We start from the raw sequence: 230,686 nt of genomic DNA, 5'->3' as shown, positions 1-230,686 counted from the left end.
TTGCCGGACCAGAACGTCGCCGAGGCGGCGCAGCGCCTGCCGGGCATCAGCATCGAGCGCGACCAGGGCGAAGGGCGCTTTGTCAGCGTCCGCGGCCTGGGCCCGGACCTCAACAGCGTGACCATCAACGGCACCCTGGTGCCCTCGCCGGAAAGCGCCCGCCGGGCCGTGGCCCTGGATGTACTGCCCTCGGAACTGGTGCAGTCGCTGTCAGTGATCAAGACCCTGACCCCGGACATGGACGCCAACTCCCTGGGTGGCACCGTGGATGTGAAAAGCCTCTCGGCCTTCGACCACAAGGGCCTGTTCTACACCGGCAGCAGTGAGGCCAGCTACGACCAGAACACGCGCCAGACCAGCCCGAAATTCTCCGGCGCGGCGAGCAACCGCTTCAGCCTCGGCGACGGCGTCGACAACTTCGGCGTGGCCGCGGCCCTGAGCTGGCAGAAGCGCGATTTCGGCTCCGACAACGTCGAGACCGGTGGCGCCTGGGACTTCGAACAAGGCGCCAAGCTGCAGGAGTTCGAGCAGCGCGACTACGCCATCAGCCGCGAGCGCGCCGGTGGCGGCCTGAACTTCGACTACAAGCCCGACGACAGCAGCAGCTACTACCTGCGCACCCTGTACAGCCGCTACAAGGACAGCGAGACCCGCAACTCCACCAGCATCGAGTTCGCCGATCCCCTGGCGGCCGGCGAGCGCGGTGATGCCGAAGCCTCGCGCAAGCTCAAGCAGCGCGAGGAAACCCAGGAGATCCAGTCCTACGTGTTCGGCGGCGAGCGCCAGCTGGGCCTGTGGACCCTCAGCGGCCAGACCGGCTACAGCCGTTCCAGCGAAGACAGCCCGGCGCATATCGCCGGGGCCACCTTCAAGGGCAACAGCGATTTTTCCGACAGCGGCTTCTACGACAACGGCAAGCCGCGCCCGGTGATCGGCGCCGGTTTCTATGACCCGGCCAACTTCACCCTGGACAAGGTCGACTGGGAAAAGCAGAACACCACCGACACCGAGAAGAACCTGCGCCTGGACCTGGCCCGGGACTATGACCTGAGTGGCTACGCCGCGCAGTTCAAGTTCGGCGGCAAAGTCAGCCGGCGCAACAAGGACAACGACCTGGAAGCCTGGGTCTACAAGGACTTCGACACCCTGGGCTTTACCGACCAGCAGCTCAACCTCGGGCAGTTCCAGAAGGGCAATGTGGACTATTCCCTCGGCCGCTTCGGCCCGGGCATCAGTGGCGGCGCCATCAAGCAACTGATCGGCGGCCTGAATCAGGCGGCCTTCTACGACGAGGAAGAATCCCGGGTCAACGACTTCAAGATTCGCGAAGACATCAACGCCGGCTACTTCATGAACACCCTGGACATCGACGACTGGCGCTTCATCGCCGGCCTGCGCTACGAGGGTACCGAGTTCGAGGCCAAGGGCACCGGGGTCACCGACGGCGCCTTCACCGCCACCGACACCCAACGCCGCTACCAGCACTGGCTGCCGGGGCTGCACGCACGCTACCAGCTGGACAAGAACACCCAGGTCCGCGCGGCCTGGACCAAGAGCGTGGTGCGCCCGACCTTCGGCCAACTGGCCCCGGGCTTTGTCATCGACGGCGACGAGGCGACCTTCGGCAACCCCGACCTCAAGCCCCTGGAGTCGAGCAACCTGGACCTGGGCATCGAGCACTACATGGGCCGCGCCGGCAGCGTCTCGGCCTTCGTGTTCTACAAGGACATCCAGAACTTTGTCTACAACACCGACCTGGCCGGCACCGGCGCCTGGAGCGGGTTCTCCGAGGCGCACACTTTCGCCAACGGCGACAGCGCCAAGCTGTACGGCCTGGAACTGGCCTATTCGCAGAAATTCGACTGGCTGCCGGCGCCGTGGAACGGCCTGCTGCTGGGCGCCAACAGCACCTTCAGCCGCTCCAGTGCGAGCATCGAGGGCTTCGACCAGAAGGCCGGGGTCAACCGCAAGCGCGACATCGACCTGCCCAACCAGTCGGACACCGTGGGCAACCTGATGCTCGGTTGGGAAGACGACAAGCTCAGCCTGCGCCTGTCGGCCAACTACAAATCGGCCTACCTCTATGAGCTGGCCTCCATCAGCGACAAGGCCCACGACCTGCATGTGGATGCCCAGACCTTCGTCGATTTCAGTGCCAAGTACTCCCTGACCAAGAACCTGCAACTGAGCTTCGAGGCGCAGAACCTCACCGACCAGCCGTACTTCGTCTACACCGGCAACCGCTCCTACAACGCCCAGTACGAGGAATACGGCCCGACCTACAAGCTCGGCCTGACCTTCACCCATTTCTAAGTAGCGGGCCCTTGCCCGACCGCACACCCAAGGATTGTGATGAGCACTGTATCGACCGCAAGAAACCGCCTGCTGGCCCTGTGCATTGGCTTGACCTGTGGCGCCGCCCTGGCTGCCCCCAGCGTGCCCGGCCTGAACCTCAAGCCCTGGGCCGAGCAGACCCCGGGCGTTACCGGCCTGGGTTTCGTGCCCGCCGGCACAGGCGCCGACCGGCTGCTGGCCAGCGAGCGCGAAGGCCTGTTGTTGGTGGACGAACAGGGCCGCCAGCTGGCCCGCTTCAAGGGCTCGTTCAACGGCCTGGACAGCCGCGCCGCCGGTGGGCAACTGCTGGTGGCCAGCCTCGACAACCAGCGCCAGCAGGCACTGCTGGTGAGCCTCGACCCGGCCAGCCGCACCTGGGGCCAGCCGTTGTACCTGCCCACTCGGGACTACCCGGTCAACGGCCTGTGCCTGTACCGCGACGAGGCCAGCAACCTGTTCCTGTTCCTGGTGGGCGAGGAGGGCAAGGGCGAGCAGTGGCTGGTGGGCCACGGCGCGCAACTGAGCGCCGAGCCGCAGCGGGTACGTGGCCTGCCCCTGCCGCCGGAGGCCAAGTTCTGCCAGGTGGACGATGCCGCCCAGCAACTGCTGGTCAATGAACAGAATGTCGGCTGGTGGGCCTACCCGGCCCATGCCGAAGCCGACACCGCGCGCCAGCCGGTGGCCCTGCGCGCGCCCTTTGGCGACATCAGGAAAAGCGCCGGGGCCATGGCCCGGGTGCCGGGCGGGGTGCTGGGCCTGGACCCGAAGGCCGCGCAACTGCATCTCTATCAGCAGCAGGAAAAAGGCTGGGTGGCCCAGGCCACGTTGCCCCTGGCCGGCCTCAAGGAACCGGAAAACATCGCCCTGCGCGCCAGCGACAAAGGCCTGCAGGTCTTGCTGCGCGATGACGAGGACGGGCGCCTGTACCAGGGCCAGTTGAACTGGCAGGCCACCCCGGTGGCCCTGCCGCCGGTATTGCCCACCGTACAGGCGGCGGCACAGAGCGAGCCGGTGGGGCGCCAGGGCGATGCCGCCGATGACCCGGCGATCTGGGTCCACCCGCAGCAGCCCTCCCTGAGCCGGGTGCTGGGCACCAACAAGAAGCAGGGCCTGCTGGCCTACGACCTGCAGGGCAAGCTGTTGCAGGAGCTGGCAGTGGGGCGCCTGAACAACGTCGACGTGCGGCCCAACTTCCAGCTCGGCGAGCGCCGTGTGGACCTGGCCGTGGCCAGTAACCGCGACCGCAACAGCCTCAGCCTGTTCGCCATCGACCGCGCCAGCGGCGAACTGAGCGAGGCCGGGGAGGTGCCCACGCCGCTAAAGGAAATCTACGGCATCTGCCTGTTCCAGCCGGCCAGTGGCGAGATCTACGCCATTGCCAACGACAAGGACGGCACCTTCGTCCAGTACCGCCTGAGCGCCCCCGGCGGTACCGCCCAGGGCGAGCTGGTGCGCCGGTTCAAGGTGGCCAGCCAGCCCGAGGGCTGTGTCGCCGATGACCAGCGCCAGCGCCTGTTCCTCGGTGAAGAGGACGTTGGCGTGTGGGCGGTGGATGCCCGGCCCGAGCAGCCGGCGACCCTGCACAGCGTGATCAAGGTCGGCGGCCTGTTGCAGGCCGATGTCGAGGGCCTGGCCCTGTACCAGAGCAACGCCCGCGACTACCTGGTGATTTCCAGCCAGGGCAACGACAGCTACCTGGTGCTGGATGCCGAACCGCCGTTCGCTTCCCATGGCGCCTTCCGGGTCAGCCTCAACGCCCGCGCGGGGATCGACGGCGCCTCGGAAACCGATGGCCTGGAAGTCACCTCGGCCAACCTCGGCGGGCCCTGGAGCCAGGGCCTGCTGGTGGTCCAGGACGGGCGCAAGCGCATGCCCGAGCAGACCCAGAACTTCAAGTTCGTGCCCTGGGCCGAGGTCACCCAGGCCCTGAAGCTGCCCTGAGCCGGCGGTCATCACCTTGTCATTTGAATGTCATCGAATAGCCCCGCCAGCCCAGGCGGGCACCCGAGAAGGAGTTCCACCATGCAGGCCACACTCGAACACATGAGCATCTGGGGGCTGATCAGCGATGCCAGCCTGTTGGTCAAGGCGGTGATGCTGACCTTGCTCCTGGCGTCCTTGCTCAGCTGGTACCTGATCATCCAGCGTGGCGCCGTGCTGCGCGGTCGTGAGCTGCGCTTCCAGGCTTTCATCCAGCGTTTTCGCGCCGCCCCCGAGCTGCTGCCGTTGTACCGCGAAGTGGCCAAGGGCAGCGACGCCGAAGGCGGCGTGGAGCCGATCTTTGCCGCCGGCTACCAGGAGTTCAGCCACCTGCGCGGCCAGCCCGGCGGTGCCGGAGAAGGGGTGCTGGAGGGTGTGGAACGGGCCTTGTACGTGGCCATCAGCGAGCAGGAAACCCGCCTGGAAAAGGGCCTGCAGTTTCTCGCCACTGTGGGTTCGGTAAGCCCCTATATCGGCCTGTTCGGCACCGTGTGGGGGATCATGAATTCCTTCCTCGGCCTGTCCCAGGTGCAGCAGGCGACCCTTTCCACCGTGGCCCCGGGCATTGCCGAGGCGCTGATCGCCACCGCCATCGGCCTGTTCGCGGCCATTCCCGCGGTGATTGCCTACAACCGCTTTTCGGCCCGCAGCCAGACCCTGCTGACCCGCTACTACGCCTTTGGCAATGAACTGCAAGTACGCCTGCATCGCACCTTGCAGGGCGCCCCGAGCCACCTGGCCGTGGCCGCCTGAGAGAAGGAGCAAGCCGATGTTGACCCGGCCGCAACGCAAGCACGGACCCAAGGCGGAAATGAACGTGGTGCCCTACATCGACGTGATGCTGGTGCTGCTGGTGATCTTCATGGTCACCGCGCCGATGCTCACCCAGGGGGTGAAGATCGAATTGCCCAAGGTCGCCAGCGAAGCCCTGGCCATCGACAGCCGCCAGCAGATCCTCACCCTGTCGGTGCAGGCCGGTGGCGGCTACTACTGGAACCTGGGCGGTGAACTGGACACCCGGAACCAGACCGACAGCGCTGTGGACCTTGAGCAGATGCGCGCCAAGGTGGCCCAGGTGATTGCCCGGCGCGGCGACACCCAGGTGTATATCCGCGCCGACCAGGACGCCGCCTATGCCAGCGTGGTGGCGGCCATGGCCGCGTTGCAGCAGGGCGGGGTACACAACCTGGGGCTGGTGACCGAGGCCCCGCAATGACGGCGATGATCATGCACAACCCCACCGCGATGCCCCTGCGGCCCGAGGCGTCCGGCTTCTGGCGCAACAGCCTGGCGGCCAGCCTGGCCTTGGCCCTGCACGCCGGAGTGCTGGTGGCGCTGGTGCTGGGCTGGTCGGTGGACAAGCCGCAGGTCGAGACGCCGCCGGTACTGACCACCCAACTGGTGATGCTGGCGCCGCCTGCCGCCCCCGCGGAACCGCTGCCGGCGGTGGCCGAGGTGGCGCCACAGCCACCGTCAACGCCACCGCCCGCGGCTGCGCCGGAGCCGGCCAGGCCCCGGGTTGACCCCCAGGTACAGGCGCAGAAGCTGGAGCAGGCGGCCCTGGCGCGCAAGCGTGTGGAAGACAAGAAACGTGAGCAGGTGCAGGAGCAGCAGCGCGAGCGCCTGGAGGCCGAGCAGCGCCAGCGCGATACCGAGCAACGTGTGGCCCAGGAACAAGCGCAGGCCCAGCGTGCCGAACAGTCGCGGCTGGCTGCCGAGCGCACGCGCCAGCAGGCGGCCCAGGCTGCGGCCGACAGTCGCCAGTACCAGCCCCTGAGCAAGGAGGCCCCGGACTACCCGCAACGGGCCCTGGACAAGAACCTGGAAGGCGACTGCACCGTGGAATACAGCGTCAACCCCCAGGGGCGGGTGGAGAACCCCAAGGTCATCGACGGTTGCCACCCCCTGTTCATGCGCCCGTCCCTGGCAGCGGTGGCGACCTTCCGTTACCAGCCGCGGCTGATCGATGGCCAGGCGGTAACGGTGCCGGCGGTGCGCAACACCTTCCACTACCGGATCAAGTAAGGCGCGGGGCAGGCATGGGCCCGTTGCCATGCAGGCAGCCTCTGGCTGACCGTGCGCGCCCTGGCTGGCCGAGCCTGTCCCCTTGGCTGGCCGCCAATGCCCTCAACCCCGGGGCGCGGGTGTCTTAGTGTGGCCGGGTGTGGTCCGCCGCTGTCGCCGGGGCGGGCCCCTTGCCCTGGCCGCACTGAGGACCGCCGATGCCCACTGTCCCCCCCGCCTGTTCGCGCCCGTTGCGGCGCCACTCTTGGCTACCGATTCGTAGCGCCCTGGGCCTGGCCCTGGGGCTGCTGCTGAGCGCCTGCGGCGAGGCTGAACCGCCTGCTGCCGTGCGCCTCGACGCCGCCCGCCAGAGCCCGGCCGACCCGGCCCTGGCCCAGGTCTACACCAGCAGCTGCCAGCTGTGCCATGCCAACCCGGCCTCCGGCGCGCCCCTGGCCGGCGATGCCAAGGCCTGGGCGCCGCGCCTGGCCCAGGGCGCCGACACCCTGCTGGACCACAGCATCAACGGCTACCAGGGCATGCCGCCCATGGGCCAGTGCATGCAGTGCAGCGAAGAGCAGTTCCTGGCCCTGATCAGCTTCATGTCCGGCCATTCATTCCAATAAAAAGCACAGGTTCCCCCTTCATGGTCATGCACCTTTCCCGACGCCGGCTGCTGCAAGGGGCCGGCGCCCTCGGCGCGTTCAGCGCGCTGTGCAGCAACCCGCTGCTGGCCGAACTGGCCCGCGCCCCGCGGCTGATTCCATGGCGCAACTGGTCCGGCGCGCAAAGCTGCCTGCCCCAGGCGCGGCTGGCGCCCAAGGACCTGGATGAACTGCGCCAGGTGGTCCGCCAGGCCCCGGGCAAGATCCGCCCGGTGGGTGCCGGGCACTCCTTCAGCGCCCTGGTGCCCACCGACGGCACCTTGCTGTCCCTGGCCTATTTCAACGGCCTGCTGGACCACGACCCCAAGACCCTGCAAGCCGAATTCGCCGCCGGCACGCCCATGTCGCTGATGGGCCCGGCGCTCAAGGAGGTGGGGCAGGCGCTGTGGAACATGGCGGATATCGACTACCAGACCCTGGCCGGGGCGATTGCCACTTCCACCCACGGCACCGGGGTCGGCTTCGGTTCCTATTCGTCCCGGGTCTGCGGGCTGCAACTGGTGACCGCCAGCGGCGAAGTGCTGGACTGCGACCCCCGGCGCAACGCCGAGGTGTTCCACGTCGCCCGGGTGTCCCTCGGCGCGCTGGGGGTGGCGACCCGGGTGCGCCTGCAGAACCGCGAGGCCTATCGCCTGCGGGAAAAACAGTGGATCGGCAAGACCGAGGAACTGCTGGAGGACATGGACAACCTGACCCGCGACAACCAGCACTGGGAAATGCTCGTGGTCACCCACTCCGACTACGCCCTGGCGGTAGCCCTGAACGAAACCACGGAGCCGCCGACCCCACCCACCGATCCGGCCGAGGAGGGCGGCAACGAGTTCGTCAACCTGATCGAAAACCTCGACAAGTACGTCAGCGACTTCCCCGAGACCCGCCGCCACCTGCTCAACAGCCTGCGCTGGCTGGCGCGCTTCGATGAGCGGGTGGGGGATTCCTACCAGATCTACGCCAACGTGCGCAGCGTACGCTTCAACGAAATGGAGTACTCGGTGCCGGCGCACCTGGGGCCGGCGTGCCTGCGGGAAATCCTCGCGCTGATCCGCGACAAGGACCTGCGCACCTGGTTTCCCATCGAGTACCGCTACGTCAAGGCCGACGACATTCCCCTGAGCATGTTCGAAGGTCGCGACAGCTGTTCGATCTCGGTGCACCAGCACTACAGCATGGACCACCACAACTTCTTCGCCGCCGTGGAGCCGATCTTCTGGAAGTACCAGGGGCGCCCGCACTGGGGCAAGCACCACAGCCTCAACGCCCGCACCCTGCAGGGGCTGTACCCGCAATGGGCAGCCTTCGCCAGGGTGCGCCAGGCACTGGACCCGCAAGGCAAATTCATCAACGCCCACCTGGCCTCTGTGCTGGGTGTGGCGTGAACAGGAGATGCGCACAATGAACCGTCGTCATTTCATGGCCGGCACCCTGGGGGCCGGAGTCTTGCTGGCCGGTGTCGGCGCCTGGCTGCGGCCCGGCGACCGGGGCCTGCCCTACAGCCCGTACTTCGCCGAGCTCAATCGCGAGCTCAAGGCCCACGGGCCGATGCAACCGGTGATGCTGATCGACCTGGATCGCCTGGACCACAACATCGATGTGGTCATGCAGTCGGTGCAGCGCGGTGGCAAGCACCTGCGCCTGGTGGAAAAATCCCTGCCATCGCCCGGGCTCCTGGCCTACATCGCCCAGCGCGCCGGTACCCGGCGCCTGATGTCCTTCCACCAGCCGTTTCTCAACCACGACGCCGAGGTATTTGCCGACGCCGATATCCTCCTCGGTAAACCCCTGCCGATCCGCGCCGTCGAGCTGTTCTACCAGCAGCTCAAGGGGCCGTTCGACCCGCGCCGGCAACTGCAATGGCTGCTCGATACCCCCGAACGCCTGCAGCAGTACCTAGCGCTGGCCCAGGGCCTGGGCACGCGGATGCGCATCAACATCGAACTGGATGTGGGACTGCACCGTGGCGGCGTGGCGGACCATGCCGTGCTCGGGCAGATGCTGGCGCTGATCAGCGCCCACCCCCGGCACCTGGAGTTTGCCGGGTTCATGGGCTACGACCCCTTTGTCGACATGGGCGTGCCGGGGATTCTCGGGTCGCCGCAAAGCCTGTTCGATAAGGTCATGCAGCGCTACAACGGCTTTGCCGATTTCACCCGTCAGCAGTACCCGGCGCTATGGCAGGCCGAGCTGACCCTGAACACCGCCGGCAGCCCCAGCTATCGTCGGCACGAGCAGGAAAGCCTGAGCACCGAAGTATCGGTGGGCACCGCACTGCTCAAGCCCAGCCACTACGACCTGGCGTCCCTGGAGCAGCACGTGCCGGCCGCCTTTATCGCCACCCCGGTGCTCAAGAGTACCGGGCCGGTGCGGATCCCGGCCCTGGACGACAAGTCGCGGCTGTTCTCCTGGTGGGACCGCAACCAGCACCAGACCTTCTTCATCTATGGCGGCCACTGGCTGGCGGATTTCGAATCGCCGGCGGGTCTGCAGAGCAACGAGCTGTTCGGTCGCAGCTCCAACCAGGAGATGGTCAACGGCTCCCGCGCCGTGGGCTTGCAGGTGGACGACCAGGTCTTCCTGCGCCCGCAGCAGAGCGAAGCGGTACTGCTGCAGTTTGGCGACCTGCTGGCCCTGCGCGGCGGGCGCATCGTCGAACGCTGGCCGGTGTACTGATCCCACGTATAGCCCTTGCCTGGCGATCTCCCGCCGAGCCCGCAGCAGCTTCAGGCTGCCGCGGGTTTCACAGGGCAAAGGGAATGGTCAGCTTGGCCCAGAGCATGTCGCCCTCGGGGCGGTTTTCCACGTCGAACTCCTTGGCCCAGCGGATCTCGGCGCTGGCGTACCTGAGAAAGCGCAGGTGCAGCGCCGGGCCGATGGCGAACACTTGCCCGCGTACCCCGTCACTCACGTCCTCGCCCATGAAGGTCACGGTCTTGCCGTTCTGTTTGTCGTCGGTGGTCTGCTTCAGGTAGTAGCCGTTGAGCCCCAGGCTCAGGTCGTCGGTCAGGCGGTAGCTGGCCGAATAGTCGAAGTGCAAGATCTGCCCGGAACGGTAGTGGGTGGCGTGGTTTTCCTGGTTGAAGCTGTAGGTGCTCTTGAACGACAGCTCGGTGCGTTCGCTGGGCAGCCAGGTCATGGAGAACAGCGGCTTGTAGGTGGTGAAGTTGTTGCTGGTGTTGGCCAGCCGATCGGCATCGTACTGCCCGGTGGGCAGGGTCACTTCCAAGGCCGCGCCCAGGGTCAGGTCGGGGCCCATGTCCCACAGGATGATCGGCGCGAAGGTGGTATCGCCCATGCTTTCGCGGCGGTCGCTCTGGCCGTACAGCGACACCTGCTGGCGCAGGTAGGGCTGGGCCACGTAGCCCCCCAGGCGCCCGCCCAGGACCCGCAGCGGGCTCAGGTAGTCCAGGCGCGGGATGATCGCGTCGGAGGTGATCCTGACCTCCTGGACCTTGCCGCCAAAGGAGCTGATGTCGAGCTTCCTGGCCTGGTAATGGTTGTAGTAGAGGTTGAAGGCGAACATGTGCTCCGGGAGCTGGTCGGGGCTCAGGGGCAGCACGTAGAAGCCGTCCGTGCCGGGGCCGATATTGTCGACCCCGGATTCGGTGGCCTGGGCATTCAGGTTGGCGCAGGCGGCCAGGGCCACGCCCAGGTGCAGGGAGCGAGTGAGGCGGGTCGGGTGCATGGTTGGGCTCATTCTTATTGTTAGTGGGGGCGCGGCGGCAGGCACGCCGCCCGCCCCATAGAAATAAGCCCTGGGCCGGGCGCGGGGCAGGGTATTGGCGGACAGGGAGGGGGACTTTGTCGGACACTTTGCAATGCTTTGTTACATTCCCCCGTAAAACCCCAGGCAACGGGATATGCTTGAACCGCCGGTGAAGCCTTGGCACCGGTGCCTGACCGACAATAAAAACAGCCGCTCAAGCGGCCCGGAAGCCCACTCCCATGCAGATCAAAGCCGCCGATGCCCACGACCAGCTGGCCCTGGTTTCACCCTTCCTGCTGCAGACCCTGGCGGATGTCGCCGAAGCCAAGGGCGTCAGCGCCGAGCGCCTGTGTCGCGGCCTGGGCTTTACCCTGGACGACCTGCAGGACCCGACCCTGCGCATCTCCTATCGCCAGGCGGTGGCGATGATCGAACGTGCCCTGGCGGCATTGCCGCAGCAGGGCCTGGGGCTCTGGGTCGGCAGCCGCAATGTGCTGGGCACCCTGGGCCTGCTGGGGCATGCGTTGTCGTTGTGCCGGACCCTGGGCGACGCCTTCGAGCTGGGCATCCGCCATCAGCACACCTCCGGCACCATCGTCAGCGCCGATGTCGGGCGCCAGGGCGAAGAGTTCTTTGTCGAGCTGCAATGCCGCCTGCCCTACGGCGAGGTGCAGATCTTTGCCGCGGAAGAGTTCTTCGCCAGCCTGCTGATCTATGGCCGGGCCCTGGTCAGTGCGGATTTCCAGGCCCTGCGGGTGGAGTTCATGCACGCCGCGCCGGCCTATGCCGAGCTCTATACCCGGTTGCTGGGCCCCCACGTGCAGTTCGGCTGCCTGCAGGCGCGCATGGTGATCGAGGCCCGCTGGTTGCAGGCGCCGCTGCCCAACCATCATCCGGTGGCGCTGCGCCAGGCGCTCAAGCTGCTGGAACTGGAAAGCGCCCAGGTGCACCAGAAGATGGACCTGATCCAGGCGGTGGAGCGCGCCCTGAGCCGGGACCTGCGGGCCGGCAGCCATATCGAGCAGGTGGCGGGGGATTTGAACATGAGCGGGCGCACCCTGCGCCGGCGCCTGACCGAACACGGCCTGACCTTCGAGGCGCTGCTGGAACGGGTGCGCCAGGCGCGAACCCTGAACCTCTTGGGCAACCCGGAGCTGTCCATCGAACGCATCACCGAAGAGGTCGGCTACAGCGACGTGCGCAGCTTCCGCCGGGCCTTCAAGCGCTGGACCGGCCTGAGCCCCAGCGCCTTTCGCGAAGAGGCGGCGCTGCATTGAAGGCCGCCCTGTAGCCGCTGCCGAGCCCGCGAGGCTGCGCAAAGGCCCGCAGGGCCTTGCTTGGCGATCTCCCGTCGAACCTTGAGCGGCCTCAAGATCCCCGCGTCTGCTGCGTCGCAATGCCGCCCATGCCGTTCTCAGCCAACCCCGGCCCGGTCTTTTCACCACGGCCTTGCAACGTCGCCGCGCAAGCGGCGACAAGCCTTGCCTGTTTCGACGCTGACGCCGGCAGCCCATGGCGGTAAACTCCTGCGCCTTTATTCAGGAGTTCCCATGAGTTACTACCAGCCCGGCATCCTCGCTGCACCCGTTCCGTCCCAGGCCCGCCACCTGTTCTTTGCCCTTGAGTCCATCGAGGCGTTGCCCCAGGCCCTCGACCAGTTGCTGGCACGGGTGGATGGCGCAACGGCGGTGGCAGGTTTTGGCGCGTCGCTGGTCAAGGCCCTGGGCGCGCGAGTGCAGGGGCTCAAGGCGTTCCCGGCGCTGACCGGCGTGGGCGTGGACAACCCTTCGACCCAGCACGCGCTGTGGGTCTGGCTGCACGGTGATGATCGCGGCGAGCTGCTGCACCGCAGCAACGAGCTGGCGGCCGCCCTGGCCCCGGCCTTGCGCCTGGTCGGCATGAACGAGACCTTCCGCCACAAGACCGGCCACGACCTCACCGGTTATGAAGACGGCACCGAAAACCCTCAGGACGAAGCCGCCGTGGCCGCCGCACTGGCCGAGGGCGAAGACGGCCTGCGCGGTGGCAGCTTTGCCGCGATCCAGCAGTGGCAGCACGACTTCCAGGGGTTTGCCGCGATGCACCAGCAAGAGCGCGACCACATCATGGGCCGGCGCCTGAGCGACAACGAAGAACTGGACGACGCGCCGGTCTCGGCACACGTCAAGCGCACCGCCCAGGAAAGCTTCGCCCCGGAAGCCTTTCTCGTGCGCCGCTCGATGCCGTGGATCGAAGGTGACAAGGGTGGCCTGATGTTCCTTGCCTTCGGCCACACCCTGAACGCCTTCGAAGCCCAACTGCGGCGCATGAGCGGCCTGGAAGACGGCATCACCGATGGCCTGTACCGCATGAGCCGGCCGATCACCGGGGGCTACTACTGGTGCCCGCCGCTGCACAACGGCCAGCTCGACCTGCGCGCGCTGCAAGCGTCGAAATGAACACCGGGGCCGAGCCGCTGCAGACCGTGCGCTGGGGCATGATCGGTTGCGGCAGTGTCACCGAGCGCAAGAGTGGCCCGGCCTTCTACAAGGTTCCGGGGTCGGCGCTGGTGGCGGTGATGGGCCGCCGCCCCGAGGCGGTGCGCGACTATGCACAGCGCCACGGCATTGCCCGCTGGTATACCGATGCCCAGGCCCTGATCGACGACCCCGAGGTGGACGCGGTGTACATCGCCACGCCCCCCGACAGCCATTACGCCTACAGCCTGCAAGTGGCTGCCGCCGGCAAGCATTGCTGCGTGGAAAAACCCATGGCCCTGCATGCCGGGCAAAGCCTGGCCATGCAGCAGGCCTTCGAGCAGGCCGGGCTGCATCTGTTCGTCTCCTATTACCGGCGTTCCTTGCCGCGCTTTGCGCAGGTGCGGCAATGGCTGGCGGATGGGCGTATCGGGGAGGTCCGGCACCTGCACTGGAGCCTGAGCAAGGCTGCCTCCGAGGCCGACCGCAGCGGTGCGGCCAACTGGCGTACCGACCCGCAAGTGGCCGGCGGCGGTTATTTCGCCGATTTGGCCAGCCATGGCCTGGATCTGTTCCAGTACCTGCTGGGCGATATCGTCGAGGTGGCCGGCTTCAGCACCCGCCAGGCCGGGCTGTATGCCGCCGAGGATGCGGTCAGCGCCAGTTGGCGCTTCGCCTGTGGGGCGCTGGGCAGCGGCGCCTGGAACTTCGTCGCCGACCGCCGGGTAGACCGGGTGGAAATCATCGGCAGCCAGGGGCGCATCACTTTTTCCGTGTTCGACGAGCATCCGCTGCAACTTGAAGCCGAAGAGACCCTGAACCTGTTCATCGACAACCCCGCGCACATCCAGTGGCATCACGTGCAGGGCATGAACGCCCATATCCGCGGCCAGATCCGGCACCCGGCCCTGGCCAGCGAAGCCCTGAAGACCGACCGGGTGATGGACCGCATCCTGCAGCGCGGCTGATCCCAGGGCGCATGCCTGTCGGGCCTCTTCGCCGGCAAGCCGGCTCCTACGGGGTTTGTGGGGCGCATTGCCGGCCTGTTCCTGCGGGCTTTTGTAGGAGCTGGCTTGCCAGCGAAGGCGGCCTTGAGGCGGGTGCCAGTCTTTCGGGCCCCTTCGCCGGCAAGCCGGCTCCTACGGGGGCGGGCGGCTGGTCGCTCAGAAGGTCTTCTTGATGCTGGCCACCCAGGTCGCTCCGCACAGGTCGCTGAAGCCGTAGTTGCTGGTGCACTGGCTGCGGGACAGGTCGGTGTCGATGTAGCTCAGGCCCAGTTCCAGACCGGCCATTTCCCGGGTCAGTTTGGCTTCCCATTCGTGGTAGCTGTCCTCGCCCTGGCCCGAGGCGCGGATCAGCCGCGGGTCCTTGAAGTCCATCTGGCCGTAGCGCAGTTGCAGCCCCAGCTCCAGGGGCAGTCGGGTCTCGTAGCCAAGGTAGCGGTACAGGGTGCTCTGCTGGCTGTCGATGCCGGGGGCATCGTCGGAGTAATAGGCCCCCAGCTTGACCCCGTAGACGCTGAGGATGCCGTACACCTCGCTCTGGTTGAACTGGGCTTCCCGGGGGTAGCTGTACTTCAGGTAGCCCAGGTCCAGGCTGATGTCTGCGCTGGCCTGCCACAGCCAGCCTCCGTAGTAGTCGACTTCCTGGCGGGTCTTCAGGCCACCGCCGAAATCGACGTTGGAGCTCCAAGTGCCCAGGTACAGGCCGCTGCTGTGCAGCAGGGTCACGGCCGCCTGGGCCGCGGGGTCGTTCTGGGTCTGGGAGATGCCGCGGGTGCGGTAGTCGCTGGCCAGGGTCAGCTCCAGCTCCACGGCCAGGTCGTCGGTCAGGGGCAGGGCGTGGCCGGCCTGCGGCAGCAGGCACACGGTGCCCAGGGTGAGCAGGGTGAGGGTCTTCATGGGTATCCCGTTGTTGTGATTGTTATGGGGGAGCGGGCAAGGCGCCGCCGTACCCCGGCGTCACCAGGGCGCGGGGCAGGCGGTGCAACGGTGGCGCGGGGTCAGAGTGGGCGGCTGTAGATCTCGCGGCCGGCGAACCAGGTCTGCAGCACCTGGGTTTCATGCAGGGCCTTTTCGTCCACGGTAAACACGTCGCGGTCGAGGACGATGAAGTCGGCCTGCTTGCCGGCCGTCAGCGAGCCGATCTGCTGTTCCAGGCCCAGGGTGCGCGCGGCATTCTGGGTGTAGGCATAGAACAGGGTTTCGCGGTCCAGGCGTTCGTCGGCGTTGAGCACCCCCAGTGGCCCCTGGCGGGTGATGGCCTGGGCCATGGCGTTCCACGGGTTGGGCGACGACACCGGCCAGTCGCTGGCGCCGGCGAGGGTCGCGCCCTGCTTGAGCAGCGAGTGCGCCGGGTACTGGTAGCGGAACGCCAGGGCGCTGACGTAGGGCTTGATCATGTCCAGGGTGTAGTCGTCGGCCGAGGCCCAGAGCAGTTGCATCGAGGCAATCACGTTGAGCGGCTTGAAGCGGGCGAACTCCTTGGGGTTGACCATCTGCAGGTGGGTGATGGAGTGGCTGATGCCGCTCTGGCGATCCTTGCGCGCCTGCTCGATGCCGTTCAGCGACTCACGCACCGCACGGTCGCCGATGGCGTGGATGTGCACCAGCCAGCCGCGCTGGTCGATGGCGCTGACCAGTTCGCCAAAATGCGCCGGGTCGATCAGCAGTTCGCCGGGTTTGTGCGAGTTGCTGTAAGGCTCGAGCATCGCCGCGCTCTGCGCCGGGTATTCGATCACCCCGTCGGCGAAGATCTTGATGCCCGGCAGGGTCAGGTTGGGAATGCCCTGGAACTGTTGGCGCACTTTGTCCAGGGTGTCGAGGTCGGCCGGCCGGCTGCGGGGGTTGGCCACCAGCAGGGCGGCGACGTGGGCGGTCATCCCGCCGCTCTCGGCCAGGGCCTTGTAGGCCGGCAGCACGCCGACGGTGTGCTCGGTGGGCTTGAGGGCGAACACCGCTTCGCCGGGGGCGGCGTTGGCGGCCGGGTCCATCCAGGCGGTAATCCCCAGGCTGTTGTTGTAATGCAGGGCCGACTGCGCGGCGCGCAGCATCTGCTCGGGCCCCGGCACCGGCATTTTCGCGGCCACCCGGTCCCAGCCGGCGTCCACCAGGAAACCGTTGGGGCGGCCGTCGGGCAGTTGGCCGATGGTGCCGCGCTCGGCCTCGGGCAGGCTCTTGAGCAGGGCGGCGTCGATGCCGGCGCGCTGGAGCATGAAGTCATTGGCCCAGGCGGTATGGTGATCGCTGCCGGTGAACACCACCGGTACCCTGGCCCATTCACCCTGGTTGAAGCGCTGGCCCAGGGCCTGGGCCTGGGCCCAGTAGGCCGAGCTCATGCCGGCGATGCTGAGCACGTCGGCATGCCGGGCACTGCCGTCGTCACGCCAGGCGCGCAGGCGTTTTTCCAGTTCGTCGAGGCTGACCACCTCGTCCTGCAGGTTGGCGCTGGTCATTTCCAGGCCACCGAAGATCGCGTGGGAGTGGGTGTCGATCAGGCCCGGCATCAGGGTCTTGCCGCCCAGGTCGACGACCCGGGTGTGGCTGTCGATCAGTGCCTTGATCTGCGTATCGCTGCCGGCTTGCAGGACCTTGCCGTTCTCCACCGCCAGGGCCTGGACCTTGGGCTGGGCGCGGTCGGCGGTGAACACCTGGCCGTTGAGCAGCACCAGGTCGGCGGCGGCCATGGCTTCCAACGAGGCAAAACTCATGGCGGCCAGTAACAGCGTGGGGGTCAATCTTTTCATTGAACATTTCCTTGTTATTGCGTCTGATCGCCAGCTTAGGGACTGCCCGCAGCGGGCAGAACGGCTGCTTCACGAAAAACATTTTTGCCTGGGTGGAAAAACCATGGACAAGTTGAATGCCTTGAAGATGTTCGTGGTCACCGCCCAGCTGGGCAGTTTCAGCCGGGCGGCGGAGCAGTTGGGCAAGACCCCCTCGGCCCTGACCAAGGCGGTCAACCACCTGGAGGCCGAGCTGGGTTCGCGCTTGTTCGAGCGCAGTACCCGGCGCATCGTGCTCACCGAAATCGGCCGGCTCTACCTGGAGACCGCGCGCCAGGTGCTGCAGCGGCTGGAAGAGGTGGGCGAGGAGGTGGAGCAGCTGCAGCACGGTCTGCGCGGCAACCTCAAGGTCACCGCGCCGCTGGCCTACGGCCAGGCATTCCTGGATCAGGTGTGTGGTGGTTTTCTTGAGCAGTACCCGCAGATCAATCTGCAAGTGGACCTGTGCGATGAGTTCGTCAACCTGCTGGAAAGCGGCTACGACCTGGCCCTGCGCGAAGGCCATGACGACCTGCCGGGGCTGATTGCCCGGGTGGTCGGAAGCAACCGCCTGGCCCTGTGCGCCAGCCCGGCCTACCTGGCGCGCAAGGGCCGGCCGGTGACCCCGCAGACCCTCGAAGAACATGAATGGCTGTTGTATCGCCACCCCTTGCTCAGCCGGGAGTTCTGGTGGGTCGAGCGCGACGGCCAGCGCCTGAGCCTGCCTCAGCCCCAGGCACCACGCCTGCGCAGTGACAATTACGACCTGCTGCTGGCCAATGCCCTGGCCGGGCGCGGCCTGTTGCACACGCCGCTATGGAGCGCCGCACCGTACCTGACCGACGGGCGCCTGGTGCGGGTGATGGCCGACTACGCGATCGACCCGGACAGCTTCGGGCCGCACATCCTCGCGGTGTACCCCAGCCACCGGCGAGCGACCGCCAAGGTGCAGGCATTCATCGACTATGTCAGTGGCTTCCTGGCCAGCCGTGGCCTGGACTGATTGGCGGTTCTTGTCAGATAAATCCGAGAGGAGTACAAATGTACTCCATGACGACTTTATCTCCCCGCCGCACTGCCATCCTGACCTTTATCCGCGAGCGCATCGCCGATCACGGCCAGCCCCCGAGCCTTGCTGAAATCAGCCAGGCGTTCGGTTTCGCCTCGCGCAGCGTGGCGCGCAAGCATGTGCTGGCGCTGACCGAGGCCGGGTTCATCGAGGTCAACCCGCATCAGGCCCGGGGCATTCGCCTGCTCAACCAGCCACGGCGCCCCGAGCTGCTGGAAATCCCGGTGCTGGGGCGGGTGGCCGCCGGTGCGCCGATTGGCGTCGATGCCGACATACACGGCCAGTTGCTGCTGGACCCGGGGATGTTCTCCCGCACTCCGGATTACCTGCTGCGGGTCCAGGGCGATTCGATGATCGACGACGGCATCTTCGACGGTGATCTGGTGGCAGTGCGCCGCAGCAGTGAGGCGCGCAACGGCCAGACCGTGATCGCCCGCCTCGACGGTGAGGTGACCATCAAGCGTTTCGAGCGCAAGGGGCAGGGCATTCGCCTGTTGCCGCGCAACCCGGCCTACCAGCCGATCGAGGTCACGGCCGACCACGAACTGTTTATCGAAGGCGTGTTCTGCGGTCTGGTGAGGCAAGGCTGATGGGCGCCGTGGTCGCACTGGATTCGCTGTTCAATGCCGGGCGGGTGTGGAAAGGCCGCCCGGCCGCCGCGCCTGCCAGCCCGCAGCCCACCGGCCATGCCGCCCTGGATGCGGTGCTGCCCACGGGCGGCTGGCCGGAAGCGGCACTGACCGAAATCCTCATTGCCGCCCAGGGTCTGGGCGAGCTGCAACTGCTGTGGCCGAGCCTGGCGCGGCTGAGCGCGGCGGGGGAGCGCATCGTGCTGGTGGCGCCGCCGTTCGTGCCCTATCCCCAGGCCTGGCAGAACGCCGGGGTGGATGTGCGCCAGTTGTCGATCATCCAGGCCGGGGAGCGTGATGCCCTGTGGGCCGCCGAGCAGTGCCTGCGTTCCGGCAGTTGCGGCGCGGTGCTGTGCTGGCCGCAGCAAGCCGACGATCGGGCCCTGCGGCGCCTGCAGGTGGCGGCGGAAAGCGGCCAGACCCTGGCCTTTGCCTACCGCCCCCTGGAGACGGCGCGCAACCCCTCGCCGGCGGCCTTGCGAATTGCCGTGCAAGGCCGTCCCGGGCAGTTGCGGGTGCTCAAGTGCCGGGGCGGGCTGGCCCATCCGGCGCCTATCGCCTGGCCCGCCGGGCACTGAGGTTGGCATGCGTTGGGTGTGCATCCTGTTCCCGCAATTGGCGCTGGACGCAGTCTTGCGTCAGCGCGCCGAGCCCGAAGCGCCCCTGGCGCTGCTCAGCGGCACCCCGCAGCGGCGGGTGATCCAGGCGGTGAACGCCGCCGCTCGCGAACTGGGCCTGCGCCCCGGGCAATCGCTGACAGCCGCCCAGGCCCTGACCAAGGCCTTTGCCAGCGCCGAATACGACCCCCGGCAGATCGAGCACTGGCAGCAGTTTCTTGCGGCCTGGGCCTATGGCTTCAGCTCCCAGGTCAGCGTCGCCTACCCGCGCACCCTGGTGCTGGAGATCGAATCCAGCCTGGGCCTGTTCGGCCCCTGGCCGCAGTTGGAAGCGCGCCTGCGCCGTGAATTGCAGGCCCTGGGCTTTCGCCACCGGATCGTCGCCGCGCCCAATCCGGCGGCGGCCCGAGCCCTGGCCAATGCCTATGACGGCTTGGCGGTGGCCGACTGCGAGGCCCTGGCCCAGGCCCTGGGGGCCATGCCCATCGAGCGCCTGGGGCTGGCCCCGGAGCAGGCCACGGCCCTGTCGCGCATGGGGGTGCGCAGCTTCCAGCAACTGCGGGAGCTGCCCCGGCCCAGCCTGGCCCGGCGTTTTGACGGCAGCTTGCTCAAGCACCTGGATACCCTGCTCGGCGAGCGCCCGCTGGGGCTGGCCTTCTATCAGCCGCCGGACCGCTTCGACCTGCGCATCGAGCTGAATTTCGATGTGCAGTCCCATCAAGCGCTGCTGTTTCCCCTGCGCCGGCTCACCGCCGACCTGGCGGCCTTTCTCTGTGGTCGCGACAGTGGCGTGCAGCGCTTTGCCCTGCACCTGGAGCACGCCGAAGGCGCCGACACCCTGATTCCGGTGGGGCTGCTCAGCGCCGAGCGCGACCCGGCGATGCTGTTCGAACTGGCCCGTGGGCGCCTGGAACAGATCCAGGTGCCGGCGCCGGTGCGCAACCTGCGGCTGGTGGCCGAGGACCTGCCGCTGTTCGTGCCCCAGCACAGCGAGCTGTTCGACGAGCGCCCGCAGCAGAACCTGCCCTGGGAGCAGTTGCGCGAACGCCTGCGGGCGCGCCTGGGGGATGACGCGGTGCAGGGCCTGGGGCATCGCGCCGATCACCGCCCGGAGCGCAGTTGGCAGGCGCAGACCGATTCGCGCCCGTGCCCGGCCACCCCCGGGCTGCGCCGCCCCGGCTGGCTGTTCAGCGAGCCCCAGGTGCTGGGCGAGGGCTCGGTGCGCATCCTCATGGGCCCGGAGCGGATCGAGTCCGGCTGGTGGGACGGTGCCGATGTGCGCCGCGACTACTACCTGATCGAAACCGCCGCCGGCCAGCAAGGCTGGGCCTATCGTCAGGTGGGCGAGCCCGGGCCGCTACTGTTGCAGGGCTGGTTCGCATGAGCGCCTACGCCGAGCTGCACTGCCTGTCCAACTTCAGCTTCCAGCGCGGCGCCTCCAGTGCCGCCGAATTGTTCCAGCGTGCCAAGGCCCTGGGCTACCAGGCCCTGGCGATCACTGACGAATGCACCCTGGCGGGAATCGTCCGGGCCTGGCAGGCCTCACGCGATACGGGCCTCAAGCTGATCGTCGGCAGTGAAATGCAGGTCGAGGACGGCCCGCGGCTGGTGCTGCTGGTGGAAGACCTGGCGGGTTACCAGGGCCTGTGCCGGTTGATCACCCGGGCCCGGCGCCGAGCCGAGAAGGGCAGCTATCGCCTGCTGCGCGAGGACTTCGCCGCACCGCTGCCGGGGCTGCTGGCCCTGTGGCTGACGGGCGCCGGCGAGCCGCTGGTCCAGGGCCGCTGGTTGCAGCAGGTGTTCCCCCAGCGCCTGTGGCTGGCGCTGGAGCTGCATTGCGGCCAGGACGATGCCCGGCACCTGCAACAGCAACTGGCCCTGGCCCGGCAACTGGGGCTGCCGGCCGTGGCCTGTGGCGATGTGCACATGCACGTGCGCGGGCGCCGGGCGCTGCAGGACACCATGACCGCGATCCGTCATCACCTGCCGGTGGCCGAGGCCGGGCAACGCCTGTTCGCCAACGGCGAGCGCCACCTGCGGCCCGTCGAAGTGCTGCAAGGCCTGTACCCCCAGGCCCTGCTCGGCGAGTCGCTGGCCATCGCCGGGCGCTGCGCTTTCGACCTCGGCCAACTGCGCTACCAATACCCCCGGGAGCTGGTGCCCGAGGGCCACGACGCTGGCTCCTGGCTGCGGGTGCTGACCCAGCGCGGCATCGTGCGCCGCTGGCCCGCTGGTGCCCGGGCCGAGGTACTGAAGCAGATCGACAAGGAGCTCACGCTGATCTGCGACCTGGGCTACGAGAGTTATTTCCTCACGGTGCACGACATCGTCGACTTCGCCCGGCGCCAGCACATCCTCTGCCAGGGCCGGGGCTCGGCGGCCAACTCGGTGGTGTGTTTCGCCCTCGGCATCACCGAGATCGACCCGGACCGCTCGACCTTGCTGTTCGAGCGTTTCCTGTCGCGTGAACGCAACGAGCCGCCGGACATCGACGTCGACTTCGAGCACGAGCGCCGCGAAGAGGTGCTGCAGTATGTGTTCCAGCGCTATGGCCGGCACCGCGCGGCGCTGACCGCGGTGGTCAGCACCTACCACGGCGCCGGGGCGGTGCGGGATGTGGCCAAGGCCCTGGGCTTGCCGCCGGATCAGGTCAATGCCCTGGCCGACTGCTGCGGCCACTGGAGTGACACGCCGCCCAGCGTCGAGCGCCTGCAGGAGGCCGGGTTCGATCCCCAGAGCCCGGTGCTGCGCCGGGTCCTGAGCCTGACCGGGCAGTTGATCGGCTTTCCCCGGCACCTGTCCCAGCACCCCGGCGGTTTCGTGATTTCCGAGCAGCCCCTGGACCACCTGGTGCCGGTGGAGAACGCGACGATGGCCGAGCGTACGGTGATCCAGTGGGACAAGGACGACCTGGACATGGTCGGCCTGCTCAAGGTGGATATCCTCGCCCTGGGCATGCTCAGCGCCATCCGCCGTTGCTTCGACCTGATCCACGGCTACCGCGGCCAGCGCTACAGCCTCGCCAGCATTCCGCCTGAAGACCCCGCCACCTACGAAATGATCGGCCGCGCCGACACCATCGGCGTGTTCCAGATCGAATCCCGGGCGCAGATGTCGATGCTGCCCCGGCTCAAGCCGCAGAACTTCTACGACCTGGTGATCGAGGTGGCCATCGTCCGGCCCGGGCCGCTCCAGGGCGGCATGGTCCATCCCTACCTGCGCCGGCGTAATCGCCAGGAGCCGGAAACCTATCCGTCTCCGGAGCTGGAGGGCGTGCTCAAGCGCACCCTGGGAGTGCCGCTGTTTCAGGAACAGGTGATGCAGATCGCCATTGTCGCCGCCGACTACACGCCGGGGGAGGCCGACCAGTTGCGCCGCTCCATGGCCGCCTGGAAGCGCCACGGCGGCCTGGAACCGCACCGCGAACGGCTGCGCAAAGGCATGCGCAAGAACGGCTACAGCGACGAGTTCGCGGCGCAGATCTTCGAGCAGATCAAGGGCTTTGGCAGCTACGGCTTTCCCGAATCCCATGCCGCCAGCTTTGCTTTGCTGACCTACGCCAGTTGCTGGCTCAAGTGCCACGAACCTGCGGCCTTCGCCTGTGCCCTGATCAACAGCTGGCCCATGGGCTTCTACAGCCCCGACCAGATCCTCCAGGACGCCCGGCGCCATGGTTTGCAGGTTCTTGCGGTGGATGTGGGCGCCAGTGACTGGGACTGCAGCCTGGAGCCGATTCCTGTCCAGCCTGCACGCGCTGTAAATGGCCCCCCCGGGCAGCCGGCCCTGCGCCTGGGGCTGCGGATGATCAAGGGCTTTCGCGAGGACGATGCCCGGCGCATCGAACGTGCCCGCCGGCAACGGGCCTTTGTCGATATCGCCGACCTGGGCGAGCGGGCCCGCCTGGATGTCCGCGCCCAGGAATTGCTGGCCGATGCCGGCGCCTTGCAGGCGCTGGCCGGGGATCGCTACCGGGCCCGCTGGGAAGTGGCCGGGGTGGAAAGACAGCTGGGGCTGTTCGCCGGCCTGCCGAGCCAGGAGGAAGCGCCGGTAGCGTTGCCCCGGCCCAGTGTCGGCGAAGACCTGCAGGCGGATTACCACAGCCTGGGCACCACCCTCGGGCCGCACCCCCTGGCGCTGCTGCGCCCGCAGCTTGCGGCCCGGCGCTGCCGCAGCTCGCGCGACTTGCTGGCGGTGGAGCACGGGCGTTCGGTGAGCGTGGCCGGGCTGGTCACCGGGCGCCAGCGGCCGGGCACCGCCAGCGGGGTGACCTTCGTGACCCTGGAAGACGAGTTCGGCAACGTCAATGTGGTGGTCTGGCGCGACCTGGCCGAGCGCCAGCGCCGGGTGCTGGTGGGTGCGCAGTTGCTCAAGGTCGACGGCACCCTGGAAACCGAGGGCGAGGTGCGCCACCTGATTGCCGGGCGCCTGAGTGACCTGAGCCCGCTGCTGGATGGCATTCACGTACGCAGCCGCGACTTTCGCTGATGTAGCCGCTGCCGAGCCCGGGCGATGCTGCGAAAAGGCCCGCAGGGCCTTGCTTGGCGGTCTCCCGCCGGAACCCCGGCGTCCTCAAGACCGCCGCGTCTGCTGCGTCGCAATGCCGCCCAAGCCGTTCGTCCGACCGCGGCCCGAGCCTGCGGCAGCGGCTACACGAAACGCGGATCGGCAGTGGCCTGCCGCTTTGCTATCCCGAGTCTGTGGCAATGGTTACAGAATGACGCCAAGGTTTTTTATTCCTTTTCGCACTGATGGCGCTTTGGCATAATCGCCGCCGATGATGCCCCCTGCATCAAGTTTCAGAACGCTCGGCCGACGACTTTCGAGCCTGCACAGACTGGGGCCGCAGACGTGCGGCAGGGCGCAAGTGCATCTAGACAGTGCACCCAAATGGATACTCAAGAAGGAACATAGAGTGAGAGTGATCTCGAAGTTGATGTTGTCCGCTGTAGCACTGGCGGTGCTGGCGGGCATGAGCGGTTGCGCCACGGAAAGCTCCCGGGCCTTGCCGGTGGAGAAGGTCCAGAGCGCCAGCCAGGTATGGACCGGAGCCCGGGTGCCGATGGCCGTGGGCAAGTTCGACAACCGCTCCAGCTACATGCGCGGAATCTTCTCCGATGGCGTCGACCGCCTCGGCGGCCAGGCCAAGACCATCCTCATCACCCACCTGCAGCAGACCAACCGCTTCAGCGTGCTGGACCGCGACAACATGGGCGAGATCCAGCAGGAAGCGGCCATCAAGGGCCAGGCGCAGAAGCTCAAGGGCGCGGACTTCGTGGTCACCGGCGATGTCACCGAGTTCGGTCGCAAGGAAACCGGCGACCATCAGCTGTTCGGCATCCTCGGCCGCGGCAAGACCCAGGTGGCCTACGCCAAGGTGGCGTTGAACATCGTCAACATCAGCACCTCCGAAGTGGTCTATTCGACCCAGGGCGCTGGCGAGTACGCCTTGTCCAACCGTGAAGTGATCGGCTTCGGCGGCACCGCTGCCTACGATTCGACCCTCAACGGCAAGGTCCTCGACCTGGCCATGCGCGAGGCGGTCAACCGCATGGTCGAGGCCATCGACGCCGGCGCCTGGAAACCGGGCCGCTGATCACACAGCTGACAGGGAGAAGTGCAAGCATGTCGAAGACGATGATGGCGCGGCCAATGATGGCCGGCGCCTTGCTGGGCTGTGTGCTGCTGGCCGGTTGCAGCGGGCCGAAGACGCTGTACCAGTGGGAAACCTACCAGGCCCAGACCTACGAGTACTTCAAGGGCGAGGAGGCCCGGGAGGCCCAGGTCGAGGCCCTGGAGCGCGACCTGCAGAAGATCAAGTCCACCGGCAAGGCCGTGCCGCCGGGCTACCACGCCCACCTGGGCATGCTCTACGCGAGCCTGGGCAAGGATGACCAGATGGTGCAGCAGTTCAATACCGAGAAGGCGCTGTTCCCCGAATCCGCCTCGTACATGGACTTCCTGCTCAAGAACGCCAAGAAGGGAGCCGCCCAATGAGCCTGATGACCCTGCGCAACCTGCTGGGCCTGTTGGCCGTGAGCCTGCTGGTGGGCTGCGCCGCGCCCAGGAGCGTGGACTACTCGGCCTACAAGCAGGCCCGGCCGAAGTCGATCCTGGTGCTGCCGCCGCTCAATGAATCGCCGGACATCAAGGCCACCTACAGCATGCTGTCCCAGGTGACCTTTCCCCTGGCCGAAGCCGGTTACTACGTGATGCCGATCGCGGTGGTGGATGAAACCTTCCGCCACAACGGCCTGACCAACCCGGCGGACATCCACGGCCTGGCGCCGGCCAAGCTCAACGAGATCTTCGGCGCCGATGCCGGCCTGTACATCACGGTCAAGGAATACGGCACCAGCTACATGCTGATCAGCAGTGCCACCGTGGTCACCGCCAGCGCCACCCTGGTGGACCTGAAGACCGGCACCACGTTGTGGACCGGCAGCGCCCGCGCCTCCAGTGAGGAAGGCAACAACGGCAACAACGGTGGCCTGGTGGGCATGCTGATCACCGCTGCGGTGAAGCAGATCATCAACACCAGCACCGACGCCGGCCATCCGATTGCCGGCATCACCAGCCAGCGCCTGCTGTCGGCCGGGCAACGCACCGGCTTGCTGTACGGTCCGCGTTCGCCGAAATACGGCACCGACTGAGGGGCAGGGAGCGGGCAATCCGCTCTTTTTCAGGCGGCGCCTGTCGGCGTCCGCCTGGAACCCGGGCCATCGCCTATTCTGTTTTTTCAGTCGCGCGAAGGGCGTTGCCCGGCGGCATGGCCTACCAGTGGCGAAGCCGATCCCGGCCCTGGTGAAACCATCCGCGTGCACCGTGCTCAAAGGCTCTGGAGGCTGCGTTGCTGCCTCTTGAAAACCCACGCTGTGCCACGTTTTTCGTAGAGTCCGCTCATGCCGTTCTTATCTGATCATCACGGGTGCCAGGGGTGGAAGGGCGAGATGGCCGAGCGCATCCGTGCCTTTGACTGGTCCGCCACCAGCCTCGGGGCGTTGCAGCACTGGAGCCACAGCCTGTGCAGCACAGTGCAGCTGATGCTCGGCTCGCCGCTGCCGATGGTGATGCTCTGGGGCCCCCTGGGCTACATGATCTACAACGATGCCTATGCCGAGTTCGCCGGCGGCCGCCATCCCTACCTGCTGGGCTGCGCCGTGGAGATGGGCTGGCCGGAGGTTGCCGAGTTCAACCGCGGGGTGGTGAACACCTGCCTCAGCGGCGGCACCCTGTCCTATCACAACAAGGAACTGGTGCTGCTGCGCAACGGGGTGCCGGAAGACGTCTGGATGGACCTCTACTACAGCCCGGTGGCGGGGGACGACCAGGCTCCGGCCGGGGTCATCGCCATTGTCGTGGAAACCACCGCCCATGTGATTTCCGAGCGCCGCCGCCAGGCCGCGGAGGCCGCCTACCGGGCGGAGAACGAGCGCGTGCAGCTGGCGCTGAATGCCGGGGCGTTGCTGGGCTCCTTCGTCTGGGACGTCCAGGCCGACGTGCTGTCTTGCGACGAGCGTTTTGCCCGGACCTTTTCCTACCCGGCGGACCAGCCCCTGGACAACCTGCCGATCGATATCACCGAAAGCCGCATCCACCCCGATGACCTGCCGCGCATCAAGGAACTGGCCCGGTACAGCGTGACCCAGGGCGGGCCCTACAACGCCGAATACCGGGTGCGCCGCGAGGACGGCAGCTACACCTGGGTGCTGGCCTGTGGCCGTTGCGAGTTCGACGAGTCGGGCCAGGCCTTGCGTTTCCCCGGGGTGCTGATCGATATCCAGGAGCGCAAGATCGCCGAGGAAGCCCTGCGCCAACTGACCCGCAACCTGGAGCAGCGGGTGCTGGAGGAGGTCAACGCGCGGCTCAGCGCCGAGGAGCAACTGCGCCAGGTGCAGAAACTCGAAGCCATTGGCGGCCTGACCGGCGGCGTGGCCCATGATTTCAACAACCTGCTGCAGGTGATCGCCGGCAACCTGCATCTGCTGTCCCGCCACGAAGCGGGCAACGCCAATGTGCAGCGGCGCACAGCCGCCGCGCTGACGGCGGTGGAGCGCGGCGCCAAGCTGTCGAACCAACTGCTGGCCTTTGCCCGGCGCCAGCCGCTGTCACCGGCCAGCTACAACCCGCGGCATCTATACGAGGGCCTGGGAGAGTTGCTGCAGCGGGCCCTGGGCGAAACCATTTGCATCGATGTGCAATTGCCCGCCGAGCCCTGGTGCATCCATGTGGATCGCAACCAGTTGGAAAACGCCGTGCTCAACCTGGCGATCAATGCCCGGGATGCCCTGGGCGGCGAGGGGCGGATCCTCATCAGCGCCGAGAACCAGGTGCTGGATTCGCGTTTCTGCGCCGGCAAGGGCATCGCTGCCGGCGAGTACCTGTGCCTGAGTGTGGCTGACGATGGCCCGGGCATGCCCGCCGAGGTGCTCAAGCAGGCCTTCGAACCCTTCTTCACCACCAAGGCCGACGGTCATGGCACGGGCCTGGGCTTGAGCATGGTGTTCGGTTTCGTCAAGCAGAGCGGTGGCCATATCGAGATCTTCAGCAGCCCGGGGCAGGGCACCCGGGTGCAGATGTACTTTGCCCGCAGTGCCGAACCTACGCTGCAGCAGGCGCCGCGCCCGGGTCAGCGGGCGGGCGGCGGCGAGGAAAGCATCCTGGTGGTGGAGGACAACGCCGAGGTGCGCAGCGCCGCGGTGGAAATGCTCGAACACGAGGGCTACCGGGTGCGCACCGCGAGCAATGGTGACGCTGCCATGCAACTGCTGCTGGACGGGCTCAAGGTCGATCTGATCTTCACCGACGTGGTGATGCCCGGTCTGATCAAGAGCACGGACCTGGCCACCTGGGCCAAGACCCAGGCACCGCCGATCGCGGTGCTGTTCACCTCGGGGCACACCCGCGACATGATTTCGCGCAACCACCAGCTCAGCCCCGACACCCACCTGCTGAGCAAGCCCTACGGGCCTGCAGACCTGAGCGCCATGGTGCGTTCGGTGCTGGAGGCCTGAGCGGCGCCTGGCGCCAAGTGTGAAGCAGCGCATAAAAATCCCCAGGGGGCGACGACAAACTGGCGTCAAACTTCTACGCTGCATGAAGTTGAATGAACTTGTACGTTTTTTCTGCTGACCAAGGACAGGGGCATCGACCGCCTGATCCCATAACAACAAACGTCGTCTTGCGCGGTTTTTCTTCTCAACCTTTTTTGGATGCTCCGCCGTGATCTCCACCCTTGAACTGCGCAGAATCGTTGAAACCAGCTTCCTGCCCCTGCATTGCCAGTGCACCGTCGGCCACGACGGGGCCATGACTGTGCGCATCTGCGACCCCGCCAGCGGGCGCGTCGACCTGTTGGTCACCGGCATCGCCACCCGCGGCCTGACCAGCTCCCGGGCGCTGTCGGAGCTGATTGCCGAGTTGCGCTACGACCTCCAGCACACCCGTCTGAGCACCGAGCAGCAAGCCCGCCGCCAGCACGGTCGCTGAAGCGCCAGGGAACATTGCGCCGGGGGCGAGGCTCGAACCCCGGGTACGCGCGTCGATCTTCCACGGGGCTTACCTCGGGCCTCGGACCTTGTGTGATGATCGCGCTTCGACTGTTCGCGGTTCTCGACATAAGGCTGGTTCATGACTGCTTCCCGTAGCCCCTCCGATGCTTCCCAGGCGAGCCCTTCGTCCTTTCCAGCCAGCGGTTTTGTCCGGGTGCGCGGCGCCCGCGAGCACAACCTGAAGAATGTCGACGTGGACATTCCCCGGGATGCGCTGGTGGTGTTCAGTGGGGTGTCGGGCTCGGGCAAGTCGTCCCTGGCGTTCTCCACCCTGTATGCCGAGGCCCAGCGTCGCTACTTCGAATCGGTGGCGCCCTATGCCCGGCGCCTGATCGACCAGGTGGGGGTGCCGGATGTCGACCGCATCGACGGCCTGCCGCCGGCGGTGGCCCTGCAACAGCAGCGCGGCACTCCCAGCACGCGCTCTTCGGTGGGCAGCGTGACCACCTTGTCGAGCCTGGTGCGCATGCTCTATTCCCGGGCCGGTAGCTACCCGCCGGGGCAGCCGATGCTGTATGCCGAGGACTTTTCGCCGAACACGCCCCAGGGCGCCTGCCCGGAATGCCATGGCCTGGGGCGGGTCTATGAGGTCGACGAAGCGAGCATGGTTCCCGACCCTTCGCTGACCATCCGCCAGCGCGCCGTGGCCTCCTGGCCCCTGGCCTGGCAGGGACAGAACCTGCGGGACATCCTGGTGACCCTGGGCTACGACGTCGACATCCCCTGGCAGCAACTGCCGAAAAAGCAGCGTGACTGGATCCTCTTCACCGAAGAAACCCCCACAGTACCGGTGTACGCCGGGCTGACCCCGGAACAGACCCGCGAAGCCCTCAAGCGCAAGCAGGAACCCAGCTACATGGGCACTTTCAGCGGCGCCCGGCGCTATGTGCTGCACACCTTCACCCACACCCAGAGCGCGCTGATGAAAAAGCGTGTGTCGCAATTCATGCGCGGCAGCCCGTGCCCGCTGTGCGAGGGCAAGCGGCTCAAGCGCGAGGCCCTGGCGGTGACCTTTGCCGGGCTGGATATCGGCGAGCTGGCGCGCCTGCCGCTGCTGCAACTGGCCGAGGTGCTGCGGCCGGTGGCGGCGGCAGATTACCTGGAGCAGGCGCCCGCCGATGATCCGGTGCTGAGCCACGCCCAGACCCGTGCCGCGCGTCAGCAGCGCCATGCCCAGGGCGCCCCGGAGCATCGTGGCGCGCCGGATGTGCGGCATACGCCGAACCTGTCCCTGGAAAAGCGCCTGGCCGCCCAGCGCATCGCCCAGGACCTGCTGGAGCGGGTCAGCACCCTGACCGACCTCGGGCTGGGCTACCTGGCCCTGGAGCGCAGCACGCCGAGCCTGTCTTCCGGTGAGTTGCAGCGCCTGCGCCTGGCGACCCAGCTGGGCTCGCAGCTGTTCGGGGTGATCTATGTGCTGGACGAGCCCTCGGCAGGCCTGCACCCGGCGGATGCCGAGGCACTGTTCGAGGCCTTGCAGCGGCTCAAGGCCGCCGGCAACTCGCTGTTCGTGGTGGAGCACGATGTGCAGACCATGCGCCGTGCCGACTGGCTGGTGGACGTGGGCCCGGCGGCGGGAGAGCGTGGTGGCCAGGTGCTGTACAGCGGCCCGCCGGCCGGCTTGGCCGAGGTGGCGCAGTCCCAGACCCGGGCCTACCTGTTTCCCGAGCAGGCCCCGGCCCGGCGTACCCCGCGCCCGCCCCGGGGCTGGCTGCGGCTGGAAGGTATCAGCCGCAACAACCTCAAGGAGCTGGACGCCGAGTTTCCCCTGGGCTGCTTTACCGCGGTGACCGGGGTTTCCGGTTCCGGCAAGTCGAGCCTGGTGAGCCAGGCCCTGCTGGAACTGGTGGGCGCGCACCTGGGCAAGGCTTCGGCCAGCGATGAGGCGCCGGAGCTGGACCTGGCGGACGACGCACCGGTCAGCAGCGGCGGGCGGGTGGTGGCCGGCATGGAGCAGATCAAGCGCCTGGTGCAGGTGGACCAGAAACCCATCGGCCGCACCCCGCGTTCCAATCTCGCGACCTACACCGGGCTGTTCGATCAGGTGCGCAAGCTGTTCGCCGCCACCGACGAGGCCCGGGAGCGGGGCTTCGACGCCGGGCAGTTTTCCTTCAACGTGGCCAAGGGCCGTTGCCCGGCCTGCGAGGGCGAGGGCTTTGTCAGCGTCGAGCTGCTGTTCATGCCCAGCGTGTTCGCCCGGTGCCCGACCTGCCATGGCGCGCGCTACAACCCCCAGACCCTGGCCGTGACCTGGCAGGGCCTGAACATCGCCCAGGTGCTGCAATTGAGTGTCGAGCAGGCCTTGCCGGTGTTTTCCGAACAACCGGGCATCCGCCGCGCCCTGGAAGTGCTGCGCGACATCGGCCTGGATTACCTGCGCCTGGGCCAGCCGGCCACCGAGCTGTCCGGCGGTGAGGCGCAGCGCATCAAGCTGGCCACCGAGCTGCAGCGCACCGCCCGGGGCGCCACCCTGTACGTGCTGGACGAGCCCACCACCGGCCTGCACCCACGGGATGTGGACCGTCTGCTGGAGCAACTGGACAAACTGGTGGCCGCCGGGCACAGCCTGGTGGTGGTGGAGCACGAAATGCGCGTGGTGGCCCAGGCCGACTGGGTGATCGATATCGGCCCTGGAGCCGGCGACCAGGGCGGCACCCTGGTGGCCTGCGGCACCCCGCACCAGGTGGCAAAGCAGCGCACTAGCCGTACCGCGCCCTTTCTTGCCCAAGCGCTGGGCGGACGTTGATCCAGGGCAAAAGTGGCGACGAACGGTTACCGCTGGTCTGATTGGCGGTCGACAGACCCGGTCCGGCGAGGCCATTCTGATAACCGGCGGGGGCGTGATGACGCCCTTGCTGCCGATCAACCACGGAGGTGTTCCATGCCGGTGACCCACGACCTTTACCAGGACCTGAGCTGCAGTAAAGAAGACATTCAACAGCGTCGGGCCAGTGACCCCCACCTGAATGCGCTGTTCGACAAATACACCAGCATCGACGATCAGGTGCTCAAGGCCGAAGCTGCCGCTGCCGCAGACGACGAACTGAAGAAACTCAAGGAAAAACGCCTGCTGATCAAGGATGAGATCGCCGGGAAACTCACCGCCGGTTCCTGACCCCCCTGTAACAAAGACGCTCGCAGTAGCAAGGCGCTTGTTGTGGCGAGGGAGCTTGCTCCCGCTGGGCGGCATAGCCGCCCAGACGCCCGCTGGGCTGTCCCCACCCCAAGCTGCAACGCCCCCAGCCTCAAGGCGCCAGCGCCTCCTTCAACGACAACCGGGCCATGTGCCTGGCCGTCAGCGACCCCAGGTACAAGGCATCGCCATATTCGCGCACCGTGGTGATCGGCGAGTAGTTGCCGCTGCTGCCATCCTGCAGGTTGGCGATCACCTGGCCCTGGGTATCCAGGCCCAGCACGAAGCCGCGTTTCTCCACCGGCTTGGGCAATACCGTCATCGCCCGCACCAGCATCTTGCGCACGAAGGGGTAGGGCGCGGTGGCATCGAGCAACGGGTTGCGCGGTGCGTACAGGGCCACCCAGAAACGCCCGGCGCCATTGAAGCTCAGGTTGTCCGGCAGCCCCGGCAGGTTGTCGATGAACAGGTCGTGGCTGCCGGCCTTGTCACCCTTGAGCCAGTAGCGGCTGATGCGGTAGGCGCCGGTTTCATTGACCAGCACATAGGCCTCGTCCGGCCCCAGGGCAATGCCGTTGGCGAACTCCAGGCGGTCCAGCAGCACCTCGGTGGTGCCGCTCTGGAAGTCGTAGCGCAGCAGGCGGCCATCGGCGCCGTGCTCGATCACCGCTTCGCCGTCATGGCCATAGCCCCAGCGGCTGGTGGCGTCGCTGAAGTAGGCGTAGCGCCCCGCGGCATCGACCGCCACATCGTCGGTAAAGCCGAACTTCAGGCCCTTGGCCTCGGTGCTCAGGGTCTGCAACTGGCCCTGGCTGTCCAGGGCCAGCAGGCCCTTGATGGCATCGGCGATGATCAGGCGCCCGTCCGGGTGCCGGGCCAGGCCCAGGGGCCGGCCGCCGGTATTGACCAGCACTTTGAGCGCACTGCCGTCGAGGCTGCTCTGGATCACCCGGCCGTCATGCAGGCCGCTGAGCAGTTGTTCGTGTTCCAGCAGCAGGGCTTCGGGGCCGTCGATGTCCCGGGCGCCCACCGGCTGCACGGCCTTGAGCTTCTGGTTCTCGGCAAACGGCCCCTGGCTCAGGGACGGCGCCGGCGCCGGGTTCCAGGCCACCGGCTGGACCCTGGTCGGCATCAGCAGCAGGAAGGCCAGGACGGCCAGCAGCACCAGCAGGACAATCCGCAGGCCGCTGAAGCGGCGGGGGGCAATCTGATTCATGCAATGACTCCTGTCGGGGCGGCCTCAGGACGGGCGGCCGGGGGCCTCGGTGGCGGGCAGCGGGATAGCTTGCTGGGCCATCTCGCACAATGCCAGCAATGAGGCGGCGGATTCCCGTTCTATCCGTCGCTTGAATAACAGCTGATTGCCCAGGCGCATCAGCAGGTTGTCAAAGCCGTACTCCAGGGTCCGCACGAAGCGCGTGTGCTGCGCCCCCAGGGGCTGGCATTCGTAGGTCACCTGCAGGTGCAGGCCGTGATCGCCCCGGGCGCTGGCACGCCAGCGGTGCCCGGGCAGGTACTCCTCGACCGTCCAGCTCAGGTGGCCGCTGCGCCCGCCGGCATGGATGTCTTCCTCGAAGCCTTGCCCGGCGAACAGCGGGCCTTCGGCGCCCTCGACCTTAAGCGAGGAGGGGTGCCACTGTGGCCAGAGCCGCGAGCTGGCGGCATAGGCCAGGGTGCTGGCGGCGCTGCGGGGGATGTCGACCTGGTGCTGCATGCGGGTCATGGGCGTGGCCTCGTCAGGGGTGGAAGTGACGGCGGGCGGCTCTTGCGGTTGCCAGTGCAGGGTACCGAACAGCCAGTCCATCAGCGGCAGGACAATATTGAAGTTGCGCTCCTGCATCAGCTCGCGGCGGTGATGCAGTTCGTGCAGGCGGCGCATCTGCCGCACCCAGGGCAGGCGCGCCAGGGGGTGATTGGCGGGCAGGTGCTCGCAGGCATGGAACACCTCGTAGGCCAGGTAGCCGAGCAGGGTGCAACTGGCGAACAGCGCCGCCACGTTGCCATTCCACAGGCGCAGCAGCGCCCACAGGGGCAGGGCGAAGAGCAGGCTGTGCACCACGATCAGCCAGGCCGGAAACAGAATCACCCGCCAGTCCCGGTAGCCTTCATAAGCCATCAGCCCGGGGGCGAAGAAGCTGTGGTGGTCGCCGGTATGGCGGGCATAGAACATCCGCGCGAAGCGCTGCTTGTGATGCCCCAGCCAGCGGTGCACCACGTAGATGCACAGGTTGAAGAACAGCAGCGCCAGCGGCACCGCCAGCCATTCCAGGGGCTGCACCTGGCTCAGGGTGCTGCATAGCAGGCCGATGCACAGCAGGCCATAGGCCAGGACAAAGCCGCCATGCAGCCAGGGGTTGTAGCGCGGACTGACTGCCGCTCGGTATTGCTGACGAAAGTGCTGGGTGGTTTCTCGCACGGCCCGATTCCCGTTGTTGTTTTTATGGGCAGCAGCGTAGCCGGCGGGTAATTATCCAGCCAATGGATAGTGGGAATGAGGATTATTCATCAGGCTGAAAATGCCTGGATAAAGCCCAGGGAAACGACAGCGAGGCGAATGAAAGATTGACGCCAGAATAGTGGCTATTTAGTATTTTGATATTGAATTGATATCATTTCTGCTCGCACTCTGCTTCTTTCTGGTTCCGTTTTGCCTGTCAGGCATCGAGGGGCTGCCAGTTCGACCCTGCTTGCCGAAATCAATTTTTCCTCGCCATGGGCCTTCAGGATGAAGGCTCCAGGGGCTTGTGCTCCTGCATTGCTAAGAGACTGACATGGACGTTCGCCACTTCACCTTCCTGGCCCAGCAACCCTCTGCTGTCCTGCAATCCCGTGATTCGTTCTGCGGCTTGTCCAAGCGCAGCCTGGCGTTCGTCCTGGCCAACATGATGTTCTGGCAGCCGCTGGTGGCGATGGCCGACGGCATCGTGGTCAACGGCAGCGGTACAACACTGGGACAGGCCGGCAATGGCGTGCCCATCGTCAACATTGCCACGCCCAATGGCAGCGGCCTGTCGCACAACAAGTTCAGCGACTACAACGTCGGCCAGCAGGGGCTGATCCTCAACAACGCCACCGGCCGCACCCAGGAAACCCAGCTCGGTGGAATCATTCTCGGCAACTCCAACCTGGGTGGCCGCGCGGCCAATGTGATCCTCAACGAGGTCAACGGCGGCAGCCCCAGCCAGCTCAAGGGCTACACCGAAGTGGCCGGGCAAGCGGCCCATGTCATTGTCGCCAACCCCTACGGCGTGACCTGCAACGGCTGCGGCTTCATCAACACCCCGAAAGCCACCCTGACCACCGGCAAGCCGGTGATCGAGAACGGCCAGCTCCAGCGTTACCAAGTGGACCAGGGCAGCGTCGCCATCGAGGGTGCAGGCCTCAACGTGAGCAATATCGACCAGTTCGAAATCATCACCCGCAGCGCCAAGATCAACGCCGAGATCCAGGCCCGGCACCTGGCGGTGATCGCCGGGGCCAACGACGTCGACGCCAAGACCTTGAACGCCACGGCCCGCACCGCCAACCCGGTGGATGCACCGCAACTGGCCATCGACTCATCAGCCCTCGGCGGCATGTACGCCGGGGCGATCAAGCTGGTGGGCACTGAAGCCGGGGTCGGGGTGAAGCTCGACGGCAAGCTGATCGCCAGTGGCGGTGATATCCAACTGGATGCCAACGGCCAGTTGCGCATGGCCGACGCCACTGCCGAGAAGGGCGCGGTGGCGATCAAGGCCGGCAGCCTGGAGGCCCAGGGCGCGGTCTACGCCGGCAGCGAACTCAAGGTACAGACCCGGGGCGACCTGAGCAGCCAGAAAACCCTCGCCGCCCGCGACAGCATCCAGCTGGACAGCGGTGGCCAACTGAGCAACCAGGGCATCATCGAAGCCGGGGTCAATGCCGATAACTCTCGCAACGCCAACGGCGATATCAGCCTCAACGCCCGGGATCTCGACAACCGCGGCAAGAGCATTATCGCCAGCCGCGACCTGACCCTGAACACGGCCCAGACCCTGGACAACCGGGGCGGTACCCTTAGTGGCCAGCATCAGGTGAAGGTCAGCGCCGGCACTCTGGACAACCAGAACCAGGGCCGGGTCCTGAGCAGCGACAGCCTGGAACTGCAGGCCACCCAGGTGCTGAACCACAATGCCCTGATCACCAGCGACGGCCAACTCAAGGCCGAGATCGGCCACCTGGGCAATCGCCACGGCGAGCTCAGCAGCCTGAGCCAGGTTCGCCTGCAACTGGCGGCGCTGGACAACGTCGCCGGGCTGGTGATGGCCGGTGAAACCCTGGATATCAACGCCAGCGGGGCCATCGACAACCGTGGCGGTGCCCTGGGGGCGGAGCGCTTGCTGAAGGTGCAGGCCGCATCCCTGGACAACAGCAAGGCCGGTAACCTGCGCAGCGAGAAGCGCCTGGAGGTCCAGGTCGCCGGGCGTCTCGACAACCAGGACAGGGGCTTGATTCAGGCTAACCAGGCCATGGAAGTACAGGCCGGGCAACTGGACAACCGCAAGGGCAGGATTTCCGGCAGCGACACCCTGGTGGTGCGCGGCGAGAGTGCGGACAACCGCGGTGGGGTGATACATGCCGATCAGGCCCTGGGCCTGCACAGTCGTGACGTGGATAACCGCGACAAGGGCCGCCTGGAAAGCCGGACCGCCGTCACCGTCGAAGGCAACCGCCTGGACAACAGCGGTGGCCTGCTCAGCGCCACTTCAACCCTGACGCTGAACAGCGGCGAGGTGCTCAACCACGCTGGCCGCATCGCCAGCAAAGGCGAACTCCATGCCCAGGTGGACAGCCTTGCCCAGCATGGCGGCGAGCTGGTGGCCGAAGGCGTTCTGCATCTGCAGGGCCAGTCCCTGGATAACCGGGACCAGGGCCTGGTGGCCTCCCTCAAGGCCCTGACCCTGGACGTCGTCGAGGTGGATAACCGTGGTGGTGCACTGTCGGGCCAGGGGGAAGTGCAGGTCAACGGCCAGGGGCTGAACAACAGTGATGGCGGCAAGGTCCTGGCGGACCAGCGCCTGCTGCTCCAGGTGGCCCGGGTCATCAACCAGAACCAGGGGCTGTTGTTCAGCAAGCAAGGGCTGACCCTGAGTGGCGACAGCCTGGACAACAGCGGCGGCCAGCTGGTGAGCCAGAAGCCGTTGCTGCTGACCCTGAGCGCAGCCCTGGACAACCAGCGCGGCCTGATCAGCGGCGAAGACCTGCTGACCCTCAAGGTTGGCAGCCTGGACAACCGCGGCGGACGCCTGACCGGTGCCCGGGCCCTGAGCCTCGACAGCCGCGGGGCGCTGCTCAACCAGGGCGGCTCGATCGTCGCCGAGCAGGGGCTGACCCTGGACAGCACCAGCCTGAACAACAGCGACAAGGGCGTGATCAGCGCCAAGGCCGATGCCCGCCTGGGCACCGGCGCTTTCGACAACAGCCAGGGCGGCAGCCTGACCAGTGCCGGGCAGTTGACCCTGACCACTGCCCAACTGACCAACAACCAGGGCCGGATCGGCAGCGACCAGGCCCTCAATGCCAGCATCACTGGTCTGCAGCAGCAGGGCGGCGAGCTGTTCAGCAACGCCGACCTGACCTTGGACCTGAACCATGGCCTGCTGGACAACCAGGGCGGCAACCTGCACACCCCGGGGCAGTTGTTGTTGCGCAACCTCGACCGGGTGGACAACCGCAGCGGTGAAATCTCCGGGGCCAAGGCCTTCAGCCTCAACGCCCGGGAACTGGACAACGGTGCCGGCAAGCTCCTGAGCAATCAGGCCCTGACCCTGCGCATCGAGCAGGCCCTGGCCAACGTCAAGGGGCTGATCTCGGCTGCAGCCATCGACAGCCGCAGCGCCAGTCTGGACAACCGCGACGGTCAGTTGCACAGCCGTGGCGACAGCCAACTGCAGGTCAGCGGGCACGCCGACAACCAGGGCGCAATACTGCTGGCCGAAGGGCAGATGACCCTCAAGGCCGCCAGCCTGGACAACCGCCAGGAGGGGCTGGTGGGCGCCACCCGCGCCCTGGACCTGCAGGTCGGGCGACTGGATAACCGCGGCGGTGAAGTGTCGAGCCGGCAGATCGACCTGAGCGGCGAGCGCCTGGACAACAGTGACCAGGGCCGCCTGCTGGCCAGTGGTGACCTGACCCTGAAGGTGGCCCGGGTGCTCAACCAGAACCTGGGCCTGATTTCCGCGGACCAGGGCCTGAGCCTCAGCGGCATCGGCCTGGACAACCGGGGCGGGCAACTGGTGGGGGCCCAGCGCCTGGACCTGGAACTGGGTGAAGACCTCGACAACCGCAAAGGCCGGATCAGCAGCGAAGGCCGCCTGGCGACCCAGGCCCGCAACCTGAACAACGACCGGGGCAGCCTGTCCAGTGGTGGTGCCTTGCAGGTCAGCGCCGGGCAGGCCCTGAGCAACCAGGGCGGCAAGTTGTTGAGCGACGCGGGCCTGACCCTGGCCAGTGCCCGGCTGGACAACCAGCAGCAGGGCATCATCAGCGCCAAGGGCCGGCTGTCACTCACTACCGGAGCGCTGGACAACAGCCAGGGCGGCAACCTCAACAGCGGTGATGAACTGAGCCTGAACGCTGCCCAGGTCAACAACGAGCAGGGCAGCATCGGCAGCGCCAAGGCCCTGACGGCCTCGGTCACCGGGTTGCAGCAGCAGGGCGGCAAGCTGTTCAGCAAGAGCCGCCTGAGCCTGGACCTGAACCACGGCACCCTGAACAACCAGGGCGGCCTGATCAATGCCCCCGGTGTGCTACTGCTGAGCAACCTCGGCGCGGTGGACAACCGTCAGGGAGAAATCTCCAGCCAGCAGGCTTTCGAACTGGCCGCCCGCAGCCTGGACAACAGCGCCGGGCAGTTGCTCAGCAACCAGGCCCTGACCTTGCGCATCGAGGGCGCGCTGACCGCGCTCAAGGGCAAGATCGCCGCCGCCGCGTTGCAGATCGATGCCGCTAGCCTGGACCACAGCGGCTCGCTGCTCAGCGACAGCGAACTGGACCTGCGGGTCACTGGCCCGTTGCACAACCAGGGCCTGATCCAGGCCGCCGGGCCGCTGCAGATCAGCGCCAACGGCCTGGACAACCAGGGTGGGCGCCTGCTCGGCGGCACCCGTGTGGGCATCGACCTGGGGGCCCAAGGCTCGGACCTGGACAACCGCCAGGGCCTGATCAACACCCAGGGCGTGCTGAGCATTGCCGGGCTGCGGGACCTGCAGAACCAGGCCGGGGAAATCTCCAGCACCCAGGGCTTCAACCTGGCCGGGCGCAGCCTGGACAACAGTGGCGGCAAGCTGATCAGCCACCAGCAGCTTGGGGTCGAGGCCGTGAACCTGGGCAACCAGCAGGGCCTGATATCCGGCTGGCAGGGGCTCAAGGTTAGCGGCGGCAGCCTGGACAACCGCCAGCAAGGTACCTTGTCGAGCCTGCTGGGGGATCTGAATATCGACCTCAGCGGCGCCTTGCTCAACAGTGCGCAAGGCGGGCTGGCCAGCCAGGGTCAGCTGACCCTTAAGGCCGCGAGCCTGGACAACAGCGACAAGGGCATCGTCACCAGCAAGGGCGAGCAGCAACTGATCCTTGGCAGTGGAGGTTTGAACAACGCCCGGGGCGGGCTGATTGAAAGCAGCGCCAGCCTCGACATCGGCGCCGGCGACCTGGACAACCAGGGCGGCCGCCTCAGCGCCGTGGGCGGCCTGAACTTCACCGGCAATAGCCTGAACAACCAGGGTGGCAACCTGCGCGGTGAAGGCGCGGTGACCCTCGATCTTCTGGGTGCCCTGGTCAACACCCAGGGCAAGCTGGCCGCCAGCGGCCCGCTGCTGCTCAAGCGTTCCAGCCGCATCGACAACCAGGACGGGCAGTTGGTCAGCCAGAACCTGATGACTCTATTCAGCAACAGCCTGGACAACAGTAACCGCGGCACCCTGGCCGCCAATGGTGCGCTGCAGGTCAACGTCAGTGGCGAGGTGCGCAACCAGAATGACGGCCTGATCTACAGCCGCGACGCCGGCCTGAGCCTGAGCGCCGGCAGCCTGAACAATGCCAAGGGCGCGATCCAGAGCGCCAAGGCCCAGACCCTGGCAGCGACCGGGGGCATCGATAACCAGGGCGGCAAGCTGATTGCCGAGGATGGAGACCTGGACATTCAAGGCGCCAGCCTGGATAACCGCGCGGGTGTACTGTCCAGCCTCAAGGGGCTGTTCCAGGCCCGGATATCGGGGGTGCTGAACAACCATGGCGGCCAGGCCGAGGCCCAGCGCCTGGATCTGCAAGCCCTGGCCGGTTTCGACAACGGCGCCGGACGCATGGCGGCCAAGGGTGGCGACTTGCTGCTCAATGCCGGCAGCGCCGGGGTGGATAACAGCCACGGCGGCCTGTATGCCAGCGGGCGGGTCAAGGCCAGCGGCAATCAGCTCGACAACAGCACCGGGCAGATCAACGGCCAGCACATCGACCTGGATTTCAACGGTTCCCTGGTCAACCAGGGCGGCCTGATTGAAAGCCGCGAGAGCCTGGCGCTGCGCGGCGCCAGCCTGGACAACCAGGGCGGCAAACTGCGGGCCCTGGCCCCTGGCGGCAAGACCGACCTGCAGATCGGCGGGCTGTTCGACAACCGCAACGGCCTGCTGGAATCCGCCAACACCGACCTGACCCTGGCGGCGTCGGGTTTCCTCAATCAGGGTGGCAGCCTGCTGCACCTGGGCGAAGGCAACTTCGATATCGCCACCGGCAACGTGATCAACGCCGGCGGCAGCCTGGTCACCCGGGGCGGGCTGACGCTGACCGCCGACAGCTGGACCAACAGTAGCGTGATCCAGGCCGGGCGCCTGAACCTCGACGTCAACCACTTCAGCCAGACCGCCGCTGGCCAGTTGCTGGCCAGCCAGCACTTGCAGGCCCGGGGTGGCAACTGGAACAACGACGGGCTGCTGGCCAGTGATGGCAGCCTGGACCTGCAGATCGGCGGCACCTATTCCGGTAATGGCCGGGTATCCAGCCTGGGCACCCTTGGCTTTGGCGCGGCCCAGCTCAACCTTGGCGCCGCGGGCAGCATCGCCGGTGGCGGCGGTACCCAGGTCACGGTCGCCGGGCAACTGAACAACGCCGGGCGCCTGACCTCCAACGCCGGACTCTCGGTGAATGCCGGCGGCGTGCTCAACACCGGCACCCTGGGCGCCGCCCAGGACCTGAACCTGACCACCCCGACCCTGGTCAACGACCACGGTTTCGTATTCAGCGGCCAGAACGCCGGCTTCAACGTCAATACCCTGACCAACAGCTATGGCGAGTTCTACAGCCTGGGCGGCCTGACTGTGGCCGGCATGGCGGCAGGCACCTCGGCCCAAAACCTGAGAAACATCTCCGGCAACATCCAGAGCGGCGGCGATATCAATATCGCTGCACTGGATCTGGTCAACGACCGGGAAAAATACGAAGCCAGCCAGCAGATCACCGATGGCCGCATGACCATCCGCTGCGTCCAGCACTGCGGCGGTGGCGCCAGTTGGGTCCGGGGGCCGGTGTTTATCTACCGGACGGTGGAAGGCGTGGTGACCAGCGACTCGCCGCAGTCGACCCTGAACGCGGGGGGCAACCTGACGGTCAACAGCACCAGCTTCCTCAACCGCTACAGCACCGTGTCGGCAGGCAATGACCTGAGCATCACCAGCGGCACCATCACCAACCAGGCCTCCCTGGTGGCGTCCGGTTCTTCCGGCTATGAAGTCGGCGCCGGGGTCAAGATCAATCGCGGGCTGTTCTTCCAGCTGGCCCGTGACGTGCAGGCCTATGACCGGGCGCACCCGCAGGGCAGTGCCTTCAACCAGGAGGACTTCGCCGCCCTGGTGGCCAAGTTCAACCCGGGGATCTTCTATGGCATCGACCGGCCGGTAGAGACCTCGACCCAGAGCACTTCCGCCGCGCCGGCCATCATCCAGGCCGGTGGCAAGGCCCGGCTCACGGCAGCCAACGACATCAGCAATATCAGCGTGGTCAAGAATGCCATCGCCGTGGGCGGTAGCACCCGCGACACGGCGGTGGGCGCCTCCAGCAAGCCGCTGATGGTAGTGCTCCACTCCCAGCTACCGCCGGACCTGGCGCAGCAGCAGGTCAACCCCCTGAGCCTGCCCAACTTCAGCCTGCCATCCGGGCAGAACGGCCTGTTCCGCCTGAGCGGCCAGGGCGGCGCAGCGCAGCCCTCGGCCCCGGCGCAGAGCTGGAGCATGGGCGGCGCCAGCCTGGAACTGAGCACTCGCCAGGCCGGTCCGGAGCCGGTCCAGCCCCGGGAACTGAGCAACCGGCCGCTGCCGCAAGTGGCCCTGGGCGCTCGCGACCTGAACCTGGTTGATCACCAGGCCACGGGCATCGATGGCCGCGCAGCGACGGTGCAGGTGAACGCCGTGGCCGGGGATTCGCCGGGGGGCGTGCTGCTGCCCACGGGCAGTGCTGGCAACCAGAGCGTCAACCGCGTCCAGGGCCTGCCGGACAGCAGTGTGCGCAGCAATCCGCACAAGTACCTGATCGAGACCAACCCGCTGCTCACCGACCTCAAGCAGTTCATGGGTTCGGACTATCTGCTGTCGAAACTGGGCTACGACCCGGACCAGAGCGCCAAGCGCCTGGGTGATGGTTTTTACGAGCAGCGCCTGATCCAGCAAGCGGTCACGGCCCGTACCGGCCAGCGTTTTCTCGATGGCCAGAACAGCGATGAGGGCATGTTCAAGTACCTGATGAACAACGCCATCGCCAGCAAGGATTCGCTCAACCTGGCAGTGGGCGTGACCCTGACTTCCCAGCAGGTGGCGGCCCTGACCCACGACATCGTCTGGCTCGAAGAGCAGGAGGTGAACGGCGAGAAGGTGCTGGTGCCAGTGCTGTACTTGGCCAACGCCAACAACCGCCTGGCGCCCAATGGCGCGCTGGTCCAGGGCCGCGACGTGACCCTGATCGCCGGCAAGGACCTGGTCAACTCCGGGACCTTGCGCGCCAGTGAGAACCTCAGTGCCACGGCGGGGACTGACCTGATCAACGGTGGCCTGATCGAGGCGGGCAATCGCCTGAACCTGCTGGCCGGGGACAACGTGATCAACCAGTCCGGCGGTATTATCGCCGGGCGTGACGTGACGGTCCGCGCCCTGGCCGGGGATGTGATCAACGAGCGCAGCATCACCACCTTCCAGAGCAACCCGGGCTCCACCACCCAGCGCCTGGACTACGCCGACAACGCCGGGCGGATCGAGGCCCGCAACGACCTGAATGTCGGTGCCGGTCGCGATATCAATAACATCGGCGGGGTGCTGAGCAGTGGCGGCGACACGACCCTGATCGCTGCGCGCGACGTCAACCTGGTATCGGCCCAGGAGCACGACAAGCTCACCCGCGACCGCTACCTCAACGAAAGCATCACCCAGCACGGTTCAAGCGTCAGCGTCGGAAGGGATCTGGCGGTCAGCGCCGGACGCGACCTTACGGCAGTCGCCAGCCAGATCGAGGCCAAGCGCAACATCGCCATGGATGCGGCGGGTGACCTGACCCTGGCCTCGGCGGCGGATGAACAGCACAGCTACTCCAAGACCAAGAAAGTCACCCGCCAGGAAGACCATGTCAGCCAGATCGGCACCTCGCTGACCGCCGGGGCCGATGTGGTCCTCAGTGCCGGCAAGGACCTGAGCCTGATCTCCAGCCGTATCAGCGCCGGCAACGAAGCCTACCTGGTGGCCGGTGACAACCTGGAGTTGCTGGCGGCCCAGGACAGCGACTACTCGCTGTACGACATGAAGAAGAAGGGCAGTTGGGGCCGCAAGAAGACCCGCCGTGACGAGGTGACCCAGGTCACCAACATCGGCAGCGAGATCACGACTGGCGGCGACCTGACCCTCAAGAGCGGCGGCGACCAGAAATACCAGGTGGCCAAGCTGGAAAGCGCCAAGGACCTGACCCTGGACAGTGGCGGCGCGATCACCTTCGAGGGGGTCAAGGACCTGCACGACGAAAGCCACACCAAGAGCAATAACAATGCCTTCTGGAATTCCTCCAAAGGCCGCGGCAACACCGATGAAACCCTGCGCCAGAGCAGCCTGGTGGCCGGCGGCAGCCTGACCATCAAGGCCGTGGAAGGCTTGAAGATCGACATCAAGCACATCGACCAGAAAAGCGTCAGCCAGGCCATCGACGCCATGGTCCAGGCCGACCCGCAACTGGCCTGGCTGAAACAGGCCGAGGCCCGGGGCGACGTCGACTGGCGCCAGGTCAAGGAGATCCACGAGTCCTTCAAGTACAACAACTCGGGCCTGGGCCCGGCAGCGCAGTTGATCATCGCCATCGCCCTGGCGGCGGTGATGGGGCCGATGATGGCCGGGATGAACACCATGCTCCAGGCAGTGGCGGTGAACGTCGCCACCAAGGCCACGGTCAGCACCATCGACAACCGCGGCAACCTGGGCAAGGTCCTCAAGGACGTGACCTCCAAGGAGAGCATCAAGGGCTACACAGTGGCCGCAGCCACCGCCGGAGTGGCCCAGGGGTTGAACTACAACCCGAGCGCCATGGGCCTGGATGCCAAGAGCCTGCAGACCGTGGCGGTCAAGGTCACGGCCGATGCCCTGATCAAGACTGCGGTCTATGGCGGCAGCTTCAAGGACAACCTGGCCAGCGCCGCTGCCGGCACCGCGGCGAGCATTGGCGGGGCCTATGGTGCCGGCAAGATCGGCGACCTGGGCCTGACCGAAGGCGGCCTGGCGAAAATCGCCCTGCATGCCGGGCTTGGCGGCCTGCTGTCTGAAGCCATGGGCGGTGATTTTCGCACCGGCGCCATCGCCGGTGGTGCCAACGAGTTGCTGGTGGGGGTGCTGGGGGACAAGCTGCTGCCGGACAACCTGATCCCCGGCTCGCCGGAGTACATCCAGGCCCAGGCCAACCTGATGGCCCTGTCGCAGATTGTCGGTGTACTCGGCGCGTCGGCGTCCGGTGGTGACATGAGCATCGCCTCGGCGGTGGCGGCCAATGGCACTCAGTACAACTACCTGACGCACCAGGCCTTCGACGAGGTGGGCAACTGCCTGTCGGGACGTACCTGCTCTACCGATGAGCAGAAGAAGGCTGCGGTGGCCAAGGCCGAGAAACTCAGCGAGTGGCTGGACTCGGAAATGCGCAGCCTCTGCGACAAGGCGCCGACCAGCGACAGTTGCCGCGCGGCGGTCAATGCCTCGATCAAGTACGTGGCCATGAAGGATGCCTGGAACATCATGAACAAGGATGTGACCCGTTCCTCGAAGAACACCTTCGACTATCTCTACAACACCGAAGGGGCTGCCGGGCGCCTGGTGACCTACTTGAACACCATCGACAACCGGGCCAATTTCTTTGGTGCCAGCCATGTCTACGAGCAGAACATGGGGATTGGTGCCAAGTGGTTCGGTGGGGCGGAAGAGGTGTCCAGGGCCGGTTGGACCGGCCTGGGAGCCGACGATAACCTCTCGTACATAACCTTTGGTGTCGGCCGGCTGATGGCGCCGGTCTATGACTGGCGCAAGGCAGCCGGGGATGCGCTGATCACCGGTGGCTTCGAGAACTTCAAGAACCTCTACAACAAGGCCACCAGCGATCCGGTCGCCTGGGACATCAAGCAATTGAAAGGCGAACAGACTATCCTGCAGCCGATTCATGAGCAGTACATGGGCGACCGGAGTGCATTCACCTGGCTTTCCGGGCTGGTGACCGATACGTCGATCATGCCCGAGATAATGATCGGTGATCGAAAAGGAATGGATGGCGGCGTGGATATTCTGGATTACAAGTCCCGGGTGGAGTTTGGCTGCAAATTGCTGGGCTACTCCAAGAGCCAGGGCTGTGCGCCATGAGTGCGGCGGCTTACCCGCGACGCCGGGTGTTCATGGCGTTTTTCTTCTGCCCGCTGGTGTTGGGGCTGGTGTTCGGCGCCTTCAAGTTCGTCACGCTGCTGGCCCACCTGGCCAGCAACCCGCGATTGCTGGGGGAGGTGCGGGGGGGCGAGTTGCTGCTGATGCCGGTGCTTGCACCGCTGGTGGCCCAGGTGGCGTTTCTGCTGCCGTTCCTGGTCTTCGCCCTGGGGGTGACGCTGATGAAGGTCTACCACAGCCCGCGCGCCTGTGCGGTGCTGGCCCTGGTGGGCGCAAGCGTGGCCAGCCTATGGGCGCTGATCTTCATCGCCCTGGTGGTCCATGGCGTGAAGAAGGCACAGTTCGCCGACTACCAGGTGGAGATGCTGGTGCTATTCGTGGCTGCCTGCCTGACCTGCTGGCTGGCAGCGCGCCTTTTCCTGCCCGAGAGCAATGCTGGTCCAGGGGTTGCTGAGTGACCCCTTGCTCCGGCTGCCGTTATTGACAGCCGGGGCTGGCGCCGCGAATTATCCAGCCCCTGGATAATTTCGATGGGCATTATTCATGAAGCTCAATGTGCAGCGCCTGGACCTCAACCTGTTGCGGGTGTTCGACGCCTTGATGCAGGAGCAGAACCTGTCCCGGGCCGCGGTACGCCTGAACCTCAGCCAACCGGCGGTGAGCAATGCCCTGGCGCGCCTGCGCCGGCACCTGGACGAGCCGCTGTTCATTCGCACCGCCCGCGGCATGCAACCCACCTCCCGGGCCCTGAGCCTGCATGTGGCCGTGCGCCAGGCCCTGCACCTGTTGCAGCAGGGCCTCGATCCTGCTGCGGCGTTCGAGCCGGCGGCGGCCCAGCAACTGTTCACCTTGTCGATGAACGATTACGCCCAGGCGCGCCTGCTGCCGGCCCTGTCCCGACGCCTGCAGCAGGTAGCGCCCGGGGTCCGGCTGGCGGTGCGCAGCGACAGCGCCGACGCCATCGCCGCCTGGCTCGGTGCCGGGATGCTCGACCTGGCGGTGGACTACCTGTATTTCGACAGCCCGGACCTGTGCTACCAGCCGCTGCTTGAGGAGCAACTGGTGGTGATCGGCCGTCGCGACCATCCGGCCTTTGCCCCGGAACTGAGCCTGGAGGCCTACCAGGCTTGCCTGCACGTGGCGATTCCCGATCGGGGTGGGCGCGGCTCGCCCCTGGAAATCGTTCTCGGCTCGGCCAAGGTCCAGCGCCAGGTGCAGGTGTTCGTGCCCAACTACCTGAGCATTCCGCTGATCGTTGCCCAGTCCGACCTGCTGGGCACCGTGCCACGCTACCTGGCGGAGCATTTCTGCGCCTTGCTGCCGATCCGCATCGCCAGCCTGCCGCTGCTGGCGGCGCCGGTGCAGGTCAGCCTGATCTGGCATCGCCAGCAGCAACAGGCGCCGGGCCTGCAATGGTTGCGCAGGGAGATTGCGGCCATTGCCAGTGCTCCATAGTCGCCATGCACTCCGGGTAAACGGGGCGCTGCCCAGGAGGCGCCGACCTCGGCCGACCAGCTCTGGCTCCGGAATTTCTTGAGAAAGTGCCAAGTCTCAGAAATTTCCTACTTCCATTGGCGAAGTGTCTTGAACTCAGTTGAGTTCAATTTGGCTAGCATGGTTTTTTATCCGGAGCCGCGGTGATGTCGACGCTGAGCGTACTGTTGTTGTGTTCGAACGCTTTTCGGGTTCGACATTTTTCAAGAATTCTCGCGTCTTGCGGTTTTGCTCGGGTACAAGTGATCAGCGATGACTGCGACGGCGCTCAGTTCCCGCCCGCCCTGGATGAACTGGACCTGGTGATCTGCGACTCGCTGCACTCCCTGAACGCCATCCCCTACCTGCGCAGGCTCTGCGAGCACCACGGCTTTTTCTCGATGATGGAATGCGAAGCGCTGCAAGCGCCGATCCGTTGGGGGCTGGCGAACTTTCGCGTGCGTTCCGGCAAGTACTGCGTCGGCAGTTACAGCGAGCTGGACACGCTGCAGATCAGCGCCTTGCTGCTCAAGGCGCTGGCCATCAAGCGTACGGTGAAAGGCCATGCACGTGACGATGCTCCAGGGGCGGCGGGAGCTGGTTGCGCCAACAACGACTGGGTGGCCGAACTGGATGTTTCCCAGGCCCTGGAACAGCGGCAGATCGTGCCTTTTTTCCAGCCCCAGGTCTGCATGAAGACCCGGCGCATCACCGGCGCCGAAGTCCTGGCCCGTTGGCAGCATCCTCACAAGGGGGTTCTGGGGCCGCAGTTCTTTCTTGACCTGTTCGACAGCCCGCAGGGCCATCGCCAATTGTTCGATTGCCTGTTGCAGCAGGGCCTGGCGCTGCAGCGGCAGTTGCAGGGCCACGTCAGCGGCGATGCCCTGATGTTCTCCTACAACATTGAGGCCAGCCAGCTGAGCGATCCGCAATTCGCCTTGCGGGTGTTGCAACAGATCGACGAGGCGCAGGTGCCCACGCGCCAGGTGACCCTGGAGATCACCGAGCGCCAGGCTCTGGTCCTGAGCATGCAGTGCATCGAGAACATCAGTGTGCTGGTGCACAGTGGCGTGCGTCTGTCCCTGGATGATTTTGGCACCGGGCATTCCTCGATCATGCGCCTGGCGGACATTCCCTTTGGGCAGCTCAAGCTGGACTCCGGATTTGTCGCCAACGCTACGGGGGCCAAGGAAACCCGGATCATCGAGGCCATCGTGGGGATGGCCGGTGCGCTGAACCTGGAGCTGGTGGCCGAAGGCATCGAGACCGAAAAGCAACGTGCGCACCTGCAGCGCCTGGGTGTCGATGCGGCCCAGGGCTTTCTGTTTTACAAACCGATGAATGCGGCCGCCCTGATCCGGGTTCTGACGTTGAGCCGGCCGCCGCAGCGACAGCTCAGCCAGAGCTAGGATGCAGCGCGGTCACTGCGTCTTGAGCATCACATAGGCTTCACCGCCACGACGGTCGTGCATGAGGATGAAGGTCTGCCCGTTGAGGGTGATCTTGCTCGGTACGCTCTGGGCCACCGGGGTGCTGGAGAACTTGCCGGCCACGCTGAGAAATTGCTGGGTCAGCGAGCTGTCGTTCTGGGTCGGGGTGGTGATCGCGCATTCCTTGTTGGCCTGTATCTGCACGCCCAGGCTTTGGTCCTCGTTCATGCCCATCTTGGCGAAGCCGGCATCGGTCAGGTCACTGATGCCATGGTTGCGCGCGGCGGTCTCGGCGCCGGCGAAGGACGGCGCGGACTTCAGGCAGATATCGCGAAAGGCCAGGATGCCGGCGGAAGTGATGGTGGGCTCCGGGTTGATCTCCCGGGTCACGCTGGAGCAGGCGCCAAGCAGCGCCAGGGCGGTGAGGGTTGCGGCAAGTGGTGCGGTGCGGGGCAGAGTGCTCATGGAAATCCTTGGAAGCAGACGGCAAGGGGGCGGGGAGGGTTCTTGCCGAATGAGGCATCGGCGCCCTGGCAGGGTAGGCAGGGGCATCGTTCAGATCAATCTTTTGTGTGAAAACCGCGTGTTGAACGGTTCCGGGGCGCTGCGGCTGGCGCAGTAATTGCCTGCCTCATGGCTCAGTTCAACGATGGGGCCCGCGGCCATGCAATTACGAGCGTTGCGTTACTTCCACGAGGTGGCCCGGTGCGCCTCCCTGCGTCAGGCGGCGGAGCGCCTGTACGTGACCCCCACCGCAGTCAGCCGGCAGATCGAGCAACTGGAGCACTTCTTCGGCACCGCGCTGATCGAGCGCGGGCCCCGGGGCATTCGCCTGACCGTGGAGGGTGAATGCCTGGCCGAGCAGGTCACCTCCACCTTGCGCGGCTTCGACCAGGTGCGCGATGTGATCGCCAGCCGGCAGAGCCAGGTAGCGGGTAACGTCAGCATCCATGTGTCGGAAAGTATCGTTTCCAGCGTGCTGGCGCCGGTGCTGGCGGCGTTCAACCGGGCCCATCCGAAAGTCACCTTCAACATCGTCATCGCCAGTGCCGGCGCCACTCTGGATGCCCTGTGCAGCGGCGAGGCCGACCTGGGCCTGGCGTTCTACCTGCCGGAACGGGCCGAAGTGGAGGTGACCGCCCACTGCCAACTGTGGCACCGGGTACTGGTCAGCGCCGAGCACCCGTTTGCCCAGTGCCCGAGCATTCGCCTGCAGGATCTGGAGGGCCAGCCCCTGGCGATTCCCGACTCGGCCTACGGCGTGCGCCAGGCCCTGGAGGGCGCGGCGAAAAAGCGCGGAGTGAACATCCTTCCGGTATTCACCACCAGCTCCCTGGAGGTGCAGAAAAGCCTGGCCCGCCAACGTGCGGCAGTGCTGATCCTGCCCCAGGTGGATGCCGAGGCCCGGGACCTGGGGGATGGGCTGGTGGCCGTGCCGATCGACGACCAATACCTGGAGCGGATCCGGGTGGACCTGTGCGTGGTGCGCAACCGGCCCTTGTCGGTGGCGACCCTCAGGTGCCAGGAAATGCTTGTCCGGGCGATGCAACGCCATAGCCTGGCGTAGGAGCGGGCTTGCCCGCGAAAGCGTTTCCAAGAGCGCTGCACGGCTTACGGACCTCTTCGCCGGCAAGCCGGCTCCTACGGAGGAGGGGCGGTGGTCAGAACAGGTTGAACGGGAAATTCCCCACCAGGCGGAACTCGTCATAGCTGCCGTCGATCTGCCCGCCGCTGGCGCGGTGGTTGTAGACGATGGTGCGCAGCACCGCATCCTTGAGCCGTCCGGACTGCACCACATAGGCCAGCATCAGGCCATTCTCGTTGTGCTTGGCGCCGTCCAGGCCGCGTACGTTGTAGCCGCGGTTGCGGCCATTGCGGTCACCGTCGTACTGGGTGCCATCGATGCCCCAGCCCTTGGCGTGCCACAGGCTGGCGCTCAGCCCGGGCACGCCGTAGGCGGCAAGATCCAGGTCGTAGCGCAACTGCCAGGACTTTTCATTGGGGCCGTTGTAGTCCGAGTACAGGGAGTTGGCCATGTAGTTGCCGGTGGACTCCCACACATAGTCGAAGTACTCGTCGCCGAACACCTGCTGCCAGGCCAGGGTCAGGCTGTGGGCCTGATGGCTGCCGGTCAGCGCCAGACTGAAGGCGTCGTTATCGATGTAGCCCAGGCGCTGCTGGCCCTGGTCCCGGGTGTGGTAGTAGTTGAACGTGGTCTTCAGCGCCAGCCGGCTTTTGTCCCCGGCGCGGTGGGTCAGGCCCAGGTAGTACTGGTCCCACATGTTCTCGAAGCGTGAAGCATAAAGGCTGCCTTCCAGGCCCAGGCCGGACTTGACCGTCGCGCCCAGGTAGCTGATGCGCTCGCCGCTGTAGGCGCGGTTGCCGAAGGTGGTGGTCAGGCGTTCGCTCCCGGTACCGGTGCGCGGGATGGCCCGGTCGAAGCTGCCGGCCTGCAGCGACAGCCAGTCGGTTTCGTTGCTGTAAACGCCCACGCCCTGGAAGCTGGAGGGCAGGGCGCGGTTGTCCTTGTAGCGCAGCACCGGGTTGTCGGTCATCAGGCGCCCGGCCTTGAGTTCGGTGTTGGACAGGCGCAGGCGGACATCGCCGATGCCCAGGCGACTCCAGGTGGGCAGGGCGTCGCCGTCACTGTCCACCAGCACTCGGTCGCCGCCGTTGGCCACCCGGCCGTGGCCGCGCTCGAGGTTCACTGCGCTGAACAGGCCGGCGTCCACCCCAATGCCGATCAGCCCTTGGGTATAGCCGGAGCTGTACTTGAGCATGCCGGTCTGTACCCAGGTTTCCCGCACCCGGGTGCGCTGGTTGCCGTCGGGTTTCTTGATCGTCAGGTAGGTGTCGCGTTGGGTGTGCTGGTTGGAGTAGTAATGGCGCAGGTTGAGGTCCAGGCTGCTGCCTTCGATAAAGCCCGGGGCCTGGGCCTGCTGGCTTGGGCGCGGGTTGTCCTGGGCCAGCAGGGGGCTGCTGGCGCTCATGGCCAGGAGGCAAAGTACGAGCTGTTTCATGTCGCTTCCCCACAAATCAAAGGCGTCGAACCTCCGCCCGACCGCGGTCATGCGCGGCCGGCAGGGTAGAGGAAGGCGCGGTGCCGGAAAAGGGTTTTGGGCAGTGCGGCGAATGCTCAGCGGGCGCGGGCTTCTGCGAGCCGTTGGCCGGGGTTGCTGCGCCCGGGTGCTTGCGGGCGGGTTTCCTTGGCGAACCAGGCGGCGGTCAGGCACACCAGGTTGGCCACCAGCAGGTAGCCCACCGGTGACATTGGGTTGCCGGTGGTGCCGATCAGCCAGGTGATGATGATCTGCGCCGTACCGCCGAAAGCCGCCACGCCAAAGGCGTAGACGATGGAGAAACCGGTGGAGCGCACCGCCTTGGGAAAGCTCTCCACCAGCAGCACGATCAGCGCCGCGCCACTCATGCCGTGCAGCCCGGAGAGCACCGCCAGGGTCAGCAGGAAGGTCGTCGGGCTGGGGTGCTCGGTCATCAGTTGCAACGCCGGGAACAGCACCAGCAACAGCACCACCCGCGGCGCCATGAGGATGGTGCGGCGGCCGAAACGGTCGCAGAGCATGCCGCCGGCAATCGCGCACACCGCCATGGCCGCGCCGGCCACCAGGGTCGAGAGCATGGAGATGCTGGTGGGCAGTTTCAGTTCGGTGAGGGCGAAGGTGGTCATGTAGTTGATGAAGTACTGGGTGATGGTGCTGCCCGACAGAATCAGCAGCCCCAGCACCAGCGCCCGGCGATGCTCGCCGAACACCTGGCGCACCAGGCTGCCGGTGCTGGCTTCTTCGCCCTGGCCATGGAAGGTTTCCGCCAGGTTGCGGCGGATGTAGATGCCGATTGGCAGTACCAAGAGGCCGAACACGAAGGGCACGCGCCAGCCCCAGCTGTTGAGGTCCTCGGGGGACAGCACCTGGGTCAGGGTGTAGCCCACGGTGCCGGCGGCCATGGCGGCCACGCCCTGGGCCACCACCTGCCAGCAGGCGTAGGTGCCGCGCTTGTGGGCTGGCGCGGCTTCGAGGATGTAGGTGGTGGCGGGGCCGGCCTCGCCACCCCAGGCCAGGCCCTGGATCAGCCGAGTGAGCACCAGCAGGATCGGTGCGGCGATGCCGATGCTTTCATAGCTGGGCAGGATGGCGATGCTGCCGGTGCCCACGGCCATCATCACCAGGGTCAGGAGCATCGCCGGCTTGCGCCCGACGCGGTCGGCGTAGGCGCCGATCAGCACCGCCCCCAGGGGCCGCACGATAAAACCCACTCCGAAGGCGGTGACCGACAACATCAGGCTGACAAAGGCGCTGTCGGAGGGAAAGAAGGTGTGGCCGATCATCACCGCAAAGGTGGCGTAGACCCCGAAATCGAAGAACTCCACGGCATTGCCGAGGATCACCGCGAATACGCTGCGCTTGCCTCCCGCCGCGTTGGGCGTTTCGGGCTCGGGTGTGGCGGATGGATTGGACGCTTGGCTGTGCATACTGGCCCCTCGAATTTTTATTCATAGGTTGCCCAGGCCCCGGGCGGCAAGGCCCGGGGCTGGGGTGAAGGTGGCAGTTTCGGTGTGTCAGTGGGACGGCGGGTTCGGCCAGTTGTGGATCGCTCCACGCCAGCTCTCATAGGTCTTGGCCACTTGCAGCAGCCATTGATCGGCAAAGCGCGGGGCGATCATCTGCAGGCCGATGGGCATGCCATCGGCGGCGAAACCGCAGTTGATCGACAGCGCCGGTTGTTCGCCCATGTTCCAGGGCAGGGTGAAGACGATGTGCTCGAACGGCTGCTGCGGGTCGTTGCTCGGTGACGGCCACTGGGCGGGAAAATGGTTGACCTGGTTGGTGGGCGACAACACCAGGTCGAACTCGCTGAATACCTGGGCGGCACGCCGACGCATCTCGAAGGTCTGGTTGAAGCCCTGCACCGCCTCGACCCCGGACAGGTCGGCCCCCGGCGCCGCCCAGTCGCGAATGTAGGGCAGCACCTTGGCAAACTGCTCGGCGCCCAGGGCCGAGAGTTCCGCCCATTGTCGGGCACGCCAGAAGCGGTCGAGGCCGTCTAGCTGAGCGCGGTCCATGATCGGTGCCAGGGTGCGGACCTGGGCGCCGTGGCTCTCGAACAACCGCGCGGCCTGTTCCACCGCCGCGCAGACAAAACCTTCCGGCTGCAGCCCCGCGCCGGGTTCCAGCATCAGGCCGATCTTCAAACCGTTGACCGACACCGGCGCATCGCTCCAGTCGCCGGTCAAGGGCGGCAGGCTGGTGGCGTCCCGGGCATCGGGTCTGGCCAGGTGGCGCATCAGCAGCACGGTATCCTCGACGCTGCGGGTCATGGGCCCGGCGCAGCGTCCGGTGTAATACGGGTCGATGGGAATCCGCCCCAGGGTCGGCTTGAACCCCACCAGCCCGCACCAGGCGGCCGGCAGGCGCACCGAGCCGCCGATGTCGGTGCCGATATGCAGCGGCCCGTAACCGGCGGCTGCTGCGGCCGCGGCACCGGAACTGGAGCCGCCGGTATTGCAGGCGGTGTTCCAGGGGTTGCGGGTAATGCCGTGGAAGCTCGACAGCCCCGAGGACAACATGCCGAAATCCGGCACCGTGGTCTTGGCCAGGATGATCGCCCCGGCTTCACGCATCCGCGCGGCGGGTGGAGCATCCTGCAACGCCGGCTTCAGCGTGGTGGCCGCGCTGCCCAGGGGAATTGGCGTGCCCTGGGTGGCGATCAGTTCCTTGATCGTCACTGGAATCCCGTCCAGCGGGCCGTTGGGGGCGCCCTTGTTCCAGCGCTCGGTGGCGGCCCGGGCCTGCAGGCGCACCTGCTCCGGATCGAAGGCGTAGAGCGCACGGATATGCGGCTCCCAGCGCCCGATATGGGCCAGCAGATGCTCGTAGTAGTCCAGTGGCGAGAGGGTGCGGCTGGCGAATTGCGCCAGCAGCTGGGTGGTGGAGAGATCGTGCAAATCAGTCATCGAACGCATCCTTGTGTCGGGCGTCAGTCGGGTTGCTGATGGCCCGACTGTATCGCTTCCACCCTAGCCCAACCATCACAAAGGACGCAGCCTGGTGTTGCGTTTTTGTGAGCACTGCAGCGGCGTGTCCCTCGGCCTGATTGAATACAGCCCCACCCAATCGCGACGTTCTGTAGGAGCGGGCTTGCCCGCGAAGGCGGCCTCAGGGTTTGCCCAAGGCTCGCGAGCCTCTTCGCCGGCAAGCCGGCTCCTGCGGGATTTTGCACGATGCCGGAACCAGGTGTAGGAGCGAGCTTGCCCGCGAAGGCGGCCTCAGGGTTTGCACAAGACTCGCGGGCCTCTTCGCCGGCAAGCCGGCTCCTACGGGATTTCGCCCGGGTCAGTGTCGCAGGACGGGGGCTTGGGGGTGGGGGCTGGGGAACGCTTGCTCATAGGCCCGGCACAAGCGCAGCACTTGCTCGTCGGCAAAGCGTGGGCCGACTACGTGCAGGCCCACGGGCAGGCCGTCGTCGGCAAAGCCGCAGGGCAGTGAAGCCGCCGGTTGCTGGGTCAGGTTGAAGGGGTAGCTGAAGGGCGTCCACTCCATCCACTCCCCCAGGCCCGAGTCCGGTGGGACGTTATGTCCGGCGGCGAAGGCGGTCAGGGGCAGCATCGGCGAGAGCAGCAGGTGGTAGCGCTCATGGAAGGCGGCCATGTGGGCCACCAGGGCGGCGCGCGCCTCCAGGGCGGCGCTGTAGTCGCTGAGGCTGATGCCTTCGCCCTGTTCGGCGATGCGCAGCAGGCCCGGGTCCAGCAAGGCACGCTGGGCGGGGCTGAGGGCTGCGGTCAGGCGCGCCGCCCCGGAGAACCACAGGGTATTGAACATCTCCAGGGGATCACTGAAACCGGGATCGACCTGCTCGATCTGTGCCCCCAGTTGCGCCAGGCGCTCCACCGCCCGAGCCACCACTCGCGCCACTTGCGGGTCGACCTTGACGTAGCCGAAGTCCGGGCTGTAGGCGATGCGCAGGCCCTTGAGGCTGGCATTTTCCGGTAACCAGGGCGTGCTGCGCGGTGCGCCGAGCAGGCCGTCACGGGCATCCGGACGGGCCACGGTCTGCAGCATCAGCACGGCGTCATCGACGCTGCGGGTCATCGGCCCCAGGTGCGAGAGAATGTTCATCGCGCTGGCCGGCCACTGCGGCACGTAGCCGAAGGTCGGCTTGATGCCGAAGGTGCCGGTGAAGGCGCAGGGAATGCGGATCGATCCGCCGGCATCGCTGCCCTGGTGCAACACGCCGAGGTTCAGCGAGGCAGCCGCCGCTGCGCCGCCGGAGGAACCGCCGGCCGTCAGGCGAGTGTCCCAGGGGTTGCGAGTGATGCCGTACAAAGGGTTGTCGGTCACGCCTTTCCAGCCGAATTCCGGGGTGGTGGTCTTGCCCAGCAGCACCGCGCCGGCCGCGCGCATGAAGCCGGAGAAGGGCGCGTCGACTTCCCAGGGGCCGGCGGCCAAGGTAGTTTTCGAGCCCTTGCGGGTGGGCATGCCACGGGTCAGGGTCAGGTCCTTGATCGACGCCGGCAAGCCGTCCAGGGCGCCGCAGGGCTGGCCCTTGAGCCAGCGCTGTTCGGAGGCTCGTGCCGCGTCCAGGGCCCCTTGGTGGTCGATATGGCAATAGGCGTTGACCAGCGGATTGAAGCGCTCGATACGCGCCAGGGCATCCTCGGTGACCTCCACCGGTGACAGGCGCTTGTCACGGTAATGACGCAGCAGTTCGACGCCGCTCAGGGCGGCGATGTCAGTGGCTTGCTTCATAGCGATTGAACTCCTTGAGCGGCATTGACCATGGCCCGCAGCAGGACCGCGCAGCCGTCGGCCAGGTCCTGGGGCGCGGCGTTTTCAATTTCGTTGTGGCTGATGCCGCCCTCGCAGGGCACGAAGATCATCCCTGCCGGGCCCAGCTCGGCGATGAAGATCGCGTCATGCCCGGCGCCGCTGACGATGTCCATGTGGCTCAGCCCCAGGTGCTCGGCGCCCTGGCGCACGGCGGCCACGCAGGCGGGGTCGAAGTCCAGCGGCGGGAAATCGGCGGTGGCGGTCAGCTCGAAGCTCAGGCCGTGCTGGCGGCAGCTGTCTTCGATCACCTGGCGCACTTCATCGACCATGGCTTGCAACCGATCGGCGTGCAGGTGGCGCAGGTCGAGGGTCATCTGCACCTGCCCGGGGATCACGTTGCGCGAGCCCGGGTGCAGACTCAGGCAGCCCACGGTGCCGCAGGCATGGGGCTGATGGGCATGGGCGATGCGATTGACCGCGCTGACCACTTGCGCCGCGCCCACCAGGGCGTCCTTGCGCAGGTGCATCGGCGTCGGCCCGGCGTGGGCCTCGACCCCGCTCAGGGTCAGGTCGAACCACTTCTGGCCCAGGCAACCCATGACCACGCCAATGGTGGTCTGGCGGTCTTCCAGCACCGGCCCTTGCTCGATATGCGCTTCGAAATAGGCGCCCACCGGATGGCCGAGTACTGTACGCGGACCGGCATAGCCGATGCGCTGCAGCTCGGCGCCCACCGACAGGCCCTGTTCATCCTGCTTGGCCAGGGTCTCGGCGAGGTCGAACTTGCCGGCGAACACCCCCGAACCCATCATGCACGGCGGGAAGCGCGAGCCTTCCTCGTTGGTCCAGACCACCACTTCGATCGGCGCCTGGGTTTCCAGGCCCAGGTCGTTCAGGGTGCGGATCACCTCCAGCCCGGCCATCACCCCGTAGCAACCGTCGAACTTGCCGCCGGTGGGCTGGGTGTCGATATGGCTGCCGGTCATCACCGGGGCGCGGTTCGGGTCACGCCCGGCGCGGCGGGCGAAGATATTGCCGATGCCGTCCACGCTGACGCTGCAGCCGGCCTCTTCGCACCAGCGCACGAACAGGTCCCGGGCCTGGCGGTCGAGGTCGGTGAGGGCCAGGCGGCATACGCCGCCCTTGGCGGTGGCGCCCAGTCGGGCCAGGTCCATCAAGGACTGCCAGAGGCGCTCGCGGTTGATCAGCGGGGCATTGCTTTGCAAGGACTGCAGTGGGTCCAGTCGACTGTTCATGGCATTTCTCCCGTCAGGCGCTCAGGGCCAGGTAGCGGTTCTTGATGGTCGGGTCGGCGCGAAACTCGGCGGCGCTGCCCTGGTAGACCACGCGGCCCTGTTCGAGCACGTAGTGACGGTCGGCGAGCTTGTCGCAGACCATCAGGTTCTGTTCCACCAGCAGCACCGGAAGGCCGCCTTCCTTGAGGGTGCGCAGGATCTTCACCAGCTCGTCGACGATCACTGGCGCCAGGCCCTCGGTGGGTTCGTCGAGGATCAGCAGCTTGGGGTCATTGAGCAGGGCACGGGCGATGGCCAGCATCTGCTGTTCGCCGCCGGACAGGGCGTGGCCGGCGTTCTTGCGGCGTTCCTTGAGCCGCGGAAACATTCGGTAGATGTCGTCCAGTTGCCAGCGGCTGGTCTTGCGCTGGGCGATGCGCAGGTTTTCCTCGACGCTGAGCAGGCGAAAGATGCCCCGGTGTTCCGGCACCAGGGCCAGGCCCTGGCGGGCGATCTCGAAGATTTTCTGGCCCACCAGTTGCTGGCCGTTGAAGTGGATCTGGCCCTGGCGCGGGCAGATGATCCCCAGGATGCTGCGCAAGGTGGTGGTCTTGCCCGCGCCGTTGCGCCCCAGCAGGGTCACCAGTTCACCGGCCTCCACCTTGAGCGAGACGCCTTCGAGCACGTGGCTCTTGTCGTAGTAGGAATGGATGTTCTCGACGGTCAGCATCAGGCGGCTTCTCCCAGGTAGGCGACACGCACACGCTCATCGGCGCGCACCACTTCCGGCGTGCCCTCGACCAGGATCTGGCCGTGGCTCATCACGGTGATGCGCTGGCTGATGGACATGACGATGCTCATGTTGTGTTCGATCAGCAGCACCGTATGGTCGCGGCCCAGGTCGCTGATCAGTTGGGTCATGATCGGAATATCGTCGATGCCCATGCCCGAGGTGGGCTCGTCGAGCATCAGCAATTGCGGTTTCGAACAGATCGACATGCCCACTTCCAGCACCCGTTGCTGGCCGTGGGACAGCTCGCCGGCCAGGGTCTGGGCCCGGGCCGTGAGTTGCAGGCGTTCCAGCACCTGGTCGGCCACCTCCAGGTGCTCGCGACGGCTGTCCACGTGGCGCCAGAAGTTCAGCGCCCCCAGGCCGTCGCGGCCCTGGGCGGCCAGGCGCAGGTTCTCCCGCACGCTGAGGTTCTGGAACAGGCTGGTGAGCTGGAAGGAGCGCGCCATGCCCAGGCCGACCCGGCCGTGGGCGGGTTTCTTGATGATGTTCTTGCCGTTGAAACGGATGGCCCCGGCGGTGGCCTGGCGTTCGCCGGTCAGGCAGTGGAACAGGCTGGTCTTGCCGGCGCCGTTGGGGCCGATGATGGTGTGGATGGTGCCGGCCTCGACCTTGAGGTTGACCCCGTTGACCGCGTGGAAGGCACCGTAGGCCAGCTCCAGGTTCTGGGTTTCCAGCAGGTACTGCGCAGGCTTGCTCATGAGCGTTTCTCCTCGGCCAGCAAGGCCGTCTTGCGTGAGCCTTTGAGGCGTTCCGCCAGGCTCGACAAGCCGCCCCACAAACCGCCACGCATGAACACCACCACCAGGATCAGGATCACCCCCAGCAGAATCAGCCAGCGTGGCCACAGCTCGGAGAGGAACTCGCCCAGCAGCACGATGGCGCCGGCGCCGAGCAGGGAACCGAACAGCGAGCCGGTGCCGCCGACGATGGTCATGATCAGGATGTTTTCCGACATCGCCAGGTCGATGTTCGACAGCGGCACGAAGTGCAGGAGCATGGCGTACAGCGCTCCGGCAATCCCGGTGACCGCGCCGGAGAGCATGAACACCAGGATCTTGAAATGCCGGGTGTCGTAGCCGATGGCGGCGGCGCGGGTTTCGTTCTCGCGGATGGCCATCAGGGTGCTGCCGAACGGCGAGGCGATCACCCGCCGGGCACCGATGAAGATCAGCAGGAACAGCACCGCGACAAAGCCGTAGAAATAGCGCGCGTCGGCCAGGGACAGCAGCACCGTGTCACCGATGCGGATCTCCGGGCGCGGCACGCTGAGCAGGCCGTTGTCGCCGCCGGTCCAGTCGCTGAGGGTGTAGGCGATGAAGTAGGCCATCTGGCTGAAGGCCAGGGTCAGCATGACGAAGTAGATGCCGGTGCGGCGGATCGCCAGGGCGCCCACCAGCAGTGCCAGCAAGGCTCCCACCAGCGCCGCGCCGAGCAGGGCACTGAACAGCCCCAGCTGCAGATGGATCATCAACAGGGCGGCGCAGTAGGCACCGGCGCCGAAGAAGATGCCCTGGCCGAACGACAGCAGCCCGGTGTAGCCCAGCAGCAGGTTACAGGCCAGTGCGGCAAGGGCGAAGATCAGGATCTCGCTGGCCAGGGTCGCCGACGGCAGCACCAGAGGCAGACCGATCAGCACCGCGATCACCAGCCACAGCAGGCTGCGCGATTGGGTCTTGGCAAAGGGTAGGGGGTTTTTCTCGCTCATGATCATGCTCTCCCGAACAGGCCGTAAGGACGCACCAGAATGACTGCCGCCATGGCGCCGTAGATCATCAGGCTGGCGCCCTGGGGCCAGAGGCTGGTCATCAGGCTTTGCACCACCCCCACCAGCAGGCCGCCCACCAGGGCGCCGCCGAACGAGCCCATGCCGCCGATCACCACCACCACGAAGGCCACCCCGAGAATCTCCGGGCCGACAAAGGGCTGGGCGCCGCGCAAGGGCGCGAACAGCACCCCGGCGATCCCGGCCAGGGCCACGCCGAGGGCGAAGGTCATGGAAAACAGGCGAAAGATATTGGTGCCCAGCAGCGACACGGTCTCGGTGCTTTCACTGCCGGCCCGCACCAGGGCACCGAAGCGCGTGCGCTCCAGCAGCAGCCACAGGCCCAGCCCCACCAGGGCCGAGAACAGGATCAGGAACAGGCGGTAGTAGGGGTAGACGAAGTCGCCGATCACCAGCACCCCGCGCAGCAGTTCCGGCACCGCCACGGCCTTGCCCACCGGGCCCCAGATCATCACGCTGGCTTCCTGGATGATCAGCGCGATGCCCAGGGTCACCAGGATCTGGAACATGTGCGGCAAGTGGTAGATGCGCTGGATCAACAGGCGCTCGATGATCCAGGCCAGGGCCGCCACCACCAGGGGCGCGAGCACCAGGGCCAGCCAGAAGTTGCCGGTCAGGCTGACGGCGGTGTAGCAGATGTAGGCGCCGAGCACGAAGAACGCGCCATGGGCGAAGTTGACGAAGTTCAGCAGGCCGAAAATGATCGTCAGGCCCACCGCGATCAGGAAGTAGATCATCCCCAGCCCGAGGCCGTTGAGGATCTGGAACAGGTACAAATTAAGCATGCAGGAACCCTCGGCAGGGAGCCCTTGGACGGAGCCCGCTGCCTGTAGCCAGCGATAGAAGTGTCGAGCGTCAGGCCAGGGCGCAGCCGGTGGCGCTGACATCCGGGAACGAGCGACCGGCGCTGAGCACCTCGGCCAGGTCGTCCTTGTCGCGCATCGTGGCGGCGGCCTTGCCCACCAGCAGGTAGTAATCCTTGATCACCTGATGGTCGCCGGCGCGGATGCTCTCCTCGCCGGTGGGGCCCTGGTAGGTCAGGCCCTGCATGGCCTTGGCCACGGTAGCGCCGTCAAAGCTGCCGGTGGCGGCAATGGTGTCGAGGATGATCTTGCTGCCGATGTAGTCGGCGGCCAGCGGGTAGGTGGGGTTGATGCCGTATTTGGCCTGGGTCAGCTTCACCAGTTCGCGATTGAGCGGGGTGTCCACCTGATGCCAGTACTGCGCGCCGAGGTAGACGCCTTCCAAGACGTCGCTGCCCAGCTCCTGGAACTGGTCGAGCCCGGCGGACCATACCAGCAGCACCTTCATGCGTTCCTTGATGCCGAAGTTCACCGCCTGGCGCAGGGCGTTGGATGACTGGCTGCCGAAGTTCAACAGCACCAGCACATCAGGGCGGGCGGCGATGGCGTTGGTCAGGTAGCCGGAGAATTCCTGCTCCTGCAAGGAGTGGTAGCTGTTGCCGATGTGCTCGATGCCATGTTCGGCACACACCTGCTTCGCCCCTTCCAGCAAGGCTTCGCCGAACACGTATTGCGGGGTGATGGTGTACCAGCGCTTGGCCTCGGGCAGCAACTTGATCAGCGGCACCATGGTTTCGCGGATGGCGCCGTAGGTTGGCACCGACCAGCGAAAGGTCGAGGCATTGCAGTCCTTGCCAGTGACCTCATCGGCGCCCACCGGGGTCATGAACACCCCGCCGACCTTGCCCACCTCCTTGGCCACCGCCAGCGCCGAAGACGACAGGGTGCAGCCCTGGAAGAACCGCGCGCCGTCCTGGGCAATCGCCTCCTGCACCCGGCGCACCGCCTTGCCGGCGTTGCCCTCGGTGTCGATCACCTTGTAGTGCAGCGGTCGCCCCAGCAGGGTCGGGTACTGCTCCACCGCCAGGCGCGAGCCCATGTCGGCGAACTTGCCATAGCTGGCAAAGGCGCCGGACATCGACTTCAAACCGTAGAAGGTAAAGGGTTCGGCGGCAAAGGCGTTGCGCACCCCCAGCCCGAGGCTGAGGGCACCGCTAACGGCCAGACCGGCTTTCAACAACGTACGACGCTGCATGGGGTAACTCCCTGGTTTAGTTATTGGCAGGAGTGGCAATGGCGAATCGACGTAGCAGCCTGTGTTCAGGCTTGTTATTGGCAAAGCGGTGGACGGCGGGCGCTATCGGTGGTGGTCGAACTCCAGCAGGAAGTGCTGGGTGACTTCGCCTTCCAGGGCGGTCATGTGGTGCTCGGCGTCGCACATGTGTTCGTGCATCAGCTGGCGCACTGCGCTTTCATCTTCGGCGCGCAAGGCCAGCAGCAAGCGTTTGTGGTAATCCAGGTTGGCGGCGTCGAACTGCTTGCGCTTGGGCTTGTAGGCCTTCTTCAGCACCACCAGGTCGCGCAGCAAATCGTTGAGAAACTGCGCCATGAAACTCAGCAGCGGGTTGGGGCAGGCCCGCCCCAGCAGGTTGTGGAACTCCAGCTCGGCGATGCGCTGCTCGCGCTGGCCGGCCTCGCTGTCCTCGGGGTGGCTGCAGAAGTCGATGTTGTCCTGCAGGGCCTTGAAATCTGCCTCGCTCAAGCGCCCGATCACCGACACCGCCAGCTCCACCTCGATCACCTTGCGCAGCTGATAGACCTGCTCGCCGTCCATGTGCTGAAAGTGCAGGTAGTTGCGCAGCGCGCGGCTGGCTGGCTCGGTGCCGGCCTGGTTCAGGTAAGCGCCGCCGTTGGGCCCGGTGCGGGTATTGACCAGGCCTTCCACCTCCAGCGCCTTGAGCGCCTCCCGGGCCGAGCCCTTGGAGCATTGGAAGCTTTCCATCAGCTCCTTCTCGGTGGGCAAGCGATCCCCGGGGCGCAGGGCATCGGTGACGATGGAACGCTTCACCGACTCGACAATCACGTCGGAAAGCTTCTGGCGTTTGCGGCGAACGGGGCGTTTCAGCATGGGCGGCTATTTATCGTATTAATGCGGATAAATAGTAATAAATAGAGATGAGGGCGGCGCGTCAACCGCCTGGGGTCAGGGGGTGTCGTTTTTGGTGTTGAGGGGTCGTAGCTGGATAACCGAGCGGCCTCCACCCCCGTCCAACCCTCACGAAACCCGCAGGAGCTGGCTTCAAGGTTTGCACAAGGCCTCAGGGCCTCTTCGCCTGCAGGCCGGTCCCTACGGAATTTTGCGCGATGCCGGACGCTTGTGTAGGAGCTGGCTTGCCAGCGAAGGCGGTCGCAAGGCTTGCACAAGGCTGCGGGCCACTTCGCCGGCAGGGCAGGACTTCCTGAGTTTGCTGTAGGACTCAGGAGCGCGAGTGTGGATCAAGCGCGTCGCAGGTTTAATGGCCGGGCTCAGTCGAAGTCGATGATTGAACTGTGGCGGGTTTCGCGGTCGTGCAACTGGTCGATATTGGTTTCGTAGGTGCATTGGCCGCTGCAATGGTGCTCGTAGCTGATGCCTGGCTTGAATTGCAGTTTGAAGGTGGGCATGTCGCTCTGGGGCGCCGGGGTCTGGATGGGGGTGGCCGGTAACGGGGGCTGCGGGTAGCTCAGGTCAAGGCCTTCAGCCTGGGTCGAGAAGGCTGCCGCGAGCAGTGCGCCCGGGAAAAACGCTTTGCAACTGAACATCATTGAATCCGCATTGCCATAAAAGGGTTGCCGATTATAACGAGCCAGGGGCGAAAAATTTAGCCGTAATGGCTCTGGCCCGGATGCCTCGTGGGTTTTTAGGCACCTCGGGCCTTCGTACCGTGAAACATTTGTCACGGGGCAGCGAGACGGGCTGCTCCTACACTGCAAGTCACCTCCATGGTCAAGGACACTCCCCGATGCCGGCAAAATCCACCACCAGCATTCTCGATACGGTTGAGGGCCGGCGCCTGCAAGGCAGTGAGGGCGAGCACTGGCGCCAGTGGGGGCCGTACCTGAGTGAACGGCAGTGGGGCACGGTGCGCGAGGATTACAGCGCCGATGGCGATGCCTGGAGCTACTTCCCCCACGAACATGCCCGCAGCCGCGCCTACCGCTGGGGCGAGGACGGGCTGGCCGGGTTCTCCGACAAGGCCCAGCACTGGTGCCTGGGGCTGGCGCTGTGGAATGAACACGACAGCATTCTCAAGGAGCGTCTGTTCGGCCTGAACAACGCCGAGGGCAATCATGGCGAGGACGTCAAGGAGCTGTACTTCTACCTCGACGGCGTGCCCAGCCATGCCTATATGCGCATGCTCTACAAGTACCCCCAGGCGGCTTTCCCCTATGCCGACCTGGTGGCGGAAAACGCCCGTCGCGGCCTGAACGACACCGAGTACGAGATCCTCGATACCGGGGTCTTCGAGGACAACCGCTACTTCGATGTGACGGTGGAATACGCCAAGCACACGGCCGATGACATTTTCATGCTCATCACCGTGCACAACCGCTTCCACCAGCCGGCGCGGCTGCGGGTGCTGCCCCAGGTCTGGGCGCGCAACACCTGGAGCTGGGGCGGCGACGCACCGCGGCCGAGCCTGCGCCTGGAGGGCGACAAGGTGCTGGCGCGGCATGGGCAACTGCCCGAGCGGCAGATCACCGCCTGGGGGGCCGAGCCCTGCCAGTGGCTGTTCTGCAACAACGACAGCAATTTCCCCAAGCTGGACGGGCTGGCGTCACCCGGGCCGTTCAAGGATGGTTTCAACGACTACCTGGTGGATGGACAGGCCAGTGCGGTGAGTTTCGATGGCGGCACCCGGGTGGCGGCGCACTTCGTCCTGGATCTGGCGGGCGGCGAGAGCAAGCGCCTGTTCCTGCGCTTTGCCCCGGCCGGTAGCGAACCGGTCAGCGCCCGCCACCTGTTCGAGCAGCGCCGGCGCGAGGCCGATGAGTTCTACGCGGCGCTGCAGCAGGGCATAGAAAGCGCTGATGCGCGCAACGTGCAGCGTCAGGCCCTGGCCGGGCTGCTGTGGTCCAAGCAGCTGTATTACTTCGACGTCAACCAGTGGCTCGATGGTGATCCCGGGCAGCCGGCACCGCCGACGGAGCGCGAGCACCTGCGCAATACCCATTGGCGCCATCTGTCCAACTGCGACATCGTTTCCATGCCCGATACCTGGGAGTACCCCTGGTATGCCTCCTGGGATCTGGGGTTCCAGGCAGTGGCCTTTGCCCTGATCGATCCCGGCTTTGCCAAGCAGCAGTTATTGCTGCTGGTGAAAGACCGCTTCATGCACCCCAACGGTCAGTTGCCGGCCTACGAGTGGCGCTTCGACGACGCCAATCCGCCGGTACACGCCTGGGCCTGCTGGCGGGTCTATCAGCAGGAAAAGTCCCTGACTGGCGTGGGTGACCTGGATTTTCTCGAACGCATTTTCCACAAGTTGCTGCTGAATTTTTCCTGGTGGGTCAACCGCAAGGACGCCGAGGGTCGCAACCTGTTCCAGGGCGGCTTTCTCGGCCTGGACAATATTGCCCTGTTCGATCGTTCCGCACCGTTGCCTGATGGCTTCACCCTGGATCAGGCCGACGGTACGGCCTGGGTCGCGGCCTATGCCCTGGACCTGATGCGCATCGCCCTGGAGCTGGCCAAGCGCAATGGGGTGTACGTGGACATTGCGGTGAAGTTCTTCGAGCACTTCCTGTATATCGCCGGTGCCATCAACCGGGTGGATGAAAGCGCCGAAGGGTTGTGGGATGAACAGGACCAGTTTTTCTACGACGTGCTGCACCGGCCCGACGGCGACAACGAACCCCTGCGCCTGCGCTCCATTGTCGGCCTGATGCCGCTGTTCGCGGTGCAGGTGCTGGAGCAGCACGAGCACCAGAACCTGCCGGGACTGGCTCAACGTCTGCTGGGTTTTTTGCATCATCGTCCGGACCTGGCGAGCCTGGTGTCGCGCTGGTACGAGCCGGGCAAGGGCAACCGCATGCTCCTGGCGCTGTTGCGCGGCGAACGCACCAAGGACCTGCTCAAGCGCATGCTCGATGAAAGCGAGTTCCTCTCGGACTTCGGTATCCGCTCCCTGTCCAAGGCCTTCGAGCAGCCGTTCGCCATGCAGGTGGACGGCAAGCAGTTGTGCGCCCGCTACGAGCCGGCGGAGTCCGATTCACGGTTGTACGGCGGCAACTCCAACTGGCGCGGGCCGTTGTGGATGCCGATCAACTACATGCTGATCGAATCCCTGCGCGAGTTTCACCGCTATTACGACGTCAACTTCTCGGTGGAGTACCCGCGGGGCTCCGGGTATCTGGCGTCCCTGGAGGAAGTGGCCGACGGCTTGAGCCAGCGCCTGACGCGACTGTTTCTGCTGGACGAGGACGGGTGCAGGCCGTCCATGAGCGGCTACCCGCAGTTGCAGGTGGAGGCCGAGGACCGCGAGCTGGTGCTATTCCATGAATACTTCCATGGCGAAACCGGGCGCGGCCTGGGGGCTAGCCACCAGACCGGCTGGACGGCGCTGGTGGCGTTGCTGCTTCAGCGCTGATTTTTACGCAGCAATGCTGTGCGCCGAATGTTCTGAGTGACGTGATTGTCGCAGTTGTGCATGCAAGCTAGATCCAGCAGACGTAGGGCTTCCTCAGGATTGTTCAGCTTCTCCATTTGGTAGCTCGCTTCATCTGCGTATAGCACCGGATCGCGAGTGCCTGCTTTGATTCTGGTCATTCGTAACGAGGAAGCTTCTGTGCCACGATTCAATTTCTCAAGCACCTTGCCACGAATGTTCTCGATGTAGTTATCAGGGATGCACTGGTGTTTGTTAGCAAGATCCAAAATGCGCAGAGCTTCTTCAGCGTCATTGCATTGGTCCAATTGGTATTGGGCTTCGTCGTTATAGATCACGGTGTTCTTGCTGCCACTGTCGATAACCTGACGACGTTGATCGGAGGCTTCTGCGGCACGATCTAGTTTCTCTAGCACTTTGCCCCGAAGGGTAATGCTGTAATCGTTGGAGCACTGGTGTTTGTCGGCAAGATCCAATAGGCGCAGTGCCTCGTTGGCATCATTGCATTGTTCCAACTGGTATCTGGCTTCTTCGTTGTAGAAAGCTGGGTTTTTGCTGCCATTGTTTATGGCTTGGCGGCGTTGAAGTGCTGCCTCATTCTCATCCCCTACCAGCTGCTGGCAGCGATTCTGGATGGACTGAACGTGGTGGTCGATTGCTTCCGGGTAGGCTTCTTGGTGCTCCTCAAGGCGTCGCAGGAACTCCTCAGCGCCACTTTTGCCTCGACCCAGAAGGAGTTTGCCGAGATTGGCCAGATAGGGCGGGAATTGTGGGCTGAGCTCCAGCGCACGTTCGAAAGCCTGTAAGGCTTCGTTGCAGCTTTTGCCCTTGGTCTTCTGCAGGCATTCGCCAAGGAAGCGCTGTGCCATGTGTTCGCGAGGATGAATGTTGGTCAGTAGCTGCAAGACTTCCTGCTGCCTTTCAATCGACTCATTGGCATTGCGACGACGGTGGTAGATGGCCCAAAGAGCTTCGTTGCTCCAGCCTGTATCCTTTCCGACCAGGTGATCGATCCACTCCTCGATGTTTCCCAGTTCGTTGCAACATAGCAGGTGGTAAAAGGTTTCATTGGCACGTTGGAAATTGATTTGCTCTTTCTGACGACCGATCTGACGTTGCCAGCATTGGGCGATCAATAGATGCATTTGCGCTACATTCTCCGGAATGTTTTCTGCGTAGTCGGGAGTGAGCTCTGCGTCTTTGATCGCCATTTTTTTTTGCCGCGTCCAACTGGCGATGAATCCATGAAGGTAGTGGTCTTTGTTGTTGTCGAGAGGAAGCAGGCCACGCCTTCTCAAGTTTTGCCAAGCGTCTTTGATACAAAGACGGTCTTCAAGATAGTCGGCATGGTCCTGTGGAATTGAGTTGCGGTAGAGGGCTAGTACCTTCAGCAATTGCTGCTCGGCACCACTGAGTACTTCATCGTGAATAATGCTCAGCAGCTTTTCATCCAGGCGTTCGATGACTTCCTGGCGAAGGTTTTGGTAGACCGCCAAGGGCGAGCTTTTCCTTTCTATCGCGATTGTGGCGAGCAATTCGATTGCCAAGGTATGGGCGGTGCCTCCTTGACCGCCACCTAGCCACTGGTAGAGCGCTTTCAAGTTATTGCCGGTATAAGTCCATTCGGCTTTTTTTTCATTGGGAGCCCTGGCTGCCAGAAGGGCTGCGAGACCTGCCCGGTCGAGTCCTGGTATTTCCTGTATCGTGCAATCGCGACCGAAGCTGCCTTCTTCCGGCTTTTCGCTGAGCTCATAGGCCCACCGCCAGTCAGGAAAGGCTTGCCTCAAGGCTGCTAGCAGCGTGTGAATCTGTGGGTTACGCCATTGCGCATTTTCAAACAGCAAATGGGCGCCATTGATCCAGATGAACGCAGTCTGGGCATGGGGATACAGTCGTTTGAGCTCTTTCGCCTGTTCCTCGACGCTTCCACTGGGTGGCTGTGGATCTTCACGTCGGTTACTCAGTGCGTCCAGCAAACGACGAAACAGTTCGCCGGCGGTCATCTGACGGCTTGAATGAATATCTACAAAAACGGTTCTTTGAAATGCTGCTTGCCGGTGCAGTGCTTTAATCAGCGTGGTCTTGCCGTTACCACTAAGACCGTGCAGCGCAATGCAAGGCTTTTCCTTGAGTGCTGTGGTGAGACTGGCGATCAGCTTGTCACGACCGAATAACTCCGTCGGCTTTGGAGCTTCTTCAGCTGGAGGATTTTCCGGGGTGGGCAATGGCGGCGTTTCCGTGCTGTCCGAAACCTCTGAGCTCGGAGCTACCAGGGCCGAATGCTTGAAGTGCCAATGCCCGTCTTCCGCCATATCGGCAACCGTTTGTACCTTCCAGCCGTTCTTGTATTCGAACAGATGGGCGACTCCGCTGCCCTGTTGCAGGTCGAGACTGACAAGATTGAAGCCGAACTGGTCATCGGTATCGGCACCAATGGCGCCTGCTTCCAGCTTGATCAACCGTTGCCCAGGCTCGAGCCAGGGATTATGGCTATGTCCATGCAACCAGAACTGGAAGTCATGGGCCTTGCGCTGTTTGATGATCTGGGTTTCGGCCTGATTGAACCAGTCTCGGGGATGATGAATTAGACCGATTTTCAGGTCTGCGCCTTCCAGGGCTCCATGCATGTGGTTGAACTGCCATTCTGCTCCCAGCCACATCTGCCCTTTATCGCTGTCGTTGAAGCAGCTCCATGCGGAGTTGAAGCCTGCAATTCCGACCTTGATGCCATTCACCGTGACCTGCCGCGCGTAGAGGTGTCGCACGGGATCATGCTGATGCGGCAGGTACTCGGCGACAAAGACGCCATAGTCCTCCATTCGCCGCATGTCCTCTTTGAACTCTGCAGACAGGCTGGCAAATCGGGAACTGATTTCCCGGGTGTACTGCACGGGGTTTTTGGCCATTTCCCACAGGTGACGCTGTTGGCCCTGGAGTACTTTCTTGCGGTTCACATCATGATTGCCGGGTACCACGAACAGTCGATCCCGCTCCAGGCCGCAAAGAGCCAGCAACTGATCGAAGAACTGCTTTGCCGGCTGGTACTGCTCGGCCATTGGACAATCCGCTGTCTGCCCAAATGCGATATCGCCGGTGCAGAAAATCAACTGCGGCTTTGGCAGATCGTTGGCTTGGAACTTGCGCTCCAAGAAACTCAGCAGCCTGCTGTGGGTGTGGTTATCGGACCAGGCGGTATTTTTATGAAAGTGGATATCTGACAGATGCAGCCAATGCAGTTTGTTTTGGGTTGGCATAGTTTTGAGCAGGTAGAAGGAAGTTGATAGACGCTAGCATAGCTACGCAAGATCATGGGGCTCAATGCGCATCAGAGTCGCTGAACCATTGGCTGTTGCTGGTGGTGTTTGTGTTGCGTTTCATGTGACCGCACGCCACGCAGCCTTTGCGGCTGCGTGGCGTGAGTGGACGAGCAGATCCGACGGCTAGGCTGATCGGACGATCAAAGTGGCGGGCTGCGGCAGCGCCCAGGCTTCGATCAACCGCTCCGGGGTGCAGCAGGTCTTGCGCTTGTAGACGAAGTTGCTGCACTTCTCGGCGAAGCCCTTGCGGTTCTGCACCATGTCCATGTGCATCTCTTCCAGCTCGGCGTTGCGGCAGTGCTGCATCAGTTGCGGGTCGGCATCCAGCTTGCGCTGGCGCAGGTGCTGGTAGCGCGGGTCGTTGAGCACGCCGTTGGCCCGTTGCAGCAACCACAGGCCGAACTCGTCCGGGCAGCGCGGGCCGATCTCCTGCACCATGCCCATCTGCAGGGCCTGGAGGGCGCTGATGGGCAGGCAGGCTTCGGTCAACTGCTTGGCCATGGCCTGGCCGACGGCGCGGGGCAGGCTGTAGGTCCAATACTCGGAGCCGTACAGGCCCATGCTCTTGTAGTGGGGGTTGTACACGGTGTCGGCGCGGGCCAGGATCACGTCCGCGGCCAGGGCCAGCATCAGGCCGCCGGCGCCGGCATTGCCGGTCAGGCCGCTGACCACCAGTTGGCGGGCGGTGAGCAGTTCCAGGCAGACGTCGTCGATGGCCTGGATATTGGCCCAGGCTTCCAGGCCCGGTACTTCGGCGGCCTGGATCACGTTGAGGTGCACGCCGTTGCTGAAGGCACCGCGGCCGCCGCGTACCAGCAGCACCTGGGTGTCCCGGGCCTTGGCCCAACGCAGGGCGCTGACCAGGCGTTGGCACTGCTCGGTGCTCATGGCGCCGTTGTAGAACTCGAAGGTCAGTTCGCCGACCTTGCCCGTTTCGCGGTAGCGGATAGGTTGGTAGGCCTCGGTGCTAAACGGGCTGTTGGCCACCGACCAGTCCAGCACCGGGACATCGGCCAGGCGCTCGCCGAGCACGTGGCGGGCGGGGCGCTTGAAGGTTTCTTCGCCAGGCTGGGGCTTGAGGCGCAGGTAGCCGATCCACAGGCTGTGATCGCCGCAGGCCACCAGCACTGCATCGTCGTGCACCGCCAGCAGTTGCCCGGGCATGCCGGTACGTGAATCCAGGTGGGCGTCGTAGACGTAGTACTGACCGCCGGCGAGGCTGGCCAGGACGCCGGGCTGGCCGTCGGCGGCGTCGATGCTGCGCTTGATGAATTGCGCGCTGTCGTGCCAGCTGAAGGTGCGGTCGGATTGCTTCATGTTCGGTTGCAGGCGCCCGAGGACCGAGGGTTTGTCGTAGTCCAGGGGCTGGGGGGTGTAGCCGTTGCGGAATTTCTCCACCACGTCGCGGATACAGTGAATCGCCGCGTCGCTCACCAGGCCGTTGTACAGCTCGGACTTGCGCAGCCCGGCGGGCAGGTTGAATTCGTGGGTCGACCAGATCGGCCCGGCGTCCATTTCTTCCACCGCCTGCAACGCGGTGACGCCCCAGCGCTTGAGTTCCTTGCTGATGGCCCAGTCCAGGGCGCTGGCCCCACGGTCGCCGACGATACCCGGGTGGATGATCACCACCGGGCGCTTGGGATGGCTCCACAGTTGCTGGGGGACCCGGTCCTTGAGGAACGGGCAGATCACCAGGTCGGCCTCGGCCTCTTCGATCTGCCGGCAGACCTCTTCTTCGCTGGTGAACAGCACCACGCTGGGGCGGTGGCCGGCCTGGCGCAGGTCGAGCCAGGCGCGTTGGGTCAGGCCGTTGAAGGCGGTAGACAGCAGGATGATCTTCAGTGATCGCATAATGCAGACTCTTCCGTGAGTGATGGCGGTATGGCAGGTGGCTCCGGCTGAGCCGTCCCTGGCCGCGATGGAAGGCGCAAGAGTAGAGGGGCGTTGCGGGGTGGGAACTGACCGAGATCAATCAAGCGTCTCGCCTGAAATGCCAGCCGCCCAGCGGTATTGATTCAGGGCAAAGGCACGGGCCAGAGCGGTTGCGGCAGCCAGAAACGACGAATCCCGCCACAGGGGCGGGATTCGGGTACAGCCGGACCTTGCGCGGTCTTAGGCTGGGAACAGCTCGCTCAGTTTCATGGCCAGCATCATGTCGCCTTCGGCGCGCAGCTTGCCGCCCATGAAGGCTTGCATGCCGTCGGTCTCGCCGCTGACGATGCCGTCCAGGGTCTCGCCGTCCATCACCAGGGTGACCTGGGCGTCCGGGTTCTCGCCTTCCTTGAGTTCGCAGGTGCTGTCCTTGACGACCAGCGAGAAGTGCTTGGAGTCATCGATGCGGAAACCGAAAACCAGGTCCAGGCCGGCAGCGGCAGCTGGGTTGAACTTGGCTTGCATGGCTTGTACGGCGTCAGCTACGGAGGTCATGGTTCGATCCTTTTATGGGGTGGTTACAGCAAGGGTCACAGTAAGCCGGGCTCAACGGAAGGTGATGAGCTCCGGGGCCTTCAACAGTTGCAGATGGGCATGACCGTTGAAGGAAGCCAGGGACACCTCGCGACCGCGGAACTTCAGCTGGTTGAGCGAGGTGTTGACGATTTGCCAATTGAGTTCGAAAGCCTGCTGGGCGGGCATCCGGGTAATCAGGTGGAGCAGGGCGGTTATGGTGCCGCCGGAGGTGAACACGGCGATCTTCTGCTGGTTGTTGGTTGCTTCGAGAATCCGTTGCAGGCCGCCCTGGACGCGTTCGACAAAACCCAGCCAGCTTTCCAGGCCCGGCGGGTCGTAGGTGCCGGCCAGCCAGCGCTGGATGATCAGGGCGAAGATGCGCTGGAACTCACCGCGGTTCTGCGCGGCGTTGCGCAGGATGTTCAGGGCTTCGGGTTCCTGGGGCAGCAGGTCGGGCAGCAGGGCGCGGATGATGGCGTCGGCATCGAATTCGTTGAAGGCGGAATCTATTTCCAGGGCCGGGCTGTCAAAGCCTGCGGCGCTCATCTGTTCCAGAGCGGCCTGGGCGGTGTGCTGCTGGCGCCGCAGATCGCCGGACAGGCAGCGATCGAAGCCGATGCCCAGCGCTGCCAGGTGTTCGCCGAGCACCGCCGCCTGGCGCACGCCAGTGGCCGACAGCACGTCGTAGTCGTCTGCACCGAAGGAGGCCTGGCCATGTCGAATCAAGTAGATGCTGCCCACGTCCGCGTCATCCCGGTACGTTGAAAGTTTTGCGAGGTTATGAGGATGCCGGTGAGCTGTCAATGAAAAAACATACGCTTGTTTGAAATGATTGTTGGAGCTTGGTTACACAAGGTTTCCCGACTGGTGGCCGACCAGTCGCGCCGGTATGCTTTAGCCCATTACGCCGCTCGTTGGCAGCGGTCCATGTTTGAGGAGTCCCTGTGGAGTTTATCGCCGAATATGCCAGTTTCCTGGCCAAGACCGTGACCCTGGTGGTCGCCATCCTGGTGGTGCTGATCACCGCCGCTGCGCTGCGCAGCAAGGGGCGGCGCAAGGGTGTGGGGCAGTTGCAGGTCAGCAAGCTGAATGATTTCTACAAGGAACTGCGCGAGCGCCTGGAGCAGAGCCTGCTGGACAAGGATCAGCTCAAGGCCCTGCGCAAGGCCAAGAGCAAGAGCGAAAAGAGCCAGAAGAAGCACAAGAAACAGCCGGCCGAGGCCAAGTCCCGGGTCTTCGTGCTGGACTTCAATGGCGACATCAAGGCTTCGGCCACCGAAGGGCTGCGCCATGAAATCACTGCCCTGCTGAGCCTGGCAACGCCCAAGGATGAAGTGGTGCTGCGCCTGGAGAGCGGTGGCGGCATGGTCCACAGCTACGGGCTGGCTTCGTCGCAGCTGGCGCGTATCCGCCAGGCTGGCGTGCCGCTGACGGTGTGCATCGACAAGGTAGCGGCCAGCGGCGGCTACATGATGGCCTGCATCGGTGAAAAGATTATCAGCGCGCCGTTCGCCATCCTCGGTTCCATTGGCGTGGTGGCCCAGTTGCCCAACGTCAACCGCCTGCTGAAGAAGCACGACATCGATTTTGAAGTGCTCACCGCCGGTGAGTACAAGCGCACCCTGACGGTATTTGGTGAAAACACCGAGAAGGGCCGGGAGAAGTTCCAGGAAGACCTGGACGTGACCCATCAACTGTTCAAGAACTTTGTGTCCCGCTATCGCCCGCAATTGGCCATTGATGAAGTGGCCACTGGTGAAGTCTGGCTGGGCGTGGCGGCGCAGGAAAAACTGCTGGTGGACGAGCTGCAGACCAGCGATGAGTACCTGGCCGACAAGGCCAAGAATGCCGAGGTTTTCCACCTGCACTATGCCGAGCGTAAGAGCCTGCAGGAGCGCGTAGGCTTGGCGGCCAGTGGTTCCATCGATCGCGTGTTGCTGACCTGGTGGAGCCGTCTGACCCAGCAGCGCTTCTGGTAACCCCCCGGCCTTGTAGGCGCTGGCTTTTTGTAGGAGCTGGCTTTGTAGGAGCTGGCTTGCCAGCGAAGGCGGTTGCAAGCTTTGCACAAGGCCCGAGGGCCTCTTCGCCGGCAAGCCGGCTCCTACAGGGAGTGCTTCGTTTACGGGCGTCTGCTGTAGGAGCTGGCTTGCCAGCGAAGGCGATCGCAAGATTTGCACAAGGCCCGAGGGCCTCTTCGCCGGCAAGCCGGCTCCTACGGTGAGAGTGGCAGGTCTGCACAAAAAAGCCCTGAACCGGTTTCCCGGTTCAGGGCTTTTTGTTGGCGCCAGGGCTTAGCGGCGACGGAACAGCGGTAGCGGTTCGTCGGTGGCGGCCTGGTAGGTCACCGAGAAGTCCTTGAGGCTTTCCAAGGCTTCGTAGGGGTCCTTGTCGGCCCGCAGTGCATAGGCATCGAAGCCGCAGCGGTGCAGGTAGAACAGCTGGTCGCGCAACACGTCGCCAATCGCTCGCAACTCGCCCTTGTAGCCGTAGCGGTCACGCAGCAGGCGGGCGTTGGAGTAGTTGCGGCCATCGGTGAAGGCCGGGAAGTTCAGGGCAATCACCTGGAACTGCTCGACGTCGTCACCGATTTCCTCGGCTTCTTCGTCCGCATCCAGCCATACGCCCAGGCCGCCATCGCGGGCCTTGAGGGCGTGAGCATGCTCGCGCCACAGGGCCAGTGGCACGATCAGGTCGTCGCAGTTGGAAATGCCGTCGAGGGTCGCGTCCTTGGGCAGCAGGTGCCAGGTTTCGTCGATGACCTCGTTGTTCTTAATGATTCGCTGCATAGACGCGCTCCTTGAAGAGGTCGATGCCAATACGTTGATAGGTGTCGATGAAGCGTTCGTCTTCGGTACGTTGTTCCACGTACACGTCGATCAGCTTCGAGATCACGTCGGGCATGTCGTCCTGGGCGAAGGACGGGCCGAGGATCTTGCCCAGGCTGGCGTCGCGGCTGGCGCTGCCACCCAGGGACACCTGGTAGAACTCCTCGCCTTTCTTGTCCACCCCGAGGATGCCGATATGGCCCACGTGGTGGTGGCCGCAGGCGTTCATGCAACCGGAGATGTTCAGGTCCAGTTCGCCGATGTCGAACAGGTAGTCCAGGTCGTCGAAACGGCGCTGGATGGATTCGGCGATCGGGATCGACTTGGCGTTGGCCAGGGAGCAGAAGTCGCCGCCCGGGCAGCAGATGATGTCGGTCAAGAGGCCGATGTTCGGCGTGGCGAAGCCGTTCTCCCGCAACTCGCCCCACAGGGTGAACAGTTGGCTCTGCTCGACGTCGGCGAGAATGATGTTCTGCTCGTGGGAGGTGCGCAGCTGGCCGAAACTGTAACGGTCGGCCAGGTCGGCGATGGCGTCGAACTGCTTGTCGGTAACGTCTCCCGGCGCTACACCGGTGGGCTTGAGCGACAGGGTCACGGCCACGTAGCCCGGCTTCTTGTGGGCCAGGGTGTTGCGCGTGCGCCAGCGGGCAAAGCCCGGGTGCTGCTGGTCCAGGGCGGCCAGTTCGGCGTCCTGGTTGCTCAGGGTCTTGTAGTCCGGGTCGACGAAGTGCTTGGCCACGCGATGCACTTCGGCATCGGTCAGGGTGGTCTGGCCGCCACGCAGGTGGGCCATCTCGGCCTCGACCTTCTCGGCGAACACTTCAGGGGTCAGGGCCTTGACCAGGATCTTGATCCGCGCCTTGTACTTGTTGTCACGCCGGCCGTAGCGGTTGTAGACCCGCAGGATGGCGTCGAGGTAGCTCAGCAGGTCCTGCCAGGGCAGGAACTCGTTGATGAAGGCACCGACCACCGGGGTACGGCCCAGGCCGCCACCCACCAGCACGCGGAAACCCAGCTCACCGGCGGCGTTGTACACAGGCTCAAGGCCGATGTCATGGACTTCGATGGCCGCGCGGTCAGAGGTCGAGCCGTTGATGGCGATCTTGAACTTGCGCGGCAGGTAGGCAAATTCCGGGTGGAAGGTGGTCCACTGGCGGACGATCTCGCACCAGGGGCGCGGGTCGATCAGCTCGTCGGCGGCGACACCGGCGAACTGGTCGGTGGTGACGTTGCGCAGGCAGTTGCCGCTGGTCTGGATCGCGTGCATCTGCACGGTGGCCAGTTCGGCGAGGATGTCCGGGATGTCTTCCAGGGCCGGCCAGTTGAACTGCACGTTCTGCCGGGTACTGATGTGCGCGTAGCCCTTGTCGTAGTCGCGGGCAATCTTGGCCATCATCCGCGCTTGGCGCGAGGTCAGTTGGCCGTAAGGCACGGCGACCCGCAGCATCGGGGCAAAACGTTGGATATAAAGGCCATTCTGCAGGCGCAGGGGGCGGAATTCTTCTTCGCTCAGCTCGCCTGCCAGATAGCGTCGGGTCTGATCACGGAACTGCTTGACGCGGTCCTCGATGATCCGCTGATCGTACTCGTCGTATACGTACATATAGGTCCAGTTCTCAGGCTACAGGCGGCGCTCAAGCGCACTTGGCAAATACTGCGGTGAACGGCTTCGGTACGCTGCTCGGACTGGCGTCCAGCGCGGTTTTCGCCGGTCTCACCTCGTCTTGCCTTCGTTCACGCTTCACGCCACCCATGTAAGCAAATCTGCGCGCACGGCCGCGCACTCCCAACGGAGCCGCCGAACGATACCAGTTTGCGGTTATGCGCAAAAGTGATGTTTGAGTATATGCACAGAACCAAAACGACTAACGGTAGGGGCGTGAGAGTAACCCCATTTGTGGTAGGGGCAATCCTGGTCTTAACTGTGGACGAGTCTTTGAGCAGTCACCGACAAAATCTACTAGAGGCGATGCTATGAGCCATCCAACCAAAGTAAGGAAAAGTGACAGTAGCGTTGATGCTTGGGCCATTCTCTTTCTGATCATACTGGTCGTGGGTACGGCCGTGTTCTGGGTCAGTCACCAGTAGTCGAGCGATAAAAAAGAGCCTGAATTGTCGGACAATCATGACAATTTGCCGCCGTTGGCCAGCACTTTGCCAGTTATACTGCCTGGGCGAAATTCTGGGGCTCTTCTCGTAATGTTCAAGCGTCTGTGCAAGTGGCTGTTGTGCCTGAGTCTGCCGTTCTGGGCGGTCGCTCATGCCACATCGGTGGTGTTTCTCAATCCCGGCAATTCCACGGAGACCTTCTGGGTCAGTTATTCGCAGTTCATGCAGGCCGCGGCCCGGGACCTGGGGCTTGACCTGCGCATCCTCTATGCCGAGCGCGATCCGCAGAGCACTCTGCAGCAGGCCCGGGAGCTGTTCCAGGGCCGCGACAAACCCGATTACCTGATGCTGGTGAACGAACAGTACGTGGCTCCGCAGATCCTGCGTCTGTCCCAGGGCTCCGGGACCAAGCTGTTTATCGTCAACAGCCCTTTGACCCTGGACCAGCGGGAACTGATCGGGCAGAGCCGGCAGAACTATTCGGACTGGATCGGCAGCATGGTGGGCGACGATGAGGAAGCCGGCTACCGCATGCTCAAGGAGCTGCTGCACAAGCTTGGGCCGGTCCCGGCAGGGCACGGCATCGAACTCCTTGCATTTTCCGGGCTCAAGGTCACACCTGCGGCGCAGTTGCGCGAGCGCGGCTTGCGCCGGGCCCTGGCCGAATACCCGCAGGTGCATTTGCGTCAGTTGGTCTATGGCGAATGGAACCGGGAGCGCGCCTACCGCCAGGCGCAACAGTTGCTCAAGCGCTACCCGAAAACCCAACTGGTCTGGTCGGCCAATGACGAAATGGCCCTGGGGGCCATGCAAGCGGCCCGGGAACTGGGCCGCAAGCCGGGAACGGATCTGCTGTTCAGTGGGGTCAACAGTTCGCCCGAGGCCTTGCAGGCCCTGATCGACGGCAAGTTGTCGGTGCTGGAGGCGGGGCACTTCACCCTGGGGGGCTGGGCCCTGGTGGCGTTGCACGATGATGCCCTGGGGCTGGACGCCCGGCGCCTGGGCGGGCCGGATTGGCAGCTGTCGCTGTTCCAGGCATTGACCCCGGCCCAGGCCCGGCAGTTGCTGCGCCTGGGGGATCAGGTGGGCACCAGGGTCGATTTTCGCGGGCTGTCCGCCCAAGGCAAGCCGGACAGCTACCGCTATCCCTTCGGTTTGCAGCTGTTGCTGCGCTGACGCCGCTTCAGACCCCCGCCAGGTGCATCGCCAGGTTGGCGATGCCCAGCAGCACCAGAACAAACAGGGTGGTGAACAGAATGCCCAGCACGATGAAGTGGCTGGGCTTGCCATGGCTGAAGTCGCGGGCGCGGTTCTTCCCGCTCTGTACGCCGAAGGCGGCGGCCAGCACGCTTTGCAGCATCTGCAGGAAGGTCGGAGGCTGATTGTCCTTGCTTGGATCGTCCATAAATCCCTCGACACGATTGGGTGTCAACAGAGCATAGACAATGCCGCCCGGGGTGGCGGGCGGTTGCAGGAATGGGCTTGCCAGCGAAGAGGCCCCGGGGACCGCCTTCGCCGGCAAGCCGGCTCCTACCGCGTCTGGGTCAGTTGTCGTAGCCCAGGTTCGGTGCCAGCCAGCGTTCGCTCACGGCCAGGTCCTGGCCCTTGCGCTCGGTGTAGCTCTGGACCTGGTCCTGGTCGACCTTGCCCACGGCGAAGTACTGCGCCTGCGGGTGAGCGAAGTACCAGCCGCTGACGGCGGCCGCCGGGAACATGGCGAAATGCTCGGTAAGGAACACGCCGCTACGGCCGGCACGGCCTTCGCTGGCCTCGGGGTCAAGCAGGGCGAACAGGGTGCTCTTCTCGGTGTGGTCCGGGCAGGCCGGGTAGCCCGGGGCAGGGCGGATGCCGCTGTACTGCTCCTTGATCAGCGCCTCGTTGTCCAGTTGTTCGTCCTTGGCATAACCCCAGTACTCCTTGCGCACCTGCTGGTGCAGCCACTCGGCGCAGGCTTCGGCCAGGCGGTCGGCCAGGGCCTTGACCATGATCGAGTTGTAGTCGTCGCCGGCATCCTGGTAGGCCTTGGCCACTTCTTCGGCGCCGATTCCGGCGGTGGTGATGAAGCCGCCGACGTAGTCGGTGACGCCGCTGTCCTTGGGCGCGACGAAGTCGGCCAGGGAGAAGTTCGGCTTGCCATCGGTCTTGATGATCTGCTGACGCAGGTGGTGCAGGCGCGCCAGGGGCTGGCCGTCATCGCCGTAGACTTCCAGGTCGTCGTCCTGCACCTGGTTGGCCGGCCAGAAACCGAACACGGCGCGGGCGCTGATCAGCTTTTCGTTGATCAGCTTGTCGAGCATCTCCCGGGCGTCTTTGTACAGCGCGGTGGCAGCTTCGCCCACCACTTCGTCTTCGAGGATGCGCGGGAACTTGCCGGCCAGGTCCCAGGAGATGAAGAACGGCGTCCAGTCGATGTATTCGGCCAGCACCTTGAGGTCGATGTTGTCCAGCACCCGGGCGCCGGTGAAGGTCGGTTTGACCGGCTGGTAGCTGCTCCAGTCGAACTGCGGCTTCTTGGCGATGGCCGCCGGGTAGCTCAGGCGCTCGGTGCGGGCGCTGCGGTTGGCGGTGCGCTCGCGCACTTCCACGTATTCCTCGCGGGTCTTCTGCACGAAGCCGGCCTTGAGTTCCTTGGACAGCAATTGGGTGGCCACGCCCACCGCGCGGGAGGCGTCGGTGACGTAGACCACCGCGTCATTGCTGTATTTAGGCTCGATCTTCACCGCGGTGTGGGCCTTGGAGGTGGTGGCGCCACCGATCATCAGCGGCAGGTGGAAATCCTGGCGCTGCATCTCGCGGGCGACGTGGACCATCTCGTCCAGGGACGGGGTGATCAGCCCGGACAGGCCGATGATGTCGCACTTCTGCTCCTTGGCCACCTGGAGGATCTTCTCCGCCGGCACCATCACCCCGAGGTCGACGATGTCGTAGCCGTTGCAGCCCAGGACCACGCCGACGATGTTCTTGCCGATGTCGTGCACGTCGCCCTTGACCGTGGCCATGAGGATCTTGCCCTTGGCTTCCGGCTTGTCGCCTTTTTCCAGCTCGATGAAGGGAATCAGGTGGGCCACCGCCTGTTTCATTACCCGGGCGGATTTAACCACCTGGGGCAGGAACATCTTGCCGGCGCCGAACAGGTCGCCGACCACGTTCATGCCGGACATCAGCGGGCCTTCGATCACCTCGATCGGGCGGCTGAAGCTCTGGCGCGACTCTTCGGTGTCTTCGACGATATGGGTGGTGATGCCCTTGACCAGCGCGTGTTCCAGGCGCTTGTTGACTTCCCAGCCGCGCCATTCCTCGGTTTCCGCTTCCTTGACGCTACCGTCGCCCTTGAACTGGTCGGCGATGGCCAGCAGCGCGTCGGTGCCGTTGGGCGTGCGGTTGAGCACCACGTCTTCCACGGCGTCGCGCAGCTGTTGCGGAATCTGGTCGTAGATCTCCAGCTGGCCGGCGTTGACGATGCCCATGGTCAGGCCGTTGCGGATCGCGTACAGCAGGAACACCGAGTGGATCGCTTCACGCACCGGGTTGTTGCCGCGGAACGAGAACGACACGTTGGACACACCGCCGGAGCTCAGGGCATAGGGCAGCTCGTCGCGGATATAGGCGCAGGCGTTGATGAAATCAACGGCGTAGTTGTTGTGTTCCTCGATGCCGGTGGCTACGGCGAAGATGTTCGGGTCGAAGATGATGTCTTCCGGCGGGAAGCCCACTTCATTGACCAGGATGTCGTAGGAGCGCTTGCAGATTTCCTTCTTGCGCGCCTCGGTGTCGGCCTGGCCGACCTCGTCGAAGGCCATTACCACCACGGCGGCGCCGTAGCGCTTGCACAGTTTGGCGTGGTGAATGAACTGCTCGACGCCTTCCTTCATGCTGATGGAGTTGACGATGCCCTTGCCCTGGATGCACTTGAGGCCGGCTTCGATCACTTCCCACTTGGAGGAGTCGATCATGATCGGTACGCGGGAGATGTCCGGCTCGCCGGCGATCAGATTGAGGAAGGTCACCATGGCCTTCTTCGAATCCAGCATCCCTTCATCCATGTTGATGTCGATCACCTGGGCGCCGGCTTCCACCTGCTGCAGGGCGACTTCCAGGGCCTCGGTGTAGTTGTCCTCGCGGATCAGCCGGGCGAACTTGGCCGAGCCGGTGATGTTGGTGCGTTCACCGACGTTCACGAACAGCGAGCTGCGATCGATGGTGAAGGGCTCCAGGCCCGACAGGCGGCAGGCCTTGGGAATGTCCGGGATCTGTCGCGGGGCATAACCGGCCACGGCTTTGGCGATGGCGCCGATATGCCCCGGGGTGGTGCCGCAGCAGCCGCCGACGATATTCAGGAAGCCGCTCTGGGCGAATTCCTCGATGACCTTGGCGGTTTGTTCCGGCAGTTCGTCGTATTCGCCGAATTCGTTGGGCAGGCCGGCATTGGGGTGCGCCGAGACGTGGGTGCTGGCCTTGTTCGACAGCTCTTCCAGGTACGGGCGCAGTTCGCTGGCGCCCAGGGCGCAGTTCAGGCCCACCGAGATCGGCTTGGCGTGGGCCACGGAGTTCCAGAAGGCCTCGGTGGTCTGGCCCGACAGGGTACGACCGGAGGCATCGGTGATGGTCCCGGAAATCATGATCGGCAGCTCGACGCCCAGTTCTTGGAACACGCCCTGTACGGCGAAGATCGCCGCCTTGGCGTTCAAGGTGTCGAAGATGGTCTCGATCAGGATCAGGTCGGCACCGCCTTCGATCAGGCCCTTGGTGGCCTCGGTGTAGTTTTCCACCAGTTCATCGAAGGTGACGTTGCGGTAGCCGGGGTTGTTGACGTCGGGCGACAGCGAGCAGGTACGGCTGGTCGGTCCCAGGACGCCGGCGACGAAACGTGGCTTGTCCGGGGTCTCCTGGGTCTTGGCGTCGGCGATCTTGCGCGCCAGGCGTGCGCCCTCTACGTTTAATTCGTAGGCCAGTTCTTCCATGCCGTAATCGGCCATGGAAATGCGCGTGGCGTTGAAGGTGTTGGTTTCCAGGATGTCGGCGCCGGCATCCAGATAGGCTTTTTCGATGCCACCGATCACGTCCGGACGGGTGATCACCAACAGGTCGTTGTTGCCCTTGACGTCGCTGGGCCAGTCGGCGAAGCGCTTGCCACGGTAGTCATGTTCTTCGAGCTTGTAGCTCTGGATCATGGTGCCCATGCCGCCATCGAGAATCAGAATGCGCTCTTTGAGGGCTTGCTGGAGGGCGTGGAGGCGAGCACTGCGATCGGACATGAGAACTACCTGGTAAGGCCATTACGAAGGGCGGCGATCATAGCAAACCTGCATGGTTTTGCGGCATGCGTGGTTTTTGCATGAATATCGCTCATGTTGGTCGAGGAGTGAGACCGGTAGAATCGCGGCGTTTTTTTCTTTCGGGACCAGGGACATGCCGTTTCGTTTTATCGTCAGCAGCGCGCTGCTGCTTCTGAGTTCAGTGTGCCTGGCACAAGGTCCGGCGCCGGCGATTTCCTATACCCGCGACATCCAGCCGATCTTTACCGAGAAATGCGTGGCCTGTCATGCCTGTTACGACTCCGCCTGTCAGCTCAACCTGGGCAGTGGCGAAGGGGCCAGCCGCGGTGCTTCGAAGATTCCGGTGTACGACGGCGAGCGCAGCAAGGCCCAAGCGCCTACGCGGCTGTTCTATGACGCCACTGGCCAGCGTGCCTGGCAGCAGAAGGGCTTCTATTCGGTGCTTGACGCCCAGGGCAGCCAGGCGGCGCTGATGGCGCGCATGCTGGAACTGGGCCATCGCACCCCGCTGCAACCCAACGCCAAGTTGCCCAGCGAGATCGCCCTGGGCCTGAGCCGCGAGAACATGTGCCCGCAGCCGGCGGAGTTCGACGCCTATGCCGGGGCTCACCCCAAGGAAGGCATGCCCCTGGCGGTCACCGGCCTGACCGATCAGCAATACCTGACCCTGCAACGCTGGCTGGCCTCGGGCGCGCCCATCGACGAGCAAGGCCTGGCCCCCAGTGCCCGGGAAAGCCTGCAAGTGGCTCAGTGGGAAAACCTGCTCAACGCCCCTGGCGCCCGGGAGAGCCTGGTGGCGCGCTGGCTCTACGAACACTTGTTCCTCGCCCATCTCTATTTTGAAGGCGGCGAGCCGGGGCATTTCTTCCAGTGGGTGCGTTCCCGTACCCCCAGTGGCCAGCCCATCGACCTGATCAACACCCGTCGCCCCAACGACGACCCGGGCACCCAGGTGTACTACCGCCTGTGGCCGGTGCAAGGGGTGATCGTGCACAAGACCCATATCACCTACCCGCTGAGCGCGGCGAAGATGGCCCGGGTCAAGTCCCTGTTCTACAGCGGCGACTGGCAGGTCACGGCCCTGCCGGGCTACGGGCCGGCGCGCCGGGCCAACCCGTTCGAGACCTTCGAGGCGATTCCGGCCAAGGCCCGCTACCAGTTCATGCTGGATAACGCCGAATACTTCGTGCGCACCTTTATCCGTGGCCCGGTGTGCCGCGGGCAGATCGCCACCGACGTGATCCGCGACAACTTCTGGGCGCTGTTCCAGGCCCCCGAACATGACCTGTACATCACCGACCCGGCCTATCGCGGCCAGGCCACGCCGTTGCTGGCCATGCCCGGGCAGAACGACGACGTCGGCAGCGTGCTCAGCCTGTGGCTGGCCTATCGCGACAAGCGCAACGAGTACGAGGCCCTGCGCCGCGATTCCTATGCCGATTCGCCGGCGCCCAGCTGGTCGACCCTGTGGGCCGGCAACGACAACGCGCTGCTGAGCATCTTCCGCCACTTCGACAGCGCCTCGGTGACCAAGGGCCTGATCGGCGAAGTGCCACAGACGATGTGGCTGTTCGACTACCCGCTGCTGGAGCGCACCTACTATCAATTGGCGGTGAACTTCGACGTGTTCGGCAACGTCTCCCACCAGGCCCAGACCCGGTTGTACTTCGACCTGATCCGCAATGGCGCGGAGCAGAACTTCCTGCGCCTGATGCCCGCCGGCACTCGCGAGGATTTCCTCGACGATTGGTACCAGAACAGTGGCAAGTTCAAGATGTGGCTGGATTACGAGTCCATCGACGACGACAAGCGCAGCGCGCTGAAGCTCGACCTCAAGGACCCGAAAAAGGACTTCGCCAACCAGTTGCTGGCCCGCTATGGCGACCTCAACGCCAAGCCGGATCCGATCAACCGCTGTGACAGCGCCTACTGCTCACGCCCGAACATCGACCCGGCGCTGCAGGATGCCGAGCAGGCCCTGAGCCGCCTGGCATCGCGCCCGGCGGCGGGCCTCAAGGTCATCGAACAGTTGCCGGAAGCGACCCTGCTGCGTGTCCAGACCGCCAGCGGCAAGCGCGAGTTCTACAGCATGCTGCGCAACCGCGCCCACAGTAACGTGGCCTTCATGCTCGGCGAGTCGCTGCGCTATCAGCCGGGGCTGGACACCCTGACCATATTTCCGGGGATTCTCAGCAGCTATCCGAACTTCATGTTCAACGTACCGGCCGGGCAAGTGCCGGAGTTCGTCGACGCCATGCAGGCGGCCCGGGACGCCGCCAGCTTCGAGAGGATCGTCGAGCGCTGGGGCATCCGCCGCAGCCATCCGCAGTTCTGGCAGTACTTCCATGACCAGACCCGCTACCTGCAGGAAACCGACCCGGTGGAAGCCGGGGTCCTGGACATGAACCGTTACGAAAACCTCTGACATAGAGCTGTCATCGCCCCCGGACTGCGCCTTGGCGCGGCCCGGGGACGCTCTATACCAAAGTCTATCCCGACAAAAATACTAGGACTTTGTCAGCGGCTTGGATTGGCGTAAACTGCGCCCACGTCTGCGAGGAACCACCATGAGCGCCATAACCATTACCGACGCCGCCCACGATTATCTGGCTGATCTGCTATCCAAGCAGAACACCCCGGGGATTGGCATCCGCATCTTCATCACCCAGCCAGGGACTCAGTACGCCGAGACCTGCATCGCCTATTGCAAGCCGGGCGAAGAGAAACCCGAAGACAAGGCCCTGGGCCTGAAAAGCTTCACCGCCTACATCGACGCCTTCAGCGAAGGTTTCCTCGATGATGCGGTGGTCGACTACGCCACCGACCGCATGGGCGGCCAGCTGACCATCAAGGCGCCCAACGCCAAGGTGCCGATGGTCAATGCCGACAGCCCGGTCAACGAGCGCATCAACTACTACCTGCAAACCGAGATCAACCCGGGGCTGGCCAGCCACGGCGGCCAGGTCAGCCTGATTGACGTGGTCGAGGACGGCATTGCCGTGTTGCAGTTCGGCGGCGGTTGCCAGGGCTGCGGCCAGGCCGACGTGACCTTGAAGGAAGGCATCGAGCGCACCCTGCTCGAGCGCATTCCGGAGCTCAAGGGCGTACGTGACGTCACCGACCACACGCAGAAAGAAAACGCCTACTACTAAGGCGTTCGCTGCGACTTGAAAAAACGGCGCCCCGTGAGCGCCGTTTTTTTATGCCCCCAAGCCAGCTCCCCCCAAAGCCTCCGTAGGAGCCGGCTTGCCGGCGAAAGGGCGCTAGAGCCTTGCACCAATTCCCAGATCGCCTTCGCTGGCAAGCCAGCTCCTACAAAGCGTCCAGCGCGGCAACATAGGAACTCCCACCTCGTAGGAGCCGGCTTGCCGGCGAATGGGCCCTCAAGCCTTGCACGATGCCAAGATCGCCTTCGCTGGCAAGCCAGCTCCTACACAGGGTGTGTGTCAGGGGCGGTAGAGGTGTGCGTGCCCGGCGCGGTACAGCGACGATTCGCTGAATGCATCCGTGGCCAGCACCCGGCCCACCAGGATCAGTGCCGTGCGCCGAAAACCCTTGGCCGCCACCTGATCGACGATGTCCGCCAGGGTTCCCAGGGCCCAGTCCTGATCCGGCCAGGTGGCGCGGTGCACCACTGCAATCGGGCAGTCTGCGCCGTAGTGGGGCAGCAACTCGGCAACGATCTTCGGCAGGTGATTGACCCCCAGGTGAATGGCCATGGTGGCGCCGTGGGCCGCCAGGCTGGCGAAATCCTCGCCGGCAGGCATCGCGGTCTTGTCCGCGTAGCGGGTAAGAATCACGCTTTGGGAGACGTCCGGCAGGGTCAGTTCGGCCCCCAGCAGGGCAGCGCAGGCGGCGGTGGCGGTGACCCCGGGGATGATCTCGAAGGGGATGCCCAGCTCCCGCAGGCAGCGGATCTGCTCGCCGATGGCGCCATACAGGCTCGGGTCGCCGGAATGCACCCGGGCCACGTCCTGGCCCCGGGCATGGGCCTGCTTGATGGCCTCGATGATCTGCTCCAGGTGCAGTTCGGCGCTATTGATCACCCGCTCCGCGCGGTGCCCGTCGAGCACTGCCTGGGGGACCAGGGAGCCGGCGTAGATGATCACCGGGCAACGATGGATCAGGCGCTGGCCCTTGACGGTGATCAGTTCCGGGTCGCCGGGGCCGGCGCCGATGAAATAGACAGTCATGGCTGTGTCCTGTGAAAAAAAGGTCGGGAGCCGTGCTTCAGATGAAGATTGCTCATGATCGAAGGCGGGGATTATCGGGGATTCTACCGGGCGGCGACCAATGCCAGGGTGGCTTGGGCGTATTTTTGCCGGGGAACAAGCAGTGTGGCCGGGCCGGGTGACAGCTGTTCGGCCAGGGCCAGGGCGGCACTTTCGGCCACGCCGTAGCAGCCGGTACGTTCGAAGGCGATTTGCGAGCGGTGGCTCAGGCGCAGGGCAAAGGGGGCGAGCTGGCCGCTGCTGAAACAGGTCAGCGGCAGTTCCAGTTGCTCCGCCAGTTGCAGCAGGCCGGGTTCGTTGCGCTTGAGGTCGATGCTGGCCAGGGCCAGGACCTGCCGGGCTTGCCACTGGTGCGCCGCCAGGACCTGGTCGAGCAAGGCGCGCAGCGTGGTCACCGGGCAGCCTTTCTGGCAGCCCAGGCCGACCACCAGGGTCGGCGCTGCGCTCACTTCGATCATGCCGAGTACTGGCCCGCGCTCTTGCGCCGGAACAACCAGGCGCTGATCAGCCCGAGGGCCAGCCAGAAGGCCGCATTGGTCAGCTGCGAGGCGATCTTGAATTGCGCTTCCAGTTCTTCCGGGGCCAGCATCGAATGCACTTCCGGCTGCGGCGCGCCGATCACGTGGGGTACGGCGATGATGGTCGCGCCCAGGATCTTCAGCAGCCAGTTGCGGGCGAACACGATCAGGGCAATGCCCACAGCGGTGGAGGCGGCGGTGCCGACCCACCAGATCTGCCGCTGTGCCAGGTCGGCTGCGGCGGTGCCCGGCAGTTCCGGCGGCAGGCCCAGGGTCGGCGCCAGGCAGAAGGTGGCATAGCCGGCCAGGCCCCAGAGCAGGCCCTGGGACGTGCGGTTCGGCGCGCGCAGGGTGTAGAGGCCGGCCAGCATCAGGGCGAAGCCCACGGCCACCACCAGGTTGCCTCCGGTGGTGGACAGCACGCGCTGCCAGCCGTCTTCCGGCTCCCAGGCTTCGGCATCGTGGCTGTGGGCGGCCATGGCGCCTTCGGCGTGCTCATGGACTTCGGCCGCGGGGGCCTTTTCATAGGTTTCCGCCTGCAGGATCAACGGGGCGACCCAGAAGCTTTGCAGCAGGGTCAGCAGCAGGGCGGCCAAGAGGCCGGTGAAACCTGCGGTTTGCGCGATACGCTTGATCATGTCGGCAGGTCTCAATGGCAAGGGAAGGCGGCGCTGTGGCGGGTGTCGTGAGCCGCGTTGTGCACCGCCTCGATGTGGGAGAAGCCGGCGAAGTACACCAGGCACGCGCCGAGGATCGAGGCGCCGATGGCGGCCACCAGGCGCTGGCTCAGGGTGGAGGTCGTGCTGGCGGAGTGGCTGGTGCTGCTGATGATCGACATGGCGCTTCCCTCTGGAGTGTCAGCGGGGTAGAGGCGCAGGAAAACCCCGCGTGATGGCCACGCAGGGTTTGCAACAGCGCCCGCCCACCGCGGGTTGTTATGTAAGTGTTGCGGGCCGGTCTCCGGGCTTGCGAGGGGCAGGGCTGTGTCATGCCGTGCCAGCAAGTGTCGCCTTCCCATGCCTTGGCACAGTGGATCTGACACTTCGCTCGCTTACCGTTGCGGGGGCAGCACCGGACTGGCCACGGCTTTTTAGTTAAGCACGTGATTCACCGGTTTCCCGTTTCACCCTGTAAGGGGCACCCGTAACAAGGTGTGTAGGAGATCATGGGCGGGGCAGGGGCGTCAATTGCCGTGACCGCTGCGCAGGTGTGCGCCGCGCTCGTGCAAGGTTCAATGGCCCTTTCGCCGGCAAGCCGGCTGCTACGGGCGCATTGTCGATTGACCGTCCCCCTGGCTCTGCGTAGCCTTGCGCTTTCGAGGTTCTTCGGCCACGGGTCGAAGCTAAGAAGGGAACGCGGTCGATGCCGCGGCTGCCCCCGCAACTGTGAAGGGTTCGATTGCTGCAAGGCCACTGCATGGGCGTCGACGACGCCGGTGGGAAGGCGCAGCAATCGCCGGTCCGACGACTGGCAAGCCCTCAGCCAGGAGACCTGCCTCGATCCAAGATTCTCACTACAACCGGGCGGGGTGATCCGGTGGCGAAATCTCCGCGCGCCCGGCGTTGCGGTTCTCGTCCCGTTTGCCCGCCTCCTTTTGCCAAAGGGCATCCGATGAAAACACTGGCCAAACTTCCCGTCACCATCGTCACCGGCTTCCTTGGCTCGGGTAAGACCACCTTGCTCCGGCACATGCTGGACAACGCCCAGGGCCGGCGCATTGCGGTGATCGTCAACGAATTCGGCGAGCTGGGCATCGACGGCGAAATCCTCAAGCAATGCGCCATCGGCTGCACCGAGGAAGAGGCCAGCGGCCGAGTCTACGAGCTGGCCAACGGTTGCCTGTGCTGCACCGTGCAGGAGGAGTTCTTCCCGGTGATGCGCGAACTGGTGGCGCGCCGCGGCGACCTGGACCACATCCTCATCGAGACCTCCGGCCTGGCGCTGCCCAAGCCTCTGGTCCAGGCCTTCCAGTGGCCGGAAATCCGCAGTGCCTGCACCGTCGATGCGGTGATCACCGTGGTCGACAGCCCGGCCGTGGCCGCCGGCACCTTCGCCGCCTTCCCCGATCAAGTGGACGCCCAGCGCAAGCTCGACCCCAACCTGGACCACGAATCGCCGCTGCATGAGCTGTTCGCCGACCAGCTGTCCAGCGCAGACCTGGTGATCCTCAACAAGACCGACCTGATCAGCCCCGAAGACCTGGCCAAGGTGCGCCTGGAAGTGGCCGAGGAGCTGCCGCCGGCGGTCAAGGTCATCGAAGCCAGCAGCGGTCGCCTGCCCCTGGATGTGCTGCTGGGCCTGGGTGCCGGTTCCGAGGAACACATCGACGGCCGCCACAGCCATCACGACCATCACCATGACGGCGATGACGATCACGACGACCACGATCACGACGCCTTCGATTCCATCTCCATCGAGCTGCCCCAGGCCGACGAAAGCCTGCTGCTGGACGCCCTGACCCAACTGGTGGTCAAGCACGGCATCCTGCGGGTCAAGGGTTTCGCCGCCATCCCCAACAAGCCGATGCGCCTGCTGATCCAGGGCGTGGGCACGCGCTTCGACAAGCACTTCGACCGCAAGTGGGGCGCCGACGAGGCCCGTACCACGCGTCTGGTGCTGATCGGCCAGGAACTGGACGCCGCCCAGCTCGAAGCGCAACTGCGCGCCGCACTCAGCGTCTAAGCCATGCACCTGCTCAGGACCCAGCCCGGCGGTTTCGTGTCGGATGACAACATTGCCGACCTGGGACAAACCCCCGCCGAGCTGGTGATCCTGTGCAGCGGCGATTCCAGCCTGGCGCTGCTGGCGGACGCCGCCGAGCAATTGCCCGAGGACTACCCCAGCTTTCGCCTGGCCAATCCGATGCAGGTGCAGAACCACGCCTCGGTGGACCTGTATGTGGACCAGGTGCTGCGCCACGCCAAGGTCATCCTGATTTCCCTGCACGGTGGCATCGCCTACTGGCGCTACGGCGTCGAGCAGTTGGTGGAGCTGTCCAGGCGCGGGGTGCAGTTGATCCTGGTGCCGGGGGACGACCGCCCGGACCCGGAACTCAGCGACTTGAGCACGGTGGCTGCCGGCGAACGCGACCGCCTGTGGCAGTTCCTGCGCCAGGGCGGGCGCGACAACGCGCTGAATTTCTACCGCTGCCTGGCCAGCGGCCTGTTGGGGCGCGACTACCCCTGGAGCGAACCGCAGGCCCTGCCACGCACGGCGATCTACCACCCGCACAAAAGCCAGGCTGCTCTCAGTGACTGGCAGGCCGACTGGCAGCCGGGGCAAGCCGTGGCGGCGCTGCTGTTCTACCGCTCCCACCTGCAGGCGGCCAACACCGGCTTTATCGACCTGTTCTGCCAGCGCTTGCTGGCGGCGGGCCTCAACCCCTTGCCGATAGCGGTGGCCAGCCTCAAGGAACCGGGCTGCCTGAGCCAGGTGGAAGACTGGCTGGATGAAACCGCGGCCGGGGTGATCCTCAACACCACAGGCTTCGCCCAGTCCAGCCCCGAAGCCCCGCACCTGCGGCCGTTCCGCCGCAATATCCCGGTGATCCAGGCGATCTGCGCCCAGGACAACGAACCGGGCTGGCGTGACAGCGAGCAGGGCCTGGGGCCGCGGGACCTGGCCATGCACATCGCCTTGCCGGAACTGGACGGGCGCATCATCAGCCGGCCCATCAGCTTCAAGGACCTGGCCTGGCGCAGCGAGCGCAGCCAGTCGGACGTGGTCTGCTATCGCGGCCAGCCCGAACGCATGGATTTCGTCGCCGAACTGGCCCGGCGCTGGGTCGAACTGGGGCGCCTGGACAACGGCCACAAACGCGTGGCCCTGGTACTGGCCAACTACCCGACCCGGGACGGGCGCATCGGCAACGGTGTAGGCCTGGACACCCCGGCGGCGGCGCTGAACATCCTCAAGGCACTGCACGCCGAAGGCTATCCGCTGCCGGCCGAACTGCCCGCCAGCGGCACCGAGTTGATCCAGCAGTTGCTGGGTGGGGTGAGCAACGACCTGGACAGCCTCGACCAGCGCCCCTGCCAGCAAAGCCTGGCCATGGCCGACTACCTGACGCTGTTCCAGGCCCTGCCCGAAGCCAACCGCCAAGCGGTGCTGGCGCGCTGGGGCACGCCGCAGCAGGACCCGATGTGCCGCAACGGGCGGATGATGATCGCCGGCCTGCGCTTTGGCCTGACCTTCGTCGGTATCCAGCCGGCCCGGGGTTACCAGGTGGACCCCAGCGCGGTCTACCACGACCCGGACCTGGTGCCGCCCCATGGCTACCTGGCGTTCTACTTCTGGCTGCGCCAGGCCTACGGCGCCCACGCGCTGATCCATGTCGGCAAGCACGGCAACCTGGAATGGCTGCCGGGCAAGGGCGTGGGCCTTTCCGAGCAATGCTGGCCGGATGCGCTGCTGGGGCCGTTGCCGAACATCTATCCCTTTATCGTCAACGACCCGGGGGAGGGCGCCCAGGCCAAGCGCCGCACCCAGGCGGTGATCATCGATCACCTGATGCCGCCCCTGACCCGCGCCGAGACCTATGGCCCGCTGCGCAACCTGGAACTGCTGGCGGACGAATACTACGAAGCCCAGTTGCTGGACCCGCGCCGGGCCCGGGAGCTGCAGCGGGACATTCTCAAGCTGGTGCGCGAGACCCATATCGACCGCGAGCTGCAATTGGGCGAACAGCTCGACAGCGACGCCGACGCCGCGCTCTGGCTGCCGCGCCTGGACACCTACCTGTGCGACCTCAAGGAATCGCAGATCCGCGATGGCCTGCACCTGTTCGGTGAGTCCCCCAAGGGGCGCTTGCGCATCGACACCCTGTTGGCCCTGCTACGCATTCCCCGGGGCGACGGCAAAGGCGCCCATGCCAGCCTGCTGCGGGCCCTGGCCAAGGCTTTCGGCCTGGGTTTCGACCCCCTGGACTGTGCCCTGTCCGAGCCCTGGACCGGGCGCCGCCCGCCCGTGCTGCAACAGTTGAGCGAGGCGCTGTGGCGCACCGCCGGTGACGTTCGCGAGCGCCTGGAGCTCTACGCCGCCGGGTTGATCGAAGCGGCGCTGCAAGGGCCCGTCCCACAGCTGGACGAACCCGGCTGGGAGCCGGTGCAGAGCATCATCGACGGCCTGCGCGAGGTGGTCGCACCGCGTCTGGACGCCTGTGGCCCGGCGGAAATGCGCGGCCTGCTGGACGCCCTGAACGGGCGTTTCGTGCCTGCCGGCCCCAGTGGCGCGCCAAGCCGCGGGCGCCTGGACGTGCTGCCCACCGGGCGCAACTTCTACTCGGTGGATGTGCGCAACCTGCCCACCACCACCGCCTGGCGCATCGGTTTCCAGTCGGCCAACCTGATTCTCGAACGCCACTTGCAGGATCACGGCGACCACCTGCTGCAATTGGGCCTGTCGGTCTGGGGCACCGCCACCATGCGCACCGGCGGTGATGACATCGCCCAGGCCATGGCCCTGATGGGGGTACGCCCGGTGTGGGCCACCGGCAGCCAGCGGGTCGATGACTTCGAGATCCTGCCCCTGAGCCTGCTGGACCGGCCGCGGGTCGACGTAACCCTGCGGGTGTCCGGGTTCTTCCGCGATGCCTTCGCCAACCTGATCCGCCTGTTCGATGCGGCGGTGCAGGCGGTAGCGGCTCTCGATGAACCCGAGGACTTGAACCCGCTGGCGGCCAGGGTGCGTGCCGAGCGCGCGGCCCTGGAGGCGTCGGGGCTGGATGCCGACGCCGCCTCGCGCCAGGCCGGCTGGCGGATCTTCGGCGCCAAGCCGGGGGCCTATGGCGCCGGGGTCCAGGGCGCCATCGACGGCCGCCTGTGGCAGAGCCGCGAGGACCTGGCCGAGGTCTACCTGAACTGGGGTGGCTACGCCTATGGTGGCAGCGACGAAGGCACTGCCGCCCGCGAGCAGTTCGCCACCCGCCTGAGCCGGGTGCAGGCGGTGCTGCAGAACCAGGACAACCGCGAGCACGACCTGCTGGACTCCAACGACTACTACCAGTTCCAGGGCGGCATGCTGGCGGCGGTGGAAAGCCTCAGTGGGGCCAAGGCCGCCAGCTACCACGGCGACCACAGCCAGCCGGACCTGCCGAAGATCCGTACCCTCAAGGAAGAACTGAACCGGGTGATCCGTTCCCGGGCGGCCAACCCGAAGTGGATCGAAGGGGTCAAGCGCCATGGCTACAAGGGCGCCTTCGAAATGGCCGCGACCCTGGACAACCTGTTCGCCTTCGACGCCACCACCGAACTGATCGACGATCACCAGTACGCCTTGCTGGCCGATGCCTATCTGCTCGATGGCTCGACCCGCGAGTTCGTCCGTCAGCATAATCCCCACGCCCTGCGCGACATGACCGAGCGCCTGCTGGAAGCTCAGCAGCGTGGCCTGTGGCAAGAGCCCGGCGATTATCGTGAAGCCCTGGAACACCTGCTGCTGGATATAGAAGAAGATTCCTGAGGCGGCGAGTGCTGCGCACTCGATCGCGAGCAAGCTCGCTCCTACAGGGCTGGCATTGCCGTTGTAGGAGCGAGCTTGCTCGCGAAAGCGTCCTGCGGGACACCCCCCGACCCAAGCGAGACCCTGACATGAGCGACACCCCACATTTCCCGCTGTCCGCCGTGGTCGGCGCCGAAGCACTGAAACTGGCCCTGTGCCTGACCGCCATCGACCCGAAGATCGGCGGCGTGCTGATCGAAGGCCCACGGGGCATGGCCAAGTCGACCCTGGCCCGGGGCCTGGCGGACCTGTTGGCCAGCGGGCAGTTCGTCACCTTGCCCCTGGGCGCCACCGAAGAGCGTCTGGTGGGCACCCTGGACCTGGACGCCGCCCTGGGCCAGGGCCGGGCGCAATTTTCTCCGGGGGTGCTGGCCAAGGCCGACGGCGGCGTGCTCTACGTCGATGAAGTCAACCTGCTGCCTGACCACTTGGTGGACCTGTTGCTGGACGTGGCCGCCAGCGGCACCAACCTGATCGAGCGCGACGGTATTTCCCACCGCCATTCGGCGAAGTTCGTGCTGATCGGCACCATGAACCCGGAGGAGGGCGAACTACGTCCGCAACTGCTGGACCGTTTTGGCCTCAACGTCGCCCTCAGCGGCCAGCCCGCGCCCCAGGAGCGGGGGCAGATCATCCGCCGCCGCCTGGATTTCGACAGCGATCCCCAGGGCTTCTGCGCCCAGTGGGCCGAACCCCAGGCGGCATTGCGCGAGCGCTGCCAACAGGCGCGGGCCGCCCTGGCCAGCATCCCGCTGGACGACCAGGCCCTGGCGCTGATTACCGAGCGCTGCTTTGCTGCTGCCGTGGACGGCCTGCGCGCCGACCTGGTCTGGCTGCGCGCGGCCCGCGCCCATGCCGCCTGGCGTGGCGCCCCGGCGATTGCCGAGGAGGATATCGACGCCGTGGCCGAGTTCGCCTTGCGCCACCGGCGGCGGGAGACACCGCCCAGCGCGCCACAGTCCGGGCAAAGCCCCCAGGCACCGGCGCCAGCCAACGCCAACCCCAGCGAAGGCCAGGGCCAATGGGGCGAAATGCCGGCCCAGGCCCTGCCCACCGGCGCCCGTCGTGAGGTGCCCAGCTGGCCAAAAAAGCCCTAGGCATCCGCCCCCGCACTGACCGGGGGGCGGATGCCAAGCCCCGGGCGGGGCACCTGGATCACGGCCGGCAAGGCAAAAGCCGCGAGGCCAGCGCCGGTTCGGTCAACTGGCCCGGCACCTTGCTCAAAGGCCGTCCACGGTTGCGTGCAGACCTGCTGTTTCGCTTGCGCAGCCGCTCGCCCCATGAGCTGTGGCTGGTGATAGTCGACGCGTCGGCCTCGACCCGCCGGCACAGCGCCCTGAGCGATGCCAAGGGCCTGCTGGCGCAACTGTTCGACGACGCTTACCGCCAGCGTGCACGCCTGGCCCTGCTCACTGCCAGCGGCCGTGCGCCGAGCTGGCAGGTCCAGGGCCTGAAGGCCTCCAGGGACCTGCGGCACTGGCTCGACGGCCTGGGTGCCGGCGGCGGCACGCCCTTGCCCCAAGCCCTGAACGAAGCGGCCCAGTGGCTGGAACAACGCCAACGGCGCCTGCCGGCGGAGCAGCAGCGCGTGCTGCTGATCACCGATGGCCGGCTGAAGAACCTGCCACCGCCCAGGCCCCTGAACTGCCCGACCTTGCTGCTCGACATCGAACGAGGCCCGATCCGCCTGGGCCGCGCCCGCGAACTTGCGACTCGGCTCAACGCTGTCTACCAGCATATCGACTGACTACCTCCCCGACACACCGCACATCCCCCGTAGGAGCTGGCTTGCCAGCGAAAGCGTCCGGCCTGGCGGTGCAAGTCACACGGGCCTCTTCGCCGGCAAGCCGGCTCCTACAGGGATTTGCCTTGGCATGCCGGAGCGGGAAGCGGCTACGCTTTGCGCTGTCTTTCACAGGAGTGACTTCATGCGGGTACTGGTGCGTAACGACAAGGACGATTTCCGGGTCAAGGCCTATGCCGGAACCAACGGGGTGCTGCTGGCCATGGACCTGGATGCGTCGCGGCGCCAGGGCCTGCTGGGTTTTGCCATCGAAAAACAGACCGGCAGCAAGCCCTGGCTGTTTCTGTTCAACAGCCTGACCTTCCCCGGCAAGGCCCATACCTTCCCCCAATACAACGCCACCCCCAGCGATCAGGCGCCCCTGCAGAAATTCCGCTGGGCCGACTACGCGGTCAACCCCGGTGCCACCCTCAACTACCGGGTGCACCTGGCCTATGGCAGCCCGGACGCGCCGCAACTGGGCGAGTCCCTGCAGTTGAGCATCACCGCCGACAACGGCCAGCCTCCCGGCCAGCGGGTGATCTTCAACCGTGCGGTGGCTGCCAGCCAGGCGTTCTCGCGCAAGTTTCCCGAGCTCGATGCGTTGCTCAGCGCCAACAAGAACCTGCCCATCGAAAAGTGGCCGGACGCGCCCCGCCAGTGGTTGGAAAACGGCCTGCTGGAGGCGCTGCTGGGGTTCATTCAGCGCGCCACGGACGCCAGCTGGAGCCTGGACATCGCCATCTACGAGTACCAGTTGCAGGCGATCATCGATGCCGTCAACGCGGCTTTCGACCGCGGCGTACAGGTGCGGGTGCTGTACCACGCCGCCCCCGGCGATGCCGACACCACGATGAACCAGGCCAGCCTGCAGCACCTGCCCGAGGTCAATAAGCGCGGGCGGGTGACCCACGCGATCTTCCACGACAAGTTCATCGTCCTCGGCCGCCTCGACGCCGCCGGCCAGCGCCAGCCCCAGTCGGTGCTGTGCGGCAGCACCAACTTCACCGCCAATGGCGTCTACCGTCAGGCCAACGTGTTGCACAGCCTCGACCACGTGGACATCGCCACGCGCTACCTGGAGGTGTTCGAGCAGGTCTGGGCGACGCCGGCGGATGTCGGCGCCACGCGCACATGGCTGACCCGGAACAACCCCATGCAGCCGCAGGCGCCGCTGTTCGCCGGGTTTTCCCCGCGCAGCGGCCAGGGCGACCTCGCGGAGTTCGTCGATATCATCAACGGCGCCCGCCGCGACCTGCTGTTCGTCACCGCCTTCGCCTTGCCCGACAGCATTCTCGATGCCTTGCTCGGCCAGCCCCACGACGATGTGTTGCGCTACGGCCTGCAGAACACCGCCAGCCGCATCACCGGTTTTCACGCCGACCGCACGGCCGAGTTCGCCGCCACCGCCTTGCTCAACAATGGCCTGGAGGGCTGGCTCAAGGAGGGGCTCAAAGGCCAGAAGGGCAACCTGCTGGTGCACACCAAGGCCATCGTCACCGACTTCACCAGCCAGGCGCCGGTGATCATCAGCGGCAGTCACAACCTCAGCGTCGGCGCGAGCCAGAGCAATGACGAGAACTTCCTGATCATCCGCGGCGACACCGACCTGGCGGACCGCTACGGCCTGGAGCTGCTGCGGTTCTACGAACACTACCGCTTCCGCTACTTCGCCAGGCAACTGGCCCTCAAGCAGGTCCAGCCCCTGGCGGTGGACGACAGCTGGAGCAACGCCTACTACCTGGAAGGGGATCTGCGCCAGCTGTCGCGGCTGCGTTTTTCCGGGCGCTGACCGGGGCTGCGAGCAGCCGCCACAAGGTTGGACAGGGCGCGCCCGACTGGGTAGTTTTCACGGACCGCGCACAAGGACCCTGCCATGGCCCCGGACCTGACCTCCATCGAGCTGTTTCTCAAGGCCCTGACCCTGGGCAACCTGTCCCGGGCCGCCGAGCAGTCGCACCTGTCGCTGTCCGCCGCGAGCCGGCGCCTGTCGCTCCTGGAGCAGCATTTCAAGGTGGCGCTGCTGACCCGCACCTCCACCGGGGTATTGCCGACGGCGGCGGGGCAGGCCCTGGCCGAGCACGCCCGCTCGCTGTTGCGGGCGGTGGATGTGATGCACGCCGACCTGGCCGACTTCGCCAAGGGCGCCACCGGCCGGGTCAGCCTGTACGCCAACAGTTCGGCCATGAGCCAGGAACTGCCCCGGCAATTGACCCAGTGGAGCGACCTGCACCCGGGCATTCGCGTGGACATCCGCGAGGAGCGCAGCCGCGAGATCCTCCTGGCGGTGCGTGACGGCGTGGCCGATGTGGGCATCGTCACCACCCGGCCACGGGGCCAGGACCTGCATTTCATCCCTTATTGCCGCGACCGGTTGTGCCTGATCGTGCCCCAGGACCACCCGTTCAAGATGAGCCACGCGCGCTTTCAGGACCTGTTGGGCTATGACTTCGTCGGCCTGGAGGACAACGCCGCGATCACTCCCCTGATCAGCGAGGCGGCCGCGGCGGTGAGCATGCCCTTGCGCCTGCGGGTGCAGGTGCGCAGCTTCGAGGCCGTGTGCCGGCTGATCGCCGCAGGGCAGGGCGTGGGGGTGCTGCCCCAGGGAGCGGTGCAGATCTTTCGCAAGGAGATGGCCTTGCGTTTTATCGAAATCGACGACCCCTGGGCCGACCGCCAGATGTACCTCTGCCGGCGCCAGGAACAGCCGTCCCTGGCCAGTCGCGAGCTGTTCGACTACCTGGCCGGTTGCGGGCAGGCCGCGGCAGCCGCGGGCTAGCCGCCGGTCATAGCAGGACTCTTCCCGCGTGCCTTCGAATTTTGCGAAGGCGGTTTCCATAATGAGCAATTCCCACTGGCCCCGCGCTGTGGCCAGAATGGGCTCGCCCGTGCGCTTGACCTGCCTCCATAACAACAACACGTCAGACCAGGAGAGACGGCTTGTCCAGGATCAATCCCGCTGTAAAACCTCCCCATCGCATTGCGGTGATCGCCGGTGACGGCATCGGCCGCGAAGTGGTCCCCGAAGGCCTGCGTGTGCTGGAAGCCGTCAGCCGGCGCTTCGGCATCGCCTTGCAATTCGATCATTTCAACTGGTGCAGCGAGCACTACCAGGCCCATGGCAGCATGATGCCCGACGACTGGGCGCAGCAGATCGGTGGCCACGAGGCGATCTTCTTCGGCGCCGTGGGCGCGCCGGACATCGTGCCCGACCATATTGCGGTCTGGGATTCGCTGCTGAAGATCCGCCGCCAGTTCGACCAGTACGTGAACATCCGCCCGGTGCGCCTGATGCCCGGGGTGCCGTGCCCGCTGGCCGGGCGGGCGCCCGGGGACATCGATTTCATCGTGGTGCGGGAAAACACCGAGGGCGAGTATTCCAGCGTCGGCGGGCGCATGTGGGAGGGCACCCCGCGGGAGATTGCCCTGCAGGAGTCGGTGTTTTCCCGCCATGGTGTGGACCGGGTGGTGAACTACGCCTTCGAACTTGCCAGCCGCCGGCCCCGGCGCAACCTGGTGGCGGCCACCAAGTCCAACGGCATCGCCATCACCATGCCGTTCTGGGACGAACGGGTGGAGGCGCTGGCCCAGGCCTACCCTCAGGTCGCGACCCGCAAGTTCCACATCGACATTCTCTGCGCGCACTTCGTCCAGCACCCGGACTGGTTCGACGTGGTGGTGGCCTCCAACCTGTTCGGCGACATCCTCTCCGACCTGGGCCCGGCCTGCACCGGCACCATCGGCATTGCGCCCTCGGCCAACCTCAACCCGGAGCGCCTGTACCCCTCGCTGTTCGAGCCGGTGCATGGTTCGGCGCCGGATATCGCCGGTCTCGGCGTGGCCAATCCGATCGGCCAGATCTGGTCGGCGGCCCTGATGATCGAACACCTGGGGCGGGGCGATGAACTTTACCAGCGGGCCGCGGCGGCGATTGTCGAAAGCATCGAGACGGTGCTCGCCGAAGGGCCGCGCACCCGGGAAATGGGCGGCAATGCCAGTACCGTGGAAGTGGGGCGGGCGATTGCCGAGTGTCTGGCTGGAAACAGGAGCTGAGCTGATGAGTCTGGAACACTACATCGACAACCAATGGCAAGCCTCGTCCTGGGCCGAGGACATTCCGGTGCAGGACCCCAGTACCGGCATCAGCTATGCGCGTATCGCCCGGGGCACCGCCGAGGACATCGACCTGGCGGTGCAGGCCGCGCAACGGGCCCTGGGGGACAATTTCGACGGCCCCTGGGGCTGCCTCTCGGCCCTGGAGCGGGGGCGTCTGCTGGCGCGCCTGAGTCATGCAGTGCTGGAGCACCATGAAGAGCTGGCGCAGATCGAAGCCCGGGACACCGGCAAGGCACTCAAGGTGGCCCGCGCCGACGCCACCGCCCTGGCGCGCTATTTCGAGTACTACGCCGGGGCCGCCGACAAGCTCCACGGCGAGACCTTGCCCTATCAGGCCGGTTACACCGTGCTCACGGTGCGCGAGCCCCATGGCGTTACCGGGCACATCATTCCCTGGAACTACCCGATGCAGATCTTCGGCCGCAGCGTCGGCGCCGCCCTGGCGGCGGGCAATGCCTGCGTGGTCAAGCCCGCCGAGGACGCCAGCCTGTCGCTGCTGCGGCTGGCGGAGCTGGCGGCCCAGGTCGGCTTCCCGGCGGGCAGCCTGAATGTGGTCAGCGGCTATGGCCACGAAGCCGGTGCCGCGTTGTGCGCCCATCCTGGCGTCGCGCATATCTCGTTCACCGGTTCAACCGGCACCGGCGCCCTGGTGGCCAAGGCGGCGGCCGAACGGCATTGCCCGGTAACCCTGGAGCTGGGCGGCAAGTCGCCGCAGATCGTCTTCGCCGATGCCGATGTGGAGCGGGCGCTGCCCGTGCTGATCAACGCCATCGTGCAGAACTGCGGCCAGACCTGTTCCGCCGGCAGCCGCCTGCTGGTGCAGCGCAGCCTGTATGAACCGCTGCTGGAACGCCTGGCCCAGTGCTTTGGCCAACTGCGCGCCGGGCCCTCGGAGCTGGACCTGGACATGGGCCCGCTGATCAACCAGAAACAGCTGCGCCAGGTCCGGGAGTTCGTCCGCGAGGCCGAGGCCGCCGGTATCCGGGTGGCGGCGCGTGGGCAGGTGGTGGCCGAGGCCGGCAGCGGCGGCTACTTCCACGAAGCGGTGCTGTTTCGCGATGTGCCGCCAGACAGTCGCCTGGCCCGGGAGGAAGTGTTCGGCCCGGTGCTGGCGGTGATGCCCTTCGAGGACGAGGCCGAGGCCATTGGCCTGGCCAACGACAGCGCCTTCGGCCTGGTGGCCGGGGTCTGGACCCGGGACGGTGCGCGTCAGTTGCGCATGGCTCACAAGCTGCGCTGTGGCCAGGTGTTCATCAACAACTACGGCGCCGGTGGCGGCGTCGAACTGCCCTTTGGCGGAGTCAAGGCCAGCGGCTACGGGCGCGAGAAGGGCTTCGAGGCCCTGCTGGGTTTTACCGCCTTGAAGACCATCGCCATTCGTCACGACTGAGGGCCGCCACTACGGCGGCCAATAACAACAAAAACAGGAGTCACTAGCATGCGTCTAGCCCATAAAACTGCCATTGTCACCGGCGCCGGTTCCGGCTTTGGTGAAGGCATCGCCAAGACCTTCGCCCAGCAGGGCGCCCGGGTTGTAATCGCCGACATGAACGCCACGGGCGGCCAGCGGGTGGCGCAGGAAATCCGCGATGCCGGCGGCCAGGCCCACTTCATCGAGGTCAACGTGGCCCAGGACGCCAGCGTTGCCGCGCTGCTGCGCAACACCCTGGAGCAATACGGCGGCCTGGACATCGTGGTCAACAACGCCGGCACCACCCACCGCAACCGGCCGATGCTGGAAGTGGACGAGGCCGAGTTCGACCGGGTGTTCGCGGTCAACGTCAAAAGCATCTTCCTCAGCGCCAAGCACTTCGTGCCGCATTTTCGTGGCCAGGGCGGCGGGGTGTTCATCAACATCGCCTCCACGGCGGCGATCCGGCCGCGTCCGGGGCTGGTCTGGTACAACGGCAGCAAGGGCGCGGTGGTGGTGATGAGCAAGACCATGGCCGCCGAGCTGGGGCCGGACAACATCCGCGTCAACTGCGTCAACCCGGTGGTGGGCGCCACAGCCCTGCTCAGTGAGTTCATGGGGGTGCCGGACACCCCGGAAAACCGCCAGAAGTTCATGGCCACCATTCCCCTGGGGCGCTTCTCCACCCCCCAGGATGTGGCCAACGCCTGCCTGTACCTGGCCTCTGACGAGGCGGCCTTCATCACCGGCACCTGTCTGGAAGTGGATGGTGGACGTTGCGTCTGATGATCTGTAAAACCCTCCAGGCCAGAGCCCCGGCGCGCGTGATCCGCGCTTCGTGTAGCCGCTGCCGCAGGCTGCGAACGGCCCGCAGGGCCGCAAGGTTCCAGGGGACGCCGGGGCTTGACGGTTGATCGCCAGGCAAGGCCACGCCAGCATTTTCGCCCGTTTCAACCCAATCAATGGAGTGCATTCGACATGTGTGGGATCGAGAACGACAAGAACCACCCCAATACCCGGCAACTGCTTGAAGGCCTGCCCAAGAACTGGGGCAAGTGGGGCCCGGACGACGAAGTCGGTGCCCTCAACTACCTGCAACAGGCCGAGGTACTGCGGGGCGTGGCCGCCGTGCGCCAGGGCAAGACCTTCACCCTGCAAGTGCAGATCGGCCATCCCGGCGGCGACCCGATGTGGCCGGCACGCAACCCGTCGATGCGTTTCAATACCCTGGACCGCAGCCACTATCAGGCCGGCAAGCAGCCCTCCATGACCGGTGGCGCCGAGTACTGCGACGACGTGATCTTCATGCAGCTGCAGGGCTCGACCCAGTACGACGCCCTGGGCCATGCCTGGTACGACAACCAGCTGTGGAACGGCTACGACGCCAGCAGCACTGTCGGCGGCATGGCCAAGGCCAGTGTGTTGCCGATTGCCGAGCGCGGCGTGGTGGGCCGTGCGGTGCTGATCGACATGGCCCGGCACCGCGGCAAGAAGTACCTGGGGCGCGGCGAGACCTTCAACCACCTGGACCTGCTGGCCGCTGCCCAGGCCCAGGGCGTGGCCATCGAGAAGCGCGACATCCTCATCATCCGCACCGGTTCCATGGGCGCCTTCTACGAGTACGGCAAGACCGAGTTCTTCAAGGACCTGGTGGAACCCGGGCTGACCTACAGCCGGGAACTGGTGGACTGGTTCAACCAGATGGAGATCCCCAATCTGGTCACCGACACCATCGCCAACGAGGTGATCACCGACCCGGTGTCCGGGGTGCAGATTCCCCTGCATTGCGCGCTGATGCGCAACCTGGGGATCGCCTTCACCGAGATCGTGCTGCTTGAAGAACTGGCCGAGGATTGCGCCGTCGATGGCCAGTGGACCTTCCTCTACACCGCCGCGCCGCTGAAGATCGTCGGCGGCAGCGGAGCGCCGGTGAACCCCATCGTCATCAAGTAACCGCTGTTTGCTGGTGGCGAGGCAGGCGCAGGGTTTATCCTGCGCCCCCTCACCAAGACCGATAGGGATCATCGACCGATCATGCATGACGATTCACATTCGCCGGACTGCAGTTGCTGCCTGGATCATGCCAGTGCCCATCAGGGTGTGCTCGATACCCTGGAGTTGATGGCCGGCCACCCCGAGGCCAGTGAAGACGACATCGTCCAACTGCTGCAGGAGCGTGGCTACTCGGCCATCGCCGCAGAAAAACTCAACGTCTTCGTGCCATCGGCCCTGGCCTGGATCGTGCTCAAGCGCCTGGGGGTGGAGCACTTGCCCAATCACTTCATCGCCCTGGATGAGGCGGGCCAGGAGGTGCGGATTCCGGTGGCCGGCCAGCATTATTTCACCGCCGCGCTGACCCTGGCCTACAACACCTTTGAAAACGGCTGGAGCCAGGTCCTGCCGCGCAAAACCTACGAAATGGTTGCCGGCCGCAGCGCTGAAATGGCCATGGCCAACGAGGCGCTGTATGCCGGGGAATCTTTGCAGGGTTCCACTCTGGAACCCTTGCAACTGCTGCGTCTGGATGCCCAGGCCGCGCTGACCTGAGCACCTGGCGCAACACTACCTACACTGATGGGCAGTCACCCCGGCCGAGGGCCCTTGCGCACGCAGGCCGCTGGCCGGGACCACCCGCCTTCAGTACAGGAGAACCCCCATGAACCATGAATCCGTTTGCATCGTCGCGGCGGCCCACACCCGCTTTGGCCGCCTCGATGGCAGCCTGGAAGACCTGATTGTCCAGGTCACCCGCGACGTGTTGGTGGACGCCGCCATTGACGCCGGGGCGATCGATGCGCTGTTTCTCGGCCAGTTCAACTCCGGGCTGGTGCCTGATGGTTTTCCCGCGTCCCTGATGCTCCAGGCCGACCCGCAGCTGCGCTTCAAGCCGGCCACCCGCTGCGAAAACGCCTGTGCTTCCGGCTCGGCGGCGATCCAGGCCGGGATCAACGCGATCCGCAGCGGCGCCGCCGAACTGGTGCTGGTGGTGGGGGCGGAAAAGATGACCGGCAACAGCACCGCCGAGGTCACCCGGGCCCTGGCCGGGGCCGGCTACCAGAACGACCCGCAAGAGGCCGGCCTGAGCTTTGCCCAACTGTTCGGCCAAGTGGCCCAGCGCTACACCGAGCGCTACCAGAGCCCCCTGGCTGCCATGGCGGCGATTGCCGTGAAGAACCACGCCAACGCCATGGCCAACCCCCTGGCGCAGATGCATCGGGCCATGGATTTTGCCCACTGCAACAGCGTTTCGCCCGGCAACCCGCTGATCGCCGAGCCCCTGCGTCTGACCGACTGTTCGCTGATCAGCGATGGCGCGGCGGCGATCCTCCTCGCGTCGCCGCGCCGGGCCCGGGAGTTCCGCCGTGAAGTGGCGATCCGCGCCCTGAGCCAGGTGAACGACTTCCTGCCCATGGCGCGCCGCGACGTGCTGGCCTTCGAAGGCCCGCAACTGGCGATCCAGGGCGCCTTGCACGAAGCCGGCCTGGGCCTGGACGACCTGGCGTTCGCCGAAGTCCACGACTGCTTCACCATCGCCGAACTGCTGATCTACGAAGCCATGGGCCTGGCGCCCAAGGGCGAAGGCCATCGAGCCCTGGACGAAGGCTGGGTGAATGCCGACGGACGCCTGCCGGTGAACCTCTCCGGGGGGCTCAAGGCCAAGGGACATCCGGTGGGCGCCACCGGTGTGTCGATGCATGCCCTGGGCTTTCGCCAGTTGACCGGCGAGCCCATTGGCCTCGCCGCGCGCTCGCCGGAGTTCGGCCTGCTGTTCAACATGGGCGGCATGGCGGTGGCCAACTACGCCTCGGTGTTGCAGGCCGTGAGGGTGTAAGCGTCAGGAACCCTGCGGCTTCCAGCATGTCGCAGGGGGCGCCAGGCTGGCACAGGCCGGTTGAGAGATGTACAGCGGGCCTGGTGGTTTGCGGCTCACTGCGCTGTTGCGGGTCTTGAGGCAGTGGCGGGTATAGGTATGCATCTGGTTGAGCCGCAAGTTGCGTAGCCCCTTGGGACAGATCAACAGCGTTTCACCGAAAGAGAACAGCTGAAAACCCTGGACCTCCAGGCGGCGCTGCGAGGTCAGGCGGGTATTCCACATCAGCGGGTCCAGGTCATGCAGTTCGAGATCGTCCAGCAGGACGAAGCGTTCGATTTCGTCCTGGCGTACATCCAGCCCTCCTGCGGCCTTGTAGGTGACCTTGCTCATGGCCCCGGGCAGTACAAACAGAAACGCCAGGGCAAACAGTGCCACCGACAATATCGAATACAGGATGCGTTTATTGAGGCTTCCGGCCTTGTGGTAGAAAATCACGACCGGTAGCAACGTAAGGATCAGGATCAGCAGATTCAATGCCGCCACATAGTGCGGGGAGTCGCTGCTGACTTCACTCACATAGGCATTGAGTGTCACCAGGCTGGGGAACAGCGCTGCGCAGAGCGTGCCAAGCAGGCAGGTCAGCAACACAAGCAGAAAGTCCATTTTGTCCCTGGTGGGTGTCAGGTTTTCCTCAATTACCTTTTTGAACGCCGGGCGTGACAGTACCCCCCAGCAACTGAGCAGAAACAGCACTAGCAGCCCAAGCAGGGATTGCCCTACCGGCAGCCAGCCTGAGGTGTAGTAAATGACAACGACATATCCCAGGAACCCCACCAGGAACGGGAGTGTCAGCCACACCACTACATCCTTCAGGCGCCCCGGGGTTCTGTGAAACAGGCTGGCGGACAGCCAGAACAGCAGAGTGGTGACGGTCAGCAGAAACAGAAACGCGCTCATGAGCACCAGCACTATGACCAGCCAGATCATCAGCGCCGACTTTGCATCGATCGAAGCCATGAACAGGTCGGTGCGGCCAATCGCCCGGGTGTACATGTACAGGCTGATCAACCCCAACCCGACGGCGCTCAAGCCCATGACCGTGCCGATCTGGCTCCAATAGGTCAGCACGCGCTTGAAATTCTTCCTTAACACCTCTTCAAAGGTGGGGCCTGCGACTTGCATGTGAGCACTCCCTGGCTACGTTGATGGCGCGCGAGTAGACCAAGACCGCAGGGGGTGTGTCGATGTTTTTACGTTTTGAGCCGCAGTCGGGAGTGCCATCCCTGGCACTGTTGCGCTTCAGCGCGGGTATGCCGCCCGGCCATGAACCCGCCCCTTGCGCCCCGCCGTCAGGCGATAGGCGATGCCCAGCCAGACAAACCACGCCGGCATTACGCACAGCGCCAGGCGGGTGTCCGGGCGCAGGGCCAGCAGGCACAGGACAAACAGCAGGAAGGCCAGGGCAAACCAGGCCATGGGCACGCCGCCGGGCATCTTGTAGCGCGAACGGGCGTGCAGTTGCGGGTGCTTTTTGCGGTAGGCGATGTAGGACGCGAGGATGGTCGACCAGGTGAAAATCACCAGGATCGCCGACACCGTGGACACCAGGGTGAAGGCGGTCATCACCTCGGGAACCACGTACAGCAGCAACACCCCCAGCAGCATCAGCAGGGTGGTGAAGCTCAGGCTGATGACCGGCACGCTCTGGCCCGACAGGCGCTTGAACAGGCGCGGCGCATTGCCCTGGTCGGCGAGGCCGAAGAGCATGCGGCTGGCCGAGAACACGCCGCTGTTGGCCGAGGAAGCGGCGGAGGTCAGCACCACGAAGTTGACGATGCCCGCCGCCGCCGGGAAGCCGGCAATCAGGAACAGCTCGACGAACGGGCTCTTGTTCGGCGACACCTGCTGCCAGGAGGTCACGGCGATGATGCAGGCCAGGGCCAGCACGTAGAACAGGATGATCCGCAGCGGTATGGCGTTGATGGCCTTGGGCAGGGTGCTGTGAGGGTCACGGGTTTCCGCGGCGGCGGTACCGATCAGCTCGGTGCCGGCGAAGGAGAAGATCGCCATCTGGAACCCGGCGAAGAAGCCCAGCAGGCCGTGGGGAAAGGCCGCTTGCCGGTCCAGCAGGTGGCCCAGCGAGGCGGTCACGCCCGAGGGCGAGACGAACGAGCTGGCGATCAGCACCAGGCTGACGCCGATCAGGGTGACCACGGCGATGATCTTGATGATGGCGAACCAGAACTCCACTTCGCCGAACAGCCGCACCGTGAGCACGTTGAGGGCGAACAGCGTCAGCATCATGCTGACCGCGGGCATCCAGGCCGGCACCCCGGGGAACCAGTACTGGAAGAAACCGCCCACCACCACGGCGTCGCCCACCACCGCCACGCTCCAGCTCAGCCAGTAGGACCAGCCGAGAAAAAACGCCGCGCGCGGCCCCAGGTAGGCGCCGGCAAAGTCGGCGAAGCTCTTGAATTGCAGGTTCGACAGCAGCAGCTCGCCCATGGCGCGCATCACCAGGTACACGAACAGGCCGATGATCATGTAGATCAGGATGATCGAGGTACCGGACATGGCGATGATCTTGCCCGAGCCCATGAACAGCCCGGTGCCGATGGCGCCGCCCATGGCCATGAGCTGGATATGACGGTTATGCAGGGTGCGTTGCAGCACGGGGCGCGCAGGGGCCCCGAGGGTATCTGGAGTCATCACAAAACCTCTTGATTTTATAGTTGTCGAGTTTTGGCAGTGCAGGGTGGCTGGGGCTGCGCGCTGTGGTTGTAGGTCGGGGTGGCGCAACCGGTTCGGGTTGGGCCGCTGCACAGGGGCACGGGGCGTTTTCCCGTGCAGCGGCCATGGGGGTATTGCCTCAGCCGCTGGCCAGGCGGCGCGGGGCGCCTGTGGCGGCGTCGGGGCCCTGGCCGATCAGTTGGTACAGGTCCTTGATGTTGGCCGGGGTCGGCACCAGGTGGATCTGCTCGCCAATGCCGTGTTCGCGCGCCTGGTCGTGCAGGTAGCGCAGGGACGAGAAGTCCTCCAGGGCAAAGCCCACCGAGTCGAACACCGTGACCTGCCGGGCATGCTCGCGGCCCGGTTCCAGGCCCTGGGCGATGCGGAAGTATTCGGTCACCGCAAAGTCCGCCGGCAACTGCTGGATATCACCCTCGATGCGCGTTTGCGGCTCGAACTCGACGATCACCCGGGCATTGCGCAGGATCTCTGCGTGTAGTTCGGTCTTGCCCGGGCAGTCGCCGCCCACCGCATTGAGGTGCATGCCGGGCTCGATCAGCTCCGGGGTGAGGATGGTGGCGTAGGCCTTGTCCGCGGTCACCGTGGTGACGATGTCGGCGCCCTTGACCGCATCGGCCACCGACTCGGCGATGCGCACCTTCAGGCTCGGCCAGGCTTGCAGGTTGTGCTTGAGCTTGCGGGAGGCGGCCGGGTCGATGTCGAAGATCCGCAGCTCGTCGATGCCGAGCATGTCGTGGAAGGCGATGGCCTGGAACTCGCTCTGGGCGCCATTGCCGATCAGCGCCATGGTTCGGCTGTCCGGGCGCGCCAGGGCACGGGCCACCAGGGCCGAGGTGGCGGCGGTGCGTACCGCGGTGGTCAGGGTCAGTTCGCTGAGCAGCACCGGGTAGCCGCTGTCCACCTCGGCCAGCACGCCGAAGGCCATGACCGTGAGCAACTGCCGGGCCGGATTGCCAGGGTGGCCGTTGACGTACTTGAAGGCGTACTGCTGGCCATCGTCGGCGGGCATCAGTTCGATGACTCCGGTGGGCGAGTGGTTGGCGGTGCGCGGGGACTTTTCGAAGGCTTGCCAGCGCAGGTAGTCGGCCTGGATATAACCGGCCATTTCACGGATCGCCCTGGCGACACCCAGGCGCTTGTACAGCGCCGCTGCCTGATCCACATCGATAAACAAGGTCATGGTGATTTCCCTCTCGGTCGGAACGTTGAACACTGCGGGAGAGCGCGCCTGGCGCGCGCTAGCGGTTGGCATGGCCGTGCAGCACATTGACCGCATTGATGCCGATCTCATCCACCATGTAGCCGCCTTCCATCACGAACAGGGTGGGCGTGCCCACCGTGGCGATGATCTGGCCCATGCCGAGAAAGTCTTCGCTTTCCAGCAGGAAGTGGCTGATGGGGTCGTCCTTGAACGTGTCCACGCCCAGGGACACCACCAGCAGTTCGGGAGCGAAGGCCCGCAACTGTTTGCAGGCCAGCTCCAGCGCTTGGCGGTAGTGCTGCCAGGTGGTGTTCTTCGGCAGGGGCAGGTTCAGGTTGCAGCCTTCGCCGGCCCCGCTGCCGCGCTCGCTGGCATGGCCCGAGAAGTAGGGGTAGGACACGGCCGGGTCGCCGTGCAGCGAGACGAAGAGCACGTCGCCACGGTCATAGAAAATGTTCTGGGTGCCATTGCCGTGGTGGAAGTCCACGTCCAGCACCGCCACCCGCCTGGCGCCCCGGGTGATGGCGTGCTGCGCGGCGATGGCGGCGTTGTTCAGGTAGCAGTAGCCGCCCATGTATTCCCGTGCGGCGTGATGCCCCGGCGGGCGGCACAGGGCGAAGGCGCTGTCCTGGCCTTCATCGATCAGGGCCAGGGCAGTGAGGGCGATATCGGCGCTGGTGCGCACCGCATCCCAGGTGGTGGCGGTGATCGGCGAGCCGGCGTCCATGGCGAAGAAACCCAGCTTGCCGTCGATGAATTCGGGCACCTGCTGGTTGGCCAGGTCGCGCACCGGCCACACCAGGGGCAGGGCGTCGTGGCTGCGGCCGGTGGCGGTCCATTCGCTCCAGGCGTTTTCCAGGAAGCTGACGTAACGTTCGCTGTGGGCGGCCACGTAGCAGGCGCGGTCGAAGCGCCGCGGGCCGATGATCTCGCCAAGCCCCACGTGGCGCACCCGGTCTCGCACCGTGTCGGCGCGGCTGGGTTGCTCGAAGGAGGGCTTGAGCACGCCATCCTTCAATTCGGTGCCATGGTGCAGGCGGTGGGATTCGCTGAAGACGGTAAGCATGCTGAACGCATCCATTGTTATTGTCCGGTGCAAATAGTTTGTTCCGGCATGGCTGCGAATTCTTTGCTTTTTGTTCGGGTGCAATTAGAGTTTTGGGTAATATTTTCCCCGTTGGTTGCTGATTGTGAAAAAAACGACTCGCAGCGTTAACCTCGACGACACCGACCTGGCGATTCTTGCGCTGTTGCAGCAGGACGCGAGCATTTCCAACGCCGAGCTCAGCGAGCGCCTGTCCCTGAGCCTTACCCCCTGCTGGCGGCGGCGCAAGCGCCTGGAGGAGGAGGGGGTGATCAGGGACTACCAGGCCAACCTCGACCGGCGCCTGCTGGGGCTGGACATCCTGGCCTTCGTCCATGTGCGGTTCGCCACCCACTCCGACCAGACCCCGGACGATTTCGAGACGGTGATCATGCGCCTGCCCGAGGTCCAGGCCTGCCACAAGATCACCGGCGACGCCGACTACCTGCTGCAGGTGCTGGCCCGTGACCTGGACAGCTACAGCGACTTTGTCGAGCACGTGCTCAGGCGCCAGCCGGGCATTGCCTCGATCCAGTCCAGCCTGGCGCTGCGCGAGGTCAAGGCCACCAGCCGCCTGGCGATTCCCCAGCCGCTACCCAGGTAGGGCGGCATCAGATTTCCGATTTTTTGTGCCGGGCTATTCAATGATTGCCCTGCAGGTACTTTCGGCGCGGTCGTGCGCTCGCGTTCCAGCGAGGCAGGCAACAGCAGTGTTGAGCAGGCCATGGATGCAGAAGCAGCAGCGCCTGGCCGCGGCGCTGCCCCGGCCCCAGGGCCTACTGAAATTCGCCGGACTCCAGGCAGAAGGCGACCAGGGCCTGGTCGCTGTCCAGGTTGAGCTTGCGGATCGCCGAGATCTTCTGCGCACTGACGGTCTTCACGCTGCGCTTGAGGTTGGCGGCGATCTGCATCATTGATTCGCCGCGCACGAAATGCCGCAGCACTTCGTATTCCTTGGGCGTAAGGCTGCTCAGGCCGTCGGCCATGGAGCGCAGCGGGCTGCTGTTGAGCTCGTTCTGCACCAGGCTCGGCGGGTGGTGGATGCGCCCCTGGCGGACGTTCTCCAGGGCGCTGAGCAGCTCGCTCATGTCATGGCGCTTGGGCAGTACCGAGCGCACGCCGATGTCATACAGCGCGGCCACGATCATCGGGTTGGACATCATGGTCAGCACCAGCACCTGGACCCTGGGGAAGTGCCGGATCAGGTAGGTCACCAGGCGTATGCCATCGCCGAAGGTCGGGTCGCCCTCCATGAAGTAGTCGGTGATGACCACGTCGATCCGCGGGTCATCCGAAAGTTGCTGGACCAGGGCACTGGGGGTGGTGACAGCCGCCACCACCTCGTACTGGCGGGTCTTTTTCAACAGGTCGCTGACGGCAGCGAGCACCAGGGGATGATCGTCGGCCAGGGCAACGCGTATTTTTTTCATGGTGGACACGATCCATTGTCAAAAGGGAATGCGCAGAAATGCGGGTACTAGGAGCGTTCATTCGAGCTGGCTGATGTCTTGCAAGGCGTGCAGCAGCATCAGGCTATGCGTGCGCGTGGTAGCCGTCAAACCGCTCTGGCGCAAGCTCTGCCCCAAGTCGTGGACCTGCAGGATCAGCGCTTCCTGGCCAGCCACCGCCAGCGACCCGCGCACCCGGTGCAGCAACTGGAAGATGCGCTCGTAATCCTCCTCGTCCAGGGCCTGGCGCAGGTGTTCCACGTCCTGGCCCATGGTGCGGGCAAACAGTTCCCGCAGGTTCGGCGGCAGGCCATCAACTGGCGCGTTGCCAGGCGCGGCTGCCGGCTCGGCGGTCGGCTCCGGGGCGAGGCTGGTGAGCCGTGCCAGGCTGGCCCGCAGGGTCTGCAACGGCACTGGCTTGACCAGCCAGGCGTCCATCCCGCAGGCCTGGCAGCGGGCCTCTTCGTCGCACATGGCATTGGCGGTGATGCCGATGATCGGCCGGTCGTCCCCGGCGGCGCGCAGGATGCAAGTGAGTTCGTAGCCGTTCATGCGCGGCATGTTGACGTCGGTCAGCAACAGGTCGTAGTCGCCGATGCGCCACAGGTCCAGGGCTTCCGCGCCATCGGCGGCCAGGGTATTGCGGCAGCCCAGTTGCTGCAGCTGATGGCTCAGGGTCGCCTGGTTGATCGGGTTGTCCTCGGCCACCAGCACGTTCAGGCCCAGGGGGGCCAGAGTGGCGATGTCCCGGGCCGGCAGTTCCGGTTCGGCAGGAGCGTTGGGCGCGCCGCCCAGGGTGCGTTCCAGCAAGCGGCCGATGGCATAGTAGTCGCCGGCCTCGGCCAGGCCCGCACCGGGGGTGCGTTGCTGGCCGCCCAGGTCGATGCGCAGCAGCCCGGGGGGCAGGGCCTCGGACGCTTCGGGGCGGTCATCGAACAGCCGCAGGAGAACGCCCTGGCCCTGGGGAGGTGGGGCCGTAGCGTCCACGGGGGTGGCCTGGGCGTGCCACTTCTGCAGCCACTGGCAGAGGTTGTCGGTGAGTTCGTGGTGCGGGCTTTGCACGTAGATTCGCGCGCCGCCCAGGTCGGGCTGGCGCTCGGCGTCGGGGTCGCTGGCCACCGGCAGTTCCAGCTGCATGGAGAAACTGCTGCCCAGGCCCAGCTCGCTGGTGAGGTGGATCTGGCTGCCCATCAGCGCCGCCAGCTTGGCGCAGATCGACAGGCCCAGCCCCGCGCCGTGCACTGTGTGGGAGTGGGCGTCGATCTGATAGAAGGGGATGAACAGCTGCTGCTGTTCTTCCTTGCCGATACCGATACCGGTGTCCGCCACCTGCAGCGACAGCAGCACCCGTCCCTGGCTGCCGGGCTCGGCCCGGGCGCGCACTATCACCTGGCCCGAGTGGGTGAACTTGACCGCGTTGCTGATCAGGTTGGTGAGGATCTGGCTGATCCGCCCCGGATCGCCGAGCAGGGCTGGAGGCAGTTCTGGATCGACCCAGGAAAACAGCAGCAGGCCCTTGTTCCGGGCACTGTCGACAAAGCTTGCGGTGCAGCGCTGGACCAGGGCCCTGGGATCGAACAGCTGATCCCCCAGGGACAGCTGGCCGGATTCGATGCGGGTGATGTCGAGGATGTCGCTGATGATCTGCAGCAGCAGCCCGGACGACACCTGGATGCGTTCGAGCAACTGGCGCTGTTCGCGGTCCAGGTCGGTCAGGCCCATCAGTTCCAGGGAGCCGAGCACCCCGTACAGCGGCGTGCGGATCTCGTGGCTCATGGTGGCGAGGAACACCGACTTGGCGCCGTTGGCCTTGTCGGCCGCCTGTTTCGCCTGGGTCAGTTGCTGCTCCATCTGGGCCCGCGCACTGAGGTCGGCAAAGGCGCAGATCAGCACATCCTGGTTGCGGTAGCGGGTGGGGGCGAAGGCGATGTAGAACGAGCGTCCGTCGAAGCTCTGGTAGTTCTCGATCTCCCCCGGCTCCCGGGCCCGGGCGATGCGCTCCAGCAATGCCGGGTCCAGACCGCTGGCGTCCAGGCTCTGGCCGACCTGGGTGGTGAACCATTTGAGGGCCAGGTTGTTGGCGAAGACGATCCGCCGGTCTTCGCGGCTGAGCACGCACAGGGCCACTGGCGTGGTCTCCAGCAGGGTGCGGCTGAACTGATGGTTTTCCACCAGCTCGGCGTGAGCCTGTTGCGCCGGCGCTATGACCCGGCGCTGGTACCAGCGCGCATAGACCCTGGCGGCCAGGGGGCTGAGCAACAGCAGCAGGAAGATCGCCGCCAGGGACCAGGAGTGGCCGAGGAACAGGGTGCGGTAGCTCAACAGGTAGTAACCGCTCCAGTGGCCACTGGCGTCGTTGATCCGGAACAGCAGGCCGTCGCTGCGCACGTTGGCCCCCTCGTGCAGCGCCAGGGGCGCCGGTTCATCCCCCAGCAGCAGGCCGTCGAGCCGGCCCTGCAGCCAGAACTTGTCGTAGAAGTGCCGCCGCTGCGGCGTGGTGAAGACGTTGATGCGGTCCCTGTAGGTGAGGCAGGCAGCATAGGTGCCGGAACTCTGCAGGCCGCTGCCGGGGGCAAGGTTGTGCAGGGCGGTGAAGGCGATCATGTGCTGGGGAAAGTCCTTGAGACGGATCCAGCGGATCGCGTCGCTGTCGCTGCTGGTAGCGCTGGCGCGCACCGCATGCAGGCCTGCCAGGACCAGGGGTGTGGTCAGCCGCGGCCAGCGGCTGCCGATGGTGGGCACGGTAAAGCTGCTGCCGGCACCGGCGTCCACCACCAGCAGGGCCGAAGCGGGAAAGCTCGAGCGCACCCAGAAGCTGGAGTAGAGATCGGCCAGGTAGCGCCCAAGGCCGGCTGCTGCAGCGCTCTGGTGGGGGCATTGGGCCTGGTCCTGGCAGACCAGGGTGAAGGGGGTTTCCACTGAGGAGGGGTTGCCCTGGAACAGGGTCGCGCCCACCGCCTCCTGTTGCTCCATGAGGTGGAAGAGCTGCGCCGGATCCTGGTCCGCGTCCTTGTATTGCAGGCGCTTCTCGCCGGCCAGCCGCTGGAGCAGGGCTTGCTGCTCGCTCATGTAGCGGGTCAGCAGTTGGAAGTCCACGGCAATCCGTTCCTGTTCCTGGCGGATGATCCGCTGGCCGCCCCAGAACAGCGCGCCGCCCATGACCAGCAGCAACGGCAGAATGAGGAACAGCACGAGATTCAATCGTCGGAAGTTTTTCGCGATGCGGCGTAGCGGGATGTCTGGCATGGGAGAGAGGAGGCGGGCCGGGTAGGTGACGAAAAGGGTGGAGTAACAGTGCATCCCAGCAGTTGTGTGAAGGCGTCCAGCTCCAATGCGGCGGAAATAAGATACCCCTGGGCACTGTCGCAGCCAATCTGGCGCAGAAATTCCAGGTCACGGGCCGATTCCACGCCCTCGGCCACCACTTCCAGGCCCAGTTGCCGGCCCAGTTGCACCGCCGCCACCAGGGCTGCGGCGCGGGCATCGTCGGCTGCGGCGCCATGCACGAAGTGGCGGTCGATCTTCATCTCGGTAAAGGGCGTGGAGATCAGGCTGTACATGGAACTGTAGCCCATGCCGAAGTCGTCCTGTGCCAGGCCGAAGCCTTTGAGGCGCAGGCGGCTGGCGCCCATATGATACTGCCCGGGGGACAGTGGCCGCTCGGTTTCCAGCAGCTCGAAGCAGATATCGCTGGTGGCCAGCCCCGAGGCGAGGGTGATCTGCTGCAACTGGTCGGGCAGGCCGGGGTCGTCCAGCAGTCCGGTGGGCAGGTTCACCGATACGCTGAGGCGGTGGCCCAGGCGTTGCCAGTGCTGCTGCGCCTGGAGGGCGTCGTCGAGCATCAGCAGCAACAGCGCATGGTCCAGCTGGCAGCGGCTGATGGAGGCAAGGAACGAGTCCGGCATCAGCAGCCCGAAGGACGGACTGTTCCAGCGCACCAGGGCCTCCGCGCCGACGATCCGGCCAGTGCTCAGCGAGCGCCGGGGCTGGAACCGGGCCTTGAGCTCGCGGCGTTCGATGGCCCGCTCCAGGACCTGGCGGTCGAACACCGCCTCGTGCTCGGGCCGGGCTGCCAGCACCGGGTCCTGGCTGTTGCCGATGATGGCGCTGATCTGCTCGACGTGGATCGCTTCCAGGGGCTTGGGGAAGGTGCCGAGTACCGCCAGGCCCTTCTCCTTGGCCATCAGGCTGACGCTGTTCATCAACCGCCGCGAGCAGGACGAGACGATGGCCAGGATCGGCACCTGGTCGACACCGGTCAGGGCATGGATGAACTGCACCCCATCCATTTCCGGCATGTGCAGGTCCACCAGCACCAGGTCGTAGACCTGCCGGTGCAGCATGGCCAGGGCCTGGCGCGCATCGAGGGCGCTGTCCACCCGGCCGAACCCGGCCGCCTGCAACAGGTGCCGGGCCTGCAGGCAGTGGATCGGATGGTCGTCCAGCACCAGGACTCGCAGGGGCTTGAGCATGCTCAAATGACTTTCCTCTTGATGGATTGCAGTACCTCGCTCAAGGCGTCCAGGGGTACCGGCTTGATCAGCAAATGACGGATTCCGGCCGACTCGCAGTGGCTGCGCAGCGCCGGGGAGAGCTCACCGGTGATACCGATGATGGGGCCGCAATACCCCCGCTCGCGCAGGGTGCGGGCAAACGACAGACCGTCCATGTGTTCCATCTGCAAGTCGGTCAGCACGCCGTCGAAGGACAGCAGGTCGGTGCGTTTCAAGGCATCGACGGCGCTGGCGCAGGCCACCATCCGGTTGCCCAGGTAGCGGCCCTGCTGAAAGATCACCTGCAGCGACAGGGGGCTGTCGTCCACCGCCAGCAGCTTGAGGTCCAGGCTCGGGGCCAGGGCTTCGGGGGAGGCGAAGCACCGTTCGGCAACGATGCCGGACTGGGCCTGGGCCACGGCGTTGCGCAGGCTGTCGAGGCTGAAGGTGCGGGCCACCCAGCTGTCGCCGGCCTGGCGCTGCGGCGGGCCCATGCCGGGGGCGTGCATGAGCACCCGCGGGCCGCTCCAGGCCACTGGCCGCGAGGGGCCGAGAAAGGCTTCCACCAGCACCGCCTTGCGGGTCGGCGGGTCGCGTTCGGCCACATAGGGAATGGCCAGGGCGCCCCAGCGGCGCAACCAGTGGCAGAGGTTGAGATTCACTTCCTGGATATCCCCGCGCACATACACCGGGGTCACCCCCAGGCGCGGCAGGTCCGGCGCCGGGGCGGCGGTGCAGGGTTCCATGGCCAGGCTGAAGCTGAAGCTGGAGCCCAGGCCCGGTTCGCTGATGGCGCTCAACTGACCCTGCATCATCGTCGCCAGCCGTTGGCAGATGGCCAGGCCCAGGCCGGTGCCCGGCGCCTTCTGGCCCAGCCAGCTGGGCACCCGGTAATAGGGTTCGAACAGGTTGGCCTGGAACTCCGGGGCGATCCCCGGGCCGCTGTCCACCACCTGAAAGCGCAGGCGGGGCGCCTGGCTCGGGCCCGCCTCGGCATGCAGGCGCAGCACCACATGGCCGGACTCGGTGAACTTGATGGCGTTGCTCACCAGGTTGTTGAGGATCTGGCGAATGCGTTCGCCGTCGCCCACCACTCGCTCGGCGACATTCGGGTCCAGGGTCACGTACAGGCGCAGGCCCTTGCTGCGGGCCCGGGCCGAGTAACTGAAGGCCACTTCTTCCACCAGCCGCACCGGGGAGAAGGGGGCGCTGGTGAGGCTCAGGCGGCCGGACTCGATCAGTGACATGTCGAGGGTGTCGTTGATGGTTCGCATCAGCGCCGAGGATGCTTGCTGGGTGGCTTCCAGGTAGTCGCCCTGCTGGGCGCTGAGGGCGGTGGTGCGGAGCATTTCCAGAGAGCCGAGGATGCCGTACATGGGCGTGCGGATCTCGTGGCTCAGGGTGCTGAGGAACAGGGTCTTCTCGTGGTTGGCCTGGTCCGACAGCAGCTTGGCCTGCAGCAGCGACTGTTCGGCCACCTTGAAGTCGGTCACGTCGCTGATGCAGCACAGCACCGCCGCCACGCCGTTGTAGCCGGTGGGGGCACAGGTCAGCTGGATGAAGGTGCCGTCGTCCAGGGCATGTTCGATGGCATGCACCCGGGGAGGCGGCTCGTCGAGGATGCGCTCGCGCAGGCCGGGCACCGAGGCCAGCCAGCGGCGCCCGGATTCATTGCACAGGATCAGCCGGCCGTTGTCGCGCCGCATCAGGCACAGGCCCACCGGCGCCACCTCGATGAAGCGCCGGTTGAGGGACACGCTGTCTGCCAGGGCGCTGTAGTGGCGCACTGCGGGTTCCACCAGGCGCAGGCGGATGTAGCGCGCGCCGAGAAAGATCACCGCGAACAGAAGCAGGGTCACCAGCAGGGTGGTGTACAGCGGGCCACGGCTGTCGCGCAGCAGTTGGCTGACCGGTGCGTAGTACACCAGGCGCCAGCCAGCGTTGCCCACGGATTTATTGAGCACGATGTAGTCGGGCAGCCCGCCCAGGCGGTGCAGGCCGAAGGAGTCCTCGTCGGCCTGCAGGCGCGACAGGCTGCCGGGCACTTGCCAGTTGGCGCTGTGCAGCACCAGTGCGCCGTCGGCGTCATACAGCAGGTATTTGCCCTGGTGCAGGCCCAGGGGGTCCAGGGCCAGGTCGATCTCGGTGAGCTCCAGGCCCAGCCAGCCCTCGCTGGCGTGATGCTCGTCCACCGGGCGCAACAGGTACACCTGCTTGTTGCCATCGATGCCGGCCCAGTACCACAGGGTCCGGGCCTCGGGGTGTCGGGCCAGCAGGTCCTGTACCGCACGCTGGTCGAGTTGGCGCAGCCAGGGTGCGTCCACGGCCTTGCTGGGGGGCTGGCCGATGCCGGTGGCCGCTGGCTCGTAGAGAGTGCTGACCAGGCCCTGCTCCGGCACCAGGTACAGCAGCTGGCTGTGGGTGCTGTCCACTTCCACCAGGTCGCGGGCAGTCAGTACCAGGGCCCAGCGCCGGGAGGGAGTACTGCCGAAGGGCATTACCCGCAGTTGCTCGTTACTTGCCAGAAAGTTGCGCGCCGTTGAACTAAGGCGCTCATCGCTAGTGCGCACGGCCGAAGAAGAAATGGCCTTCAACAGGCTTTCCCGTTGATTGAAGAATTGTTGTGCGTTAAATGCCGCTGCGTTCATTTGTCGGCGGTAGTTGGAGAGGGTTTCATTAAGTGACCAGTGGACCACGAAACCGGCAATGATCAGGATGCAGGACAGCAGGCTGAACATGAAAAGGCGCAGCAGGACCACCGGGATATAGGACCCGTAGAAGTGGCTGGTAAACGCAGGGAAGTGGGCTTGTGTATGCATCGGCCCATAGTAAGGAGAACTATCTATATCCCTCTTCAGAATATTCTTAATGCCAGGGGCTTTAAGAAGATTCTCATTTTTTAGTTCACCTATTGACTTCAGGCTTTCGACCCTCTTGTGCTCTAACGCAAAGGTTTGAAAGTTATGGTTCTGGTTAAGAAAACGATAAGCCTCGCCGTTAGCTCCGCGCTGTCGTTGATGACGCTTGTTACTCAGTCTGCAACCGCTGCTGATTATGAAAAAATCGATTTGTCCTCGCCCGAAGGTGAATCCCTGACCCTGGATGAGGCGTCTGTCGATTACACCGGCCGTGGGCCGGCGGTGCGGGTCAGCGGCGCTCAGAACCAGTTGCAGGGCCAGGGCTACGATATCCGGGCCACGGCGGACAGCCCCAACAGCGCGGTGGTGGGCGTGCAGGTGGACGCCGGCGGCAAGGCCGAACTGAGCGGCGTGACCATCAGCACCGGCGGCTCGGATTTCGCCACCGGGGCCCAGGCCACCGGCGCCGGCAGCCAGTTGACCCTGAACGATGTGCAGATCACCACCAGCGGCAACCAGAGCCGCGGCGTGGTGGCCAGCGCTGGTGGCCAGGTGCAGGTGGCCGGTGGCTCCATCACCACCTCGGGCAACCAGGCCGATGTCTTGTCCGCCTCCGGCAAGGGCTCCAGCATCCTGGCCTCGGACCTGACCCTGACCGCCACTTCGACCGGCTCGGTCAATGCGGTCCGCGTCGCCGATGGTGCGGCCATCGAGCTGCAGCGCGTCAGCATCCAGTCCAGCGGCTTCATTGGCGCGGTGGCCGTGGAAGGGGTCGGCTCCTCCCTCAGCGCCGATGGCGTCGACATCACCGCCGAGAATGGCCGTGGCATCGGTGTGACCAGCGCCGCCCTGACCTTTCGCAACGGCAGCATCAATGCCAAGGGCGACGGCATCACCCTGAGCAGCCTGTACCAGAAACCGGGCGGCACGGCGGTGGTCAGCCACAGCCGGATCACCTCGCAGAATGGCAACGGTATCAACGTCAACGCCGACCAGGCCGCGGCCGATCTGGACAGCGTGCAGGTCACCGCCCTGGGCGACTATGGCGTGGCGATCTGGATGCCGGGCAGCAACACCCGGGTGGACGTCAAGGACAGCATTCTGCAAACCCGTGGCCAGAGTGCGGTGGCCATCGACAACCGTGGCGGCGTGTTCACCATGGACGGTGGTTCCATCAGCACCCTTGGCGACAACTCCCATGCCCTGTACGCCTCGCCGGACACCACAAACAGCCCCGGTGCGGTGTTCAACGTCAGCCGCGTGCTGATCGAAACCAGCGGCCGGGGCTCCGTGGGGGCGCTGGCCCGCATGGCGGGGGCGAGCATCAGCCTGAGCAACAGCAGCATCGTCACCCACGGCGACCTGGGCTATGGCCTGTTCGCCTCGGGCCGTGGTGCCAGCGTGGAGCTGCAGGACAGCGACGTGCAGACCGCCGGCGAGCAGGCTCACGGCCTGGCCATCAGCAACAACGCCACGACCCGCTTCCAGGGCTCGACGGTGGTCACCAACGGCAGCAACGCCAATGGCATCGTCAGTTTCGCCACTGGCGCCGGGGTGGTGAACGATGTGGAGGTCACCTCCAGCCATATCCAGACCGAAGACGGCGCCGGCATCCTGGTCAACGGCGGTGGCCTGACCACGCGCTTTACCGACAGTAGCCTGGTGGGCCGCAGCGGTGGCGAGCAGGGCACCGCGCTGTGGATCACCGACCGCGCTAGCGGGGTGCTGGCCGGTGCGGTGCAACTGGACGCCGTGCGCTCGAACCTGTTCGGTGATGTGCTGGTGGACGGTGGCAGCCTGCAACTGTCCCTGTCCGACCACTCCAGCCTGGACGGGGCGATCAAGGGCGGCAGCCGTGATACCCAACTGAGCCTGGACGACAGCAGTGTCTGGACCCTGCGCGGCGACTCCCAGCTCACCCGCCTGGCCAACAACGGCGTGGTGGAGTTCGCCGATCCCGGCCTGGCGGGGGCCTTCAAGCAGTTGCAGGTCAGTGGCGACCTCGAGGGCGACGGCCACTACATCATGAACACCGACCTGGGCCTGCCGCAGGGTGACCGGTTGATCGTCGGCGGCCAGGTCACCGGCAACAACGACATTCTGGTGCGCAACTCCGGCAGCGAACCGGGGGCCGAGGGCCAGAGCCTGACCCTGGTGCAAAGCGCCGGCGGCCCGGGTTCGTTCAGCCTGGCCAACCGCGGTGGGGTAGTGGATGCCGGGACCTATCGCTACGGTCTTGCGGCCGATGCCCAGGGCAACTGGAACCTGGTGAACGTCGGCCGTACCCAGCCGGCGCCGGGGCCGGACAACCTTTCCACCGGCGCCAGCGCGGCGGTCAACAGCAGCGCCATTGCCACCTTGCGGGCCACCTGGGATGCCGAGCGGGCAACCCTGGTACAGCGCCTCGGCGACCTGCGCCAGGGGGCCGATCGCCAGGGTCTGTGGATCCGTGGTTTCGGCCAGCAGCAATCCCTGGACAACGGCGTTGGCCGGACGTTTTCCCAACAGGTACAGGGCACGCAACTGGGCATGGACACCCGGCTCGACACCGCCGGTGGCACCCTGGTGCTTGGCGCGCTGGCCGGCTACAGCCAGACCGATCGCAACTTCAAGGGCGAGGGCAGCGGCAAGCTCGACAGCTACCACCTGGGCGGCTATGCCACCTACCTGGATGACTCGGGCTGGTATACCGATACCTTGCTGACCCTGAACCGCTGGTCCACCCGCCTGGATGTATGGGGCACCGACGGCGCCAAGGTCTCCGGGCATTCACGCAGCAAGGGCGCGGGCCTGTCGGTGGAAGCCGGCAAGCAGATCGATCTGGGCAACCGCTGGTTCGTCGAGCCCCAGGCGCAGGTTTCCATGCTCTATGCCCGCTCCGACAACTACCGCCTGGACAACGGCTTGCAGGTGCAGCCCGGCGATGGGCTGTCGACCCAGATTCGCACCGGTGCCCGGGCCGGGCGTAACCTGCAGCTGGAAGATGGCACACGCTTGCAGCCCTATCTCAAGGCTGGCTGGGTCGAGGATCTGTCGGCGCAGAACAAGGTCCGCACCAACGGCATCGCCAGCCGTCCCGATGGCAACGGCGGTGGCTGGTATGCCGGGGTTGGCGTGACCGGTGAGCTGAGCCGCCAGCATCAGGTGTATGCCGAGGTCGAGACCAGCGAAGGCTCGAACATCGACCGGCCCTGGGCCGCCAACCTCGGTTACCGCTTCACGTTCTGAGGGGCACTGGCGCTCGCCGCGAGCGTCTGGCACACCCCTTGGGCATAGGACGTCTTGGCGATCGGCCCGATCAGAGCTTGCAGGGCCGAGTCGTCGAGGATCAGTGGCGAGCTGATCAGGTAATGCATCTCCACCATCTCGCGCAGCAGCGGGTCGAACAGCCCCAGCAGGCGCAGCAGGGGCTTGCCGATCACCCGCTGCTTGAAGCGGGTACCGCCGTGCTGCCGGATCAGCTCCAGCAGCTCGCGCTGGCTGGTGACCCCGGCGCCGCCCAGGTGCCAGGTCTTGCCGAAGGCTTCGGGCTGCTGGATCAAGCGGCAGACCACCGGCCCCACGTCGGGAACGAAGACAAACTCATGGGGCCGGTCCAGGGGGCCTACCAGGTTCGCCGTGCCGCCCTGGACCGCGGCCTGGAACGCGCCGTGCAGCAGGCTTTTATCGACCCCGGGCCCGTAGAAGTCCGGCAGGCGCAGCACCGTGGCCTGGATCTTGCCGTCGGCATGGGCCTTCCATAGCAGGTCTTCCTGGGCCTTGCGCATGCGGCCCTTGAAGCTGTTGGGCTGGCGCGGATGCTGCTCCGCCACCGGGTTGCTGCGAGCCATGCCGTAGGGATAGACGGTGCCGATCAGCAGGATCCGGCGCACCCCGGCGGCGATGGCGCCGTCCAGGGTCTGGCGCATCAGTTGCGGGTGCAGTTCGAAGCGCCAATAGTCCACCCCTACCAGATAGATCAAGGTGTCGATGCCGGCTGCTGCGGCCTCGACCGAGGCGGGCTGGTCGGGGTCCCAGGTGACCGGCTCGGCCAACGGGTCGGCGCCATAGGCCTTTAGCAGGCTGCTCTGGCTGCGGCCCACCACGCGGTAGGGCTGGCCCTGGCTGCGCAGGGTCCGGGCAATGCTCTGGCCAATGGCGCCGATGGCGCCGAACAAGGCTACTTGGGGCATGACGGGGTTCCTCGTGGATGAACAGAGCTTGCAGAGTGCGAGTTCCTCGGCTAAATGGAAATTGCCCAGACTTCGATGGTTTCTATAAAAAAATGCATAGCCCCACGGATACTCCCCCCCACTGGGACTGGTACCGCACCTTTCTCGCAGTGCTGGACAGTGGCTCCCTGTCTGCCGCCGGCCGTGCCATGGGTTTGACCCAGCCCACGGTGGGCCGGCATATCGACCAGTTGGAAGCGGCCCTGGGCCTGAAGCTGTTCACCCGTTCCTTCGACGGATTCGCCGCCACCGAAGCGGCGCTGGAGCTCAAGCCCTACCTGCTGCAGCTGGCGGCGGGGGAGGCGGCCTTGCGCCGGGTGGCCAGCAGCCATGGCGCCGGGGTGCAGGGCAGTGTGCGGATCTCGGCCAGCGAAATCATCGGGGTGGAGGTGTTGCCGCCGATTCTCGCCACCTTGCGCCAGCAGCATCCGCAGTTGGTGGTGGAGCTGGTGCTGTCCAACCGTGCCGACGACCTGCTGCAACGCCAGGCCGATATTGCCGTGCGGATGTTCCGCCCGACCCAGGAAGCGCTGCTGGTGCGCCGGGTCGCCGACATCGAACTGGGCCTGCATGCCCACCGGGACTATCTGCAGCAGCAGGGCACGCCGCTCTCGCTGGAGCAGTTGGCCGGGCACGCCCTGATTGGCTTCGACCGTGAAACCGCGTTTATCCGCCGCCTGCAACAGCAGTACCCGATGCTGGCCCGGGGCGCCTTCGCCTGGCGCAGTGACAGTGACCTGGCGCAGTTGGCGGCATTGCGCGCGGGGTTTGGCATTGGTGCCTGCCAGGTACGCCTGGCCGAAGCTGATCCACGCCTGGTGCGGGTCCTGGCGGAGCAGTTCGCACCGAGCCTGGAAGCCTGGGTGGCGATGCATGAAGACCTGCGCAACAGCCCGCGCTGCGCGGTGACCTTCGCCGCGCTGGTGCAGGGGCTGGCGGCCTATGCCGGGGGCGATTGACCGCCAGGGTGTCGGCAAGGGTTGCCAGGTGGCCCCGGCAGCGGCTTATCATACGCTGTATGTTTAGGCCCCCAGGAGGCAACGCCCATGGCATTCGGCAAGGTATTCATCGCCACCTCGGTCGATGGTTTCATCGCCCGCAACGACGGTGCCATCGACTGGCTGCCCAGTGGCGAGTCCGGTGAGGACTACGGCTACGGCGCCTTCATGGCGTCGGTGGACGGAATTGTCATGGGCCGTGCTACCTACGACAGCGTGCTGGGTTTCACCCCCTGGCCTTTCGACAAGCCGGTGGTGGTGCTCAGCCGCACCCTCAGTACGCAGGACGTGCCGCAGCGCCTGGAGGGCAAAGTACGCATCAGCGCGCTGCAACCGGTGGCGCTGGTGGCGCAGTTGCGGGCCGAGGGCTGGAGAACCGCCTACATCGATGGCGGCACCCTGATTCAAGCCTTTCTCCAGGCCGGGCTGATCGATGAAGTGACCCTGACCCGGGTGCCGGTGCTGCTGGGCACGGGCCGCCCCCTGTTCGGCGCACTGCCCCGGGACCTGCACCTGCGCTGCGTCGATTCCCGGCGGTATCCGGATGGGCTGGTGAGCACCCGCTACCGGGTGGAGCGGGGCGCCGTCCATGACTGACCGGCCCAAGCGCAGCGGCCGCCCTGCCGCAGGGCGTGAACTGAGCCTGGACCAGGTTCTCGACGTGGGCCTGGAGCTGCTGGAGGAGCTGGGGCCCCAGGGGTTCGGTGGCCGGGCCCTGGCGCGGCAGCTGGGGATTACCCCGATGTCGGTGGCCTACCACGTGGGCGACCAGCGCAACCTGATGCGCCTGCTGGTGGAGCGGGTGCACGCCGAGCCGCTGGCCGAGCCGGCAGCGCAGTGGCCACCCGAGGCAAGAATCCAGGCGCTGTTGGGGGAGTACATGGCCCGGGTCCGCCGCCATCCGGCGCTGACCCTGTGCGTCCTCGGTGACCCGCAACTGTTCGGCGGCTCCCTGGCCACCTTCAGCCAGCGCTTGCGCGAGGAAGTACGGGCCTTCGATGCAGACCCGGCGCTGTTCGACCTGCTGGTGGACTACAGCCACGGCCACGCCCTGGCGCTGGCCCTGGCCGGGGAGGGCGCGCAGGCGCTGGAGGGCGCTTTCGAAGCGGGGCTGCGCCGCTTGCTGCGCTAAGCGGCTTTCTACAGGGCGCCGGCGAGCATCGCGGCAAAGCGCCGGGCTGGCCATTCCTTGCGGTCCGACACCTGGCCGTCGCCCACCTCCACGAGGCGCAGTACGCCGTCGGCCCGCAACACCACATCCACCGAGAAGAACCGACTGTCGATCAGTGCCGCGCATTCGTGCACCAGCGCCGGTACTTCACCGCTAGCACCGTAAGCCTGGCCGTTGAGGACGAAGTAGCGGCGCTCGGTGTCATCCAGGTAGTCCTCGCGACGCCTGACGCAGACACCACCTTCGATCTGGCCGCGATACTGGCGCATGCGTTCGATCAGTGGCGCGATATCCGCGGGGGTGTGCACCAGGCTACCGCTGCCGGTGTTCAGCGATTTGACGTAGTCCTTGATGAAATACCCCGGCCAGTGGAGGTCCGCCAGGGCCTGGGTGAAGTTGGCGTCGGCCGCCAGCACCCGGGTTTCGCAAGTGAAGCGGGCCAGCCGCGGATACCACTGGGGCAAGTGATGGCAGTCCCGGTAGTCGGCAACGCTGGTGAAGGCAACGGCGCCCAGGCGTTGCAGATGCTCCACCAGTTCGCGGTAGCCTTCGGGCGTCAGCATCCAGCCGCGGTACAGCACCGGGGTGCCTCCTTCGAGGGCTGGCCGCGCCCGGAAATTGCCGCTCTCGAAATCCTCGAAGGAAAATAGCGAAGCGCTCAGGCCGGCGGCCAGAATCGCCTGGTATTCGTCGAGGTACTGCTCGTCCGGGCGCTTCGGGTCGAAGGGGTCGCTGGGGTAGAGAAGGTGCATGGCGAATCCTGCCAGTGAGGGTTTGCCCGGGCCCATGGGCGCCGGTGAAGTGAGATGGCGGCCGATGATAACGGGATTTTCCAGGGCAATCCTCCCGGCCCGGGCGTTCATTACATCCCTGCACCTTTGTTCACAGAAAATCACCGACCCACGACAGATTCCAACACCGCTGCTGGGGATACTGGCGCCTGCTCCGCCGGAGCGCCAAGGACCGACGTGACTGGAGAACCCCATGCGTAGACTGTTGACCGCCGTACTGATCTCGACCCTGGGGGCGGCCTCTCTGGTTCGTGCCGATGGACCAGCGCCATTTTCCAAGGTGTTCGAGGATATTTCGGCCGACCAGCCCGGCTGCGCCGCCGGGGTGATGCGCGGCGGCAAAGTGATCTGGAGCGCAGGCTATGGCGCCGCCGACCTGACCACCGGAGCGGCGATCCAGGCCGATACCCTGTTCAACCTGGCGTCGGTGTCCAAGCAGTTCACCGGCTTTGCCATCCTCCAACTGCAAGCCCAGGGGCGCCTGAGCCTGGAGGACCCGGTGCGGCGCTTTCTGCCGGAGCTGCCGGCCTATGCCCAGGGCATCAGGATCCGTCACCTGTTGCACCACACCTCAGGGCTGCAGGACTACATGCTGCTGGCCGAACTGGCGGGGATTCCCCTGAGCCAGCGCTTTACCCAGCAACAGGCCCTGGACCTGCTGGTGCGCCAGAACAGCCTGATGTTCCCGCCCGGCAGCGAATTCAGCTACAGCAACAGCGGCTACGTCCTGCTGTCGAGCATCGTCGAGCGAGCCAGCGGCCTGTCGCTGAAACACTACTCCCGGGCGAACATCTTTTTGCCCCTGGGCATGGATCACTCAAGCATCGTCGATCAGTACCCGGTGCTGTTGCCGAACCTGGCCCGGGGCTATGAACCGGGCGGGCAGGGCAAGGCCCAGGTGGCGGTGGATGCGCGCTGGGAGCAGACCGGCGACGGCCAGGTGCACAGCAATGTGGCGGACCTGATGCGGTGGTTGCGCAACCTGTCCACCGGGCGGGTCGGGGGCAAGGCGCTGGTGGAGAACATGCGCCAGACCGAGCCCCTGAACGACGGTGATCCCGGCTATTACGGCATGGGCCTTGCCAACCGCAGCTACCGCGGGCTGCAAGAGCTGTCCCACAGCGGCGGCTGGGCCGGTTTCAACACCGACGTGGCCTGGTACCCCAAGCTCGATGTGGCCACGGTGGTGCTGTGCAACAGCGATGACGGCCGTGCCTCGGAGCGCGGCCGCCAGTTGCTCGATACCCTGCTGGGCTCGCCGGCGCCGTCCGGGGAAGCGGACATTGCGCCGCCACCCCCGAGCATCCGGGCGCTGCCCAAGGCATCGCTGAAAACGCTGGTGGCCGGCACCTACCTGGACGATGGCGGCCATCAGTTGCAGCTGCGGCGCAGCGGCAAGGGTTGGAGCCTGGAAACCTTCCCCGACGTCCTGCCGCTGACCCGGCAGAGCGATGAGGTGCTGGTGGCGGACAACGACGGCACCCCGATCTACCTCGCGGCGACCTCGGGAGGGCGGATCGCGCTCAACAACCCGGCCTCGACCTATGCCCTGGCCCCGCCCTGGAAGCCCGATGATATCCGCCCCTACGTCGGCCTCTATACCCTAGAAACCAGCCCCGGACAGCTCAAGGTCCATGCCCGGCAAGGCAAGCTCTATGTACGCATCGGCCTGTACACCTACCCGATGCAGCCCCTGACCGCTGAGCGTTTCAGCGCCGGGGAACTGGGGGTGCTCAGCTTTGCCGAGCAAGGCGCGGTGCTGACCAGCAGCGTGGCGCGCAATCTGCGGTTCGGGAAAGTCTTTGCGCCATAGCACGATACGCAGGCCGCAGGTGTCTGTACGCGCTTCATATCTTGCCTTTCTTGATGGCCAGGGCCAGGGCCTGGTGCTTGTTGGGGCTGTCGAGTTTTTGCAGGATCTTGGCGATGTGGTAGTCGATCGAGCTTTTGCTCAGGTGCATGCGCATGGCGATATCGGTGGAGGACATGCCATCGGCGGTGTAGCGCAAGATATCGATCTCGCGATCATTCAGGGCTTGCTGATGATCGTTGAAGATGCGCTGCAGGGAGTGTTGGCGGTTGATGTAGTCGATCAGCTTGGCGTAGACCTTGAGGACGCAAGCCGACCAGTCGAGGGGGTCGACGCCTTGCAGGGAACCCTGCTTCAACGAGGCGATCGACAACACCCCGTAGTTGCCGAAGCTGCAGGGCAGGCCGATGCTCATCCCGGAAAGAAAGCCATAGTCCTTGCCCGCCTGGAGAAACAGTTTGCTCTCGATGAAGTCGTCGCTCCATATCGTCGGGAAGTAGGGGGTCGGAGAATGGATCTTCAGGATCGGGTCCACTATCCAGAATTTTTCCGCTTCGTAGTCCCGGCGCCAGGCGTAGCTGTAGCTATCGATGTTGTAGACAACTTTGCTGTGGGACTTCAGATCCGAGCGCAGTATGAAAGAGAACTCGGTGTGGTTGGTTTCTCGTTCCAGCTCGGTCCTGATCTCATCACATAACTTGCTCGGGATATTGACTCTCTTGAACTCTATCTCGGGCGATCTTCTCGTATAACGTCCCATTTTCTACTCCTTTAGAATCGGCCTGAAAAATGCGTGGGGAAAGGCCAGAAGTGCGCTTTTCCGAACTCAAGCCGGGACTTGATCCGCACCTCGTGGTGTTTGATCAAGTTGCCTTGGAGGTTCCAGTGTAGTTGCTGACGAGCGTTTGAAAATGCTGCGAAGGGACGCTGCATACTCCTTGGAATCAGTGCCGGAACTGTTCTGTCAGGTTCTATGAAGTGGGTACTGATGAATTTTGCGGGCACCGTTGAGCGGGGCCGAATGAGCCCCGGGACGAGGGCGCAAGGAGTCAACTTGTTTGGCTATAGACGCCATTCTGGATATGCAGAAAGATTATCGAAAAGAGGACCGGTAGGCCGTCTCGAAAAGTGCGGGGGGAAGATTTGGTAAAAGTACCAATTTCAGCTTGATTGGGTCGCTTTATAGTCGTTTTCAGCAAGTTGCCATAGCGACTTAGCTGGCAAGAAAACCATGACCCAACTCTGGAAAAAAGGACTTTGAAATGAACTCGAACCCTGCCAACAAAGTGACTGAAGAACAAAAAAATGCCTTGTTCGTGCTGTCCAAGGTCGCCTATGACGCCGCCGTCGCCCAACGTGGCGAGATGGCCGCAGGCAAACCCGGCCTGGCCTCCTCGCTGAGCCAGCAGCCGCATCCCCAGTCGCTGTGCGGTTGTGGCTGCCAGGAGTATGTGTGCGGCTACTACTGCTTCAGTACCCAGGGCTGTGGATGCAGCAGCTACCTTTACATCAGCTCGAACCTGACCACCATCGGCCCGACGCAAAATCAGGGCATGCCCGCGCATTTCAACGGCAGCGCGAACGGGCCGATGAACGCCAGCATCAACCTGTCAGATGTCTACATGAGTGGGGTGTTCCCGGATGTCAACAGCGTGGTCAATCACACGTTGCCATTCAACCTGGAGATTTCATCGGGGGCGGTCACCATGACGTTTTACGACCAGGGGCGGGTGCTGGGGGTGATGCACTCGCTGCCGGGGCACTACTACAACGGCTATTTCCATGGTAGTGGCACCGGGACCTTCACTCTGGCCTGATGGCTGGAGCCGGGTGGACCACCTGGGGCAGGCGAGCCTATTGCTCGCCTGCGTCTTTTTATGCGGTACACGCCGAGGCTCAAACCCGCCGGCTGCGGCCCAGCAACCACAACAGGTAGAAACCTCCCAGCAGGCCGGTCATCAGGCCGATGGGCAGGTTGGCGTGGAACGCCAGGCGCTGGCTCAGCAGGTCTGCGGCCAGGAGCAATACCGCGCCCATCAGCGCGCCCGACCCCAGCGGCACTTCGGCGCTGCGGGTCAGGCGCCGGGCCAGTTGCGGGCCGGCCAGGGCGATAAAGGCGATGGGCCCGGCAGCAGCGGTGGCGATGGCAGTGAGGCCGACGGCGGCCAGGACCATGATCAATCGGGTGTGCTCCACCGCGACCCCCAGTTGGCTGGCGCTGGCGTCGCCCATTTCCAGCAGGTTGATGCGCCGGGCGTGGTACAGGGCGATCGGGGCGATCAGCAGCAGGCCCAGGGCTGCCGGCAGTACATGGGACCAGGTGCGGGTGTTCAGCGAGCCGGCCAGCCACAGTTGGGCGAACATCGCCTGGTCGAGGTTGCCGCTGACCAGCAGGATGCTGTTCAGGCCGGACAGGCTGGCGCCCACGCCGATGCCCACCAGCACCAGGCGATAACCCCCGCTGCTGTGGCCGTTTCGCGCCAGCAGCAACACCAGCAGGGCGGTGCCCAGGCCGGCCGCCACTGCCGCCAGGGACGTGGCCAGGGGGCCGGCATCGAACAGCATGATCTGCACGATGGCGCCACTGGCGGCGCCGGTGGTGAAGCCGATCACGTCCGGCGAGCCCAGGGCATTGCGCGAGATCGACTGGAAGATCGCCCCGGCCATGCCCAGTGCCGCGCCCACCAGGGTCGCGGTCAGGGCCCGGGGCAGGCGCACGCGTTGCAGCACCCGCTGGGCGGTGGGGTCCTGGCCCTGGCCCAGCAGGTTGGCCAGCACCTGTTCCGGGCCCAGTGACAGGCTGCCGGTACCCAACAGCAGCGCCCAGAGCAGCAGCATCGCCACCAGCAGCACGGCGCAGACCAGGGCCGTGCGCGGTTGCCAGCGCAGCGAGAGCGAGCCCAGGCGCAGGGCCTTGAGCCCCTTCACAGGCGGCTCAGGCGAAAGCGCCTGACCAGTACGATGAAGCACGGCCCACCCAGCAGCAGGGTGATGATGCCGGCGGCGATTTCTTCCGGCGCTGCCACCACCCGGCCGAGCACGTCCGCCCCCAGCAGCAGGCCGGCGGCCAGCAGCGCCGAGTAGGGCAGGATCCAGCGGTAGTCGGTGCCCACCAGCATCCGCGCCAGATGGGGCGCCACCAGCCCGACAAAACCGATCGGCCCGGCCACGGCGGTGGCGGCACCGGCCAGCAGCATCACCGCCAGGCAGGCCAGTAGCCAGGTCAGGCGCAGGTTCACTCCCAGGGCGCGCCCCAGGTCCTGGCCCAGGGCCAGGGCGTTGAGCTGGGCGGCGATCCCCAGGGCCAGGGCCAGGCCCAGCGCGATGGCCAGGGCCGGAACCTGCAGCAGGGCGAAGCCGCTGCCGGACAGCGAGCCCGCGGCCCAGTGGCGAAAGTGATCGAAGACCTCGGGTGGGCTGTTGAGCACGATGATCCCGGTCAGTGAAGTCAGCATCACTGACAGTCCGGCGCCGGCCAGCACCAGGCGCACCGGGTTGGTCCCGGTCTCATGGGCCTGCCCCAGCAGGAACACCACCACTCCCGCCAGCCCGGCGCCGCCGAACGCCAGCCACAGGTACTCGGCCAGGCTGGTCAAGTGCAGCAGCGCCACGCCGCCGATCACCGCCACGGCGGCGCCGGCATTGATGCCCAACAGGCCCGGTTCGGCCAGCGGGTTGCGAGTCACCGCCTGCATCACCGCGCCGGCCACCCCCAGGGCGAGGCCGGCCAGCAGGGCGATCAGGGTCCGGGGCAGGCGCAGTTCACGCAGGATCAGGTGCTGGTCGTTGTGCAGGTCGGGTGCCTGCAACGCCTGCCAGGTCACGCTCAGGGGGATCGCCCGGGAGCCGATGGCCAGGCTCAGCAGGGCCAGCACCAGCAACAGCAGCAGCCCGGCCAGCAGGCCCCAGGTGCGGTGGTGAGGGCGCGACAGCGGTCGGGCCAGGGGCTGGGCAACGAGGTTCATGGCTTAGCGAAAGTGCGCGGCGACGGCATCGATCATCTGCCGTCCCGAGTAATAGTCGATGCGAAACGAACTCGGGCCCAGGGCATACACCCGCCGGTTGATCACCGCTGGCAGGTTGGCCAGCACCGGGTCGGCGAGGAACGCCTGCACGTCGCCGTCCGTGGCGCTGAGCAGGAACACGCTGTCACCGGTGATCGCCGCCGGCAGGTTTTCCCGGGAGATGAACTGGAAGTCCGACGCCCGGGTGACCTTGCCCGCCAGCGCCTCGGGCAGCTCCGCGACCTTGAAGCCAAGAGCGCCGAGCAGCCGGGCCTGGGGGCTGTTCAGGCGGCCGATGGAATAGCTGCCGGCAATGTTGTAGCCCACCACGCTCACCGGCCCCGGGGGCGGGGTGATGCGGGCGGCGGTTTGCGCGGTGTACTGGTCGAAGCGCTGGATCGCCGCCCGGGCCTGTTGCTCCAGGCCGGTGCGCTGGCCCAGGGCGGTGGCGATGTCTTGCCAGCTCTGGTTCGAGTAGTCCACCACCAGGGTCTCCAGGCCCTGGGCCTGCAGCTCGCTGCGGTGGGCGACCACGCTGTCGGCGCCGGTGGCGGACACCACCAGCAGGTCCGGGTCAGCGGCGATCACCGCTTCAATATCGAATTGCAGGTTGCGGTACAGCACCGCTACGCCGCGCTGCCTGGCCACTTCTGCCCACTGGGAAAAGAACCCGCGCTCATCGGTGAGGCGGCTGGGGGTGGTGGCGGCGCTGGCCACCAGCGGCGCATCCATGGCCAGCAGGATCCCGGTGACGCTGGGGCTAGTGGAGACGATACGGGTGGGGGTGGTGCTTGCCCCGAGGGCCAGCTGGCAACTCAGGGCCAGGACCGCTGCACTGAGCAGCCGGGCGCAAAGGCGTGGGTTCATCATCGATCCATCGGACGGTAAAGGGTGGGGCGCAGGGGCCTGAACAGCAGAACCATATGATAATGCTTCTCATGCAATGCGTTCCATATTGTAGAATCCATTCCGCAATTGCAATACTGCAAGCGCTTGTCTCCCAAGGAAAACCCCGCCATGACTCACCGTTTGCACGCCGATGCCGTGACCTTGCGCCACGACGCGCGAATCATTTCCCAGGGCCTGTCCCTGAGCATTCCCGACGGCTCGTTCACGGTCATTGTCGGGCCCAACGCCTGTGGCAAATCCACCTTGCTGGCGGCGTTGTCCCGGCTACTGGCACCGGCTGAAGGGCGGGTGGTGCTCGATGGCAAGGACATCCGCCAACTGCCGGCCCGGGAAGTGGCCCGGCGCCTGGGCCTGCTGCCGCAAAGCGCCATGGCGCCGGATGGCATCAGCGTTGCCGAACTGGTGGCGCGCGGGCGCTATCCGCACCAGTCGTTGCTGCGCCAGTGGTCGAAGGAGGATGAGCAGGCGGTGCGCGGGGCGATGGCCGCGACCCGGGTCGAGGCGCTGGCCGAACGCTTGCTGGACGAGTTGTCCGGCGGCCAGCGCCAGCGGGTGTGGATCGCCATGGTGCTGGCCCAGGAAACGCCGATCCTGCTGCTGGACGAGCCCACCACCTACTTGGATATCGTCCATCAGATCGAGCTGCTGGAGCTTTTGGCCGAGCTCAACCGCCAGGGCCGGACCATCGTCGCGGTGCTGCATGACTTGAACCAGGCTTGCCGCTATGCCAGCCACCTGATCGCCCTGCGCGACGGCGCCATCGTCGCCCAGGGCGCGCCGGCGGCGATCTTCACCGAGGCCCTGGTGGAGCAGGTGTTCGGCCTGGCCTCGGTGATCATCCGCGACCCGGTCAGCGGCACGCCGTTGATGGTGCCCAAGGGCCGAATCGACCCGGCCTGAAGCCACGGCTCAGGGGCGCGCCGGCAACGCTTCCTGGGGCACGCGCTGGCCACCGGTGGCCTGATTGACCTGGGCCGCTTCATGGAACAGCGCATCGCGGTCTTGCGGGGCCTGCAATTGCCCCAGGTCAGTGACCGTGGTCATCACGCAGACGATCTCCTGCTGGGCGTCGAATACCGGCGCGGCCTGCCCGGTGACGTTGGACAGCAGGTGGCTGGTGAGTTCGGCCCAATGCCGGCGTCGTACCTCGTCGAGCACCGCGGCACTGGGCGGGGTGCCGCGAAAATGCGCCGGCTGCTGCTTGCGCGCCGCGTCGATCACGGCCTTGGGCAGAAAGGCCTGGAACACCAGGCCGCAGGCGGTGTTGTCGATGGGCAGGATGTCCCCCAGGGCCAGGGGGTTGATGGAGAAATAGGCGCTGCGGTACCAGCGCACCAGGGTCGGCCCGCGGTCGGTCCAGATCGCCACGCCCCCGCTGGCGGCATGCCGCTGGGCCAGGGCTTTCATGCGCTGGGCGGCGATGTCCACCGCATCGATGCGCTTGAGCGCGCCAATGCCGATGCTCAGGGCCGCCGGGCCCAGGTCGTACAGGCCACTGAGCGGGTCCTGCTTGGCCAGCCCTTCCTTGACCAGGCTTTGCAGGTAGCGGTGGGCGGTGGAGCCACCCGTGCCGGTGCGCCGGGCCACTTCCCCCAGGGCCAGCTCGCCCTCGGCATTGGCCAGGGTGTTGAGAAAACGCGCGGCGATCGACACCGACTGGATCACCCCGGAACGTTTTTCCGGCGGTGCATCCAGGGTCTCGTCCAACGGGGGCTGCGAACTGTTCAACGGCTGGGTCTCCTCACCAATGTCTGGCCGCGTGGGGTACGCAGGCTACGGCCTGCGCGGCGCTGGCGCTAGCGGCGGCCATGATACCGGTTCCACCGCCTGCCTGGGACGGGGGAATGCGCCCGGGCCAAAAGTGTAGATCATTCCAATTTGCAGAACGTATTCCGTATTGAGGAATATCATGGCAGCGTGATAGCCTAATCGTGAAAGAGGATCATTCTCATTTGGAAGGAAGTTTTGATGGCCCTTACGCACCGCACATTCAGTCACGGTATTGGCGTTCTCACCTTGTCCACCCTGCTGGCGAGCCCGCCGCTGATGGCCGAGGACAGCAGGCAGCCGGACAAGCCAGGGAAAGGCAGCCTGGCCCTGGAATCGCTGGTGGTCACCGGTGAGAAACTCGACCGCGAGCTGAAGGACACCGCCTCCTCGGTGTCGATCATCACCGACCGCGATATCGACCAGAACAAGACCGGCGATGCGTCGGTGTCGGAGGTCATCAACGGCAGCCCCAACGTGATCTACACCGACTCGGTGGGCGCGCCGATCATCCGCGGCCAGGACACCCAGGGCCCGAACAACGGGCAGAACGTGTTCTGGGGTGGTACGGTGCCGCGGGCCACCATCAACCTGGACGGCCACTACCTGAACTACAACGAGATGTTCTTCGGCGCGACCTCGGTCTGGGACCTGGACAGCATCGAGGTGTTCCGCGGCCCGCAGACCACCTCCCAGGGCGCCAATGCGATTGCCGGGGCGATCATCGTCAACACCAAGAACCCGACCTTCACCCCCGAGGCGGCCTACCAGGCGGAGATCGGCAGCTACCACTCGCGGCGCAGTTCGGTGGCGGTGTCCGGGCCCCTGGCCCAGGACTTTGCCGGGCGCCTGGCAGTGGACTATTCGGCCCGCGACACCTTCATCGACTACGACAACCCGAAGTTCCAGGGCGGCAAGACCGACCAGGATTTTCGCAACCTCAATGCCCGGGCCAAGCTGCTGTGGTTGCCCACCGACATTCCAGGGCTGGAAAGCCAGTTCACCTTCGCCCACAACGACAGCAACCGCCCGACCCAGGAAGCCGCCTCGGCGCCGTTCCACAAGCTGGAGCACAGCTCCACCACCATGCCGTCCTGGGAACAGGACACCAACACCAGCATCCTCGACGTCTCCTATGAGCTGGGTAATGGCCTCAAGCTGTTCAACCAGGCGCAGTATTCGCTGTCGTCGGTGCACCGGGTGACCGGGGCGGCGGGCGAGGGCGATGCCGACATCCACCAGAAGAACGCCTCCAACGAGTCGCGCCTGACCTTCGGTGAGAAAGAGGACCTGCTCAGTGGCATGGGCGGGATCTACTACGCCCGCACCCGCACCGACGAAACCCTCAACCTGCGGGGCCGTTCGGCCTTCGACGACACCAAGACCAACCTGGGGATCTTCGGCGAGCTCAACTACCGGCTCACCGACCTGTGGACCCTGAGCACCGGCCTGCGCTACCAGCAGGACCACATCGAGCGCACGGGCAACTCGGTGCTGGCTCCCGGCGCGCTGAACTACGACAAGACCTTCTCCACCGTGCTGCCCAAGGTTTCCCTGGCCTACGCCGCCACCCCGCACTGGACCGTCGGTGGCCTGGTCAGCCGGGGCTACAACCCGGGCGGTGTGTCGCTGAACCTGACGACCCGGCAATGGGCCTATTTCAAGGAAGAGTCGATCTGGAACTATGAGCTGTTCAGCCGCGCGAGCTTTCTCGACGACCGCCTGCTGATCAACACCAACCTGTTCTACATGGATTTCAAGGACGCCCAGTACAACATCCCGGTGGTGATTTCCCCGGGGGTGGCACAGTCCTACACCATCAACGCCGAGAAGGCCCACGCCTATGGCCTGGAGCTGGATCTGGACTATCGCCTGCTGGACAACCTGCGGCTCAAGGCCAGCGCCGGTACCTTGCGCACCCGCATCGACAAGATTTCCAGCAACGCCGACTACGCCCACAACGAGTTTGCCCGCTCGCCGGGCTACACCCTGAGCTTCGGCCCCAGCTGGGACATCACCGAGCGCCTGAACCTCAATGCCCAGGTGCGCTACCTGGACGGCTACTACTCGGATACCGCCAACACCTCGGCCTATTCGATCAAGCCCTACACCCTGACCGATGCGCGCATGAGCTACCGCTTCAACGACCAGGTGCAGCTCTATGGCTACGTCAAGAACGTCTTCGACGACCGCTCGCCCACCTACATGCAGCAGAACCGCGGCATCGGCGGCATCGAGGCCAGCATGACCCAGCCACGGACCCTGGGCATCGGCGTCAAAGGGGCGTTCTGAGGCCCCGGGAACCCGTCGCCGGCCGCCCCTCGAGGCACTGCCGGCGTTCATTCGTACACAGGAGATTGGCAACAGATGAGTAACCGCAAACGCCTGCATATCGGCATGTCCCTGGCCCCCACCTGGCTCAGTGGCGATGCCTGGCGCCAGCCCGACAGCAATATCGAAGGCATCTACAGCGCCGACTTCGCCGTGGACATCGCCAAGCGTTCCGAGGCCGCGCACCTGGATTTCGTGTTCCGCCCCGACGTCAGTTGCCTGAACATGGACGGCCTGGAAAGCGGCTCGGGTTTCGCCAGCCTCGATCCCACGGTGCTGCTGGCGTGCATCGCCCGGGAGACGTCCCGCATCGGCCTGGTGTCCACCGTTTCCACCACCTTCTTCCCGCCCTATGTGGTGGCGCGCCAGTTGCAGTCGCTGCATTGGGTGAGCAACGGCCGCGCCGGCTGGAACATCGTCACCGCCTTGCAGGGCCACGAGAACTTCGGCCTGGAGGCCATGCCCGGCGCGGATGAGCGCTATGCCCGGGCGGCAGAGTTCACCCGCCTGGTGCACGACCTGTGGGCCAGCTACCCCAACCAGGCGCTGCTACTGGACCGGGAGAACGGCCGTTACGCCGACCGCAGCCAGGTGCACCCGGTGGACCATGCCGGCGAGTACTTCCGGGTGCGCGGCCCGCTCAACCTGCCGGCGTTCGGCAAGGCACGGATTCCCCTGGTCCAGGCCGGCGCCTCGGACACCGGTCGCGACTTTGCCGCCTCGGTGGCCGACCTGGTGTTCGCCCCGACCCCGGACAAGGATGCGGCCCTGGAACTGCGTCGCGACCTCTCGCAACGGGCCCGGCGCCACGGCCGCCGCCCCGAGGACATCCGCCTGCTGCCGGGCCTGAGCCTGTACCTGGCGCCGACCCGGGAACAGGCCCGCGAGCTGTTCATGCAAACCCACGGGCGCCCGGACAACGCGCGCAAGTTCGCCTCGATCCAGCAGATGATCGGCCTCGATTTAAGCGACTGGCCCCTGGACCGCCCGGTGAGCGCCGCCGACCTGCCGGCCCCGGTGCACAACCCCGGCAGCCGCACCCACACCAACCTGCTGCGGCGGTTGATCGAGCGCGAAACCCTGCGCCTGGACGAACTGCTGCTGCGCCCGGAAGTGATTTCCGCGGCCCACTGGCAAGTGATAGGCACCGCCGAAGATGCATTTGCACAGATCGTCGAATGGGCCGAGGCCGGCGCCATGGACGGCTTTATCGCCGCGCCGGGGGGCTCGATCCGTTCGATGCACATTTTCCTGGAACAGGTGATACCGATGCTGGTGGAGGCGGGGCTGTTTCGCGAGCGCTATAGCGGCACGACCTTTATCGAACACCTGCAAGAGCAGGATTGACCCGGGGCCTGCGAGAAATATCCGGCTTTGAGTGGCGGGCGCTATGGTTGTTTCTCCACAACGTGCGCCCGGATCATGCCGGGCGATCCTAACCCCGCAGTCAATAAAAGGAATGCAACATGAAAGTCAGTGCACGCAACGTGTTCAAAGGCCGGGTCAGCCAGGTGGAAGAGGGTTCGGTCAACGCCGAGGTGGTGCTGTCCCTGGAGGGCGGCGAGCAACTGGTGGCGGTGGTGACCCTGCAAAGCCTGCGTAGCCTGGGCATCGCCCCGGGCACCGAGGCCCTGGCCCTGGTCAAGGCACCCTGGGTGATGCTCATGACCGATGCCGAGGGCATCCGCCTGTCCGCTCGCAACTGCCTGCAGGGCAAGGTGATCAGCGTCACCGATGGTGCGGTCAACGCCGAAGTGGTGCTGGAGCTCAGCGGCGGCAGCCAGGTGTATTCCATCGTCACCCGCGATGCGGTGACCGAACTGGGCCTGGCCCCGGGCGTCAGCGCCACGGCGGTGATCAAGGCGTCCCACATCATCCTGGGCGTGCCGGCCTGATACCCGGCGGTTTCGATCGAGCAGGGGTTCAGGCGCTGTCGGAAGCTCCGGCATCCGCCTGCGCCCCCGGGTTCTCGATGCTTGCGGCAGAGTGCGTACTGCCAATGAACAGGTACATGGCCGGCACCATGAACAGGGTCAGCAGGGTGCCGATGGACAGCCCGGCAAAGATCACCAGGCCCATGTCGTGGCGGCCCGCCGCGCCGGCGCCGGAAGCCCAGACCAGCGGCACCACCCCCAGGACCATGGCCGCGGTGGTCATCAGGATCGGCCGCAGGCGCACCGCGGCGGCTTCTTCGATGGCTTCGCGCTTATTGTGTCCGGCGCGCTGCAATTGGTTGGCGAACTGCACGATGAGGATCCCGTGCTTGGTGATCAGCCCCAGCAGCGTCACCAGCCCGACCTGGGTGTAGACGTTGATCGAGGCGAACCCCATGGTGATGAAGGCCAGGGCGCCGAACAGCGCCGGCGGCACCGAGAACAGGATCACCACCGGGTCGCGGTAGCTCTCGAACTGGAACGCCAGGGCCAGGTAGACGATCAGGATCGAGAACAGCAGCAGGCCGACGAACCCCCCCGATTCCTGGATGAACTGCCGTGATTCGCCGGCGTAGTCGCTGGAGTAACCGGATGGCGCCACCTGTTCCAGAATGCCCTTGAGCCGGGCCAGCAACTCGCCCTGGGACACGCCGCTGACCCCGGACAGGGTCGCCGAGTTGAGCTGCTGGAAGTGGTTGACCGACTCAGGCTCGGTGGAGGTTTCGATATGGGCCACGGTGCGCGCTGCAATCATCGCCCCCGACGGGGTACGGATGTAGTAGTCGAGGATCTGTTCGGGGTTCAGCCGGTCCACCTGCAGCACCTGGGGGATCACCTTGTAGGAGCGCCCGGCGGTGGAGAAGTAGTTCACGTAGTTGCCCCCCAGGGCCGCCGAGAGCGCGGCGCCGACGTCGGCCTGGGTCATGCCCAGGGCGGCGATCTTTTCCCGGTCCACCACCAGCTTGGCCTGGGGCTTGTCGAGCTTGAGGTCCAGGTCGGAAAACCAGAACAGCTGCTGCTTGGTGGCCTCGGCCAGTACCGCCTGGGCCACCTCGTTGAGGTTGGCCACCGACTCGGTGGTGCTGATCACGAACTGCACCGGCAGGCCCTGGGCGCCGGGCAGCGAGGGCAGGGGGAAGGCGGCGATGGTGGCGCCGGGCACCTGGTTCCACTTCTGTTGCAGGTCGAGGATCAACTGCGCCTGGGAGCGGTCACGATCCTCCCAGGACTTGAGCAGCACCCCGCCCAGGCCCTGGTTCAGCGAGGGCAGGCCGGTGAGCTGGAACATCTGCAGGTACTCGGGCTCCTTGTTGGCGATCTGGAACGCCTGGTCGGCAATCCACTCCATCTGCTGCGGCGAGGCGGTGGGCGCGCCCTTGATCTGCATGAACACCAGGCCCTGGTCCTCGGTGGGCGACAGCTCGCTCTTGGCGGTCAGGCCACTGGCGGCCACCAGCACGAACAGCAGGAAGCCGAAGGTCACCAGCACCGGCCAGCTATCCAGCCCGGCCGCCAGCACCCGGTGGTAGCGCCCCCGCAGCCAGTCGAAGTAGCGGTCCAGGCGCTTGGCGAACCGGCCTTCCTCCTGGCCGCTCTTGAACAGCCGCGAGGTCATCATTGGCGACAGGGTCAGGGCGATCACCGCCGACACCGTCACTGCGCCGGCCAGGGAAAAACAGAACTCCTTGAACAGCGCCCCGGTCAGGCCGCTGCGCAGGCCGATGGGCACGTAGGCGGCGATCAGCACCACGGTCATGGCGATGATCGGGCCGCCCAGCTCGCGGGCCGCCAGCAGCGCCGCCTCCAGTACGCCGCGGCCTTGCTCCTTGATATGCCGGTCGACGTTTTCCACCACGATGATGGCGTCGTCCACCACAAGACCGATGGCCAGCACCAGGGCCAGCAGGGTCAGCAGGTTGATGGAATAACCCAGCAGGTACATGACGAAGAAGGTGCCCACCAGCGACAGCGGGATCGCCACCAGCGGCACGATCACCGCACGGAACGAACCGAGGAACAGGTAGATCACCACCGAGACGATGATCATGGCTTCCACCAGGGTCTTCACCACCTCGAAGATCGAGGTGTTGATGAAGGCCGTGGAGTCGTAGACGATCTCGCCGCGCACCCCGGCCGGCAGTTGCGATTGCAGTTCGGGGAAGGCTTTGCGCACGTTGTCGGCGACGTTGAGGATGTTGGCGGTGGGCGCTGCCTTGATGCCGATGAACACCGAGCGCTTGCCGGAGAAAGCCACGCTGCTGTCGTAGTTTTCCGCCCCCAGGGTGACGTTGCCCAGGTCCTCCAGGTACACCAGGGCGTCGCCGTTGTGCTTGACCACCAGGCGCTTGAATTCGTCCACCGTGTGCAGGTCGGTGCCGGCGGTGAGGTCCACGGTGATCATCTGCCCCTTGGTGGAGCCCACGGCGGACAGGTAGTTGTTGTTGCCCAGGGCCGTGGCCACGTCCTGGGCGGTGACGTTGTGGGCCGCCAGCTTGTCCGGGTCGAGCCAGGCCCGCAGGGCGAACTGGCGGCCGCCGAGGATCTCTGCGGTCTGCACGCCTTCCAGGGAATCGAGCTTGGGCTTGACCACCCGCACCAGGTAGTCGGTGATGTTGTTGGTGGCCAGGGTGTCGCTGTAGAACCCCAGGTACATGGCGTCGGTGGTCTGGCCCACCGCTACCGTCAGCACCGGTTCCTGGGACTGGGCCGGCAACTGGTTCTTCACCGAGTTGACCTGGGTGTTGATCTCGGTCAGCGCCTTGCTGGAGTCGTAGTTCAGGCGCAGGGTCGCGGTAATGGTGGAGAGCCCGGTGATGCTGGTGGACGACAGATAGTCGATGCCCTGGGCCTGGGCGATGGCGGCCTCCAGGGGCTGGGTAATGAAACCGGCCACGGTGGCGGCGTCGGCCCCGTAGTAATAGGTGCTGATGGTGACCACGGTGTTTTCCGTGCGCGGCCACTGGTTCACCGGCAGCTCGAAGATCGAGCGCAGGCCCAGGATCAGGATGAACAGCGAGACCACCACGGCCCAGACCGGGCGCTTGATAAAGGTATCGGTGAAGTTCATGGCGGGCCCTAGTGCTCTTGCGGCGTCGGCGAAGGATCGTTGCGCGGCGCGTGGCTGTTGTCGACTTTCACCAGCGAGCCGTTCTTGAGTTTCATCTGGCCGCTGGTGATCACCAGGTCGCCTTCCTTGACCCCTGACAGCACCGCCACCTGGTCGCCACGGTTGGGGCCGGTTTCGATGAAGGTCTGCTGCGCGGTGAGCACTGCGTCGCCCTGGTCGTTGTTCTTCTGGCTGGCGATGAACACCGTGGTGCCGTAGGGGTTATAGGTGACCGCGGTCTGGGGCAGGGTCAGGTAACGCTGGGTGCCGCCGGAGGCCACCACGGCCCGGGCGAACATGCCGGGCACCAGGCTGCGCTTGGGGTTGTCGATGGTGGCTTCCACCGTGACGTTGCGGGTGTTGGGGTCGAACTGGGTGTCGATGGAGCTGACCCGGCCGGTGAACGTCTGTTTGGGCAGGCCGTCGGCGCTGACCGTGACGCTCTGGCCCAGGGCCACCTGCTGCACCTGGGCCTGGGGCACGTTGAAGTCGATGTAGATCGGGTCGAAGGTCTGCAGGTTGGCGATCTTGTCCCCCGGGTTGAGGTATTGCCCGGGGTTGACCGCGGTGATGCCGATGCGCCCGGCAAAGGGCGCGCGGATGCTCTTCTTCGCCACCAGCGCGCGCTGCTGTTCGGCAGCGGCCAGCTTGGCCTTGAGGTCGGCTTCGTCGGCCTCGACCAGGGCCTGGGACACCGCGCTCACCTTCAGTTGCGCCCGGTCGCGCTTGAGCACCGTGCCGGCCAGGGCCGCGGTGGCTTCCAGGGAGTGCAACTGGGCGATGTCGGAGTCGGCATTCAACTGCACCAGCAGGTCGCCGGCGGCCACTTCCTGGCCGGGCTTGAAGCCGATGCTGCGCACGATGCCGCCGACCTCGGTGGTCACGTCCACCCCGCGCACGGTCTTCATCGAGCCCACCGCGGAGACGCTGGGCTGCCACTCTTCGTACTGGGCCTTGATGGCGGTAACCACCGCGGGCGGCAGGGGCACCTTGGCCTGGGCGATCAGCTTGGAGATCTGCGCAAACTTGACCCCGCCGATCACCGCGACGATCAGCAGCACCACGCCGAGCATGATCAGCATCGGCCGCAGCAGCCGGCGCTTGCGCGGCGCCTGGGGGGCCGCGCCGGGGTGCGCAGGGGAGGGGCTGGAGTGGACATCGGCCATGGCGGATCTCACTTAAGGCAAGGGTGCAGGTCGAGTGGACGGCGCGGCGGCTGCCGGCCCCTGGAGCCGGCCCGACTGGCTGGCTTGAGCCTGTTCGCGGTGCTGGGCGGCGGGCGGCGGGTACATCTCCTTGAGCGACGGCCAGCCGAAACGATCGGGGCTGCCGAGGCTGTCGGGATCGACATCCTGGCGCTGCCACCAGCCGCCCCCCAGGGCCTGGAACAGCGCCGTGGTGTCGCTGTAGCGGGCGGCCTGGGCCCGCACCCGGCTGACAATCGCGTTCTGGTAGGTCTGCTGCGCGGTCAGCAGGTTCAGGTAGCCCACCGCGCCCAGGCGGTACTGGGCCTGGGCCAGGTCCAGGCTCTGGCGCGCGGCGGTCTCGGCCAGCACTTGCTGTTGCAGGGCCTCGGCGTCGGCCTGCAGGGCACGCAGGGCATTGGCTACGTCCTGGAAGGCGGTGATCACCGTGCCGCGATAGCGCGCTGCGGCCTGCTCATAGGCGGCCACCGCGGCGCGCTTGCGATGCTCCAGGGCGCCGGCGTCGAACAGCGGCTGGGCGATGGAGCCGGCCAGGCTCCAGACCCCGGTGCCGGAGGAAAACAGTTTGGTGCCCGCCAGCGCCGTGGAGCCCAGGGAACCGGTAATGCTGAACTGCGGCAACTGGTTGGCGATGGCCACGCCGATATCGGCGCTGGCCTGATGCAACTGGGCCTCGGCGGAACGCACGTCGGGCCGCTGCTCGACGATGGCCGAAGGCAGGCTCAGGGGCAGTTCCTCGGGCAGGTGCAGGGAGGCCAGCTGGAAGTGTTCGCCACGGTCCTGGCTGGGGAAGCGACCCAGGTAGGCCTGCAACTGGTTGCGGGTCTGGGCCAGCTGTTTCTGCAAGGGCGGCAGGGTGGCGCGGGTCTGGGCCAGGGTCGCTTGCTGGGTCAGCAGATCGCTGTCGCCGATGGCACCCAGTCGACGCTGGGCCTGCAGCAGGTCGAGCTGGTCGCTCTGCAGGCGAATCACGGTTTCGGTGGCGGCGATCTGGTCACGGATCGAGGCCAGGCTGATGGCGGTGTTCACCAGGTTGGCGGTGAGGGTCAGGTAGGTCGCCTCCAGCTGGTAGCGCTGGTAGTCGGCCTGGGCACCGCTGGCCTCGATCTGCCGGCGGGTACCGCCAAACACGTCGGGGGCGTAGGACACACTCAGGGACGCCGAGTTGACCGTGAAGATCTGCGCCGCAGAGCCCCCGGCCGCTGCCGCACCGCCGCTGGAGCCCAGGGCGCTGGCGGCGGACACCTTCTCGCGGGTTTTCGAGGCCGAGGCGCTGAGGGAGGGAAACAGCGACGCCTGTTCGGCGTACAGCAGTTCATTGGCCTGGCGCAGCGCGGCCTGGGCGGCGTCGATATCCGGGTTGGCCTGCAGCGCTTCCTGCACCAGGGCATCGAGTTGCGGCGAGCGGAACAGCGTCCACCACTGCCCGGGAATGTCCATGCCGTTCACCAGTCGCTGCGCCGCGCCACCGGCGGCGACCCCCGCCGTGACGGTGCCGGGCGGCAGGGGCGTGGCGCTGTAGCCGGCGTCCCGGCTCAGTTCCGGGCGGCTGAAATCCGGCCCCACGGCGCAGCTGGCGAGGGCTGCGATGCAGATCAGGTTCAGGGACGAGCGGGCAAGCAACAGAAGAGACAGGTGCCCAGAGGATTTTCGACCGGTACCTTCGTCCCTGTGAGGACGCCGGCCGCCAGTGGCTACAGGCAGCAGCTGTGGCTTGTTCATATTCTCTCTAATTGAGCAATCAGTGAGTGAGTTCAACAGGAATATGGAGAGCGGCGCGACGGCAGGGCAGGCACCCCCTCAAGCGCTGGGCTGCGCGAGGTGTAATGAACGTTAATGGATGAGTCGGCTAACCGCCAATAGATGAAATCTTGTGCCGGAAGGTGATCGGTGGGGCTTGGGCTATCCCATTTGCCGCGGGGGAGCGGCAAATGGGTATTGCGTGCTGGAGCAGGTGTCTGGGTCAAGCTACCAGTGATCGAACAGCTGTTTGACCTGCATCGGCGCAGTACAGCGCAGCAGGGCCTGGCGAAACCGCGGGTTGGTAAACAGCCGGGCGGTGTCGGCCAGCAGGTCCAGGTGCTGCTGATCGGCGGGAGCGGGCACCAGCAGCACCAGGATATCGCTGACCGGCTGCTGGTCCGGGGCGGCAAAGGCCATGGCGGTCTGTGGCCGCAGGTACAGCGCATGAATGCGATCGAGCTCGGCGAGCCGCGCGTGGGGCACCGCGACCCCTTCACCGATGGCGGTACTGGCGGCCAGCTCCCGGCGCCACAGGCTGGCGGCCACCCAATCCGCCGGCAGTTGCCGGGTCTCTTGCAGGTGCTGGCCGACCTGCTCGAACAGGCGCTGCTTGTTCGTGACATTGACCGCCAGGAGGATGTCTTCGACCTGCAGATAGCGGGCGACTTTGCTCATGGGCTTCTCCGGGAGCTTCAGGCTTGGCTTGCAGGCTATTGAAGCGCATTTGCCAGGTGCCGGGAGGGGCGGGCGGGCAGTCTTTACGAACTCTTTAGATCGCCAGCCGCCGGCCCGCTGCCGCCAGGCGCCTGTTGCCCAGCGCCTCGAAGTCTGGCTCGACAGCGGTATCCGCAGCGGGCAGGAGGTGATCAAGTCCCTGGCGCTGGCCCTGTGTGGGCACACCGATGTGCAGCCGCCGCGGCCAACCTCTCATAGGGCCTCCAGGAAAGCCTTCAGTGCCTTCAGTTCGGTCCGGTCCAGCTCCAATACCTTCAATTGCGCCGACGTCACGGGAAACAGCGGGTCTTGCAGCTGCCCCTCCTTGGGTACGGGCCTGGGCATGCCTGCGTTGTAGAACAACAGCACCTGATCGAGGCTGCTGGCCAGCCCGTTGTGAAACCAGGGGCCGGTATGGCTCACCAGCCGCAGTGAAGGTGTGCGCATGCGCCCGACATCCTGCGCCAGCCCGGTGACTTCATAGCGCCCGAGGTCTTCGCGCAGGCGCCCATAGAAGGTCAGGCCTGCATTGTGGAAGCGGTCGTCCTGCATCCCCGGGCCGAAGTGGCAGTTCATGCAGCGTGCCTTGGTGCGAAACAGGTGCAGCCCCTGCAATTGCTGGTCGCTGAGCGCCTTCGCCTGCCCCCGTAGAAAACGCTCGAAGGGGGTGCGTTGGGCAACCCGCAGCAGGCCACGCTGATAAGTCGCCAATGCCGCCGCCACCTGCTCGGCACCCAGCGCCTGTCCGGGAAATACCTGGGCGAACTGTGTCGGGTAGTCCGTGGTGTCACGCAGCCGGGCCACCAGTTGCGCGACACTGAAGGCCATCTCCTTGGGGTCGACGACCGGCATCAGGGCCTGCATCTCCAGGCTGTCGGCGCGCCCGTCCCAGAACAGCTTCTTGGCCAGGCCGCTGGCCACCAGGCTCGGTGCATTGCGCCGGCCCGCGGCACGGTCATGCCCGAACGAAACCCGACGCCCATCGGCGAACCCCAGGTCCGGTTCATGGCAGGAGGCGCAGGCAATCTGCCCCGAACGCGACAGGCGCGGGTCGAAGAACAGCCGGCGGCCCAGATCGGCCTTCTGCTGCGTGTAGGGGTTGTACGCCGGGGACGGCGCCCGCTCGGGCAAGGGGCCCAGCTCTTGCCAGGCCACGCCGGCATCCACCTGCGGCGCCGGCCACTGCGCGGGGGGGCGGCTGTACAACTCGCGCAGGCAAGACGGTTCGCTCGTGGCGCAGGCCAGCACGTGCTGCGGGCCAATCACCAGCACCATGCCGAGCATGACCTGCAGGCTCTTCAGGAACCGGCGCATTTCAGAACGCGTATCCGACTTCGAGCCAGTACTGGCGGCCCACCTCATAGGTCGAGACCGAGTTGCTGTTGACCGTCTGGTTGGCATTGACCGACTTCTTGTCGAGCACGTTGAACACGTCGACATTGATGAACACGTTCTGGTCCCTGGCGGTGGGAATACGCCAGCCCAGGCGCGTGTCCCAGGTCAGCGCCGCCTGGAATTTCTGTTCCTCCCAGACATCCACCGAGGTGCCCATGTAGTCCACATTGCGCCCCGTGTCGCCAATGCGCTTGTAGCCGGCGCGGTAGCGCCAGAAGTTGCTCCACTGCAGATTGGCCTGGGGGATCTCGGTGATGGTCGTCAGGCGGGCCGTCCAGGGCCGGTTGAAGTTGCTGGCCGGGCGGTCGTCATAATTGATGAAGCTGCCCTGGTACTGGATGACGCTGTTCTGGTAGTACAGGTTCTCGGCGGCGACGTAGGTCGGTGCGGAGGCCTTGCTGTCGGTCCAGTTGAGCGCCAGTTGCCCGCCGGTCTGGGTGCCCAGCAGTGTCCAGCGCTGCAACGGTGTCACCGTCAGGGTGTAGGTGTCGGTCTCGCTCTTGCCGTCGTTGGTGTAGGTGGTGTAGTTGCTCGCCAGCGTCGGGTCCGTGGAGGGCTCGCCCAAGGTCTTGCCGGACACCTGAACCACCTGGTCGCGCCCCTTGCGATTGACATACTTGAGGGCATATTCGACCCCGGCCCATTGCTGCACCACGCCCAGCATCAGCTCGTCGTCGTAGGGGATGTCCAGCTGATTGAAGCGCACCTGGTTGGCCGCGTTGGATTTGACCACCCAGGGTTTGTCCAGGCTGTCGCGGGTTTCGTTGAAGCGCAGGCGGTTGCGCCCGTCCTGCAGCTGCCAGCTGCTGACGCTGCGCCCGTAGTAACGGTTGACGCCGGCATTGAGCAAGGTGGTGCGGTCACCGAACAGGTCATATTCCAGGGAGAAGCGCGGCGCCCAGGTGGTCTTGTCCATGTAGTCGTCGCTGTCCACGCGCACGCCGGGGCGTAAGGTCAGTTGGCCGAGGGTGATCTCGTCCTGCAGCCAGCTGCCCCAGGAGGTGGTGGTGAAGTCGAATTCGCCAGTGGCATAGCGGGTACGGCTTTTCATGTACTGGCCCGCCCAGCCGTTCAGGGTCTGGCCGATGTTGCAGGCGACGCTGTCGGTAACCCCGGCGCCGTTGGTGCAGGTGGTGGTGGCCGCGGGGGTGACATAGGTGCTGCTGTCGGTCAGGCGCTCGTAGCGCACGTACTGGCGGGAGAACTCCAGGCCGGTCTGCGGGCGGTGAGTCATGCCCAGCCAGTCGACGCTGCGCCAGTCGGCATTGAGCTTGTACTGCCAGGTACGTTGCTGCTGCTCGATATCACCCCAACCGCCTTCAAGGGTATTGGAGGTGGCCTTGTTGCCGATGCCCCAATCCTTGGTGGCCGACTTGCGCCAGGTCCAGTAGTCGGCGGAGTCCGATTGGCGGCTCTGTTCCTGGCCGCTCCACGCCAGGTTCTGTTCGACGCGCGCCAGGTCGCCATCCCAGACGGTGCGCAGGTTCACTTGGGTGCCGCCGGCCTTGTTGTCATAACCCGAGTTGGCCACGTTGGCACGGAAGTAGTGACTCTCCTCGGGGGCATGGGTCACGCTGGTCTCAACAGTGAGTTGATCGCTGGCTTTCCATACCGACTTGAGGAAGTAGTTGTCGATGCGCCGTTGCTGCTTCTCCTCGTGAAAGCCCATCTCCTCGACATTGTTGTAGGAGTAGAAACCCAGGGGGATGGTCGAGCGCTTCTGGCTGAAGCTGCCAAGCAGGCCGAAATTGTCGGTCAGGTGGCCCTGCAGCGTGCCACGAACGGTGACCTTGTCGAACTTGGGCTGCTCGTCGGGAGAGCCCGAGTTTTCCATGCGCTGTTCTTCGCTTTCGTCGACGTGATATTGGGTCCAGGCGGAGCGGGTGGTCTGCACCGAGAATTTGCCGTGCAGCGCCTGGGTCGGTGCACGGGTCTGTGCATCGATGACGCCACCGTTGAAGCCGCCATAGGCCGCTGGCACGTTGCTGTCCAGGACCGTGATGTTCTCCAGCAGGTCGGTGTCCAGTGCCAGGCCCTGGCTGCGCCCCGGTACCGCGTCCAGCAATTGCACCCGGTATTCGGCCGGATCGATGTCATTGTTCATGTTGATGCCATCGACCAGGAAGGCATTCTGGTAGAACTGCGCCCCGTTGATGCTGATGTTGGCCGGGCCGATTTCGCCAGGGGTCTTGCTGCTCAGCTGAGCGTCGTCGAACTGCACGTTGGGATGGCTGCGCAACAGGCTGGTGATGTCGCCATTGCCCGCCGGCATTGCTTCGATCGTCGCGCGGTCCACTCGGGTTTCACCCTGGGGCAGCGACAACTCGCCAGGCACCTTGGTATTGCCCAGGCGGACCGGGTCGGTACGCGGGCGAGTCGCCCGTTGCACCATCAGCGCGTCGTCACCGATGTAGATCCACTCCAGCTGGCTGCCCTTGAGCAGTTTCGCCAGCGCCTGCTCGGCGCTCAGTTCGCCCTGCACCGCCGGAGCGTTCAGGTTGAGCAGCAGTTGGCTCTCGACGCTGATCTGCAGGCCGGTCTGCTGTGCCAGCGCCATCAGCGCCGTGCTTAACGGCTGGCGTGCGATGTCGATGCTATGCCGTGTCCGATGGTCACTGGCCAAGGCCGGCAGGGACACCGCCAGCCCCACTGACAGCCACAACAGCCGCGCACTGCGTCGGCAACCCTGTAGTCCCTGTTGGGGGAAAATGGACATGCTCTGGTGAACTCCCCGTTCAGTGCGAACAATACGCACATGCTAATGAGAATAATTATGATTAACTCAGCGGGGCAATAAACGAACGGCGATCGAGAACTTCCAGAAAATTTTGAAATTTATTGTTTTGCCGGCACTTGCGGCTCTTTGCGGATCAGCGTGAGGTAGGGGCCCCATTGCCGCAGATGCCCACCCAACGGAGCGATCGCCAGTTGCAGTGCGCTGACTGGCGAGCGCAGGTTCAGCGAAGCGGTGATGCGCCGCTCGCCCAGAGCAGGGTCCGTCAATAGCAGTACACCGGGGTAATAGTCCTGCAGCGCTTCAACCACCTCGGAGAGTGGCCGGTCATTGACCAGCAACTGCCACTGGCGCCAGGGGGCAACCTGGCCAGGCAATAGCCGACAGCGCTGCGGCGGGCCCTGGTCCAGGCCAAGGCGAAGGCTATCGCCCGGACCCAGGGCCGGCACCGCGAGTTCGCCGCGCCCATCGCGAACCTGGACAGCGCCGCTCTGCACGGCTACCACCACGGCGGTGCGGCTGAGGTCCACGTCGAACGCGGTCCCTATGACCCTGACCTTGACGTCCGCAGCCTGCACCGTGAACGGGCGCGAGGCATCGTGGCTGACCTCGAAGAACGCCTGCCCCCTGAGCAGGGTGACCGCCCGCGTACCAGGTTCGAAGTCCACTCGAATAGCGCTGTCGCTGCCCAGTTCAATACGGCTGCCGTCACTCAAGAGCACTTGTCGGTGCTCGCCGGCTGGGCTGGTATGGGCGGTCGGTGGTGTCGGCCCGGCCAGCAACAGCAGGCAGGCCGCCAGTGCAAGCGCCTTCAGTGCCCGCCGCGGTCTGTTGCGCCGAGCCCGGAGCGGGGTGGGCAAAGGCTGGGGCACGGGTGGTTCCAGCGGCGCCAGGCCGCCACTGAGCAACCAGACTTTCTCGGCCTTGCGCCAGGCGACAGCATGGCGCTCGTCAGCGGCCAGCCAGCGCGCATGGGCCTGTTGCAGCAAGGCGTCATCCGGCGCGGCGTGGCATTGCAGCAGCCAATCCATCGCCGCCTGCCACACGGGGTCGTCCTTCAGTGAACCGGATACAGGTTGAGGCAAGGGGGTATCAGTCATCGGCCAGGTGCTCCGCACAGTGGGTCAGTGCGTCACGCACCAGCTGGTGCGCCAAGCTGGAGGAGATCTTCAGCTCAGCGGCAATTTCCTGGAAGGTCAGGTGTTGCAGGCGGTGCATGTGGAAGGCTCGGCGCGTGCGCTCCGGCAGCAGTGCCAGCGCATCTTGCAGCAGGCGCAACTGGTCGCTGTGCAGCGCCTGATGCTCCGGTGATGGCGTACTCGAGGGCAGCTCGTTCAGCAGATCGGCGCCATCGGGATGACGATTTTCCAGGGTCGAGCGCCGCAGCAGGTCAAAGGACAGGTTGCGCACGATGCGGTACAGGTAGCCCACCGGGTTGCTCGGCTGGGCGGCGCTATCGGCCTGGCCGCAGAAGCGCAGCCAGGCCTCCTGGACCACTTCTTCGGCTTGAGCCCGACAACCGACAATGGGCGCCGAATAGTCGACCAGCGCAGTACGGTGGGAAAGGTAGAGCTCGAGTTTATCGCTGAGATAAGACACGGCGGCGATCATTCAAGGCGGGATCAGACGAGGGGGCGGGATTCTATCCTTGATTGCAAATGATTATCAAATGCATTTTGTGAGCCTCAATCAGCAGCGCCTGGGCAAGCCTCGCGCTGGGATGGCCAGGCTTCAAGGGCCTAAGGCATTCGAAAAAAACGTACTACAAGGGCTTTCTCATTGGGCACAAACCCAATAGTGATTATTCATTTCCTGGCGTGGGTGTCGGATCGACTTCAGAGGAGGAGGAGGAGGAGGAGGAGGAGGAGGAGGAGGAGGAGGAGGAGGAGGAGGAGGGAAACTACAAATAGCTGTCGCGGGCGCTTGGCCGGTCGGGCTGGTTGTTCGCTGGGGCGCTGCGAGCGAGCCACTGAGGTCGAGCTGCTGCCACATCCAGGGACACCTGGGTCAGTGACCTTTCCCGGCAAAAGATCACATGAGCCGGGCTATTCGTGCTTGAGGACGCTTTCTGCTCTATTGCTCCCTAGCCCCCGGTACTGGCCTGCATGGAAGACCAGCGGTTCTGCGCCGCTGTAGCGGTATTGTTCGATCTCGCCAATGAAGATCAGGTGGTCACCGCCCTCGTACTGGGTGACGTTGCGGCACACCAGCACTGCCACCACATCGTCCAGCACCGGGGCTCCCGCCTTGCCATAGGAATGAGCTACACCGGCGAACTTGTCGGCTGCTGCCCGTGCGAACTGCTCCGACAGGTGGTGCTGGTGCGCGCCCAGTACGTTGATGGCGAAGTGGCTCGCCGAGCAAAAGGCCTTCAGGCTCGGTGCCGTGCGTGCCAGGCTCCAGAGCACCAGCGCCGGTGACAGCGACAGTGAGGAGAACGAGTTGGCCGTCACACCGACGTTGCGGCCGTCTGCGGTGCGGGTGGTGATCACGGTCACACCGGTAGCAAACTGCCCCAGCACGTTGCGCAGTTCACGGGCATCGCGGACATCGCGGCCCTCGGCATCGAGCAAATCGTGAACTTTGGTTTCGGTGGCAGCAATCATGGTGAGCTCTCCCCTCAAGCTGGCTCAGGCGGCCTGTTGGCTCATTGCGCGTGTTTGCATGCGCAGCGTGAATCGAACCAGCGGTGCGGTCAGCGCCGTCGTCACCAGCGCGAACACCACGAGGATCGTGTAGACCTTTGGCGGAAGAATCTGCATCTGCAGGCCGATTGACAGGACGATTAGCTCCATCAGCCCGCGCGTATTCATCAACGAGCTCACCAGCATCGCATCGTGCGGCGCCAGCCCAGTGCCACGCGCGCCCAGATAGCTGCCGCCGAACTTGCCGATGAATCCGCCCACGAGGAATACCCCGCACCACATCCATGATGCCGCGTCGTCGATCGTGCCGACCGACGCATGCAGCCCCGCGCACGCGAAGAACACCGGCATCAGTACAAGCTTGACGAAACCTTCGACGTTATCGCGCCACTCCTTCGCGACGCCGGGCACGCGCCGCACGAACAGCGCCGCCGCAAGTGCGCCAAATGCACTATGGAATCCGATCAGCGACGTCGCGAGTGCCGAGGCTATTACAAAACAGAGCAACACGGCCAAGCGGTCGCGCGTCGCATGCGCAGTCGAGGCGAGCCGCGCAAGCACCGGTCGCACCACGAAGCGCACCAGGAGCGCGCATAGCAGCAGGTACACGAGCAGGCTGACGAGCATGTGCGCAAATGCCCAGCCAGGCCCGCTCGATAGCGAGGCAATCGTTGCCAGCAGCATCCAGCCGAGCGCATCCGTCAGCATCGCGGCAGACATTGCGTGCCGTGCGCCGACCATGGCGCCGAGCGCCAGGTCGTCGATGATGCGCGCCATCACCGGCACCGCTGATACCGCAAGTGCGACACCGCAAAAGAGTATGTAGGGCAGCGCCGGCACGTCGCTGGCGAGCGTATCTTTCGAGACGATGGCGACGATCATGCCGATCGCGGCCGGCGCGATGAGCCCGCCCGCCGCGATCGCGACAGGTATGCGCCAGCGCTTGCCGCGCAGCGTCTCGCTCAACTCCATATGCAGACCGATCTGAAACATCAGCAGTATCAGGCCGACTTCGCCGACTTGCGCCATGGCTGACAGCGTACGTGGGCCGAACAACAGGTCGTAGAAACTCGGTGCGATCACGCCGAACAGCGAAGGCCCCAACAGCAGGCCGGCCGCGATCTCGCCGACCACCGCGCACTGGCCGAGCCGTTCGGCAAGGCGGCCGCAGAGGTTGCAGAGCGCGATCACCAGCACGAGTTGCAACAGCCAGATGGTCATCAATACCTCGCAAAGAGCGACACCGACACCAAGCGGGTGGCCGCGAGCCCAAGCGGGCCCGCCGCGCCGTACGCCGTGATCTCCGTGACGCAGCTCGAAAGGTTCGCAAGCGCCGGGCAGCGCGACGCGACCGCTACCGGCTCGGCCTCACGCATTACTGCTCACTCGCGACACGGTCGACCCAGCCGCGGTAGAACGCACGGTACTTGAGCACGAGCTTGTCGTACTTGCTGTACGCGCCGCCGCCGTCGGGCTTCATCCCGTTCCAGATTTTGACGTCGTACCCCGCTGCCTGTCTGGTCTGCAGCCCGAACAGCACGAAGTCGGTCGCACGGCGCAGGACGCCGCCCACCTTCTTGATCGAGATGAGCATGTGCATGATGTTCTTGCCGTCGCTCACCGGTGTCACACACTGGAGCAGTTTGTATTTGACGTCTGCGTCCAGGGCAACGGTCATGACGCACCCGCCGGGGTAGCCATCGAAGTGCAGGTTCATCTGCGACATGTTCAGGCCGAGCGCGCGCGACAGCATGCCGAGGGGGCCGAAGTAGCGGTTCACGTGGAAGTCGATCCCGGCACCGAACCACGCGCCCGCCCGGGCCAGCGACTCAACCTCCGGCCACCGGCTCCAGTCGTCGAAGAGCTTGAGCTCGAAGGCCGAGATCGGGAGCGCGTGCACGGGGGTTGCGTGCTGTGCGTCGTAGAAGTTCTCGACGATCCGCAAGACCGCCGTCGTCGTCTCGAACGCGAAGTGCAGGTGCATGAAGTCGCCGTTGTCGACGTCGGCTGCGGTGATTTCGGGCAGCGGGTGCAGCGGCTGCGGGGAGCCGTACCAGACCCACACGTAGCCGTATCGCTCGGTGGTGACCAACGTCGGCTGGCGCGCCGCGCGTGGCACCGGCTCCAGCTGGCGCACCACCTCGCTGTGGCCGGGGATGTGAACGCACTTGCCTTGCTCGTCGTAGCGCCAGTGGTGAAACGGGCACTGGATGCACCCGTCCTTGATCCGCCCGTCAGCCAGGTTCGCGCCCAGGTGCGAGCAGTGGCGGTCCATCACCACGGCCTGCCCCGTCGCTGCGCGCCACGCCACGTACGGACGGCCAAAAAGCGTCAACTCCTTCGGCTTGTCCCTGAGGCCGTTCGAGCGCATCGCGACGTACCAGCTCGCGGCCACGCGTGTGGTCGCGTCGTACGCCCCCGGGGGATGCTTCTTGACGTTCGCTTGATCCAATTGAATGTTGTTCATCGCGTGTGTGCCGTCCTTGGCCGACTACTTCTTCAGAGCCAAGCCGATGCGGGTGGTGATGTACGCCTTGAGCAGCGCGAACATCGGGTTGTAGTCGAAGTACTTCTTCACCTCTGCCGGCGCGCGGGTTTGCGTCCAGTACATCAGCTTCATCGCCGGTATCAGGCTGTACTTCGAGTTGTTGAGCTGCGGCTTGTCCCCGGTGATGCAGTACCCGAAGCCGAACATCGGCTTGGCGAAGTCTCGTTCGTCGATGAGGGCGTGAATCCGCAACGCGGCCTCCTCGGCCGACTTGTGCCCGGCGCTCACGGCCTCGACCTCGGCTTTGGCGTCGTTGAACAACTGGTAGTACTGCTCCATGTCCGCGCACAGGTACCCGAGGTACGGCGGGTCGTTGTCGAGGTGATCGAGGTCGCCCTCGTCGCGCGACGCGCGAAACCTCGCGTGGGCTTGCACCAGCCGGAACTGCCCGAGGATAGTGCCGACCGCCCACAGCCGGTGGAACGCGTCCCATAGGCGGAAGTCCGAGAACGCCGTGTAGCAGCAGCTGACGAAGTCGTCGTTGTGGTCCAAAAGCTTTTGCTGCAGGCGCTCGATGTACTCGAAGCGCTCGGGGGAGAAGTCGTCGTCGCGTAGCGCCTTGATGAGGCGCGCCGCGAGCGCGTGGATGGTCACCGCGGTGTTCTCGAGCCCCCGGGAGAAGAGCGGGTCGATGAACCCGTTCGCGTGCAGCATCAGGCAGTAGCGGTCGCCGACGCAGGCGTTCGACGAGAACTGCAGGCGGTCGGTCTTGACCCAGTCGCGCACTGGCACGGCGTCCCGGAACTGAGCGCCGATGCTCGGGAACCGCGCGAGGAACTCGTCGAATTCCTGCTGCGCGGGAATGTCGGTTTTCGGGTAGACACGCGGGTCGAGCTGCAGGCCGACGCTCACCAGGTTATTGGTCGAGCGCGGGTGGTTGTTGAACGGAATCACCCAGAGCCAGCCGCCGGTGAACATGTGGTGCAAGGTTCCTTCGTGCCAGCGCCAGCGCTGCCCCTTGACCTTGAAGATGTCGTCGAACGGCTTGACCCCGAGCATGTGCGTGTAGAGGCTGCGCGAGTGCGTCTTGAAGCGACACGGCTCTTCGCGGAGCCCGAACTTGGTCGCCAGCGGCGCGCCGGGTCCTCCGCAGTCGATCATGTACCGGCCGGTGAACCGCTCGCCCTCGGCGGTGGTCACCGCGACGCCGTCCTTGTCCGCGTGATATTCGGTCACGCTCGTCTTCTGGCGGACCGTGCAGCCATATTTGATGGCCGCTTGCAACAGATAGGCGTCGACGTCCTGCCGGTAATAATGGCTCTCCGGCCCCCACGGCAGCTCGGGAATGACGCACTGGGTGAACTCCTTCGGGTCGTGCTCCTGGCCAGGTTTGTGGAACACGAAGCCGAAGTTGCGCTTGATGCCCGTGCTCGACGAAACGTAACGCTGCGTCGAGTAGAACGAGGTGATGTGGCCGAGCTCCGGAATGTCGTAGCGATCAGCGATGATGCGGTTCATGAGAGACGTTTCGGGGATCGACGATTCGCCGATCGTGAACCGCGGGTGCGACGACTGCTCGATGATCAGCACGCGAAACTGTTGTTTGGCCAGGATGGCCCCCATCTGGGTACCGGACATGCCCGAACCGAGGATGATTACGTCGAAGTGGTTGCTATCGTGTCCGTTCGCGGGGCTCTTCTGAGTCATGGGGGCAAACTCTCCTTGTGAAATAACACTGGGTCGCGCGCATCAGGATTCATCGAGCGCGGCGCGGATGCGGGACCGCGCGGCACAGGTGAGCGTGAGTAGATCGCCGAGCATGCTGGGCGCGTAGCCCCCGCTGCCGGTTGTGGGGCCGCTGCGCCCGGCTTCGTATGCCCGCTCCGCCAATTTGAGGTGAGGCGCCCGGAAGCGCAGCAGGACCTTGAAGACCCGCTCGAGGGCCGTCAGCCCAGCCCGGACGTGCTCGCCCTGCGTACCCGCCGCTCGCGCCTCGTCGAGCGCGCGGTCGATGAGCGCCGGCTCTGTGGCGAACCGAGCGTAGACCGCCCTGTACGCGGGAAGCACGTAGGGCAGGTACGTCTCTTTGAATTCTCGATACGCTGGGTCGTCCGATTGCGAGCCCCACAGGACGTGCTCCAGCACGAAGAGGGGCATTTCTACGGCGCCGGGGCCGAGGTAGCTCTGGCCCCCGACTCGAATCGGTTCGTAGAAGGGGCGCAGCTCATCGTAGAAGACCTGGGGCGAGATGAAGCGGTACGCGTAGACGATCGATTCGACCATTTTCTGCAGGTAGGCTTCCAGCTCATCGCACCCTTGCGCGAACGCGGGCGAGCGCAGGGATACATCGGACAGCTCGACGGTCAACGCGATGGCCGCCTCGAGGGCCGCCATCGAGATGCGCACGCTCTCGAGCAGGTGCGCTTCGTCGGGCAGCCCGGTGTAGCTCCGCTGCGCATCGGCCGCCGCCGGGTTCCAGACCGTCACATGCAGGAGTGTCTCGCGCGGCGGCAAGTCGGTCACCCGTGCCAGGTCGAGCAGCACCCGTTCAAGCCCGGGCACCAGGTCCACGGGCTCATGTCCGTGCCGCTTGAGCGACCCCAGGAAGAAACCGATGTCCCGCATCGCGGCGGCGGCTTCGACGAAGCCCCAGCTGGAGGGCACGCCGCTCACCGGGAGGAAATCGCGCAGCAGGCCGACGATGCCGGGCACGTCCTTGTCACGGTTCAGGGCCGGCAGCTGCAGAACCAGCGCGCGTGCCTGTAGCGGATCGCAGGCCGCCACGGCAGCGTGTGTGGCCGCGAATGCGGATACCCGGTTCAAGGTGCGTTCCACTACTGGCGTTCCTGCGCCGCGAGCGTCGGCCCGTGCTGGTTGCGCGACAGCTGCGCGCCGTCACGCAGTGACCGCAGGTAGTCGTAGTTCGTCGGCAGGCTCGTGCGCAGGCGCTCGGCTTCGCGCCGGATGCTGGCGAACATCGCTTCGGCCTTCTGGATCGACTCCGGTCGGTGCTGCAGGAGCGGCAGCGACCGGTCGGGCAGCATGCCCAGGCCGGCAAAGATGCAGTAGTAGTTGCCGTTCAACCAGAAGTTCTTGAATTCGTAGTCGAAGGTCTCGTAGTACGTGGAATCGTCGAACGAGGTGGTGGTCAGTGGCAGCCCGGCCTTGTAGCGCTCAACCTTCTCCTGGATGGCGTCCGAGAGCCGCAGTTCGTGCCGGTTCGCGAGCCAGAACGGCGTGTCTTCGCGCGACGTAGTGAAATAGTGCGCCTGGACGAAGTCTCGGCAGTCGTCGAACATGTAGACGATCTCGGCGTTGAATGCGTCGCGCAACCGCGGGTCGAACGAGGTGTCGGGGAAGTGCTTCACGAGTTGGTAAAGCGCCGCGTAGATGAAGTAGATTCCCGTCGATTCCAGGGGCTCCAGAAAGCACGACGACAGCCCGATCGAGACGCAGTTGTTGACCCACGCCCGCTTGTTGCGCCCGACCCGGAACTTGATCTGGTTGAGCTGCTGATTGTCCGAGAGGCCCCAGAGTTTGAGGAAGTCGGCGGTGGCCTGGTCGCGCGAGGTGAACTTGCTCGAGAAGACGTAGCCGCTGCCGAACCGGCCCAGCATCGGAATCTTCCAGGTCCATCCCGAGTTCATGGCAATTGCGGAGGTGTACGGCTCGACCCCCTCGCGCGCGTCGTCGTTGGGCACGGCGCTGGCGACCGCGCTGTCGCACAGCAGGTAGTCGGACATGTCGATGAAGGGTTCCTTCAGGGCCTGATTGATCAGGAGCCCTCGCATGCCGGAGCAGTCGATGAACAGGTCCGCCTCCAGCGTCCGCCCTTCCTTGGTTAACAGGGTGGAGATGTAGCCGCGGTCGTTCAGTTGAACCTCCACGACCTCGTCGACCACGCGATTCACCCCGCGCTCGACGGCCCAGCGCTTCAAGAAGTCGGCCACCAGGTGCGCGTCGAAGTGCCACGCGTGGGACATCTGGCGGGTGCCGTCGGCCAGGCAAGGTGCCAGCTTGCCGTCGAGGGCCCCGGGCTGCGGGTAGCACGCGTACGCCATCGGTTGCTGGAAGCCCTGTTCGCGCTTGCGCAGCCAGTAGTGGGTAAGCGGCACGCCGTCGCAGTTCGGCACGCTGCCGAACAAATGGTAGAAGTAATCTTCGCGCGATGGGTCGGGAGATTTTCTCCAGTTCACGAACTTGATCGCGGCCTTGAAGGCGCCGTTCACTTGGGGCATCCACTCCCGCTCCGGTATCCCGAGGAAGTCGAAGAACACCTTCTGCAAACTCGGGATGGTCGCCTCGCCCACGCCGATCCGGGGGATCGCCGCAGACTCGATGAGCGTGATGTTTACCTGCTGTTGGAGCGCCCGGACGAGGTACGAAGCGGCCATCCAGCCCGCGGTGCCGCCGCCCACGATGACGATATTCTTGATTGGCTTGTTCATAACACTCCCTGTTTCGAGGCGGGCTGTCTGTGAGGAGGGGAAGGCCGCCAGTCTCTGTGCATCCGTGCAAGAGGCACATCAATGTGCTTGTCGGATTTAGACTCTAGCCTGCCGGAAAAGCGATGCACCTTCCGTTTCCGAATTAGCATTCAAAAAAGCAAAGGCATTTGGTCTAAAGGAAAATATTGCGTAGGTTTTTTGCGCCTGATCAGTCGGCCGCTGAGGGGGGGCTGACGTTTGGGCATGCCTTCATCCGCTGCCGATCTTGAAAGAGGCGAGCCGCTCAAAAATGATCGGATCACTGAAGGAACGCGACGGTTTTCTTGTCCCGCTTGTGCTTACGGCCAATCCGTTGGCGTGCAGTCGAAACGTCTTGTCTTAATGGATAAGAGGCGAGGCCTGCGGAGGTGGTGGTTTTCCCAACGCCACCCTCGATGGATGCTACTGCCACCCTTTTCATGGACACAGGCCTCTAATGTGGGTGCATTAGAGGCTGCGATGGCATGCCCGGGGGTAGAGCCTTTCTAGGTGATCTTGAACCAACTGTCCTTGAGCCAATTGGTCCTGGCCAGTTCGATCACCTCGTCGCCACGCCCGCTCATCACCGCCTTGAGCATGTACAGGCTGAAGCCCTTGGCCTGTTCCAGCTTGATGGCCGGCGGCATGGCCAGTTCCTGGGTGGCGGTGACCACGTCCACCAGCACCGGGCCGTCATGGGCCAGGGCGGTGCGCAGGGCGCCTTCCAGTTCTTCGGAGTTTTCCACCCGCAGGCCGAGAATGCCCATGGCGTTGGCCATGGCGGCAAAGTCCGGGTTGTGCAGGTCGGTGCCGGTGTCCAGGTAGCCGGCGGACTTCATTTCCATGGCCACGAAGCCCAGGGAGGCGTTGTCGTAGACCACGATCTTCACCGGCAGCTTGAGCTGGGCCAGGGAGATGAAGTCGCCCATCAGCATGCTGAAGCCGCCATCGCCGGACAGCGAGATCACCTGGCGCTGGGGGAAGGCGGCCTGGGCGCCCATGGCCTGGGGCATGGCGTTGGCCATGGAGCCGTGGTTGAAAGAGCCCAGCAGGCGCCGCTGGCCGTTCATTTTCAGGTAGCGCGCGGCCCACACCGTGGGGGTGCCGACGTCGGCAGTGAAAATGGCGTCTTGGTCTGCCAGTTCGCTGAGCAGCCGGGTCAGGTACTGCGGGTGGATCGGCCGGCCAGCGGGCGAGGGCTGGGCCAGGTCGTCCAGGCCCTGGCGCGCCTTGGCGTAGTGCTTGAGGGATTCTTCGAGAAAGCGGCGGTCGCCCTTATAGGGCAGGCGCGGCAGCAGTGCGGCGAGGGTTTCGCCGACGTCGGCGGCGATCCCCAGGTCCAGCGGCACTCGCCGGCCCAGGGCCTGGGGGTTGCGGTCGATCTGTATGACGCAGGCGTCGCTGGGGTAGAACTGGCGATAGGGAAAGTCGGTGCCGAGCATCACCAGGGTGTTGCAGTTGAGCATGGCGTGGTAGCCGGAGCTGAAGCCGATCAGGCCGGTCATGCCGACGTCGAAGGGGTTGTCCCACTCCACGTGCTCCTTGCCGCGCAGGGCGTGCACCACCGGTGCGCCGAGGGCATCGGCCAGGGCCACCACCTGATCGTGGGCGCCGGCGCAGCCGCTGCCGCAGAGCAGGGTCACGGCCTTGCTCTGGCTCAGCAACTCCACCAGTTTGTCCAGGTCGTGGGGGGCGGGCAGGGTGCGCGGTGCGTGCAGGGCCGGCCATGGCTTGCTGGCGGCGGGTACCTGCTGCAGGGCCACGTCGCCGGGGATCACCACCACCGCCACGCCGCGGTTGAGGATCGCGCTGCGCATGGCCCGGTGCAGCACCTCGGGCATCTGCGCCGGGTTGCTCACCAGTTCGACGAAGTGGCTGCACTCCTTGAACAGCTCCTGAGGGTGGGTTTCCTGAAAATAGTCGAGGCCGATCTCCGAGGAGGGGATCTGTGCGGCGATGGCCAGTACCGGCACATGGTTGCGGTGACAGTCGAACAGGCCATTGATCAGGTGCAGGTTGCCCGGCCCGCAGCTGCCGGCGCACACCGCCAGTTGCCCCGTGGCGGCGGCTTCGGCGCCGGCGGCAAAGGCGGCCACCTCTTCGTGGCGCACATGCATCCACTCGATGGTCTGCATGCTGTGCAGAGCGTCGGTGAGGCCGTTGAGGCTGTCGCCGGTCAGCCCCCAGATACGCTTGACCCCGGCCTGTTCAAGGGTGGTTGCCAGTTGCTGGGCGATGGTGATGTTCGCCATGAAGAGCTCCTGCGGTCCGCTTAAGAAGTCGTGCAATCAAAAGAGGACAACAGGCGAGTGCGGATGATTCCGTGAAATCTTGCAGGCCCTGCCGCGGTGTGGCGACAGGGGCTGGTGTTCAGGCGAAGCGTGCCGGTCGGCAGGCGGCCAGTTCGGCGCAGGTTTGCCCGTGCAGCAGTTCCTGGCTGATCAGGCGCGCCACCGTGGGGGCCAGGGTCACGCCGGCGTGCATCACCGCCAGGTACAGGCCCTGGTAGCGGGTGCTGGGGCCGATGATCGGCAGTTGGTCCCCGGGCATCGGCCGCAGGCCGACTTCCACGCTGCGCAAGGTGATGGCCTGGGCGCCACGGAACAGCTGGCGGATGCTGGCCAGGGCCTGTTGCGCGATGGCCTCGGGCCCCAGTGGACCCTGGGCATCGATATAGTCCTCGGCCAGCAGCAGGCTGCCGTCCGCCGCTTCGCGGATTTCCAGCTGGCTGTTGGAGACCAGGGTCTTGACCAGGCCCGGTGGCGCATTGATGCGGATCAGGATCGACGGCGAGGCCTGCACCGGCAATTGGATACCCAGGGGCGCGAGCAGGGCCGGGGTGGCGCAGCCGCTGGCGAGCAGCACCTGGTCGGCACGGTGGAGCCCGGCGGTGGTGTTTACCCCGAGTACCCGCTGGCCTTCGACCCGCAAGCCAAGTACCTGGGTCTGGTCGAACACCCGGGCGCCGTGGGTGCAGGCCGCATCGAGCAGGGTGCGGGTGGCGGCCACCGGGTCCAGGCTGCCTTCGCCGGGTGCATAGCGGGCACGCTCCGGCAGCACTTGCAGGTGGGGTTCCAGTTGGGCAACCCCGGCCCGGTCCAGCCACCGGGTCGAGGCCTCGGCGGTTGGCTCGTCGGTATCTGGCGCTTGCTGGTCGGCCGCGCCGTAGGTCAGCGCGCCGGACCAGCGGATCTGCAAGGCCGGCAGTTCGTGCTGCAGGCGGCGGTAGTCTGCCAGCGCCTGGGCCCGCAGGGCGCGGGCGGCTGCCGGGAACTCGCCGTGGGGGTTGATCCAGGCAAAGGAGTGGCGGGTGACGCCCGAGCCCGGGCTGTCCTGTTCCAGCACGGTCACCTGCGCGCCCTGGCGGGCCAGGTGGTAGGCAATGGCGGCGCCGACAATCCCGGCGCCCACCACGATCACGCTTGAAGGCTTCACGCTCACCTCGTTATCCATTCAATGGGGCGTTGCGAAGGGCGCACCTTAACCGTGGCGGATTGCCCCAGCAATTGAACGAGTGTTGTGAAATTGCAAGCGGGCGGGCCAGGACCGCTGCCGCAGGCGCGGCAGCGGTTTGTGCAGTGCCTGGGCTATTGCAGCTTCAGCGTCAGCCCCGATGCCTGGGGCAGCGGGTTGCGCATCAGCCGGCCCACCACCAGGGCGCCGAGCAGGGCGAGCATCCCGGCCACCGTCAGCACCAGGCCGAAACCACCGACAAAGGCCTGCCGGGCCAGGGGCTCGACCAGGGCCCGGGCATCGGGCGGCAAGCCGGCCATCGCGCCCTGCATGTCCCCGGCCACCACCCGTGAGGCAATCTCCGGTGCCTGCTCCAGCCAGTGCCCGGGCACGGCGTGCAGGCTGCCCTGCAAGAGCTGCTGGGTATGGCTGGCCAGCAGCGCACCGAACACCCCGATGGCCAGCATGATGGCGCTAAAGCGCATGGTGGTGCTCATGCCCGAGGCCATGCCGGTGCGTTCCCGCGGCACGCAGGCCATGATGTTTTTCTGCGTGTCGCCATTGAGCAAGCCGGCCCCGGCGCCGGTCACGGCGATTGCCAGGGCGAAGTTCAGGTAGCCCCCGGCGTGTACCGCCCAGGCGCTGAGCAGGTTGCCGCAGCCCACCAGGGTCAGCCCTGCGGCCATCAGCGTGGCCGGCGCATAGCGCCCGGCCAGGCGTGCGCCGATCCGCGGGCAGATGAGCATGGTCAGGGCGAAGGGCAGCATGCCCAGGCCCGAGGCGATGGCCGAGAAGCCCAGGCCGTTCTGCAGGTAGAAGGGCAGCAGCGTCATCATCACCTGGGCACAGCCGGCGTAGGCGAACATGCCCAGCAGGGCGCCGATGAAGCGCGGGTGGCGGAACAGTTGCAGGTCCACCATGGGCCGGCTTTGCAGCCGCTCGATCAGCACGAATAGCCCCAGCAGCGCCACGCCTGCCAGCAGGCGGGTGGTGGTGGCCGGGTGGCTCCAGCCGATGCGGTTGGCCTCGATCAGGCCCCAGATCAGGCACAGCAGGCTGGCGCTGAAGGCCAGGCTGCCCCAGGGGTCGAGGCGCGCCGCCTGGGTATCGCGGGATTCCGGCACGTTGCGCAGCACACTCCACAGCAGCAACGCACCCACCGGCAGATTGAAGTAGAAGATCCAGCGCCAGCCGAAGTACTCGGTGATCAGCCCGCCGACCGTGGGCGCGGCAGTCATGGCCATGCCCATGCAGGCGCCCCAGAAGGCCCAGGCCTTGGCCCGTTCCACTTCGTCGTGGAAGGTATGGCCGATGGAGGCCAGGGCCGAGGTCAGCAGCAGCGCCGCGCCCACCCCCTTGAGCGCCCGGGCGATGTCCAGCAGCAGGGCGTTGGGCGCCGCGCCGCAGCCCAGGGAGGCGAGGATGAACAGGCCCAGGCCGCAGAGCAGGGTGCGCTTGCGGCCGAAGCGGTCGGCCAGGCTGCCGGCGGGCAGCAGCAGGGCGGCGAAGGCCAGCATGTAGGTGCTGACCACCCACTCGATATCGGCGAAGTTGGCCCCCAGGTCACGGGCGATGCTCGGCAGCGCCACGGCGACGATGTTGGTGTCCAGAACGATCAGCGAACAGACCCCGGAGGCGGTGAGCAGGGTCAGGCGCGGGTTGACGGAGCGGTTCATTGCGTGGCCTGCCGACTGAGGGTGGCGAGGGCGGCCAGGGCGATTTCATCGTCGTGGGCCGGGGTGTCGGCACTGACCCCGATGGCGCCGATCACCTGGCCGTCGACGATGATCGGCTGGGCGCCTTTCATCATCACCAGGCCGGCGCTGAGGGCGGCGGGGCGGCCGCCATTGACGGCGTTTTCCAGATCCCCGGAAGGCCGCTTGAACAGCGCCGAGGTGCGTGCCTTGCCCTGGGCCAGCTCGACTCCGGCCACCACCGGGGCGCCGTCCATGCGTGCGCCGAGTATCGGCCAGCCGCCGTCGTCGACGATTGCCACGGCGCAGGGCCAGCCCTTGGCCTGGGCGGTTTGCTGGGCGGCCCTGAGCAGGCGCTGGGCGTTGTCCAGGGTAAGGATTGCCTTGTGGGCAATGACGGGGCGGCTGTCCTCGGCGGCCGCGGTCTGCAGCACGCAGCAGGTGATCATTGCCAGAAGCAGGGGTTTGACGCGCATGGCAGAGGCTCTCTACTGTGAAGGTTCGCTCAGCTTATCCCGGCCTTTCGCGGTCTTTGTTAGCTGCTGGCGACCAGTTCATTACCTTTGAGCTAATGCCCATCATGGAAATTCGTCACTTTCGCTACTTCCTGGCGGTGGCCCGGCAGCGCAATTTCACCCGCGCCGCCGAGCAATTGGGGATTGCCCCGCCCACCCTGAGCCGGCAGATCCAGGACATGGAGAACACCCTTGGCACCCGGCTGTTCCTGCGCCAGCAACGCGAAGTCAGCCTGACCGAGGCCGGCGCCACCCTGCTGCTGGAAGCCGAGGCCACGGTGCGCCAGTTCGAGTTTGCCCAGCGCAATGCCCAGCGTGCCGGGCGCGGCGAGATCGGCCATATCGAACTGGGCTATGTGGCCTCGGCGGTGTATTGCGGGCTGTTGCAGACACAGGTGCAGGGCTTTGGCCGCGACTGCCCGGACGTCAGCCTCAACGTGCGGGAGTGCCCGATGGCGACGCTGCCGGCGCGGATTGCCGATGGTCGCCTGGACGTGGGCTACATTCGCTCGCCCATGACATTGCCGGAAGGGGTCGAGGCCATTCGCCTGGACGCCGAGGGCTTTGTCCTGGCGCTGTCCGATGAATCCTGGCTGTGCCGCCTGCCGCAGATCGCCTCCGAACACCTGCTCAATGAAACCTTCATTCTTCCGGAGCAGATCAGCGGCACCTTGCAGGTGGCGGCCCAGGGTGCCTACGCCCCCAAGCTGGGCCCCCAGCCCGGCGGCCTGGTGGCGGTACTGGCCCTGGTGTCCCTGGGGCAGGGCGTGGCAGTGGTGCCGGAGTCGGTGGTGGGCCACATCAGCCTGCCCCATGTGCTGTACCGGCCGATTGGCGGCAGCTCGGCGACGTCCTGGCTGTCGCTGATCCACCGGCGTTTCGAGCAGGCACCGGCGGTGGTGCGCTACATCGAGCAGGTACGGCGCGAGTACCGCGGCAAAGCCTGATGGGGCATGTTCAAGCGACGGCCCGGGTCGCATAATCCCCGGGCCATTCCTTTCGCTTCAGGAGCCGCGTCTTCGATGATCGACCACCTTGACCACCTGGTACTGACCACCATCGACCCGATTGCCGCCGAGGATTTCTACGTCCACGTGCTGGGCATGCAACTGGAAACCTTTGCCGGCGGGCGCAAGGCCTTCAAGTACGGCAACCAGAAGATCAACCTGCATGTGCGCGGCCAGGAGTTCGAACCCAAGGCCCACCTGCCGGTGCCGGGGGCGCTGGATTTGTGCTTCATCGCCAGCGTGCCCCTGGACCAGGTGATTGCCCATCTGCAACAGGCCAACTGGCCGATCATCGAAGGGCCGGTGCCGCGCACCGGCGCCACCGGCCCGATCCGTTCGGTGTACCTGCGGGACCCGGACCTGAACCTGATCGAGATTTCCGAGCAGTTGTAGCGGTGCCGGCCTGCGTCAGAGACGCGGGCCGGATAAAATCTTGTAATGATTTCCCGCTGGGGAATCGCCTTGCCCTCCCTGTAATCTCCAAGTCCGTTTTTTCCTTCAGGACTTGCATGAACACGCTCTCGGAGCCCCCCAGTCGGCGCTCTTTCCTCGCTTTGCCCCATGACTTCTCGCGCCATCCGGCGGCCCTGAGCCCCAGACGCTCAGGCAGCCATTCTCCCGGTTGCACTTGCCTGGCACTTGCCACTTCCTGCCTTTATCCGCCCGTACCCGAGGTTTTGCAGCCCCTGCACCTTGGCGCTGCGTCGCGCCTGGCCGTTTGAATTTTCCGGAGCACTTGAGTCGTCGTTATGGAATGGATCGCAGACCCCACGGCCTGGCTTGGCCTTTTGACCCTGATCGTCCTGGAGCTGGTGCTGGGCATCGACAACCTGGTGTTTATCGCCATCCTCGCGGACAAGCTGCCGCCCGAGCAGCGCGACCGTGCGCGGATCATCGGCCTGTCCCTGGCGTTGTTGATGCGCCTGGGCCTGCTGGCCAGCATCTCGTGGATGGTGACCCTGACCCAGCCGCTGTTCGAGGTCTTCGAGCACAGCTTCTCGGGGCGTGACCTGATCATGCTGTTCGGTGGTGTGTTCCTGCTGTTCAAGGCCACCATGGAGTTGCATGAACGCCTGGAGGGCCATGTCAGCCAGCGCGCCGGCAGTACCACTTACGCCTTGTTCTGGCCGATCGTGGCGCAGATCGTGGTGCTCGATGCGGTGTTCTCCCTGGACGCGGTGATCACCGCGGTGGGCATGGTCGAGCACCTGTCGGTGATGATGATCGCGGTGGTGGTGTCCATCGGCGTGATGATCGTCGCCAGCAAGCCGCTGACTCGTTTCGTCAACGCGCACCCGACGGTGATCATGCTGTGCCTGGGCTTCTTGATGATGATCGGCTTCAGCCTGACCGCCGAAGGCTTGGGTTTCCATATTCCCAAGGGTTACCTGTATGCGGCCATCGGCTTCTCGATCCTGATCGAGGTGTTCAACCAGATCGCCCGGGCCCGGCGCAAGAAATCCATGCAGGGCCTGCGGCCGATGCGCGAGCGCACGGCCTATGCGGTGATGCGCCTGCTGGGTGGGCGCAGGCTGGCGGCGGAAGAAGTGGGCGAGGAAATTGCCGACTTGCTGGAAACTGATGAGGCCCCCAGCAGCGAGCTGTTCGACCGCCGTGAGCGGGTGATGATCAGTGGTGTGCTGCAATTGGCGGAGCGGCCGATCCGCAGCCTGATGACGGTGCGTGCCGAGGTCGACTGCATCGACCTTACGGACAGCCCGGAGAGTATTCGTACCAAGTTGATGCATTCTTCGTACTCGCGCCTGCCGCTGATTCGCGATGGTGCGGTGGATGAGCCTTTGGGCTTCGTGCACAAGAAGGAACTGCTCAAGGAGTATCTGGCGGGCAGCGAGCCGAACCTTGAGCATCTGGCGCGCAAGACCATCAACCTGCTGGACAGCTTTTCGATCCTCAACGCCCTGGAACAGATGCGCCAGGCGTCCACTCACATTGCCTTTGTGATCAACGAATTCGGTGACTTCATGGGCATCCTGACCATGACCGACATTCTCGAATCCATTGCCGGCGAGCTGCCGGATGCCAGCGAGATCGAAGGCCCGGATGTGATCGAAGAAGAGGGCGGGTTCCTGGTCAATGGTGCGCTGAACCTGCCTCAGGTACGCCAGCGGACCGGCTTCGGCGCTGAACCCACCGAGGACTACCAGACCCTGGCCGGTCTGGTGATGAGCCTGCTGGACCGCCTGCCGGTCAAGGGCGATAGGGTGGAGTGGGCGGGCTGGAGCCTGCAGGTCAGGGCAGTGGAAGAGCGCCGGGTAACCCAGGTGCTGCTGTCGCGCAGGAGCGTGGACTGACACTGGGGCCTCTTCGCTGGCAAGCCAGCTCCTACGCGGGTGGTGCGGGCCTGGCGGCTGGATGGAAGGTGTAGCGATCCTTGCCGCCGTGCTTGGATTCGTACAGCGCCTGGTCGGCCTTGATCAGGGCCTGGTTCAGGGTTTCGCCAGGCTCGACCCGGGCCAGGCCCATGCTGATGGTCACTGGGTGCCGGGTCGGCTGGTCGCGCACCACCTGGCACAGCCGCGCGGCCAGCGCCTCCACATCCGCGCGGGGCACGTCGGCCAGGTAGATGGCGAACTCCTCGCCGCCCAGGCGGGCATAGTCGAAATCCCTCATCACTCCCTTGATATCGGCGGCGATGCGCTTGAGCACTTCGTCGCCGATGTCATGCCCGTGCACATCGTTGACCTTCTTGAAGTTGTCGATGTCGACCATCGCCAGGTAATGGTCGTGCTCCCGGGGCAGAGCCTGCAGGCGCTGGCCGGCGCGGGCCATGAACGAGCGGCGGTTGGGGATCTCGGTGAGGGTGTCGAGGTAGGCCTGGTCCAGCAGCAACTTGGACATGATGTAGTTGTGCAGCCGGGCCCGGCGCAGGGTGATGAAGCTGTAGAGGGTCAATGCGCTGAGGAACAGCGCGTAAACCAGCACCAGCAGCCCCTTGAGTTCCTGCAGGGTGGTGCTGGTGCGCCAGAACGGATTGAGCACCAGCCAGGTGATGAAGATGGCGCTGACGAACGACCAGCGTCGCAGAGGCATCACCGAGGCGCCGTAGAGCATGCTCGACGCCCCGAGAATCAGCCAGACCGGGCGCTGGTCGATCGGCAACCCCTCGATCATCAGGCGCACGCCGATGGTGATGGTCAGCACGAACAGCAGGTTGACCCACTGGAAGTGCCGGTCCTGGCGGGTGAAGCCGAGGATGATGGTGGTGAAGGACAGAATGCTCAGAAAGACCATCGAATAGGCGGTGAAGCCCTGCTGCCCGGGAAAGCTGACGATCAGGTCGAAGATCAGCCAGATCAGGATGCTGGCGGTGTAGATCAGGACGCAGAAGCTGCGCAGGCGTTCGAAATCATGTTGCGCGAATTCAAGCTTCAAGGCCGCCGGAGCGGCCTGTTTGAGCACTTGTTCTTCAAGGGTTCTGAACATCTCGGGCCTTGGATGTGAGCTGATGATCCAGCAGCGGCTTGCCCCAGGGGCGATAGCGCAGGGAGAACACCGCGCCGGGGTTGGAGGGGGCGCGACGATCCGCTGCTTGAAAGTGTAGGTCGTCCAGTTCAATCGGCAGGTACCTGCCAGTGACCGGTAGCTTCCAGTTCTCGCACAGAGTGTGGAGCCATATGGCCAACTGGACGTTTTGCGACTGCGGGCTGCGGAGGCTGCCCGGGCTCATGCCGGAGTACGGGGGGCTTGGGCCTCCAGCCAGGTGCACAGGCGGCGGGCGATTTGTTCGCTGGCGCGGCCGTCACCGTAGGGGCTGTACACGCGGCTCATGCGGGCATGCAGCTGTGCATCGTCCAGCAGTTCGCTGGCGTGGTGCACGATGCGCTCGCGATCGGTGCCCACCAGCAGCACGGTGCCGCCTTCCAGCACCGACGGCCGCTCGGTGACCTCGCGCAGCACCAGCAAGGGCTTGCCGATGGCCGGGGCCTCTTCCTGGACGCCGCCGGAGTCGCTGAGGATGAAGTGCGAACGTCCCATCAGCCAGACAAAATGCTGATAGTCCTGGGGCGCTACCAGGTAGATGTTCGGCTTGTTCGAGAGCAGGCCGTACACCGCGTTCTGCACCTGGGGGTTGAGGTGTACCGGGTACACGAACTGCACGTCCGGGTAGCGCTCGGCCAGGGTTGCCAGGGCTTTGCAGATATCGCGGAAACCGTCACCGAAGTTCTCCCGGCGGTGGCCGGTGATCAGCACCATGCGCCGGCTGTCGTCGAGCACCGCCAGGGGCGAGTTGGCCGCGGGGCGCCAGTGGGTGTGCTTCTGCCGGTTGCGCATCCACAGTAGCGCGTCGATCACCGTGTTGCCGGTGACCTCGATGTTTTCAGCGGGCACGTTTTCCCGCAGCAGGTTGGTTGCGGACCTGGCGGTCGGGGTGAAGTGCAGGTCGGCGATGACCCCGGTCAGGCGCCGGTTGGCTTCTTCGGGCCAGGGTGCCTGGAGGTTGCCAGTGCGCAGGCCGGCCTCGACGTGGCCAATGGGCAACCGCCGGTTGAAGGCAGCGAGGGCGGCGATAAAACTGGTGGTGGTGTCGCCATGGACCAGCACGATGTCCGGTTGCAGGCGCTCGTAGCTGGTGTCCAGGTGGATCAGCAGTTGCTGCGACAAGCCGTTGAGGGTCTGGCCCTGGGTCATCACTTGCAGGTCCAAGTCGACTTCGAGCTCGAAGGAATCGAGCACCTGCTTGAGCATTTCCCGGTGCTGGCCGGTGGAACAGATGTGCAGCTCGATACCTGGCCAGTGCCTTAGAACCCGAGCCAGTGGTGCCATCTTGATCGCCTCAGGACGTGTACCGAAAACCATCATGACCTTGAACGACATGGACCCTCCCTGGGATCGTGAAAACCGGACCTGGCGTTGAGATCAAAGCAGTCAGGATCACTCTTGTCCAACCAGGAGTGCAGGCGCTGATAGCGCTCAGGTTCGCGGTTTAGCGGGAAAAGGGGGCTTGCATTGATCCCGGAGGCAGCAGGTTTCTCGGCGGAAAGAAAACACTGGGCGCAATGCAAGATGATGTTTCGCAGTTCGGCTACCCGTTAAGAAGAATCAGGCTGATTTAAGCCACTAAATTGACGCCGGCACCATTTGTCGGGAGGCTTTTAATCAGGCTTAGAGTTTCGTGTCAAAATGACGTCGCGCGCTGCTAGAATGCGCGCCATGACTCACCCCGAGAGTGAGTGTGTTGATGACTGCCTGGTTCGTGGAGTGATGCTGTGGGTCGTGCTTTAGCGGTATATGTAGTGGGGATGGCCCTGGTGCTGGCGTGTTTTGCCTGGGCAATGGTGACGCTCTACAGCTGAGCGCCGGCGGCGCTCGAGCTTTCCCGGGCAGTGTTCATCGGCCCTTCAATGTTGTTTGCCCAGGCCCATGAGCAGCAGGGCCTGGTCCAGTCATTCAGCCTGGGATCGACTGCCGTCCAGGCGTGCCCAGCGCTGCTGCAATCGTCCCAGCCAGGCCTTGTGCCGCGGGCAGATCCCGTTCGGCTGCCTGAGCCTGGAACCAGTTCAATACGGTTTCGCAGGCCGGATGCGCGGCGCCGCTGTCGCGTAGCCACAGGGCATAGACCCCGCCGGTCTTGAGCGCCTGGCCAAAGGGGATCAGCAGGCTGCCCCGGGCAATCGAGTCCTGGGCCAGGATCAGGTCCGTCATGGCCACCCCCAGCCCCCGGGCTGCGGCGTCCAGGGCCAGGTCGTCGAGGTTGAACAGCAGGTGCTTGTAGCTGTGGGGCGTCTGGTCGTCCTGGGCCTGCAGCCAGGCGGTCCATTCCTGGCGGCTGGTAGAGCCGTGGATCAGCGCGTGCCCGGCCAGTTCCTCCAGGGAGCGCGGCGGCCATTGCCCGTCACTGAGCGTTGGGGCACACACCGGTACCAGGTATTCGTCGAACAGCGGGGTCAGCGGCCGCTCGTCCAGGCCTTCCGGCAGGTACAGCACATAGGCGTCGCAATCGCCGCCGGGGTCTACCGTGGCCCCGCCCACGGTCTCGATCGACAGGCACAGCCCGGGGTTGGCGGCGTAGAAACCGCTGAGCCGCGGCAGCAACCAGCGCACCGCCAGGGAGACAAAGATGCGGATGCGAAACGGGCGGTCCAGGGGCGCCGGGGCCAGGCGTTCCTGCAGGGAGCCGAGGGACCTCAGGACTTGGGTGGCCACCGTGCAGACATCGCGCCCCTGTTCGGTCAGCGAGACCCTTCGGCTGCTGCGCTCGAACAGGCTGACCCCATAGTGCTCCTCCAGTTGCTGGATCTGCCGGCTCACCGCGCTCTGGGTCAGGTGCAGGCGCGCCGCGGACTCGGTGAAGCTGTGGGTCTGGGCCACGCTGACCAGGGTCTGCAGGGCCTGCAACGAGGGCAGTCGAAGAGGGTTATCCATGCGTTTTCCGAATAGATGGATGAATTAATAACGTTCGAAATAAAGCCGTCATATCCATAGATTGTAGGCATGTGGCGCCGGGTTGAGTGTTCTGTTGAATGCTCCGGGCGCATGGATTGTGCAGGAGTGACAGGCTTTGAACAATGTATGTGGCTGGATCGCCCTGGCAGGGCAGACTTCCCAGCGGCCAACCCTCAAGGGCCTACAGAAAGCCGATTGGCTGATCATTGGCGGTGGCATCACCGGCCTCTCGGCGGCCCATGCCCTGGCGCGGATGTTGCCCCAGCAACGCATCGTCCTGCTGGATCGCCAGCGGGCGGCCCAGGGGGCTTCGGCGCGCAACTCGGGGTTTGTGGTCAGCCATGAATTGCCCGGCGCCGATGAGTTGCTGGGCCGGCCCGGCCACTCGGCCTATCAGCTTGCCTGCGGCATCGGCATCGCTGCCGGTGAAGAGGTGCGCCGGCGCATTGACGAGTTGGGCATCGAGTGCGAGTTCGACGCTGGCGGCTATCACTTCGCCGTGCACCAGGGGCAGCACTTGCAGGATAGCGGCGCCCGAGTCGCTACCCTGAACGCTGCGGGCGCCCAGGCCCAGTACCTGGAAGGCGCGGCCTTGCAGCAGCGCCTGGGCAGCGGCTTCTACCAGCGGGCCATCCACTGCGCCGGTGGCAACGCGCTGCTGCAGCCGGCCAAATACGTCAAGGGCCTGCTGGAGCGCCTGCCGGAGCGGGTGGAGGTGTTCGAGAACAGCCCGGTGCAGGACCTGCAGCCTCTGCCGGGCCGGGGCTGGCGGGCGGTGACCGGGGAGGGCGAGATCCAGGCGCCCCAGGTGCTGGCCTGTGTCGGTGCCTTTCTGCCCCGGCTCGGAGTCCGGCACAGCCGCACCTTCCCCCTGGAGCTGAGCGCCAGCATCACCCGGCCCCTGCAGGAAGATCACTGGCAGCGGCTGCTGGATGAGCAGGGCTGGGGCGTGCTCTCCACCTTGCCCGGGGCGGCCACGGTGCGCCTGTTGCCCGGGCGCCGCCTGCTGATGCGCAACACCGTCGAGTATCGCCAGCGCGATCTCGGCCCGGCGCAGTTGGCGGTGCGCCGCCAGGAACACCTGCGGGGCCTGCAAAAGCGCTTTCCCGGCATTACCGATACCGACCTGCAATACACCTGGACCGGGCACCTGAGCGGCACCCGTTCCGGCGAGCCGTACTTCAGCCGGGTCGCCGAAGGCCTGCACGCGGTGGCCGGCTGCAACGGCTCGGGGGTGGCGCGGGGCACCCTGTGGGGCAGGCTGCTGGTGGAAATGGCCGCCGGCTGCGACTCCTCGCTGCTGCGGGACGTGCTGTCCCAGGCCCGGCCCGGCTACCTGCCACCCCGACCGTTTTTCGACATTGGAGCAAGCTTGCGCATGGGCTGGGAAGTGCAGCGCGCGCGACACGAACGTTAACCGTCGCGGCGAATGAAACGCCGCAATAATAAGAGCACAGAGGGCGGCAACATGATCAATCGCACCACTACGGCACTGTTATCCCTGGCCTTGTGCGCCGCAAGCGTCCAGGCGGCCGAGACCGTGAGCATCGCCAACTGGAGCGGCTATATCGCTCCGGACACCCTGGCCCAGTTCACCCAGCGCACCGCAATTCAGACTACCTACGACGTGATCGACAGCAACGAGACCACCGAGGCCAAGCTGATGACCGGCGGCAGCGGCTATGACCTGGCCAGCCCGTCCAACCACTTTCTGCCGCGGCTGATCCAGGCCGGGGCGATCCAGCCCCTGGATCGCAGCAAGCTGCCCAACTGGAACAACCTCGATCCCAAGCTGATGAAGCTGCTGGAAACCAGCGACCCGGGCAATAGGTACGGCATTCCCTATATGTGGGTGACCGTGGGCATCGGCTACAACGTCGACAAGATCAAGGCGATCTTCGGCGACACCGATGTCACCCAGTCCTGGCAGCTGCTGTTCAAGCCGGAGAACATCCAGAAGCTCAAGCAGTGCGGCGTGGCCTTTCTCGACAACCCGACACAGATGGTGCCCATCACCCTCAATGCCCTGGGCCTGGACCCCCACAGCGAACAGCCGGCGGACCTGAAAAAGGCCGAAGCGGCGCTGCAGGCGATCCGCCCCTCGATCCTCTACTTCCACCAGGCCAAGTACGTCAGCGACCTGGCCAACGGCAACATCTGCGTGGCCGTGGGTTTCAGCGGCGACGTGCTGCAAGCCATGGCCACCGCGCAGCAGGCAAAAAACGGCGTGAACCTCGGCTACAGCATCCCCAGGGAAGGCTCCACCGTGGCCATGGACATGGTGGTGATTCCCAGGAACGCCCCGCACCTGGACAACGCCTACGCCTACCTGAACTACCTGCTGGACCCCAAGGTGATCGCCAACATCAGCAACTTCGTGCAGTACGCCAACGGCAATGCGGCGTCCTTGCCCTACATCGAACCGCAGTTGCGCAGCAACCCGGCGGCCTACCCGCCGCAGTCGGTGCTCGATACGCTGTTCCCGATCAAGACCATGACCCCGGCCGGCATGCGCCTGAGCACTCGCCTGTGGACCCGGGTCGTCAGCGGCACATGAGGAGCACGGCATGATTGCAAGTCAGCAACAACGCGGCCACGCCGTGGTGGTGGGGGCCGGGGTGGTGGGCCTGGCCAGCGCCCTGTGGCTGCAGCGCCTGGGCTGGCGGGTGACCCTGCTGGACCGCCAGCCGCCGGGCAGCGGCACTTCCTTCGGCAATGCCTGTACCTTCGCCACCTATGCCGTGGAGCCAGTGGCAACCCCCGGCATCTGGCGCCAGGCCCCGGGCATGCTGTTGCGGCGCGACAGCCCGCTGGCGATCCGCCCGGGTTACCTGCTACGGATCGCCCCCTGGCTATGGCGCTTTTTGCAAAGCTCCAGCGAGCCGCGGGTCAAGGCCATCAGCCATGACCTGCACAGCCTGCTCAAGCCCTGCATGGGCGCCTGGCAGGCGTTGTTCGACGATGCCGGGGCCAACGACCTGGTGCGCCATGACGGCTCGCTGTACATCTTCGAGGCCCACGAGCGGCAGAGCGCTATCGACATGCTGGCCTATCACCAGGGGTTCGAGGTGCCAATGCGCCTGGTGCAAGGGCCGGAGCTACGGGCCATGGAGCCGGCCCTCAACGCCCGTGCGGCCCTGGCGCTGGAACTGCCCCAGGTCAGCCGCACCCTCGATCCCTTCGCATTGAGCCAGCGCTTGCTGCGGTGCTTCATCGAGCGCGGTGGAGTGTTTCGCCGCGATGAGTTGCAGGGGGTCGAGCGCAGCGCCCAGGACGGCGAGCGGGTGCTTGCCCGCCTCGGCAGTGGCGAGCAACTGCCCGCCGAACGCCTGGTGTTGTGCAGCGGCGCCTGGTCCCGCCGCCTGGCGCAGAGCCTGGGGGACGAGATTCCCCTGGACACCGAGCGCGGTTATCACGTGCTGTTCGATCAGGCTGGCGGCTTGCTCAGCCGCCCGGTGTGCTGGGGCGCCGGCGGTTTCTACCTGACGCCCATGGCCCAAGGGCTGCGGGTGGCGGGCACGGTGGAGTTCGGCGGCCTCGACGCCGCGCCGGACCCGCGCCGCTATCACTACCTGGCCCGGGCGGCGCGACGCTTCCTGACCCTGCACCACGAACCGGTTTCCCGGTGGATGGGCTTTCGTCCCTCGCTGCCGGACAGCAAACCGGTGCTCGGCCAGTCGCGGCTGCTGCCCCAGGTGCACTACAACTTCGGCCACGGTCACGTTGGCCTGACCCTGGCCGCCATCAGTGGGCAACTGGTGGCGGAACAGGCCAGCGGGCTGACCCCGAGCGTGAACCTGCAACCCTTCCTGGCGGGGCGTTTCCGCTAGTCACGCAGCCGCGGTGGTTATGGGGAAGGGAAACGGTCATGTTCATCTGCTACAACGGCTTTTTCCCTCGACAGACCTGCCCGGCGGCCGGAAAGGCGTCGGGGGACCTACGCTAGCCATGGACGCGCCCCTATGCGAAATGCACTTGTGCTGACTTCCCTGTTCCTGTGTGCCGGCGCAGCTTGCGCCGAAGACCCCGCCTCGGTACTGGGCCATGGTTTTGGTTCCCTGGGCTGCATCGACCTCAAGGACCCCGACAGCAAGGCCACCTGCGGCGCCCGCGCCCTGTCCAACGGCACCGGTTGCCACGGCCTGTCCAGCCAGGGCATGCGCGACAAATGCCTGGATGAAGCGCTGTACCCGCAAAGCAGCGCGAGCCGCAGCCGTACTGCGAAGGCGGCCCAACCAACGGCCCCGGTGCCCGCCCTGTCCAGCCAGCGCCTTGTTCAACCGCCTGCGCCCTTGTTGACGGAGGGCGAGGCGAAGCGATTGGAAGAGGTGTTGGGGGTCAATGGTTCCAGGCGCTGAGCTTGGCTATTGCACCACGGGCTTTTATGCTCCCGGTCCGGTGAATGCACTGACCGGCAGCGGGCTTGAGCATTGATGCCTGCTGATGCAGCGAACAAGGGCTCGCCTGTTATCCCTGATGCGGATGCGGTGCGCTGGAGGAGGTGACTCAATGGCCGGGCCGACTGTCAGGGTGCTTTTACCGCGCCAGATCGATGGCTTGCTCGAAAACCGGGTGCGGGCCTGTCTGGCCGCAATTGCGGATCAACCCTGGGCCGGTACGAGCTCGTTCTTCATTGGCGGTAGCCCCATGCTGTTTGGGATGGGGGCCGAATATCCAGGGGAGCTGGCGGAATATGCCGGGCTGGCCGGGCAACTGGGATGGCTCCCTGAAGACATTCTGAGCCTGGCGGCCATGGATAAAGACCAGGCGGATCACCAGCGCCTAGGGCAGGCGGCGCTGACCTTGGCCCGTCACCTGGATGGCGTGCTGGCCTTCGGCGCCAGCATCCGTGCCTACACCCGGGACAGCGAATTTCTGGCGGGGCTGGCGATCCTCGAGCATGAGGGCGAGAGCATTTTCAGCGCTGCGGACTTTTCGGCATGGTTGGGCCACCGGAATTTTCGGCTGGTGAAATAATCCACGGCACACGCCCGCACTGCAGCCCAGCTATCACCTTGCGTAGGCGCTGGCTTGCCAGCCAAGGCGGCCGGGAGATCGCTTTCGCCGGCAAGCCGGCTCCTACAGGGGAGGGTCAGGCTTGCTGGCGGTGCTCGGCGGCGTGCAGGCCCAGGTAGAAGGTCAGGTTGTCGTCGCTGATGCCCAGGGCGCCGAGAATCTGTGCCATGAAACTCACTGGAGCGCTGCCCGGGGCGGTGACCACGCGCTGGTCCGCTACCGCGTGGGGCACATCCTGGTAGTGCGCGGCGCCGGCATAACCCACTGCCAGCAGGTTGTCCGCCGAATTGGAGGTGTGCTTGAGGTGGTCCAGCACCCCGGCCCGGGCCAGTTCACGGGTGCCGTCGCAGATGCCGGCGAGGACCAGCTTGCGCTCCTTGGCCGCGCGTAGCAGTTCGCGGATATCCGGCGCCTGGGGGCTTTGCCAGACCGTCCCGCCGCAGACCATCAAGAGGTCCACCTCATCCAGACGAATATCCTCCAACGCCAGGTCCGGGGTCACCCGCAGGCCGCCCATGGAGGTCACGATGGCACCCTTGGGGGAAGCGTAACGGCAGTCGAAGCCATAGTAGCCACGGCCGGTGGCGTTGATCAGGGCGGTTTCCCAGTCGGCGAAATTGTCGCAGACAAGGGTAATGGCGCGGGTCATGGGCAGCTGTCCTTGCTGAGGCGAATGAGTATTGGAGGGCGCGCAGAATAGCCCGATTTCAGCGACTCAATGGAACATTTCGTTGCTGGGCAAGGGGGAGGGCTGATGTCGTTGGCGTGTTGCTGACTCATGCAACAGCGCTTTGTAGGATAAGTCCTTGGCTCCTGAGGATTTATCGACAACGTTCTGTGTTCGGGCTGATAGGTGCCGTGATGGGGGGGGCTTAAAGTCGAAGTTTGGGTCGCCTCGTCCTCAGTGGAAAGAGCGCCAAACGTCGTGGACATTTGAACAGGCACCGTACTTTCATGAAGCGCAACCTTCTGCTCTCGGCTCTTGTCCTGTTGTTGTCGCTATGGGGTGGGGGCCCGGCGTATGCCGGCGGGGAGTTCTCTCCCGAGTCATCGATCATTCAGTTGCCTGCCAGCATTTATGTCAGTGCAGGAACCATGAATGGCGACGTCATTGCGACCACCGCAGAAGTGGACTCGACGATGAGGGATCCATGGCCGCAAATATTCAGTTCCGAGCCCATGGTCTACAAGCTTCAAGGCGCTACGCTGGCCCCCGGTTACCACAATGTCTATTTGAGCAATGTGGCTGGAGTCGGATTCAGGTGGAACGCCAAATGGAGATGGCGTGAAAATCAGTCCGGGTCCAGCCAGTATCTGGTGGGGAGTGGAAAGTCACTCGTAAAACTCAGATGGGTCAAGGGTGATGCCTACAAGCAATCCATGTGGCTGGAAATCATAAAGATCGGCGACATCCAGAGTGGGACCTTGGCTGGTAACGGGTCGGTGAACGTTGCGTTCAACTGCGTTGGTATCTGCAACTCCAAAGGCTGGACGGTCTACACCAGCGGCAAAAGCGCAGTGACGGTGCAGCTCAGAGTACCGACATGCAATGTGTCCAGCTCGCAGATTTCAGTGCCCCTGGGGCGAACATCGAACATGACCTTTTCCGGAGTGGGGAGTACCTCCAAAGCGGTGCCCTTCAAAATAAACCTGTCATGTTCGGGAGGGGATGCGGGGGCTTCGATCGGGGCTTATGTCTCGTTCATAGATGTGAACAACTGGGCTAACCAGGGCAGCACCTTGTCGCTGAGCGCCGGGTCGACTGCCTCGGGAGTGGGGGTGCAGATCCTCAAGGGAGCGACTGTTCTCGGCTACGGTTCGGGCTCTGTCAATCGATGGTGGGCGGGGAATATCTCCGCTGGGGTCTCGAGCTACGACATTCCACTGACCGCACGTTATGTCCAGACCGCTTCGCGAGTCACCCCAGGAACGGTCAGTGGGATGGCGACCTTGACGATGAGTTATCGTTGAACGGTTTCGCCGTTCAGGGTCTCGGCATGCGCTGGGGCCTTTTCATCTCATGTAGCGGGCAAGGATAATCCGCGCCGGCCTGTAGCGAACGCCTGCTGGTTCGTTCAGGTAGAAGCAGTTTGGCCCTGGCCGGCTGCCACTCTGATTTTCCCCGCCCCAAGTCTGCCCCCCGAGCAACAGCAGTTACTACGGCTCAAGACCCAGAGCTATGCCCAGGGCCGCTTCCTCTGGCAGCAGACCCTGGCCCACCTGCCGCCAACTGCCAGGCGCAGAAGGTGCAGATCAAGGGCGTGCGCTTCGACTTCTGACCCCACGCAGCTCTGTAGGAGCCCGCTTGCTGGCGAAGGCGTCTCGCCAGGCGCCTCCTTAAATAATTTCTCCCCGGCTATTTACATCCACAGCGTCATTCCCCCATTATTCGCGCCGTCTAAGTTTCGCTGCTGACTAGACAATTCCAGCCACCAAAAGGGTGGTTGTTTTGTTGCGTCCAAGAAAAGCAGTTGAAAAATGACCAAGACTCCTCTGAAAAGAATTCAGCACAAGCTCGCCCGTTCCGGGGTGGCCATCGAACGCCTGAATTCCAATTCCCTCTCTATCTCGTCCACCAATGACGCCGGCCTCAAGGTGGATCTGCTGCTGCCCGACAGTTTTGCCATCGAAGAGAAAGCCATCCTGCAACTGATGGATTTCGCCAAGGTCGCCCACCCCCATGGCGGCGAAGTGAAGTGCGCCTGCGCCACGCCGGATTTCCATACCGGCAGCCCGATTCCGGTGGGTAGCGTGATCGTCACCAGCCACGACATGGTGGTGCCGCAAGCCATCGGCACCGACATCAATTGCGGCATGCGCCTGCACAAGCTGGGGCTGAACTACGAGCAGTTCATGGCGCAAAAGGCCAAGTGGACCGCCCTGGTGCGTGGCGATCTGCTGGAAGGCACGCGCAATATTCCCACCAGCCCCACGGCCATGAGCGCACTGTTTGCTTCGGGGCTGGGGGATTTCTGGGCTCAGGTACAGCAACAGGACCCGATCGGGCTGTTTGCCGGGGCGGATTTCGCCCAGTTGCAGCGTGAGCTTTCGGGCCTGCATGAGTCGTCCTTTGCCCGCGGCAGCGCCGACTATGCACCGGAGGCCCTGCAAGACCTTTCGCGCAAGATCCTTCGCGACCCGGGCCTGGGTTCCCTGGGAGGTGGTAATCACTTTGTCGAGATCCAGGTGGTCACTGAACTGGTGGATCGCCAGGCCTGTTTCGCCCAGGGCCTGTCCGTGGGGCAGGTGGTGATGATGATCCACACCGGCTCTCGCGACGTGGGCTTCTATGTAGGCCGACGCTGGATGGACAAGGCCAAGGCCCTGTGGCCGGCCGGGATCAAGCATCCCGATTCGAAGATCTTCGCCTTGTTTGGCGAGATGGCCGATGAGTACCTGCTGGCCATGCACAGCGCCGCGCACTACGCCGACGCCAACCGCGCACTGATCGCCGAAATGGTGCGCCAGCGCACTCGGCAGGTGTTCGGCGCGGGCATCGAAGCGCCGCTGATTGTCGATGTACCGCACAACATCGTACTGCGCGAGGAAGGCGGCAACGTCCACCGCAAAGGCGCCACACCGGCCTATGCCGGGCAGCCGCTGCTGATTCCGGGGAGCATGGGGCATGACTCCTACCTGCTCACCGGGCTGGGCAACGAACGCTGGCTGCGCTCGGCCAGCCACGGCGCCGGACGCTCCATGTCGCGCAGCGAGGTGGTGTTCAAGGCCAAGAAGGACAAGGCCTTCCTCGGCCTGCAGGGCGTGGAGTGCATCACCACCAAGGAAGAACGGATGATCGAAGAAGCACCGGGGGCCTACAAGGAAATCGGCCAGGTGATTCGTTCCCAGGTGGAAGAAGGGACGGTATCGGTGATGGCGCGGTTTTCGCCGATTCTGACCTTCAAGGCGTAAGCACGAGGGAGCTGGGGTGGGGATGGTTTTCGGGTTTGCCGTGCAACTGTGCGGCCGATCCATGGTCGCTCCCGGCCCGATCGTTCTGACCCCCCTGTCATGTTCCGTGCTCCCCATGGCACACTCCTGCGGAATTTATTCCGTTATTTGATATTTAATTCCGTTGTAGCGGAATTATTGCTGTGTGACCCAGGCCGCCTTTGTTTTTCCGAGGGTGGTCTTGTCTGCTCAGCCTTCAACCAGGAGAACCTCTCATGAGCATCACCCGTTACGGCACCGGTAGCACCGCAGGCGGTGGCCAGCCGCGTCCTTTCGCTCGCGCGGTCGAGGCCGATGGCTGGCTGCATGTGTCCGGCCAGGTGCCGGCGCTGGATGGCGAGATCATTCACGGTGGGATCGTCGAGCAGACGCATCAGACGCTGCGCAATCTGGTGGCCATTCTCGAAGAGGCCGGGTATGGCCTGGAGGATGTGGTGCGGGTTGGCGTGTGGCTGGAAGACCCGCGGGATTTCTGGAGTTTCAACAAGGTGTTCGGTGAGTACTTCAAGCCCGAACACGCGCCGGCCCGGGCCTGTGTGCAGGCCAGCATGATGGTCGACTGCAAGGTCGAGATCGATTGTGTGGCGTACAAGAAGAAGGCCTGATGGCCACGGCCTGTAGGAGCTGGCTTGCCAGCGAAGGTGCCCGTGAGGGCGGCACAAGGCTTGAGGGCCTCTTCGCCGGCAAGCCGGCTCCTACGGGTCGATAGAGGGAGCGCAGGTAGATGAGCGAAGACAGCATCAAGCGCCGGGCCAAGGGCCTGGATCGGGCGTTCGATATTCTCGATTTCCTCAAGGAGATCGGTCAGCCGTTGCGGCCCAACGATATCGCCAAGGGCATTGGCGGCCCCAAGTCCACGGTCTATGAGTTGGTGGCTTCCCTGCTGGAGCGGCGGGTACTGGAACCGGTGGGCCAGGAGGGGCATGTGTACCTGGGCCGCCAGTTGTACTTTCTCGGCCAGGCCCATTTGCGTCATTTCGACCTGAGCCGCGAGGCCGATCAGGCCTTGCAGGAAATCGTCCGCCAGACCCAGGAAACCGCGCAGATGTGCCTGCTCAACGGGCGCAAATACACGGTGGCGCTGATGAAGGAGGGCGAGCGGCACTTCCGCATTTCCTCGAACATCGGCGAGAACGCGCCGATTCCCTGGACCGCTTCCGGGCGGTTGCTATTGGGGCATTTGAGCGATGGGCAGATTGTCGACCTGATCGATGAACGGGACTTCGTTCTGCCCGACGGTGAGCGTCTGCCCTTGGAGACGTTTCTCAAGCAAATCCGCCAGGCCACCGAGGATGGGTTCTTTTCCTTCGACAGCGTGGCCGACACCTTTACCCATTGTTTTGCCGCACCGGTGCGCGATGAGCACGGGGTGTGCATCTGCACGCTCTGCATCGTCGCGCCCAGGGCCGATGCCCAGCGCAATTACCAGCAATATCGCCGGGTGCTGATCGACAGCGCCAACCGTCTGGCCCGGCGTATCAACGATTGATGACTGTTTCGCGGCTGTGCGCAGCTGCCTTGATAAGGAGTGCCAAGATGTCTTCTGTATTGAACCTGCCACTGGTGGAAAAGGGCGCCGCTGCCCAGGGCGCGAGCCTGTTGCAAGACGTCAGCCTGCCGGCCCTGGTGCTGCATCGCGAGGCCCTGGAACACAACATCCGCTGGATGCAGAAGTTCGTCAGTGACAGCGGCGCCGAGCTGGCGCCCCACGGCAAGACCAGCATGATGCCCGCGCTGTTTCAGCGGCAGTTGGACGCCGGCGCCTGGGGCATCACCCTGGCCACTGCGGTACAGACTCGCGCTGCCTATGCCCATGGCGTGCGCCGGGTGTTGATGGCCAACCAGCTGGTGGGGGCGCCGAACATGGCGCTGATCGCCGAGCTGCTGGCGGATCCGGATTTCGATTTCTATTGCATGGTCGATCACCCGGACAGCGTCGCCGACCTGGGGGCGTTTTTCGCCCAGCGTGGGGTCACGCTCAAGGTGATGATCGAGTACGGCGTGGTCGGTGGGCGTTGCGGTTGCCGCACCGAGCAGGAGGTGCTGGCCCTGGCCAAGGCGATCCAGGCGCAGCCGGCCCTGGCGCTGTGCGGTATCGAAGGTTATGAAGGGGTGATCCATGGCGATCAGGCCATCAGCGGCATCCGCCAGTTCGCCGACTCCCTGGTGCGCCTGGCGGTGGACCTGCACAACGACGGGCTGTTCGCCATCGAGCGGCCGATTATCACCGCCTCGGGGTCAGCCTGGTATGACCTGATTGCCGAATCCTTCGAGACCCACAACGCCAAGGGCCGCTTCCTCAGTGTGCTGCGTCCGGGCAGTTACGTGGCTCATGACCATGGCATCTATAAAGAGGCGCAGTGCTGCGTGCTGGATCGCCGCGCCGACCTGGAGGAGGGCCTGCGCCCGGCCATGGAGGTCTGGGCCCATGTGCAGTCGCTGCCGGAGCCGGGCTTTGCCGTGGTGGCCCTGGGCAAGCGCGATGTGGCCTATGACGCCGGCTTGCCGGTGCCGCTGCGGCGTTATCGCGCCGGGGCCCAGGCCAGTGCCGGGGATGACGTGGGGGCGTGCAAGGTCACTGCGGTGATGGACCAGCATGCGTTTCTCACGGTGGCGCCGGGAGTGGAGCTGCGCATTGGCGACATCATTTCCTTCGGTACTTCGCACCCCTGCCTGACCTTCGACAAATGGCGCACCGGGTTGCTGGTGGATGAGCGCCTGCAGGTGATCGAGAACCTGGAAACCTGTTTCTGATCGCCGGAGCCGGGGATATGCAGGGTCTGCAGGAGCCGGCTCGCCGGCGAAGAGGCCTTTGGATGAGGTGCAGGCCTTGCGGGCGCCTTCGCTGGCAAGCCAGCTCCTACGGGGCTGGGGAGATGTTGGGTCTGTAGGAGCCGGCTTGCCGGCGAAGAGGCCTCTGGATGGTGCGCAGGCCGTGCGGGCGCCTTCGCTGGCAAGCCAGCTCCTACCCGGTGGAATGTGCTTTGAGGGGAGGTCAGGAACATGGACAGGAAGAAACGCATCGCGGCCATCGGCGAATGCATGATCGAGTTGCAGCAGCATCATGACGGCAGCCTGCAACAGAGCTTTGGCGGCGACACCCTGAACGCCGCGGTGTACCTCGCGCGGGAATTGGGCGAGGCCGGGCGGGTGGATTACGTCACCGCCCTGGGCGATGACAGCTTCAGCGATGCCATGTGCCAGGGGTGGGCGGCGGAAGGCATCGGCCTGGAGCGGGTGCAGCGCTTGCCGGGGCGCCTGCCTGGGCTGTATTGCATCCAGACTGACGACCGGGGCGAGCGGCGCTTTCTCTACTGGCGCAACGAGGCGGCAGTGCGCGACTGCTTCACCACGGTGGCGGCCGGGCCGATCCTCGAAGCGCTGAAGCATTACGATGTGCTGTATTTCAGCGGCATCACCCTGGCGGTGCTGGGGGAGGTGGGGCGCGGGAAGTTGTTGCAGACCCTGGCCGAGGCGCGCCAGCGCCAGGCGCTGATAGTCTTCGACAACAACTACCGGCCGCGCCTGTGGGCGTCGGTCGAACAGGCCCGGGCGGCGTACCGCGAAGTATTGCCCCAGGTGGATCTGGCATTGCTGACCCTGGAGGATGAGCAAGCGCTGTTTGCCTATGCGGATGCCGAAGCGGTGTTCGCGGCGTATCAGGGCACTCCGGAAGTGGTGCTCAAGCGGGGCGCCGAGCCCTGCCTGATTCGCGTGGCGGGTGGTGCTTTCGAGGTGCCGGCCCAGCGGGTGGAGCAGGTAGTGGACACCACGGCGGCCGGGGATTCGTTCAGCGCAGCCTATCTGGCCCGGCGCCTGCTGGGCGGCAGCCCGGTGCAAGCGGCAGAGGCCGGGCACCGGCTGGCGAGCCAGGTCATCCAGCATCCCGGCGCCCTGATACCCCGCCATTGAACCGGGCGTTGACCTTGCGTGCGCCTTCGCTGGCAAGCCAGCTCCTACAGGGCAGGTGGAGGTTGTAGGAGCCGGCTTGCCGGCGAAGAGGCCATTGAACCGTGCGTTGACCTTGCGGGCGCCTTCGCTGGCAAGCCAGCTCCTGCAGGGCCCGGGGTCAGTCGCGGAAGAAGACCTGCACCAGGTGATAGCCGAACTTGCTCTTGATCGGGCCATGCACGGTGCGCAGGGGCTTCTTGAAAATGACCTGGTCGATGGCACCGACCATCTGCCCCGGGCGCACTTCCCCCAGGTCGCCGCCGCGCTTGCCGGATGGGCAGGTGGAGTATTTCTTCGCCAGTACGTCGAAGGCTTCACCCTTGGCGATGCGCTGCTTGAGCTGTTCAGCCTCTTCGGCGGTTTTCACCAGGATGTGGCGGGCTTGGGCTTTCATGGGCGGGTGACCTTGTAGCGGGAAATCGGCGGCCGCGGATTATGCCTGAATTCAGGACGCGCGGCCGATCATCTGACGAATCTTCTGGGCCATTTCCTCAATGGAAAACGGCTTGGCCATCAGGTCCATGCCCGGCTCCAGGAAGCCCTGGCGCTCGGCCGCCTTTTCCGCGTAGCCGGTCATGAACAGCACCTTGAGCCCGGGCCGCTGCTGGCGGGCGATCTCCGCCAGTTGCCGGCCATTCATGCCCGGCAGGCCGACATCGGTCACCAGCAGGTCGACGCGCATCGGCGATTCCAGCAAGGGCAGGGCGCTGCGCGCATCTTCGGCCTCGAAGGCGCGGTAGCCCAGTTCGGCGAGGACATTGAGCACCAGCATGCGCACTGCCGGGTCGTCTTCCACCACCACCACGGTTTCCCCGGCGATGGCCTGGGGCGCCTGGTTGAGGGTGGCGGGTTCGGCGCTGTCCAGTGGTGCGGCGAACAGCCTTGGCAGGTACAGGCGCACGCAGGTGCCCTGGTCCGGTTCGCTGCTGATGGTCACGTGGCCGCCGGACTGCTGGGCGAAGCCGTAGATCATCGACAGTCCCAGGCCCGTGCCCTGGCCGATGGGCTTGGTGGTGAAGAACGGGTCGAAGGCCTTGGCCAGGATCCGCGGGCTCATGCCGGCGCCGTTGTCGCTGACGCCGAGCATCACGTAGTCTCCGGCCTTGACCGGTTCCAGGGTGCTGATGTCGCTGCCGTCGAGGTAGCTGTTGGCGGTTTCGATCAGCAGCCTGCCGCCGTCGGGCATGGCGTCGCGGGCGTTGATCACCAGGTTGAGCAGGGCATTTTCCAGCTGGCTGGCGTCGGTGTTCACCGGCCACACGCCGTCCGCCAATTGCATCTGCAGCTCGATGTGCTCGCCCTTGGTGTGGTTGAACAGCTCTTGCAGCGAGCGCACCAGCTGGTTGGGGTCTAGGGGCTGGCGGTCCAGGGACTGGCGCCGGGAGAACGCCAGCAGGCGGTGGGTCAGGGACGCCGCGCGTTTGGCCGAGGACATGGCCGCTTCGGTGAAGCGGCCGATCTCGGCGCCGCGGCCGTTGTCGATATAGCGCTGCATCAGGTCCAGGCTGCCGATGATGCCGGTGAGCATGTTGTTGAAGTCGTGGGCGATGCCGCCGGTGAGCTGGCCCACGGCTTCCATCTTCTGCGCATGGCGCAGGGCGTCTTCGGCGCGTTCGCGCTCGAACATTTCGTTCTGCAGGCGCTGGTTGGCAGTGGCCAGGGCCTCGGTCCGCTGGTTGACCCGTTCCTCCAGGGTTTCGTTGAGATTGCGCAGGGCTTCTTCGGTCTGCCGGCGCTCGGTTTCGTCGATGACAAAGATGTAGAAACCATTGATCGCGCCGTCGGCGCCGTAACGCGGCAGGTACTTCATCAGGGCATGGCGCGGCCGGCCGTCGCGGTGCGGCGAGTTGGCCTCGAAGCTGCACGGCTTGCCGGCCAGTGCGGCCTTGATGTTCTCGGCGCGAGTGGCGTAGATCTCGTCGCCGACCACTTCGCGGATGCTCTTGCCGTACAGTTCCTGCGGGGTCAGGCCGTACCAGTCCAGGTAGGCGCTGTTGTTCAGGCGAAAGCGTTCCTCGTGGTCGACATAGCCGATCAGCACGGGCATGGCATTGATGATCAGTTGCAGCTCGGTCTGGCTCTGGCGCAGCGCCTGTTCCATCTGCTTGCGTTCGGTGAGGTCCAGGGCCGCGCCGAGAAAACGCGTCGGCCGGCCATGGTGGTCCTTGTAGCAGCGGCCTCGGGCGAACACCCAGCGCAGCTGGCCGTCGGCCAGTTGCAGGCGGTACTCCTCGGCGTACTCGGTGCCGTGGGTGATGCAGTGCTTGATGCCCCGGGCCACCATGCCGCGGTCCTCCGGGTGCACGCCCTTGAGGTATTCGCTGATGGGCAGTTGCCGGGACTGCTGCGGATCGACGCTGTGCAACTGGGCGAAATGCGCGTCGGCGATGAAGCGGTCTTCGCCGATGTCCCAATCCCAGGTGCCCACCGCGTCGGTGGCCGCCAGGGCCAGTTGCAGGCGCTCTTCGGTCTCGTGCTGGGCGCGCAGGCTATCGTCGGAGCGCTGCTGCAGTTCCAGGGCGATGCGCCGGCGCTCGTTGGTCTCGATGGCGGTGACCAGGATTCCGGCGACGTCGCCGCGTTCGTTGCGGATCGGGCTGTAGGTCAGGTCCAGCCACAGGTCGTATTCGCTGCCGTTGGTGCGTTGCAGGCTGAAGCGCTGTTCGCTGAAGGTGCGCACCTGGCCGTTGAGCACGGCGCGGTAGATCGGGTCGGTGAAGTCCATCAGTTCCGGCCAGGTCAGGTGCGCCGGGTGGCCGAAGGCACTGGGGTGCTTGTTGCCCGCCAGCAGGGCGAAGCCGTCGTTGTAGATCTGCGTCAGCTCGGCGCCCCACAGCAGCAGCATCGGCATCGGCGAATGGATCACGATGTCCACGGCGGTGCGCAGGCTCTGGGGCCAGTGGCCGGATTCTCCGAGGGGAGTGGCCGACCAGTCCAGGCGGGCAATCAGGTTGGCGGCTTCGCTGCCGGAGTGGGGGCCATTCATGTCGAAGGTGTCCTGGGTGGTGCGGTATTACGCGGCGACGCCACAGGCTCGCGCACTCGAAAAGTCGCATGGACATGCGGTGCATATTCAAACGGATGGATTGTAGGCGTTTTCGGCGCGCACATTTTCACCCGCTTTTGCGGCGGATGACCAGTCTAGAGGGGCTGAACGGTTATCAGAGTGATGCGTTGGGGATGCGGTAGCCCGTAGGAGCCGGCTTGCCAGCGAAGTGGCCATTGCCGAGCGCGCCGACCTGGGCGACGCCTTCGCCGGCAAGCCGGCTCCTGCAAGGGGCGGGGTCAGCTGCGCAGTTCCTCGCGGTCGCGAAACTGCTCCAGGGCCTCGGGGTTGGCCAGGGCGTCGGTGTTCTTCACCGGCAGGCCGTGCACCACGTTGCGCACTGCCAGTTCGACGATCTTGCCGCTGATGGTGCGGGGAATGTCCGTGACCGCGAGGATCTTCGCCGGCACATGGCGCGGCGTGGTGTTGCTGCGAATCACCTGGCGAATGTGTTCCTGCAAGGCTTCATCGAGCTCCACGCCGTCTTGCAGGCGCACGAACAGCACTACCCGCACGTCCTGCTCCCAGCTCTGGCCGATGGCCAGGCTTTCCAGGACCTGCTCCAGCTTTTCCACCTGGCGGTAGATTTCCGCGGTGCCGATACGCACCCCGCCGGGGTTGAGCACGGCGTCCGAACGCCCATGGATCAGCCAGCCACCCTCGGCCAGTTGTTCGGCGTAGTCGCCCTGGGCCCAGACGCCGGGAAACAGGCTGAAGTACGAGGCCTTGAGCTTGCTCTGGTCCGGGTCGTGCCACAGGCCCACGGGAATGCTGGGGAAGTGCCGGGTGCACACCAGCTCGCCTTTCTCGCCGATCACCGGCTGGCCCTGGTCGTTCCACACTTCGATGGCCATGCCCAGGCCCTTGCCTTGCATCTCGCCGCGGCGCACCGGCTGTATCGGATTGCCGGCGACGAAGCAGGCGACGATATCGGTGCCGCCGGACATCGAGGCCAGGCACAGCTCGCTCTTGATCTCCCGGTACACGTAGTCGTAGCTCTGCGGCGACAGCGGCGAGCCGGTGCACAGCAGGGTCTTCAGGCTCTCCAGGCGGTGGCTCTGGCGCGGCCGGCTGCCGGCCTTTTCCAGAGCCGCCAGGTACTTGGGGCTGGTGCCGAAGACGCTGATGGCTTCGCGGTCGATCAGGTCCATCAGGTGCTCGTTGCCGGGATGGAACGGCGAGCCATCGTAGAGCACCAGGCTGGCCCCGGTGGCCAGGGCCGAGACCAGCCAGTTCCACATCATCCAGCCGCAGGTGGTGTAGTAGAACAGGCGCTCGCCGGGGCCCAGGTCGGCGTGCAGGCCGTGCTCCTTGAGGTGTTGCAGCAGCACCCCGCCGGTGCCGTGGACGATGCACTTGGGCACCCCGGTGGTGCCGCTGGAATAGAGGATGTACAGCGGATGGGCGAAGGGCACCAGGGTGAATTCGGGCTCGCCGCCGGGGCGGTAGAAGTCGTCCCACAGGCTGACGCTGGCCGGGGTGCGGTAGTCCTCGGCCCGGGCCTGCGAGCGGGCGTAGGGCACGATCAGCAACTGCTCCAGGGACGGCAGGCGCTCGAGGATCTGGTTGACCTTGGCCGTCTGGTCGATGTCCTTGCCGGCGTAGCGGTAGCCGGCGCAGGTGATCAGCACCTTGGGCTCGATCTGGCCGAAGCGGTCGACCACCCCCTGGGTGCCGAAATCCGGCGAGCAGCTGGACCACACGGCCCCGAGGCTGGTGCTGGCGAGCATGCCCACCAGGGTCTGCCAGGTGTTGGGCATGCATGCCGCGACCCGATCGCCGAGACCGACCCCGGCCGCCCTCAGGCTGCGTTGCAGGCCGGCCACCTGGGCCGCCAGTTCGGCGTGGGTCAATTGTTCGCGCTGGCCGTTTTCGTTGATCGCCACCACCGCGACGCTGTCATCCCGACGCTTGAGCAGGTGCTCGGCGAAGTTCAGGGTGGCGCCGGGAAACCACTGCGCGCTGGGCATCTGCGGCCCTTCGCGCAGCACGCATTCAGCAGGCTGGTGGAAGCTGACGTCGAAGACGTCGACGATGGCCTGCCAGAAGCTTTCTCGCTGGTCGATGCTCCACTGGTGCAGGGCGGGGTAGTCGTGAAGATTCAGGCCGTGGCGCTGATTGACGAAGCGGCGAAAGGCATCCATCCGCGTCTTGCCGATGCGCTCGGCGCTGGGTTGCCAGAGTAGGTCGGACATGCAAGGCCTCGTGTTCTTATTGTTGTTTTTTTGGGGGGCTGTTCGCTGGCAAGCCAGCTCCTACGCGGGCCAGCACAGCCGTGTAGGAGCCGGCTTGCCGGCGAAGACGTCAGCCAGAGACGCGCGTCATTGCGCCAGCCACCCGCCATCGATGTTCCACGCCGCACCACGCACCTGGGCGCCGGCTTCGCTGCACAAAAATAGCACCAGTTCCCCCAGTTGCGACGGGGTGACGAACGCCAGGGACGGCTGCTTTTCCGCCAGCAGATCATGCTGGGCCTGTTGCGGGTCGGTGCCGGCCGCGACGCGATCATCGATCTGCTTCTGCACCAGCGGGGTCAGCACCCAGCCCGGGCAGATGGCGTTGCAGGTGACGTTGCTGGTGGCGGTTTCCAGGCCTACCACCTTGGTCAGGCCGATCACCCCGTGCTTGGCCGCCACATAGGCGGCCTTGCCCACCGAGCCCACCTGGCCGTGCACCGAGGCGATGTTGACGATCCGCCCCCAGCCCTTGGCGCGCATCCCCGGCAGCCCCAGGCGGGTGCTGTGGAACACCGACGACAGGTTGATGGCGATGATCGAATCCCAGCGCTCCACGGGGAACTCCTCCACCGCCGCCACATGCTGGATGCCGGCGTTGTTGACCAGGATGTCGACGCCGCCGAACTCCCGTTCGGCGTAGGCGAACATTTCGGCGATCTGCGCAGGGTCGCTGACATCCGCCGGGTGATGGCCGACCTGGCCGCCGAATTGTGCGACCTCGGCGATCGCCTTCGAGGCATCGCCAAAACCGTTGAGAATCAGTTTGGCCCCGGCCTTGGCCAGCACCAGGGCGATGCCCAGGCCGATGCCGCTGGTGGAGCCGGTGACCAGGGCGGTCTTGCCAGAAAGAGTGGTCATGAATACCTCACACAATGCCGGTGGCGTAGAAAGTGGCGATGACGACGAAGACCGCCAGGGTCTTGATCAGGGTAATGCAGAAAATGTCCTTGTAGGCCTCGCGATGGGTCAGCCCGGTGACCGCCAGCAGGGTGATCACCGCGCCGTTGTGGGGCAGGGTGTCCATGCCGCCGCTGGCCATGGCGGCCACCCGGTGCAGCACTTCCAGGGGAATGTTGGCAGCGTGGGCGGCGCTGATGAAACTTTCGGACATGGCCGCCAGGGCGATGCTCATGCCGCCCGAGGCCGAACCTGTGATGCCCGCCAGCAGGGTCACGGTAATGGCTTCGTTGACCAGCGGGTTGGGGATGCTTTTGAGCCAGTCGGCCAGCACCAGGAAGCCCGGCAGGGAAGCGATCACCGCACCGAAGCCGTATTCCGAGGCGGTGTTCATGGCCGCCAGCAGGGCGCCGCTGACCGCGCTCTTGCTGCCTTCGGCGAGCTTGCTGCGAATCGCCGAGAAACCGCACACCAGCACCATCAGGATGCCTACCAGCAACGCCGCCTGCACCGCCCAGATGGCGGTCAGCTTGGCGATTTCGCTGGTTACCGGCGCCGCCATGCCCGGCAGGCTGAGGCTGTGGGTCTTGCCGTACCACTGGGGAATCCAGTGGGTGAACAGCAGGTTCATGATGCCCACCAGCAGCAACGGCGACAGCGCCAGCCAGGGGTTGGGCAGCTCCAGGTCTTCGGCGGTTTCCGGCTCGTTGCGCAGCTCGGTGCCGTAGCCTTCACCGGCCTTCTGCGCCTTGTTGCGCTGGCGCTGGAGGAACAGCATGCCGGCGCAGAACACAAAGATGGTGCCGATCACCCCCAGCCAGGGCGCGGCCCAGGCGGTGGTATTGAAGAAGGTGCTGGGGATGATGTTCTGGATCTGCGGGGTGCCGGGCAGGGCGTCCATGGTGAAGGAAAACGCCCCCAGGGCGATGGTCGCCGGGATCAGGCGCTTGGGGATGTTGCTCTGGCGGAACATCTCGGCGGCAAAGGGGTAGACCGCGAACACCACCACGAACAGCGAGACCCCGCCGTAGGTCAGCAGCGCGCAGACCAGTACGATCACCAGCATGGCCTGGCGGGTGCCCAGCAGGCGGATGGCGGCCGCGACGATGGAGCGGGAAAAGCCCGACAGCTCGATCAGCTTGCCGAACACCGCGCCCAGCAGGAACACCGGGAAATACAACTTGATGAAGCCGACCATCTTCTCCATGAACACGCCGGTGAAGGCGGGCGCCACGGCGGACGGGTCGGTGAGCAGCACCGCGCCGAGGGCGGCGATGGGGGCAAAGAGGATGACGCTGTAGCCACGGTAGGCAGCGAGCATCAGCAGCGCCAGGGCTGCCAAGGCAATGATCACACTCATGGTGTGTCTCTCCAGGATTGTTATTGTTGTCGGGTGTTGCGTGTGGAGAGCGTTATAGCGAGAACTGTGCCATCTAATTAAGCTATTGAAATATATAGATATTTTTATTTTTCTGGGGGCGAATTGACGTTGATTGTCTCTGTTTGGAGATTTTTTTGGGTTTACCGGCCTCTTCGCTGGCAAGCCAGCTCCTACAGAGATTGTGCAAGCCGACGTAGGAGCTGGCTTGCCAGCGAAAAGCGCGCAGTGCGCGGTAGGTTCTTCAAACTGAGATTTGTGTCTCTTTATTGAGACTCGACAATCCCCAGGGCTGCCATCTTCTTGTACAGCGTGGAGCGCCCCAGCCCCAGGCGCCGGGCCGCTTCGTCCACCTTGCCGGCACATTGGGCCAGGGTGGCGCCGATCAGTTGCCGGTCGAAACGCTCTCGGGCCGCGGCGAAGGTTTCCTGGTTTGGCGAATCGCCCGGCACCAGGGCTTCGTTACGCTGCACCGGGCTGAAGCTGCCGATCGCCGCGCGAATATCCGAGGCGTTGAGTATCAGGTCGTCGCTGAGCAGCGCCGCTCGTTCCAGGACGTTGCGCAACTCGCGGATGTTCCCCGGCCAGGCATGTTGCGCCAGCAGGGCCAGGGCATCGCGGTCCAGTTCATGCTGGCTGCGCAGTTCTTCGAGAATCCCTTCGCTCAGGGCCGGCAGGTCGTCCAGGCGTTCGCGCAAGGCTGGCACCTGGATCGGCAGCACATTCAACCGGTAGTACAGGTCGGCGCGAAACTCGCCGCGCTTGATCGCCGCCTCAAGGTCCGTGGAGGTGGCGGCGATGATCCGCACATCGCTGTGGATCACCTCGTTGGAGCCCACCGGTTCGAACTCTTTTTCCTGCAGCACCCGCAGCAGCTTGCTCTGCAGGTGCAGCGGCATGTCGCCGATTTCATCGAGGAACAGGCTGCCGCCCTGGGCGATCTGCAACTTGCCCGGGCGGCCCTTGCGGTCGGCGCCGGTAAAGGCGCCGGGGGCGGTGCCAAAGAATTCCGCCTCCAGCAGGGCCTCGGGAATGGCCGCGCTGTTGATGCTGACAAAGGGCTTGTGCGCCCGTGGCGAGGCGGCGTGGATGGCCTGGGCCAGCAGTTCCTTGCCGGTGCCGGTTTCGCCTTGCAGCAGGATCGGCGACTCGGCGCTGGCCCCGCGTCGGGCGCGGCGCTTGACCTCCAGGCTGGCGGCACTGGTGCCGATGAAGTGAGCGAAGTTGTATTTGGTCTGCCGGGCCCGCAGCAGGGAGCGGGTAGAGGCCAGTTCTTCCTGCATGCTCAGGTAGCGCTTGAGCATCGGCGACAGGCTGCGCAGTTCGTCGAACAGGGCAAAACCGATGGCGCCGATCACCGTGCCGGCGTCGTCGTGGATCGGCAGGCGCATCACCACCAGGGGTTCCTTGGGGGTGTCCTGCATGTCCAGCAGGATGGGGCGGCCGGTGCGCACCACCTCCCGCAGCAGGCTGCCGGGGATCACGCTTTCACAGGGCTTGCCGATGGCGAAGGCTGCCGATTCCAGGCCGAAGCGCCGGGCATAACGCTCGTTCATCCAGACGATATTGGCGTCGCGGTCGACGATCACCGTGCCTTCGCTGGATTGCTCGATGATCTCGAACAGCGAGCGGATCGCCAGTTGGCGCACGCGCTGGTAGTCCTTGAGGCTTTCGCTGTCGTTCATGGCGGCATCCTGAAATGTGCGCCAGGGATTATGCCCGATTTGTAGGAGCCGGCTTGCCGGCGAATGGGGCCTTGGGCGGAGTGGTGATCTTGCGGGCGTCTTCGCTGGCAAGCCAGCTCCTACGGTGGCGGTGAATGTGTTCGCCTGTGTAGGAGCCGGCTTGCCGGCGAAGAGGCCTTTGGGTGGGGCGGTGATCTTGCGGGCGTCTTCGCTGGCAAGCCAGCTCCTACGGTGGCGGTGAATGTGTTCGCCCGTGTAGGAGCCGGCTTGCCGGCGAAGGGGCCCTTGGCTCAGCCGGGATGGGCGGCGGCCAGCAGTTCCCGGGTGTAGGGATGCTGGGGGTTTTCGAATACGTCGTGGCTGGCGCCGCGCTCAACCACCTTGCCGTCCTTGATCACGATCATGTCGTGGGCCAGGGCTCGCACCACCGCCAGGTCATGGCTGATGAACAGGTAGGTCAGGCCGTACTTTTCCTGCAGCTGACGCAGCAGGGCCACCACTTGCTTCTGCACGGTGCGGTCCAGGGCCGAGGTGGGTTCGTCCAGCAAAATCAGCGCCGGCTTCAGCACCAGGGCCCGGGCGATGGCGATGCGCTGGCGCTGGCCGCCGGAGAACTCGTGGGGGTAGCGGTGGCGGCTGTCGGGGTCGAGGCCGACCTCCTCCAGGGCGCGGATGACCTGTTCGTCGCACTGGCGGGCATCGTACTGGCTGTGCACTTCCAGGCCTTCGCTGATGATCTGCGCCACCGACATGCGTGGGCTGAGGCTGCCGAAGGGGTCCTGGAATACCACCTGCATCTGCTTGCGCCAGGGGCGCAGTTGCTTCTGGTTGAGGCCGTCCAGGGCCTGGCCCTGGAAGCGGATGCCACCTTCGGAATCCAGCAGCCGCAGGATCGCCTGGCCCAGGGTGGACTTGCCCGAACCGGACTCGCCGACGATCCCCAGGGTCTTGCCTTGCTGCACGCTGAGGCTGATGCCGTCCACTGCCCGCAGGTACTCCTTGCGCCGGAACAGGCCGCCGCCGATCTGGAATTCGACGCTGAGATTGTCCACTTCCAACACGGTTTCCCGGGTGTCGCGACACAGCGGTTCGCCCTCGGGCTCGGCATGCAGCAGTTCACAGCTGTATGGATGTTGCGGGGCGTTGAACAGGGTGTCGCAGTCGGCCTGCTCGACGATTTCCCCGGCTTTCATCACGCACACCCGCTGGGCGATGCGCCGCACCAGGTTGAGGTCGTGGCTGATCAGCAGCAGGGACATGCCCAGGCGCTGTTGCAGGGATTTGAGCAGCAGCAGGATCTTGCGCTGCACGGTCACGTCCAGGGCGGTGGTGGGTTCGTCGGCAATCAGCAGTTCCGGTTCGCAGGCCAGGGCCATGGCGATCATCACCCGCTGGCGCTGGCCGCCGGAGAGCTGGTGCGGGTAGGCCTTGAGTCGCTCCTTGGGTTTCTGGATGCCCACCAGTTCCAGCAGTTCGAGAATCCGCGCCTGAGCCTCCTTGCCCCCCAGGCCACGATGCAGCAGCAGGGTTTCGCCGATCTGCTTCTCGATGCTGTGCAGCGGGTTGAGGGAGGTCATGGGCTCCTGGAAGATCATGGCGATGCGGTTGCCCCGCAGTTTTTGCAAGGTCGCAGCCGTGGCGCCGATCAGCTCCTGGCCGCGGTAGCGCACGCTGCCGGAGCTGCTGCAGCCGGTCTGCGGCAGCAGTTGCAGGATCGAGTGGGCGGTCACCGACTTGCCCGAGCCGGACTCGCCCACCAAGGCCAGGCATTCGCCGGGGCGGATGTCCAGGCTCAGGTCGCGAACCACGGTCTGCTCGCCGAAGGCGACGTTGAGCTGGCGGATTTCGATCAGGTTCTCAGTCATTTCTACAATCCGCTTCATGATCGTGGATCAAAGGCATCGCGCAACGCCTCGCCGATAAACACCAGCAGCGAGAGGATCAATGCCAGGGTGAAAAACGCCGTCAGCCCCAGCCACGGTGCCTGCAGGTTCTGCTTGCCCTGGCCGATCAGTTCGCCGAGAGAGGCGCTGCCGGCGGGCATGCCGAAGCCGAGGAAGTCCAGGGCAGTGAGGGTCGAGATGGCACCGGTGAGGATGAATGGCAGGTAGCTCAGGGTGGCGTTCATCGCATTGGGCAGGATGTGCCGCAGGATCACCTTGCGGTCGGTCAGGCCCAGGGCCCGGGCGGCCTTGACGTATTCCAGGTTGCGCCCGCGAAGGAACTCGGCGCGCACCACGTCCACCAGGGCCAGCCAGGAAAACAGCGCCATGATTCCCAGCAGCCACCAGAAGTTCGGCTCGACGAAGCCCGAGAGGATGATCAGCAGGTAGAGCACCGGCAACCCGGACCAGACCTCCAGCAAGCGCTGGCCCAGGAGGTCGACCCAGCCGCCGTAGTAGCCCTGCAGGGCGCCGGCGGCGATGCCGATCAGGGCGCTGATGGCGGTCAGGGCCAGGGCGAACAGGATTGACACCCGGGCGCCGTAGATCACCCGTGCCAGCACATCCCGGGCCTGGTCGTCAGTACCCAGCCAGTTGACCTTGCTCGGCGGGCTGGGGGCCGGCTGGGTCAGGTCGTAGTTGGGGGTGTCTTCGCTGAAGGGCACCGGCGGGAACAGCAGCCAGCCACCGTCCTTGCGGATAAGTTGCTGCACGTAGTCGCTGCGGTAGTCGGCCTGGAACGGCAACTGGCCGCCGAATTCCTGTTCGGTGTAGCGCTTGAGCACCGGGAAATACAGCGAGCCCTGGTAGCTGACCACCAGCGGCTTGTCGTTGGCGATCAGCTCGCCGCCCAGGGTCAGGATGAACAGGCCGATGAACAGCCACAGCGACCACCAGCCGCGGCGGTTTTTCTTGAAACGGTCGAAGCGCCGGCGCGCCAGAGGAGAAAGCGTGAGCATCAGGCGTTCCTCGCGGCGAAGTCGATGCGCGGGTCGACCAGGGTGTAGCACAGGTCGCCGATGAGTTTTATCAAGAGGCCGAACAGGGTGAAGATGAACAGCGAGCCGAACACCACCGGGTAGTCCCTGGACACCGCGGCTTCATAGCTCATGCGCCCCAGGCCGTCGAGGGAGAAGATCACCTCGATCAGCAGGGAGCCGGCGAAGAACACGCTGATAAAGGCCTGGGGAATGCCCGAGACCACCAGCAGCATGGCGTTGCGGAACACATGCCCATACAGCACCCGGCGCTCGCTCAGGCCCTTGGCCCGGGCGGTGACCACGTACTGGCGGGTGATCTCGTTGAGGAAGGAGTTCTTGGTGAGGATGGTCAGGGTGGCGAAGCCGCCGATCACCAGGGAGCTGACCGGCAGTACCAGGTGCCAGAAGTAGTCGGCGACCTTGCCCAGGGTGCTCAACTGCTCGAAGTTGTCCGAGACCAGGCCGCGCACCGGGAACCAGTTCAGCGAGGTGCCGCCGGCGAACAGCACGATCAGGAACATGGCGAACAGGAAGGCCGGCATGGCGTAGCCGATGATGATCGCGGTGCTGCTCCAGATGTCGAAATGGCTGCCGTGGTGCACCGCCTTGCGGATCCCCAGGGGGATCGACACCAGGTAGGTGATCAGGGTCGCCCAGAGCCCCAGGGAAATGGTCACCGGCATCTTTTCCAGGATCAGGTCGGTGACCGTGGCGCCGCGAAAGAAGCTCTTGCCGAAGTCCAGCCGGGCGTAGTTCTTGAGCATCAGCCACAGGCGTTCATGGGCCGGCTTGTCGAAGCCGTACTGTTTCTCGATGTCCTGGATCAGCTTGGGGTCCAGGCCGCGGCTGGCCCGGGAGCCGCTGCTGCTCATGGCGTCGGCGGAGCCGCCGACAGCGGCGCCGCCACCGATGCCCTGCAGGCGGGCGATGGCCTGTTCCACCGGGCCGCCGGGGGCGGCCTGGACGATGACGAAGTTCACCAGAAGGATGATCAATAGCGTCGGGATGATCAGCAGCAGGCGCCGCAGAATGTAGGCCAGCATCAGTGGCGCCCTCCGGGTTTGCCACGGCGGATCAGCTCGGCGGCCATTTGTTCGTCGGTCAGTGCGCTGCTGCTGACTTCCCACCAGCTTTCGATGGCTTCATCGTTGCTCGCCGGCACCTTGGGGATGCCGAAGCGGTTCCACCACACCGTGGAGGTGCCGGGCGGGTAGTAGTTCGCAATCCAGTAGTAGTTCCACTGCAGCACCCGGTCCAGGGCATGGGCGTAGCGCAGCATCTCCGGCTGGCTGGTGGCCTTCACCAGGCCATTGACCAGGCTGTCCACGGCCGGGTTCTTGAGCACCATGTAGTTGTTGGAACCGGGGTCGTTGGCCGCGGCGGAGCCGAAGTAGTTGTACAGCTCCATGCCCGGCGAGGTGGTCACCGGGTAGCCGGTGACGATCATGTCGTAGTCCCGGGCCATCAGGCGGTTGACGTACTGGGCGGAGTCGATGCGGCGAATGTTCAGGCTGATGCCGATCTGCGCCAGGTTGCGCTTGTAGGGCAGTAGCAGGCGTTCGATGGAGCCCTGGGTGATCAGGAAAGTGAAGCTCAGGGGCTCGCCCTGGGCGTTCACCAGCTTGTCGCCCTCGGGCTTCCAGCCGGCCTGTTCCAGCAGGGCCAGGGCTTGCAGTTGCTTGTCGCGGATCACGCCGCTGCCGTCGGTTTTCGGCGCCTCGAAAACCTGGGTGAAGACCTCGTCGGGGATCTGCCCGCGCAGCGGTTCGAGGATCTTCAGCTCCTCGGCATCCGGCAGGCTGCGGGCCGCCAGGGCGGTGTTGGAGAAGAAACTCTGCTGGCGGATGTAGAGGTTGCGCATCATCTGCCGGTTGCTCCATTCGAAATCCCAGAGCATGGCCAGGGCCTGGCGCACCCGGCGGTCCTGGAACACTGGCCGGTCGAGGTTGAACACATAGCCCTGGGCCGGTTGCGGCGCCGATTGCGCCAGGTGGGCCTTTTGCAGGCGGCCGTCGTTCAGCGCCGGGCTGTCGTAGCCGATGGAATAGCCGGTGGCGGAAAACTCGCGGTTGTAGTCGTAGGCGCCGCCGCGCAGCACCTGGCGGGCGACGTCGATATCGCCGAAATACTCGACGCTGAAATGATCGAAGTTGTACAGGCCGCGGCTCACCGGCAGGTCCTTGCCCCACCAGTCGGGGTTGCGGGCGAAGGTGATGCTGTTGCCCGAGTCGACCTTGGCCACGCGGTAGGGGCCGCTGCCCAGGGGCGCTTCATAGCCGCCGCCATTGGCGAAGTCGCGACTCTTCCACCAGTGTTCGGGGAACACCGGCAGGGTCGCGATATCCAGGGGCAGGGTGCGGTTTTCATTGTTCTTGAAGTCGAAGCGCACCACTCGTGGTGATTCCACGGTGACGCCTTTGACGTCGTCGAACTGGGTGCGGTAGCGCATGCTGCCCTGGGTCATCAGCAGGTCGTAGCTGTAGCGCACGTCTTCGGCGGTGATCGGCGTGTTGTCGGCAAAGCGCGCCTTGGGGTTGAGGTAGAAGCGCAGCCACAGGCCGTCTTCGGCACGCTCCATCTTTTCGGCCACCAGGCCGTAGACGGTGTAGGGCTCGTCCAGGGAGCGCTGGGCCAGGGGCGAATAGACCAGGCCGTCGAGCTGGGAGACACCGATGCCCTTGTCGATATAGGGCAGTACGTGGTCGAAGCGGCCGATTTCGATGGCCGAGCGGCGCAACGTCCCGCCTTTGGGGGCCTGGGGATTGACGTAGTCGAAGTGGCTGAAACCCTGGGGGTACTTGGCCGGTTCGCCATAGACGGTCATGGCGTGTTGCGGTGCGGCTTGGGCACCCGCGGCGCCCAACAGCAGGGCGGTGAAAAGCACGGTGGAGGAAAGCAGTCGCATTGTCAGCCTTAGGAGCCGGGTGATCGATGACCACGATTTGTACGCTAGCGGCGCGTGACTGGCCAGCCGCATCCGCTTTGGGCAGAGCCTGGCGCCCATGCGCAACGGCCCACCAAAAGGCGGGCCGTTGAGCAGACGCAGGCGCTTGGGGATCAGTCCTGGCGGCTGGTGACTTCCAGCAGGTGGTAGCCGAACTGGGTTTTCACCGGGCCTTGCACCACGTTTACCGGAGCGCTGAACACCACGGTGTCGAATTCCTTGACCATCTGGCCTGGGCCGAAGGAGCCCAGGTTGCCGCCGTCACGGCTGGAAGGGCAGGTGGAGTTCTTTTTCGCGACTTCGGCAAAGTCGGCGCCGGCTTCGATTTCGGCTTTGAGTTCGTTGCACTTGGCTTCGCTGGCAACCAGGATGTGACGGGCAGTGGCTTTGGCCATGGATGTTGCTCCTTTCAAGAAAGTTGAGAGCCTACCGGATTCAGGTGGCTATTTCTTCTCAAAGTTCCTTCAAGGCATTGCCGCCTGGCGCCTGCGGGGGACGAGTGGTGAGGGTCCTGTAGGGGCCGGCTTGCCGGCGAAGAGGTCCTTGGAGGAGACGCTGCTCTTGAGGACGCCTTCGCTGGCAAGCCAGCTCCTGCGGGGGCGGTGCTGCTCAGGCGGGGACGGCTGCGGCCTTGCCTGCGTGTCGCAGTTGTTGCGCGCCATTGCGCAGCAATTGTTCGGTGGCGTCCCAGCCCAGGCAGCCGTCGGTCACCGAAACGCCGTAGCGCAGGTTCGCGCTCAGGGGCTGGCAGCCTTCGAACAGGTGGCTTTCCAGCATCATCCCCATCAGCGAGGTATCGCCCTGCAAGCGCTGCTCCAGTACCTCGTTGAACACCGCCGGCTGACGCAGCGGGTCCTTGCCGCTGTTGGCGTGGCTGCAATCGACCATGATCCGCGCCGGGATCTTCAGCTTCTGCAGGTCCTGCTGGACCTGGGCCACGCTCTGGCGGTCGTAGTTGGGCCCGCGATGGCCACCGCGCAGCACCAGATGGGTGTCGGGGTTGCCTGGGGTCTGGATGACCGCCGGGTGGCCCTGGCTGTCGACGCCGAAGTGGCGGTGCGGGTGGGCCGCCGAACGCATGGCGTCACAGGCGATAGCGACGCCGCCGTCGGTGCCGTTCTTGAAACCCACGGGCATGTCCAGGCCGCTGGCCATCTCGCGGTGGATCTGCGATTCGGTGGTGCGCGCACCAATGGCGACCCAGCTCAGCAGGTCATCGAAGTAGCCGGCGGCCATGGGCTGCAACAGTTCGGTGGCAATCGGCAGGCCCAGGCGCAGCATCTCGCGCATCAGTTCACGGGACAGGTGCAGGCCGCCGGCCATGTCGTCGCTGCCATCCAGGCGGGGGTCGTAGGCCAGGCCTTTCCAGCCGACGGTGGTACGGGGCTTTTCCACGTAGGCGCGCATCACCAGCAGCATCTGGTCGCGCACTTCATCGGCCAGGCGGGCCAGGTTGGCGGCGTATTCCAGGGCCGATTGCGGGTCGTGGATGGAGCAGGGGCCGACGACTACCAGCAGGCGTGGGTCGCGACCTTCGAGGATGGCGCGCACCGCCTGGCGGTGAGCGGCGACTTGTTGGTTCAAGGCCAGGGACAGCGGCAGTTGCTGCTTGAGTTCCAGGGAGCTGGGCAGGCGCTGGGTCAGGGTTTCATTGGCGCTGACGTGGGCGGACAGGGGCAGGGCGGATACGGACGAGTTCATGTGCGGTCTTCCTGGGCGGGCGGCGGGTTATGTCCCGCGCGCGGCCCTACTGGGGTGTTCGACAATTGGCCGTACTGGCCATAAGTGTGCAATTGCCACCGGTAGGTGACCGATCGGAGGCGGCAGGCTGTCCCGAGCGGAGGCTGCTAAATCGCCAGGCGGAGAACATGTCGTAGCGGTAATAGGTGGAGTAGTTCATGGAGCAATCCTCAGTAAGTTCGGTGTGTCGCTGAAAGTCGTGGTTGAAAATGCAGTGCCGGAAAAAACAAAACCCCCGGTCGGGAGGCCGACCGGGGGTTGAGATTTCTCTGGTAGGCGACCCGTTGAAGTGGGCGCCGGTTGGGTATCAGGCGCGCCAGTGGCTAAACCAATACCCAAAATAAAAGCTGGCCGGAGCCCGAGTGCCGTTGACCCAGGCAGCCGCGACCGAGCGCAGTGCGCTGGCAGTGTGGCGATGCAGGGAAGGGGTCTTGGACAACATGGTTTTCTCCGTAAAGTGGGGGCGAGCTTACTAGAGGCCGGTGTCGGGATTCAATCAGTAATTTCTATCGGCGCAGCACGCGGCGGCTATGGATTAAGCCTGCAGGGGATTTATGCCACACTCGCTGCTCCCGCCTGTTCGCCCTCCAAGGAATGTTCATGTCCGTGCTGACCCTCGCTGCTGCCCAAACGGTGTCCATCGCAGGCGATCTACCGGCCAACCTGGCCCGGCATCAGCGGTTGATGCAACTGGCAGCGGCGCAGGGCGTGCAGTTGCTGGTGTTTCCCGAGCTGTCGCTGACCGGCTACGAGCCGCAACTGGCAGCCGAGCTGGCACTGATGCCGGATACACCGCAGTTGCAGCCACTGCGGGATCTGGCCCGGGAGCTGGAACTGACGGCGGTGGTGGGGATGCCGATCCGCCTGTCTGTTGACGGGCCGGTGCTGATTGGCGCTCTGGTGCTGGGCGGCGACGGTTCGCTGGCGGTCTACACCAAGCAGCACCTGCATGCAGGAGAAGAGCGCGCTTTTGTCGCAGGCTGGGGCGGCGCCCCTTTGCATATCGGTGGCGAAACCGTGGCTTTGGCGGTCTGTGCGGACTTCTGCCACGCCAGCCATGTGCAGGCGGCGGTCGATGCCGGCGCCGGGATCTATGCTGCCGGGGTCTTGATCAGCGAAGGTGGCTACGCCGCCGATAGCGCGCAGCTCCAGGGATACGCCCAGGAACACGGGATGCTGGTGCTGATGGCCAACCACGGCGGCCCCAGCGGTGGTTGGGCCTGCGCCGGACGCAGCGCAGCCTGGGATGCCCGGGGCCGGTTGCTGGGCACCGTCGAGGGTGTGGGCGAGGCTTTGTTGATTGTCCAGGGTGGTACTGGGCAATGGCAGGCGCAAGTGCTGGAGGTGAGCCATTGATGGACGGCTTTTCATTACGCCCGGCGGTTGATTCGGACCTGGCGTTCGCCCGCGATCTGACCCGTTCCACCATGCTCGGCTATTACATTCGCAACGACTTGCTGTGGCAGGACGAAGCCTTCGATGTGGCCTGGGCCGGCCGCAGGAACCTGCTGATCTGCCAGGGTGCCCGGGTGCTGGGGTTTGTCAGCCTGAGCCGGGATGCGCAGGCGCTGTATGTCCGCGAATTGCATGTGCTGGAGGCTTTCCGGGGGCAGGGCGCCGGTGCCTGGACGCTGGAGCAGGTGCTGGAGCTGGCTCGCCAGGAGCGCCGAGGGTTGTTGCGCCTGACTGTGTTCAAGGGCAATCCCGCACAGCGGCTGTATGAGCGGATGGGGTTGCGGGTGGTGGGAGAGGATGATTGCTTCTGGCGCATGGAGCGCTTGTCTGATTCGCTTGCCGGAAGGCTTGGCGACGCCTGAGCACAACGCCGTTCCGCAGGCTTTACTGTGCGTTGGGATCTATCGCGGGCGCATCCTCGAGGATGATGCCGTCCTTCATTCCCAGTAGCACCGCGACCTTGTGCGCTTCCCCTCGTTTGCCTTTCTTGCGGCCTGCCAGCACCTGATAGGTAGTGGCCGGGTCAACCCCGTGTTCACGAGCAAATTGTTGAACCGATTTACCTTGATGTTCCAGCCAGGCCTTGGCTTGTGCGGCAGTGCGGATACCGGGCATAGTTCAAAACCGTTCAAATTTGTTTAATGCTTGAAGAGTATGACACCCCCTTGGGGTGTATCAGATGGGATCATACATCCAAATGAGTGGAATCGGTTCGCGGTTGAGGCAGGAGCGAGAACGCCTGGGACTGTCGCAGAAAGTTTTTGGTGAAATAGGCGGGGTTGAAGCCAACGCCCAGGGTAAATATGAAAGTGGTGATCGTGCACCCAAGGCGGATTATCTGTCCCGGGTGGCGGCAAAAGGGGTGGATGTGCTGTATGTGCTGACCGGCAGCCGGATCCCGATCCAGAGCGGCGGGCTGAGTCAGACCGAGGAAAAGGTCCTGGATTGCTATCGGGCGCTGTTCAAGGAGGATCAGGATGCTATCTGCCGCCTGACCAGTACCCTGGCCGAGCTTTCGGCAAGCCAGGGCGAGAGGCGCAAGGCCCAGGTACGAGAATGAGGGGCGCTGGCCTCTTTCGATGCGCACGGGGGTAGGACCGTTATTGCGCCCGGATGTTTTTTATATAGCGCTTGTGATTAGGTTTGTACGCCGCTTTTTTGCTAAGGTGTCGGGCAACCTGTAAAGACCATATCGCGAGGTGTCTGCTTGATAAGGGTGCTAGTAGTCGATGACCATGATCTCGTTCGTACGGGCATTACACGAATGTTGGCTGACATCGATGGCCTGCAAGTAGTCGGGCAGGCGGAGTCAGGGGAAGAATCCCTGCTCAAGGCGCGGGAGCTGAAGCCCGATGTGGTCCTGATGGACGTCAAGATGCCAGGCATCGGCGGCCTCGAAGCCACGCGCAAACTGCTGCGCAGTCATCCGGACATCAAGGTCGTGGCGGTCACCGTCTGCGAGGAAGATCCCTTTCCTACCCGCTTGCTGCAAGCGGGTGCGGCGGGCTATCTGACCAAGGGCGCCGGTCTGAACGAAATGGTCCAGGCCATCCGCCTGGTATTTGCCGGCCAGCGCTATATCAGCCCGCAGATCGCTCAGCAATTGGTGTTCAAGTCATTCCAGCCTTCCAGTGATTCACCGTTCGACGCCCTGTCGGAACGGGAGATCCAGATTGCGCTGATGATTGTCGGCTGCCAGAAGGTGCAGATCATCTCCGACAAGCTGTGCCTGTCGCCGAAAACCGTGAATACCTACCGCTATCGCATTTTCGAGAAGCTCTCGATCAGCAGCGATGTCGAGTTGACGCTATTGGCGGTTCGTCACGGCATGGTTGATGCCAGCCTCTGAAATGACCGAACAGTTTGATCCCAGTGCCTTTCTTTCTACCTGCAGTGGCCGCCCCGGTGTGTATCGCATGTTCGACAGCGATGCACGCCTGCTTTACGTCGGTAAAGCCAAGAACCTGAAGAACCGGCTCTCCAGCTATTTCCGCAAGACCGGCCAGGCGCCGAAGACCGCCGCCCTGGTGGCGCGCATCGCGCAGATCGAAACCACCATCACCGCCAATGAAACCGAAGCGCTGCTGCTGGAGCAGACGCTGATCAAGGAGTGGCGGCCGCCGTACAACATTCTCCTGCGCGACGATAAGTCCTACCCCTACGTGTTTCTTTCGGACGGCGACTTTCCGCGTTTCAGCATCCATCGCGGGGCGAAGAGGCAGAAGGGCAAGTATTTCGGCCCTTATCCCAGCGCCGGCGCCATCCGCGAAAGCCTCAGCCTGTTGCAGAAGACCTTCATGGTCCGCCAGTGCGAGGACAGCTACTACAAGAACCGTACGCGGCCCTGCCTGCAGTACCAGATCAAACGCTGCAAGGCGCCCTGCGTCGGCCTGGTGGAGCCTGAGGTCTATGCCGAGGACGTGCGCCACTCGGTGATGTTCCTGGAGGGGCGCAGCAATGCCCTGACCGACGAACTCTCCACCGCCATGGAAGCCGCCGCCAGCACCCTGGATTTCGAAAAGGCCGCCGAACTGCGGGACCAGATCTCCCTGCTGCGTCGGGTCCAGGACCAGCAGAGCATGGAAGGTGGCACGGGCGATGTGGATGTGGTGGCGGCCTTCGTCAACCCGGGCGGCGCCTGTGTGCACCTGATCAGCGTGCGCGGCGGCCGGGTATTGGGCAGCAAGAACTTCTTTCCCCAGGTGGGTATCGAGGAGGACGTGGCCGAAGTCATGTCGGCGTTCCTCGGCCAGTATTTTGTCAGCAGCCCGGAACGCGACCTGCCTTCCGAGTTGATCGTCAACGTGGTCCATGAGGACTTCCCGACCCTGATCGCCGCCATCGACGAGCTGCGCGGGCGCGAGTTGACCATCAGCCACCGGGTACGCGGTACCCGCGCCCGCTGGCAGCAACTGGCGGTAACCAACGCCGAGCAGGCCCTGAGCGCGCGCCTGGCCAACCGCCAGCACGTGGCCGCACGTTTCGAAGCCCTGGCCGAGGTGCTGAACCTGGACGAGCCGCCGCAGCGCCTGGAGTGCTACGACATCAGCCATTCCAGCGGCGAGGCCACTGTAGCCTCCTGCGTGGTATTCGGGCCGGAAGGGCCGCTGAAGTCCGACTACCGGCGCTACAACATCGAAGGCGTGACCGCCGGCGACGACTACGCCGCCATGCACCAGGCCCTGACCCGGCGCTTCAGCAAGCTCAAGGACGGCGAGGGCAAGCTGCCGGACATCCTTCTGGTGGACGGCGGCAAGGGCCAGCTGTCCATGGCTCGGGATGTGCTCAATGAGCTGGCGGTGCCGGACCTGATCCTGCTCGGCGTGGCCAAGGGCGCGACCCGCAAGGCCGGTTTCGAAACCCTGTACCTGAACGACGCAGCCCACGAATTCACCCTCAAGGGTGACTCGCCGGCGCTGCACCTGATCCAGCAAATCCGCGATGAGGCTCACCGCTTCGCGATCACCGGTCACCGCGCACGGCGTGGCAAGACCCGGCGTACCTCGACCCTGGAAGGGGTGGCGGGCGTCGGGCCGAAGCGTCGGCGGGACCTTCTCAAACATTTTGGTGGATTGCAGGAACTGTCCCGTGCAAGCATCGACGAGATTGCCAAAGCACCGGGAATCAGTAAAAAGCTCGCAGAGTTGATTTATGCAAACCTGCACAGCGAGTAGAATGCCCAATCACCTCGTAGCCAGTTGTGCCGATGAATATCCCTAATCTGATCACCGTTCTACGCGTCCTGCTCATCCCGATTTTCATTTTGCTGTTCTATTTGCCCTATAGCTGGAGCTACATGGCCGCCAGTTCAGTGTTTGCCTTCGCGGCCGCCACCGACTGGCTGGACGGCTACCTGGCGCGGCGCCTGCAGCAGAGCACGCCGTTCGGTGCGTTCCTCGACCCGGTGGCCGATAAGCTGATGGTGGCGGTGGCCCTGGTGCTGCTGGTGCAGGAGCATCACAACCTGTGGCTGACCTTGCCCGCCGCGGTGATCATCGGTCGTGAAATCGTCATCTCGGCGCTGCGCGAGTGGATGGCCGAGCTCGGCGCGCGCGCGCAGGTGGCGGTGTCGAACATGGGCAAGTGGAAAACGGCGGCGCAAATGCTGGCGCTGGTGATTTTGCTGGCCAATCCCTCGGACTTCAGTTTCTGGGTGCTGGTAGGTTACGCGTTGCTGTTGGCGGCAGCGGGCCTGACCCTGTGGTCCATGCTGCAGTATCTGCGAGCCGCCTGGCCGCACCTGAAAACTGATAACGAGAAAAAATAAGTTTTTTTGAATCAAAGGCTTGACGCGCATTCGGATTTCTATAGAATGCGCAACACCAAGACGTTGCGGGAATAGCTCAGTTGGTAGAGCACGACCTTGCCAAGGTCGGGGTCGCGAGTTCGAGTCTCGTTTCCCGCTCCAAACATAGCGCTGCAGAGTTCCACGAATTCTGCAGCGATCGAAAAAAGGACCTTCGGGTCCTTTTTTCGTTTCTGCGGGCTTCACTGAAATCCAGCACCATCCAGCGCCTTCAAATCCAGGAATTGAGTCCTTCTCAAAAGGCTTGAATCCGGGCAGCGCTGAATCGGTTCGTTGCTGGAGCGGTGATGAACATCCGGCCCCTGGCCTGTTCAGGCACTCACGATGGCACTCTCGGATAACAGCCAGGCGCTGAATGTTTCAAGCGCCGGATAATGCTGATAGCGCGCTGCGCAGGTCAGATAGTAATTGCGACCGCTTTCCATAGGGCCAAACAGTTTTACCAGTGCCCCGGATTTGATTTCGTCTTGCACCAGAATATCGGGAACCAGCCCAATGCCGACGCCAGCGGATACCGCCTGTATAAGGTGAGCCGTGAGCTCAAAGCTTGGGCCTGTCCGCATTTTCTGGTGGTCCAGCTTGTTGAGGTCAAACCAATCAGACCAGCTATTGGGTCGAGAAACGACATTCAACAACAAATGATTGGTGACATCGTTGAGCGACATCTCAAGGCTGTCCGGCAGCGCTTTGGGGCTGGCGACAACCACCAGTTTTTCTTGTAGCAAAAGGTGCGATACGTAGCCCGGCCAGTCGCCTTTTCCCGCGTAGATGATGGCCTGCATGTCGCTCACGCTGGATGGGTTGTCGGCGTGAATGATCCTCGAGTGGACGTGCACCAGGCTCCTGGGATGACGCGCATAAAATTCATGCATTTTGGGCAGCAGCCATTTTGAACCGAAGGTCGGCAGTACCGCGAGGTTCAATGGGCCTTCTTCCTCCTTGAAGGCAATTGTCTGCAGGGTAGCGCTTCGAATTCGGCCCAGTGCGGCAGTGAGTTCATGCTGGTAAAGCGCGCCGGCAGCGGTGAGTTCGATTCTTCTTCCCTCACGTTTGAACAGCGAGACCTCAAGCTGTGATTCCAGAGCCTGCACTTGCCGGCTGACAGCGCTTTGAGTCAGGGCAAGTTCGTCTGCCGCTTTGGTAAAGCTGCAATGTCGGGCTGCTGCCTCGAAAGCGATCAGCAGGGACATCGAGGGGGTCAGTCTTCGTGGGTTCATTCATAAAGCTCATGGAAATGCTGCAGGTTTTACGTTTGTGTGAAGTGTCTTGTCCCCACAAAATCGGTGGAAAGGCCTTTGTCCTGAGCCAGGCCTCGGGCTAGGAAGCATACATAACGAGAATGCTCAGATTAGCCGTATCGCCGCTAGGAATTCCACCATGATTGCCAGGTTGCCTCCCCACGAAACTAAAAACGAACCCTGTGAGTTGTTCCTGGCTCGCCTTGAGAAAGAAGGATTCCAGGGAGAAATTGCTCGCGATCATGCTGTGAGGACAGTGCTGGCAACCGACAACTCGATCTATCAGCGTCTGCCTCAAGCCGCGGTGTTTCCCAGAAATGTGCAAGATGTCGAGCTCTTGGCCCGCCTTGCGGCGCTGGCGTCGTTCAGTTCGGTGGTGCTCACGCCGCGTGGCGGCGGAACCGGAACCAATGGCCAATCGTTGACGAGCGGCGTTGTGGTGGATCTGTCGCGTCATATGCACGGCATCCTTGAGATCAACGTCGAGGAGCGCTGGGTGCGTGTGCAAAGCGGTGTGGTCAAGGACCAGCTCAATGCAGCGTTGAAACCGCACGGACTGTTTTTTGCACCGGAGTTGTCGACGTCGAATCGGGCCACGATCGGCGGGATGATAAATACCGACGCAAGCGGTCAGGGAAGCTGTACCTACGGAAAAACCCGTGACCACGTCCTGGCGCTTTCTACCATTCTGATAGGCGGGGAGCGGCTCGATAGTGCAGTCCTGGAGCGAGATTGCTGGCAGGCGCAAGCACATCGCGACGACAAGGTTGGGGCAATTTATCGATGTGCTTCGCAGATCGCCCATGATTACGCCGAACTCATCGAGCATACCTTTCCCAAGTTGAACCGTTGCTTGACGGGATATGACCTGGCGCATCTGCGTGAGCCGAATGACCGATTCAATCTGAACAGTGTCCTGTGTGGGTCCGAAGGCTCACTGGGTTTCATTGTTGAAGCCACGCTGAATGTGTTGCCCATTCCCAAGTACTCGATCCTTGTCAACGTACGTTACGCGGGCTTCATGGATGCATTGCGCGATGCCAAGGCGTTGATGCAGCTCGAGCCATTGTCCATCGAGACGGTCGACTCCAAGGTCCTCGGGCTGGCCATGAACGACATCGTCTGGCACGGAGTCGCCGAGTACTTTCCCCAAGACCCCGATGTGCCAACCCTGGGAATCAACCTGGTGGAGTTCAGCGGCGACGATGAGGAAGTGGTTCAGCTGCGTGTTCATGAGTTTGTCCGGCACCTTCAGCAGGACACCAGTGTGGTGCGATTGGGGCACACCCTTGCCATCGGTGCAGAGGCATTGAAGCGGGTTTACGCGATGCGCAAGCGTGCGGTGGGGCTGCTGGGGAATGTCAAAGGTTCCGCCAGGCCCCAGCCGTTCGTTGAAGATACTGCGGTTCCTCCCGAGAACCTGGCTGATTTCATTGCGCAATTTCGGGCGCTTTTGGATAGCCATGGTTTGGAATATGGCATGTTCGGCCACGTTGACGCCGGGGTCCTGCATGTGCGGCCGATTCTGGATATGAAAGACCCCGCTCAGGCGGCCTTAATCCAGCCCATTTCCGATGCCGTCGCCGAGCTGACGCAAAAGCACGGTGGCTTGCTCTGGGGGGAGCATGGCAAAGGGTTGAGGTCGCAATATGTGCCGGACTACTTCGGCGAACTCTATCCGGCGCTGCAGGAACTCAAGTCGGCTTTTGACCCGTACAACCAACTCAACCCGGGAAAAATCGCCACGCCACACACGCTACCTGACGCTCGGTTGACTCGAGTTGATGAGGTCACGTTGCGCGGCGAGCTGGATCGTACGATTGATGAGCGGGTGTGGTTGCATTACGACGCCGCGGTCCATTGCAACGGCAATGGCGCCTGCTACAACTTCGACCCCGATGACGCCATGTGCCCTTCCTGGAAGGGCACTCGAAATAGAATTCACTCGCCCAAGGGGCGCGCTTCTCTGGTCCGGGAGTGGCTGCGCTTGCAGGGGCAGCAAGGTGTCGATGTGTTGGTTTCACAAGGGGCTCGCCCTTTAGCGGCCACGGTGATCCGCTTCGCCAGGCGTGCTGCCAATACGGTTGCGCACAAGATGGGCCAGAAAGACTTTTCCCATGAGGTCTACGAGGCGATGGCAGGGTGCCTCGCCTGCAAGTCCTGTGCGGGTCAGTGCCCGGTGAAAGTCAACGTGCCCGACTTTCGCTCGCGATTCCTCGAGCTATACCACAGCCGATATCTGCGCCCATTGAAGGATTACCTCATCGGTTCTCTGGAGTACACGATTCCCTACTTGGCCCGTGTGCCGCGCTTGTACAACGGGATCATCGGTTCTGGGATGGTGGGGGCGTTTCTTCGGCGCGTTGCCGGTATGGTCGACAGCCCGCTGCTGAGCTTGCTGAATTTTGATGACGTTTGCCGCCGCTGGAAGGTGCGCGTGGCGTCGCCAGCGCTTCTTGAAGGGCTGGACGAGGCGCAGCGTAAACGCAGCGTTATTCTCGTGCTGGACGCCTTCACCCGTTATTTCGAGACACCGCTGCTCGCGGACTGGATCGAGTTGATTTCCAGGCTCGGGTTTGAGGTGTACATCGCGCCGTTCGCGGCCAATGGCAAGCCGCTGCAGGTTCAGGGCTTTCTAAAGGCATTCGAACAAGCCGCGCATTTCAACGCCCGATCGCTTCGCGAATTGCATCAATATCAGATTCCGTTGGTGGGGCTTGATCCAGCGATGACCTTGGTTTACCGCCAGGAGTACGTCAAGACCCTGGGTGAGGACCAGGCCCCAGCGGTGCTGCTGCCGCAGGAATGGCTTGTGGAGGTGCTTGTGCAATCAGCGGTGAGCGCCGACGAAGGTACTTACTACTTCCTGCCGCACTGCACCGAGAAAACCAACGAGCCGGGCAGTGTGGGCCTGTGGCAGACGATCTATGCGCGAGTCGGCTTGAGGTTGCAGGTGCAAGCCAGTGGGTGTTGTGGAATGTCCGGAACCTACGGGCACGAAACACAAAATGCCGAGACGTCCGAGGTTATTTACCGACAGTCCTGGGGGCCATTGGTGGCCCGTCTTAATGGGGCAGGGCGCCTGCTGGCGGATGGGTACTCGTGTCGAAGCCAGGTCAAGCGCAAGGACGGGCAGCTTGTCCTGCACCCGCTCCAGGCGTTGCTGAGGTTCCTGCGCGACACCGCCACCCCATCTTCAGGATGCTGATTGGCGCGAGCCTGAGGCGGCTTGGCCGCCTCGCGTTTCTCCAAGTATTGATTGGAGGCCATCGGCCCAGCGAAAACCGATGTGCGCAGATCGTCGAGCGGTATCAGAACCCATAGAGCTTTGCAGGGTTATCAACCAAAATCTGCTTGATGAGCGCGTCATCGTTTTCAACCCAGTTAAACAGCATCTCCAGCAGACTGGCATCGTTGGGCATGGGTACCGGTATACAAGGATGTGGCCAGTCGCTCGCCCACAGTAAGCGGTTTGGATTCGCTTCGATCAACGCCCGAGCGTAGGGCGTTACGTCGTCGTAAGGGAAGTCCTTCGATGCTGTAAAGCGATAAGCCCCCGAAAGCTTGACCCACACACGACCTTCTTTTAACAGCCGCAGCAGGTCGGTGAATCCTGGATGGCCCAGCCCGCAACTGGTGGGCATGTGCCCCATGTGGTCGATGACGACTGCGACGGGCAGGCTGGCCACGGTCTCGTACAAGTCGGCGAACTCGGTGATATCGATCAGTAGCTGTAGGTGCCAGCCAAGTGGCGCGACTTTTTCTGCCAGCGCTGCAACATCCGATACCTCGACACCGCTTTTGAAGATCAGGTTGACGCGCACGCCGCGCACCCCGAGGCGATGCATTGCCCACAAGGTTTCTGTATCGGTATCGGCATCGATCACCACAACGCCGCGGAATGCGCTGCCCGCTTCTTTCAGTGCCGCGAGCGTTGTGCTGTTGTCCGCCCCATAGACGCTGGGTTGGACGATGACCCCGCGACTTAGCCCCAGGGTTTTTTGGACGCGTTGAAATGCCTCCAGTGGAGCGGGCGGCGGCGTGTAGGAGCGGTGAGGAGAGAAGGGTTGGCCATTCTCGTCACCAAAAACGTGGAAGTGGCAGTCGCACGCGCCGTCAGGCAAGGTGCGTGGCAATGTACGAGGTTCAGGGTCCGGGCCTGCGCATTGCGGTGCGTAGGTCTCTCCCAGCGAACTCATCCGAGTGATTTCCCAACCTTGCAATCCTCGCAATCCGTTGCGTTCGGCGGAGTTGATGATTTGTTGCCAGGTGACTCGTCTGGCAAGGTCGGGATCGCCGAGCCTGATCGCTTCGAAGATCGCCTGATGCTCAGCCAGTAGCGTCTCGCCAAGGTCGCTGGAGCGAACCAGGTGGTTCTCCAGTAACGCCGCTTCGTAGACGTGGCTGCACAGAAAAATGATGAAGTTGCGAAAGTATTCATTGCCTGTGGCATCGGCAATTGCGCGCTTGAACTGCAGGCTGTGTTCCACCATGTCCTGACGGTTTTGGATACTGGCGCGCAGGGTGTCCAGTGCCGCTTCAATCTTGTTCAACTGACTGAGTGACCGGCGTCTGGCGGCCATGGCGGCCGCGGCGACTTCGAGGTCCAGGCGCAGCTCATACAGTTGACGCAGCTTGGTGCTATCGGTGAGCTCCTCTTGAGTTATCCGGAAGCTGCTTTGGTTGGCTTCGGTTGCAACAAATACCCCAAGCCCCTGGCGACTGACGACGAGGCCGGCCGAATTGAGCCGAGCGACAGCTTCACGCACTACATTTCGGCTAACGGCAAAAGCCTCTGCCAACCGGCTTTCCGTGGGGATGCGATCACCTGGGCGGAGTCGACCTTCACGTATTTCGCTTTCCAGGTGACGAAAAATTTCAACCGAGAAGTGATCGCGTCGGCCAATTGCTTTTATAGTCATTTTACTCAGTCATCAAATGTCAGTTTCAAAAGCTTGAAACGTCAAACGCCCACGTAACGAACATTGCGTGGGCGTTACTCTAACAAATGATGGCTGGCTCAGTGTAATTGCTTGCCCTTGGTTTCCGGGAGGAAGAAGGTCACCACCAGGACAAGGCAGTAGGCTCCTCCCGCGAAGATCGCGATGGCGGTGCCGAGGCTGTATTTGGCGCTTATAAAGCCTACGAGTCCGGGAAACAGAGCGCCTACCGCTCGCCCAAAGTTATAGGAGAATGCCTGGCCATTGGCCCTCACTGCTGAAGGATAAAGCTCAGTCAAAAAGGCGCCCATGCCGCTGTAGATACCTGAAGCTGCGAAGCCCAGTGGAAAGCCGAGAAACAGCATTTGAGTGTTGGTCAAGTTCAGCTGCATGTAGCAGACCACACTGATGGCCGACAGAACGGCGAAGATGATGAAGTTGGGGCGGCGCCCCAGGCGGTCAGACAGGAAGGCGCCGCAGACATAGCCAAAGAATGAACCGATGATGACCACCATCAGATAGCTACCGGTGCCAAAGACCGACAGGCCCTTTTCCAGTTTCAGATAGGCTGGCAACCACGTGGTGATTGCGTAGTAGCCACCTTGAACGCCCATGCAGAGCAGGGCGGATAGCAGCGTGGTGCGCAGGAGCGAGGGTGAGAAAATGTGCCAGAAAGGAACCGAGTTGCCTGTTTCGCTCTGGTGCTTTTTAGTCCGCAGGAATACCTCGGGCTCTGGTACATATTTACGAATGTAGAGGACCAGAAGTGCCGGAACGATGCCGATCCAAAACAGCGAACGCCAGGCAATATCTTCGGGAAGCAAGCTGAAAGACAGTGTGTAGAGCAGTGCGGCGGCGCCCCAGCCAATGGCCCATCCGCTTTGCACGATACCCACGGCTTTGCCGCGATGTTGCGCTCGAACCATTTCGCCGATCAGTACCGATCCCACGGCCCACTCACCTCCGAACCCGAGCCCCTGCAGTGCCCGAAGGACAAATAACTGTTCGAAGTTTTGCGCAAAGCCGATCAATACGGTGCAGATCGAGAACCACAGAATACTGATCTGCAGCAACCGCACACGACCGTATCGGTCTGCCAGAATGCCCGCTCCCCATCCGCCAATGGACGAGAAAAGTAACGTCACGGTACTCAGTAGCCCCACTGAACCCTTGTCAATGTGCCAAAGGGTCATCAGCGAGGCGATGACAAAGGTGAACACCATGAAATCCAGGGCGTCCAAGGCCCAGCCACCAAATGCGGAATAGAAGGTGCGTTTTTCAACGGTATTAAGTTCGCTAAACCAACTCATTATTATTCTCCGGGCAGCACCGCAGTTCTGCTTGGTTATTGTTTTTGTTATTTGAAGTCGTACAGGGCGCCAGGGTTATCAACCAGAATGCTCTGTCGTTGGCGTTCGCTGGGCGCCCATGAAAGCAAGCGATCCAGCAATGAACTTGTGTCGGGCGTACTTTCGAGTGCTACGTGAGGCCAGTCGCTGCCCCACACCATTCGTTCCGGGGCAACGGCCAGCAAGGCATGGGCGAGCGCATCTGTATCGGCATAGTCCGGACGCTGATCACTCAGGCGGTAAGCGCCCGACAACTTGACCCACCAACCGTGCTCCGCCACGTTCCTCAGCAGCAACTCAAACCCCGCTTCCTTAATGCCCAGATGGGCCGGGAAGTGCCCGAAGTGATCAATCACGACAGCGCAAGGCAACTTGGCCATCCGAGCCTCAATCTCACTTAGAAGCCGAACATCAATCAGAAACTGCATATGCCAGCCAAGGTCGGCAATTCGATGGGCAAGGTGCTCCATCAAGTCCAGATTCACTCCGCCTCGAAACAGAACGTTGATGCGAACACCACGCACACCCAAGGCATGCATATGCGCCAGTTCGTCGTCGCCAACGTGTTCGTCTACTACCGCGACCCCTCTCAGTTGGTCCTGATGACGTTGCAACACTTCGAGCATGTACCGGTTATCGGTGCCATAGACGCTCGGCTGCACCAAAACCCCTCGCTGCATCCCCATCGCCCGCAACACCTCCAGATACAGCGCCTCAGGTGCCGGAGGCGGGGTGTAGCTACGGTCGGGTACCAGTGGATAGCGTTCAAGATCGCCGGAGATTACGTGTGCATGGGTGTCGCATGCCCCGGCCGGCATTACGAAGCTCGGGGCCCGGACCTCTGCTCCAGGGGGCGCGCACAAAGGCGGCGAGTCGGTGGCGGGTCGCAAGTGAGACATGGATTTCATCCCCTCGACAGCCTTTCGCGCGTCATCACGGTTGAAAAGCGGCACTTGTTAGTTGTTGGTTGTTGGTTGTCCTACAAGTGCTGGCATGTTGAGTTTTTGCCTCTGCCTTGTCAATGCGTGCAGGCGTGGTTTTTTACACGGGGTTGGTGGGCGTTATCGGGATGCCTGGTCGAGATTGTTCAGCCCCCGGCCGAACCGGCCCAGGCTGAACGAGGTATTGAGCAACGCCGGCGGGCCAAGCGGCGGCCCGCCTCAGTTCTAAAGCTCGGCCGCTGAAAAACCGTTGCGCTGGAAGAACCGGTCCAGCTCCCGGGGCAGGGGCTCCACGCCGGTGAAGATCTTCAAGTACTCGGGGATGTAGCGCATGCGCTGCGCCATCGGTTCCTGGGTGTTCATGCTGATGTAGCCGATCTGGGTCAGGTAGATCGAGCGCGCGCGGGTGACGGCGGCGTCATGGGCGAAACCGAAACGGTCGAACATCTGTGCCAGGGCCTGCACCCGCTGTGCATCGGCCTGGCGGATCTCGTGCGCCACTTCGGGGGATTGCAGGGCCCAGCTGCGCATGGCGAACTCGAACTGTGAATCGAACAATTCGCTGTTCAGCCAGCAGTCGAAGACGTTGAGAATCGCCTCGGTGATGGATTCGGCATAGGCCTCGGACTGTGACACCAGGCTCAAGGTGTTCTTGTTCTTCCACAGATTAACCAGGGCTTCGAGCAGGGCTTCGCGGTCCTGGAAATACCAGTAGAAACTGGTGCGCGACAGGTTGAGTTTCTTCGCCAGCGGCATCACCCGCACCGCATCCACTCCCGATTCCTTGAGGCTCTCATAGGCCGCGTTGAGCCAGCTTTCCAGAGAGCCGCGGCCGGCAGCTTCCACATTGTTGCTGGTTGCTTTCATGGGGCATTTTTTCCTTGTCCGTTTAACCTTGACGGGGCGAATGTACACCACTGTCAGCTTCATTGACACTGGTGTACATTGAGGTCTATCGTCTGCCTTGCCTGATGACCAGTATGCGAGACCGATATGAATAACGATCCGCTTCTTCAGCCCTATCGCCTCAAGCACCTGACACTTCGCAACCGCATTATCACCACCTCCCACGAGCCGGCGTACCCCGAAGAGGGCATGCCGAAGAAATTGTACCGGGCCTACCACGTCGAGCGCGCCAAGGCCGGCGTGGCCATGACCATGACTGCAGGCTCGGCGGCGATCTCCCGCGATAGCCCACCGGTGTTCAACAACATCCTGGCGTACAAGGACGAAGTGGTCGGCTGGATGAAGGACCTCACCGACGAATGCCACGAGCATGGCGCGGCGGTGATGATCCAGCTCACCCACCTGGGGCGCCGCACCCGCTGGGACAAGGGCGATTGGCTGCCGGTGGTGTCGCCTTCGCACAATCAGGAGCCGGCACACCGAGCCTTTCCCAAGAAGCTGGAAATCTGGGATATCGAACGCATCATCCGCGATTACGCCGACGCCGCCGAACGCATGCAGGCCGCCGGCCTGGATGGTATCGAACTGCAGGCCTACGGCCACCTGATGGACCAGTTCTGGTCGCCATTGACCAACGAGCTGGAGGGCGCCTACGGCGGTTCATTGCACAACCGCCTGCGGTTTACCTTCGAGGTGCTGAGTGCGATTCGCCAGCGGGTGGGCCCGGAGTTTATCGTCGGCATCCGCTACACCGGCGATGAGGTGCTGGCCGGCGGCCTTGAGAAAGAGGAGGGGCTGCACATCTCGCAGCTGTTGAAAGACAGCGGCATGGTCGATTTTCTCAACGTGATTCGCGGCAATATCGCCACCGATGCCGGGTTGACCGACATCATCCCGATCCAGGGCATGCGCAATGCACCGCACCTGGACTTTGCCGGGGAGATTCGTGCCCTGACCGGTTTCCCCACCTTCCATGCGGCGAAGATCCCCGATGTCGCCACCGCCCGCCACGCGATTGCCTCGGGCCTGGTGGACATGGTGGGCATGACCCGTGCGCACATGACCGACCCGCACATCGTGCGCAAGATCATCGAGAACCGAGAAGATGAAATCCGCCCCTGTGTCGGCGCCAATTATTGCCTGGACCGGATCTACAACGCCGGCGCCGCCTACTGCATTCACAATGCCGCCACTGGCCGCGAAACCAGCATGCCCCACGAGGTGCCCAAGGCCGCGCACCCGCGCAAGGTCCTGATCATCGGCGCCGGCCCCGGTGGCCTGGAGGCGGCGCGGGTCGCCGGTGAGCGCGGGCATGAAGTGCTGGTGCTGGAAGTGGCCGACCAGCCCGGCGGACAGGTGCGCCTGACCGCGCAGTCCGAGCGGCGCAAGGAGATGATCAGCATCATCGATTGGCGCATGGCGCAGTGCGAGCGCCTGGGGGTGAAGTTTCGTTTCAACACCTGGGCCGATGCGGCGATGGTCCTCGATGAAAACCCCGACGTGGTGATCGTCGCCACCGGCGGCTTGCCCCATACCGAAGTCCTGCACAGCGGCAACCAGTGGCTGGTGTCGAGCTGGGACATCATCTCCGGCGACGTGAAGCCTGGGCGCAATGTGCTGGTGTACGACGATGCCGGCGATCACGCAGGTTTGCAGGCTGCCGAGTTCATCGCCCGCAGCGGCGCCAGGACCGAGATCATGACCCCCGACCGCTCGTTCGCGCCGGAGGTGATGGGCATGAACCTGGTGCCTTACATGCGCTCGCTGCAGCAGTTGGACACCACCTTTACCGTCACTTACCGGCTCAAGGCCGTGGAGCGCCAGGGCGAGCAGTTGCTGGCGACCATCGGCACCGACTACAGCGACCTGGAGAAAACCCGACTGGTGGACCAGATCGTGGTCAACCACGGCACCCGGCCCCTGGACGAGCTGTATTTCGAGCTGCAGCCCATGGCCACCAACGAAGGCGCCGTGGAGTACAAGGACCTGATTGCCGGCACCGCGCAAAACCTGGTGACCAACCCTCAGGGGCGTTTCCAGTTGTTCCGGATCGGCGATGCAGTGTCATCGCGCAATACCCACGCGGCCATTTACGACGCACTGCGCCTGGTCAAGGACCTCTAGCCACTGCTTGCGCCCTGTTTTGCACAATAAGAAAGACAGCCGTCATCCGTTTCCCTAGCGTCAAGTCACTGCCCCGAACGTTGGTCTGACTGGTTTTGATAAACCTCAAACTCTTCCCAGCGGAGGTTGTTGCATGCACACGGATACCGATTTCACCGAGCTGCTCAATGTCGTTCCCCCAAGCCCCCTGCACTATCGCAGTGATGTCAGCGTCACCGGCCATGCCCTGGCCCCGGTGGACCACGGCCTGCTGGCGGCCTATGCCGCGATCGACCGGCCGGCGCTGCGCCAGTACCGCCTGGAGCGCATTCGCCAGCAACTGCGCAAGCAGGATTACGCCGGCGTGCTGCTGGCCGACCCGATCAATATCCGCTACGCCACCGATACCAATAACCTCGGCCTGTGGGTGATGCATTCCCCTAGCCGTTACGTATTCGTGGCCACCGATGGCCCGGTGGTGCTGTTCGAGTTCGACAGCAGCCGGCACAACAGTGAGCACATCGAGACCATCGATGAAATTCGCCCGGCGATCCCCTGGCTGTATTTCCTGGCCGGCCCACGGGTCGAGGAGAAGGCCGAACGCTGGGCCCTGGAGGTGGCCGACCTGCTGACCCGGCATGGCGCCGGCAATCGTCGCCTGGCAGTGGACCGCTGCGACCCCTGGGGTGCGGAAAAGCTCAAGGCCAGGGGCATCCAGCTGTTCGATGCCCAGCCGCTGATGGAGCAGGCGCGGCTGATCAAGTCGGTGCAGGAGATTGCCAGCCACCGGGTGTCGATGGATGTGTGCGACCTGGCGATTGCCCGCATGCGCGCCAGCCTGGTGCCGGGCATCACCGAAAACCAGCTGTGGAGCATCATGCACGGGACCAACGTGGCCCAGGGCGGGGAGTGGGCCGAGAGCCGCCTGCTGAACTCCGGGCCGCGCACCAACCCCTGGTTCCAGGACGCTTCGGACAAGCTCATCGCGGCCGGGGAGATGGTCTGTTTCGACACCGACATGGTGGGCCCGGGCGGTTATCTCTCGGACATCTCCCGCAGCTTCATCTGCCCCGGCAAGGCGCCGACGGCGGCCCAGCGCGACCTGCTGGACATCGCCTCGCAGCAAATCAGTTTCAATCTCGACCTGCTGCGCCCGGGGCTGTCGTTTCGCGAGTTCGCCGAGGGCTGCTGGCCGGTGCCCAGGCAGTTCGAGCACAACCGCTACATGATGATGCTGCACGGTGTGGGCCTGGTCGATGAGTACCCCAGCGTGGCCTACGCGGTGGACTTTGCCGAGTGGGGCTATGACGGCCACTTCGAGGAAAACATGGTGCTCTCGGTGGAGAGCTACATCGGCGAGCGGGGCGGCCATGAAGGCGTGAAGCTCGAAGAGCAGGTGCTGATTACCGCTGCTGGAGCGGTCAAGCTTTCCCGTACCCCGTTAGTCGACTGCGATCGATAGCAGTGGTTGTTGCCTGATTCTTGCAGGCACGGCGTCTACCCTGTCCGGAGAAAAACAATGAGCAGCATGACCGTGATCGAAAACGCCAGCCCCCTGGCGCCGCCCCCGGTACCCAGCGCCGAACCTTTCCTGCGACTGGAGGCGATCCATAAGCAATTCGGGCCTTACCCCGTATTGCACGACGTGTGTTTCGAGATGGCCAAGGGTGAGGTGGTGGCGATCATCGGCCCCAGCGGCTCGGGTAAAAGCACCTTGCTGCGTTGCATCAACCAACTGGAGCCCGCGACCCGGGGGAGGGTCAGCATGGGCGGGGTGGCTATCGAAGCCGGGCGCCCGCTGCCCCGGAGCGAGCTGCTCAATCTGCGCCGGCGCATCGGCATGGTGTTCCAGTCGTTCAACCTGTTTCCGCACCTTACGGTGCTGCGCAACGTCAGCCTGGCGCAGGTCCGCACCCTCGGCCGCAGCGCCGAGGAAGCTGACGCCCGCTCTTTGCAGTTGCTGGACCGGGTGGGGCTCGCGGACAAGGCCAACGCCTATCCGGCGCGCTGCTCCGGCGGCCAGCAGCAACGCATCGCCATCGCCCGGGCCCTGGCGCTGGATCCGGAGCTGATGCTGTTCGATGAGCCGACCTCGGCCCTGGACCCCGAGCTGGGCCTGGAAGTGCTGGCGGTGATGAAGGAGCTGGCGCGCGAGGGCATGTCGATGCTGGTGGTGACCCACGAGATGCACTTTGCCGAGACGGTGTCCGACCGGGTGGTGGTGATGGCCGAAGGGCGGATCATCGAGCAGGGGCCCAGCGCCCAGGTTATGCGCGAGCCGCAGCACGCGCGGGTGGCGCAGTTTCTCCAGGCCGTGAGGAATCGCTGATGGCGGATATTCTGCTGGTCCTGTTGCGCGGCGTGCCCTGGACCCTGAGCGTGACCCTGGGCGCTTTCTGCATCGGCGTGGTGCTGGGCTTTCCACTCTGTGCCCTGCGTTTGTCGAACCTGAAGCTGTGTCGCTGGCTGGCGGCGATCCTGGTGCTGACCCTGCGTTCGATACCGCCCATCGTCTGGCTGTTCTTCATCTTCTTCGGCATCGGAGGCGGCTACATCGCCTTGTCGCCGTTCGCTGCCGCGGTGCTGGGCCTGGGGCTGATCACCGCGGCGCATATGTCGGAGGTGTATCGCGGTGCCTTTGCGGCGATCCCCCAGGGGCAGTACGAGGCGGCGCAGGTGCTCAATCTGTCGGCGCCCCAGCGCTTTTTCGATGTGATGCTGCCGCAACTGGTGCGCATCGCCATTCCCACCTCGGCCACCTATGCCATTGGCTTGCTCAAGGACTCAGCCGTGGCCTCGACCATCGGTGTCGGTGACGTCAGCTTCCAGGCGTACCAGATGTCCCAGCAAACCTTTCAAGGGCTGGAGGTGTACAGCGTGGCGGCGCTGGTCTACCTGATTCTCAGCGTACCGGTGGCGCTGTTCTCGCGCTGGCTGTCGGCCACCCTGAAGCAGAGGATTGCCCGATGAACGAGATCCTGACGATGTGGCTGGCCTGGTTTCCCGAGCTGTGGAAGGGCTTTGTGCTGTCAATTCAGGTCACCGCTGCCAGCCTGGCACTGGGGGTGGTCCTTGGGTTGTTGCTGGCGCTGGGTGTGTCGGCGCCCCGCCGGGCAGTGCGCTACCCCTCGTTGCTGATTGTCGAGCTGGGGCGTGGCGCGCCGGCGTTGATCCTGTTGCAGTACTTCTATTTCGGCCTGCCTTCGGCGGGCCTGACCCTGAGTTCTTTTTGGGCGGCAGCCCTGGCGCTGGCCTACTGCACTGCGGCCTACACCAGCGAGATCATTCGTGGCGGCATCGAGGCGGTGGCCCAGGGGCAGAACGAGGCGGCCGAGGTGATCGGCCTGAACCGCTTCGATGCACTGCGTTTCATCATCTTGCCCCAGGCGTTGCGGGTGGCTCTGCCGTCGTTGCTGGGGTTCTCGATCATGATGTTCCAGGCCGCGTCGTTGTGTTTCACCATCGCGCTCCCGGAGATCGTCAGCCGCGCCTCGGCCATCGGTTCATCCACCTTCGAGTACATGCCGGTGCTGACCCTGGCCGGCCTGATGTATGCCGCTGTGTGTGCGCCCGCGACCCTGGGTGTGGCGGCGCTGGAGAAAAAACTGGCCCCCAGCCAGCACGCATGACCTGCTCGAGCCGTCTTTCGGCTGCCATTCTCTTAATGCAACCCATGCACAGGTGAAGCCATGATCCGTTCATTCAAACGCATTGTTCGTTGGGCGTTCCTTTGTTCCTCCCTGGCGGGAGGTTCGGTGCTGCTCGGTGCCCCCCAGGCTCTGGCCGACTGCAAGCCGGCCCACTCGTTTGAAACCCTGACTCCGGGGGTGTTGAGCGTCGCGGCCTGGGTCTTCCCACCGTACTCGATTCCCGGGCCGGGCAACCAGTTGAGCGGGGTCGATGGTGAAATCATCAAGCGCATCGCTGCCAGGGAGTGCCTGGATATCAAGCTGACAGTGGTGGACCCGGCGGCGGTGGTCCAGTCGGTGATCGCACGGCGGGCCGACGTCGGCATCGGCGACTGGTACCGTACCGCCGAGCGCAGCAAGGTCCTGGGTCTGACCGCGCCGCTGTACCTGGACGTGATGGGGATCATTTCCAGCGAGGGCTATTCGAAAATTTCCGAGCTCGAAGGCCAGCGCATCGGCACGGTGCAGGGTTACCTGTGGGTCGACGACTTGAAAAAGGCCTTTGGCGACAATCTGGTGCTCTACCCCAACCCGGTGGCCATGGCCCAGGACCTGGCGGCCAAGCGGATTGCGCTGGGCATCGACAGCTTTGCGGTGGGTGTGGCTTCGCAGCAGAAGGGTGCCTACCGGGGCATGAGCATCAAGGTCTCGGAGCCCGACCCGCGGGTTAAGGCTACCCTGGAGCCGGGGCAGACCAGTTTTCCCCACACCAAGGCCAATACGGCGCTGAGTGAGGCGCTCAATGAAAACATCCAGGCCTTGCATGCTTCTGGCGAAATTGCCGAGATACTCGGCTCGTTCGGCCTGGATAAACAAGCCGCCAACGTGGGGGCGCCACGCCTGGTGGAATGACCCGCAGCCCCGGGCCCGGTGGTCAGGGCGGTTGTGCAGCAGCGTCAGGGAGCAATCGATGCAAGAGAGTGCAGCGTTCAAGTGTCTGTCGCTGGCAGAGGCCAGGGATCTTGCCCGGCGCTGCTGCCTGCAGGCGGGCAGCAGCCAGGAAGTGGCCCAGGCTCTGGCCGAGGCCACGGTATCGGCCCAGGGTCATGGCCTGGCCAGTGTGGGTTTCGAGCATCTGGCCGATTACCTGCACGGGTTTGCCAGCGGGCGCATAGCGGGCTTGTCCAAGCCACTGATCACCCAGGTAGCCCCGGCGATGATCCGTTGCGATGCGCGCGCGGGCATTGCGCAACTGGGGTTCGATCAGGCCTTTGGCGCTGTGTGTGACAGCGCCCGGCAGTTGGGAATCAGCCTGTTTGCCCTGCACAACGGGTTTACCTGTGGCGAGCTGGGCTACTACACCCGGCGCCTGGCCGCCGAAGGCCTGGTGGCATTGGCGTTTTGCAACGGCCCGGCGCTGTTGACCGTGGCCGGCCAGCGCCAGCCGATCTATTCCACCAACCCCCTGGCCTTCGCCGCTCCCTGCGGCGACGGGCGCCTGCTGCTGATCGACCAGGCCAGCAGCGCCACGGCCTTCGTCAACCTCCTCAAGGCGGCCGAGGCCGGGGAGGCGATCCCCGAAGGCTGGGCAGTGGATGCCCAGGGCGCAGCCACCCTGAGTGCCCGGGAGGCCATGCACGGTGCCTTGCTGGCGTTCGGCGGCAGTCGCGGGGCCAACATCGCCTTGCTGGTCGAAGTGCTCGCCGGCGGTGTCGCCGGGGGCAACTGGTCGCTGGATGCGCCCGATTTTCGAAGCGGCGCACAATCGCCGGGTTCGGGCCTGCTGGTGATCGCCATCGCCCCGCACCTGCTCGACGAGCAGTTCGAGGCTCGACTGGCGCGGCAGATGCAGCGCCTGGCCACCCTGGGGGTTCACCCTCCGGGGCAGGCCAAGCAGCAGGCCTGGGCCCGGGCGCAAATAGAAGGAATCAGCTTGCCCATGGCGCTGTATCAGCAGCTGGCGGCGCGCTTCTAGGGGGGGAGCGAGTTCTGCCGTCAGAGCCTCAATCGTTGCAGCGATGCCAGACAGCGGCTTACCTGGCGGATGACATGGGTGGCCAGAAGCGATTGCGCGGGGCATCACAGCCGACGCAGCCGGTGTTTGAATAATCCTCGGAATAATGCTGTGATTGCGCCCGTCACGCCCCCGGGCGGCCCTGCTTTTTTCAGAGACACTGCGAAATGGATAGCCAAGAAACGACAATCAGGATGTCGCAGTTGCCTCCCGGCGATGACCTGTTCACGCGCCTGCAAGGGATTGCTGCCCAGACCGCACTGGTGTTGGAAACCAACAATCTGCGCGGCGGCAAGAATGCAGGCGAAGCCTTGAGCAGCCTCCAGCGATTGATTGCCCGGCTGGCCCTGCAAAGTCTGGCGCCCCAGGCTTTTGCCCAGTGGATCATCACCCATGACGGCCTCGACCTTGAGGCGCGCCAGGCGCTGTGCACCCTGGCCGGCTGTGCGCTGGAGTTCATCGAGATCGATGCCGGCACCGGTTACTACGATGCCAAGAATGTCGGTTTCGATGGCGTCGACCAGGCGCGCTGCCAGTACGTGGTATTCGCCGATGCCGACTGCCTGCCCGATGCCCATTGGCTGGAAGAGTTGCTGCTGCCCTTTGTGCAACCCGAGGCGCCCGTGGCGGTGGCCGGGCGCACCAGCTACGCGCCGAGCGTCGCCGGCAGCGCACTGACCGCCATCGACTTCATGTATTTCCCCAGCCCCTTGCGCCACGGCGCCACGCGTAACTTCTACGCCAACAACGTGGCTTTTCGCTGTGCCACCTTCGAGAAGTATCGCTACGAGCCCCTGGATGGCATCTATCGCGCCCATTGCCAGGTCATGGGCCTGCGCCTGCAAGCGGCGGGGGTGGCGGTGGCCTATGCGCCGGCGGCACACACCGAGCACCGGCTGCCCGACAGCCAGGGCGAGGTGTTCAAGCTGCGCTGGCTCAGGGGCGGCGACAGCGTCGGCCTGACCCCGTACCTGGTGCGCGCCTACCTGCCGGGCTGGCTGCAATGGCTCGGGCGCAGTGGGCCGCTGGGGCCTTTGTGCGTGATGGTCGGGCGCCTGGGCTACAGCCTGCGGGCCCTCAACCACCAGGACCTGCCGCCCCTGCACGGAGCCCGGCGCCTGGGGGCCATGGCCATGGTCACTGCCATCTCGTTGCTCGACACTGCCGGCGCCGTGGTGCGTGGCTGCGGGCTGTCCATCGGCCGCTCCAGTGCCCGGCACAGTGAAGCGTTGTCCTACCACCGCAACCTGGATTGATCCGCGTCGCGCCGTATCGTCGCACGCCGTTCGCGTGCCCAGAGGAAGTCCCCATGCAGAACCCTTCTCTTGCCTCATTCGGCCGTTCCCTGGCGTGCCTGGCCTTGCTGGCACTCGGTGGCCAGACCCAGGCCGCTCCCAGCGAGTTCGCCGGTCGCGGGGTGTACCACTTCGCTTCGGACAGTGGCTGCGCCACGTTCGCCTCCAGCAACCTCGACTGCAACCGCATCGCCCTGGACGTGAGTGATGCGCGGGTCAGTGTCGACCGGCAAACCCATGCCATCGTCATCGACGCCGACAGCAACCACGACAGCAAGACCGTGATCGGCGACATTCTGCTGCACGGCAGCGGCATCGCCAGCGACGGCCAGCGTGTGCCCCTGAGCCTGCAGGTGCTGCTGCGCCGTTCGGGCAAGGTGTGGAAATCCGATACCTATGTGCACGCACCGGTGCGTGGCAAGTTCCGTGACATCAGCCTCGATCCCTATCAGATCAGCGTCCGTGAAGGCACCCGTGAGCGCGTGCTGTTCAGCCCCGAACAGGCGCGCAACGTATTGGCCCAGCCGACGATCGCGGCGCGCCTGGCCAGTTATTTCGTGGTGGTGCGCCCCAGCGATGCGCAGCACCCGACAGCGGGCGATATCACCATCGGCCTGGGCGTCGGCCGAGTGTCGAAGTCGCTGATGCGTGCCAGCTTCAGTGCCAGGCAGCCGGGCAGCGAGGCGCTGGAGCAGGTGCTGCAGCAGGGCACCTGGAACCTCGACCTGCAGGCCCTGAGCGGGCAGATCCCGCTGTGGGTGGTACAGCGCCAGCTGTTTGTCTTTGCGCTGGAGGACAGCCCGTTGCTCAGGGAGGTGCGTCAGCGGGGCTTGAACAAGGGCGACAGCCTGGAGCTGGGCGCGGTCAACGGCCAGGGTTACCTGCGCTACAACGGCCAGGAGGAGAGCTTTCCCGGCGCTGCGGCCAGCGGCACGGCCTTCATGCGTGACAGCTTTATCGGCCTGATCCTGGCCTGGCAGCGCCATTCGCACGGGGCCAGGACGGCCACCGCCAGCGCCGCGCAGCCCGTGCAATGAGTGCGGGGCCAGCGGTTGCCGGCGAGGCCAACTTCGACTGCCTGAGCATGCCCCGGCCCCAGGGCCTTGGGGCGCTGCAGGCGCGGCTGGTGGACCGTATCAAGCGCGCCGCCTTGTTGCGCCTGCACCGCAGCCCGCGAGGCGAACGCCTGCTGTTGCGCATGTACCTGGCCGGTGAAGACGCCACCGAGCGTGCGTTGCTCGATGAGTTGTTGCCGCAGTCGCCACCCTGGCTCGAACGGCAGGTAGCACAGCACCTGGCCGATGAGCAGCGCCACGTGACCCTGTTTGCCGAGGCCCTGCGCGAGCGGGGCGACGACGCTCAAGCCCGCCTGGAGCCGGACTGGCTGAGCCGGCGCAAGATCCAGCGCTGGCAGCGCCTGGCCCGTCGTTATGCGGGGCTTTTCGAACAGGGCCTGCTGGTGCCGGCCTATGCCACCGGGCTGTGTGCCGAGCAGATGGCCGAGCGGGTATTGACCCGCCATTGTGCGGTGCTGGATGCCGGGCATGGCTTGTATCCGCTGCTGGCGCGGGTGCTGGCCGACGAGAAAGCCCACGTGCGCCTGTGCGAGAACACCCTGCGGCGCATCGTGGCACCCCATGAGGCGGGCCATCTGGCGCGCCTGCTCAAGGACATTCGCCGCGTCGATGCGAGCTTTGGCGTGACCGGTGCCCTGGCGATGTATGGTGCCGGCTGGCTGCTCGGTGGTCGGGGCCGAGTGGAGCGATGAGTGCACGGATTCTTTACCTGGCGACCGCCGATGCCCGCGGGCACCTGATGCGCGCCCAACTGCTGGTACATGCCTTGCGTGCAGCCGGGGGCGAGGTCGAGGTGCTGACCACCTCGCAGCAGGGGCAGGACTTCCTGCAGCGCTTCGGCATTGCGGCGCAGATCCTCTCGCTGCATTACGCGGTGCAGTTCGACAGCCAGCAGAACATGCTGCGCCAGGCCACCAACCGCAATGTCGCCCACTACCTGTTCCGCCCCGGGCGCATGCTGCGGGACATCCTCCAACTGCGGCGCCGGCTGCGCGGCGTGGACCTGGTGATCAACGATTCCTTCCACCCGGCGCTGCTCTACATGGGCATGCTCCCGGGCTGGCGGCGTCAGGTGGTGCACGTGTACGGGGCCAGCCTCAAGGTGGCGCTGCTGAACAACTTTGCCGGCATGTGGCCGCGCCAGTTCGGGCGCCTGTTCGGCTGGATTGTCGGGCGCCAGATCGATACGGCGCGGGCGCGCATCGAGCACGATTTCGCCTATGAAGTCGACGATACCCAGGCCCCGGCACTGTATCGCCTGCCGACCCCGGTGGCCCTGGCCGAAGCCTTGCCGGAACAGGCCGTCGTGGGCGCCGCGGTGTACCTCAACCCGCATTTTCGTGAGCCCGACCTGGCCGATGCCTTGAGCCTTGGCCTGGAAGATGCGGGCCTGGACGCTCACCGCGTGGGCGAGGGTTATGCCGGGCGCAGTGGCTGGCTGCAGGTCGATCCGCTCTGGGCCAGCCGCGCTGCCCGGGCGCAACTCCTGGTCTCGGCACCGGGCATGGCGGCGCTGTCCATCGCCCGGGTCTACCAGCGGCCGATCATCCTGGTGGTGAGCGACCAGCCGGAACAGACCAGCAACGCCGCCCGGGCCCGGCAACTGCAGTTGCTGCACCGGGTGGTGACCTGGCGCGGCGACCCTGCCGATTTCCGCCGTCAGGTGGCCGAGGCGGCGCGGCAATTGAGCGTGGCGGCGCCAGCGCCCGACGTGATCTCGGGCAACCAGCGGGCCCAGGCACGGATCGATGCCTGGGCCAGCCGCTTGCTCGGCTTGTGAGGGCGTGGCCTTGAGTCGTCACCGCTCCATGCCCGCCCCAGGCCAGCAGCCATGACCGGCACCTTGCAGCGCCTGATAGCCGCCGCCAACCTTCGGCAGGCCCTGGCTGCGGTGTTCGCCCTGCTGTTGGGGCTGGGCGCGTTCATGGGGCTGCAGCGCCTGGTGACGCCGCGCTACAACTGGGTCACGCCATTGGATGAGCAGATCCCCTTTATCGCCCAGTCCTGGTTCGTCTATGTGCTGTTCTTTCCCTTTGTGCTGCTGGCGGCGGCCTATGCCAGCCAGGAGGGCTTCAGGGCCCTGCGCAATGCCACCGGCATGGCCTTCGCCGTTGGGCTGCTGTGCTTCTGGCTGTTCCCCGAATATGTGCCGAGGCCGGATATCGCCGCCCTCGACAATGGCTTCCTGCAACAGCGGCTGGGCCGGATGTGGCAGCTGGACCTGGCCTGCAACGGTTTTCCCAGCCTGCATGTGGCCGTGACCTGCCTGGCCTGTCGCGCGCTCTGGCGCCGCCCTTGCAAAGAGCTGAGCGCTGTCATCGGCCTGCTGATCTGCCTCTCGACCCTGACCCTCAAGCAGCACACGCTGATCGATGTGGCGGGCGGCCTGTTCCTGGCCCTGGCCTGTGCCCTGGCCACCCAACGACAAGGAAACCCTGCCCGTGTCCCAGCCTGAACCCCGTGCCGGAGAGAATCGGGCCCTGCGTGCCTTTGCCCCCGATGCGGGGCTGTTCCTGCTCAAGCCCTGGACCGGTGGCCTGGCGCTGCTGGCCGACTGGGGGCTGATCGCCGCCGCGTTCGCCTGCGCTGCGCTCTGGCCGCACCCCGTCACCTACCTGCTGGCCGCGCTGCTGATCGCCCGCAGCCAGTTGGCGCTGGCGGTGCTGATGCACGAGAGCGCCCACGGCCTGCTGCTGCGCGGGCAGAAAGCCAATGATCGGCTGGGCCAGTGGCTGGCCGCCGGCCCGCTGTTCCTGTCCCTCTGCACCTACCGCGCCGGCCACCTCAAGCATCACCTGCATCCGATGGAGCATGACGACCCGGTGGTGGCGGTCTTCGGCCTGGGGGATTACCCCTTGCCCCGGGGCAAGCTGGCCCTGCGCCTGCTGGCGGACCTGTGCGGGGTGGGCTACTTCATCAGCGCCTTGAGGTTCGCCCGGGGTGACTACCGCGCGATCATGCCCCGGGTCGACAAGTCGCCGCGCCAGGCCCTGGAGGAAGTGCTGTCCATGCTGGTCAGCAACGGCCTGCTGTTCGGCCTGCTGGCCTGGAGCGGCCACCCCTGGCTGTACCTGGGGTTGTGGCTGTTGCCGGCGATTACCCTGCTGCCCTTGCTGGGCCGGGTACGAGCCATCATGGAGCATGCCGGCCTGCCGGTTGCCGCCGACCAGAGCCGCAACGCCCGCAGCATCGTACGGCCCAGCGTGCAGACCTTCCTGTTCGGCCCCCACGCCATCCACTACCACATCGAGC

The 230,686-nt window shown here is 65.0% G+C and carries 175 protein-coding genes, 1 tRNA gene and 2 riboswitches (2 of these 178 only partly in view); of the genes, 91 read left to right on the top strand and 85 right to left on the bottom strand.

Annotated features, from left to right (window positions below; genetic code table 11):
* From PFLCHA0_RS18740 to PFLCHA0_RS18705, 8 genes are all read left to right on the top strand, one after another.
* Positions 1–2,313: the 3' portion of a TonB-dependent receptor gene (locus PFLCHA0_RS18740; RefSeq protein WP_015636131.1), read on the top strand. 210 nt of this gene lie to the left of the window's left edge; the window shows 2,313 of its 2,523 coding nt (coding positions 211–2,523); the start codon falls outside the window, past its left edge; the stop codon is at positions 2,311–2,313.
* A gap of 39 nt (positions 2,314–2,352) precedes the next feature.
* Complete coding sequence (locus tag PFLCHA0_RS18735) at positions 2,353–4,275, top strand: phytase (RefSeq protein WP_015636130.1); 1,923 nt, start codon at positions 2,353–2,355, stop codon at positions 4,273–4,275.
* 81 nt (positions 4,276–4,356) lie between these two features.
* On the top strand, positions 4,357–5,067 hold the full coding sequence (tolQ, locus tag PFLCHA0_RS18730) for a protein TolQ (protein ID WP_015636129.1): 711 nt from the start codon (positions 4,357–4,359) through the stop codon (positions 5,065–5,067).
* A 16-nt stretch (positions 5,068–5,083) separates the two neighbouring features.
* On the top strand, positions 5,084–5,530 hold the full coding sequence (gene tolR, locus PFLCHA0_RS18725; protein WP_015636128.1) for a protein TolR: 447 nt from the start codon (positions 5,084–5,086) through the stop codon (positions 5,528–5,530).
* A complete protein-coding gene (locus PFLCHA0_RS18720) occupies positions 5,527–6,339 on the top strand; it encodes an energy transducer TonB (protein ID WP_015636127.1) in 813 nt (270 codons plus the stop codon). The genes tolR and PFLCHA0_RS18720 overlap by 4 nt, the downstream gene beginning before the upstream one ends.
* Before the next feature lie 197 nt (positions 6,340–6,536).
* The gene (locus PFLCHA0_RS18715; protein WP_015636126.1) at positions 6,537–6,944 is read left to right on the top strand and encodes a c-type cytochrome; all 408 of its coding nucleotides are present in this window, start codon (positions 6,537–6,539) and stop codon (positions 6,942–6,944) included.
* 86 nt (positions 6,945–7,030) lie between these two features.
* Entirely contained in the window at positions 7,031–8,359 is a 1,329-nt protein-coding gene (locus PFLCHA0_RS18710; RefSeq protein ID WP_172621769.1) for a D-arabinono-1,4-lactone oxidase, read from the top strand.
* A gap of 85 nt (positions 8,360–8,444) precedes the next feature.
* Positions 8,445–9,650 (top strand): DSD1 family PLP-dependent enzyme, encoded by a 1,206-nt coding sequence (locus tag PFLCHA0_RS18705; RefSeq protein ID WP_172621768.1) that lies wholly within the window; start codon positions 8,445–8,447, stop codon positions 9,648–9,650.
* Positions 9,651–9,717: 67 nt separating this feature from the next.
* Here PFLCHA0_RS18705 and PFLCHA0_RS18700 read toward each other — a convergent pair whose 3' ends face one another.
* Complete coding sequence (locus PFLCHA0_RS18700) at positions 9,718–10,662, bottom strand: SphA family protein (RefSeq protein ID WP_041752362.1); 945 nt, start codon at positions 10,660–10,662, stop codon at positions 9,718–9,720.
* Positions 10,663–10,922: 260 nt separating this feature from the next.
* On the opposite strand from PFLCHA0_RS18700, the gene PFLCHA0_RS18695 reads away from it, so the two are divergent.
* The 3 genes from PFLCHA0_RS18695 to PFLCHA0_RS18685 all read left to right on the top strand — a co-directional run bounded on the left by PFLCHA0_RS18695 (position 10,923) and on the right by PFLCHA0_RS18685 (position 14,107).
* Positions 10,923–11,960, top strand: a complete 1,038-nt coding sequence (locus PFLCHA0_RS18695; protein WP_011061981.1) for an AraC family transcriptional regulator — start codon at positions 10,923–10,925, stop codon at positions 11,958–11,960.
* A 273-nt stretch (positions 11,961–12,233) separates the two neighbouring features.
* The gene (locus tag PFLCHA0_RS18690) at positions 12,234–13,121 is read left to right on the top strand and encodes a Dyp-type peroxidase (RefSeq protein WP_015636122.1); all 888 of its coding nucleotides are present in this window, start codon (positions 12,234–12,236) and stop codon (positions 13,119–13,121) included.
* Between the two features lie 17 nt (positions 13,122–13,138).
* A complete protein-coding gene (locus PFLCHA0_RS18685) occupies positions 13,139–14,107 on the top strand; it encodes a Gfo/Idh/MocA family protein (RefSeq protein WP_172621767.1) in 969 nt (322 codons plus the stop codon).
* A 195-nt stretch (positions 14,108–14,302) separates the two neighbouring features.
* Here PFLCHA0_RS18685 and PFLCHA0_RS18680 read toward each other — a convergent pair whose 3' ends face one another.
* Both PFLCHA0_RS18680 and PFLCHA0_RS18675 read right to left on the bottom strand, forming a co-directional pair.
* Positions 14,303–15,040 carry a TorF family putative porin gene (locus PFLCHA0_RS18680; RefSeq protein WP_015636120.1) on the bottom strand — a complete coding sequence of 246 codons (738 nt, stop codon included), beginning with the start codon at positions 15,038–15,040 and terminating at the stop codon, positions 14,303–14,305.
* 101 nt (positions 15,041–15,141) lie between these two features.
* Positions 15,142–16,884 carry an amidohydrolase gene (locus tag PFLCHA0_RS18675; protein ID WP_015636119.1) on the bottom strand — a complete coding sequence of 581 codons (1,743 nt, stop codon included), beginning with the start codon at positions 16,882–16,884 and terminating at the stop codon, positions 15,142–15,144.
* Positions 16,885–16,987: 103 nt separating this feature from the next.
* Here PFLCHA0_RS18675 and PFLCHA0_RS18670 point away from each other — a divergent pair, with 103 nt between their 5' ends.
* The 12 genes from PFLCHA0_RS18670 to PFLCHA0_RS18615 all read left to right on the top strand — a co-directional run bounded on the left by PFLCHA0_RS18670 (position 16,988) and on the right by PFLCHA0_RS18615 (position 31,880).
* The gene (locus tag PFLCHA0_RS18670; protein WP_015636118.1) at positions 16,988–17,905 is read left to right on the top strand and encodes a LysR family transcriptional regulator; all 918 of its coding nucleotides are present in this window, start codon (positions 16,988–16,990) and stop codon (positions 17,903–17,905) included.
* A gap of 38 nt (positions 17,906–17,943) precedes the next feature.
* Positions 17,944–18,561 (top strand): transcriptional repressor LexA, encoded by a 618-nt coding sequence (gene lexA / locus PFLCHA0_RS18665; protein WP_015636117.1) that lies wholly within the window; start codon positions 17,944–17,946, stop codon positions 18,559–18,561.
* A complete protein-coding gene (imuA, locus tag PFLCHA0_RS18660; protein ID WP_011061974.1) occupies positions 18,561–19,178 on the top strand; it encodes a translesion DNA synthesis-associated protein ImuA in 618 nt (205 codons plus the stop codon). The genes lexA and imuA overlap by 1 nt, the downstream gene beginning before the upstream one ends.
* A gap of 7 nt (positions 19,179–19,185) precedes the next feature.
* Positions 19,186–20,601, top strand: coding sequence for a Y-family DNA polymerase (locus PFLCHA0_RS18655; RefSeq protein ID WP_041752360.1), 1,416 nt, complete (start codon positions 19,186–19,188; stop codon positions 20,599–20,601).
* Positions 20,598–23,702, top strand: a complete 3,105-nt coding sequence (locus PFLCHA0_RS18650; protein ID WP_015636115.1) for an error-prone DNA polymerase — start codon at positions 20,598–20,600, stop codon at positions 23,700–23,702. Before PFLCHA0_RS18655 ends, PFLCHA0_RS18650 begins: the two co-directional genes overlap by 4 nt.
* 448 nt (positions 23,703–24,150) lie before the next feature.
* Positions 24,151–24,810, top strand: a complete 660-nt coding sequence (locus PFLCHA0_RS18645; protein ID WP_015636114.1) for a CsgG/HfaB family protein — start codon at positions 24,151–24,153, stop codon at positions 24,808–24,810.
* 29 nt (positions 24,811–24,839) lie between these two features.
* Positions 24,840–25,211: a DUF4810 domain-containing protein gene (locus PFLCHA0_RS18640; protein ID WP_011061970.1), complete on the top strand. Its 372-nt coding sequence runs from the start codon at positions 24,840–24,842 to the stop codon at positions 25,209–25,211.
* 5 nt (positions 25,212–25,216) lie between these two features.
* Positions 25,217–25,867 (top strand): DUF799 domain-containing protein, encoded by a 651-nt coding sequence (locus PFLCHA0_RS18635; protein WP_169893267.1) that lies wholly within the window; start codon positions 25,217–25,219, stop codon positions 25,865–25,867.
* A 249-nt stretch (positions 25,868–26,116) separates the two neighbouring features.
* A complete protein-coding gene (locus tag PFLCHA0_RS18630; protein WP_041752358.1) occupies positions 26,117–28,228 on the top strand; it encodes a hybrid sensor histidine kinase/response regulator in 2,112 nt (703 codons plus the stop codon).
* Positions 28,229–28,436: 208 nt separating this feature from the next.
* The gene (locus tag PFLCHA0_RS18625) at positions 28,437–28,703 is read left to right on the top strand and encodes a DUF1652 domain-containing protein (RefSeq protein WP_011061967.1); all 267 of its coding nucleotides are present in this window, start codon (positions 28,437–28,439) and stop codon (positions 28,701–28,703) included.
* A 141-nt stretch (positions 28,704–28,844) separates the two neighbouring features.
* The gene (locus tag PFLCHA0_RS18620) at positions 28,845–31,511 is read left to right on the top strand and encodes an ATP-binding cassette domain-containing protein (protein WP_015636111.1); all 2,667 of its coding nucleotides are present in this window, start codon (positions 28,845–28,847) and stop codon (positions 31,509–31,511) included.
* Between the two features lie 135 nt (positions 31,512–31,646).
* Entirely contained in the window at positions 31,647–31,880 is a 234-nt protein-coding gene (locus tag PFLCHA0_RS18615) for a DUF465 domain-containing protein (protein ID WP_015636110.1), read from the top strand.
* Positions 31,881–32,010: 130 nt separating this feature from the next.
* Here PFLCHA0_RS18615 and PFLCHA0_RS18610 read toward each other — a convergent pair whose 3' ends face one another.
* Positions 32,011–33,114, bottom strand: a complete 1,104-nt coding sequence (locus PFLCHA0_RS18610) for an SMP-30/gluconolactonase/LRE family protein (RefSeq protein ID WP_015636109.1) — start codon at positions 33,112–33,114, stop codon at positions 32,011–32,013.
* A 24-nt stretch (positions 33,115–33,138) separates the two neighbouring features.
* A complete protein-coding gene (locus PFLCHA0_RS18605) occupies positions 33,139–34,314 on the bottom strand; it encodes an SRPBCC family protein (protein WP_015636108.1) in 1,176 nt (391 codons plus the stop codon).
* 355 nt (positions 34,315–34,669) lie between these two features.
* Between PFLCHA0_RS18605 and PFLCHA0_RS18600 the strand changes: the two genes are divergently transcribed.
* The 4 genes from PFLCHA0_RS18600 to PFLCHA0_RS18585 all read left to right on the top strand — a co-directional run bounded on the left by PFLCHA0_RS18600 (position 34,670) and on the right by PFLCHA0_RS18585 (position 48,669).
* On the top strand, positions 34,670–45,769 hold the full coding sequence (locus PFLCHA0_RS18600) for a two-partner secretion domain-containing protein (protein WP_015636107.1): 11,100 nt from the start codon (positions 34,670–34,672) through the stop codon (positions 45,767–45,769).
* Entirely contained in the window at positions 45,766–46,245 is a 480-nt protein-coding gene (locus PFLCHA0_RS18595) for a hypothetical protein (RefSeq protein ID WP_015636106.1), read from the top strand. Before PFLCHA0_RS18600 ends, PFLCHA0_RS18595 begins: the two co-directional genes overlap by 4 nt.
* A gap of 85 nt (positions 46,246–46,330) precedes the next feature.
* Positions 46,331–47,242: a LysR family transcriptional regulator BsrA gene (gene bsrA / locus PFLCHA0_RS18590; protein ID WP_011061963.1), complete on the top strand. Its 912-nt coding sequence runs from the start codon at positions 46,331–46,333 to the stop codon at positions 47,240–47,242.
* A gap of 281 nt (positions 47,243–47,523) precedes the next feature.
* Complete coding sequence (locus tag PFLCHA0_RS18585) at positions 47,524–48,669, top strand: EAL domain-containing protein (protein ID WP_041752355.1); 1,146 nt, start codon at positions 47,524–47,526, stop codon at positions 48,667–48,669.
* Between the two features lie 12 nt (positions 48,670–48,681).
* Here PFLCHA0_RS18585 and PFLCHA0_RS18580 read toward each other — a convergent pair whose 3' ends face one another.
* Positions 48,682–49,155 (bottom strand): hypothetical protein, encoded by a 474-nt coding sequence (locus PFLCHA0_RS18580; RefSeq protein ID WP_015636104.1) that lies wholly within the window; start codon positions 49,153–49,155, stop codon positions 48,682–48,684.
* Between the two features lie 199 nt (positions 49,156–49,354).
* Between PFLCHA0_RS18580 and PFLCHA0_RS18575 the strand changes: the two genes are divergently transcribed.
* Positions 49,355–50,257, top strand: a complete 903-nt coding sequence (locus tag PFLCHA0_RS18575; RefSeq protein ID WP_015636103.1) for a LysR family transcriptional regulator — start codon at positions 49,355–49,357, stop codon at positions 50,255–50,257.
* Between the two features lie 94 nt (positions 50,258–50,351).
* On the opposite strand, the gene PFLCHA0_RS18570 is transcribed toward PFLCHA0_RS18575, so the two are convergent.
* The 12 genes from PFLCHA0_RS18570 to PFLCHA0_RS18515 form a co-directional block, all read right to left on the bottom strand.
* Positions 50,352–51,710 carry an OprD family outer membrane porin gene (locus tag PFLCHA0_RS18570; RefSeq protein ID WP_015636102.1) on the bottom strand — a complete coding sequence of 453 codons (1,359 nt, stop codon included), beginning with the start codon at positions 51,708–51,710 and terminating at the stop codon, positions 50,352–50,354.
* 116 nt (positions 51,711–51,826) lie between these two features.
* On the bottom strand, positions 51,827–53,176 hold the full coding sequence (locus PFLCHA0_RS18565) for a citrate-proton symporter (RefSeq protein WP_015636101.1): 1,350 nt from the start codon (positions 53,174–53,176) through the stop codon (positions 51,827–51,829).
* A gap of 87 nt (positions 53,177–53,263) precedes the next feature.
* A complete protein-coding gene (locus PFLCHA0_RS18560; protein ID WP_015636100.1) occupies positions 53,264–54,658 on the bottom strand; it encodes an amidase in 1,395 nt (464 codons plus the stop codon).
* Between the two features lie 379 nt (positions 54,659–55,037).
* The gene (locus PFLCHA0_RS18555) at positions 55,038–56,450 is read right to left on the bottom strand and encodes an amidase (RefSeq protein ID WP_015636099.1); all 1,413 of its coding nucleotides are present in this window, start codon (positions 56,448–56,450) and stop codon (positions 55,038–55,040) included.
* Complete coding sequence (locus tag PFLCHA0_RS18550) at positions 56,447–57,727, bottom strand: Zn-dependent hydrolase (RefSeq protein ID WP_015636098.1); 1,281 nt, start codon at positions 57,725–57,727, stop codon at positions 56,447–56,449. The genes PFLCHA0_RS18555 and PFLCHA0_RS18550 overlap by 4 nt, the downstream gene beginning before the upstream one ends.
* Positions 57,728–57,740: 13 nt before the next feature.
* Positions 57,741–58,436 carry an ABC transporter ATP-binding protein gene (locus PFLCHA0_RS18545; protein WP_015636097.1) on the bottom strand — a complete coding sequence of 232 codons (696 nt, stop codon included), beginning with the start codon at positions 58,434–58,436 and terminating at the stop codon, positions 57,741–57,743.
* The gene (locus PFLCHA0_RS18540; protein ID WP_015636096.1) at positions 58,436–59,197 is read right to left on the bottom strand and encodes an ABC transporter ATP-binding protein; all 762 of its coding nucleotides are present in this window, start codon (positions 59,195–59,197) and stop codon (positions 58,436–58,438) included. Before PFLCHA0_RS18540 ends, PFLCHA0_RS18545 begins: the two co-directional genes overlap by 1 nt.
* Positions 59,194–60,204, bottom strand: a complete 1,011-nt coding sequence (locus PFLCHA0_RS18535; RefSeq protein WP_015636095.1) for a branched-chain amino acid ABC transporter permease — start codon at positions 60,202–60,204, stop codon at positions 59,194–59,196. Before PFLCHA0_RS18535 ends, PFLCHA0_RS18540 begins: the two co-directional genes overlap by 4 nt.
* Before the next feature lie 2 nt (positions 60,205–60,206).
* On the bottom strand, positions 60,207–61,067 hold the full coding sequence (locus tag PFLCHA0_RS18530; protein WP_011061951.1) for a branched-chain amino acid ABC transporter permease: 861 nt from the start codon (positions 61,065–61,067) through the stop codon (positions 60,207–60,209).
* Positions 61,068–61,137: 70 nt separating this feature from the next.
* Complete coding sequence (locus tag PFLCHA0_RS18525; protein WP_015636094.1) at positions 61,138–62,340, bottom strand: ABC transporter substrate-binding protein; 1,203 nt, start codon at positions 62,338–62,340, stop codon at positions 61,138–61,140.
* A gap of 102 nt (positions 62,341–62,442) precedes the next feature.
* Positions 62,443–63,213 (bottom strand): FadR/GntR family transcriptional regulator, encoded by a 771-nt coding sequence (locus tag PFLCHA0_RS18520; protein ID WP_015636093.1) that lies wholly within the window; start codon positions 63,211–63,213, stop codon positions 62,443–62,445.
* 398 nt (positions 63,214–63,611) lie between these two features.
* Complete coding sequence (locus tag PFLCHA0_RS18515; protein WP_169893492.1) at positions 63,612–63,887, bottom strand: hypothetical protein; 276 nt, start codon at positions 63,885–63,887, stop codon at positions 63,612–63,614.
* Between the two features lie 200 nt (positions 63,888–64,087).
* On the opposite strand from PFLCHA0_RS18515, the gene PFLCHA0_RS18510 reads away from it, so the two are divergent.
* Positions 64,088–66,715 carry an MGH1-like glycoside hydrolase domain-containing protein gene (locus PFLCHA0_RS18510; RefSeq protein WP_015636091.1) on the top strand — a complete coding sequence of 876 codons (2,628 nt, stop codon included), beginning with the start codon at positions 64,088–64,090 and terminating at the stop codon, positions 66,713–66,715.
* On the opposite strand, the gene PFLCHA0_RS18505 is transcribed toward PFLCHA0_RS18510, so the two are convergent.
* From PFLCHA0_RS18505 to PFLCHA0_RS18490, 4 genes are all read right to left on the bottom strand, one after another.
* Positions 66,706–69,987 carry an AAA family ATPase gene (locus tag PFLCHA0_RS18505; RefSeq protein ID WP_015636090.1) on the bottom strand — a complete coding sequence of 1,094 codons (3,282 nt, stop codon included), beginning with the start codon at positions 69,985–69,987 and terminating at the stop codon, positions 66,706–66,708. The two genes, PFLCHA0_RS18510 and PFLCHA0_RS18505, sit on opposite strands and share 10 nt — an antisense overlap.
* A gap of 186 nt (positions 69,988–70,173) precedes the next feature.
* Entirely contained in the window at positions 70,174–71,901 is a 1,728-nt protein-coding gene (locus tag PFLCHA0_RS18500) for a hydrogenase maturation protein (RefSeq protein ID WP_015636089.1), read from the bottom strand.
* Between the two features lie 261 nt (positions 71,902–72,162).
* Positions 72,163–72,477 (bottom strand): SCP2 sterol-binding domain-containing protein, encoded by a 315-nt coding sequence (locus PFLCHA0_RS18495; protein ID WP_011061945.1) that lies wholly within the window; start codon positions 72,475–72,477, stop codon positions 72,163–72,165.
* A 51-nt stretch (positions 72,478–72,528) separates the two neighbouring features.
* On the bottom strand, positions 72,529–73,239 hold the full coding sequence (locus PFLCHA0_RS18490; protein ID WP_041752352.1) for a histidine phosphatase family protein: 711 nt from the start codon (positions 73,237–73,239) through the stop codon (positions 72,529–72,531).
* Between the two features lie 203 nt (positions 73,240–73,442).
* Between PFLCHA0_RS18490 and sohB the strand changes: the two genes are divergently transcribed.
* The gene (gene sohB, locus PFLCHA0_RS18485) at positions 73,443–74,477 is read left to right on the top strand and encodes a protease SohB (protein WP_015636087.1); all 1,035 of its coding nucleotides are present in this window, start codon (positions 73,443–73,445) and stop codon (positions 74,475–74,477) included.
* 312 nt (positions 74,478–74,789) lie between these two features.
* Here the strand turns inward: sohB and PFLCHA0_RS18480 are convergent, their stop codons facing one another.
* Together PFLCHA0_RS18480 and PFLCHA0_RS18475 are read right to left on the bottom strand one after the other, a co-directional pair.
* Positions 74,790–75,284 (bottom strand): DUF934 domain-containing protein, encoded by a 495-nt coding sequence (locus PFLCHA0_RS18480; RefSeq protein WP_011061942.1) that lies wholly within the window; start codon positions 75,282–75,284, stop codon positions 74,790–74,792.
* The gene (locus PFLCHA0_RS18475) at positions 75,268–76,926 is read right to left on the bottom strand and encodes a nitrite/sulfite reductase (protein WP_011061941.1); all 1,659 of its coding nucleotides are present in this window, start codon (positions 76,924–76,926) and stop codon (positions 75,268–75,270) included. Before PFLCHA0_RS18475 ends, PFLCHA0_RS18480 begins: the two co-directional genes overlap by 17 nt.
* 596 nt (positions 76,927–77,522) lie before the next feature.
* On the opposite strand from PFLCHA0_RS18475, the gene PFLCHA0_RS18470 reads away from it, so the two are divergent.
* Positions 77,523–78,608 (top strand): ABC transporter substrate-binding protein, encoded by a 1,086-nt coding sequence (locus PFLCHA0_RS18470; protein ID WP_015636085.1) that lies wholly within the window; start codon positions 77,523–77,525, stop codon positions 78,606–78,608.
* A gap of 7 nt (positions 78,609–78,615) precedes the next feature.
* Here PFLCHA0_RS18470 and PFLCHA0_RS18465 read toward each other — a convergent pair whose 3' ends face one another.
* Both PFLCHA0_RS18465 and metH read right to left on the bottom strand, forming a co-directional pair.
* Complete coding sequence (locus tag PFLCHA0_RS18465; protein WP_015636084.1) at positions 78,616–78,837, bottom strand: DUF2970 domain-containing protein; 222 nt, start codon at positions 78,835–78,837, stop codon at positions 78,616–78,618.
* Between the two features lie 139 nt (positions 78,838–78,976).
* Positions 78,977–82,687 carry a methionine synthase gene (gene metH, locus PFLCHA0_RS18460; protein ID WP_015636083.1) on the bottom strand — a complete coding sequence of 1,237 codons (3,711 nt, stop codon included), beginning with the start codon at positions 82,685–82,687 and terminating at the stop codon, positions 78,977–78,979.
* Between the two features lie 154 nt (positions 82,688–82,841).
* On the opposite strand from metH, the gene PFLCHA0_RS18455 reads away from it, so the two are divergent.
* The gene (locus tag PFLCHA0_RS18455) at positions 82,842–85,133 is read left to right on the top strand and encodes a fatty acid cis/trans isomerase (RefSeq protein ID WP_015636082.1); all 2,292 of its coding nucleotides are present in this window, start codon (positions 82,842–82,844) and stop codon (positions 85,131–85,133) included.
* A gap of 142 nt (positions 85,134–85,275) precedes the next feature.
* A complete protein-coding gene (nfuA, locus tag PFLCHA0_RS18450; protein ID WP_011061936.1) occupies positions 85,276–85,860 on the top strand; it encodes a Fe-S biogenesis protein NfuA in 585 nt (194 codons plus the stop codon).
* 294 nt (positions 85,861–86,154) lie between these two features.
* On the opposite strand, the gene cobM is transcribed toward nfuA, so the two are convergent.
* From cobM to PFLCHA0_RS18430, 4 genes are all read right to left on the bottom strand, one after another.
* Positions 86,155–86,901 carry a precorrin-4 C(11)-methyltransferase gene (gene cobM / locus PFLCHA0_RS18445; RefSeq protein ID WP_015636081.1) on the bottom strand — a complete coding sequence of 249 codons (747 nt, stop codon included), beginning with the start codon at positions 86,899–86,901 and terminating at the stop codon, positions 86,155–86,157.
* Between the two features lie 83 nt (positions 86,902–86,984).
* The gene (locus PFLCHA0_RS18440; protein WP_011061934.1) at positions 86,985–87,398 is read right to left on the bottom strand and encodes a cobalamin biosynthesis protein; all 414 of its coding nucleotides are present in this window, start codon (positions 87,396–87,398) and stop codon (positions 86,985–86,987) included.
* Complete coding sequence (locus tag PFLCHA0_RS18435) at positions 87,395–88,096, bottom strand: CbtA family protein (RefSeq protein WP_041752350.1); 702 nt, start codon at positions 88,094–88,096, stop codon at positions 87,395–87,397. Before PFLCHA0_RS18435 ends, PFLCHA0_RS18440 begins: the two co-directional genes overlap by 4 nt.
* A gap of 11 nt (positions 88,097–88,107) precedes the next feature.
* Entirely contained in the window at positions 88,108–88,296 is a 189-nt protein-coding gene (locus PFLCHA0_RS18430; protein WP_011061932.1) for a CbtB domain-containing protein, read from the bottom strand.
* A gap of 96 nt (positions 88,297–88,392) precedes the next feature.
* A riboswitch (cobalamin riboswitch) is annotated at positions 88,393–88,618 on the bottom strand.
* Between the two features lie 141 nt (positions 88,619–88,759).
* Positions 88,760–88,971, top strand: a riboswitch (cobalamin riboswitch).
* 98 nt (positions 88,972–89,069) lie between these two features.
* Here PFLCHA0_RS18430 and cobW point away from each other — a divergent pair.
* From cobW to PFLCHA0_RS18370, 12 genes are all read left to right on the top strand, one after another.
* Positions 89,070–90,140, top strand: a complete 1,071-nt coding sequence (gene cobW, locus PFLCHA0_RS18425) for a cobalamin biosynthesis protein CobW (RefSeq protein ID WP_011061931.1) — start codon at positions 89,070–89,072, stop codon at positions 90,138–90,140.
* A gap of 3 nt (positions 90,141–90,143) precedes the next feature.
* Complete coding sequence (gene cobN / locus PFLCHA0_RS18420) at positions 90,144–93,917, top strand: cobaltochelatase subunit CobN (RefSeq protein WP_015636078.1); 3,774 nt, start codon at positions 90,144–90,146, stop codon at positions 93,915–93,917.
* A gap of 128 nt (positions 93,918–94,045) precedes the next feature.
* Entirely contained in the window at positions 94,046–95,053 is a 1,008-nt protein-coding gene (locus PFLCHA0_RS18415) for an ATP-binding protein (protein ID WP_041752348.1), read from the top strand.
* A gap of 53 nt (positions 95,054–95,106) precedes the next feature.
* The gene (locus tag PFLCHA0_RS18410; RefSeq protein WP_077934426.1) at positions 95,107–95,703 is read left to right on the top strand and encodes a vWA domain-containing protein; all 597 of its coding nucleotides are present in this window, start codon (positions 95,107–95,109) and stop codon (positions 95,701–95,703) included.
* A 181-nt stretch (positions 95,704–95,884) separates the two neighbouring features.
* Positions 95,885–97,531 (top strand): phospholipase D-like domain-containing protein, encoded by a 1,647-nt coding sequence (locus PFLCHA0_RS18405; protein ID WP_041752347.1) that lies wholly within the window; start codon positions 95,885–95,887, stop codon positions 97,529–97,531.
* Positions 97,532–97,615: 84 nt separating this feature from the next.
* The gene (locus tag PFLCHA0_RS18400; RefSeq protein ID WP_015636074.1) at positions 97,616–98,518 is read left to right on the top strand and encodes a LysR family transcriptional regulator; all 903 of its coding nucleotides are present in this window, start codon (positions 97,616–97,618) and stop codon (positions 98,516–98,518) included.
* Positions 98,519–98,679: 161 nt separating this feature from the next.
* Positions 98,680–99,792 carry a tartrate dehydrogenase gene (locus PFLCHA0_RS18395; RefSeq protein ID WP_015636073.1) on the top strand — a complete coding sequence of 371 codons (1,113 nt, stop codon included), beginning with the start codon at positions 98,680–98,682 and terminating at the stop codon, positions 99,790–99,792.
* A 4-nt stretch (positions 99,793–99,796) separates the two neighbouring features.
* The gene (locus PFLCHA0_RS18390; RefSeq protein ID WP_015636072.1) at positions 99,797–101,245 is read left to right on the top strand and encodes an aldehyde dehydrogenase family protein; all 1,449 of its coding nucleotides are present in this window, start codon (positions 99,797–99,799) and stop codon (positions 101,243–101,245) included.
* A gap of 48 nt (positions 101,246–101,293) precedes the next feature.
* A complete protein-coding gene (locus PFLCHA0_RS18385; RefSeq protein WP_011061923.1) occupies positions 101,294–102,052 on the top strand; it encodes an SDR family oxidoreductase in 759 nt (252 codons plus the stop codon).
* A gap of 192 nt (positions 102,053–102,244) precedes the next feature.
* A complete protein-coding gene (locus PFLCHA0_RS18380; protein WP_015636071.1) occupies positions 102,245–103,219 on the top strand; it encodes a cyclase family protein in 975 nt (324 codons plus the stop codon).
* An 81-nt stretch (positions 103,220–103,300) separates the two neighbouring features.
* A complete protein-coding gene (locus tag PFLCHA0_RS18375; RefSeq protein WP_015636070.1) occupies positions 103,301–103,813 on the top strand; it encodes a hypothetical protein in 513 nt (170 codons plus the stop codon).
* A 109-nt stretch (positions 103,814–103,922) separates the two neighbouring features.
* Positions 103,923–105,098: an acetyl-CoA acetyltransferase gene (locus tag PFLCHA0_RS18370; protein ID WP_015636069.1), complete on the top strand. Its 1,176-nt coding sequence runs from the start codon at positions 103,923–103,925 to the stop codon at positions 105,096–105,098.
* Positions 105,099–105,101: 3 nt separating this feature from the next.
* Here the strand turns inward: PFLCHA0_RS18370 and PFLCHA0_RS18365 are convergent, their stop codons facing one another.
* The 4 genes from PFLCHA0_RS18365 to PFLCHA0_RS18350 form a co-directional block, all read right to left on the bottom strand.
* A complete protein-coding gene (locus PFLCHA0_RS18365; RefSeq protein ID WP_015636068.1) occupies positions 105,102–106,262 on the bottom strand; it encodes a hypothetical protein in 1,161 nt (386 codons plus the stop codon).
* A gap of 117 nt (positions 106,263–106,379) precedes the next feature.
* Positions 106,380–107,792, bottom strand: a complete 1,413-nt coding sequence (locus tag PFLCHA0_RS18360) for an amino acid permease (RefSeq protein WP_015636067.1) — start codon at positions 107,790–107,792, stop codon at positions 106,380–106,382.
* Between the two features lie 160 nt (positions 107,793–107,952).
* Positions 107,953–109,014 carry an ornithine cyclodeaminase gene (locus PFLCHA0_RS18355; protein ID WP_015636066.1) on the bottom strand — a complete coding sequence of 354 codons (1,062 nt, stop codon included), beginning with the start codon at positions 109,012–109,014 and terminating at the stop codon, positions 107,953–107,955.
* 58 nt (positions 109,015–109,072) lie between these two features.
* Entirely contained in the window at positions 109,073–110,101 is a 1,029-nt protein-coding gene (locus tag PFLCHA0_RS18350; protein ID WP_026020116.1) for a histone deacetylase family protein, read from the bottom strand.
* Positions 110,102–110,225: 124 nt separating this feature from the next.
* On the opposite strand from PFLCHA0_RS18350, the gene PFLCHA0_RS18345 reads away from it, so the two are divergent.
* Positions 110,226–110,723 (top strand): Lrp/AsnC family transcriptional regulator, encoded by a 498-nt coding sequence (locus tag PFLCHA0_RS18345; protein WP_011061915.1) that lies wholly within the window; start codon positions 110,226–110,228, stop codon positions 110,721–110,723.
* 172 nt (positions 110,724–110,895) lie between these two features.
* On the opposite strand, the gene PFLCHA0_RS18340 is transcribed toward PFLCHA0_RS18345, so the two are convergent.
* The 4 genes from PFLCHA0_RS18340 to PFLCHA0_RS18325 are packed head-to-tail and all read right to left on the bottom strand — an operon-like array spanning position 110,896 to position 118,879.
* Complete coding sequence (locus PFLCHA0_RS18340; protein ID WP_011061914.1) at positions 110,896–111,549, bottom strand: response regulator; 654 nt, start codon at positions 111,547–111,549, stop codon at positions 110,896–110,898.
* A 57-nt stretch (positions 111,550–111,606) separates the two neighbouring features.
* Positions 111,607–114,759, bottom strand: coding sequence for a hybrid sensor histidine kinase/response regulator (locus PFLCHA0_RS18335; protein WP_230493565.1), 3,153 nt, complete (start codon positions 114,757–114,759; stop codon positions 111,607–111,609).
* 5 nt (positions 114,760–114,764) lie between these two features.
* Positions 114,765–116,039 (bottom strand): EAL domain-containing response regulator, encoded by a 1,275-nt coding sequence (locus PFLCHA0_RS18330; RefSeq protein WP_011061912.1) that lies wholly within the window; start codon positions 116,037–116,039, stop codon positions 114,765–114,767.
* Between the two features lie 2 nt (positions 116,040–116,041).
* Positions 116,042–118,879 (bottom strand): ATP-binding protein, encoded by a 2,838-nt coding sequence (locus tag PFLCHA0_RS18325; protein ID WP_041752345.1) that lies wholly within the window; start codon positions 118,877–118,879, stop codon positions 116,042–116,044.
* Positions 118,880–119,128: 249 nt separating this feature from the next.
* On the opposite strand from PFLCHA0_RS18325, the gene PFLCHA0_RS18320 reads away from it, so the two are divergent.
* Positions 119,129–122,146, top strand: coding sequence for an autotransporter outer membrane beta-barrel domain-containing protein (locus tag PFLCHA0_RS18320; protein WP_041752343.1), 3,018 nt, complete (start codon positions 119,129–119,131; stop codon positions 122,144–122,146).
* Here PFLCHA0_RS18320 and PFLCHA0_RS18315 read toward each other — a convergent pair.
* On the bottom strand, positions 122,128–123,090 hold the full coding sequence (locus PFLCHA0_RS18315; protein WP_015636061.1) for an SDR family oxidoreductase: 963 nt from the start codon (positions 123,088–123,090) through the stop codon (positions 122,128–122,130). The genes PFLCHA0_RS18320 and PFLCHA0_RS18315 overlap by 19 nt on opposite strands.
* Before the next feature lie 92 nt (positions 123,091–123,182).
* Here PFLCHA0_RS18315 and PFLCHA0_RS18310 point away from each other — a divergent pair, with 92 nt between their 5' ends.
* The 3 genes from PFLCHA0_RS18310 (at position 123,183) to PFLCHA0_RS18300 (ending at position 125,259) form a co-directional block, all read left to right on the top strand.
* Complete coding sequence (locus tag PFLCHA0_RS18310; RefSeq protein WP_011061908.1) at positions 123,183–124,088, top strand: LysR family transcriptional regulator; 906 nt, start codon at positions 123,183–123,185, stop codon at positions 124,086–124,088.
* An 87-nt stretch (positions 124,089–124,175) separates the two neighbouring features.
* Positions 124,176–124,724 (top strand): dihydrofolate reductase family protein, encoded by a 549-nt coding sequence (locus PFLCHA0_RS18305; protein WP_015636059.1) that lies wholly within the window; start codon positions 124,176–124,178, stop codon positions 124,722–124,724.
* Positions 124,717–125,259, top strand: a complete 543-nt coding sequence (locus PFLCHA0_RS18300) for a TetR/AcrR family transcriptional regulator (RefSeq protein ID WP_015636058.1) — start codon at positions 124,717–124,719, stop codon at positions 125,257–125,259. The genes PFLCHA0_RS18305 and PFLCHA0_RS18300 overlap by 8 nt, the downstream gene beginning before the upstream one ends.
* 8 nt (positions 125,260–125,267) lie before the next feature.
* Here the strand turns inward: PFLCHA0_RS18300 and PFLCHA0_RS18295 are convergent, their stop codons facing one another.
* Complete coding sequence (locus tag PFLCHA0_RS18295; protein ID WP_041752341.1) at positions 125,268–126,050, bottom strand: ATP-grasp domain-containing protein; 783 nt, start codon at positions 126,048–126,050, stop codon at positions 125,268–125,270.
* 232 nt (positions 126,051–126,282) lie between these two features.
* Between PFLCHA0_RS18295 and PFLCHA0_RS18290 the strand changes: the two genes are divergently transcribed.
* Positions 126,283–127,902, top strand: a complete 1,620-nt coding sequence (locus PFLCHA0_RS18290; RefSeq protein WP_015636056.1) for a serine hydrolase domain-containing protein — start codon at positions 126,283–126,285, stop codon at positions 127,900–127,902.
* Positions 127,903–127,936: 34 nt separating this feature from the next.
* Here the strand turns inward: PFLCHA0_RS18290 and PFLCHA0_RS18285 are convergent, their stop codons facing one another.
* Positions 127,937–128,659 carry a helix-turn-helix transcriptional regulator gene (locus PFLCHA0_RS18285; protein ID WP_011061904.1) on the bottom strand — a complete coding sequence of 241 codons (723 nt, stop codon included), beginning with the start codon at positions 128,657–128,659 and terminating at the stop codon, positions 127,937–127,939.
* Positions 128,660–129,161: 502 nt separating this feature from the next.
* Between PFLCHA0_RS18285 and PFLCHA0_RS18280 the strand changes: the two genes are divergently transcribed.
* Positions 129,162–129,716, top strand: coding sequence for a hypothetical protein (locus tag PFLCHA0_RS18280; RefSeq protein WP_015636055.1), 555 nt, complete (start codon positions 129,162–129,164; stop codon positions 129,714–129,716).
* Between the two features lie 79 nt (positions 129,717–129,795).
* Here the strand turns inward: PFLCHA0_RS18280 and PFLCHA0_RS18275 are convergent, their stop codons facing one another.
* From PFLCHA0_RS18275 to fepB, 3 genes are read right to left on the bottom strand one after another with little or no spacing between them, the layout of a single operon-like run.
* Positions 129,796–130,827 (bottom strand): FecCD family ABC transporter permease, encoded by a 1,032-nt coding sequence (locus PFLCHA0_RS18275; protein ID WP_041752339.1) that lies wholly within the window; start codon positions 130,825–130,827, stop codon positions 129,796–129,798.
* Positions 130,824–131,864 carry a FecCD family ABC transporter permease gene (locus tag PFLCHA0_RS18270; RefSeq protein WP_015636053.1) on the bottom strand — a complete coding sequence of 347 codons (1,041 nt, stop codon included), beginning with the start codon at positions 131,862–131,864 and terminating at the stop codon, positions 130,824–130,826. The genes PFLCHA0_RS18275 and PFLCHA0_RS18270 overlap by 4 nt, the downstream gene beginning before the upstream one ends.
* A 3-nt stretch (positions 131,865–131,867) precedes the next feature.
* On the bottom strand, positions 131,868–132,773 hold the full coding sequence (fepB, locus tag PFLCHA0_RS18265; RefSeq protein ID WP_011061900.1) for a Fe2+-enterobactin ABC transporter substrate-binding protein: 906 nt from the start codon (positions 132,771–132,773) through the stop codon (positions 131,868–131,870).
* Between the two features lie 147 nt (positions 132,774–132,920).
* Here fepB and PFLCHA0_RS18260 point away from each other — a divergent pair, with 147 nt between their 5' ends.
* The gene (locus tag PFLCHA0_RS18260; RefSeq protein WP_011061899.1) at positions 132,921–133,712 is read left to right on the top strand and encodes an ABC transporter ATP-binding protein; all 792 of its coding nucleotides are present in this window, start codon (positions 132,921–132,923) and stop codon (positions 133,710–133,712) included.
* Positions 133,713–133,721: 9 nt separating this feature from the next.
* On the opposite strand, the gene PFLCHA0_RS18255 is transcribed toward PFLCHA0_RS18260, so the two are convergent.
* Positions 133,722–134,507: an IclR family transcriptional regulator gene (locus PFLCHA0_RS18255; RefSeq protein WP_169893601.1), complete on the bottom strand. Its 786-nt coding sequence runs from the start codon at positions 134,505–134,507 to the stop codon at positions 133,722–133,724.
* A gap of 270 nt (positions 134,508–134,777) precedes the next feature.
* Here PFLCHA0_RS18255 and PFLCHA0_RS18250 point away from each other — a divergent pair, with 270 nt between their 5' ends.
* The 3 genes from PFLCHA0_RS18250 (at position 134,778) to PFLCHA0_RS18240 (ending at position 138,805) form a co-directional block, all read left to right on the top strand.
* Positions 134,778–136,871 carry a TonB-dependent receptor gene (locus tag PFLCHA0_RS18250; RefSeq protein ID WP_093403950.1) on the top strand — a complete coding sequence of 698 codons (2,094 nt, stop codon included), beginning with the start codon at positions 134,778–134,780 and terminating at the stop codon, positions 136,869–136,871.
* 75 nt (positions 136,872–136,946) lie between these two features.
* Entirely contained in the window at positions 136,947–138,257 is a 1,311-nt protein-coding gene (locus PFLCHA0_RS18245; RefSeq protein WP_011061896.1) for an NtaA/DmoA family FMN-dependent monooxygenase, read from the top strand.
* A gap of 119 nt (positions 138,258–138,376) precedes the next feature.
* Positions 138,377–138,805 (top strand): TOBE domain-containing protein, encoded by a 429-nt coding sequence (locus tag PFLCHA0_RS18240; RefSeq protein WP_015636050.1) that lies wholly within the window; start codon positions 138,377–138,379, stop codon positions 138,803–138,805.
* 28 nt (positions 138,806–138,833) lie between these two features.
* Here the strand turns inward: PFLCHA0_RS18240 and PFLCHA0_RS18235 are convergent, their stop codons facing one another.
* The 18 genes from PFLCHA0_RS18235 to PFLCHA0_RS18145 form a co-directional block, all read right to left on the bottom strand.
* Complete coding sequence (locus PFLCHA0_RS18235; RefSeq protein WP_011061894.1) at positions 138,834–141,911, bottom strand: efflux RND transporter permease subunit; 3,078 nt, start codon at positions 141,909–141,911, stop codon at positions 138,834–138,836.
* Positions 141,912–141,919: 8 nt separating this feature from the next.
* The gene (locus PFLCHA0_RS18230; RefSeq protein WP_015636049.1) at positions 141,920–143,116 is read right to left on the bottom strand and encodes an efflux RND transporter periplasmic adaptor subunit; all 1,197 of its coding nucleotides are present in this window, start codon (positions 143,114–143,116) and stop codon (positions 141,920–141,922) included.
* A gap of 12 nt (positions 143,117–143,128) precedes the next feature.
* On the bottom strand, positions 143,129–144,877 hold the full coding sequence (locus PFLCHA0_RS18225) for an efflux transporter outer membrane subunit (protein ID WP_015636048.1): 1,749 nt from the start codon (positions 144,875–144,877) through the stop codon (positions 143,129–143,131).
* 246 nt (positions 144,878–145,123) lie between these two features.
* Positions 145,124–145,573, bottom strand: coding sequence for a PTS sugar transporter subunit IIA (locus PFLCHA0_RS18220; protein ID WP_015636047.1), 450 nt, complete (start codon positions 145,571–145,573; stop codon positions 145,124–145,126).
* A 252-nt stretch (positions 145,574–145,825) separates the two neighbouring features.
* The gene (locus PFLCHA0_RS18215) at positions 145,826–146,926 is read right to left on the bottom strand and encodes a cytochrome-c peroxidase (RefSeq protein WP_015636046.1); all 1,101 of its coding nucleotides are present in this window, start codon (positions 146,924–146,926) and stop codon (positions 145,826–145,828) included.
* Between the two features lies 1 nt (position 146,927).
* Positions 146,928–149,723, bottom strand: a complete 2,796-nt coding sequence (locus PFLCHA0_RS18210) for a TonB-dependent receptor (protein WP_011061889.1) — start codon at positions 149,721–149,723, stop codon at positions 146,928–146,930.
* A 119-nt stretch (positions 149,724–149,842) separates the two neighbouring features.
* Positions 149,843–150,841: a FecR family protein gene (locus tag PFLCHA0_RS18205; protein WP_015636045.1), complete on the bottom strand. Its 999-nt coding sequence runs from the start codon at positions 150,839–150,841 to the stop codon at positions 149,843–149,845.
* On the bottom strand, positions 150,834–151,352 hold the full coding sequence (locus PFLCHA0_RS18200; protein ID WP_011061887.1) for a sigma-70 family RNA polymerase sigma factor: 519 nt from the start codon (positions 151,350–151,352) through the stop codon (positions 150,834–150,836). Before PFLCHA0_RS18200 ends, PFLCHA0_RS18205 begins: the two co-directional genes overlap by 8 nt.
* 434 nt (positions 151,353–151,786) lie before the next feature.
* Entirely contained in the window at positions 151,787–152,347 is a 561-nt protein-coding gene (locus PFLCHA0_RS18195; RefSeq protein WP_015636044.1) for a flavin reductase family protein, read from the bottom strand.
* Between the two features lie 24 nt (positions 152,348–152,371).
* Complete coding sequence (locus PFLCHA0_RS18190; protein ID WP_015636043.1) at positions 152,372–153,607, bottom strand: cation:proton antiporter; 1,236 nt, start codon at positions 153,605–153,607, stop codon at positions 152,372–152,374.
* Positions 153,608–153,761: 154 nt separating this feature from the next.
* Positions 153,762–154,853, bottom strand: a complete 1,092-nt coding sequence (locus tag PFLCHA0_RS18180) for a Rieske 2Fe-2S domain-containing protein (protein ID WP_011061884.1) — start codon at positions 154,851–154,853, stop codon at positions 153,762–153,764.
* A 24-nt stretch (positions 154,854–154,877) separates the two neighbouring features.
* Positions 154,878–156,581, bottom strand: a complete 1,704-nt coding sequence (locus PFLCHA0_RS18175) for an NAD(P)/FAD-dependent oxidoreductase (protein ID WP_011061883.1) — start codon at positions 156,579–156,581, stop codon at positions 154,878–154,880.
* A gap of 42 nt (positions 156,582–156,623) precedes the next feature.
* A complete protein-coding gene (locus PFLCHA0_RS18170; RefSeq protein ID WP_015636042.1) occupies positions 156,624–157,709 on the bottom strand; it encodes a monodechloroaminopyrrolnitrin synthase PrnB family protein in 1,086 nt (361 codons plus the stop codon).
* Entirely contained in the window at positions 157,709–159,322 is a 1,614-nt protein-coding gene (locus PFLCHA0_RS18165) for a tryptophan halogenase family protein (RefSeq protein WP_011061881.1), read from the bottom strand. The genes PFLCHA0_RS18170 and PFLCHA0_RS18165 overlap by 1 nt, the downstream gene beginning before the upstream one ends.
* 524 nt (positions 159,323–159,846) lie before the next feature.
* On the bottom strand, positions 159,847–161,592 hold the full coding sequence (gene poxB / locus PFLCHA0_RS18160) for a ubiquinone-dependent pyruvate dehydrogenase (RefSeq protein WP_015636041.1): 1,746 nt from the start codon (positions 161,590–161,592) through the stop codon (positions 159,847–159,849).
* A 118-nt stretch (positions 161,593–161,710) separates the two neighbouring features.
* Complete coding sequence (locus PFLCHA0_RS18155; RefSeq protein ID WP_230493564.1) at positions 161,711–162,775, bottom strand: NAD(P)/FAD-dependent oxidoreductase; 1,065 nt, start codon at positions 162,773–162,775, stop codon at positions 161,711–161,713.
* Between the two features lie 152 nt (positions 162,776–162,927).
* A complete protein-coding gene (locus tag PFLCHA0_RS18150; protein WP_015636039.1) occupies positions 162,928–164,469 on the bottom strand; it encodes an MFS transporter in 1,542 nt (513 codons plus the stop codon).
* Entirely contained in the window at positions 164,466–164,963 is a 498-nt protein-coding gene (locus PFLCHA0_RS18145; RefSeq protein ID WP_015636038.1) for a GlcG/HbpS family heme-binding protein, read from the bottom strand. Before PFLCHA0_RS18145 ends, PFLCHA0_RS18150 begins: the two co-directional genes overlap by 4 nt.
* Positions 164,964–165,067: 104 nt before the next feature.
* Between PFLCHA0_RS18145 and PFLCHA0_RS18140 the strand changes: the two genes are divergently transcribed.
* The 3 genes from PFLCHA0_RS18140 to PFLCHA0_RS18130 all read left to right on the top strand — a co-directional run bounded on the left by PFLCHA0_RS18140 (position 165,068) and on the right by PFLCHA0_RS18130 (position 168,321).
* Positions 165,068–165,949, top strand: a complete 882-nt coding sequence (locus PFLCHA0_RS18140; RefSeq protein WP_172621749.1) for a LysR family transcriptional regulator — start codon at positions 165,068–165,070, stop codon at positions 165,947–165,949.
* Positions 165,950–166,024: 75 nt separating this feature from the next.
* Entirely contained in the window at positions 166,025–166,402 is a 378-nt protein-coding gene (locus PFLCHA0_RS18135) for a VOC family protein (RefSeq protein WP_015636036.1), read from the top strand.
* A 356-nt stretch (positions 166,403–166,758) separates the two neighbouring features.
* The gene (locus PFLCHA0_RS18130; protein WP_011061874.1) at positions 166,759–168,321 is read left to right on the top strand and encodes a TerC family protein; all 1,563 of its coding nucleotides are present in this window, start codon (positions 166,759–166,761) and stop codon (positions 168,319–168,321) included.
* A 31-nt stretch (positions 168,322–168,352) separates the two neighbouring features.
* Here PFLCHA0_RS18130 and PFLCHA0_RS18125 read toward each other — a convergent pair whose 3' ends face one another.
* The 3 genes from PFLCHA0_RS18125 to PFLCHA0_RS18110 all read right to left on the bottom strand — a co-directional run bounded on the left by PFLCHA0_RS18125 (position 168,353) and on the right by PFLCHA0_RS18110 (position 172,393).
* A complete protein-coding gene (locus PFLCHA0_RS18125; RefSeq protein ID WP_015636035.1) occupies positions 168,353–169,453 on the bottom strand; it encodes a GGDEF domain-containing protein in 1,101 nt (366 codons plus the stop codon).
* A 240-nt stretch (positions 169,454–169,693) separates the two neighbouring features.
* The gene (gene wecB, locus PFLCHA0_RS18115) at positions 169,694–170,845 is read right to left on the bottom strand and encodes a non-hydrolyzing UDP-N-acetylglucosamine 2-epimerase (protein ID WP_015636034.1); all 1,152 of its coding nucleotides are present in this window, start codon (positions 170,843–170,845) and stop codon (positions 169,694–169,696) included.
* A 573-nt stretch (positions 170,846–171,418) separates the two neighbouring features.
* The gene (locus tag PFLCHA0_RS18110) at positions 171,419–172,393 is read right to left on the bottom strand and encodes a LysR substrate-binding domain-containing protein (protein ID WP_015636033.1); all 975 of its coding nucleotides are present in this window, start codon (positions 172,391–172,393) and stop codon (positions 171,419–171,421) included.
* Between the two features lie 136 nt (positions 172,394–172,529).
* Here PFLCHA0_RS18110 and PFLCHA0_RS18105 point away from each other — a divergent pair, with 136 nt between their 5' ends.
* From PFLCHA0_RS18105 to PFLCHA0_RS18085, 5 genes are all read left to right on the top strand, one after another.
* Positions 172,530–173,831 carry an NAD(P)/FAD-dependent oxidoreductase gene (locus tag PFLCHA0_RS18105; RefSeq protein ID WP_015636032.1) on the top strand — a complete coding sequence of 434 codons (1,302 nt, stop codon included), beginning with the start codon at positions 172,530–172,532 and terminating at the stop codon, positions 173,829–173,831.
* A gap of 51 nt (positions 173,832–173,882) precedes the next feature.
* Positions 173,883–174,971, top strand: coding sequence for a polyamine ABC transporter substrate-binding protein (locus tag PFLCHA0_RS18100; RefSeq protein WP_015636031.1), 1,089 nt, complete (start codon positions 173,883–173,885; stop codon positions 174,969–174,971).
* A 10-nt stretch (positions 174,972–174,981) separates the two neighbouring features.
* Positions 174,982–176,244, top strand: a complete 1,263-nt coding sequence (locus PFLCHA0_RS18095) for an NAD(P)/FAD-dependent oxidoreductase (protein WP_015636030.1) — start codon at positions 174,982–174,984, stop codon at positions 176,242–176,244.
* Between the two features lie 132 nt (positions 176,245–176,376).
* Positions 176,377–176,772 (top strand): hypothetical protein, encoded by a 396-nt coding sequence (locus tag PFLCHA0_RS18090; protein ID WP_015636029.1) that lies wholly within the window; start codon positions 176,377–176,379, stop codon positions 176,770–176,772.
* Positions 176,773–176,923: 151 nt separating this feature from the next.
* Positions 176,924–177,391 (top strand): DUF6368 family protein, encoded by a 468-nt coding sequence (locus PFLCHA0_RS18085; protein ID WP_015636028.1) that lies wholly within the window; start codon positions 176,924–176,926, stop codon positions 177,389–177,391.
* 115 nt (positions 177,392–177,506) lie between these two features.
* Here the strand turns inward: PFLCHA0_RS18085 and PFLCHA0_RS18080 are convergent, their stop codons facing one another.
* A complete protein-coding gene (locus tag PFLCHA0_RS18080) occupies positions 177,507–178,079 on the bottom strand; it encodes a type 1 glutamine amidotransferase family protein (protein ID WP_015636027.1) in 573 nt (190 codons plus the stop codon).
* Between the two features lie 305 nt (positions 178,080–178,384).
* Between PFLCHA0_RS18080 and PFLCHA0_RS18075 the strand changes: the two genes are divergently transcribed.
* The 6 genes from PFLCHA0_RS18075 to PFLCHA0_RS18050 all read left to right on the top strand — a co-directional run bounded on the left by PFLCHA0_RS18075 (position 178,385) and on the right by PFLCHA0_RS18050 (position 185,293).
* Complete coding sequence (locus PFLCHA0_RS18075; RefSeq protein WP_041752329.1) at positions 178,385–179,401, top strand: fimbrial protein; 1,017 nt, start codon at positions 178,385–178,387, stop codon at positions 179,399–179,401.
* Positions 179,402–179,908: 507 nt separating this feature from the next.
* Positions 179,909–181,342, top strand: a complete 1,434-nt coding sequence (locus PFLCHA0_RS18070) for an RtcB family protein (RefSeq protein ID WP_015636025.1) — start codon at positions 179,909–179,911, stop codon at positions 181,340–181,342.
* 254 nt (positions 181,343–181,596) lie between these two features.
* Complete coding sequence (locus PFLCHA0_RS18065; protein ID WP_011061860.1) at positions 181,597–181,986, top strand: RidA family protein; 390 nt, start codon at positions 181,597–181,599, stop codon at positions 181,984–181,986.
* A gap of 119 nt (positions 181,987–182,105) precedes the next feature.
* On the top strand, positions 182,106–182,870 hold the full coding sequence (locus tag PFLCHA0_RS18060; protein WP_015636024.1) for an IclR family transcriptional regulator: 765 nt from the start codon (positions 182,106–182,108) through the stop codon (positions 182,868–182,870).
* A 47-nt stretch (positions 182,871–182,917) separates the two neighbouring features.
* Positions 182,918–184,135, top strand: coding sequence for an amino acid deaminase (locus tag PFLCHA0_RS18055; protein ID WP_015636023.1), 1,218 nt, complete (start codon positions 182,918–182,920; stop codon positions 184,133–184,135).
* 249 nt (positions 184,136–184,384) lie between these two features.
* Positions 184,385–185,293 carry a sugar kinase gene (locus PFLCHA0_RS18050; RefSeq protein WP_015636022.1) on the top strand — a complete coding sequence of 303 codons (909 nt, stop codon included), beginning with the start codon at positions 184,385–184,387 and terminating at the stop codon, positions 185,291–185,293.
* 157 nt (positions 185,294–185,450) lie between these two features.
* Here PFLCHA0_RS18050 and PFLCHA0_RS18045 read toward each other — a convergent pair whose 3' ends face one another.
* The 12 genes from PFLCHA0_RS18045 to PFLCHA0_RS17990 form a co-directional block, all read right to left on the bottom strand.
* Positions 185,451–185,726 carry a peptidylprolyl isomerase gene (locus PFLCHA0_RS18045; RefSeq protein ID WP_011061856.1) on the bottom strand — a complete coding sequence of 92 codons (276 nt, stop codon included), beginning with the start codon at positions 185,724–185,726 and terminating at the stop codon, positions 185,451–185,453.
* 51 nt (positions 185,727–185,777) lie between these two features.
* Positions 185,778–188,318: a PAS domain-containing hybrid sensor histidine kinase/response regulator gene (locus PFLCHA0_RS18040; RefSeq protein ID WP_011061855.1), complete on the bottom strand. Its 2,541-nt coding sequence runs from the start codon at positions 188,316–188,318 to the stop codon at positions 185,778–185,780.
* Positions 188,319–188,617: 299 nt separating this feature from the next.
* On the bottom strand, positions 188,618–190,573 hold the full coding sequence (locus PFLCHA0_RS18035) for an acetoacetate--CoA ligase (RefSeq protein WP_015636020.1): 1,956 nt from the start codon (positions 190,571–190,573) through the stop codon (positions 188,618–188,620).
* 126 nt (positions 190,574–190,699) lie between these two features.
* A complete protein-coding gene (gene hbdH, locus PFLCHA0_RS18030) occupies positions 190,700–191,473 on the bottom strand; it encodes a 3-hydroxybutyrate dehydrogenase (RefSeq protein WP_015636019.1) in 774 nt (257 codons plus the stop codon).
* Positions 191,474–191,480: 7 nt separating this feature from the next.
* Entirely contained in the window at positions 191,481–192,872 is a 1,392-nt protein-coding gene (locus tag PFLCHA0_RS18025; protein WP_015636018.1) for a GntP family permease, read from the bottom strand.
* Positions 192,873–193,156: 284 nt separating this feature from the next.
* Complete coding sequence (locus PFLCHA0_RS18020) at positions 193,157–194,575, bottom strand: sigma-54 interaction domain-containing protein (RefSeq protein WP_015636017.1); 1,419 nt, start codon at positions 194,573–194,575, stop codon at positions 193,157–193,159.
* A gap of 290 nt (positions 194,576–194,865) precedes the next feature.
* Positions 194,866–196,440 (bottom strand): ABC transporter ATP-binding protein, encoded by a 1,575-nt coding sequence (locus tag PFLCHA0_RS18015; RefSeq protein ID WP_041752327.1) that lies wholly within the window; start codon positions 196,438–196,440, stop codon positions 194,866–194,868.
* A gap of 14 nt (positions 196,441–196,454) precedes the next feature.
* The gene (locus tag PFLCHA0_RS18010; RefSeq protein ID WP_015636015.1) at positions 196,455–197,477 is read right to left on the bottom strand and encodes an ABC transporter permease; all 1,023 of its coding nucleotides are present in this window, start codon (positions 197,475–197,477) and stop codon (positions 196,455–196,457) included.
* Positions 197,477–198,541, bottom strand: a complete 1,065-nt coding sequence (locus PFLCHA0_RS18005; RefSeq protein WP_015636014.1) for a microcin C ABC transporter permease YejB — start codon at positions 198,539–198,541, stop codon at positions 197,477–197,479. The genes PFLCHA0_RS18010 and PFLCHA0_RS18005 overlap by 1 nt, the downstream gene beginning before the upstream one ends.
* Positions 198,541–200,403: an extracellular solute-binding protein gene (locus tag PFLCHA0_RS18000; protein ID WP_041752326.1), complete on the bottom strand. Its 1,863-nt coding sequence runs from the start codon at positions 200,401–200,403 to the stop codon at positions 198,541–198,543. Before PFLCHA0_RS18000 ends, PFLCHA0_RS18005 begins: the two co-directional genes overlap by 1 nt.
* Before the next feature lie 152 nt (positions 200,404–200,555).
* Complete coding sequence (locus PFLCHA0_RS17995; RefSeq protein WP_007924449.1) at positions 200,556–200,837, bottom strand: peptidylprolyl isomerase; 282 nt, start codon at positions 200,835–200,837, stop codon at positions 200,556–200,558.
* 214 nt (positions 200,838–201,051) lie between these two features.
* Positions 201,052–202,143, bottom strand: coding sequence for a 3-deoxy-7-phosphoheptulonate synthase (locus PFLCHA0_RS17990; RefSeq protein ID WP_015636012.1), 1,092 nt, complete (start codon positions 202,141–202,143; stop codon positions 201,052–201,054).
* 639 nt (positions 202,144–202,782) lie between these two features.
* Between PFLCHA0_RS17990 and PFLCHA0_RS17985 the strand changes: the two genes are divergently transcribed.
* Both PFLCHA0_RS17985 and PFLCHA0_RS17980 read left to right on the top strand, forming a co-directional pair.
* Complete coding sequence (locus PFLCHA0_RS17985) at positions 202,783–203,538, top strand: carbon-nitrogen hydrolase family protein (RefSeq protein WP_015636011.1); 756 nt, start codon at positions 202,783–202,785, stop codon at positions 203,536–203,538.
* Positions 203,538–203,999 (top strand): GNAT family N-acetyltransferase, encoded by a 462-nt coding sequence (locus PFLCHA0_RS17980; protein ID WP_011061844.1) that lies wholly within the window; start codon positions 203,538–203,540, stop codon positions 203,997–203,999. Before PFLCHA0_RS17985 ends, PFLCHA0_RS17980 begins: the two co-directional genes overlap by 1 nt.
* A 22-nt stretch (positions 204,000–204,021) precedes the next feature.
* Here the strand turns inward: PFLCHA0_RS17980 and PFLCHA0_RS17975 are convergent, their stop codons facing one another.
* Positions 204,022–204,252: a DNA-binding protein gene (locus tag PFLCHA0_RS17975; RefSeq protein WP_011061843.1), complete on the bottom strand. Its 231-nt coding sequence runs from the start codon at positions 204,250–204,252 to the stop codon at positions 204,022–204,024.
* 82 nt (positions 204,253–204,334) lie between these two features.
* Here PFLCHA0_RS17975 and PFLCHA0_RS17970 point away from each other — a divergent pair, with 82 nt between their 5' ends.
* The 5 genes from PFLCHA0_RS17970 (at position 204,335) to PFLCHA0_RS17950 (ending at position 208,045) form a co-directional block, all read left to right on the top strand.
* A complete protein-coding gene (locus PFLCHA0_RS17970) occupies positions 204,335–204,697 on the top strand; it encodes a helix-turn-helix domain-containing protein (protein WP_011061842.1) in 363 nt (120 codons plus the stop codon).
* 147 nt (positions 204,698–204,844) lie between these two features.
* Positions 204,845–205,486, top strand: a complete 642-nt coding sequence (gene gacA / locus PFLCHA0_RS17965) for a response regulator transcription factor GacA (RefSeq protein WP_011061841.1) — start codon at positions 204,845–204,847, stop codon at positions 205,484–205,486.
* A gap of 1 nt (position 205,487) precedes the next feature.
* Positions 205,488–207,311, top strand: coding sequence for an excinuclease ABC subunit UvrC (gene uvrC, locus PFLCHA0_RS17960; RefSeq protein ID WP_041752325.1), 1,824 nt, complete (start codon positions 205,488–205,490; stop codon positions 207,309–207,311).
* A 32-nt stretch (positions 207,312–207,343) separates the two neighbouring features.
* Positions 207,344–207,904 carry a CDP-diacylglycerol--glycerol-3-phosphate 3-phosphatidyltransferase gene (gene pgsA / locus PFLCHA0_RS17955; RefSeq protein ID WP_011061839.1) on the top strand — a complete coding sequence of 187 codons (561 nt, stop codon included), beginning with the start codon at positions 207,344–207,346 and terminating at the stop codon, positions 207,902–207,904.
* A gap of 65 nt (positions 207,905–207,969) precedes the next feature.
* A tRNA-Gly gene (locus PFLCHA0_RS17950) sits at positions 207,970–208,045 on the top strand.
* Positions 208,046–208,254: 209 nt separating this feature from the next.
* Here the strand turns inward: PFLCHA0_RS17950 and PFLCHA0_RS17945 are convergent.
* The gene (locus PFLCHA0_RS17945) at positions 208,255–209,160 is read right to left on the bottom strand and encodes a LysR substrate-binding domain-containing protein (protein WP_015636008.1); all 906 of its coding nucleotides are present in this window, start codon (positions 209,158–209,160) and stop codon (positions 208,255–208,257) included.
* Positions 209,161–209,320: 160 nt separating this feature from the next.
* Here PFLCHA0_RS17945 and ydiJ point away from each other — a divergent pair, with 160 nt between their 5' ends.
* Positions 209,321–212,389, top strand: coding sequence for a D-2-hydroxyglutarate dehydrogenase YdiJ (ydiJ, locus tag PFLCHA0_RS17940; protein WP_015636007.1), 3,069 nt, complete (start codon positions 209,321–209,323; stop codon positions 212,387–212,389).
* A gap of 103 nt (positions 212,390–212,492) precedes the next feature.
* Here ydiJ and PFLCHA0_RS17935 read toward each other — a convergent pair whose 3' ends face one another.
* The 4 genes from PFLCHA0_RS17935 to PFLCHA0_RS17920 all read right to left on the bottom strand — a co-directional run bounded on the left by PFLCHA0_RS17935 (position 212,493) and on the right by PFLCHA0_RS17920 (position 217,278).
* Entirely contained in the window at positions 212,493–214,103 is a 1,611-nt protein-coding gene (locus PFLCHA0_RS17935) for an amidohydrolase family protein (RefSeq protein ID WP_015636006.1), read from the bottom strand.
* 98 nt (positions 214,104–214,201) lie between these two features.
* Positions 214,202–215,431, bottom strand: coding sequence for an MFS transporter (locus tag PFLCHA0_RS17930; RefSeq protein WP_011061835.1), 1,230 nt, complete (start codon positions 215,429–215,431; stop codon positions 214,202–214,204).
* A gap of 47 nt (positions 215,432–215,478) precedes the next feature.
* Positions 215,479–216,288, bottom strand: coding sequence for an amidohydrolase family protein (locus PFLCHA0_RS17925; protein ID WP_225368690.1), 810 nt, complete (start codon positions 216,286–216,288; stop codon positions 215,479–215,481).
* A 348-nt stretch (positions 216,289–216,636) separates the two neighbouring features.
* Complete coding sequence (locus PFLCHA0_RS17920) at positions 216,637–217,278, bottom strand: TetR/AcrR family transcriptional regulator (RefSeq protein ID WP_011061833.1); 642 nt, start codon at positions 217,276–217,278, stop codon at positions 216,637–216,639.
* A 126-nt stretch (positions 217,279–217,404) separates the two neighbouring features.
* Here PFLCHA0_RS17920 and PFLCHA0_RS17915 point away from each other — a divergent pair, with 126 nt between their 5' ends.
* The 13 genes from PFLCHA0_RS17915 to PFLCHA0_RS17855 all read left to right on the top strand — a co-directional run.
* Positions 217,405–219,441, top strand: coding sequence for an NADH:flavin oxidoreductase (locus PFLCHA0_RS17915; RefSeq protein ID WP_011061832.1), 2,037 nt, complete (start codon positions 217,405–217,407; stop codon positions 219,439–219,441).
* 133 nt (positions 219,442–219,574) lie between these two features.
* The gene (locus PFLCHA0_RS17910) at positions 219,575–220,882 is read left to right on the top strand and encodes a M24 family metallopeptidase (RefSeq protein WP_015636004.1); all 1,308 of its coding nucleotides are present in this window, start codon (positions 219,575–219,577) and stop codon (positions 220,880–220,882) included.
* A gap of 57 nt (positions 220,883–220,939) precedes the next feature.
* Positions 220,940–221,749 (top strand): amino acid ABC transporter ATP-binding protein, encoded by an 810-nt coding sequence (locus PFLCHA0_RS17905; RefSeq protein WP_011061830.1) that lies wholly within the window; start codon positions 220,940–220,942, stop codon positions 221,747–221,749.
* Entirely contained in the window at positions 221,749–222,390 is a 642-nt protein-coding gene (locus tag PFLCHA0_RS17900) for an amino acid ABC transporter permease (protein ID WP_011061829.1), read from the top strand. Before PFLCHA0_RS17905 ends, PFLCHA0_RS17900 begins: the two co-directional genes overlap by 1 nt.
* Positions 222,387–223,049, top strand: coding sequence for an amino acid ABC transporter permease (locus PFLCHA0_RS17895; RefSeq protein WP_015636003.1), 663 nt, complete (start codon positions 222,387–222,389; stop codon positions 223,047–223,049). Before PFLCHA0_RS17900 ends, PFLCHA0_RS17895 begins: the two co-directional genes overlap by 4 nt.
* 60 nt (positions 223,050–223,109) lie before the next feature.
* Complete coding sequence (locus PFLCHA0_RS17890) at positions 223,110–223,961, top strand: substrate-binding periplasmic protein (protein ID WP_015636002.1); 852 nt, start codon at positions 223,110–223,112, stop codon at positions 223,959–223,961.
* 58 nt (positions 223,962–224,019) lie between these two features.
* Positions 224,020–225,024: an Ldh family oxidoreductase gene (locus PFLCHA0_RS17885; protein ID WP_015636001.1), complete on the top strand. Its 1,005-nt coding sequence runs from the start codon at positions 224,020–224,022 to the stop codon at positions 225,022–225,024.
* 233 nt (positions 225,025–225,257) lie between these two features.
* The gene (locus PFLCHA0_RS17880) at positions 225,258–226,319 is read left to right on the top strand and encodes a glycosyltransferase family 2 protein (RefSeq protein WP_041752324.1); all 1,062 of its coding nucleotides are present in this window, start codon (positions 225,258–225,260) and stop codon (positions 226,317–226,319) included.
* 53 nt (positions 226,320–226,372) lie between these two features.
* On the top strand, positions 226,373–227,395 hold the full coding sequence (locus PFLCHA0_RS17875) for a hypothetical protein (protein ID WP_015635999.1): 1,023 nt from the start codon (positions 226,373–226,375) through the stop codon (positions 227,393–227,395).
* Positions 227,392–228,126: a diiron oxygenase gene (locus PFLCHA0_RS17870; RefSeq protein WP_015635998.1), complete on the top strand. Its 735-nt coding sequence runs from the start codon at positions 227,392–227,394 to the stop codon at positions 228,124–228,126. The genes PFLCHA0_RS17875 and PFLCHA0_RS17870 overlap by 4 nt, the downstream gene beginning before the upstream one ends.
* Positions 228,123–229,214, top strand: a complete 1,092-nt coding sequence (locus PFLCHA0_RS17865; RefSeq protein WP_015635997.1) for a glycosyltransferase family protein — start codon at positions 228,123–228,125, stop codon at positions 229,212–229,214. The genes PFLCHA0_RS17870 and PFLCHA0_RS17865 overlap by 4 nt, the downstream gene beginning before the upstream one ends.
* Positions 229,215–229,265: 51 nt before the next feature.
* Entirely contained in the window at positions 229,266–229,889 is a 624-nt protein-coding gene (locus PFLCHA0_RS17860) for a phosphatase PAP2 family protein (protein ID WP_015635996.1), read from the top strand.
* Positions 229,876–230,686: the 5' portion of a fatty acid desaturase family protein gene (locus PFLCHA0_RS17855; protein WP_041752323.1), read on the top strand. Its footprint extends 155 nt past the window's final position; the window shows 811 of its 966 coding nt (coding positions 1–811); its start codon is at positions 229,876–229,878; its stop codon lies off the right edge, out of view. The genes PFLCHA0_RS17860 and PFLCHA0_RS17855 overlap by 14 nt, the downstream gene beginning before the upstream one ends.

It is taken from the genome of Pseudomonas protegens CHA0, assembly GCF_000397205.1.
GTDB classification, from domain to species: Bacteria; Pseudomonadota; Gammaproteobacteria; order Pseudomonadales; family Pseudomonadaceae; genus Aquipseudomonas; species Aquipseudomonas protegens.
The sequence above is the reverse complement of the archived record's forward strand: the minus strand, read 5'-3'. Positions and strand labels throughout refer to the sequence as shown.

What these genes read in the sequence shown, in the direction of transcription:
- PFLCHA0_RS18735 (WP_015636130.1), top strand. Translation starts at nt 2,353, where the DNA reads ATGAGCACTGTATCGACCGCAAGAAACCGCCTGCTGGCCCTGTGCATT.
- tolQ (WP_015636129.1), top strand. Translation starts at nt 4,357, where the DNA reads ATGCAGGCCACACTCGAACACATGAGCATCTGGGGGCTGATCAGCGAT.
- tolR (WP_015636128.1), top strand. Translation starts at nt 5,084, where the DNA reads ATGTTGACCCGGCCGCAACGCAAGCACGGACCCAAGGCGGAAATGAAC.
- PFLCHA0_RS18720 (WP_015636127.1), top strand. Translation starts at nt 5,527, where the DNA reads ATGACGGCGATGATCATGCACAACCCCACCGCGATGCCCCTGCGGCCC.
- PFLCHA0_RS18715 (WP_015636126.1), top strand. Translation starts at nt 6,537, where the DNA reads ATGCCCACTGTCCCCCCCGCCTGTTCGCGCCCGTTGCGGCGCCACTCT.
- PFLCHA0_RS18700 (WP_041752362.1), bottom strand. Translation starts at nt 10,662, where the DNA reads ATGCACCCGACCCGCCTCACTCGCTCCCTGCACCTGGGCGTGGCCCTG.
- PFLCHA0_RS18695 (WP_011061981.1), top strand. Translation starts at nt 10,923, where the DNA reads ATGCAGATCAAAGCCGCCGATGCCCACGACCAGCTGGCCCTGGTTTCA.
- PFLCHA0_RS18690 (WP_015636122.1), top strand. Translation starts at nt 12,234, where the DNA reads ATGAGTTACTACCAGCCCGGCATCCTCGCTGCACCCGTTCCGTCCCAG.
- PFLCHA0_RS18680 (WP_015636120.1), bottom strand. Translation starts at nt 15,040, where the DNA reads ATGAAGACCCTCACCCTGCTCACCCTGGGCACCGTGTGCCTGCTGCCG.
- PFLCHA0_RS18675 (WP_015636119.1), bottom strand. Translation starts at nt 16,884, where the DNA reads ATGAAAAGATTGACCCCCACGCTGTTACTGGCCGCCATGAGTTTTGCC.
- PFLCHA0_RS18670 (WP_015636118.1), top strand. Translation starts at nt 16,988, where the DNA reads ATGGACAAGTTGAATGCCTTGAAGATGTTCGTGGTCACCGCCCAGCTG.
- lexA (WP_015636117.1), top strand. Translation starts at nt 17,944, where the DNA reads ATGTACTCCATGACGACTTTATCTCCCCGCCGCACTGCCATCCTGACC.
- imuA (WP_011061974.1), top strand. Translation starts at nt 18,561, where the DNA reads ATGGGCGCCGTGGTCGCACTGGATTCGCTGTTCAATGCCGGGCGGGTG.
- PFLCHA0_RS18655 (WP_041752360.1), top strand. Translation starts at nt 19,186, where the DNA reads ATGCGTTGGGTGTGCATCCTGTTCCCGCAATTGGCGCTGGACGCAGTC.
- PFLCHA0_RS18650 (WP_015636115.1), top strand. Translation starts at nt 20,598, where the DNA reads ATGAGCGCCTACGCCGAGCTGCACTGCCTGTCCAACTTCAGCTTCCAG.
- PFLCHA0_RS18645 (WP_015636114.1), top strand. Translation starts at nt 24,151, where the DNA reads ATGTTGTCCGCTGTAGCACTGGCGGTGCTGGCGGGCATGAGCGGTTGC.
- PFLCHA0_RS18640 (WP_011061970.1), top strand. Translation starts at nt 24,840, where the DNA reads ATGTCGAAGACGATGATGGCGCGGCCAATGATGGCCGGCGCCTTGCTG.
- PFLCHA0_RS18635 (WP_169893267.1), top strand. Translation starts at nt 25,217, where the DNA reads ATGACCCTGCGCAACCTGCTGGGCCTGTTGGCCGTGAGCCTGCTGGTG.
- PFLCHA0_RS18630 (WP_041752358.1), top strand. Translation starts at nt 26,117, where the DNA reads ATGCCGTTCTTATCTGATCATCACGGGTGCCAGGGGTGGAAGGGCGAG.
- PFLCHA0_RS18620 (WP_015636111.1), top strand. Translation starts at nt 28,845, where the DNA reads ATGACTGCTTCCCGTAGCCCCTCCGATGCTTCCCAGGCGAGCCCTTCG.
- PFLCHA0_RS18615 (WP_015636110.1), top strand. Translation starts at nt 31,647, where the DNA reads ATGCCGGTGACCCACGACCTTTACCAGGACCTGAGCTGCAGTAAAGAA.
- PFLCHA0_RS18610 (WP_015636109.1), bottom strand. Translation starts at nt 33,114, where the DNA reads ATGAATCAGATTGCCCCCCGCCGCTTCAGCGGCCTGCGGATTGTCCTG.
- PFLCHA0_RS18600 (WP_015636107.1), top strand. Translation starts at nt 34,670, where the DNA reads ATGGACGTTCGCCACTTCACCTTCCTGGCCCAGCAACCCTCTGCTGTC.
- PFLCHA0_RS18595 (WP_015636106.1), top strand. Translation starts at nt 45,766, where the DNA reads ATGAGTGCGGCGGCTTACCCGCGACGCCGGGTGTTCATGGCGTTTTTC.
- bsrA (WP_011061963.1), top strand. Translation starts at nt 46,331, where the DNA reads ATGAAGCTCAATGTGCAGCGCCTGGACCTCAACCTGTTGCGGGTGTTC.
- PFLCHA0_RS18580 (WP_015636104.1), bottom strand. Translation starts at nt 49,155, where the DNA reads ATGAGCACTCTGCCCCGCACCGCACCACTTGCCGCAACCCTCACCGCC.
- PFLCHA0_RS18575 (WP_015636103.1), top strand. Translation starts at nt 49,355, where the DNA reads ATGCAATTACGAGCGTTGCGTTACTTCCACGAGGTGGCCCGGTGCGCC.
- PFLCHA0_RS18570 (WP_015636102.1), bottom strand. Translation starts at nt 51,710, where the DNA reads ATGAAACAGCTCGTACTTTGCCTCCTGGCCATGAGCGCCAGCAGCCCC.
- PFLCHA0_RS18565 (WP_015636101.1), bottom strand. Translation starts at nt 53,176, where the DNA reads ATGCACAGCCAAGCGTCCAATCCATCCGCCACACCCGAGCCCGAAACG.
- PFLCHA0_RS18560 (WP_015636100.1), bottom strand. Translation starts at nt 54,658, where the DNA reads ATGACTGATTTGCACGATCTCTCCACCACCCAGCTGCTGGCGCAATTC.
- PFLCHA0_RS18555 (WP_015636099.1), bottom strand. Translation starts at nt 56,450, where the DNA reads ATGAAGCAAGCCACTGACATCGCCGCCCTGAGCGGCGTCGAACTGCTG.
- PFLCHA0_RS18550 (WP_015636098.1), bottom strand. Translation starts at nt 57,727, where the DNA reads ATGAACAGTCGACTGGACCCACTGCAGTCCTTGCAAAGCAATGCCCCG.
- PFLCHA0_RS18545 (WP_015636097.1), bottom strand. Translation starts at nt 58,436, where the DNA reads ATGCTGACCGTCGAGAACATCCATTCCTACTACGACAAGAGCCACGTG.
- PFLCHA0_RS18540 (WP_015636096.1), bottom strand. Translation starts at nt 59,197, where the DNA reads ATGAGCAAGCCTGCGCAGTACCTGCTGGAAACCCAGAACCTGGAGCTG.
- PFLCHA0_RS18535 (WP_015636095.1), bottom strand. Translation starts at nt 60,204, where the DNA reads ATGAGCGAGAAAAACCCCCTACCCTTTGCCAAGACCCAATCGCGCAGC.
- PFLCHA0_RS18530 (WP_011061951.1), bottom strand. Translation starts at nt 61,067, where the DNA reads ATGCTTAATTTGTACCTGTTCCAGATCCTCAACGGCCTCGGGCTGGGG.
- PFLCHA0_RS18525 (WP_015636094.1), bottom strand. Translation starts at nt 62,340, where the DNA reads ATGCAGCGTCGTACGTTGTTGAAAGCCGGTCTGGCCGTTAGCGGTGCC.
- PFLCHA0_RS18520 (WP_015636093.1), bottom strand. Translation starts at nt 63,213, where the DNA reads ATGCTGAAACGCCCCGTTCGCCGCAAACGCCAGAAGCTTTCCGACGTG.
- PFLCHA0_RS18515 (WP_169893492.1), bottom strand. Translation starts at nt 63,887, where the DNA reads ATGTTCAGTTGCAAAGCGTTTTTCCCGGGCGCACTGCTCGCGGCAGCC.
- PFLCHA0_RS18510 (WP_015636091.1), top strand. Translation starts at nt 64,088, where the DNA reads ATGCCGGCAAAATCCACCACCAGCATTCTCGATACGGTTGAGGGCCGG.
- PFLCHA0_RS18505 (WP_015636090.1), bottom strand. Translation starts at nt 69,987, where the DNA reads ATGCCAACCCAAAACAAACTGCATTGGCTGCATCTGTCAGATATCCAC.
- PFLCHA0_RS18500 (WP_015636089.1), bottom strand. Translation starts at nt 71,901, where the DNA reads ATGCGATCACTGAAGATCATCCTGCTGTCTACCGCCTTCAACGGCCTG.
- PFLCHA0_RS18495 (WP_011061945.1), bottom strand. Translation starts at nt 72,477, where the DNA reads ATGACCTCCGTAGCTGACGCCGTACAAGCCATGCAAGCCAAGTTCAAC.
- PFLCHA0_RS18480 (WP_011061942.1), bottom strand. Translation starts at nt 75,284, where the DNA reads ATGCAGCGAATCATTAAGAACAACGAGGTCATCGACGAAACCTGGCAC.
- PFLCHA0_RS18475 (WP_011061941.1), bottom strand. Translation starts at nt 76,926, where the DNA reads ATGTACGTATACGACGAGTACGATCAGCGGATCATCGAGGACCGCGTC.
- PFLCHA0_RS18470 (WP_015636085.1), top strand. Translation starts at nt 77,523, where the DNA reads ATGTTCAAGCGTCTGTGCAAGTGGCTGTTGTGCCTGAGTCTGCCGTTC.
- PFLCHA0_RS18465 (WP_015636084.1), bottom strand. Translation starts at nt 78,837, where the DNA reads ATGGACGATCCAAGCAAGGACAATCAGCCTCCGACCTTCCTGCAGATG.
- metH (WP_015636083.1), bottom strand. Translation starts at nt 82,687, where the DNA reads ATGTCCGATCGCAGTGCTCGCCTCCACGCCCTCCAGCAAGCCCTCAAA.
- PFLCHA0_RS18455 (WP_015636082.1), top strand. Translation starts at nt 82,842, where the DNA reads ATGCCGTTTCGTTTTATCGTCAGCAGCGCGCTGCTGCTTCTGAGTTCA.
- nfuA (WP_011061936.1), top strand. Translation starts at nt 85,276, where the DNA reads ATGAGCGCCATAACCATTACCGACGCCGCCCACGATTATCTGGCTGAT.
- cobM (WP_015636081.1), bottom strand. Translation starts at nt 86,901, where the DNA reads ATGACTGTCTATTTCATCGGCGCCGGCCCCGGCGACCCGGAACTGATC.
- PFLCHA0_RS18440 (WP_011061934.1), bottom strand. Translation starts at nt 87,398, where the DNA reads ATGATCGAAGTGAGCGCAGCGCCGACCCTGGTGGTCGGCCTGGGCTGC.
- PFLCHA0_RS18435 (WP_041752350.1), bottom strand. Translation starts at nt 88,096, where the DNA reads ATGATCAAGCGTATCGCGCAAACCGCAGGTTTCACCGGCCTCTTGGCC.
- PFLCHA0_RS18430 (WP_011061932.1), bottom strand. Translation starts at nt 88,296, where the DNA reads ATGTCGATCATCAGCAGCACCAGCCACTCCGCCAGCACGACCTCCACC.
- cobW (WP_011061931.1), top strand. Translation starts at nt 89,070, where the DNA reads ATGAAAACACTGGCCAAACTTCCCGTCACCATCGTCACCGGCTTCCTT.
- cobN (WP_015636078.1), top strand. Translation starts at nt 90,144, where the DNA reads ATGCACCTGCTCAGGACCCAGCCCGGCGGTTTCGTGTCGGATGACAAC.
- PFLCHA0_RS18415 (WP_041752348.1), top strand. Translation starts at nt 94,046, where the DNA reads ATGAGCGACACCCCACATTTCCCGCTGTCCGCCGTGGTCGGCGCCGAA.
- PFLCHA0_RS18405 (WP_041752347.1), top strand. Translation starts at nt 95,885, where the DNA reads ATGCGGGTACTGGTGCGTAACGACAAGGACGATTTCCGGGTCAAGGCC.
- PFLCHA0_RS18400 (WP_015636074.1), top strand. Translation starts at nt 97,616, where the DNA reads ATGGCCCCGGACCTGACCTCCATCGAGCTGTTTCTCAAGGCCCTGACC.
- PFLCHA0_RS18390 (WP_015636072.1), top strand. Translation starts at nt 99,797, where the DNA reads ATGAGTCTGGAACACTACATCGACAACCAATGGCAAGCCTCGTCCTGG.
- PFLCHA0_RS18385 (WP_011061923.1), top strand. Translation starts at nt 101,294, where the DNA reads ATGCGTCTAGCCCATAAAACTGCCATTGTCACCGGCGCCGGTTCCGGC.
- PFLCHA0_RS18380 (WP_015636071.1), top strand. Translation starts at nt 102,245, where the DNA reads ATGTGTGGGATCGAGAACGACAAGAACCACCCCAATACCCGGCAACTG.
- PFLCHA0_RS18375 (WP_015636070.1), top strand. Translation starts at nt 103,301, where the DNA reads ATGCATGACGATTCACATTCGCCGGACTGCAGTTGCTGCCTGGATCAT.
- PFLCHA0_RS18370 (WP_015636069.1), top strand. Translation starts at nt 103,923, where the DNA reads ATGAACCATGAATCCGTTTGCATCGTCGCGGCGGCCCACACCCGCTTT.
- PFLCHA0_RS18365 (WP_015636068.1), bottom strand. Translation starts at nt 106,262, where the DNA reads ATGCAAGTCGCAGGCCCCACCTTTGAAGAGGTGTTAAGGAAGAATTTC.
- PFLCHA0_RS18360 (WP_015636067.1), bottom strand. Translation starts at nt 107,792, where the DNA reads ATGACTCCAGATACCCTCGGGGCCCCTGCGCGCCCCGTGCTGCAACGC.
- PFLCHA0_RS18355 (WP_015636066.1), bottom strand. Translation starts at nt 109,014, where the DNA reads ATGACCTTGTTTATCGATGTGGATCAGGCAGCGGCGCTGTACAAGCGC.
- PFLCHA0_RS18350 (WP_026020116.1), bottom strand. Translation starts at nt 110,101, where the DNA reads ATGCTTACCGTCTTCAGCGAATCCCACCGCCTGCACCATGGCACCGAA.
- PFLCHA0_RS18340 (WP_011061914.1), bottom strand. Translation starts at nt 111,549, where the DNA reads ATGAAAAAAATACGCGTTGCCCTGGCCGACGATCATCCCCTGGTGCTC.
- PFLCHA0_RS18330 (WP_011061912.1), bottom strand. Translation starts at nt 116,039, where the DNA reads ATGCTCAAGCCCCTGCGAGTCCTGGTGCTGGACGACCATCCGATCCAC.
- PFLCHA0_RS18325 (WP_041752345.1), bottom strand. Translation starts at nt 118,879, where the DNA reads ATGCATACACAAGCCCACTTCCCTGCGTTTACCAGCCACTTCTACGGG.
- PFLCHA0_RS18315 (WP_015636061.1), bottom strand. Translation starts at nt 123,090, where the DNA reads ATGCCCCAAGTAGCCTTGTTCGGCGCCATCGGCGCCATTGGCCAGAGC.
- PFLCHA0_RS18310 (WP_011061908.1), top strand. Translation starts at nt 123,183, where the DNA reads ATGCATAGCCCCACGGATACTCCCCCCCACTGGGACTGGTACCGCACC.
- PFLCHA0_RS18305 (WP_015636059.1), top strand. Translation starts at nt 124,176, where the DNA reads ATGGCATTCGGCAAGGTATTCATCGCCACCTCGGTCGATGGTTTCATC.
- PFLCHA0_RS18300 (WP_015636058.1), top strand. Translation starts at nt 124,717, where the DNA reads ATGACTGACCGGCCCAAGCGCAGCGGCCGCCCTGCCGCAGGGCGTGAA.
- PFLCHA0_RS18295 (WP_041752341.1), bottom strand. Translation starts at nt 126,050, where the DNA reads ATGCACCTTCTCTACCCCAGCGACCCCTTCGACCCGAAGCGCCCGGAC.
- PFLCHA0_RS18290 (WP_015636056.1), top strand. Translation starts at nt 126,283, where the DNA reads ATGCGTAGACTGTTGACCGCCGTACTGATCTCGACCCTGGGGGCGGCC.
- PFLCHA0_RS18285 (WP_011061904.1), bottom strand. Translation starts at nt 128,659, where the DNA reads ATGGGACGTTATACGAGAAGATCGCCCGAGATAGAGTTCAAGAGAGTC.
- PFLCHA0_RS18280 (WP_015636055.1), top strand. Translation starts at nt 129,162, where the DNA reads ATGAACTCGAACCCTGCCAACAAAGTGACTGAAGAACAAAAAAATGCC.
- PFLCHA0_RS18270 (WP_015636053.1), bottom strand. Translation starts at nt 131,864, where the DNA reads ATGAACCTCGTTGCCCAGCCCCTGGCCCGACCGCTGTCGCGCCCTCAC.
- fepB (WP_011061900.1), bottom strand. Translation starts at nt 132,773, where the DNA reads ATGATGAACCCACGCCTTTGCGCCCGGCTGCTCAGTGCAGCGGTCCTG.
- PFLCHA0_RS18260 (WP_011061899.1), top strand. Translation starts at nt 132,921, where the DNA reads ATGACTCACCGTTTGCACGCCGATGCCGTGACCTTGCGCCACGACGCG.
- PFLCHA0_RS18245 (WP_011061896.1), top strand. Translation starts at nt 136,947, where the DNA reads ATGAGTAACCGCAAACGCCTGCATATCGGCATGTCCCTGGCCCCCACC.
- PFLCHA0_RS18240 (WP_015636050.1), top strand. Translation starts at nt 138,377, where the DNA reads ATGAAAGTCAGTGCACGCAACGTGTTCAAAGGCCGGGTCAGCCAGGTG.
- PFLCHA0_RS18235 (WP_011061894.1), bottom strand. Translation starts at nt 141,911, where the DNA reads ATGAACTTCACCGATACCTTTATCAAGCGCCCGGTCTGGGCCGTGGTG.
- PFLCHA0_RS18230 (WP_015636049.1), bottom strand. Translation starts at nt 143,116, where the DNA reads ATGGCCGATGTCCACTCCAGCCCCTCCCCTGCGCACCCCGGCGCGGCC.
- PFLCHA0_RS18225 (WP_015636048.1), bottom strand. Translation starts at nt 144,877, where the DNA reads ATGAACAAGCCACAGCTGCTGCCTGTAGCCACTGGCGGCCGGCGTCCT.
- PFLCHA0_RS18220 (WP_015636047.1), bottom strand. Translation starts at nt 145,573, where the DNA reads ATGAGCAAAGTCGCCCGCTATCTGCAGGTCGAAGACATCCTCCTGGCG.
- PFLCHA0_RS18215 (WP_015636046.1), bottom strand. Translation starts at nt 146,926, where the DNA reads ATGCGCCGGTTCCTGAAGAGCCTGCAGGTCATGCTCGGCATGGTGCTG.
- PFLCHA0_RS18210 (WP_011061889.1), bottom strand. Translation starts at nt 149,723, where the DNA reads ATGTCCATTTTCCCCCAACAGGGACTACAGGGTTGCCGACGCAGTGCG.
- PFLCHA0_RS18205 (WP_015636045.1), bottom strand. Translation starts at nt 150,841, where the DNA reads ATGACTGATACCCCCTTGCCTCAACCTGTATCCGGTTCACTGAAGGAC.
- PFLCHA0_RS18200 (WP_011061887.1), bottom strand. Translation starts at nt 151,352, where the DNA reads ATGATCGCCGCCGTGTCTTATCTCAGCGATAAACTCGAGCTCTACCTT.
- PFLCHA0_RS18195 (WP_015636044.1), bottom strand. Translation starts at nt 152,347, where the DNA reads ATGATTGCTGCCACCGAAACCAAAGTTCACGATTTGCTCGATGCCGAG.
- PFLCHA0_RS18190 (WP_015636043.1), bottom strand. Translation starts at nt 153,607, where the DNA reads ATGACCATCTGGCTGTTGCAACTCGTGCTGGTGATCGCGCTCTGCAAC.
- PFLCHA0_RS18180 (WP_011061884.1), bottom strand. Translation starts at nt 154,853, where the DNA reads ATGAACAACATTCAATTGGATCAAGCGAACGTCAAGAAGCATCCCCCG.
- PFLCHA0_RS18175 (WP_011061883.1), bottom strand. Translation starts at nt 156,581, where the DNA reads ATGACTCAGAAGAGCCCCGCGAACGGACACGATAGCAACCACTTCGAC.
- PFLCHA0_RS18165 (WP_011061881.1), bottom strand. Translation starts at nt 159,322, where the DNA reads ATGAACAAGCCAATCAAGAATATCGTCATCGTGGGCGGCGGCACCGCG.
- poxB (WP_015636041.1), bottom strand. Translation starts at nt 161,592, where the DNA reads ATGGCGAACATCACCATCGCCCAGCAACTGGCAACCACCCTTGAACAG.
- PFLCHA0_RS18150 (WP_015636039.1), bottom strand. Translation starts at nt 164,469, where the DNA reads ATGAACCGCTCCGTCAACCCGCGCCTGACCCTGCTCACCGCCTCCGGG.
- PFLCHA0_RS18145 (WP_015636038.1), bottom strand. Translation starts at nt 164,963, where the DNA reads ATGCGCGTCAAACCCCTGCTTCTGGCAATGATCACCTGCTGCGTGCTG.
- PFLCHA0_RS18140 (WP_172621749.1), top strand. Translation starts at nt 165,068, where the DNA reads ATGGAAATTCGTCACTTTCGCTACTTCCTGGCGGTGGCCCGGCAGCGC.
- PFLCHA0_RS18135 (WP_015636036.1), top strand. Translation starts at nt 166,025, where the DNA reads ATGATCGACCACCTTGACCACCTGGTACTGACCACCATCGACCCGATT.
- PFLCHA0_RS18130 (WP_011061874.1), top strand. Translation starts at nt 166,759, where the DNA reads ATGGAATGGATCGCAGACCCCACGGCCTGGCTTGGCCTTTTGACCCTG.
- PFLCHA0_RS18125 (WP_015636035.1), bottom strand. Translation starts at nt 169,453, where the DNA reads ATGTTCAGAACCCTTGAAGAACAAGTGCTCAAACAGGCCGCTCCGGCG.
- wecB (WP_015636034.1), bottom strand. Translation starts at nt 170,845, where the DNA reads ATGTCGTTCAAGGTCATGATGGTTTTCGGTACACGTCCTGAGGCGATC.
- PFLCHA0_RS18110 (WP_015636033.1), bottom strand. Translation starts at nt 172,393, where the DNA reads ATGGATAACCCTCTTCGACTGCCCTCGTTGCAGGCCCTGCAGACCCTG.
- PFLCHA0_RS18100 (WP_015636031.1), top strand. Translation starts at nt 173,883, where the DNA reads ATGATCAATCGCACCACTACGGCACTGTTATCCCTGGCCTTGTGCGCC.
- PFLCHA0_RS18095 (WP_015636030.1), top strand. Translation starts at nt 174,982, where the DNA reads ATGATTGCAAGTCAGCAACAACGCGGCCACGCCGTGGTGGTGGGGGCC.
- PFLCHA0_RS18090 (WP_015636029.1), top strand. Translation starts at nt 176,377, where the DNA reads ATGCGAAATGCACTTGTGCTGACTTCCCTGTTCCTGTGTGCCGGCGCA.
- PFLCHA0_RS18085 (WP_015636028.1), top strand. Translation starts at nt 176,924, where the DNA reads ATGGCCGGGCCGACTGTCAGGGTGCTTTTACCGCGCCAGATCGATGGC.
- PFLCHA0_RS18080 (WP_015636027.1), bottom strand. Translation starts at nt 178,079, where the DNA reads ATGACCCGCGCCATTACCCTTGTCTGCGACAATTTCGCCGACTGGGAA.
- PFLCHA0_RS18075 (WP_041752329.1), top strand. Translation starts at nt 178,385, where the DNA reads ATGAAGCGCAACCTTCTGCTCTCGGCTCTTGTCCTGTTGTTGTCGCTA.
- PFLCHA0_RS18070 (WP_015636025.1), top strand. Translation starts at nt 179,909, where the DNA reads ATGACCAAGACTCCTCTGAAAAGAATTCAGCACAAGCTCGCCCGTTCC.
- PFLCHA0_RS18065 (WP_011061860.1), top strand. Translation starts at nt 181,597, where the DNA reads ATGAGCATCACCCGTTACGGCACCGGTAGCACCGCAGGCGGTGGCCAG.
- PFLCHA0_RS18060 (WP_015636024.1), top strand. Translation starts at nt 182,106, where the DNA reads ATGAGCGAAGACAGCATCAAGCGCCGGGCCAAGGGCCTGGATCGGGCG.
- PFLCHA0_RS18055 (WP_015636023.1), top strand. Translation starts at nt 182,918, where the DNA reads ATGTCTTCTGTATTGAACCTGCCACTGGTGGAAAAGGGCGCCGCTGCC.
- PFLCHA0_RS18050 (WP_015636022.1), top strand. Translation starts at nt 184,385, where the DNA reads ATGGACAGGAAGAAACGCATCGCGGCCATCGGCGAATGCATGATCGAG.
- PFLCHA0_RS18045 (WP_011061856.1), bottom strand. Translation starts at nt 185,726, where the DNA reads ATGAAAGCCCAAGCCCGCCACATCCTGGTGAAAACCGCCGAAGAGGCT.
- PFLCHA0_RS18040 (WP_011061855.1), bottom strand. Translation starts at nt 188,318, where the DNA reads ATGAATGGCCCCCACTCCGGCAGCGAAGCCGCCAACCTGATTGCCCGC.
- PFLCHA0_RS18035 (WP_015636020.1), bottom strand. Translation starts at nt 190,573, where the DNA reads ATGTCCGACCTACTCTGGCAACCCAGCGCCGAGCGCATCGGCAAGACG.
- hbdH (WP_015636019.1), bottom strand. Translation starts at nt 191,473, where the DNA reads ATGACCACTCTTTCTGGCAAGACCGCCCTGGTCACCGGCTCCACCAGC.
- PFLCHA0_RS18025 (WP_015636018.1), bottom strand. Translation starts at nt 192,872, where the DNA reads ATGAGTGTGATCATTGCCTTGGCAGCCCTGGCGCTGCTGATGCTCGCT.
- PFLCHA0_RS18020 (WP_015636017.1), bottom strand. Translation starts at nt 194,575, where the DNA reads ATGAACGACAGCGAAAGCCTCAAGGACTACCAGCGCGTGCGCCAACTG.
- PFLCHA0_RS18015 (WP_041752327.1), bottom strand. Translation starts at nt 196,440, where the DNA reads ATGACTGAGAACCTGATCGAAATCCGCCAGCTCAACGTCGCCTTCGGC.
- PFLCHA0_RS18010 (WP_015636015.1), bottom strand. Translation starts at nt 197,477, where the DNA reads ATGCTCACGCTTTCTCCTCTGGCGCGCCGGCGCTTCGACCGTTTCAAG.
- PFLCHA0_RS18005 (WP_015636014.1), bottom strand. Translation starts at nt 198,541, where the DNA reads ATGCTGGCCTACATTCTGCGGCGCCTGCTGCTGATCATCCCGACGCTA.
- PFLCHA0_RS18000 (WP_041752326.1), bottom strand. Translation starts at nt 200,403, where the DNA reads ATGCGACTGCTTTCCTCCACCGTGCTTTTCACCGCCCTGCTGTTGGGC.
- PFLCHA0_RS17995 (WP_007924449.1), bottom strand. Translation starts at nt 200,837, where the DNA reads ATGGCCAAAGCCACTGCCCGTCACATCCTGGTTGCCAGCGAAGCCAAG.
- PFLCHA0_RS17990 (WP_015636012.1), bottom strand. Translation starts at nt 202,143, where the DNA reads ATGAACTCGTCCGTATCCGCCCTGCCCCTGTCCGCCCACGTCAGCGCC.
- PFLCHA0_RS17985 (WP_015636011.1), top strand. Translation starts at nt 202,783, where the DNA reads ATGTCCGTGCTGACCCTCGCTGCTGCCCAAACGGTGTCCATCGCAGGC.
- PFLCHA0_RS17980 (WP_011061844.1), top strand. Translation starts at nt 203,538, where the DNA reads ATGGACGGCTTTTCATTACGCCCGGCGGTTGATTCGGACCTGGCGTTC.
- PFLCHA0_RS17975 (WP_011061843.1), bottom strand. Translation starts at nt 204,252, where the DNA reads ATGCCCGGTATCCGCACTGCCGCACAAGCCAAGGCCTGGCTGGAACAT.
- PFLCHA0_RS17970 (WP_011061842.1), top strand. Translation starts at nt 204,335, where the DNA reads ATGAGTGGAATCGGTTCGCGGTTGAGGCAGGAGCGAGAACGCCTGGGA.
- uvrC (WP_041752325.1), top strand. Translation starts at nt 205,488, where the DNA reads ATGACCGAACAGTTTGATCCCAGTGCCTTTCTTTCTACCTGCAGTGGC.
- pgsA (WP_011061839.1), top strand. Translation starts at nt 207,344, where the DNA reads ATGAATATCCCTAATCTGATCACCGTTCTACGCGTCCTGCTCATCCCG.
- PFLCHA0_RS17945 (WP_015636008.1), bottom strand. Translation starts at nt 209,160, where the DNA reads ATGAACCCACGAAGACTGACCCCCTCGATGTCCCTGCTGATCGCTTTC.
- ydiJ (WP_015636007.1), top strand. Translation starts at nt 209,321, where the DNA reads ATGATTGCCAGGTTGCCTCCCCACGAAACTAAAAACGAACCCTGTGAG.
- PFLCHA0_RS17935 (WP_015636006.1), bottom strand. Translation starts at nt 214,103, where the DNA reads ATGACTATAAAAGCAATTGGCCGACGCGATCACTTCTCGGTTGAAATT.
- PFLCHA0_RS17930 (WP_011061835.1), bottom strand. Translation starts at nt 215,431, where the DNA reads ATGAGTTGGTTTAGCGAACTTAATACCGTTGAAAAACGCACCTTCTAT.
- PFLCHA0_RS17925 (WP_225368690.1), bottom strand. Translation starts at nt 216,288, where the DNA reads ATGCCGGCCGGGGCATGCGACACCCATGCACACGTAATCTCCGGCGAT.
- PFLCHA0_RS17920 (WP_011061833.1), bottom strand. Translation starts at nt 217,278, where the DNA reads ATGAAAGCAACCAGCAACAATGTGGAAGCTGCCGGCCGCGGCTCTCTG.
- PFLCHA0_RS17915 (WP_011061832.1), top strand. Translation starts at nt 217,405, where the DNA reads ATGAATAACGATCCGCTTCTTCAGCCCTATCGCCTCAAGCACCTGACA.
- PFLCHA0_RS17910 (WP_015636004.1), top strand. Translation starts at nt 219,575, where the DNA reads ATGCACACGGATACCGATTTCACCGAGCTGCTCAATGTCGTTCCCCCA.
- PFLCHA0_RS17905 (WP_011061830.1), top strand. Translation starts at nt 220,940, where the DNA reads ATGAGCAGCATGACCGTGATCGAAAACGCCAGCCCCCTGGCGCCGCCC.
- PFLCHA0_RS17900 (WP_011061829.1), top strand. Translation starts at nt 221,749, where the DNA reads ATGGCGGATATTCTGCTGGTCCTGTTGCGCGGCGTGCCCTGGACCCTG.
- PFLCHA0_RS17895 (WP_015636003.1), top strand. Translation starts at nt 222,387, where the DNA reads ATGAACGAGATCCTGACGATGTGGCTGGCCTGGTTTCCCGAGCTGTGG.
- PFLCHA0_RS17890 (WP_015636002.1), top strand. Translation starts at nt 223,110, where the DNA reads ATGATCCGTTCATTCAAACGCATTGTTCGTTGGGCGTTCCTTTGTTCC.
- PFLCHA0_RS17885 (WP_015636001.1), top strand. Translation starts at nt 224,020, where the DNA reads ATGCAAGAGAGTGCAGCGTTCAAGTGTCTGTCGCTGGCAGAGGCCAGG.
- PFLCHA0_RS17880 (WP_041752324.1), top strand. Translation starts at nt 225,258, where the DNA reads ATGTCGCAGTTGCCTCCCGGCGATGACCTGTTCACGCGCCTGCAAGGG.
- PFLCHA0_RS17875 (WP_015635999.1), top strand. Translation starts at nt 226,373, where the DNA reads ATGCAGAACCCTTCTCTTGCCTCATTCGGCCGTTCCCTGGCGTGCCTG.
- PFLCHA0_RS17870 (WP_015635998.1), top strand. Translation starts at nt 227,392, where the DNA reads ATGAGTGCGGGGCCAGCGGTTGCCGGCGAGGCCAACTTCGACTGCCTG.
- PFLCHA0_RS17865 (WP_015635997.1), top strand. Translation starts at nt 228,123, where the DNA reads ATGAGTGCACGGATTCTTTACCTGGCGACCGCCGATGCCCGCGGGCAC.
- PFLCHA0_RS17860 (WP_015635996.1), top strand. Translation starts at nt 229,266, where the DNA reads ATGACCGGCACCTTGCAGCGCCTGATAGCCGCCGCCAACCTTCGGCAG.